Genomic DNA, 227,762 nt, shown 5'->3' with positions numbered 1-227,762 from the left:
TCACCGCAACTTCGCGAAAGGCGCGGCGCAGCAGGTGGCTTTCGGTCACCCAGTCCACGAATTCGTGGGTAAGGATATCGGGCGAGAGCAGCGGCGCGGGGTCCCTGACCGGCTTCAACCCCCAAACGGCAAGGCAGTAATCGTTCGCCACGAAGCCGCCGGGAAGCAGCCCGCGATCCTCCATCCGCCGCGTGATCAGCATGCCGAGGCTCTGGTTCGCGTTCCAGCCTTCGAACGTGTAATAGGCGCTGTAATGCTTGCCGCCGTGGGGGAAGCTTTCGACCAGCAGCTCGCCCGGCGCGGGCAGGCGGCTGCGATAGTCCTGCATCTCCAGCCATTCGCGTACATCGTCGGGAAAGCGCGCCCATCCAGCTCGATCGGTCAGCATGGCCTGCACCCGCTCCGCCAGATGCGTGGTCAGCGGCAGGCGCAGCCCGCCATAGGAGGGGATCGTCGCCGATTTCTTCGCCGCTCGCACGATCACGTCCATGTCCTTCACGCTTTCGACCTCGAGGCTCATCCCTGCGAAGAAGAACGTGTCCCCCGGTGACAATTGCGCGGCGAAGCGTTCCTCGACCTTGCCGAGGCTGCGGCCGTTCCTGAACCGCACGGCGAGCATCTCGGAATCGACGATGATCCCGGCATTCATCCGGTGGCGCTGGGCCTGGTTCGGATGGGCGAGCCGCCAGACGCCTTTCCTGTCCCGCACGATACGCTTGAACTTGTCGTAGGCGCGAAGGGCATAGCCCCCGCTCTCGACGAAGGAGAGGACGCGCGCGAATTCCTCCTTGCCCAGCCATGCGTAAGCCAGCGACGTGCGGATTTCGGCGAGCAGGTCGTCCTCGTGGAACGGCCCCGCGCAAGCGCAGGCCATGACATGCTGGGCGAGGACGTCGAGGCCGCCGGGGCGGAATTCCTCGCCGTCGCGCTGGCCTTCGTCCACGGCATCCTTCGCCGCCATCGCTTCGAGAAATTCGAAGCGGTTGCCAGGGACCAGCACGGCGCGCGACCGCGCGTCGAGCCGGTGCCCCGCCCGCCCGATCCGCTGCAGCAGGCGCGATGACCCCTTGGGCGCGCCCATCTGCACGACGAGGTCGATGTCCCCCCAGTCGACGCCGAGATCGAGGCTCGCCGTGCACACCAGCGCGCGCAGTTCGCCCGCCGCCATCGCGTCCTCGACCTTTCGCCGCGCTTCCTTCGACAGGCTGCCATGGTGGACGCCGATCGGCAGCTTGTCCTCGTTCGCCTCCCACAGGCACTGGAAGATGAATTCGGCGAGAAAGCGCGTATTGGTGAAGACCAGCGTGGTGCGGTTGGCCTTGATAGCCTCGTAGAGCTGGCCAACCGCCCAGCGTCCGGCATGGCCGCCCCACGGCACGCGCTCCTCTATCGGCAGCAGGATCTCGACATCGGGTTCGGCGCCCTTTTCGCCCAGCACGAGGTCGGCGGCGAGGATTTCGCCCGTGCCGTCGGCACCCTGCGGCGCGAGCCATTCCTGGAACGAGCGCGGATCGGCCAGCGTCGCGGAAAGCGCCGCGCGGCGCGCGCCAGGCGCGATGGCGTGGAGCCGGGCGAGGCTGAGCGAGAGCAGGTCGCCGCGCTTGCCCGTGGCGAAGGCATGGACTTCGTCGATGACGATGCGCTTCAGGCCTTTGAACAGTGCGAAGCTTTCCGGATAGGACAGCAGCAGCGACAGGCTTTCGGGCGTCGTCAGCAGGACATGGGGCGGCTTTTCGCGCTGGCGTTTCTTGGCATCCGACGAGGTATCGCCCGAGCGCGTCTCGACCCGGATCGGCAGTCCCATCTCCTCCACCGGCATCAGCAGGTTGCGCTTCACGTCATGGGCGAGCGCCTTGAGGGGCGAGACATAGAGCGTGTGCAGGCCCTCCGGCGGCGGCGCCCCGGTCAGCGCCGAGGGCGCGAAATCGCACAGCGTCGGCAGGAACCCCGCCAGCGTCTTGCCCGCGCCGGTATCGGCGACGAGCAGCGCGTCGCACCCCGCCCGCGCCTTGTCCAGCATTGCGAACTGGTGGCGCCGGATGCGCCAGCCGCGCCCTTCGAACCAGGCCCCGATCTCAGCCGGGACATCGGTGCAGGAAGTTTGCGCGCTCATCGGGCCACGCTCCGGCAAACCGCGCTTGCCCGCTTTCGCGGCGAGCGGGCAGGATCGTCAAGCGCGCGAATCCGGCGGAAGCCGCAGGCCCGGCACGGCCGGTCCCGAATTCGAGATTTCAACATATATTTCAATAGGTTGGATTTCGCCAAGCCGCGTCGAGGGCGCGCCGGGCCGTGGACCCCGGCGCCCGTTCGAATCGTTTCCACGATGTCTTCGCCCGCGAATCCGCGAAGGCCTCCCCGCGGGAGGCTGCCCGCCCGCCGGGGCTGTGCGCAAGGGCAGAAATGGAGGAAAACGATCATGGATGACCGATATAGGGACCACACGAGGAGCCGCTACCGCGACGATCAACAGGGCTATGATGACAGCCCGCGCCAGCAGGACCAGTTCGAACCCTATCGGGCCGATCAGCATGGCGAAGGCAGCGACCGCTTCGACCAGCGCGGCTATGGCCGCTCGGACCGTTTCTACGAAGGCGAGGCCGCCCGCAGCCCGCATGACAGGGACAACACGCGCAACTATCCCGGCGACGACGATCGGCTGCGCGGCTCGGAGAACACCGACAGGGGCGCCCGCTGGGGGACGATGGAAGGCCGCGAATGGGGACCCGAACGCTACAATCGCCGCGGCGGTGGCCGCTCAGGCAGGCCCAATCCCGATCCCGTCCCGCCGATGCAGGGCCATGGAAGCCCGCGCGGCGGCTATGACGATCGTGACGGCTTGGAATACCGCGACGATTACGAAGCCCGCAATCGTGGCGGGCGGGGATACGGCTCGCGCGGCGGTCGGCGCGAATGGCGCGACCGCGATCGCGGCTTCTTCGACAAGGCCGGCGACGAGGTATTGAGCTGGTTCGGCGACGACGATGCCGAACGCCGCCGCGAGCGCGACCACCGCGGCAAGGGCCCCTCGAATTACAAGCGATCCGACGAGCGGCTGATGGAAGACGCCTGCGAACGGCTGACGCATGAACCGCGGGTCGATGCCCGGCAGATCAAGGTCACCGCCAAGAACAACGAGATCACGCTGGACGGTCACGTCTCGAGCCGCTTCCAGAAACGCGAGGCGGAGGATTGCGTGCACGAGATCTCGGGCGTGAAGCACGTCCAGAACAATCTGCGGATCGCCGATTCCGGAGAGACCGCGGATGACCCCGCGACGAGAGGCGCGCGCAAGCAGTAAAGGCCGCGCGAAAGCCGGGCCGGTACGCACCTGAGGGAGCTCCGCCGCGAGGCGGGGCTCCCTTTGCGTGGCTGTCCGGTCAGTCGGCCGAGCCGGGCTTGTCCGCCCGGTCCGCCTCCGGTTTCGGGGCGGTGTCCCTCCCGCCCTGCTCGCGCGGCTCGGCAGTGGCGGTTTCGGCAGCGAGGCCGGCGGGCGCGAGGGTCGCGCCGAACAGGCCCGCAGCGATCAGTTTGCGCATGGCTTCATCCTCGAATGCGTTCGCGTTGAGGTTTCCTTTAGCAAACCCGGCGCGCGCGCGATTGTAGGAATTGGTCGATTGCGCCGTGCCTGCGCGTGGCCCGAAGCGCCTAGTGCCCGACGCTTTCGCCGCGTTCGAGGCCGGAGAGCGAAAGCTGCTCGTCGATCTGGGCCATGAGCCGCTCGAGCCCGCCCTTGGTTTCGCTTTCGGCCCGCGCGACGAGCACGTCCTGCGTGTTCGAGGCGCGCAGGAGCCACCAGCCGTCCTTGGTCGTCACCCGCACGCCGTCAGTCGCATTGACATCCTCGACATCGGGGCCGGGGCTGGTCTTCAACCGCTCCGACACCTCGGCGATGGCGGCGAACTTGCGGCTTTCATCGACCTGGAACCGCATTTCGGGGGTGTTGAGCATGGCGGGCATGGCCTCGCGCAGCTCGGTCACCGACTGGCCGAGCCGGGCGGTGGCCGCAATCAGCCGCACCCCGGCATAGAGCGCGTCGTCGAAGCCGTAATATTCGTCGGCGAAAAAGACATGCCCGCTCATTTCCCCGGCGAGCGGCGAGCCCGTTTCCTTCATTTTGGACTTTATGAGCGAGTGGCCGGTCTTCCACATCAGCGGCTCTCCGCCGAGCGCTGCGACATGGTCGAACAGCGCGCGGCTTGCCTTCACGTCGGCGATGATCGTCGCGCCCGCGTGATTCTTCAGCACATCCTCGGCGTAGATCATCAGCAGCTGGTCGCCCCAGATCACCCGGCCCTCGCCGTCGATCGCGCCGATCCGGTCACCATCGCCATCGAAAGCCACTCCGAAATCGAGCTTCTTCTCGGCGACGAGCGCGCGGAGATCGGCCAGATTGGCCTCGACGGTCGGATCAGGATGGTGGTTTGGAAAATGTCCATCGACTTGGGTAAACAGCAGATGATGCTCTCCGGGCAGCTTCTCGGCGAGCCGTTCGAGAGCGGGGCCGGCGGCTCCGTTGCCGGCGTCCCAGCCGACCTTGAGGTCGGCGAGTTCGCCGACGTCGACTCCGGAGAGACCTTCGAGAAGGCGCTCGACATACGCGCCCATGACGTCGCGTTCGGTGACCTCTCCCGATCCGCTGGACCAGACCCCCTCTTCCGCGATTTTCCCGAGCTTCTGGATGTCGGCGCCGAAGAACGGACGTCCCTGAAATACCATCTTGAAGCCATTGTAATTGGGGGGATTGTGGCTGCCGGTTATCTGAATGCCGCCATCAATCTCCTCGCTTGAGGCTTCGGCGTAATAAAGCATCGGGGTCGGCCCAAGGCCGATCCGCACGACATTGCATCCCCCCGAGGTGAGCCCTTCGCACAGCGCATGCTCGAGCATGGGTGAACTCATCCGCCCGTCATAGCCGATCGCGACCGTCTCGCCGCCCGCTTCGCGCAGCAGCGTCGCAAAAGAGCGGCCGATCGCCCTTGCATCGTCGGGGCCGAGTGTCTGGCCGATGATTCCGCGAATGTCGTATTCGCGCAGCACGCTTGCATCGAATGTATGGCTCATATCGGGTTCTTGTCCTGCCCTTTTTTCCGGCGCCGCCCGCGCAATGCAGGCGCCGCACATGTCAGTCTGGCGCGGCGAGGAAACCTCGCGCGCGCTCCTGTTCGTCCAACCGACGAGCGCGCCGCCGTTTCCCCGCCTCGCGCCCGTCCAGCGCGAATGGGCGCGTGGTGGACGCAATTTGTGTCAATACCGCGATGCGTCGCCCACGCAAATGCGGACGTGTGCCGCCTGCCATGCCTCTGCGTGCCGGGCTCTTGCCGTCAATCGCGGCGCGGCAGGCGGATGACCCCGTTGCGTCGACGCCGGGCCAGCACGGCTCAATTGGCGCCCCCAGCGTCATCGCCGCCCGAGCCATCCGCGCCTTTCGCCCCGCCGGGACCGCCGCCGCCCGGCAGCTCGTCCAGCAGCAGGTCGCGCGCCGCGTTCGCTTCGTGCACCGCTTCCGAAGAGCCGCCGCGATCGGGATGCACGCGGGCCAGCATGCGCCTGTGCGCGGCGACGATCTGTTCGCGCCCCGCTTTCCTTCCGACTCCGAGCAGCTGGCGCGCCCGGGCCAGTTCGGCCTCTCGGCCCGGCTGGGCGAACAGGCCGTCCCATGGCCAGCTGCCGAGCGCCCAGCGCCACACCACGATGACGAGCAGCAGGATGATCGCGGCCTTGATCATGGTCTCAGGCGAGTTCGAGCTGCGGCGCGGCGGGCGCGAAATCCGGCAGGTTCAGCGCCTTGATCAGCGCGCGCAATTCCTGCCGTGCCACGAGATGGCTGGTGCCGAGTTCGCCCAGATGCCCCTTGTCGAGCAGGGTGAGCCCGGAGGGAAACAGCTCGCGATAGATCACGCGTTCGGACAGGCCGCGCGTCACGCGAAAACCGACCCGCTTCGACATTTCCGCAAGGGCCTTTTCGATCCGCGCCATGTTGCGAGCCTCGACATGGCCGGTGCGGTTTCTCACCACGATCCAGTCCATTTCCGGGCGCTTCTGCTCGATCGTCGCCCGGCTGCGCCGCAGCCGCGCTTCCCAGACCAGCTCGGCGAAGAAGGACAGCTTCTTCACCTTGAAGGTTTCTCCGTCGACCTGGCCGATGAGGTCGAAATCGACGAAGCTGTCATTGAGCGGCGTGACGAGCGTGTCGGCATTCTCCACCGCCGCGCGGGCGAAGGGATCGTCGCGGCCGGGATTGTCGACGATCAGGAAATCGCAATCAGCCTCGACCCGGGCGATGGCGTCGAGCAGTTCCTCGACGCTGTCGCCGGTGAACACCTCGCAGGCCGGGGTCGGCAGGGTCAGGCCGCGCAGGCGCATCGTGCCCACGCGGTTTTCCATGTAGCGAAAGCTGGTGCGCTGGCGGGGATCGAGATCGATGATCGCCACCCGCGCGCCAAGATAGGACAGCGCGACCGCGACATGGACCGCGGTGGTCGACTTGCCCGTCCCGCCCTTCTCGTTCGCGAAGACGATACGGTGAGCCGCGCGGGGGGCGGCCTTCTGCGCTTCGGGCGCGCTCTTGTCGTGCGGTTCATCGGACATGCGGCGGTGCTTCCCTTGGTGCGGCCCTGCCCCCGGGCGCCCGGCGCGGCTTGTGGAGCGGGCGCTCGAATGCTTAGGGGGCGTAGAGGCCATTGTTGGCGCAAAGTCTATCGGCGGAGGCGAACGGGTGCAAACGGCAAGCACGCTCCTGGTGTTGAGAAAGGCGCTCGAGTCGCTGCGGCGGGACGGCGGAACGGTGGGCCTGGTGCCGACCATGGGTGCGCTGCACGAAGGGCATCTCACGCTGGTCCGCAGGGCGCGCGAACATTGCGACCATGTCGTCGCCTCGATCTTCGTCAATCCCGCCCAGTTCGGCCCGAACGAGGACCTCGACGCCTATCCCCGCCAGCTTGCCGAGGATTCGGCGATGCTCGAGGCAGAAGGGGTCGCGCTGCTCTGGGCGCCTGGCGTCGAGGCGATGTATCCCGCCGGTTTCGCGACCAGCATATCGGTAAAGGGGGTGAGCGAGGGGCTGTGCGGTGCCGCCCGACCCGGACATTTCGACGGGGTCGCGACGGTGGTCGCCAAGCTCTTCAACCAGATCCAGCCCGACAGGGCGTTTTTCGGGGAGAAGGATTTCCAGCAGCTCGCCGTCATCCGCGCCATGGCGCGCGATCTCGATTTCGCCCGCCCGCATGTCGATGCCATCCTCGGCGTGCCCACGGTGCGCGAGGCGGACGGGCTCGCGCTGTCGAGCCGCAATCGCTATCTCTCGCCCGACCAGCGCAGGGCCGCCGCGACCCTGCCCGCCGCCATGCGCGAGGCAATCGCCGCGATCGAGGCGGGCGAGCCGGTCCCGGCGACGCTCGCGGCGACCGGGGAGAGGCTCATGGAGGCAGGCTTCGAACGGCCCGATTACTTCACCCTTGCCGATGCCGCCTCGCTCACCCCGCTCGATGCGCTTGGGGACGCGCCCGCCCGCCTGCTGGTCGCGGCGAGGATCGGCGGAACGCGGCTCATCGACAACATGGCGGTGGGGGCGAAAACGGGCTGAGCGGACATGGCCGTCGGTACAATCGACATTGACCTTGCTGCGCTTTCGGTGGCATTGGCGGCGCTACCGTGTGCATCGGCGGGTATAGCATAGTGGTAATGCTCCAGCCTTCCAAGCTGGCTAGAGGGGTTCGATTCCCCTTACCCGCTCCACCAGTCCCGAAAAGCTTCAGACAACTGCCATTCTGGAGTCGGCATGCGCACCATTTCCCCCATAGCTTCTCACGCAGCATCTCATAGGGCCAGACCCGGGAACTCGGTCTCACCCGATATTCGTTCGGTGAACCGGTGGGCCGGGAAGGAGCGCTGAACCGAACCTTGGCTTGCCTACAGCGTAAGGCGCGTTACTCAGACGCGAAACAGCCTGCTCGATCGCAGGAGTGAGATCAGATAGGATGCCTACGATCGCAACGCCTTCTTCTGTAGATTTACTCTGTGGCGGCGTTCCTGGAAAACTGGGACGTCAAAGTGATTGTCGAGTCTCTGAAAGATCGTGCTGATGCTGGCAGCTGTTGTTCCCAGATCTTGAGCCGAGCCGGATATCGACAGAAGCAATGGCACAGAGCGGAAAACCTCAATCTGGCGCAACGTTGCCATTGTCTTGATCAGCGGCAACTCATGAGGGATGAGCTCTGCAAACGACATGGTCATGCTAACCCTCAATGATTACGGACTACGTGGTTTTCGGAACGTGAGATCGATGTAAATGGCCGTGTCTGTCAACCAGGCGAAAATTCGGGTGTCGGCAGTGGGCCGCATTTTCAGGCAGCTTTGAGTGTAGTCTGTACGCACTGAGCCTCCTCGAAAAGTCGCCGCGCGCCAATGAGGATAAATTGGCTAAAAGATCGTTTACCATATTCATTCCAGTCGACTTAATTGCTGCTCTGGCAGATCAGGTGCGAAAGGATATGCACCATGGTCGCCCTAGCCTCTATTGCTCTTCCTGCGTTGATCCTAGGATCTGTGGCATCAGCAATTAATTTTGATCTACGGGTGCGGGTGCCGGTGATTTGCTCGATCGAATCTTTGTCTGCCAGCACAGACAACCCGCGTGTGCTACGAGTATCGACGAGTTGTAACGCCGAGAACATCGACCTATCCTTCGACGGCGATCTTGGCGACAACCGCGTCTCAAAGGTAAATTCGGCCCACTTCGCATCGAGCCATGGCGCAAGCAGTGTCATGTTACGCCAATTCCGTCCCGGCCGCAGCGAGGTCGAGATTGTTTTTGAGAAGGATATCGAAACCCTCTCGAGCAATTCGGTTTCGCTCGTAGGTTACTAAACGCTAGTTGGCAGTGAAGGTGATTGTCAGCGTATCCCGGTAGGTTCCGGCGAAAGCGGCTGGCTGCGGGTCAACATTGACGGCAAGTGTGCCGGCGCGCTGCCGGGAGTCTACGTAAGGCAAGACGACGGGAGATTGTCCCGTCAAATCTATGATCTTTCCGTCGATCCGCGCAGTGTAGGGGATCCGCCCGAAAGCCTCGCCGTTTTCATGCAGCAACGCCCCCCGATTGTCGGAAAAAGCCGTGACGAGCAGCGACGAATTAGTGCGATATAAGAAGTCTGAGCTTATAAAGCCGCCGTCTGTCACCTCGCCGAGCGAGAGGTTGCGGGTGGCACCGCCGTCCAGCAGCGTGACGGAGGGCGCAACGAACAAGCTAACGCGGAAGCTGACGGGCAGCCCACTGCCAACCCGCATCGACAAGTCCGCCGAATATTCGCCGGGAAGCACGAATTGTCCGGCAGGCGCTTCGAGCATGTCGATCAGCAGCACCCGGTCTCTTAGCAGGTCGCGTCGCGCATTGCCTGTCAGGCGGATAAGATTGTCGGCTGGCTGGGCGAACCGAGGCGAGCGGACGAAGCGCGTGTCGAGTTTATTTGAACCGTTGCGCAGGGTTATAGAGTAACCGGTCTGCTCCGTGATTTCAATTTCCGCCGATTGGCAGGAATTGTCGAGCTGCTCCGGGTTTCGTTCCAGCTGGATCGTCACCACTTTGAAGCCGAGATCGGCCGGATCATAGGTCCGTTCACCAATCTGGACGGCGTCGGCTTCGTAGGTCGCGCAAGGGCCTGCCTGCAAGGCCGTGGCAGGCAGCAGGCCCGCCCCTATGATAACAAGCCATCTCATTTGCCGCTCCTCAACTCAATATTGCCCAGCGAAATGTTGGCCGGATCATCTTCTCGCACTTCGAACTCGAACTGCAAGTCCGTTCCGTCGATTTCGGCCCGATACCGTCCAGGAGCAAGCTGCGTGAATACCGCCCGTCCCGTCCGATTGGTAAAGAAGGTGCGCGTTTTGCCATTCTCGAGGTCGATTAGACGGCCGGTGGTGAGCCCAACACGCTTGTTGTCGAAACCCGTCAGGGTCGCGGTGGCGATGCGATAATCGTCGGACCCAACGGTGACGGCAATCCCTGTTCGTGCACCCGGCATCGCGACATATTCGCCAGCGCCGATGTTGTAGCCCACTGGAGCGTTCTCGGTGGAGACCCGGATTTCCTGCGGGCGATAGGGAATGAAGACCGGCACGACTGCCGGGCCGAGAGAGTCGGCGAAGCCGAGATCGCGACCGACTGCGCCGGTTGAAACGCGAACTTGCGCGTCTTCGAGCGATGGGTGCTTCTTGACCATGATGAAGCCTCGCGAAGGATCACGTCCAATACCAAAAGTGCCATCGGTGAACCCGATCCCGGTCTGTAGCCGGACGGAGGACTGGTTGCGGAAGTCCGACTCAGCGCGATCATATTCCTGCTGGATGTCCACAAGCGCCTCGAAACGCGACGTGCCGTAGCCGAACCGGCCCCCGATCTCGTAGCTGTCGGGGCCATATTGGGCGCGCGCGCCATATTCGACCTCAGGGAGGGTCAACGGGCGAAGCTGGCGATACTCGACACGCGCTGTCTGACTCGCCGTGTCCACCGTCGCAAAGATGTTGGAGCGCCGGCCAAGCTGCACCGCAGCGGTCACGAGAGCGCCGAACTCGCTCCGCGAATTGAACTCGGAATAGCGGAGATTGACGCCGAGATTGAAACGTCCGAGTTGCTTCTGGAGACCGCCAAACAGCCCGTATCTCTCCTCGTCGGTGCGGTGCGTGGAGAAATAGGTCGCCCCAAAAACCGCCTGCGAAGTCGGCGAGATGTTCGCGCGCACGTCCGCCGCTAGATCGAACTCGATGTCCTCGAGAAAACCGAAGCTCGCGAGGGTTTGGAATTGGGGCGTGCGATACTCGGCCCGAAGATTGGTCTGCGCGCCGCCGAACCCGAGATCGATAGGCGTACCGCGGTAGTTCAATGCCACGACGGCGCCTTCACCGACATTGCTGTTGCTAGCCGCGATATCGATCTGGGTGACGCCGCGAAAGGCCGCGAAAGCCGCGGAAAAGCCGATGTTCTGGTAATCTTGTGTGATGACCGCACTTCCTGACAAGGTCAGCGATTCAGTCACGCCCTGCCGATAGAACAGGCTCGCGACTGGATCGGAAGTATAGGAAAACCCGACCACCCTGTTGTCGCGCAGCATCCCGACCGCGAAGGAGAACTCATTCAACCCGTCGCTCAACAGGTTGACGTCGTTGCCCAGCGTGAAGCTATCGACTTCGCGCCGCCCAAGCGCGTCCTCAATCACGATGGTGACTTGGTTACTGAGGTCTGAGACCGGAATGTCGCGAATGTCGATCGGGCCGGGCCCAGCGCTGAAGGTGCGGAGCAACGCGCCGTTAACGTAGATTTCGATCAAGGCTGGGCGTTCGAGCAGAAACGAGCGGCTTCCGAGAGGCCGCACGTTGCGATTGGGCTGCAGGTCCTGATAGAAACGTTGTACGCCGATACCAAGCAGATCGAAATCACTTCCGTAACGCGATTGTAGGGGCAGAATGTCACCACCGGAATAGCGTAGGACGTTGTCCGTATCGTCCTTAAAGGCAATGATCCGGTCGCGGATGAAGAAATTCTCGTTTCCGGTAAAATCGAATTGCCCACCAAACAGAAGATTGACGCCTTCGATTCCCCCTACATTCGTGAAGCCGTTGACCAGAAGGTTGGAGCTGACCCGTTCCATTGCCACTATATCGCCGGTGGTGAACGAGGACAGGGTGACGCCGGCCGAAAAATTCGAAGGCAAGGCTGCCGGCATTCCGGAAAAGTCGATTTGCCGACTCCCCGAGAGAACCTGTGTTCCTCGCGATGCGAGCGGGATGTCAACAGATAAGCTCAACGTCGAGGGCACGAAGGTAATGTCGAGCCCGATTTCGCGCAGCCGATCGACCGGCACGAGATCCGGTCCCAGCCCTAGCAACCTGTCGCGGGTTATATCGTCGACGAGCGAGCCGAGCACTTCGGCGACGTCGGTCGCCGACGCCTTCAGGACGTGGGTCGAATTGATTTCGGCTCGGATGTTTCCGAGCGTCGCGCCTTCCGTTGCCAGCGGAACATTGATGACCACCGCGCGCTCGGCAGCGGGTGACAGGTCGGGCTGCGGCGGCGAACCGGAAGCGACAACGGGCTGCGGGGAGCCTTGGTCTACTACGAACGACGCGAAAGGGACTTCGTCATCATGGAAGCGTTTGGGAACAAACTCGACCTCGCTGGCGGCGTGCGACTGTTCTCGGGAGAGAACTGTCGGTGCACCTAGGTCTTGGGCGGTGCTGGCGCTGACGGCGATTGCTTCACCAAGAGCTGGTGCCGAATGAGACGGAAGCGCGTCAACACTCGCATTTAGGCTCGGCACCTCGAGCGCGAACGCGGGTGCCACAGTAGACGCCGGTTCGCCCAACTCGAACGCATCGCGAACTGGATCGTAAGCGATCGGGATGCCTGTCTCACGCAGCTGGGGAAGCGAGAGGTACAGGTCGAGCGCATTTGCGTTTTCAAACCGCGCCCACTCGCTCGCCGAGAAACGGTCCTTCAGTAGGTCGGCCAGCGATCCGACACGTATAGATAGCCCGTCGAGCGTCTGGCGGACGTCAAGCAATCCGGCCAGCTGCTCAGCGATCAGCATGGGCAGACGCGAATCGATGTTCAATGCGGGAGCAATCGAAACCGAGAGCGGTTCGAGCGGAGACTCCGGGCGGACCACTTCAGCAGCGATTGATTCCCCCAGCGCCGATGCTGAGTCGGACCGGGAGAAGCTGACCAAAAGGCTTGGGGCAGCCGGCAGTGCCGAAGCCATCTGCCACTCACGGTCGGCGTTGTTTTCCTGCTCGTCAGCCTGGCGCGCTGGCAGATGCACCATGCGCGCCGCGGCGTCAGATGCTGTCGAAGCAGCTGGTCTAGACGGGATCAAACCAGGCACTGGATCAGAGACGGCATCTTGGCTGATGGATGCTACATTGATCAAAGACAGGGGCGTCGAAAGTTGCACATGCTCAGAGGCCCCATTCGCGACATCGAACGTCGGTAAGATCGGCACAACCTCTTCCGCAAGGCTGGCCACCACCGCCCCCGGTGCAGTTTCAACACCGAGCGTGAGCGGCGCATCTAGAGAGAAAAGCACGCCATCGCTTACCACCCCACCCGGCTCGTCTCGGGCTGCCAGTGTTGTAGCCTCGAGCGCGAACGCGGGTGCCACAGTAGACGCCGGTTCGCCCAACTCGAACGCATCGCGAACTGGATCGTAAGCGATCGGGATGCCTGTCTCACGCAGCTGGGGAAGCGAGAGGTACAGGTCGAGCGCATTTGCGTTTTCAAACCGCGCCCACTCGCTCGCCGAGAAACGGTCCTTCAGTAGGTCGGCCAGCGATCCGACACGTATAGATAGCCCGTCGAGCGTCTGGCGGACGTCAAGCAATCCGGCCAGCTGCTCATCGATCAGCATGGGCAGACGCGAATCGATGTTCAATGCGGGAGCAATCGAAACCGAGAGCGGTTCGAGCGGAGACTCCGGGCGGACCACTTCAGCAGCGATTGATTCCCCCAGCGCCGATGCTGAGTCGGACCGGGAGAAGCTGACCAAAAGGCTTGGGGCAGCCGGCAGTGCCGAAGCCATCTGCCACTCACGGTCGGCGTTGTTTTCCTGCTCGTCAGCCTGGCGCGCTGGCAGATGCACCATGCGCGCCGCGGCGTCAGATGCTGTCGAAGCAGCTGGTCTAGACGGGATCAAACCAGGCACTGGATCAGAGACGGCATCTTGGCTGATGGATGCTACATTGATCAAAGACAGGGGCGTCGAAAGTTGCACATGCTCAGAGGCCCCATTCGCGACATCGAACGTCGGTAAGATCGGCACAACCTCTTCCGCAAGGCTGGCCACCACCGCCCCCGGTGCAGTTTCAACACCGAGCGTGAGCGGCGCATCTAGAGAGAAAAGCACGCCATCGCTTACCACCCCACCCGGCTCGTCTCGGGCTGCCAGTGTTGTAGCCTCGAGCGCGAACGCGGGTGCAGGGGTAGTGACTGAGACATCTATCGCCGGAACCGTCGCCTGTGTGGCTGGCTGGGGCTGCAAGAGTGCGATCGGCATAGGATCTGCCTGCATCGCGAGGAAGGCGAGCCGCTCTTCGCGCACCGTTGGCGGCAGAGGCTTTGCCGGTGAAGGTGCGATTTGAACGGAACGCCTCGCGGAGACGGGAACGACAAGAGCAGGTTCGGGCAGTGCCGGCACAATACGATCGCCCGCCGCCCGTTTGCGCGGTTGCAGGACGCCGCTTGCGTTTTCCACCGGCCCAAGGATCGCAAGCAACTCCTGCAGCGCCATGGCTCCACTGAAGACAGCGCAGCCTGGAAGGATGCCGATGAGAACGCATCGACTTATCGCAACCTTGCTGGCTTCGCTCAGTGGCCACCATCGGCGCTCATAGCCCGAATTCTTCAGGCCGCTGGCCGATTTTCCGTAGCTTTCACGCATCCACGCCCCCAGAGGCCGGCTAAAGGGGAGTGGCGCCGTGAGTGCGCCAGTGGCGCATCACCGTCGACGGCTTGCCCTCCCCTCTCACGAGCAGGCCAACTAGACCCTAAGGCTGCCGGAATTCGGCCTGAACGGAGCCGGAGGCCGGCACGCCTTCCACCATCATAGCAAAAGAAATCCGCCCACCTGGAGCAACAAGTCCGTTCTGGATCAATTCGGCCAGCATGGCCGGATCATAGACCTGCCGGTTGCCGTCCACCACCAGCACCAGCTCCATATTACTCAATAAAGCATACTTGCTCCCGCTGTTGGTTACATCCAGCAGAAGTTGGCCGTTCTCAATACGGGCCTCGGTGGCAAGCTTGACGAAGGCGCGTGGCGGCTCGACATACACGGCCACACCGAAATTATAGGCGAACTGAACACCACTGAAGCCGGGTGGCACCACCGGAACCTCGGCCACCTCGATGACGTATCCGAGGGCGGCATCTGTCGGCGGCGGGCCGATATATTCGAAGCGGAAGGCTTGCGACTGGCCCGCTGGTATCGCCACCTGCGGAGGGAAAACGATGAAGTCGTCCTCAGCTGGCTCAAAACTCTGCGTTCCGTCCTCCGCGATAACACGGCGTTTGACGAAGATTTCAACGGGGAGCTCCGCATCACGAATGTTGTTAACCGTTATTGTCGAATTGGTCCGGCCCTCGGCAGGCACCAGCGCAACCCGCATCGGCGCAACTTCATACGCATATGCCGATGGCTCTGTTCCGACCAGCACGGCAACAGCAAAGAGCGCGGCCAGAAGGCGCTTGATCACACAAGACATCAATGCACTCCCCCCGAGAATCAGGAAGCGGGCAACCGGAACGGCGCCCGCTTCCCACACTTAGATCATGGTAAGCTCAGTTCGCCACGACCGAAATGGTCACAATATCGGTGTAGTCCCCGGCGAATACGGTCGTGCCCGGCGCTTCGTTCCCACCCGGAGCCGCAGCCACACCAGCTACGCGGAAGTTCACGCCACCCGTCTGGCCGTTGAGGAATGCGGTGGAACCGCCAAGGTTGCTGATGACGTTGGAGGTCAGCGGAACGAAACCGCCGGTGCCCAAACCGCTACCGCCGCCATGGCTCATTTCAAAGGGGATGGAGTTGCCTGCACCGCCCGAAGATCCGGTGCGGATCATCACGCCACCATTGGCTGACGAGATCGTGCGGGTGAAACCGCCCGGAGCGTTGCAGCGATAGGTAGCCGAGCCGGCGCTCTCAGTGATGAAGGTGTCAGAAGGGGTGGTGGACAAATCGGCGAAATTCACCGGAACGGAAGGGCCGTCGAACTTGTAAACACCGCATTTCACAGCGACTTCGGCTTCAAGTTCGTAGGTCAGGGTCTGGGCGGCCGCCGGAGTAGCGGTAGCGGCGATGGCCGCGCTAACAACAAGCAATTTTTTCATCATAGATTCCCTCTTGTCCAAAATTAACTACGCCGGACACCGGATCTCTTGCTCCGGGCAAGACGTTCCAGGCCGCAACCGTTAGGGGCCGTCTCGCCCTTAACCAGTCGGAAAGCTTTGCTAACTTGTCATTAACCTCGGCGCAAGTGTACGCATTCGGAATCCATATCGCCCGTCCCGAATTGGGAGGATTTCAGCCGATTGGTTGACCCGCCCAGGCGCCTAACCGAGATGTCGATGGTCGGATAACGCGGGTCGGACCCGTTCTCATGACCAAGTCAGATAGTGTCCGAAAAACGAAACTGAATGCAGGGCCTGCTTTCGCGTATGCCGCAACTCGCGAGAAGCTTGCCCCCCCGATATCGCGGCGGCGCAGGCTTGAAGGATTAATGAGATCGGGCCGGTGCCCAAAACTAGTCCTTGACCTTCTCACACAGCCGAATGGAGGCCTCCCATCCAACCAAAAAACCACGGTTTTCTGGGGTTCTCAGAGGCACGGGAATGAGGGTGGGGTTCCCTTACCCTTTCCATCTCCGTCACCCGGTCGGCCACCCCCTTATAGCCTCGCTTGACCGCGCGCTTGCAAAACTTGCTTGCGGCCCTTGCGTCTTCGCCTAGGTCAGGCCGCCATGACGACGACGCTTACCCATCTTCAGCGGCTCGAGGCCGAGAGCATCCATATCTTCCGCGAAGTCGTGGCCGAGGCGGAAAACCCGGTCATGCTCTATTCGGTGGGCAAGGACAGCTCGGTCATGCTGCATCTCGCGCGCAAGGCCTTTCACCCTTCCCCGCCGCCCTTCCCGATGCTGCACGTGGCGAGCGGTTGGGATTTCAGCGATCTTCTCGACCACCGTGACCGGACCGTGCGCGAATATGGGCTGGAACTGATCGTCGCGCAGAACGAAGAAGCGGAGGCACAGGGCATCAATCCCTTCGACACCGGCAGCGCGCTCTATTCGCAGGCCCAGTTGACCGAGCCACTAAAGCGCGCCTTGAGCGAGCACGGCTTCGACGCGGCCTTCGGCGGCGGGCGACGCGACGAGGAAAAGGCGCGGGCGAAGGAGCGCGTGTTCTCGTTCCGCAACGCCGCGCACCGGTGGGACCCCAAGAACCAGCGGCCCGAGCTGTGGAACCTCTACAACGCGAAAAAAAACAAGGGCGAGAGCATCCGCGTCTTCCCGATCTCGAACTGGACCGAGCTCGACGTCTGGCAGTACATCGCGCTCGAGAAGATCGACATCGTCCCGCTCTATTTGTCGAAGAAGCGCCCGACGGTGACGCGCGACGGGCTGATCCTCATGGTCGACGATGACCGCTTCCGTTTCGAGGACGGCGAGGAAGTGATCGAGCGCTCGGTCCGTTTCCGCACCCTGGGCTGCTATCCGCTGACCGGCGCGACGGAAAGCGAGGCGACGGACATGAACGCGATCATCCAGGAAATGCTGCTTGCGACCGGTTCGGAAAGGCAGGGGCGCGCGATCGACAAGGGCCAGTCGGCCTCGATGGAAGACAAGAAGCAGGAGGGGTATTTCTGATGGAAGGTCCCGCATCCGGTTTCGTCGCCGACGCTCTCATCGCCGAGGATATCGACGCCTATCTCCACCAGCACCAGCACAAGGGGCTGCTGCGCTTCATCACCTGCGGCAGCGTGGATGACGGCAAATCGACGCTGATCGGGCGGCTGCTCTACGATTCGAAGATGATCTTCGAGGACCAGCTCGCCGCGCTGGAGGCCGACAGCAGGCGCCACGGGACGCAGGGGCAGGAGATCGACTTCGCCCTGCTGGTCGACGGGCTTTCGGCGGAGCGCGAACAGGGCATCACGATCGATGTCGCCTATCGCTTCTTCGCGACCGAGAAACGCAAGTTCATCGTCGCCGACACGCCCGGGCACGAACAATACACCCGCAACATGGTTACCGGCGCCTCCACCGCCGATTGCGCGGTGATCCTGGTGGATGCGCGCAAGGGCGTCCTGCAGCAGACGCGGCGCCATTCCTATCTCGTCCACCTGCTCGGCATCCGCCACATCGTGCTGGCGGTGAACAAGATGGACCTCGTCGATTACGACCATTCCACCTTCGAACACATCGTCGCCGATTACCGCGCCTTCGCCAAGGAAGTGGGAATCGAGGAGTTCAGCGCGATCCCGATCTCGGGCTTCAAGGGCGACAACATCACCAGGGCACCGTCCGAGAATACCGGCTGGTATGGCGGGCCGTCGCTGATCGAGCATCTCGAGAGCGTCGAGGTCGCCGCCACCGCCGCACAGGAGCGCCCGTTCCGAATGGCGGTGCAGTGGGTCAACCGCCCCAATCTCGACTTTCGCGGCTTTTCGGGCCTGATCGCGAGCGGAACGGTGCGCCCCGGCGATCCGGTGCGGATCGTGCCCGCGGGTAAGACCAGCAAGGTCAAGTCGATTGCAACATTCGACGGCGATCTCGATGCGGCGGTGTCGGGCCAGTCGGTCACGATCACGCTCGAAGACGAGGTCGATTGCAGCCGCGGCGATGTTATCGCGGCGGCTGGCGATCCTCCGGAGGCCTCCGACCAGTTCCGCGCGACCTTCGTGTGGCTTTCGGAACAGGCGCTTAAACCCGGACGCGGCTATTGGCTCAAGCTCGGCACTCAGACGGTCACCGCCAATGTGCAGGAGCCCGAATACGAGATCGACGTGAACACGCTCGATCGCCTGGCAGCCAAGACGCTCGAGCTCAATTCCATCGGGGTCGCGGATTTCGCGACCGACCGGCCGATCACGTTCGAAGCCTATGAAAGCAGCCGGCAGCTGGGCGGCTTCATCCTGATCGACAAGTTCACCAATGCAACGGTGGGCGCAGGGATGATCCAGTATTCGCTGCGCCGCGCCCAGAACGTGCACTGGCAGCCGACCACCGTGACGCGCGAGGACCATGCGGCGCTCAAGAACCAGGTGCCGCGCGTGCTGTGGTTCACCGGCCTGTCGGGCTCGGGCAAGTCGACCATCGCCAACGAGGTGGAAAAGCGCCTCGCGGTGATGAACCGGCACACCTTCCTGCTCGACGGGGACAATGTCCGCCACGGCCTCAACCGCGATCTCGGCTTCACCGAGAACGACCGGATCGAGAATATCCGCCGGGTCGGCGAGGTCGCCAAACTGATGGCGGATGCCGGCCTTATCGTCCTCACCGCCTTCATCAGCCCCTTCCGGGCCGAACGGCGCATGGTGCGCGACATGCTGGCGGAAGGCGAATTCATCGAGATCTTTGTCGACACCCCGCTCGAAGTCGCCGAACAGCGCGACGTGAAGGGCCTTTATGCCAAGGCGCGTTCTGGCCAGCTCAAGAACTTCACCGGGATCGACAGCCCCTATGAACCGCCGGAAAATCCGGAGATCACCGTCAACACGGTCGAGATGACGCCCGGCGAGGCAGCGCAGCACATCATCGACGCGATCCTGCCGCTGAAGTGAGCGGCGCAAGAGGGGCATCATGACCGACGCAGAACTGGCGGCGCATCTCGCCGAGGTCGCGGGGCGCATCCTGATCGAAGTCCGCGCGAGCGCGATGTTCGAGGGAAAAGCGCTGGGCAGCGCGGGCGATGCGACCGCCAATGAATTCCTGTGCCACGCGATCCGCGCCGCGCGGGGCGATGACGGGCTTCTTTCCGAAGAGGAAAAGGACAGCACCGAAAGGCTGGACAAGGAGCGCGTCTGGATCGTCGATCCGGTCGACGGGACGCGCGAATACGGCGAACAGCGCTCTGACTGGGCGGTGCATGTCGGGCTTTCCATCGGCGGCGAGGCGAAGGTCGGCGCAGTGGCGCTACCGGGGCTTGGCAGCGGCACGGTCCTTCGTTCCGACCGTCCCACCCCGCTTGGCCCGGTCGCCGCGCGCCCGCGCTTCCTCGTCAGCCGCAGCCGCCCCGCGCGCGAGGCGGAGGAGGTGTGCGCCGGGATGGGCGGGGAACTCGTCCCGATGGGCAGCGCCGGAGCCAAGGCGATGGCGGTGGTGCGCGGCGATGCGGAAATCTACCTCCATTCGGGCGGGCAATATGAATGGGACAGCTGCGCGCCCGTCGCAGTGGCGGCCGCGCACGGCCTGCATTGTTCGCGCATCGACGGTTCGCCGATCCGCTACAACAACGCGGACACCTATCTTCCCGACCTGCTCATCTGCCGCGCCGAACTGGCGGACGAGGTCCTGCGCCGCGTGGCTGCGCTGCGCTAGCCTTCCGCCTCTGCGCTCGCTTCCGAGGGCGTTTCGGGCACGGTTTCCTCGGGCACGGGGACGACCGCGATCTCCACCCTGCGGTTGAGCGCACGCCCCTTCGAATTGGGCGAACCGTCGGGCAGGGCATTGGGCGCGACCGGGTTCTGCTCGCCGAAAGCGATGACCCTGATCCGCCCGGGTTCTATCCCGCGTTCGACCAGCCAGTCCCTGACCAGCCCGCCGCGCTTTTCCGAGGCGCGCATATTGCCCTTGTCGCTGCCTTCGGAATCGGTGTGCGAGCGCAGCACGATCGTCGCGCCGGAGGCGAGCTGTTCGGATTCGAGCACGCCTTCGAGCTTTGAAACCGCCTGTTCGTCCAGTTCCATCGAGGCTTCGGGAAAGCCGATCGTCACCTCAAGCGGTTCAAGCGGCACTTCCGGCAATTCGGGCGGCGCGATATCGGGGCGCAGGATCGAGACCGGAGCCGGGTCATCCCCGCCTTCGGGTTGACCGGTCGGCGTCGGCTCTTCGGCCGCCGGACCGGATTGCGAGTCTTCGGATTCGTCGTTCTGGGCCTGGCACGCGGCGAGGCCGAGGGCCAGTGCCAGCGGGGCCAGGTATTTCGAAATTGTCATCTGCTCCTCATTTCCGTCTGCTTGATCGGGGCGCGGCGCTTAGCCGGGCTGGGGCTTGCCCCCGGGTTTCCTTGTGGCGTTGTCCTCGGATTTCTGACGTCCGGCCTCCTTCGCCGCGCGCTTCGCCGCTTTCCCTTCCGGGGTCTTCAATTGCGGCGGCGAGAAGGAGATGATCACGTCCCCGGCGCGTGGTTCGGGCCGCGCGGCATGGGTGAAGAAACGCAGCGTCCCCCCGCCCCGCACGAGCAGCAGCATGTTGGCGCTGTCGGGCAGCTTCTGCTGCGCATCCTCGAAGGCGAAGGCGTCGCTGAGCTTGGTCTTGCGGAAGACCCAACCCTGCTGCTGGCGTTCGTTCACGTCGGCGACGCCGAAACCGCTTTCGAACAGGGCGCGCCCGCGGATCGATTCGGGCAGCGAATGGCGGTCGTTCTCGTCCCGGCTCTCGCCCAGCTGATAGACGCTGTCACGCCCGATCTCGTGGGCGAATTCATTGCAGACGAGCGCGTTGTAGGCCTCGTTATCGGTCGCTGCGACCAGCACCTGATAGGGTGACAGGTCGAGATTGTGTTCGGTCGCCTCGTTCAGGATTTCGCCGTGATAGAACGGCAGCCCCTCGCGCCGCGCCGCGCCGAGCCTCTGCCAGCTCGCGTCGACGATCATGATCGGGGTCTTGAGCGCCTGCATCTCCTTGGCGAGCGCGATCGTCCACGGGGTCGACCCGACGATCAGCAGGCCGGGCCGCGACGTGCCCTTCACGCCCAGCCAGCGGGCGACGATATCGACGGTGAAGCCATGCGCGACGACGGTCGCGAAGACGACCGCGAAACTGAGTGCGGTCAGCACCTGGCCATCGCCATAGCCCAGATCGGCGAGCCGCAGCGCGAACAGGCCCGAGATCGCCACCAGCACGATGCCGCGCGGGGCGATCCAGGCGACGAACAGGCGCTCGTTCCACGGAACGCGCGAACCGAGCAGGCTGATGAGAACGGTCAACGGCCGCACCAAGAACAGCAGGACCAGCACGAACAGCGCGAAGCGCTGGCCGACGGGTTCGCGCGGGTCGAGATAGGCGAGGTCGGACGGCGTCAGGCTGGCCGAAAGCAGGATGAAGATGCCCGATACCAGCAGGACCGCCACATTTTCCTTGAAGGGGTGGATCGATCTCAGCGAAGTGAAATCGGTGTTGGCGAGCGTGACGCCCATCACGGTTACGGCGACGAGGCCGGCTTCGTGTTCGATCTGGTTGGTGAGCACGAATACCCCGATCACGGTCGAGAACAGGACCGGGACCTTGAGATATTCGGGAATGCCCCCGCGCGGAAAGACGAAGGCGACCGCGCGCGCGGCGGCATAGCCGATGAGGCCGGCGAGGATCGCGGCGATGATCAGCGGCGGGACCACGTCGACCAGCGTCGCGTCCGGAAATTCGTTGATGCGGCGGAAATATTCATAGGCGATGACGGCGCACAGCGCCCCGGTGGGGTCGTTGACGATGCCTTCCCACTTGAGGATGTTGCTAGGCCGCGTCTGGATGTTCGCCTGCCGCAGCAGCGGTATGACGACGGTCGGACCGGTGACGATCAGGATGCCCCCGAACAGCACCGCGACCGGCCAGGCGAGCCCGGCGATCTCGCTCGCCGCGACGGCGCCGAGCGCCCAGCCCACGGCGACGCCGACAGTGGCGAGCCGCCAGACCGCGCTGCCCGAATCCCGCAATTCCCTGAGGTCGAGGCTGAGCCCGCCCTCGAACAGGATCAGCGCGACGCCGATGCCGATGGCGGGATCGAGGAGGTCTCCGAAAGCGCCTTCGGGATCGATCAGGCGATATCCGAATTCGCCCGCGACCGGCCCCGCGAGGAAGCCTGCCGCCAGCATCAGCACGATGGCCGGCCAGCCCGTGCGCCAGGCGAGCCACTGCGCCCCGATACCGAGGACGCCGATCGCGGCGATGACGAGTGCTTGCGATTCCATGCCTGGCTCGGGGTCCTCCCGCTGGATCAATGCCTCGCCTGCGCGGGCGTTCCGATCATGTCCGGCCGGCGGCTGCCGCCGGAGCTTCTATTCGCCTTCGAATTCCATCAGCGTGCGCACGTCGACGCCCGCCTCGCGCAGGCGCCGCGCGCCGCCGAGATCGGGCAGGTCGATTACGAACAGCGCCTGTTCGACCACCGCGCCGGCGCGGCGCAGCAATTCGATCGCGGCGAGCGCCGTGCCGCCGGTGGCGATGAGATCGTCGACGATCGAGACCTTCTGCCCCGGCCGGATCGCGCCCGGGTCCATTTCGAGCCGGTCCTTGCCGTATTCGAGATCGTATTCGACCCCGATCACCTCGACCGGCAGCTTGCCGGGCTTGCGCACCGGGATGAAGCCGGTGCCGAGCGCGATCGAGACGGCCGCCCCGAAGATGAAGCCGCGCGCTTCCATCCCCGCGATGTCCTCGGCGCCGCCTTCCCTCGCCATGTCGGCGAGGTGGTGGACGCTCGAGGCGAGCGCGCGCGGGTGGCCGATGACCGTGGTGATGTCGCGAAACTGGATGCCGGGCACCGGAAAATCCGGCACGGTGCGCACCAGCGCCTTGATCTCGTCGGGCGAGAGCCGTCCCTCTATGGTCATCGTCTCCGCCATTGTGCCGTCACCCCCGTCATGCGCCCCTCATACGGTGCCCTAGAAAGCATGGCGCCCCACCATCCGCAAGGGACGATGGGGCGCCATCTGACTTAAGTCGCGCGCGATCGCGCCCGGGCGTTACTTATTCTTCGGCTTCATCCCGGCCCAGACCTGCTTGTAGGACAGGAAGGCCAGCGCCGTCATGAACAGGAGGAAGCCGATCACGACCCAGCCGGTCTGCTTGCGCTGGATCATCTTGGGTTCCGCCGTCCAGGCGAGAAACGCCGTCACGTCGGCCGAGATCTGCTCGGCGGTCGGTTCGGTCCCGTCGGGATAGGTCACCAGCCCGTCATAGATCTGCTGCGGCATGGCGAGGTTCACGTTCGGGAAGTAGACGTTGAAATAGAGTCCAGTCGGCGTCTCGAAGCCAGTCTTTTCTAGGAGTTCGGGATCGGGCTCCTTGTAGCCGAGATTGAGCGAATAGACGTAATGGACGCCGTCCGGCCGCGCCTTGGTGATCAACGAGAGGTCGGGCGGATAGGCGTTGTTGTTGGCCAGCCGCGCCGCGGTCTCGTTGGGATAGGGCATCGGGAAATGGTCGGTCGGATCGGCCGGGCGCATGATGTCCTCGCCCGTGTTCGGATCGATGCCGGGGACCTGCCAGCTCGCCGCCTCGGCGCGGACTTCCTCTTCGGAAAAGCCGATTTCCTGGAGGTTGCGGAAGGCGACATATTGCAGCGAGTGGCAGCTCGAACAGACCTGCTTGTAGACCGAATAGCCGCGCTGGAGCTGGGCCGTGTCCCACTTGCCGAGCGGGCCTTCGAAGGAGAACCCGCCGGCGGGCTGGATCAGCTCTTCCTTGAACGCGTAGTAATCCGGCTTTTCCGGCGCGGAATAGTTGATGACACCGGGCAGCAGCGACCACAGGACGAGGATGCCCGTGATCACCAGGCCGACGATGATGCCTGCGAGGCGGATGGTCATGACCGAACTCTTTCTCGTTATCGGGTCGAGTGAAGGAAGGGTGGGGGGCACTAGGCCCCCTCACCTCATTCTGCGGGCGCCAGCGAACCGTCGGGGTCGCTGCCGGGGAGGGGCTTGACGACCTTGCCAGGTTTGTCCCCGCCGCCCTGCGTGCTTCCCGGCTTGTCGTCCGAGCCGAGCACCGCCTCGGTGATCGAGAACGGCAGCGGCTTGGGCACTTCGATCTGGCTCACGATCGGAAGGATAACGAGGAAGTGCAGGAAGTAATAGGCGGTGCCGATCTGGCTCAGGATGACCCACGGTTCCTCGGCCGGCGAACCGCCGCAGATCGTCAGCAGGATCATGCAGGGCACGAGGCCGAACCAGAAGAACTTCTTGAACAGCGGGCGATAGTGGCCCGAGCGCACCGGGCTCTTGTCGAGCCAGGGCAGGAAGAACCACACCAGGATCGAACTGAACATCGCGATCACGCCCAGCAGCTTGGCCGGAACCAGCGTGATGCCGAAGAGCGCGAGGTCCCCGGTGAAGGCGCGCAGGATCGCGTAGAACGGCAGGAAGTACCATTCCGGAACGATGTGCGCCGGGGTCGAGAGCGGGTTCGCCTCGATGTAATTATCCGGGTGGCCCAGCACGTTCGGCAGGAAGAACACGAAGGCGGCGTAGATGATGAGGAACACGCCCAGCCCGAAGCCGTCCTTGGCCGTATAGTATGGGTGGAACGGAACGGTGTCGCTTTCCTGCTTCACCTCGACGCCGGTCGGGTTCGAGGAACCCGGAATGTGCAGCGCCCAAATGTGGAGGATCACGACGCCCGCGATCACGAAGGGCAGCAGGAAGTGGAGCGAGAAGAAGCGGCTGAGCGTCGCGTCATTCGGCGCATAGCCGCCCACCAGCCAGATCTGCAGCGGTTCGCCGATCAGCGGGATCGCACCGAACAGGCCGGTGATCACTTTTGCGCCCCAGAAGCTCATCTGACCCCAGGGAAGCACGTAGCCCATGAAAGCGGTCGCCATCATGAGGAGGAAGATCACGACGCCGAGCAGCCAGATCATCTCGCGCGGGGCCTTGTACGACGAATAATACAGGCCGCGGAAGATGTGCAGGTAGATGACGATGAAGAAGAAGCTGGCGCCGTTGGCATGGCCGTAGCGCAGCGCCCAGCCCCAGTTCACGTTGCGCATGATGTGCTCGACCGATGCGAACGCGACGCCGGTGTCGGATTCGTACTGCATCGCGAGCACGACGCCGGTGATGATCTGCAGCATGAGGCAGAAGCCCGCCAGCACGCCAAAGTTCCACATGTAGTTGAGATTGCGCGGCACGGGATAGCCCGCGCCGACCGCGTTGTAGACCAACCGCGGCACCGGCAATTTCTCGTCGATCCACTTTGTGAAAGCGGATTTCGGTTCGTACTGTTTTGCCCAGGCGAAGCTCATGGCGTTCTCTTCGATGTTACTGCGTTGCTGGTCGGGTCGATTATCGTTGCTTGGCGGCGTGATCCGAAAAGGACGCGGCCGCAGGTTAAGTTACGAAGGATCAGCCGACGCGGATGGTGGTGTCGGAGGTGAATTCGTATTCCGGCACGACGAGATTGGTCGGCGCGGGGCCTTTGCGGATGCGCCCGGCGGTGTCGTAGTGTGAACCGTGGCAGGGGCAGAAATAGCCCCCGAACTCGCCCTTTTCCTCGCCCGAAGCGGCGCCCAGCGGCACGCAGCCGAGATGGGTGCACACGCCCAGGGTGACGAGATATTCGGCCCTGCCCTCCTTGGTGCGCTCGGCCAGCGACTGCGGATCGCGCAGGCCCGATACGTCGACGGCCTCGGCCTCGGCGATTTCCTCGGGCGTCAGGCGGCGAACGAAAAGCGGCTGCGAACGGAAGCTGTCCTTGATCGCCATGCCCGGCTCGAGGCTGGCGAGATCGACATCCGTGGTCGACGCGGCGAGCACGTCTGCCGACGGAGCCATCTGGCTCACCAGCGGATAGATCGCGCCGATCGCGGCGACCCCGCCCGCGCTCAGCGCGGCGATGTGGATCCAGTCGCGGCGGCGAACGCCTTCCTCATCCAGCATGTTCGGATCCGCCGTTGCGGTCCCACCCATGTCAGCACCAGAATTGGCCATCGTGTCCTACCTTGCCTTTAGCTTTGTCGTGCCCGCCTAGCCGCAGCGGGGCGACCCGGCGCGGCTTGGTCCTTGAAACTTGTCCTGCCGGCTTCGCCCACGGCGGGCTGCCGATCTGCTCTCAAGATGTCTCCCGGTCCCGCCTGGGCGAGCACGACATACCGTGCTCCAAGATAGACGGAACCGCGCCCTTACCCACAAAGAACGACGAATCCAACAGTGTTTTGAGCATTCCCTGTTCGGATACGCGCAAACCCGCAAACGGATTTTCGTCAGGCCACGGCGATGAGGCTGATCTGCCTCCCATACCCCGGCTCTCCGCGAGAAGACGCTCTTCTGTAGGAGTGGTAACGTTGTCCATGTAAGAATGTATCCCCCCCAACATAATTTATTTTTCGCACGCCCGATTGCACGAGTTGCGCGGCGACGTAGCCGGGCAGGTCGAAATGCCAGCGCGCCTTGCCCTCGCGCATCGGGGCGGGGGCGAAATGCGGTTCGTCGGCCGGGGTGAAATGGGCGCGAAAGGCCGCATCGACCTCGTAGCTTTCCTGCGCGATGGTCGGCCCGATCGCCGCCGCGATGTTTTCAGGGCTTGCGCCGAGCGCCCGCATCGCCGCGAGCGTGTTCGCGATCACCCCGCCCTGCGCGCCGCGCCAGCCGGCATGGGCCGCGCCGATCACGCCCGCCGCACGGTCGGCGAACAGGATCGGCGCGCAATCGGCGGTGACGATGCCGAGCGCAAGGCCCGGCCGGTCGGTGACCACGGCATCGGCGACAGGGCGGCCTTCCGCGTCGTCGTCCCAGGGATCGGTCGCGGTCACCACGTCGGGCGAATGGACCTGGTGCGGCGCGACGAGGACCGCGCCCGGACGGATCTCCCACGCGGCTCCCGCCCTCAGCGCGGCGATATCTGCCGCTGCGCCCGGACCGCCATAACCGAACTGGTGCGCTCCGCCCGCGCTGCCGAAAAAGCCATGCGGCACGCCTTCAAGCGCTTCGGCCCGCTCGATAGCGAACGGCGGCACGCCTAGTCCCCGAGGCTGCGCGTGACCTGTTCGTAGGTGTCGCGCGAAAGATTGCCGGCGGCGAGGATGCGTTCGAGCTCGCCCTTCATCAGCGCCGCGCGCCCCGGCTCGATCCGTCGCCAGCGTCCCAGCGGCGAGACGAAGCGCGCCGCGGTCTGCGGGTTTACCGGATCGACCTTGAGGATCACGTCGGCGATCATCCGGTAGCCCGCCCCGCTTTCATCGTGGAACGCCTTGGGATTGCCGGCAAAGGCCATGTAGAGCGAACGCAGCCGGTTGGGATTGCGCAGCGTGAATTCGGGATGCTGCGCGAGGCGTTCGACCTGTGCGATCACGTCCGGATGGAGCGAAAGCGCCTGCAGGGTGAACCATTTGTCCACCACCAGCGCATTGCCACTGTAACGTTCAAGGAAAGCGGCAAGCCGCTCGTCGCGCGCGGGATGATCGAGCCCGGCGAGCACCATCAGCGCGCCCTGCCTGTCGGTCATATTGTCGGCGGCATCGTATTGCGCCGCGGCAAGTTGTGCCGCGTGCGCCGGATCGGCGGCGGCGATCAGGACGAGCGCCTGCGCCTTGATCTTGCGCGCCCCGCGCCCCGCGGGATCGTCGAACCCGATGCCGCTCGCGCGGTCGTGCAGCGCGGCGAGTTCGCTCGCGAGTTCGCCGCCGAGCGCCGCCTTCAGCCCCTCGCGTTCGCGGTGGATCGCGCCGGGATCGGCCTTGCGCCCCCCGGTCGCCCCCGAACCGGCCATCGCTTCGAACAGATAGGCCTCGCTCGGCAGCATCATCAGTTCGCCGCGCATGGCATCGTCGAGTTCATCGTCCCTCAGCACCGCGCGCAGCGCCGCCACGATCGCCGCGCGGCCTTCGCTGGCGGCCTTGTCGGACAATTCTCCGCTTGCCGCGCCGACGAGATGCGAGAGGGCAAGCTCCTGCATCGCCTCGAAACGGGCGAACGGATCGTCGTCTCGCGCGGCGAGGAAGACGAGGTCCTCGTGTGCCAGTTCGCGTTCGATGATGACGGGGGCGGAATAGCCGCGATTGATCGACACGACCGGGTCGGGCCCGGCAAGCGGAAGGTCGAAGGTCTGCTCGGCGTCGGACAGGACCACCAATTGCTCCTCGCCGAGAACGCCGCCATCCGGGGCGTTGCCGCGCGAATGGACCGCGATACGCAGCGGGATCGGCATGGGCTGCTTGTCGGGCTGGCCCGGCGTTGGCGGTACGGTCTGCGAAAGGGTGAGCGCCAGCGTGTCGCCCTTCACTTCGGCCGCGACCTTCACCCGCGGCGTGCCGGCTTGGCGATACCACAGGCGGAAGGCTTCGAGGTCGAGCCCCGCGCCTTCCTCGATCGCGCGAACGAAATCCTCGCAGGTCGCGGCCTCGCCGTCATGGCGGTCGAAATAGAGGTCGGTGCCCTTCCGGAACCGCTCCGCCCCGGCCATGGTCCGCATCATGCGGATCACCTCGGCGCCCTTGTTGTAGACCGTCGCGGTGTAGAAATTGCTGATCTCGCGGTAGCTGTCCGGCCGGATCGGGTGGGCGAGCGGCCCCGCATCCTCCGGAAATTGCGCGGCGCGCAGGATCCGCACGTCCTCGATCCTTTTCACCGCCTCCCCGCGCATGTCCTGCGAGAAAAGCTGGTCGCGCAGCACGGTGAAGCCTTCCTTCAGCGACAGCTGGAACCAGTCGCGGCAGGTCACGCGGTTGCCCGACCAGTTGTGGAAATATTCGTGCGCGATCACGCCTTCGACCGCGTCGAAATCAGCATCCGTGGCGGTGTCGGGGTCGGCCAGCACGTATTTCGTGTTGAAGACGTTGAGCCCCTTGTTCTCCATCGCCCCCATGTTGAAATCGCTGACGGCGACGATGTTGTAGAGATCGAGGTCATATTCGCGCCCGAACGTGTCCTCGTCCCATGTCATCGACCGGTGGAGCGATTCCAGTGCATGGTCGGTCATCGCGAGATCCTCGCGCCGGACCCAGATGTTGCATTCGACCTTGCGGCCCGAACGGGTGGTGAAGGGCTTCGAGTTCGCGACGAGATCGCCTGCGACGAGTGCGAAGAGGTAGGACGGCTTGGGCCAGGGATCATGCCATTCGGCCCAGTGCGTGCCGTCGGCACCTTCGCCCTCGCCCGTGCGGTTTCCGTTGGCAAGGAGGATCGGGAACGTCTCCTTCGGCCCCTCCATCCGCACGGTGTAGGTCGACAGCACGTCGGGCCGGTCGGGGAAGAAGGTGATGCGGCGGAACCCCTCGGCCTCGCACTGGGTGCACAGCATCCCGCCCGAGGCGTAGAGGCCCATAAGCTGCGTGTTGGCGGACGGATCGACCTCGGTCACGATCTCGACCTCGTGCCCTTCGCCCGGAAGCGTGAGGACGAGGTCGGGCCCGTCCATGCGGTAATCTGCGACCTCGGCCCCGTCGATCGCGACCCGATCGGGTTTCAGCCCGTCGCCGTCGAGCCGCAATTCGCGCGTCGTCTCATCGGAAGCCGGATTGCGCTCCACGCGCAAGGTCGCGGTGATGCGCGTCTTTTCGAGGCCCAGCCTGAAGTCGAGCCGCGTCTCGGGCACCGCCCAGGGATAGGGCCGGTAATCCTCGCGCCGAATGACCGGCGGGTCGTGCGGGGTCGGCGCGGCATCCGCTACATAGGTGTTGCCGTCGGGGTTCGTCGGGGTCTTGGCTGCATCCATGGGGAGCGATTTAGATTGATTCGCGCCCGCGTCCAACCGCATGAAGGCCGCCATGTCGCATTTGTTGATCTTCGGCCTCGGATACACGGCGAAAAGGATCGCAGCGCGGCTGCGCGAACGCGGCTGGACGGTGCGGGCGACGGGCAGCGCGGGCGATCTCGATTTCGGCGACCGTGCGGCGGTGCTGACGGCGATCGGAGAGGCCAGCCACGTTCTCTCGTCGGTTCCGCCTGATCGGCAGGCCGGCGTCGATCCGGTGCTCGAGGCCTATGGCGAAGCGCTGGCGGACAGGCGGCTGCTCTACCTCTCCTCGACCGGGGTCTATGGCGACCGGCAGGGCGCGTGGGTGGACGAGGCGACCCCGACCATCGCGCAATCCGGGGAAGGCCGTCGCAACGCCCGCGCCGAGGCGGATCTTGCTTGGATGGACTTGGGCGCGCGGGTGTTGCGCCTTCCCGGCATCTACGGTCCGGGGCGCAGCGCGCTCGACCGGGTGAGAGAGGGCAAGGCGCGGCGGATCGACCTGCCCGAACAGGTCTTCAGCCGGGTGCATGTCGACGACATCGCGAGCGCAGTGGTCTCCGCGCTGGTGCAGGACGTGCCGCCCGGCGCCTACAATATCGGCGACGATCTGCCTGCGAGCGGCAATGAAGTGACCGAACATGCCTGCCGACTTCTTGGAGTGGAGCCGCCGCCGCTCGAATGCCTCGAAGAAGCGAACCTGTCCGAAATGGCGCGCGGTTTCTACATGGAGAACCGCCGCGTCGCGAACGGCAAGGCGAAGCGGGTGCTGGGCTGGAGGCCGCGTTATCCGACTTATGTCGAGGGGCTGGAAAGCCTGAATTGAGTAGCGATGGCCGGCTGCACTGCAGCCGCAAGGGCGACCGCCCGACCGCAGCGGGCGCAGCTCTGCTGCGCGTCTAGCGAAGACTGCGCGCCCGAACGGGCTTGCGGAAAACAAACTACCTGCGCAGCCGTGCGCTTTCCTCGACCTGGATCGCCTTCTGCCGCCGCGCCTTCAGCGCGATGAACATGCCGAGCACCGCAAGCGCCATCCCGAGCACGGTAAGCGCGGTCCAGCTGTAATCCTCGAACAGGGTCGACAGCGCCATCGCCACCGCGATCGTCAGGATCGAATTGTAGGCCGTGCGCCCCGCCCCGATCTCGCGCACGAGGTTGTAATGCAGCGGGAAGGTCACGACCGATCCGATCAGCGCGAGATAGGCGATGCCCGCCCAGTATGTCGGCTTTGTCGGGAAAGGCGGCGGGCCTGAGGTGGCGAAGGCGTAGAAGAGGTCGAACGCGGTCCCGTAGAGCATCGCCCAGGCGAGCAGGCTCACCATCGGCACCGCGCGGCCCGTCGGGTTCGCCTGGATCACGTTGGCGACCGAGGCGGCGAGGATGCCGAGCATGGCGAGCCCGATGCCGAGCAGCACGTTGCCCCCGACCACGCCTGCATTGGGGTTCGCCCGCCATTCGTGCACCAGCAGGAAGGACACGCCGACGATCGCCACCGCGCTCCCGGCGATGAAACCGCCCTGCACCTTCTCGCCCAGGAAAAGGCGCGCGAACAGCGCATTGGGCACCATCAGCAGCGCGAACATCATCGCAACGATGCCCGATGTGACGTAAAGCTCGGCATGGTAGACGAACAGGAAATTGCCCGAGAACTGGAACAGGCCGACCAGCATGGCGAGCCGTTGTTCCGGCCCCGTCAGCCGCAGCCGCCGCTTCATCAGGAAGGCGACGCAGAACAGCGCCGGGGTGGCGAGCGCGAAGCGGTAGAACACGCTCCACGCCGCGGGCACGCCGTCGATCTGCCCGGTGATGACGAACCAGGTCGAGCCCCAGATCGTGCCGGTCAGCACGAAGGGGAGGATCACCCGCCAGCTCAGCATGTCGGTTGTTGTGGCGCTCACAGGGCGGCGATCGCCTTGCCGAGCGCTGCCGCGTCCTCCTGCGCCGTGTTCCACGCCGTCACGAAGCGCGCCGCTTCGGCGCCCCAGTCGTAGAAGGCGAAGCCGTCGCCACGCAGCGCCTCGCGCTCTGCGGGGGAAAGCCGCACGAACAGCTCGTTTGCGTCGACCTCGTGCATCAGCCGTTCGCCGCAACCGCTCGCCACTTCGCGCGCAGCCGCATTGGCGTGGGCGGCATTGGCCAGCCACAGGTCATCCTCGAGCATGGCGAGCACCTGCGCGGCGAGATAACGGCCCTTGCATTGCAGGTGTCCCGCACGCTTGCGGCGATAGCGGACCTCTGCCGCCCTGTCGGGATCGAACAGGACGACGGCTTCCGCGCCCATGCCGCCGTTCTTGATGAAACCGAAGGCGAGGCTGTCGACCGGGCCGCTTGCCGCGCGCGCGGCCTCGCCCGCATCCTGCGACAGGCCGGCGGCCGCATTGGCGAAACGCGCCCCGTCCATGTGCAGGCCGAGCCCGCGCGTCGCGGCGAACTTGCCGAGCGCTTCCAGCTCGGGGAGCGCATAGGCGCGGCCATATTCGGAGGCCTGCGTGATCGAAACGGCATGCGGCTGGACCTGGTGGACGTCGTCGCGGATCGGGTCGATGGCTGCGGCGATACCCTCCGGCGTCAGCAGCGCACCTTCGCCGGGGACGAGGATCAGCTTTGCCCCGTGGAGGAAGAAACCGGGCGCACCGCCCTCGTCGACCTCGATATGCGCTTCCTCGTGGCAGACGACCGCGCCATGCGGCGCGCACATCGTGCCCAGCGCGAGGCAATTGGCCGCCGTTCCCGTCGCCACCCACAGCCCGGCGCATTCCCGCCCGAACAGCGCCGTGAAGCGCGCATCCAGTTCTGCCGAAAGCGCGTCCCCGTCATAGGGATTGTCGGGGCTGTCGGCCGCGCGCATCGCCTCCCACACCTTCGGGTGGACGGCGGCGGCGTTGTCGGAGAGGAAGGGCTTGAGATCGGTCATCAAGGAACGCCTCTAGCCGCCATGGCGTTGATGGCAAGGAGGAGCGATACACATGACGAGAGCGCACGAACCCGGTGCAGTGACCATTACCCACCACGTTCAGGGCCAGGGCGGGGTCTATACCGCGGAAATCGAAGGCGAGAGCGAGGAAGGCTATCTCGAATGGCAGCCCGCCGACGAGGAGGGCGTGCGCGTCGCGCGCACCACCGTCGTCCCCCGTCCGATCGGCGGTCGCGGCGTCGCGGCGAAGCTGACCGAACGCATGGTCGAGGATGCCCGGCGCGAGGGTTTCCGGATACGCCCCGACTGCTCCTATGTCGCGAAGAAATTCGACGAGCACCCCGACTGGAGCGATCTCAGGGCCTAGCGACCCGCCCCCTCCAGACGCGAGAAATCGGTGGAGGCGATGGTCTCGAGCACCTTCGCGCGCACTTCACGCGCCCGCTCCAGCGGGACGCCGGGGATCGAGAATTCACCGCCCGCCAGCCCAAGGTGAACCGTCGCATAGCCGCGCAGCCGGGAAATCGGCCCCTGCGCGATCTCGACCGAATGGAGCTTCAGCCGGGTCGCAATCTGCTTTTTGGGCGACAGGATCCCGCTCACCGCCATGATCTGCGTTTCGTCCAGGGCATGCCGCTTGAACCGCCAGGCAAGCGCCTGAAGCCCTGCATTGAGCAGGCCGAGCACGAATGGCCCGGCTGCCGCGATCCAGGTCCATTCCGGCGCCCAGATCGCGGTCGCCACCCCGGCGATGACAGCGGCCACGAAGAACCACATCGAATCCCAGATCATCGCATCGGTGCGGTATTTGCGGCTCGCCCTGTGCCAGTTCTCGTTGTCTCCAGGCAGGCGGAACCCGGCGACCTCGACGATCGGCTCGATCTCCGAAAGCTGGGCGAAAGGCGCGACGACATGGCTGGTCGATCCGGCATCCTGCGCGAGGCTGACGAAGCTGAGCCCGTGCCAGCCAAAGCGATAGCGCATCCAGCCCGTCGTCAATTGGACCCCCTGCACCCGGTGGACCGGCATCACGACATCGGTCCGGGTGAACAGCCCGCGCCGGCGGCGAAATCCGCGCGCCGTTCGTTCGAGCACGAAGCCCCATTCACGGGCGACGGTCCGGACGATCCCCGTCGCCGAACCGATGAACAGGACCGCGACCAGCCCGGCAAGCGCGGTCAGCACCTGTCCGTAGGCGCCGAGCTCGAAAATCCAGCCGCCCTGGCGTTCGACCACCTGTTCGACCACGCGCTCGTCTATGTCATCGAAATCGAAGAAGCTGTTGGCATACTGGAACAGGCCGCCCAGCACGGCGAAGACCGCGAGCGAGAATTCGAACAGGCCGAAAGTGAGGATGCGCCCGGTATCCATGGCGAAGAGCGCCTCGCCTTCCTCGCCCCGGGCGGCCTGCGTCTCGGCCCCGGCGGCCGCCCCCTCGTCGCGCGCGCCCTCTTCCTGGGCGTCATCGCGCCTTTCGCGCACCAGTTGGCGCAGCCGATCGCCCTCGGCGCTGGAGAGATAGGCAAGTGCAAGGTCGTCGGCCCCGCCCGCCCCTGTCTCGAACTTGACCGCGACCAGATCGAAGATCCGCGCCAGCAACGGCTGTTCGAGGCTCACGTCCTGGATGCGTTCATAGGGCACCGAACGGGCCGAGCGCGACAGGACGCCGCTTTCGACGCGGATGTCCTGTTCGCCCACCGTATAGGTCAGCCGCCGCCAGCCCAGATAGCTGAAGAGAGAGCCGATCACCGTGATCGCGAGGCCGACGCCGAGCCCGATCAGCACCCCCGCCCCGCCGGTCGAAACGGCAGCGAAGATCGCGGGCAGGATCGCGCCCTGCACGCTCGACAGGCTGCCGATGACCACGCTGAGCGGAGCGGTGCGCTTCGGCTCGCCGGTGCGCGCGGCATCCTCTACCCCGCCGCCGGGAGGCCGGGCGGCGAAGCCGGACCCCTCGGCCCCCGCATCGGCGCTCATGTCGGCACTCACAGGCTCTCGCGCTTGATATGGACACGGATTTCCTCGCGCATTTCGCGGGCGTGCTCTTCGCCAAGGCCCGGCAGGTCGACCGAGGCGTTGTGCGTGCCGGCCGTGTGGAGCGTCATCGTGGCAATGCCGAAGGCGCGCTCGAGCGGGCCCTGGTCGACATCGATATGCTGGACCCGGCCGAACGGGACCACCGTGTCCGAGCGCCACAATATGCCGCGCACCACCCGCAGCCGGTCCGCGCTCATCTGGTAGCCGCGGGCGGCGAAGCGACGCTGGGGCAGGCGGATGACGAGGATGATGGCGAGCACCAGCAGCGGCCCGGCGATCAATCCCTGCGGGATCACTTCCTGTTCGCCGGTCAGCGCGGTTTCGAGCACCAGCGCGCCGATCAGGATGGGAATGAAGACGAGGATCGTCTGGAGCCTGAGCACCGTCCTGTAACCGGGGTGGAGCTGGGTGAGTTCATCGCCCTCGTCGACCGGCTGGACAAGGTCCGATGGCAGGGCCTTGTCACCGGCGGGAGCGGTCTGGGGAAGGGTTGATTCCATGCTGCCCACAATGTGGGCCGCCGCGCGGCGGTGCAAGCTTTCTGTCTGCGCAGGACAGCCCCGGCCCGTCGAACGCCGCTATCAGGCGCGCTGGTTGAAACGGCGCCCGATCAGGGCTGCGGCGATGTTCGTCTTCTGCACGTCGGTCGTCCCGCCCGCAATGCCCCAGCCGAACCCGTCGCGCAGGCGCTGCTCCATGCCGTATTCCTTGTGATAGCCGTATCCGCCCATCACCTGCACGCCCATCGCGGTGACATCGCGCACGATCTCGTTGGCGTAGCACTTGGCGACGCTGCTCTCGTAGACCGTGGGCAGCCCGTCCGGCTGGTTCGCCGCATTGGCGGCGGCGCGGTGGATCAGCAGGCGCGCGGCCTCGACCTTCATCGCCATTTCCGCGATCTTCAGCTGCACCGCCTGGAAATCGATGATGGGCTTGCCGAAAGCCTCGCGTTCCTGGACATATTGCGTCGCGGCTTCGAGAGCGGCGGCGGCGACGCCGAGGCTCTGCGTCGCATTGCCGCAGCGTTCGAGGCCGAACGCGCTCATCAGCTTGCCGAATCCGCCCGCCCCGATGATGACGTTTGCGCCCGGAACCTTCACGTCCTCGATCGCGTAGTCGGCGGTCGGGATACCGCGGAAGCCGAGCAGTTCCTCGCGCTTGCCGAACTGCATCCCCTCCATGTCCTTTTCGAGCAGGATCGCGCCGATCCCCTTCGCGCCCGGATCATCCGAGAACCGGCAATAGGTGACGTAATAGTCGGAATGCCCGCCGCCGCTCGTCCAGCGCTTGTAGCCGTTGACGACATAGCCGTTGCCGTCTGCCACGGCGCGGGTCTTGAGGTCGGTCAGCGCGGTGCCCGCATCGGGTTCGGACATGGAAACCGCGACGACCTTCTCGCCCCGGATCACTTCCGGCAGCACGCGCGCCTTCATTTCATCGGAGCCGAAGCGCTCGATCGTGCGTACCGGGCCGACCAGCGCCTCGAAGACCGGAAAGGCGACCGCGTTCGATATCTTCGCGAATTCCTCCAGCACCAGCAAAGCCTCGAGATGGCCGAGGCCCAATCCGCCATATTCGACCGGCAGGTTGACGCCCAGAAAGCCCATCTCGCCATAGGTGCGCAGCATGTCGGCGGGGACGGGATAGTCCTTCTGCTCCATGTCGCGGGCGAGCGCCGGAAGCTCGGCCCGGGCGAATTTGCGCGCGGTTTCCTGAAGTTCTCGCTGTTCGTCGGTGAGTTGGAAGTCCATGTTCCCTCGATCCCATTCATGTGTCGCGGCGTCCCCTAGCGCATTTGTGAGGGCGACGCGCAAGGCGCTTTTCGCGTAAGTCATGACGGCACGCAGCCACGGGAGAAAATGCGCGATGAAACTCTATTCCAGCCTCGGCCCCAATCCACGCCTCGTGCGCATGTTCATGGTCGAGAAGGGCCTTGCCGAAGGAAAGGATTTCGAGCGCGTCCATTACGACATCATTTCCGGCGAGAACCGGCAGGATGATGGCTATCTGGCGAAAAACCCGCTCGGCACGATCCCGACGCTGGAACTCGACGATGGCACCTGCCTTACCGAAAGCTGGCCGATCTGCGAATATGTCGAGGAGGTGCATCCGACGCCAAACCTCTTCGGCGAAACCCCGGTGGAGCGCGCGACCGTACGCAAATGGGCGCGATTGTTCGACCAGGAAGTGGTCGTTCCGATGACGATGGGCTTTCGCGCGGGCGCGGGCCGACCGATGTTCGAGCCGCGCATGAGCGTCGTCTCGCCCGAGGCCGGAGCGGAGCTGTCGGCGATGGCGGACGAGAAATGGCGCTGGTTCGACCGCGCGCTGGGCGACGGCGATCACTATGCGCTGGGCCGGTTCACCTTCGCCGACCTGATCGTGTTCTGCTTCGCCAATTTCGGCTTCACCGTGGGCTGGAAACTGCCCGAGGGAACCGACAACCTCGCGCGCTTCATCGATACGCACAACCGGCGCGAGAGCGCGGGCATCTGGCAGCAGGCCGAATAATGCCGGATCTGTCGGGCAAGGCCGCGCTCGTCACCGGCTGCGCCTCCGGCATCGGCGCGGCGACCGTCCGGCGACTGGCGGCGGACGGGGCGCGGGTGTTCGGGACCGACCTCTACGAAGCGCGCGGCAAGGCCCTCTGCGAGGAAGTCGGCGCGCGTTTCGCGGTGCAAGACGTGTCGGACCGGGCGCTGTGGCCGGAGATCGTGGCGCAGGCGGTCGAGGCCTTCGGGCGGCTCGACATCCTCGTCAACAATGCGGGCATGGTGACGGGCAAGAGCATCGGCGAGGTCGACGACGGCACGTGGGACCGCGTGCTCGCGGTCAACCTCACCGGGACGATGGCCGGATGCCGCGCGGCGATCGCGGCGATGGTGGACAATCCCGGCGGCGCCAAAGGCTCCATCATCAACATCGCATCGACCACCGCCATGGCGCCGCTGCCCACCGATGTCGGCTATTCGGCGAGCAAAGGCGCGGTGCGGGTGCTGTCGAAATCGGTCGCGACGTGGTGTGCGAAGGCCGGTTACGCGATCCGCTGCAACACCGTCATTCCCGGCGCGACCGAGACGGGCATCCTCGATGCGGCCGAAGCCGATATGCCGGGGCTCAAGGCGGCGGTGGCGGCGACCTCGCCGATGAACCGGCTCGCCGATCCGGCGGAAACGGCGGCAGCGATCTCCTTTCTCGCAAGCGACGAATGCCCCTTCATGACGGGTGCGGAAATGCTGGTCGACGGCGGGGCGCTGTCCATTCATCCGGGATTCTAGGGTCAGCCCTCCGCCCTGATCCGTTCGATATAGCCCGACCGCTCCATCTCGCGTCCGGTCCAAACGAAGATCGCGAGCGCGACGATCCCCGCACCGAGCGAAACGCCCAGCACGGAGAGGGCGAGCGCTTCATTGCCGCGGCTCGGCTCGAGCGTGTCGCTCAGCCAGCCGATGAGGTAGAGCCCGACGGCCTGGCCGAACAGGTTGTTGAAGAACAGCGCCACCGCCACCGCGAAACCGCGCTGCGAAGGTTCGACCGCCGACTGGATGCCCGACATGATCGGCGCCTGGCTCGCCACGAAGATCGCATAGCCGATGGCGAACAGGCCGAGGAACACCGCGAAATCGCCCGAGCGCAGGGCGAGCCAGAGCGGCAGGATGCACGCAAGACTGACGATGCCGGGAAACCAAGCCCGCCAGCGCTCGTCGAAGCGGGTCAGCCAGTCGGTCATCACCCCGCCCAGCACCGGGCCGGGCACGCCGCCGATCAGGAAGGCGAGGCCGAGATAGAGCGCGACGTCGCCGACCGATACCTCGAACAGGCGGATCATCGCCGGGGCCATCCAGAAGGCGAGCGCATAGCCGATCATGATCTGCACCGCCCAGCCCAATGCGAGGCCGAGGAACACCCGGTTCGCGAACAGGGACCGCACGGTCTCGCCGAGCGGGGTCTGGTCGGTGCTCATCCCCGCCGGGGCATAGCGCCCGCGGCGCGGCTCGATCACGGTGAAGTAAAGCGCAGCCCCGATGAGAAAACCCGGCGCGGCCATCAGCACGAAGGCCCAGCGCCAGCCGAACGCCTCGGCCAGCAATCCGCCCGCGATGAGGCCCGTCGCGGTCCCCAGCGTCGAACCCAGCGTGAGAAAGCCCATGGCGCGCGCCAGTTCGCGGCGGGGGAAGTAATCGGCCAGCATCGATTGCGAGGCGGGGCCGCTGCACCCCTCGCCCACACCGACCCCGGTGCGCGCGAAGAACAGGGTCCAGAACCCCGTCGCCGCGCCGCACAGCGCGGTCATCGCGCTCCAGAAGGAAATCGCGGAGGCAACGATGTTCTTGCGCACCGACCGGTCGGCCAGCCGCGCGGCGGGAAAACCGGCGATGACATAGGTCAGCGTGAAGGCGACCCCGCCCAGCAGGCCGAGCTGCGCGTCGGAAAAGTCGAACTCTGCCTTGATGTCCTCGAGCAGGATCGAGAAGACCAGCCGGTCGGCCACGCTGAACAGCAGGGTGAGGATCAGGAGGAACAGGACATACCAGCGATAGGTGCTGCCCTCGCCGGGCGCGATGGTCGGAGCCCCGCTGATCGGGTCCTCAGTGGTGGGGTCTGGCGTCGAGGCCATTGTCCACCGGGATGGTCAGCCCGTTCAGGAACCGCGCCTCGTCCGAGGCGAGGAACAGGACGCACCCTGCGACGTCTTTCGGAGCGCCGAGCGCGTCGGCGGGCAGCGGGCCTTCTGGAATGTTAATCGGCGCCTCGCCCGCGCGGCCCGATACGCCCATCACCATCGGCGTCTCGATCCCCCCGGGCGCGAGCGCGTTGCAACGGATGCCGTAGCCCTCGTCCTGGCAATAGACCGCGATCGAGCGCGTCATCGCCGAAATCGCGCCCTTGGCGGCGGTGTAGGCGGGGATGTTGCCATAGCCCATCAGCGCCGCGGTCGAAGCCATGTTGACGATAGAGGAGCCGCCCCCGCCATTCGCCTCGTGGCGATGCTTCATCAGCGGGATCGCGTATTTGCAGCCGAAGAAGGTGCCCATCACGTGAATGTCGAGATGGAGGCGGAAATTGGCGGCGGAGACGGTCTCGATATCCTCGAAGATGACGTTGCCGGCATTGTTCACGAGGATGTCGAGCCCGCCATGACGCTCCTTCACCGCCTGCATGACGTCCTGCCATTGCGTCTCGTCGGTCACGTCGAGCGCCAACGCGTCGCCGCCGATCGCGGCCGCGACCTCGTGCGCCTGCTCGACCTCGCGGTCGGTGACGATCACTTTCGCCCCTTCCGCCGCAAGCGCCTCGCAATCGGCCCTGCCCAGGCCCATAGCGCCCCCCGTCACGAGCGCGATACGGCCCGCCACCCTTCCCGTCATGCCTCTCTCCCAAGCATTGTCCTGTTTGCGTGCGAACCTATTGCCCGCCCGCGCACGCGCCACTGGTTAAAGCGATGGGGCGGCAGGCTCCCTTGAAAAGTGCCAGTCGCGCGCAGTCCGCCGCGCGCGGTATGAGCCCCGCAGGGAGAGAGCCGATGGACGCCAGCGAAATCGCCCGCCTCAAGGCGCTGATGGAATGGGAAGGCCGCCGCACCGCGCCCCCGCGGGGCTTCCCCACGCTCCTCGACATGCCCGCCGCGCGCTACACCTCGCCCGAATATTACGCGCTCGAAAAAGAACGCGTGTTCCGCAGGAGCTGGCTGTTCGCAGGGCACATCGACGAGGTTCCCGAGCCCGGCTGCTGGATGCGCTGGCACAATGCGGGCGATCCGATCGTTATCGTCCACGGCATGGATGGCGTCGTGCGCGCCTTCTACAACACCTGCCGCCATCGCGGCGCGCCGGTCGTGACCGAGGATTTCGGCAAGTCGAGCCGCCTGATGTGCGGCTATCACAACTGGACCTACAAGACCGACGGCACGCTCGTCGGCGTGCCCGAACGGCAGGACTTCCCGCCCGATTTCGACATGAGCTGCCGCGGGCTCATCCCGGTGCGCTGCGAGAGGCTGGGCAATGTCATCTTCGTCAATTTCGACGACGAGGCCATGCCGCTGAAGGAATGGATGGGGCCGCTGTGGGACGAATGGGCCGAATTCGCCTTCGACCGCATCCGCCTCGCCGCGCGCCATTCCTTCGATCTGCAGTGCAACTGGAAGGTCGCGATGGAGGCCAACATGGAAGTCTACCATGTGCCCTTCATCCATCCCGAAACGGTCGCGCCGCTGGTCGATCCGAAGCGCAATCTCAACACCATGTATCCGAACGGCCACGCCCGGATGCTCGCCCCGCCGCCGCGCACGACGGACCGCGAGCACGTGCGCGCGATCGATTCGCCGCCGGGCTGGAAGCAGATCGAAAGCGTCGGCGAGCTGGGGCGCACCTGCACGCAAAGCTACACGCTGTTTCCCAACTGGGTCTCGCCGCTGTCCAATTACTTCGTGCCCCCGCTGGTGTTCTGGCCGACCTCGCTGACGACGACGCGGCTGGAGCTGGTGACGATGGCGCTCGACTGGGGCGACGAGCCCGCGCCCGACCTGTGGACCGTGCCCGACGACACGCAGCCCGGCGGCAGGCAGATGAGCCCGATCATCCTCGAGGACACGCAGTTCGGCGAGGCGATCCAGAAATCGATGGAAAGCGCCGCCTTCAAGAGCGTGCCGCTGTCCTATCAGGAGGCGCGGATCTATTCCTTCCACCAGTCGCTCGACCGCATGATCGGGGTGGACGACGTGCCGGAGGAACTGCGCGTCGAACAGGTCATCGGCGAGGAATGGACCTGGCCCAACGAACCGCGCGATGCGCTGCTCAGCGAAGAAGCCGAAGCGAGCCGCGACGCCGCCGAATAGGGGCGGCGGAAAGGCCGCTGTGACGCTACGGCAAAGCTGATTTTGCGGCGCGCTGTGACGAATTTGCCGCACTTTGAAGGGCTGCCTAGCGGTTTTGCTAGATGAGCGCGGGATACCCCCACCATACACGTGACAGCCTACCAAGAGGCGCAATCCAAGCGCCCGGGTTGGGGAACCGGGGCCGGCCAGGGGCGGCCCGTCGCGAAGGGAGAGATCTGATGAGCATCCGACATACCCGAGTTGTATCCGCCCGCGGCGCGCACCTGCGCCGTGCGCTTCTCGCCGGGGCCGCGCTTTCGTGCCTTGCCGCGATGCCGCAGGCGGCCCACGCGCAGGACATGGAAACCGATGAGGCCGCGGCTCCCGAAGAGCAGGTCATCATCGTCCAGGCCCGCCGCCAGAACGAAACGCTGCAGGAAGTGCCCGTCACCGTCACCGCGATCGGCGGCGACACGCTTTCGCGCTACAACATCGACCAGGTCGCCGACGTGGTGAGCCGCGTGCCGACCCTCAATGTGCAGGTTGGCGGTTCGGGTTCGGGCGGCCAGCTGAGCCTGCGCGGCGTGGGTTCGTCGAACATTTCCGCCGCGTTCGATTCAGCGGTCGCCTTCGATTTCGACGGGGTGCAGATCTCGACCATGCGCCTCGTGCAGGCGGGCTTCTTCGATGTCGAGCAGATCGACGTCCTCAAGGGGCCGCAGTCGCTCTTCTTCGGGAAATCGGCCTCGGCGGGGGTGTTCGCGATCCGCTCGGCCGATCCGACCTCGACCTGGGAAGTGGGCGGCGCGGCCTCCTATGAATTCGAGGAAGACGGCTACATCGTCCAGGGCTACGTCTCCGGCCCGCTGACCGACACGCTCGGCATGAGAGTTGCCGCGCAGTTCAACGACGTCGACGAATATGTCGTGCTGCAGGACGGCACTCCGGCCGCCAATGGCCGTTTCCGCGGGCTCAAGAACATCGTCGCGCGCGGCACGCTCGAATGGCAGCCGAGCCCGACTTTCGACGCCAATCTCAAGGTCCAGTACGTCCGCAACGAGACCGACGGCGCGATCCAGCATTCGGACCTGTTCTGCGGGGCGAACGGCGTGGCCGACCCGATCACGCTGCTGGGCGGGGCGATCAACATCCCGGGCGGTTATGACTGCAACGCCTTCGACCAGCGCTACTTCCTGCCCGACACCGCCCCGCCGCTCGCGGGCGGCGTGCCGACCCCGTCGGCCGCGGCGGGCCGCAACGGCGTGCCTTTCGGCGAAACCGACGTCTGGTTCACCCGCCTGTTGATGAACTGGGACATCACCGAGAACCTGACGCTGACCTCGACCACGGGCTATCTCAACCTCGATGCGGTCGACTTCGACAACTATTCCTACGGCGGCCTGCTCGGCCCGGGCGTGCCCGGCGGCGTCGGCACGTCCGACCCCGTCAACCAGCTCGAACAGTGGACGCAGGAACTGCGCCTCGCCTCGGATTTCGAGGGCGCGTTCAACTTCATGCTCGGCGTGTTCTACGAGGACCGCAAGTTCGTCTTCGACACCGCGCAGCAGGCGGTGAACATCTCCTTCCTCGGCCCGGACCCGGTCACCGGCTTCACCTATGACTGGGACCGCCGTCAGGACACCGACACCGAGGCGTTCTCGGTGTTCGGCTCGGTCATGATCGACCTGACCGAGGATCTCGAGCTGTCGGGCGGCGTGCGCTACACCGACGAGAAGAAGACCGCGGTTATCACGGTCCCCTACCTGCACACCTTCCTGCAGGGTCCGGGCTTCGTCTCGCCGGGCTTCAATTCGGGTCCGATCGAGTTTTCGGACGACAATTTCTCGCCCGAGATCACGCTGCGCTACAAGGCGACCGAGGACATCAACGTCTTCGCCAGCTTCAAGACCGGCTTCAAGTCGGGCGGCATCGACAACTCGGCGCTGCCGTCGAACAGCCTTAGCCAAGCGGCGACGAGCGGCGACTTCTCGCCCCTCATCTTCCAGTCGGAAACGACGCAGGGCGGCGAAATCGGCATCAAGACCCAGTGGGCCGACCGCACCTTCACCCTGAATGCGACGGCCTATTACTACGTGTTCGACGACCTGCAGGTGCAGAACTTCGACGCGGTGGCGGTGCAGTTCATCACCCTCAACGCAGGGCAGGTGACCTCTCAAGGCATCGATCTCGAGGCGAACTGGCTGACCCCGGTCGACGGGCTGAGCTTCTCGGGCAACCTGTCCTATCTCGACGCGGAGTTCACCGACACCTTCATCACCAGCGGCGGGAACGACCTCGACGGGCGCGATTCGGCCCGTGCGCCGACCTGGTCGGGCAACCTCGCCTTCGACTTCGTCACGCCGATCTCCGACGGCCTCGATTTCGGGCTGAACGGCAACATGATCTACTCGGGCGAGTATTTCACGAACGAGGACACCCGCAACGACTTCATCCAGGACGATTACGTGACCTTCGACGCGTCGGTCTCGATCGGCGCTGCCGACGGGACGTGGAAAGTCTCGCTGATCGGGGTGAACCTCGCCGACGAGATCTGGGTCAACACCTCGGCGCCGCGGCCTTTCCTGCCGCCGACCGGCGACGACCTGATCTTCACCCAGAACCGCGGGCGGCAGGTCTTCGTGGAAACGCGCTTCCGCTTCTGAAGCGCGGGCTTCCGACCGGATGACAAGGGGGCGGGCCTTGCGGTCCGCCCCTTTTGCATGGCCCGTTTTAAAAGTGAGCCCCTTTCAAAAGTGAGGATTGCGTGCGGCCTGGACAAAGGCGCATCCTTACGGGCAGACGGACAAGGGAGAGAAATATGTCGCGCGAACAACTGGTCGGCATGACCCGCAGCCTCGTCGCGCATGGCGAGGCGGACACGATGGAGCTCGCCGACGAAGTCGTGCGTGTTCCTGCGAGCAGCTATACCGACGAGGACCTGTTCGAGCGCGAGAAGCGCAACATCTTCCGTCGCCTACCGCTGATGGTCGCGCCGTCCTGCGAATTGCCGGAACCGGGCGATTACAAGGCGATGGACATCTGCGGCGTGCCGCTGCTGCTGTCGCGCCAGAAGGACGGTGAAATCGCCGCCTTCCTCAACATGTGCACCCACCGCGGCAACCCGCTCGCCAGCGGCACGGGCAAGGCGAGCCGTTTCACCTGCGGCTACCACGGCTGGACCTTCCGCCAGGACGGCGACCTTCTGGGCGTCGCCAGCCCGCAGGATTTCGGGAAGGTCGACAAGGCCGCCCATTGCCTCAAGCGCTTCCCGGTGCTCGAACGCGCGGGGCTGATCTGGGTGACGCTCGATCCGAACTCGAAGCTCGCCATCGAGGATTACCTGTGCGGCTACGACGCGCTGCTCGAAGCCTTCGGGTTTTCAGGCTGGACCCTGTTCGCCAAGCGCACGCTGGCTGGACCGAACTGGAAAACCGCCTATGACGGCTATCTCGATTTCTACCACCTGCCGGTCCTTCACAAGGACACGTTCGGGGCCGATTTCTTCAACCGCGCCAACTACTTCACCTGGGGGCCGCACCAAAGGCTCGCGAGCCCGTCGAAATTCGCCCAGCGCACCGGGAGCGACGAGCAGATCGACCTCACGCAGATGTCGGACGAGGAAATCCCGCAGGACGCGCTGGTGCAGGGCGTGTGGACGATCTTCCCGCACATCTCGATCGCGAGCTTCTACGGCGGCGGGCAGCGCGGCGCGCTGATCAGCCAGCTCTTCCCCGGAGAAACGGTCGAGGAAAGCTGGACCACGCAATATTACGTGATGGAGAACCGGCCCGAGACCGAGGAGCAGGTCAAATCCGCCCACGAACAGTTCGACTTCCTCGAGGTCGTCGTGCGCGACGAGGACTACGCCACCGGCAAGCGCCAGCACGAGGCGCTGCAATCGGGACTGATGGACCACGTCCTGTTCGGCCGCAACGAACGCGGCGGGCAGGTCTTCCACCAATGGGCCGAGAAGCTCGTGAACGCCTCGGACGAAGATCTGCTCGACATCTTCGCGCGCGAGCAGCGGCAGGCGGCGGAATAGGGCGCTAGAATTCGAACGGCCGGGCCACCTCGCTCGGCCCCTTCGCCGTGGGATTGTCGTTGAGCGCCAGTTCGACCAGCGCGGTGTCGAAGAATTCATGCAGCTCGGCGATCCTGCCGTCGCGGATGGTCATCACCTGACAGTAGGTCTGCAGGTATTCGTGGCCGTTCACGCCCATGCCGCCGCCGCGCATGATGCCGACGACGCAGTTCTCGTCCGCGCACATGATCCGCCACTGCCGTGAGAACTGCACGGTTTCGGGGACCAGCTTGCCCACGACCTTGTCGGCGACCAACGGCCCGAAACATTCCGCCTTGCCGACCCAGCGCCCCGAAACCGGGGTCGAGCCGACGAGGTTGAACACCACGTCGTCGGCGTGGAGCGCGGCCAGCGCCTCGAAATCTCCCGCCTCCAGCGCCTCGTAATAGCGCGTCGCCAGCGCGATGTTGGCCTCGCGCGTGTCGGCCACGTCGCGCGCCTCAGCCGAACGCGGGGCGGAAATTCGATTCCCCCCAGTCCACGCGCTTGGTCCATTCGCCCATCGTCTCCAATTCGCCTTCGAGTTCGGGGAAGCGTTCGTAGACGTGGTCCATGTCGACCTCGAAGGGCCGGGTCGGCGCTTCGTTGTTGTATTCGTAGAAGGCCTGGATGCCCTTGGCGAAATCCTCGCGCGCTTCGGGCGGCATCGAATCCCCCGCCGCCTCGACGAGGTAGCGGCCGAATTCCTCCGGCGTGCAGGGGTCGTATTCGATCTCCTTGCCGAGCGCTTCGGACAGGCATTGCGTCACCTGGCTTCCGACCAGCCGCTCCGGCCCGCCGATATTGAGCCACGCGCCTTCCATGTCGGGCCGCTCGAGGCTCGTCAGCATGAACTTCGCGACATCGTCGAGGCTGATCCAGTTCGCCTCCAGCTGCGGGTTGTGCGGATAGACGTAGCGCCCCTCGTTGATGATGAAAGGACGCGCCCAGTTGGTCAGCAGGTTGTCCATGAACAGAACGCTGCCGAACACCGTGCCGGGCGCACCGGAACGCCACAGGGCGTTGATGCCCGCGGTGTTGCCGGCATAGGTAAAGGGGTCGCCGGGGCGGTCGGGAATCCAGCTCGAGGTGTTCCAGACCACCCGCTTCACGTCCAGCTCCGCCGCCGCCTTGCCGACCTGGCCGACCAGCACCGCGCGGTCGGCGCGGGCCTGCAGCGGGTGGGTGTAGAAGATGTAGTCCGACCCCTCGAGCGCGGCGCGGTAAGTGGACGTGTCGTAGAGGTCCATCGGGCGCACCTCGACGTTCTCGATGCCGTCGATCAGCAGCCCCGCGAACGGGTCCGGCTGGCGCGAGATCGCGCGCACCTCGTAGCCTGCCTTGAGCGCCTGGCGCACCTGCGCCATGCCCTGCCGCCCCGATGCGCCGATCACCGTGATGAGTGCCATTGCCTCTCTCCCCTTCGCAATTTGGCCGCGATCCCATGCATTCGGCGCAACCTAGGCCAAGCGCCCGCCGCGCCGCTCCGGTGCATTTTGATAGCGCGAAAATGACAGGGGGCGCACGCGCGCGCACTAGCGAAATGGCGGGGTTGCCGCGCGCTGCCGCGGGCCGGACAAGGGTGCATGGAAAACCGTTTCTGGCGCATCGAGCGCCGCCCCGAGGGAACCGATTTCGACGAGGCGCTCGCGCTCGTCAGCGCGCCGCTGCCCGATCTCGCCCAAGGCGAAATCCGCATCCGCAACGCGATGCTGTCGATGGACGCGGGCACGCGCCTGTGGCTGACATCGCGCGAGGACGGCTACCAGCCGCCGCTCCCCGTCGGCGCGCCGATGACGGGGCTGGTGCTGGGCGAAGTCATCGAAAGCCGCGCGGAAGGATTCGCGGCAGGAGACCTCGTGCGCGCCTTCGGCGTGTGGGGCGAGGTAAGCCAGGTCGATGCGGCGATGGCGGGCGCGGTGAAACTCGATCCCTCGGTCGAGGACCGCCGCGCATGGTTCGGCCCGCTCGGGATGAACGGCTGGACCGCGCTGTGGGGGATCGAGCGCACCGGCGCTGCGAAATCGGGCGAGCGCGTGCTGGTGTCCGCCGCTGCCGGAGCGACCGGCATCCTTGCCGTGCAGATCGCCAAGCTGCTCGGCTGCGAGGCGTGGGGAATCGCGGGCGGGGCGGAGAAATGCCGCTTCCTCACCGATGAACTCGGGATCGCGGGGGCGGTCGATTACAAGGCGGGCGACCTCGGCGCACAGCTCGACGCGGCGGGCGGGTTCGACGTCTATTTCGACAATGTCGGCGGGGCCGTGCTGGACACGGTCCTCACCCGCATGAACCACTATGGCCGCATCGCGGTGTGCGGCCTGCTCGCCGATTACAATTCGGGTGAGCGCACCGCACCGCGCGAATTCGACCAGGTGCTGATGCGGCGCCTGCGCGTCGAGGGGTTCTTCTCGCCCGATTTCATGCACGAAGGTGAAGCGCTCACCGCCCGCCTGCGCGAATGGACCGAAACGGGCGAGCTCGTCATGCCCTATGACGTGACGCGCGGCCTCGACAACACGCTCGCGGCCTATCGAAAACTGTTCACCGGCGGCAATATCGGCAAGGTCATCGTGGAGCTGGAGCCATGAAGCTGCATCTCGAAGCGCGCGCGGAAATCGGCGACGTGATCGCCGCCTATGCCCACGCGATCGACCGCCGTCGCTGGGCAATGATGGACCGCCTGTTCCACGAGGACGCCGAATTCCAGTTCGGCACGGTTCTGGGCGACTGGCGCGGCTTCGTCGAACAGGCGCGCGCGATCATCGATCCCTGCCTCGCCACCCAGCACCAGCTGGGCCAGGTCCAGTTCGGCTTCGAGAACGACCTCGTGTGCCACACCGAAACCTACATGACCGCGATGCACACGGTCCCGGCGGGCTATCCGGTGGCCGAGGTCTTCCCGGACAAGGGCCGCACCTATTCCGCCGTCATCGCCGGGCGCTATGTCGACCGCTTCGAAAAGCGCGACGGTCGGTGGCGCATCGCGCGGCGCGTCGGGCTCTACGACTGGCGCGAATTCCGCGAGGTCGAGGGCGTGGACCTTTCGGACGTGCCCGAAGGCGCGAGCGGCTACCACGACGAGCGCGATCCCTCGACCCCGGTGGTGGCGCGCTTCCTCGGCTAGCCGCGCCGGATCGAAAAGACGCCCGACATCGTCGCGATCGCGTCCTCGCCGCACATAATCCGCCCGCTGGTATAGGCGGTGCGTCCGCCCAGCCGGTCGATCGTCACTTGCGCCTCGAGCCAGTCGCCCAGCCGTGCGGCGGCGAGGTAATTGACCTGCAGCGCGATGGTCGAGGGCGCGAGGCGGGGGCGCTCGGCATCGTATACCGCGTGGCTCAGGGCGACATCGGCGAAAGTCGAGATCACCCCGCCATGCGCGCCGTCCTTGTAATTGATGTGATGGGGGCAGACGCGCAGGCCCATGACCCGCACGCCCTCCCGCAAGGCCCCGAGGAAATAAGGGCCGCCATGGTCTAGAAAGCCGGGCGAGAAGCGGGCGGGCTCGAAGCCCGGGGGAGGGGGCGTGTCAGTCATGGGGGCGAGCATAGACCGCGATTGGCGCGGGCCAAATGCTATGAATTGTGCCAATGGTGAGGCGGGCAAGCGAGCGTAGGCTCGCGCCCATGGGACAGGAGACACCGATCATGGCCATCGAGGCTGCGCTCGCCGAGGCGGGCTCGTTCTGCGACATCGTGCGCGAACACGCGCAGGAACGCGGCGACACCCCCGCCTTCACCTATGGCGAGGAAACGATCACCTTCGCCGAGCTGGACGAGAATTCGAACCGCGTCGCCAACGCGCTCGCCGCGTTCGGGGTCAAGAAGGGCGAACGGGTCGCCTTCCTCGGCAAGAACCATCCGCTCTATTTCGAGGCGTTGCTCGGCGCGGCCAAGATCGGCGCGGTGATGACCCCGGTGAACTGGCGCCTCGCCGCGCCCGAGGTCGCCTATATCCTCGACAATTGCTGCGCCCGCGTCGTCTTCGTGGGCGAAGGCTTCGCGGACGTTCTGGCACGGGTGCGGGGACAGGCGCCCGACGTCGAGCAGGTGATCGGGATCGACGCGCCCGACCATGCCGGGACCGATTACCGCATCTGGCGCGACGGCTTTCCCGCCCGCCCGCCGGCCACGCGAGTCGGGCTTGAGGACGACGCGCTGCAGCTCTACACCTCGGGCACGACCGGTCGGCCCAAGGGCGCGGTGATGACCCACGGCTCGATCCTGTCGAGCCGCGATGCGGTCGGCCAGGGCGAAATGCGTAGCTGGCAGGAACCGGTCGAAGGCGACGTGACCCTGCTCGCCATGCCCTGCTTCCACATCAGCGGGACGGGAACGGGCATCGGCACGATGGTTGCGGGCTCCAATTCGATCGTCCTGCCCGAATACGACCCGACCAAGGCGCTGGAACTGATCGAGAACTACAACATCTCCAAGATCTTCCTCGTCCCCGCCGCGATCCAGATCCTCCTCAATCACCCGCGCGTGAAGGAAGTCGATTTCAGCCGCCTCAAGTATGTCACCTACGGCGCTTCGCCGATCCCGCTCGAACTGATGCGCGAGGCGATGGAGGTGCTGGGCTGCGGTTTCGTCCAGATGTACGGGATGACGGAGACGAGCGGCACGATCGTCGCGCTCGATCCCGAGCATCACGTGCCCGAAGGCAGCCCCCGGATGCGAAGCGTGGGAACGCCGCTTCCCGGTGTCGAGGTCAAGATCATCGACGAGGAGGGCAACACCCTGCCCGCGAGCACGGTCGGCGAGATCGCCACGCGCTCGTCGAAGAACATGAGCCGCTACTGGAACAATCCCGAGGCGACCGCCGAGACGATCGACGAGGACGGCTGGCTACGCACGGGCGACGCGGGCTATCTCGACGAGGACGGCTATCTCTACATCCACGACCGGGTGAAGGACATGATCATCTCCGGCGGAGAGAACGTCTACCCGGCCGAGGTCGAGAACGCGCTCTACGCCCATCCCAAGGTCGCCGACGTCGCGGTGATCGGCATCCCGAGCGAGAAATGGGGCGAAGAGGTCAAGGCCTGCGTCGTCGTGAAGGCGGGTGAGGAACTCACCGAATCCGAACTGATCCAGCATGCGCGCGAGCACATTGCCGGCTACAAGTGCCCGAAATCGGTCGATTTCATCGAGGCGCTGCCGCGCAACCCTTCCGGCAAGATCCTGCGCCGCGAACTTCGCGCGCCCTATTGGGAAGGCAAGGATCGGGCGGTGAACTGAGTGCAGGTTCGCCAGCTTGCCTATTTCGTGCCCGACATCGAACGCGCGGCGCGCAAGCATTCGCGCGCGTTCGGCTCCGGCCCCTTCTTCACCTTCCCCCACGTACCGCTGATCTCCAGCGTCCATCGCGGGGTGGAGCGCGCCTTCGACCATTCCTCGGCATACGGCCAGTGGGGCGACCTGATGGTCGAATTCGTCGCGCTCCACAGCGACGATCCGAGCGCGATAAGCGATGTCTTCCCGCCCGGCTCGGGCCGCTACGGCCTGCATCACGCGGCGATCTGGGTCGAGGATCTCGATGCTGCGATCGCCGATTACGAAGCGCGCGGAATGCCCCTCGCGCAGTATTCGGTCACGGCGTTCGGAACCGCCTTCGCCTTCCTCGATGCGACCGCGAGCCTCGGCCACATGATCGAACTCTACGCCCGCGACGAGGGGCTGGAGAATTTCTACGCCATGGTCCGCGATGCGGCGAAAGGGTGGGACGGCGCGGACCCGGTGCGCCCACTCGAACTCTAGGAGGCGAGGTCCGGCAGTCCGACCGCTTCGGCGCGGCATTCGGCATCGGCCAGCGCCGCGACGACCGACAGCGCGACGAGGCCCGGTTCGCCCAGTTCGCGCGCGACGGCGGCGGCTTCTTCATCGGTGATCGCGGTGTGTTCGAACACCATGCGCCTTGCATAGGCGAGCACAGCCTCGGACGCGCTCCCGCGCGCGCCCTCTCCCCCGCCGCCCTGTATGCCGTGCACCTCGGCGACGGCGCCGCGCACCGCTTCGACGAGGTCCGGTCCGAGCGCCTCGTGCGCGGCATCGCGGAACGCCGCGTAACGCGCGGCAAGCTCGGGCGTACCGGCGAGTGCCCCGGCCACCGATCCGCTCATTCTGCCGGCTCCGGCACGGCGGGAGTGGGCAGGACCGTGCGATCCATCTGTTCGGGTTCCAGTCCCAGCACGATCAGCGCCTTGGCGAGCGCGAGGAACAGGGTCACGCCAAGGCCCAGCTCGGCGATCTGCTCGGGCGACAGGTGGCGTTTGATGGCCGCCTTCGCATCGCCGGTAAGCAATTCGGGATCGTGGATCAGCGCATCGGTGAATTTCAGCACCGCCTTTTCCGCATCGTTCAGCCGGGCGGAGGTTTCATAGCCGTCGTCGATGTCGTCCACGACATCTTCGCCCAACCCCTCGGCCACCGCCTTGTCGAAGCGGACATTGCGGCAGAACCCGCATTCGGTGACGCGCGCGTTCCGCATCCGGGCGACTTCCTTCAGCCGCGCCGCGACCACGTCGCTGTCCCAGAACCGCCCGTAGAGTTCGGCGAAGGCGTTCGCGATGGCGGGTTGGTGGGCGAGGACCGAGCCGAAATGGGCGGGCTCGCCGGGGATCGCAGAGGAGGCGCGGGGGATGGTCGACATGGGGTTTCTCCTTGGGGCCGAGTGTAACGCGCCGCGCGCCGCGCCGCCGCCTCCACATTTTCAGAGGGGGCCGCGCGGCGCTTCCCGTGGCACGTTCGCACCATCGAATGACCGGGAGAAACCGCCATGCCGGGACAGGCACAACACGTGATCGAGCAATTCTGGCGCATCCAGGACGAGGGCGACTATACGAAGCTCGCACCGCTCTTCGCCGAGGACGCGGTGGTCGAGGATCCCGTGTGGGGGACGTACCGGGGGCGCGAGGCGATCCTGTCGTTCATGACAAAAATGGTCGAGGAAATGGGCAACCGGAAGATCACCTTCACCGTCGACGAGATCTGCGGCGACGACCACGCCTGCTGGGCGCGCTGGACGCTCCATTCGCCCGAAGGCACGCGCGGCGGCTGCGGCATCTACAAGGTCTCGGACGGGCACCTGACCTATTACCGCGACTACATGGACCCGCCTGCGGGCGAGTGAGTCACATCCTGCGGTAGAGGTCGTGCCCGCTATCCACGATCTGCAGGATCGGGAGCGGCAGGTTCGGATCGGGATCGCTCCCCGGCTGGTCGGTCAGCGGGACGCGCCAGTCCATGACATACTGCCGCTTTGAAATGCGCCATTCCATCTCGCCGTCGGGATCGCTTGGCGGCGGTCGCTTCTCGAATTCGTCGAGATAGCGCCCGCCGTAGAGGTTGCCCTGCCAGCTGCCGTCCTCCTGCTGGCGGATGCCGGTCGCCATGCCATAGCATTCCGCGCTCGCCCGGGTCGGCGAATGAAGCCGGATCGCAATGCCCGAAAGCATGTGCCAGCGGCGCTGGCTGGCGCGCTCGATCTCCATCACCACGGGCACGAAATCCGCCGCCGTGCCGGAAAAGAAGCCGTAATCGACCGGCGCATCGGGCCAGTAGCAACTCGCCTGCCCTTCGTCGTCGAGCCAGTCGAGCGTGCGCGAATAGCGCTGCATGACCTCAGCGATCTCCTGTTTTGCGATCAGCGCCTCGAGCCGCGCGCCCGGCCCCGTGCTCGCGCTCACAGCCGCGCCTCCCACCATGCGGGGATGGTGAGGGGAAAGCGTTCCTGCGCGGTCCGCATCGCCTCGCTCGCGTCCTCGGGCAGGGCCGGGTCGCGGGTCGGTGGCAGCCCCCCGCCCGCGCCCTCGACCGGACCCACATACTCGAGCCGGATGTCCTCCAGCACTTCGGCGAAATCGTGGCCCTCGTGGTGGTCGGACATCTGGTGCGCGTAGAAGGCCCACTTGTCCCTGAAGGAGAGCAGGCAATAGTACGACCGCTCGGCCTCGCCCTTCCAGTATTCGTAGCGGATCACGCCCGCCTCGGTCCGGAAAGTCTCGAGCACCATGCTCCGCATGATCGCCTCCCAAGCCTCCTCCTTGCCCGGCTTGATCCTGATATGTGCAAGCAATGTCGCCATGGCGGTCTCCTTCAGGCGGGGGTGAGGTCGAGCCACAATTCACGGATACCGAGCATGATGCCGCCCTGGTGGGCGAAACTGTTGCCCGGCGCATAGGCAATACCGGAAAGGGTATCGCACAGCCGGTTCCACGCGATCGTCTGTTCGAGCCGCGACAGGTTCGAGCCCGGACACGAGCGCGGTCCCTGGCTGAAAGCGAGGTGGCGGGTCGCCGCACGGCGGTCGAGCTTCACCTCGAGCGGGTTCTCGAATTCGTCCGGGTCGATATTCGCCGCCGCCCAGCGCAGGTGGAGCATGGAGCCGGCGGGCACGCGCACGCCCTGGAACACCTCGTCCCGCGCACAGATGCGGGTCGAAAGCCCCTGCGTGGGCGAGCGCAGACGCATCCCTTCCTCGATGAAGGTGCGGATCGCGGTGCGGTCGGCGCGGATCGCATCGAACAGCCCCTCGCGTTCGCAGGCGAGCTGCGCCTGTTCGGCGATGGCGTATTGCGTCGTCTCCAGCCCGCCGATCACCATCGCGTAGACGATCCCGCCGACCTCGTCGTCGGTCAGTGTGCGCCCGAGCGCCTCGTATCTGGTCTGCGTGAGGAAGGAGATCATATCCTCCTTCGGATTGGCACGCTTCTCGCGGGTCTTCTCGGCGACGTAGTCCTTCATACCGTCCAGCAGGCGGAACTTCTCGGCGGTCTGTTCGGGCGTGAGCAGGTTGCGGTGCGTGCGCCCGTGGACATAGGACATGACCTGCGCGTTGCCCCATTCCTCGAGCTCAGGGATGTCCACTTGCGGAAAGCCGAGCACGCTCGCCATCACGCGCTGCGGCAGGGGGCGGGCGAATTCGGCGACGAAATCGATCGTCTCGCCCGCGCGGGCGCGGTCGATCATGGGGCCGAGCAGGTCATCGACATGGCGCTCGATCATCGCGGCGTGTCGGGTGCAGCCCGGCCCGACCCACGGATCGGTCAACTCCTTGCGGTGCGCGCGCCACAATTCGGGGGTCGGGCGGAGCGAGACGATCGAGGCGACCATGGCGTCGATATCGGGGATGTGCGCGGGCATCTCCCCTGATTCGAGGATCTGCGCGACCAGCAGCGAAAGCGTGGGCGGGAAGCGCTCCCAGTCGCGCACGACGCGCTTGATGTCCTCGTACTTGGTCAGCACGAAGGCATCGCTTTCCGGTGTCAGCCCCTCTCCCGGAAGGCGCTGGACGGGCGCGTGTTCGTGAAGGATCGCATAGGCATCGTACCAGTGTTCCTGCGCGCCGGGAGCGAACAGGTCGACATCCTCGAGCCGTCGCGGCGGTGCGGCGCGCGAACCCGATGCGTTTTCCAGCTCCCTTTCCAAAACCGGCTCCCACCAACAGGGCGTCGCCCCTGCGCCATGCAAACGCACGCTTGGCAAAAGCGCCAATTGCCGCGCCGGGCGCGCGCCCGCACCCTTTGTCCGCCAAGCGCGCCGCTACGGAAACGGGCTATTTTGCCAGTGAGGCACCTCTTCGGGAGAGACCGCCATGAGCCGCATTTCCAAGCTTTCCCCCGACCAGTGGGATCCCCGCCTACGCGAGGCGGTGAACCCGGAGGCGCTGAGCGAGCTCGAGCAGGGGCTGACCCGTTTCTTCGCCCATTGTCCCGAGCAGGCGCTCGGCCTGATGGGCTTCGGCGGAGCGCTGAAGATGCACCGCAGCCTGCCCGACCGGCTGGTCGAGCTGGTCCGGCTGAGGATCGCCTTCTTCAACCAGTGCCGTTCCTGCATGGCGATACGCTATTCCGATGCGGTCGCGGACGGGGTGGACGAAGGGCTGGTCTGCTCGCTCGAACGCCCGCAGGAGGCGGACAACCTCACCCCGGCGGAGAAGGCCGCGATCCGCTACGGCGAGCTGTTGGCGACCGACCACCTCGCGATCGGCGATGACACCTATGCCGAGCTGCGCGAGCATTTCAGCGAGGCGGAGATCGTCGAACTCGGCATGACCTGCGCCTTCTTTGTCGGCTTTGGAAGGCTCGCGGCGACGTGGCACATGGTCGAGGAATTGCCGCAGGCCTTCCGTGAGGCGGAAAGCATCGCGCCGTGGGGCGCGGAGCGGGTCGAGGTACGCTGATGGCGACGCAGGCGGAAGGCTCCGGACCGCAAGTCAACCTGTTCGATCCCGAAGTGCAGCAATGCCCGTGGGACGCCTATCGCACCTTGCGCGAAGAGGCGCCGGTTTATCGCATCCCGGGCACCGACATCTTCGTCGTCAGCCGCTACGAACACGTGCGCGAAGTGCTGATGGACCCGCAGCGCTTCCCCAGCAGCGCGAAGAACGAATTGATGCGCGCCAGCCCCACCGATGTCGAACGCGGGCGCAAGGTCGCCGAACGCTTCAAGGCAAAAGGCTGGCTCCCCGCCCCAACCCTCGCCGGCCGCGACGATCCGAACCACAAGCAGATGCGCGCGATGTTCAACGAGGCGTTCAAGCCGAGCCGCATCAAGGAAATCGATCCGCGCGTCGAAAACCTCGCCTACGAACTGATCGACGGGTTTCTCGACGAAGGCGAATGCGACTGGGTGAGCCGGTTCTGCATCCCCCTGCCGCTGTTCATCATCGGCGAGCAGATGGGCGCTAAGCGCGAGGACATGTGGCGGATCAAGGGCTGGACCGATGCCTTCTTCCACCGCATCTCGATGATGCTGCCCGAGGACCGCCATCTCGAAATGGTCGACCGCGAGATCGAGGCGCAGCACTATTTCCAGCCGATCTTCGAGAAGCTGCGCGAACAGCCGGACGAAAGCCTCATCTCGGTGCTGGTCAACACGGTGATCGAGGGCTGGGGCCGGCCCTTGAACGACAACGAACTCCATGCCGAGATGATGGCCGACACCTTCGTCGGCGGGTCGGAGACGACCACCAATGCGCTCGCGGCGGGGATGAAGCTGCTGATCGAGAACAAGGATGTGTGGGCGAAGCTCAAGTCCGATCCGGACCGCTACATGAGAACCTTCGTCGAGGAGGTGCTGCGGCTCGAAAGCCCGGTGCAGTCGCTGATGCGCTTCGCCCACGAGGATGTCGAACTCGCCGGAGTGACGATTCCCGCGGGCTCGATCATCAATGTCCGCTATGGCGCGGCGAACCGGGACGAGAGCGCGTTCGAATGCCCCGAAAAGCTCGATCTCGACCGGCCGCGCGCGGGCGCTCACATGGCATTCGGGTCAGGGACGCACCACTGCCTCGGCGCGCCGCTCGCCCGGCGCGAGCTGACCTGGGGCTTCACCGCCGTGGTCGACCGGTTCGAGGACATGGACTTCGCGGAAGGGAAGAACGACTTCACCTACCACCCGCATTTCCTGCTTCGCAGCCTCAAACAGCTGCACATCACCTTCGAGCCGAAAAAGCGCTAGGCGTTGGCGCGCGCCGCGCTGCGCCCGGCGATGTAGCCGAAGGTGAGCGCCGGGCCGAGCGTGCCGCCAGCGCCTGCATAGATCCCGCCCGTGGGGCAGGCGATCGCGTTGCCCGCGCCGTAAAGTCCGGCGATCGGCTCGCCATCATGGCCGAGGATGCGCGCTTGCCCATCGGTGCGCGGGCCGCCATTGGTGCCTAGCATCCCCATGTGAACCGGCACGGCATGGAACGGCGCCTGTTCGACAGGGCCGAGCGTCACGGCCGTGCCTTCGCGGGTGCGGTCGCCGTAGAAATGGTCGTAGGCGGAGGTGCCGCGCTGGAAATCCGGGTCGTGGCCGTCGCGTGCGTGGGCATTGAACCGCTCGACCGTCGCCGCGAGCGCGGCTGCGTCGATTCCCAGCTTCGCGCCGAGTTCGTCGATCGTGTCAGCGCTCGTCACCCAGTCCGGCAGGGGTTGGCCCGGCATGCGCGTGCCCAGCGGATAGCGCGCTGCGTATTGCGCGTCGAACACCAGCCAGCACGGCATGTTGGGATACGAATAGGTCTGCGCATCGAACTGGTGGAACGCGCCCGCCAGCGCCGAATAATTCGCCGCCTCATTGCAGAAGCGTCGGCCCGCGGCGTTGACCATGATCGAATGCGGCACGGTGCGCTCGATCAGCATCGGAGCGGCTCGCCCGCCGCCCTCGGGCCATGGCGCGCCGGGATCGGCGAGCGTCGGCGACCACCATGCGCTCGTCATGTTGCCGAGCTTCGCGCCCACCGCCATCGCGAGTTTCAGCCCCTCGCCCCGCGCGGTCGGCGGCGATGCGGGTGCGGGTGCGGGGCCGCGCAGGAAGGTCTGTCGCAGGTCCTGGTCCCATTCGAAGCCCCCGGTCGTGATGATGACGCCGGACCGGGACGAAAGCGCGAAGGGCATGCCGTCTCTCTCGCCCTCTATGCCGGTGATCCGGTCGCCCTCGCGTACCAGCCGCTTCGTCTCCACCCCGGTGAGCGGCTCGATCCCCCTTTCGAGGCAGGCCTTGAGCAGCCGGCCGACCATCGCCTGTCCGAAACCGCGCTCGTTCGCCTCCATCCGGCGCTTCAATTCCTGCGGCGGGACCACCGCCGTGCCACCTCCGAGCGGCGTCTCGCGCAGCATCATCGGGCGGGGTTCCTCGATTCCGTAGACCCGGCCCGCCCATTCGCCGAGCTCGCGATAATCGAAAAGGTCATGGTCGAGCGCCCGCCCGCCTTCGGGCCGCGCACCCGGGCGGTCGAGATAGTAATCGGGATATCCTTCGAGCAGCGCGACCTTCAGCGCGCCTGCATCCTCTAGAAAGGCGAGCGCTTCCGGCCCGGTATCGACGAAAGCCTCGAGCGTTTCATCGACGAGATCGCCGTGATCGAGCGCGCGGAAATAGGCGAGCGCATCCTCGCGGCTGTCCGCCATGCCCGCCGCGCGCTGGCGCGGATTGTCGGCGACCCAGATGACGCCGCCCGACACCGCCCCCGTGCCGCCGACCCTCTCGAAACGTTCGACGAGCGCGACCTTCGCCCCCGCCTCGTGCGCGGCCAGAGCGGCTGTCATTCCAGCAGGGCCGCAGCCCAGGACGATGATGTCGAGCGTTTCCATGGCCGCCATCATCGTCTGCGCGCGCGCAATGCCAATTCGTCATTTTGGCAAGGTGCGCGCACGCTTGCGCCCGGCTAGGCAGAACCCATGCGAGGGAGACAGATGCCATGAAACTCGAAGGAAAGGTCGCCGCCATCACCGGGGGCACGGCAGGGTTGGGACGCGGGATCGCGGAGGCGTTCCTGCACGAAGGCGCCAAGGTCGCTTTGTTCGCCCGCAACCGGGAAAAGGGCGAGCGCGTGGTCGAGGAATTGCGCGTCGGCCGCGGCAGCCGGGACCGGGTCGCCTTCTTCGCTGGCGACGCCATGAACCAGTCCGATGTCGAAGGATTCGTCGATGGCGTTGTCAGGAAATTCGGCACTATCGACATCCTGGTCAACAATGCGGGCGGGGCGGGCGATCTCCAGCCGCTCGCGCAATTGTCGGACGAGGCGTTTGACGAGGCGATGAAGTGGAACGTCTATTCCACCTTCTGGGCAACCCGCCGCGCCCTCGCCACGATGCTCTCCAAGAAAGCCGGGCGGATCATCAACATCAGCTCGATGGAGGGCAAGCACGGCAAGCCAGTCCTCACCGCCTATACCGCCGCCAAGCACGCGGTGAACGGGATCACCAAGAGCCTCGCGCGCGAGGTCGGCGAGCAGGGGATCACCGTCAATTCGATCTGCCCCGGCCTCGTCATCACCGACATCATCCGCAATAACGGCCCGGCGACGGCCAAGGCGATGGGGATGGAGTTCGAGGAGATGATCGACATGTTCGCTGCCGAAAGCGCGATCAAGCGGCCCAACACGGTCGAGGAAATCGCCGCGGTCGCGCTGCTCCTCGCCTCACCGGAGGGCGCGGGCATCACCGGCGCGCAGATCAGCGTAGACGGAGGCACCACGCAGTATTGATCGGGGGCGTACGGCCCGCGAGCGTTCAGCTGCCTTCCAGCTTCGCCATCGCCGCCTCGACCGAGGCCTGGATGTCGATCGCCTGCGGATTGCCGCGCAGGGTGACGCCGCCATTGGGCTGGATGTTCTGGCCGGTGACAAAGGCATTGTCGCTGCACAGCCACAGACAGGCATGGGCGACATCTTCGCTCGTGTTGAGGCGGCCCAGCGGGTAGCGCGGCAGGAAAGCATCGACGATGCCGGGCGTCGCGAAGGCGCCCTCTGTCATCGGGCTGTGGGTGAAGGCGGGAGAGACGGTGTTCGCCTTGATCCCGAGATGGCCGTAATCATTGGCGATGCATTCGATCATCGCCTCGCCCGCGCGCTTCGACGCGATGTAGGCGGCGTGGTTGTTGAGCAAGGCCTTGGTCGTCGCCGATGAAAGCGAGATAAGCGAGCCGCCGGTCGGGTCCTGTTCGCTCATCACCCGCACGAAGGCCTGAAGGAAGTGGTGCACGCCCTTGAACTGGAGGTCGGTGATCCGGTCCAGTTCGTCCTGCGTGATCTCGAGGAATCCCGCGAGCAGGCCCCAGCCGGTCGTGTTGATGGCCGCATCGACCCGGCCCATGTCCGCCTTCGCCTTGTCGGCAAGCGCGTGGACCTGTTCGTGGCTCGATATGTCGCACAGCGCATAATGCCCGCCGATTTCCTCGGCCAGTTCGGCGAGAACGTCCTCGTGTCGCCCCGCGACCATCACCGTGGCGCCTTCCTGCGCGAAGAGGCGCGCGGTGACCTGCGCGATGTTTCCTTTCGTCGCCGCACCGAGAATGACGGCTGTCTTGCCTTCGAGCTGGCCCATGACGTGCTCCTCCCGTGAATGTCGTTCTATGCGCCCCGTTCTAGGCCGCCTCGCCCGCGCGCGCCCTTCACAAAAGTGTCCATTGTCCGCTCGCCCACCCTCGCGGATAGGCCGGGGAGCGAAAAAGTGGAGGATGCGCGCGATGTTCACTGGCCCGATCGAGGACCGCCTCGAAATCCGCGAACTGGCGGAAATCTACGGCGACGGCGTGGTCCGCATGGACAAGGACACCTGGGCCTCGGTCTGGGCCGAGGATGCCGACTGGGACTTCATGGGCATGCAATTGAAGGGCCGCGAGCAGATCGTCGGGACATGGCTCGGCGCAATGGCGAATTTCGACGCGGTGAGCTTTTCCTGCGTTCCGGCCTCGATCGAGGTAGACGGCAATACCGCCAGATCGCGCATCCAGACGCAGGAAGTGCTCAAGGCGAAGGACGGCACGACCCGCATGATCGGCGGGCTCTACACCGACGAACTCGAAAAACGCGGGGGCCGCTGGGTCTATACAAAACGCGCCTTCGCCATCGTCGCCGAATACAACCCGCAGGAAGGATAAGCGCCCCCAATGGCCAAGATCGTCATCGCCGCCCAGATCGACCTCGATCCCGCCCAGCGCGCCGAAGCGCTGAGAAGCGCCAAGCCGCATATCGACGCCGCGCTCGAACAGCCGGGTTGCCTCGCCTATGACTGGAGCGCGGACGGCAACAACCCCTCGCGGGTCAACGTGTTCGAGGAATGGGAAAGCGAGGAAGCGCTCGCCGCGCATTTCGCCGGACAGGCCTATGCCGGGATGCGCGACCATATCGGCAATTTCGGCCTCACGAATGCGGCAAGCCGCAAATATCGCGTCGATGCCGAAGGGCCGGTCTACAATTCGCAGGGCGTGGCGACCGAGGCGTTTGACTGAAATCCTCGGAGCGATCCTCGCTGGAGGGCAGGCGCGCCGTTTCGGCAGCGACAAGGCGCATGCGACCTGGCGCGGACGGCGTCTGATCGACCATGTCGCCGATGCGCTGGGCGGGCAGACCACCGCGCTTATCGTATGCGGTCGCAAGGAGCCCGGTTTCGGCTGCGTGGCCGACCTGCCCGCGCCCGGCCTCGGCCCGCTCGGCGGGCTCCATGCGGCGCTCGTCTTCGCCGAGACGCTCGGGTTCGCCCATGTCCTGTCCGCCGGAGTGGATTGCCCGGACCTTCCGGCCGACCTCGCCCTGCGCCTCGCGGGAGAGGGCGCGGGCATCGTCGCCGACCAGCCGGTGGTCGGTCTCTGGCCCGTCACGGCGTGCGCCGACCTCGCCGAATTCATCGAGAGCGGCGGGCGCGCGCTTTACGGCTTTGCCGACAGCATCGGCGCGCGGCGCATCCGGCTCGCCGCGCGGCTGCTCAACGTGAACCGACCCGAAGACCTCGCCTGAGGCGTCAGAGCTTGAGCATCTGCTTGCCGCGGTTCTGCCCGCTGAACAGCCGTTGCAACGTGTCGGGCGCGTTTTCGAAACCGTGCTGGATGTCTTCCTGGTATGTAAGCCGCCCGTCCTTGACGAAGCCTTCGAGCCGCTTGCGGATCGCGGGAAATTCGCCCGCCCAGTCGAGCACGATGAAGCCCGCCATGCTCGCGCGGCGGAAGACGAGGTTGAAGTAGTTCTCCGGACCGGCGGGAAGCTGTCCGGTTTCATAACGGCTTATCCCGCCGCAGATGACGACGCGGGCACCGGTCGCGATCCGGCCGAGCATGTCGTTGAGGATCGTGCCGCCGACATTGTCGTAGATGACATCGACGCCGCGCGGGCAGTGCTCCTTGATCTGCTCCTTCACGCCGCCCGCCTTGTAGTCGATCGCGGCGTCGTATCCCGCTTCCTCGACCAGCCATTTGCACTTTTCGGGACCGCCCGCGATGCCGACCGCGCGGCAGCCGGCGATCTTGGCGAGCTGGCCGACGACACTCCCGGTGGCGCCTGCCGCGCCGGAGACGAGAACGGTGTCGCCAGCGACCGGCTTTCCGACCTTGAACAGCCCGCAATAGGCGGTGAGCCCGGTCGTGCCGAGTACCGACAGCACCGCGGTCGGCGACAGTTCGGTTTCCACCCTGGTCAGCCCCTCGCCGTCGGTGACGAGGTATTCGCGCCAGCCGGTCGTGCCGAACACCATCTCCCCTTCTGCGAACTTGCCGTTATTGCTTTCCACGACCTCGCAGATGCCGCTGCCGCGCATCACGTCGCCGATGTTCATCGGCGCGACGTAGTCGGCGATGTTCTCCATCCAGCCCTTCTGCGCCGGGTCGAAGCCGAGATAATGCGTCTTCAGCAGCATCTCGCCATCCCCGGGATCGGCCAGCTCGGTTTCGACCAGCTTGAAATCGCCGTCCTGGATGCCGCGGCCGCGCGGGTGGCCGTTGAGGAGCCATTGGCGGGTGGTGGTGGGCATGCAATCCTCCTTTGGTTGGCATCCCTATTGCGGTGGCGGAGGCGCGCTCTCCACGGACAAAAGTGTCAGTCGCTGGCGCGCCGCCCTGTGGTATCCTGAGGATCAAGGAGAGGTGCGATGGGTATCGAGACGCAAAAGACGTTCTGCCGGTTCTGTCACGCCAATTGCGCGATGATCGTCGATGTCGAGGTCACGGGCGATGGCACGCGCAAGGTGGTCGAAGTGCGCGGCGATCCCGACGACCCGGCCTACGGCGGCTATACCTGCCTCAAGGGCCGCGAGCTGCCGGATTCTCACAATGCGGAGCATCGCCTCAAGCACTCGCTCGTCAGGAACGAGGCGGGCGAATTCGTCGAGACGCCGATGGACGATGCTCTCGCCCATGTCGCCGACGAGCTGCGCCGGATCATCAATGAACACGGCCCCCATTCGGTCGCGGTCTTCATGGGTTCGGGCGGATTCCAGAACTCCGCTGCCATGGCGGCGAGCCTCAGCTTCGCCCAGGGCATCGGGAGCCGCAATTTCTACACCTCGGTCACGCTCGACCAGCCGGCCAAGGTCTACACCACGATGCGCTACGGAAGGTGGATGGGCGGGCCCAACACCTTTTCGGAAAGCGATGTTGCCATGTTCATCGGCAACAATCCCGTCGTCTCGCACTATGCCCCCGTCGGTGGCGTCCCGCCGTTCAGCCCGTCGCGCCGGATCCGCGATCGGCAGGCGCAGGGCATGAAGCTGATCGTCGCCGACCCGCGCGAAAGCGACGTCGCGCGGCTCGCCGATCTGTACCTGCCGGTCAAGCCGGGCGAGGACCCCGCGCTGCTCGCCGGGATGCTCAACGTCATCATCACCGAAGAGATTTACGACCGCAATTTCGTTGCCGCCCATGTCGACGGCTTCGACGAGCTTGCCCGGGCGGTGGCGACGATGACGCCCGAGGTCGCGGCGGAACGCGCCGGACTCGAACCCGACCAGATCATCGCGGCCGCGCGCATGTTCGCGGGCGGCACGAAAGGCTGCGCGGTGACTGGCACGGGTCCGGAAATGGCGGGGAACGGGACTCTCACAGAATATCTCGTCACCTGTCTCAACACTGTATGCGCGCGCTTCAAGCAGGAGGGCGAAAAGGCCGCGATCCCCGGCGTCTTCACGCCGCAGCAGGGCCCGCGCCGTGCGCAGGTCGCCCCGCCCGTGCCGATGTTCGGGGCGGAGGGCATGCCGAAATCGCGCTTTCGCGGGCTCGGCCATCTCGGCTGGGAGATGCCGTGCAACGTGCTTGCCGATGAAATCCTTACTCCCGGCGAAGGGCAGGTGCGCGCCTTCATCTCGGTCGGCGGCAACCCGGTCGTGGGCTTTCCGGACCAGCAGAAGATGGTCCGTGCACTGGATGACCTCGACCTGTTCGTGCAGATCGACCCGTGGATGAGCGCGAGCGCGAAGCGGGCCGATGTCGTGCTCGCCCCTTCGCAATGCCTCGAGCGGGAGGACATCACGAACCTGTCCGAATGGTGGCACGAGGAACCCTATGCCCGCTATGTCGAAGCGGTCGCGACCCCGCCGGGCGACGTGATCGACGAATGGGAGATGTTCTGGACGCTGGCGAAGCATCTGGGCACACCGATGAACCTTGCAGGCGGCCCGCTGCCGATGGATCGCAAGCCGACGAAGGAGGAATTCCTCGACCTGTCGGTCGCCGGCTGCCTTGTCCCTCCCAGCCAGGTGCGGCGCGATTGCGCGGCCAATGCCGGCGCGGCGGTGGTCTATTCGGACAAGCACCCGCTGGTCGATCCGGCCGACAAAGGCGAATTCCACCGCTTCGACCTGGCCTGCGGCGACATGCCCGCAGCGATCCTGCGCTATGCCGACAACCCGCCGCTCAAGGCGGGATATGATTTCAAGCTCATCAGCCGAAGGTCGAAGACGCGTTTCAATTCGATCGGCCATCCGCTGAAGAAATTGCAGGAAAAGACCACCACCAACCCCGCCTATATCCACCCCGACGACATCGCGGCTCTCGGCCTCGTCGAAGGCGGCATCGTCGAGATCAGCAGCCCCCACGCGACCATTCACGGCGTGGTCAAGGCGAGCGACAAGGTCCGCCGCGGGCTGGTTTCCATGGCCCATGCCTATGGCGATGCCGATGCGTCGAAGGAGGATGTGCGGACGCGTGGTTCCTCGACCAACCGGCTTACCAGCGACACGGTCGATATCGACCCGATCACCGGGCAGGCGCTGCAGAGCGCGATTCCCGTGAAGCTCGTCGCTGCCTGACCCTTCCATAACGAAAACAAGGAAAACCCATGCCAGACAATCGGCGCTTTCTGTTGCAGCGTCGCCCCGATGGCGAGCCGGTGCGAGAGGATTTCGAACTGGTCAGCGAGCCGACCCCGGATCTCGCGCAGGGGCAGTTCCTGATCCGCAACCATTACGCCTCGCTCGACCCGGCCATGCGCGGCTGGATGGATGCGGGCGGGAATTACATGCCCCCGATCCCCTTGGGCGATCCGGTTCGCGCGACCACGATCGGCGTGGTCGAAGAAAGCCGCGCCGAAGGCTTCGAGGCGGGCATGTGGGTGATGGGCCTCAATGCGCTCGAGGATTATTCCGTGGGCGTCGCGGGCGGGTTCACCCAGCCGATCGACCCGTCGATGGTGCCCGAAGTGACGAATTACCTCTCGCTGTTCGGCGCGGTCGGAATGACGGCCTATTTCGGCTTTCTCGAAGTGTGCGCGCCGAAAGAGGGCGAAACCGTGCTGGTAACGGGCGCTGCCGGAGCGGTCGGCAGCGTCGTCGGCCAGCTTGCCAGGATCAAGGGCTGCCGCGCGGTCGGGATCGCGGGCGGGCCGGAAAAATGCGCGCGGCTGACCGAGAAATACGGCTTCGACACGGCGATCGATTACAAGGGCAAGGACGAAGCGGCCCTGACCAAGGCGATAGCCGAGGCCTGCCCCGACGGGGTCGACGTCATCTTCGAGAATGTCGGCGGGATCATCCTCGATGCTGGGCTGATGAATCTCAACCTCCATGCCCGCGTCGGGCTGTGCGGGCTCATCAGCGAATACAACACCGAGCCGCGCGGCATCCGCAATCTGTGGCAGCTGATCGTCAAGCGGGCGCAGATCCGCGGCCTGCTCGTGGCCGATTACGTAGAGCGTTTCGGCGAGGGAGCGGCGCAGATGGGCGAATGGGCAGCGGCCGGTAAGATCACCATCGACGAGCATGTCGATGAAGGGCTCGAAAACGCCTTCGACAGCTTCATGCGCCTTTTTGCCGGGTCGAACCAGGGCAAGATGATCCTCAAGATCGCCTGATGCGCTCCCTGCTGGTCCTGTCGGGCGGGCATCCCTACGAGGAAGAGCCTTTCGAGGCCTTCATGCACGCGCTCGGCGATTGGGATGTGACCCATCTCACCCATCCCCAAGCCGAGGAAGCGGTCGCGCGCGGCGCGGCGGAGCAAGCGGACGCGCTGCTGCTTTATGACATGCCGGGCTACACCTTCGCCGACGGCACGGTGACGGCCCGCCCGCCCTCCCGTGATTTCGCAAGAGCGATCACGCGGCGCTTCGAGGCCGGGCGCGGCGCGGTCGCGCTGCACCATGCGCTTGCCGGTTGGGCCGAATGGGATGAATGGCACGACTGGCTCGGCGGGCGCTTCTTCTACCAGCGGGGAAAATGGCGTGGGCACGCGTTTCCGGATTCGGGCTATCGCCACGATGTCGAATATTCGGCGTGCGTCGTTGCCGATCACCCGGTCACGGCAGGCCTTCCTGAAAGCTTCGCCGTCACCGACGAGCTTTACCTGTGCCCCATCGACGAAAGCGCCATCACCCCGCTGATCCGCGCCGAGGGCTTTTCGTTCACGCCCGCGAATTTCCATTCCGCCGCCAATGCGGTGGCAGGCGACATGTTCAGCCGGGCGGGCTGGGACCACCCGCCCGGGTCGAACTGCGTCGGCTGGGAGACGCGCGCGATCGATGCGCCGATCATCTACCTCCAGTTCGGCGACGGCCCCGCGGCCTATGGCAACCGCCATGTCCGCCGGGCCGTTGCCAATGCGCTGAATTACATTTCGGGAGAGGAACCATGAGCAATATCGAGAAGGTCCGAGCCTTTGTCGGCCACTGGAACAGCGGCGACATGGACGCGATGTACGCGATGTGCGCCAAGGATGTGGTCTGGCACAATATCCCGATGGAGCCCTTCACCGGCAAAGCGGCGATGCGCGAGGCGGTCGCGGGCTTCATGGCCAATGTCGAGGGCTGCGAGTGGGAGATCCACGAAATCGCCGAAAACGGCGATGCGGTCCTGACCGAACGGACCGACAATTTCCGGCTGAAGGGCGGCGCCCGCGCCTCGCTCAGGGTGATGGGCACGTTCGAATTCGGCGCCGACGGGCTCATCACCCAGTGGCGCGACTACTTCGACATAGGGGAATTCCAGCGCGAATTCGCGGGGGGCTGAGGCGATCCTAACACATTCGCGCAGTGCGCGCGTGGGGCAGGGGGCGTTAGGTATCCAGCCAGCACATCTCTCCGGTTGGGAGCCGCAGCCATGAACAAGCCCGAGGGCAACGTCTTCGCCCCCCAGACGCTGGTCGACCCGTTCGATTATTACCGCGCCGTGCACGATGCGGGCATCGCCATCGAACACCTGCCCGAAATGAACACCTTCGTGGTCTACAGCTACGATCTGTGCAGCGAGGCGAACACGAAGCCCGACATCTTCTCGAACGATTTCAGCACGCTGATGGGCCGCGAGGCGGACGAGGAAATCAAGGAGATCCTCAAGGAAGGCTGGGACGACGTCCCCACCCTCCTCACCGCCGATGCGCCGGTTCACACCCGCAACCGCAAGCTCGTCAACCTCGCCTTTTCCGCCCCGCGCGTGAACGCGATCGAGGAGGACATGCGCGCGAAATCCATCGAACTGATCGAGGCTTTCGCCGATGCGGGCGAATGCGAATTCGTCGAGCAATTCGCAGTGCCGCTGCCGGTCGCGATGATCGCAGGCCAGATCGGGCTCGACGACAATCCGAAGAAGGTCAAGGAATGGTCCGACGCCGCCGTCGACCGCTTCAGCCAGATGGTCGATCACGAGCGCAAGAAGGAATGCGCGCGCAGCCTCGTCGAATTCCAGCACTACATGAAGGGCAAGATCGACGACCGCCGCGAAAATGGCGGCGATGACCTCTTGACCGACCTTGTCGAGGCGCGGGTCGAGGGCGAGACGCCGCTGACCGATGCCGAGATCATGTCGATCATGCAGCAATTCATGGTCGCCGGGAACGAGACGACCACCTCGACGCTGGCAGGCGGCCTGCTCCAGCTGATCCGCAATCCCGACCAGATGGAAAAGGCGAAGGCGGCGGCCGGCGGGCGCGATCCCAAGGTCATCACCAATCTCGTAGAGGAGGCGCTGCGCTACGAAACCCCGACCGCGGGCATGTGGCGCGTGGTCAAGCAGGACACCGAACTGGGCGGCGTGAAAATGCCCGCGGGTTCGGTCGCCCAGCTGCGCTATGCCGCTGCGAACCGCGATCCCGCGAAATTCGAGGACCCGGACCGTTTCGACATCGAGCGCAAGAATGCCCGCGCGCATCTCGCTTTCGGCAAGGGGCCGCATATGTGCGTGGGCAACATGCTTTCCCGCAAGGAAATGCTGGTCGCCTTCGACGAGCTGCTCGAGCGGCTGGATGACTTCGCGGTCGCGGACGAGGACGGCATCACGATCCTGCCCAACATCCTGCTGCGCGGGGTGACCCGCCTGCCGATCACGTTCACAAACACTGGCACCCAGAAAGCCTGACGCCCATGAATTTCGACCTGTCCGAAGAACAGGAAATGTTCCGCTCCAGCGTCGAGCGGTTTGCCGCGCCCATGGACGTCGAGGCGCGCCGGAAACTTCGCCGCAACGAGGCCGGCTATGACCGCGCGCGCTGGGGGAGCATTGCGGAACTCGGACTGATCGCGCTCGCCGCGAGCGAGGATGCGGGCGGGATCGGCGGATCGCCGCTCGATCTCGCGCTGGTGGCCGAAGCCATCGGCAAGGCGAATGCACCCGACCCGTGGCTCGAACTGGGCGTGCTGCCCGCGCTGCTGCTGGACCGCGGCGGAGCGCATGGCGCGCTCGGGAAACTGCTGTCGGGTGAAATCGTCGCGACTTTTGCGTGGACCGAGCGGGCGCAGCGTTACAGCCTCACCGCCAAGGGCACGAAGGCCGAGCGCGAAGGCGATGGTTTCCGGATCAGCGGAGAGAAGACGATGGTGCTGGGCGCGGCGCTCGCCGACCTCGTCATCGTCACGGCCGATCTCGACGGAGAAACCCGCGCCTTCCTCGTCGCTGCCGATGCGGAGGGGCTGGAAATGCGCCCCTACCGCCTCGCCGATGGCAGCGTCGCGGGCGAAATCCGCCTGACCCGCGTGACCGTGAGCGAGGCGGCGCTGCTCGACCTCGATGCGGCGGCCCTGGGCGAAATCGCGAGCGAATTGCGGCTCCACGCCTCTGCCGAGATGGTCGGGCTCGCCCAGCGCCTGCTCGACGACACGCTCGCCTATGTGAAGGAACGCGAACAGTTCGGCGTGCCGATCGGCAGCTTTCAGGTGCTCCAGCACCGGCTGGTCGAAGCCTATGCGCGGCTCGAACAGTCGCGCTCGATGCTCTACCGCGCCGCGATGGGCGCGCGCGACGCAGAGGATGCAGGCGCCGACTGGCAGCGCGCCATCGCCGGGGCCAAGGCCTTTATCGGCGAGAACACCGATGCGATCGCCCGCGAGGCGGTGCAGATGCATGGCGGCATGGGGATCACCGACGAACTCGCCATCGGCCACGCGATGAAACGCGTCATGGTGCTCGCCCGGCTGTTCGGCGACACCGACACCGTGCTCGCCGAATACGCACTGGCGGCATGATTGGGGCCGCATGACGGGGGCAGCCTGAATACAGGCGCAGGATAGGAGGAACCGATGGGCGAGAAGATCGACCCGAACCTGTGGAGCGACGATCCCGAACCGCACCTGATGGGCGGAAAGCTGCCTTCGGGCGAGGTCGTCTTTCCGATGCCCGCCGGCGACGCGGCGAAGAACGTCGAGCCCTACAGGCTTTCGCGGCGGGGCAAGCTGTGGTCGTGGACGAGCCAGGGCTTCCTTCCCAAGGAACCCTATGAAGGCCCCGGCTCCGGCCCCGACGAAGGGCCGCCCGATTTCAAGCCCTTCCTGCTCGGCTATGTCGAGCTTCCCGGCGAAGTGATCGTCGAAAGCCGGATCGTCGATGCGGGCCTCGATGATCTCGAACTGGGCATGGAAATGGAATTCACGATCGTGCCGTTCAACGACACCTACGACACCTATGCCTTCCGCCCCGTCGCGAACGTGCAGGAGAAAGCCGCATGAGCGAGAACGTCTACATAATCGGCGCGGGCATCCATCCCTTCGGCCGGACCGAGGAGCGTTCGGGCCGCGAACAGGGCGTCTATGCGGTGCGCGAGGCGCTCAAGGACGCAGGGCTCGAATGGGCCGATATGGAATGCGCCTATGGCGGCTCGGCAGCAGCCGGCAGCGCCGACATCATGGTGAACGAACTGGGGCTGACCTCGCTTCCCTTCACCAATGTCGCCAATGGCTGCGCGACCGGCGGCAGCGCGCTTGCCGCCGCGCAGCAGGCGATCGCGAGCGGGATGTACGATCTCGCGCTCGCGGTCGGTTTCGACAAGCATCCGCGCGGGGCCTTCAATGCGAAGCCCGCCGATTACGGCCTGCCCGACTGGTACGGCCAGACCGGCATGATGCTGACGACGCAGTTCTTTGCATTGAAGATCCAGCGCTACATGCAATTGCACGGCATCAGCCGCACGACATTGGGCCGGGTGGCCGAAAAGGCATTCCGCAACGGGGCGAAGACGCCCCATGCCTGGCGGCGCTCCGAAATCGACCTCGAGACGATCATGAACGCGCCGATGATCAATGATCCGCTGACCAAGTTCATGTTCTGCTCTCCGTCAGAGGGCGGAGTCGCATTGATCCTTGCTTCCGAAAAGAAGGCGAAGGAGCTGGGCGCGCTCCAAAACAGGGGGGGCGTCAAGATCGCCAAGATCGCGGTCAAGACCCGCCCGCCGGACAGCTTCGAGGTGTTCCAGCCCGGTGTCAGCGTCAAGGAAGGCGGAAAGCCCACCGTGCTCGCCTCCAAGGCCGCCTTCGAAGGCGCAGGGATAGGCCCGGAGGATGTCGAGGTCGCCCAGCTTCAGGACACCGAAAGCGGCGCTGAAATCATGCACATGGCCGAAAACGGCTTCTGCAAGGATGGCGAACAGGAGGAATGGCTCGCCAATGGCTGGTCCGCGCTCGGCGGAAAGCTGCCGATCAACACCGATGGCGGCTGCCTTGCCTGCGGGGAGCCGATCGGGGCCTCGGGCCTCCGGCAAGTCTACGAGAATGTCGAACAATTGCGCGGCCGCGCGGGCGATAGGCAGGTCGCGGGCCGCGATGGCAAGGGGCCGAAGCTCGGCTATTCGCACGTCTACGGCGCGCCGGGCCTTTCGGCGGTCGCGATTCTTGAAAGATAGATGGGCCTGGAGCGCCAGATGGGCAGGATGAACGGAAAGGTCGCGCTCGTCACCGGCGGCGCGGAAGGGATCGGGGCGACGGTTGGGCGCATGATCGTCGAGGAGGGCGGCAAGGCGATGCTCGCCGACGTGCAGATCGACAAGGCCCGCGCGCTCGCCGGGGAACTGGGCGAAAACGCTGACGCCTTCGAGCTCGACGTGCGCGATGCGGCGCGCTGGGACGAGGCGGTCAGGGCGACGCGGGAGCGGTTCGGCAAGCTCAACGTGCTGTGCAATGTCGCGGGTATTTCCGAACCCGGCAACGTGCCGGAAGGTTCGCCGGACGTGTGGGAACGCACAATCGATATCAACCTCAACGGCCCCTATTACGGGATGCGCGCCGCCATCCCCGCCATCGAGGCTTCGGGCGAGCCGGGCGCGATCGTCAATATCGGCTCGATGATCGCCCTGCGCGCTGCCTCCTTCGTCGCCGCCTACAGCGCGTCGAAGGCCGGGCTGCTCGGCCTCACGCGGAGCGTTGCGCTCGATCTCGCCGAGCGCGGGCTGCCGATCCGGGTCAACATGGTCCATCCCGGCGCGATCCGCACGCCAATGTACGAACGCTACAAGTTCTCCGGCGCCGACACGCCCGAGAACATCGAAACCGGTTTCGCCGCGACCCACCCAATGAACCGCATCGGCGAACCCGAAGAGGTGGCCAAGGCCGTGCTCTTCCTCGCCAGCGACGATGCGAGTTTCACCACGGGCTGCGATTTCACCGTCGATGGCGGCGGTTCGATAAGGAGCTGACATGGCCCAACAACCCGCAACCCGGATCGACGCGCATTTCATCGCCGCGGGCAAGTATCACGACATCGACTATCCGCGGCTCGAAATGCTCAAGCTGCTCGCCGAGCATCCGCATATCCGCACCACGGTGGCGTGCGACTATTCGGGGCTGGATCGGCTCGATGCCTGCCGTTTCCTCGTCACCTATACCTGCGACCTCATGCCCAGCGAGGAAGAGGCGAAGCAGCTTCGCGCATGGCTGGAAGGCGGCGGCAAATGGCTTGCTCTGCACGGGACCAATTCGATCCTCGTCTTCACCGAAGAAGGCCTGGTGGATACACCGGACGACCGGCCCGACGTGATGGAAATGCTCGGCACTCAGTTCAAGGCGCACCCGCCGATCGGGCCCTTCTCGGTCGAGGTGGTGAACAAGGACCATGAACTGACGCGCGGGATCGAGGATTTCGAAGTGGTGGACGAACTTTATCTCTCCAACACCACGGCCGAGATCGACACGCTGATGCAGACGACGTTCGAGGGCGAGGCGACCGGCTTCGTCGCGGCGGAATGGGAGAAGACGACGGTCCCTATCCTTTATACGAGGGATATCGGCAAGGGCCGGATCGTTTACAACACGCTCGGCCATTGCCGGGGGCATTACGACCTTCCGGGAATGGCCGATTTCTACCCGCACAAGGAGATGTGCGCGTGGAACTACGATGTCTATTATGATCTGCTGCGCCGCTCGATCGGCTGGGCGATGCGGGAAGACTGACGGGACTGACGAATTATGGACATGGACTTTTCGCCCGAGGACCTCGCCTTCCGCGAGGAGGTGCGCGATTTTCTGAAGCATAGCCTGCCCGACCGGCTGCGCGACGGGGCGCGGCGCACGCCCGGCGTCTTCGTCGAGCCCGATATCGGCATGGAATGGCACCGCATCCTGCATGAAAAAGGCTGGGTCGCGCCGCACTGGCCCAGGGAGAATGGCGGGACCGGCTGGACCCCGACGCAGAAATTCATATTCGAAAAGGAATGCGCGCTCGCAGGCGCCCCTTCACTCGCCATCCTCGGCCTCAGGCTGGTCGGCCCGGTGATCTGCGAATTCGGCACGCCCGAGCAGAAGGAACGCTTCCTCCCGCGCATCCTGTCGGGAGAGGATTACTGGTGCCAAGGCTATTCGGAGCCGGGCAGCGGTTCGGACCTCGCCAGCCTCAAGACCACGGCAAGGCTTGAGGACGGCGAATATGTCGTCAACGGATCGAAGATCTGGACCACCCACGCCCATCACGCGAACTGGATCTTCGCGCTCGTGCGCACCGATCCCAACGTGAAGAAGCAGGCGGGGATCACCTTCCTCCTCATCCCGATGGACCAGGACGGCGTAGAGGTCACCCCGATCCATTCGATGTCGGGCGATCATGAGGTGAACGCGGTGTTCTTCACCGACGCGCGCACCAGCGCGGACAACCGCATCGGCGAGGAGGGACAGGGCTGGACCATCGCCAAGTTCCTGCTTGAAAACGAGCGCGGCGGTTCGTGCTTCGCCCCGCGCCTGCTGCAGTCGATAGACAAGCTCGAACAGCTGGCGAAGGAACAGCCTTCCGGCGTCAACGGCGCGGTCGGCCACGATGCGCGCTTCCGCGACCGGCTCGCGCGCGCCCGGCTCGAGGCCGAAGCGCTCGAAGTGACCGAGCTGCGAATCCTCGCCGAACTGGCAAAGGGGCGCGCTCCCGGGCCGCAGACCTCGCTGGTCAAGCTGCTCGGCTCCAATATCGGCCAGACCATCGACACGCTGCGTCTCGAACTGCTCGGCCCCGACGCGCTGCAATTGCCGATGGAGCGCCCGCTCTACGGCAACGAGGCGCCCGAGCCGGTCGGCAGCGAATACGCCCAGACCGCGATGGGCCGCTACCTCAACAACCGCGCCGCGACGATCTTCGGCGGTTCGGACGAGGTGCAGAAGAACATCATCGCCAAGACCGTGCTCGGGCTCTGAGCCGGACTGACAGGCGCACCACGACAGGGGAAACGCAATGGACGTATCGAAGCTGATGTTCCGCGACGGGCTGATGGACGGGGAGCGCATCCTCGTCACCGGCGGCGGGACGGGTCTTGGCAAGGAAATGGCCGAAGGTTTCCTGAAACTCGGCGCGACCGTCTATATCTGCGGCCGGCGGCAATCGAAGCTCGACGAAACGGCTGCCGAACTGATGGAAAAGCATGGCGGCAAGGTCGTGGCGCACGCCTGCGACATTCGCAATGCGGACGCGATCCACGCAATGGTCGACGCGATCTGGGCCGATGGAGGCGCGCTCACCGGAGTGGTCAACAACGCGGCGGGCAATTTCATCAGCCGGACCGAGGACCTTTCGGTCAATGGCTTCAACGCCATCGCCGACATCGTGATGCGCGGCACCTTCTACGTCACGCTCGACGTGGGCAAGCGGCTGATCGCGGAAGGCAGGAAAGCGAGCTTCCTGTCGATCCTCACCACCTGGGTGTGGTCGGGCAGCGCCTTCGTTGTGCCTTCGGCCATGTCAAAGACCGCGATCCACGCCATGACACAGAGCCTCGCCACCGAATGGGGCCGTTATGGCCTGCGCTTCAACGCGATCGCGCCGGGCCTCTTCCCGACCAAGGGCATGAGCGCACGGCTTTCCCCCGGCGGTCAGGGCGGCAATTCGAAGAATGACACGAACCCGATGGGCCGGGCGGGCGAGATGCACGAACTGGCGAACCTCGCGGTGTTCCTGATGGGGCCAGGCGCGGAATATGTGAACGGCCAGACCATAGCGATCGACGGAGCGGGTTACCAGGCGCATGGGGGCACGTTCTACCCCGTCCTTCACGCGCTCGGCGACGCCGAATGGGAGCAGATGCGCGCGATGATCAAGGGCACGAACGAAAAGGACAAGGCAGAGCGCACGACGGGGTGAGCGTTGCTTGCGGCGCGGCGGTCTGGGGGCGGGTTCTCCCGTCGCGCCCCATGCGCGCGGCGCCGATCAGAGCATTGCCGGCTTTGCCAGCATCCAAACGGCCATGCCGATCATGAAAAGGTTCTCGGTCAGCGAGACAAAGCCCAGCGGCACGTTGCTGTCGCCCCCGACACAGGCGCATTTGAGTTCGCGCCGGTCGATATAGACCGCCTTGAATACGCTCACCGCGCCGATCGTGCCGATGGTGAGTGCAACCGGGATCGACAGAAAATCGAGAATGTGCGCGGTCATCAGCACACCCGCTAGCCCCTCTGCGTAGGGATAGATGTAGCCGTACGGGACCCAGCGCTTGGCCAGCAGGTCGTAATTGAGGAACATGGTCGAGAAGGTCTCGACATCGCGCAGCTTGAGATAGGCAAGACCGCACATCGAGAAGCTGACGAACCATTCGGCAGCGAGGATCGAGATCCACTCGCCCGTCGCGACTAAGGCGGCGCCCACCGCCATCAGCGCCATCAGCGCGAACAGCGCGATCACCGGGCGATAGGTGGTGCCCTGCGTCTTAGCGGGCTTGCCGAAATGCGCCGCGAGATCGGTATAGCCGCCGATCCGCTCGCCCCCGATGAAGGCCTGGGGCGTGGTCTCCACGCCATGCTCTGCCTTGAACGCGTCGGTTTCCCCGCGCGTGGTGAGGTGGTGGTCCTCGACCGCATAGCCCTCGCGCTCCAGAAGCCATTTCGACTTGATGCCATAGGGGCAGACATGGCCCGGCATGACCATGCGATAGAGCGTCGCTGTCCGGGGCTGTTTCATTCCGAATCAGTACCTTATTTGCGGTTGCGTTCCAGCAGGTCGACCAGTTCCTCGAACTTCGCGCGCTGCTCGGCCTCGTCGCCGCTGGCGATGGCTTCGGCCACGCAGCAGGCGGCATGATCCTTCAGGACCAGGCTTTCGACCTTGGCGAGCGCCGATTTGATCGCAGCGATCTGGTGGAGGATGTCGATGCAGTAGCGATCGTCCTCGATCATCTGCGCGACCCCGCGGACCTGTCCTGCAATGCGGTTCAATCGCTGCACCTTGGCTTTCGCGGCGTCGGCCATCGTGGCGGCATCCTTCATCGCATCTTCCATTAAAATACCCTAGGGGGGTATATATTAGCATCGGAACCGAAAAGCGCAAGAAAGCCCCATGCCCAACCTATCCCGCCGCCATCTCATCGCCAGCACCGCCGGGCTCGCCGCAGCCGCCGCGCTGCCTATGCCCGGCTGGGCGAAGGGGCGTTCCCTCACCCGCGCCGCGCAGGGTTTCGGCACGCTTACGGGCGAGGACATCGCGCTCACGATCGGTGAACATCACTTCATGACCGGCGCGCGCGCGGGCCATGCGATCGCGGTCAACGGATCGGTGCCTGGGCCGCTCATCCGCCTGCGCGAAGGGCAGGACGTGCGCCTTCACGTCACCAACCACCTCGCCGAAGACAGCTCCATCCACTGGCACGGCCTGCTGCTCCCCTTTCAGTTCGACGGCGTTCCGGGGGTCAGCTTTCCCGGCATCGCTCCGGGCGAGACCTTCACCTATTCCTTCTTCGTCCGGCAGAGCGGGACCTATTGGTGGCATTCGCATTCCGGGCTGCAGGAGCAGGCGGGGCATTACGGCCCGCTGGTGATCGAAAGCGCCGAGCCAGATCCACGCTACGACCGCGACTATGTCGTGCTTCTGTCCGAGTTCACTGCGCTCCACCCGCACGACATCATGCGCAAGCTGAAGGTGGGCGAACATTATTTCCAGCGCCAGATGCAGACCGCATCCGAGGGCGACATGCCTGGCGAGATGCGGCGGATGTGGGGCCGGATGCGGATGAACCCGCGCGACATTTCGGACGTGACCGCGAACACCTACACCTACCTCGTCAACGGGCACGCGCCGGGCGATAACCTCGAATTCGCCTTCGAGCCGGGTGAGCGGGTGCGCCTGCGCTTCATCAACGGTTCGGCCATGACCTTCTTCAATGTACGCATTCCGGGCGTGCCGATGACCGTCATCGCCGCCGACGGGCAGGACGTGAACGAGGTGGAGGTCGACGAATTCCAGATCGGCGTCGCGGAGACATATGACGTGATCGTCGCCCCGCCCGCCGGCAGCCACGCGATTGTCGCTGAAAGCATGGACCGCAGCGGGATGGGCGTCGCGAGCCTGACGAGCCACCGTGGCCACATCGCGCCCCCGCCGCCGCTGCGCGAGATCCCGACTCTCACCATGACGGACATGGGCATGATGGACCACGAGGCGATAGGGCACGACATGGGCGAGGGCATGGAGGCTATGGACCATTCGATGCGCGACACCTCGCTCCTGCCAGCCGACGTGAAGGCCGGCCCGGGCATCGACATGGTTGCACAGAGCCCGGAGGACCGGATGGACTTCCCGGGCCTCGGCCTCGACACCGTGGAACACCGCGTCCTGCGCTATACCGACCTCAGGGCGAAACGGATGAATCCGCACCGCCGCGTCGAGAGGGAAATGGAAATCCACCTCACCGGCAACATGGAACGCTACATGTGGTCCTTCGACGGGAGGAAGTTCACCGCCGCCACCGACCAGCCCATCCGCTTCGGTTATGACGAGAGGGTCCGGGTGAAACTGGTCAATCAGACCATGATGGCGCACCCGATCCACCTTCACGGCCATTTCTTCGAACTGGTCAATGGTGCGGACCACATGCACCAGCCGCTCAAGCACACCGTGATCGTCCAGCCTGGCGGGACCGCGACCTTCGATCTCACCGCCGACGAGCCGGGCGACTGGGCGTTTCACTGTCACCTGCTCTATCACATGCATGCGGGCATGATGCAGGTCGTGACCGTGCGGCCGTTCCCGGAAAGCGGAAAGGCGTGATGCGCCTTGCGTGGCTGGCCTGCACCGCGCTCTTTGCGGGACCGCTCGGCGCGCAGGATCATGGCGGCCATGGCGCGCCTCCCGCTGCGAAAGCTCAGGAGATGGACCATTGCGCCATGGGCCACCTGCCGCCCGAGCAATGTCCGCCGAAGGAAGGGACAGAGCGCGGCGAAGCCGACCATTCGGCCCATGGCGGGGCACGGGGCATGGAGCAGGATAAGCCGAAAATGCCCGGCATGGATCATTCCTCGCACGGCGCGAGCCCCGACAAGACTGTCCCCGGCGCCGCGCCCGAAGATGCCGTTCCGCCCCGCGCGCTCGAAGGCCCGCGCCACGCCGCCGACGCGATCTGGGGCGCGGAGGCGATGGCGCCCGCGCGCAAGACGCTCGCCCGCGAAAATGGGGGGTTTCGCACCGGCATGGTGATGATCGAGCGGCTCGAGGCGCGCATCCCGGCCGATGGCGGCGAGGACGGCTACCTGTGGGACGCCCAGGCCTTTTATGGCGGCGACATCAACCGCTTCGTTCTCAAGACCGAAGGCGAAGGCGAATTCTGCGGAAGCCTGGAGAATGCCGAGGCGCAGGCGCTCTATTCCCGCGCCATCGGGCCATTCTTCGACCTGCAGGCGGGTATCCGGATCGATGACGCGCCCGATACGCGCGCGCATCTCGTCGCAGGCATACAGGGCCTTGCGCCCTACATGTTCGAACTCGACGCAGCGCTTTTCCTTTCCACCGAAGGCGATCTTACCGCCCGGATCGAGGCCGAATACGATCAGCGCATCACCCAGCTTCTCATAGTCCAGCCCCGGATCGAGGTCGAACTTTCCGCCCAGGACATCCCCGAACGCGGCATCGGCGCCGGCCTCACGACGATCGAGCCGGGCGTGCGGCTGCGGTACGAATTCCTCCGCGAGTTCGCGCCCTATCTCGGCATCGAATACGAAGTGAGGACGGGCCGGACCGCCGACATCGCACGCGCTGCCGGGGAAGACCCCGACGGCCTCAAGCTGCTGATCGGCCTGCGCGCCTGGTTCTGATGCTGCCCATGCCGTTCCGGCTGCGCCCCGCCGTCCATTCCGTCCGATAGAAGCAACCAGGACACCCCGCGTCGGAAAGCGCGGCGGGCCCGGCGACCCGCGACGGGCCGGCCGCCCTCTTCATTCCGCCGGCTGCTCCGCGCCCGGCAAGGGCTGCGCTTCCCCCGCTTTCGGGCGCCTCCCGCGAAGCCTGTGGGCAAGATCCATCCTGAGCCCGAGGATCGCCATCAGCGCGATCAGCGCGATTACGAAACCCGCCACGGTCACGTTCAGCCCCAGCCGCCCGAGCGGGAAGAGGAAGTTCCACTTGTGGATCATGCCGAACACCCACCGCTCGGGCTTTTCCCAGTCGGCCACCCGGTCGACCAGAACGCCCGCGCCGGTATCGACGAACAGGGTGGCGTTCACTGGCTCGCCGTAATCGACCCGCCAGACCGGTAGACGCTTGTTGCGGAAATCGTATTCGTGGCTGAAGCGGGTGACGAGCTCCATCCTCGCCACCGTCCCGTCCGAAGCACCCGAGAAGCGCCGCGCGACGGCGAGCGCAAGGTCGCGGTCGCCCTCTTCCACGACCTCGCCGGTCGCCGCGTCGAGATAGATCGCGGGGCCATCGGGCCTGATGCCGGTGAAGCGCGCCTCGCGGATTTCGTCGTCGGTGACGGGTGCGGCTTCGGCTTCGCTCGCCATCATGCTCGCGTGGTCATGCCCGGCCATGCCGTCGGCCTTCTCGCCGCCGTCGTGATCATGTTCGCCGCCGCCCATGCTGCCGGGAGCTGGCTTCAGCCCGATGCGGTAGAGCGGTTCGCCCGCGCCTCCCTCGACCAGTGCGACCGAGGTGATGTCGCGGCCCTGCGAGAGCGCCGCCCAGTCGCGCTCGACCGGCCAGGCGCCGCTCGCGACGTTGACCGGTTCGCCCATGCGCAGCTGCGAGGCCGGCGGAACTAAAGCGGACTGGACGAGGTGGTAGATGCCGCTGGCCGAGAACATGATGAGCGGCAGCGCGAGGACATAGCCCGCCATCCGGTGCCAGCCCTTCGCGCCCGGCGCGCGCTTCTTGCGCCGAACCGTCACTAGCATAGCGATGCCAGTCACAGCGAGCGCTAGCAGGCTCGCGACCATTAGGCCGATCACCACGACGCGCAGCCAGTCCATGCCCTGCGGCACCCATTCCCAGGTGTGGAACACGCGGAACGCGGTCTGGAGCGCCTCCTTGGTGCTGTTGTTCACAGCCGCGAGGCTTGATGTCTCGGTGTGGACATAGGCGGTCAGCCGGTCGTCGCCCGCGAACTCGACCTTCCACACCGGCAGCAGGCGGTTGACCCACGGGTAGTCCGCGTCGAATTCGGTCTGGAGGCTCACCGAGAGGACCTCTCGGTCGGTGGCGAGGAAGTGGCGGGCGATGAATTCCGCCTGAGTGCGGTCGCCACCCGTGATTTCGCGCCCGTCGGAAGGTGCGAAATAGCGGCGTTCGGCCATCGGCTCCTCGGTCACCTGCCACAGCGCCTTGCCATCGGGCGACGGCACGGTCTTCACTGCAACCGCCTGTGCGATCCCGTTCGCCGCGAGGGTTTCCGAAATCGGCCGCGCATCGGTGAATTCGACCTCAGCCGCAGGCGGCATGAACTGAGCCTGCTGCGGCCCGAACATCACCATTGCGATGTGAGTGAGGCCGGAAAGGCCCCACACCAAGAGGCTGATCCCCCCCACCAGCGCAAGCCAGCGGTGCTTGGAATTGGACCAGCGCGCAGATCTGTTCTTCAGCGACATGGCAGATGCTCCTTCAGAATCGCGCCCGGATGCCGCCAAAAAAGGCGCGGCCTTGGCCGGGGGTATAGATGGCGGACGGGGTGGCGGACTGGTCGGCGACCGTGGTGAGGTTCGAGATGAAGACGGTGTCGAACAGATTCTCGACCGATCCGAACAGGATGAAGTCCTCGAACACGGCGACGCCCGCGGTCAGCTGGACCGTTTCGTAGCCCGGTGCCCGCTCGGTATTGGCATAATCCGCCCACGGACCCTCGGGGATGAAGCGCAGGGTGGCGGATAGATACCAGTCGTCCACCTGGTCGAAGCGCGCCTCGGCGATCAGCACGTGGCGTGGGACGCCCGCGAGCTGGTTGTCACCATAGGTCGCATCGTCCTCGAAGGTGAAATCGTTGAAGGTATAGGCCGCCGAAAGCCGCAGCGACTGGCCTCGCGCCTCGAGCGTGTTCTTGGCCGGACGAACGTCGATACCCGCCTCAAGCCCCTGGTGGATCGTTCGGTCGCCATTGCCCGTCACGGTGATAAGCCCGCGCGCACCCGGCACTGCGAAGTCGAGAAACTCGTTCTCGATCTCCGCGCGGTAGGCCGCGACGTCCCATGAGAACACGCCCTTGGCGCCGCGCGTGCCGATCTCGAACACGGTCGCGCGCTGTTCATCGAGCGGGGCGAAAGGGAATGCCCCACCCGAGGTGAGGTCTGCAAGGCTCGGCGGCTCGAAACTGCGGTTGACGTTGCCGAAGACCTGGATGTCCTCCGACACATCGAGCAGCACGCCGACGCGCGGGTTGAACTGGTCGTATTCGCCGCGACCCGAGACGGTGTCGACGATCGCCTCCACGTCACGAACCGCGCGGGCATACTGGCCGCCCGCGATGAGGGTGAAATTGTCGGTCAGGCCAAGATCGAGCTGCCCATAGGTCATCAGCATTTCCGAATCCTGGTCCGAGCGGGTGCGGAGCGCACCCCGCTCGCCCGAAAGGTTCTCGTATGTCTGCGCGTCATTGCTTCCGAAGGCGTAGATCGCGCCTACCTGCCAGCGGCTCTGGGCGCTGAGGAAGGGAAGGTCGCCGGTCAGACGGATCGAGCCGCCGACCTCGTCCTCGCCCTGCACGATGATCCCGGCAAAGCGGGTGATCGCGTGGTCGAGGCTGCGGCGCGAATACCATGCGCCGAGTTCGAGATCCGCGCCACCCATGTCGATCACGGTGAGGTTAGATACGCGGATCACGTCGAGATTGCGGTCCCAGTCGTCCGCCACCGGACCGGGATCGAGCACTGTTACCGGCCCGCCGGGGAAGAACGGGCCGATCGTCACCGGCCGCCCTGCCGCAGTGGGATTGGCGAGCGCGTCCTCGAGCGTAAGGGTTCCAGCGAGTTCGAAATTGTCCGACAGCGCGGTGACGTAGAAGCGCGTCTCGATATTGTCCGCGACCTTCCAGCCGAAATTGCCGTGGCCATACAGACTGCGGACATCGCTGTGCTCGCGATATCCGTCGCTGGTCAGCCCCGTCACGCCGAGCCAATAATCGGTGTTCTCGCCCTCGCCCGCGAAAGAGGCATTGCCTCGGAAGGTTTCGAAACTACCGCCCTCGGCCCGCACGGCGATGGGCGAGCGCGCGGTGCGGCCGGTCGGGCTCACCACGTTGACCGCGCCGCCCAGCTGGGTCGCGCCGTAGCGCAGGCCGTTCGCGCCCTTGAACACCTCGATGTAGCGAATGGTGAGCGGGTCGATCTCCTGGAACTCGGTGTTGCCCGCTGCGCGGCTGATCGGGATACCGTCGCGTAACACCATCAACCCGCGCCGCTCGAAAGAGGAATTGAGGCCCGACCCTCGGATCGAGATGCGGCTTTCGCGCTGGGCGCTGGTGTCGGCGAAGACGCCGGGGGTCAGCTCCAGCGTGTCGCCGATCGACTGGGCAAAGATGTCGGCAAAGCCCTCATCCTCGACGACGCCGATCGCGCCGGGGATACGTTCGAGCTCTTCGCGCGCTTCCTCGACCGAGGGCGAGGTGGGCGAACCGGCGGCGGCCGCGGTGACGATGATCTCGTCCTGGCGCTGGCCGATGCCCTGCGCGTGGAGGAGGGAGGCGGGGCAGGAAAGGAGCGTAATCGCGACCAGCGGCCGCGCAAAGGAAAGAACGTGCATTGAATGGTAATCCCTGGAGCGATGCACCGCACCGGCAATCTGCCGGACTGGGGGCGCAGCCCCGCCGCATCGGGCAGGGCAGGACATGAGCCCGAAGCGCCGCAGGATCGCGGGCGCGCGGACGGTTCAGGTCTTATGCTCGGGGAAGCGGGGGTCCGGTCGACGGCGGCGGCGGCGCGGCGAGGCCGCGGCCGGGCATGGCCTCGGGGAAAGCGGGGAGCATTGCGGCTCCCTGCGGGGCGGGCGCGGCGATGTCGGGCGAATCGGGCGGCAGGACCGGCGCGCCGATTGCTGCGAAATCGCATTGCGCCTGCGCGGCGCCGTGCATCGCGTCCTTGCCCTCGGCGTCATCAGAGCCGTGGCCCTTCGCCGAGTAATCCATTGCGCCGTGATGGGCGTGATGGTCGCGGAAGGAACCTGATGCGCGCTCGGCCAGCTTCGCCAGTTCGGGCGAGGTCGCAGGGCAGGGAGCGAGAAGAGGCACATCTTCCCCGGCCACCTCATGCGCCGAGGCGATCATCCAGCCATGCGGAATCGTCCACTGCACGCAAGCGGCAAAGGCGGCGAAGAGCAGCAGTAGACGCGCAAGACGTGTTGCGGCAGAGCGCATGAGGGGGCAGTCTTTCTCCGATGTCGAAACCACTGCAATATCGACCGCGCGCGGGTCTTGCAACATGATCGACGCGCCCGGGTCAGGCGGCTTCGTCGGCGAGTCGCTGCGCGGTCTTGTAATCGGGCTTGCCGTTGTTGAGCCGCAGCGAGGTGCCGGTGAAGATATAGAGCCTCGGGATCTTGTAGCCCGCCAGCCCCCCGCGGGCATGGGCATCGAGCGCGTCCTCGAGATCCTTGCGATCGGCATCGCCATGCAGTTCCACCACCGCGACGACCTTGCGCCCGAAGCGTTCGTCGGGCAGCGAGACGACGCGGCAATCGTGTACGCAGGGATGCTCCATCAGCACCGCCTCGACCTCCTCGGGAAAAACCTTCTCGCCGCCGGTGTTGATGCACATGTTGTCGCGGCCGATGAATTCGAGGCTCCCGTCCGACGCCCAGCGTGCGCGGTCGCCGGTCATCAGCCAGCGCCGCCCGCCGATTTCTGGAAAGGTCTGGCGGTTCTTCTCGCCCTCGCCGAGATAGCCGAGCGGCAGCGGCCCCGTGCGCGCGACGATACCGACGCCGTCGCTCCCGGGCGGAATTTCGGTGAGGTTCTCGTCGAACAGCTTCGTCTCGCGGCCCGGCAACGGTTGGAACTTGCCCCCGCCCGTGGACCCTTGCGCGGTGGTGATGACGATGCCCGTTCCTGAGCTTTCGGAAGATCCCAGCGCATCCACGATCATCAGCCCGGGGTGATGGGCGATCAGGCGCTGCTTGAGCGAGGGCGAGAAGACCGCCCCCGAGGACGTGATCGAGCGCAGGCTCGGCAGGACGCGCGCCGCATCGCCGCGTTCGTCGAGCCGGTCGGCAATGGGAAGCGCGAAGGCGTCGCCGACGATGAAGACGCCCTTGGCCCCGATCCGCCTGATTTCGTCGAGCGCCATGTCGGCGTCGAACCTGGGATGAGGCAGTAGGGCGAGCGTCCCGCCCTTGAGCAGATGGATGACGGCGGTGAACTGTCCCGCCCCGTGCATCAACGGCGAAAGCAGCAGCAGCGGCGAGGTGCTTGCCGGATGATCGGGGCCGATCTTGGCGGCCTCTGCGACCTGCTCCTCCAGTGAAGACGCGACGAAGGGCGGCTGTCCGGGGCCACGTTGCCAGACCGAAATGCTGAACGCCTGCCAGGCTTCCACCATCGGCCACATCACCGCCTTGGGCATGCCGGTGGTCCCGCCGGTCGCTGTCAGGAAAAGCGCCTGCGGGTCGTCGTGGATCGCGAAATCATCGTCAGGCTCTTCGCTGCACAACGTGTCCCATTCTGCCCCCGAGAGGTCGATCACCTGGGTTCCCTCGGGCACCGCCTCGCGCGCAAGGTCGGCGAAATCGGCCTCGGTGAAGATCGCTTTCAGTCCGAAGCGCGCGGCGATATCGGCAAGTTCGCGCGTCTTGTAGTGATAGTTCACGTTGACCGGGGCCACGCCAGCTTTCACGCAGCCGAAATAGGCGAGCAGGTAATCGGGCGTGTTGCGCAGCATCTGACCCGCAATATCGCCTGGGACCAGACCCCTCCTCCGCAGCCCGGCCGCGATGCAGTCCGTCTCCGCATCGAGCTGCCCCCAGGTCACCACACGATCGCCGTGAACGATCGCCGGCCGCTCCGGCTCGACCGCAGCGGCGATTGCGCGAAGGGCAACACCGAAATTCGATCCCGACCAGCTCATGAACGCCAAGCTCCTTTCCTTTTCATATCTTTCGCCTAGAGTGCCCTAATCCGCAATTCCCCTGCGTAAAGTGCGAGGCGAATCGATAGAATTAAGCTACGCTGGGCGAGACGGGACCAACCGGAGGAGAGGAACCAGTGAGCACCAATGTCGTAGAGTTGCGCGTGCCGCATGGCCGCGAAACGATTGAGCAATTGCTCGACGAAGTCACCATCACCTGTCCCGAGGACATCCACGATGCCGCCGTCGCGCTCGCCCGCATCGCGCAGGAACGCGGGATGCAGATCGCGGTGTGCGACGACATTTCGTCCAAGGAGCCGATGGTCGATGCCGACGGCACGATCCTCAACGCCGACATCTTTCGCTGGCTCGACGACGGCGCACGCTGGTGGGAGGATCACCGGCTCGCTCTCCATTCTCCGCTGCCGCGCGCTTGTCGGTACGAATCGGAGCCGTTCTGGGTGAACGAGCACCGCTTCAATACCGGCTGGCGCAATTGCTATCTCGAAGAGATCGACCTTACCGATTTCGAGAAGCGCGCGCTGTGCAAGGCAGCGATCGTAGTGCCGGTGCACCTGCCCTTCGGCCAGATCTCGGCGTCGAGCTTCATCTCGATGGACCGCGCGAAGGAGGACCTGTCCGAGGAATTCGCAGCCTACGGTCAGCTTTTCGCGCAGGTCGTGCGTCGCTTCGTCGCGGGTTATGTCCAGGCGATGCGCACGAAAAGGAGAATCCCGTCCGACTGCGTGCTGTCCAAACGCGAGGTCGAATGTCTGCGCTGGGCGGCGATCGGCAAGACGGACAAGGAAATCAGCATGATCCTGAGCCGCAGCCACGCGACGATCCGCTATCACATCCACCGTGCGGGCGAAAAACTCGACAGCGTCAACCGCGCGCAGACGATCTTCAAGGCCGGCCAGCTGGGTTATCTGGGGGCGTCTGATTGATTTGAACGCGCACCCGCGCGTTCTCCTCGGTGCTGCTCCTCCGCCCGGCCGAGGCGGGGCTACCGGCATTTGAGTGCGGGCGTTCGCCCTTGCGGCGGCTGCGCCGCCGGGTCAGCACGAATTCACGTGTGAAGCGGCTGGCCCCGGTCGCGCAGCGACCGCGAGCCCACGCGGCCGAGCCGCAGCGAGCGCAGCTCTGCTGCGCGTCTGGCAAGGACCGCCCGCCGGATGGCGCGCGGAAAACAAAAAACTTCCCCCTAGCCCAACCTTCTCAAAGGCTCGCTCCCGTCCCAGCCCTCGCACGCGGCCTTGATCATCGCGAACAGACCCGGGCCGCTCTCGCCCTGCTGGAGGATCTCGACGAGACTGCCCGGGCCGCGGCCCGGGTCGACATAGATCACCCGGCTGTCGCCCAGGGCGCCCTCGATCACCACTTCGGCCCCGCGCGCGTCGCAGACGCGGCGGGCCTCCTCGATATCGTCGACGAGAATGCAGACATGGTGCAGGCCGCCATCGACATCGGCATATTGGCCGCGATAGATCGAGGGGTGCTCGTCACGCGGGCGGATCAGTTCGACCTGGATGTCTCCCCAATAGGCAAGCGCGAGGTCGAACGCCGCCTCGGTCGGCTCGCCGCGATATTTCATGCCCTCCAGATGGATGCCTTCCATCAGGTGGAACGGGCCTACCCCCATGACCTCGGTCCAGTGCCTCACAGCAGCATCGAAATCGTCCGGTACGAAGGCGAGTTGCATCACCTCGCCCAGTTCGCTCAGCCCCTTCGCCTCCGCCTTGCCCACGATAACCATGCCTGTCCTCTCCAATCCGCTAGGATGACCGGGCGCGAAGCTGTGTGATATTAGGCTGGAGAGACACTGCACAATTTGCGAGGCTCCGAATGGCCGGGGGGAGCGGCCGGGAGAGTCCCCAAGCGGATCGAGAGGACCCATGAACGAGATCAAGCATGTCGCGCGCGAAGACCGGTGCCCCGGCATCAGCTACACCGAGATGCTCGAAGGCGACACGCGCACGCCTCCCGATTACCTGTTCGAGGAATCGAACATCGACATGCCCGACGACCCGATCTCGGTCGCGCCCTATATCTCGGAGGAATTCGCCCGTCTCGAACGCGAGAAGATGTGGCCCAATGTCTGGCTTTTCGCCGCGCGCGAGGACGAGATGCCGGAACCGGGCGACAGCGTCGTCTTCGACGTAGCCGGCAAGAGCTTCCTGCTTGTCCGGCAGAAGGACGGCGGGGTGAAGGCGTTCTACAATGCCTGCCTTCATCGCGGCCGCAAGTTGCGCACCGAGAGCGGCAATTCGATCCAGCTGCGCTGCCCGTTCCACGGCTTCACCTGGCGCAATGACGGGTCGCTGAAGGAAATTCCCTGCGCCTGGGATTTCAAGCATCTCGAGGGCAAGGACATGACCCTGCCCGAAGCCCGCGTCGAGCTTTGGGAAGGCTTCGTGATGCTTACCGAGAACCACGACCTGCCCGATTTCAAGACATGGCTGGGTCCTGCCGCCTCGCACTACGAACGCTACGATTTCGGCAATCGCTATACCGGCATGTGGGTGCAGAAGAAGATCCCGGCGAACTGGAAGGCGACGGCCGAGGCTTTCATGGAAGCCTGGCATTCGATCACCACGCACCCGCAGCTGCTTGGCTTTCTCGGCGATGCGAACACGCGCTACGACCTCATCGGCGATCATTTCAATCGCGCGATCACGCCCTCGGGCGTCCTCAGCCCGCATGTGAAGGGTAAGAATTCCGACTACGTGCTCGAGAAGATGAACGAATTTTCGGGCGGCGACGATGCCCAGACCAATCGCCGCTTCACCGCCGGGCAAGGCGGGGCCGAAGGCTACGATCCGGACGATCCGCTCGCCGCGCGCAAGGTGCTGGCCGAGGCCGGGCGACAGGGCTTCGCCGAACAGTACGGCTACGATTATTCGGACGCCGCCGACACCGAGATCCTCGACAACCACACCTACAACATCTTCCCCAATTTCGCCCCGTGGATCGGTTTCCTGCCGACCCTGGTCTATCGTTGGCTGCCCGGCGACACGCCCGATTGGTGCATCATGGAAATCCGCCTGCTCTTCCCCACGAAGAAGGGCGAAGAGCGCCCGCGCGCGGTGGAGATGACCTATATCCCCGATGACGAGCCCTTCGCGTGGGCCGCCCACAAGATGGGGCCCGCGCTCGCCAATGTGTTCGACCAGGACATGGCCAACCTGCCTTACGTGCAGGAAGGCATGAAGGCGATGAAGGACGGGAAGATGGAACTAGGCCACTACCAGGACAGCCGGGTGCGCCATTTCCAGACCACGCTTCAGAAATATATCGACGGCGAGCTTCCGGCGACTAAGTAGCCGGCGCCATGAGCATCACAGTCGATCTTTCGGGGCGCACTGCGCTCATCACGGGCGCGTCATCGGGTCTGGGCGCGCGGTTCGGGCGCATCCTCGCCGCCAATGGCGCACGCGTCGCGCTGGGCGCGCGGCGCAAGGACCGGCTCGAAGCGCTGGCCGCGCAGATCGGGTCGAACGCGTCCGCGATCGCGATGGACGTCGCGCGCGAAGCGGACGTGATCGCTGGCTTTGACGCCGCACAGGCCGCCTTCGGGACGGTCGATACCGTCATCGCCAATGCCGGTATCGACGGCGCGGGCCTGATGACAGAGATGAGCGAGGAGGAGATCGAACGCACGCTTGCGATCAATCTCAAGGGCGCGATCCTGACCGCGCGCGAGGGGGCGAAGCGGATGATGGCGGCGGGCATTACGAATGGCCGCATCGTCCTCGTCGCCTCGATCACCGCGTTCGAGCCCGCGCCCGGGCTAGTCGCTTATGCCGCGAGCAAGGCGGGCGTCGTGCAGGCCGCGCGCAGCATGGCGCGCGAATGGGCGCGAAAGGGGATCTGCGTCAACACGATCTCGCCCGGCTATATCCGCACCGCCATCAACGACGAATGGTTCGACACCGAGCCGGGCCGCAAGCAGATCGCCCGCTTCCCGCGAAAGCGGCTGATGGAGGAAAGCGGCCTCGACGGGCCGGTCCTGTTCCTGTGTTCGGACGCGGCGGAATTCGTCACCGGCGCCGATTTCGTGCTCGACGACGGGCAGACCCTGTGAGCAGGTGCCCATGACCCGCCGCCTCGTCTCGCTTGCGGCAGGCATCATGCCCGAAGCAACGCCTTCGCAGCTGGTCGAGGCAGCGGCGAGCGCGGGTTTCGATTTCGGCGGGATGTGGGCTGAACAGGAAAGCTGGACCCCTGCGACCACGTGCGCGATCCGGCGACAACTGGCCGAAGCAGGCGTTGATCTGCTCGATCTCGAAGTCGCCTGGATCAAGCCGGGGGAGGCCGATCCGTGGCTGACCGAGCTCGTCGACATCGCCGCCGAACTTGGCGCTCGCAACCTTTTGTGCGTCTCGAGCGATCCCGACCCGGCTTCGACCACGGCCAAGTTCCAGACATTGGTCGACCGGGCGACAGGGACCGGCGTCAGGGTCAATCTCGAATTCGGCCTGTTCACCGAGGTGAAGACGATCCACGATGCGCGCGCCATACTCGACACGGTCGATGGCGAAGCGAAGGCGCTGCTCGTCGATACGCTCCACTGGTCGCGCTCGGAAGGGACGGCGGAGGACCTCGCGGCGATCCCGCGCGAATGGCTGACCTATTGCCAGCCCTGCGATGCCCCGGGCGAGCCGCCCGATTTCGACGATCCCGATGACGTCATCGACGACGCGGTGAACCGCCGGATGCCGCTGGGCAAGGGCGGGCTGGCAGTCGGCGCGATGCTCGACGCGCTGCCCGATACACTTCCCTGCGCCGTCGAAGAGCGTTCCGCTGCCCTGCGCGAGGCGTTCCGAGACCTTAATGAACGCGCCGCCGAGGTGCTGCGCACCAGCCGCGCCTTTCTGGACAAGGCCGACTGAGGCGCGTCAGCCGGGCAGCCCCGCGTCCCAGTCCTTCGATTTCGCCCATTCGAGATGCTGCGTGTGCTCCATTCCGAGCAGGTCGCGCGCGTGCCCCGGATCGACCAATAGCGGCGAGACCGGCTGCGTGTTGTAGAAGGCGTAGAACTTCGCCATGCCGTCATAGATGCTGAGCGGCTGGACTTCGCGCGATCCGGTGACAAGCTCGCTCATCCGCGCGGCGAATTCCTCGGGCGCGAGGCTCTGGAACCGCACCGGTCTTCCGGTCGCCTCGGACAGGTTCGCAGCGACCTCGTCGCCCACCAGCGCCTCCGGTCCGCCAAGCGGCACGTGCATGCCGTCCGCCGCATCGGTCTGGAGCGCCCGGCGCATGGCCTGCGCGACATCCTCGAGGCACACCCAGTTGATCTTGAGGTCGGGGTTGGCCGGATAGGCGAAGATCCCCTCGCGCATGATGAGCGGGCGGGTCCAGATGCGGTACTGGTTGTCCATGAACACGGTCGGCTCGATGAAGACGCAGGGTATGCCCGTCTCCTCGAGCGCGCGTTCGATGTCGCGCCTGCCGTCATGGGCGGACAGGTCGAGATCGTGGTCGGCGACATAGCAGGCCGTGTTGAAGACGATCTTCTTCAACCCCGCGCGCTTTGCCCCCTCGGCGATCTGCCGTCCGAAATGGGTGGCCCTTGCGCGGTCGAATTCGAACGGCAGGTGAAACGCGGCGGCGTCCTGTCCGGCAAAGGCCGAGGCCATTGCATCGGCATCGGTGATGTCGGCATGGACGCATCGCAGATCGGGAAAGGGCGTATCGGCCATCGCGTTCTCGCGCCGCACGCCCGCCGTCACCTCGAAACCGTGTCCGATCAGTTCGGCGACCAGAGGCTGGCCCTGATCCGCCGGCGCGCCGAGCACGCAGACCTTGCTGATAGTCATTGATGCTTGCTCCCGTTCAGGCCTTCGCCGCGACTTCGGCAGCGTCGAAATAATGGATCCGCAATTCCTTCAGCAGCCCGTTCTCGAAGCTGCCGCATTCGTTGACCGTCTGGGCGAAGGTCTCGCCGGTGCGTTTCGAAGTCATGGTCAGAGTGAGCACGACGACCGCGTGGCTTTCCCCGCCGGTGATGTCGTGAATTTCGACCGCAGCGCTTGCCCATGTCGCATACATCGCCGCGGCGCAGCGCCGCAGCGCGTCCCTGCCTCGCCATTCGCCGCCGAAGGGCAGGCATTCGGCCTCGTGGAGTACGAAATCGGGATGGATCAGCGCCTCGGCCCGTTCCCAGTCGCGCGCGCGGGCCGCGTCGTAGATCGCGGCGAGCATCTCGCGCGGCGAGGGCACCGGCGCGCGCCTAATCGATCGTGCCGATGAGATCGCCGACCTTGTAGACCTTGCCCTCCTCGCCGGTGGGGTGGATCGTGCCGGAGGCCTGCGCCTCGATCTCGGTCGTGCTCTTGTCGGTTTCGACGGTGTAGATCACGTCCCCCTTGGCGACCTCTTCCCCATCGCCGAACATCCATTCGACGAGGGTCATTTCGGTCGCGCTCATGCCGAGCTTGGGAATGCGGATCTCGGTTGCCATGTCTCGGTTCTTTCCCCTTAAGCCTTGCCGACGCTGGCCTTGATCTGGCCGACGATTTCTTCCTTGGTCGGGATCCACGCCTGTTCGAGGTGGCTCGCGAAGGGCACCGCCGAGAATGTCCCGCCGATCCGGCGCACCGGGCCCTTGAGCTTGTCCCAGCACTTTTCCTGGATATTGGCGGCGATCTCCGCCCCGGTGCCGAAGGGGCGGACCGCTTCGTGCAGGGTCAGCGCGCGGCCGGTCTTATTGACCGAGGCAAGCACCGTCTCCTCGTCGTAGGGCGCGATGGTGCGAAGGTCGATCACCTCGACGCTGATGCCTTCCTTGTCGAGTTCGCCCGCGACTTCGAGCGCGTCGAGAACGGTGCGGCCATAGGTGATGAGCGAGATGTCGCTGCCCTCGCGCGCGACCGCGGCCTTGCCGAGCGGGACGCGATAACCCTTGCCCGGGTCCTCAGCCTTGAGACCGTAGCACAGGATGTTCTCGATGAAGATGACCGGGTCGTTCGCATCGATCGCAGAGCGCATCAGGCCGCGCGCATCGGCCGCGTTTGACGGCGTCACCACGTGAATGCCCGCGACATGGGCGAACCAGGCCTCCAGCATGTCGGAATGCTGCCCGCCGAAGCCGACGCCGACGCCGGTCGTCGTGCGGATCACGATCGGGCACGGAGTCTGCCCGCCCGACATGAAGCGCAGTTTCGCCGCGTGGTTGACGATCTGGTCCATGCACACGCCGACGAAGTTCATCAGCATGATCTCGGCAATGGGCCGCTGCCCGGCGAGCGCCGCACCCACCGCCGCGCCGACGATGGCGGTTTCCGAAATCGGCGTCGCGCGCACGCGGTTCTCGCCGTATTTCTCGGTCAGGCCGGCGGTGACCTTGAACACGCCGCCGCCCTGTTTCGCGGAGACATCCTCACCGAGGCAGAAGACGCCGTCATCTTCGGCCATCGCCTCGTCGATCGCGAGGTTGAGAGCCTGGGTCATGGTGATCTCGGCCATGTCAGTTCACCTCCTCGAACACGTCCTTGTAGATTTCATCGGTATCGGGCAGCGGCGCGTCGAGCGCGTGCTGCACCGCTGCATCGATCTGCTCGTCGATATCGGCGACGATCTTGTCCAGTTCCTCCTCGGTGAACTGGCGTTCGAGCATCACCTTCCTGAGCTTGGGCAGCGGGTCCTCCTTCTTCATCTCCTCGATGTGCTCGGCCGGCATGTAGCTGAAGTCCGCGCCGAAGAAGTGACCCATCATCCGGTAGCACATCGCCTCGACCAGCGTCGGACCCTCGCCCGCGCGGGCTCGGTCGACCGCTTCCTTCACCGCCGGGTAGACCTGGTTCACGTCATTGCCGTCCACCGTCACGCCGCGCATGCCATAGCCCGCCGCGCGCTCGGCGATGGTCTTGCTGTCAGTGTGATCGGCATAGGCGGTGTGTTCGCCATAGCGGTTGTTCTGGCACAGGAAGACGACCGGCAGCTTGTAGAGCTGGGCCATGTTCATCGCCTCGTGAAAGCCTCCGATATTGGCAGCCCCGTCGCCGAAACTGACCAGCGTCACGCGGCGATCGCCGTTGTTCTGGCTCGCCATGGCCAGCCCGTTGGCGATCGGGATGCCGCTGCCGACCACGCCGGTCGTCACCATGATGCCGGTCTCGGGGTCGGTGATGTGCATGGTCCCGCCCTTGCCCTTGCAGGTGCCGGTCGCCTTGCCGAGGCATTCGCCCCACCACTTCTCCATCGGGATGCCCTTGGCGGTCTGTTCGCCCTGCCCGCGATAGGTGCAGACGACATAGTCGTCGTCCTCGAGCGCGGCCATGGCGGCGGCGGAGACGAGTTCCTGCCCGCGCACGCAGTAATACATCACCGCGACCTTGCCCTGCATGAGAAGCTCGCGGAACTTCTCGTCGGTGCGGTTCACCTTCATCGTGCGGGTGTAGATGTCGAGCAGTTTGTCGCGGTCGATTTCGGCCATTGGGGAAGAGCCTTCCTCTGATTGGGGTGGAATTAGAACTGGACGCGCTGCGTAAAGCCGCCGTCGACGACCACGTTCGCGCCGGTCATGTAGGGAACTGCGGGGCTGGCGACGAAGACGATGGCCTTGGCTACTTCCTCGTCATTCCCGAAACGGCCCATCGGCATCTTGGCGAGCGTGCCTTCGTAAAGCTCGGGCATCATGCCCTTGATCGCTTCCCAGTTGCCGCCCTCGTAATAGATCGCGCCGGGCGAGACGGTGTTGACCCGGATGCCCTGCGGCGCGAGCGCCTGCGAAAGCTGCGAGCCATAGGTGATGAGCGCGGCCTTCATCGCGTTGAAGGCCTGCGGGGCGATGAAGGTCTCGAGCGCGGCGGTCGAACTCATGAAGACGATCGATCCGGTGTCCGATTCGGCAAGCATCGGGGTGAGCGTCTCGACCGCGTTGACCGCGCCCATGATGTCCATGTCGAGCGTCGCCTGCCAGTCGCCGGTCCCGCCCGTGCCGGACGACGAGGCGGTGTGGATGAAGATGTCGCAGCCGCCCAGTTCCTTGGCGGCCTTTTCCAGCCACGACTTGTAGGCATCGGCACCGTCATTCATGTCGAAGACCTCGGCAAAGACCTTGCCCGGCCCGGCGGCGTCGATCGCGGCCTTGGCGGCCTCGATCTTGTCTTCCTTACGGCTGAAGAAGGCGACGTCGGCGCCCTCGGCGGCGAATAGCTTGAGCGAAGCGAGCCCGAGCCCGTGCGCCCCGCCGTTCATGATGACTTTCTTGCCCTTGAGTCCCAGATCCATGGCGCACCTCTCCCATGCGGTGAATGATTGCCGATGGGATAGCGAAGGCCGCGGGCGGGGCGTATCGTCAAAAGTGTGGGGGCGGGTGGGGGAGCCTTGTTTTCGCACACGCCATCCGGCGTGCGATAACCTCGATCATGCAACCTGAAGGCCGCGTTGCGACGGTCGGGCACTTGCGAGGCTTCCCGCTTTCAAGCGCTCCTCGCCCGGCTCCTGACGTCGCAAAGTGGGTGGATTCTGTTGAAAAACTCAGCCTTGCAATGGTGCTAGAGTATTGATTCTATGCCTCCGCAGGCAGGTGAAGACGATCAGATGATGGGTGAGCGGACGGGGGCGCAGGAGGCGCTATTCTACAGCTTCTACCTGGATCTGCATGTCCCGGCTAATCACCTGCTGCGCTCGATCGACCGGTTTGTTGACCTATTGGGCATCCGCGAACATCTGCGCCCTTTCAACAGCTAGACCGGTCGGCCGCTCGGTCGATCCCGAGCCGATGATCAGGATGCTGATCATCGGCTATTGCATGGGTATCCGGTCCGAGCGGCGGCTGTGCGAGGAGGTATATGTCAACCTCGCCTATCGCTGGTACTGCCGCCTGGGGCTGGAAGGCGATGTGCCCCGCCAATCGACCTTCTCGAAGAACCGGCATGGGCGCTTCCGCCACAGCGATGTCCTGCGCCAGATGTTCGAGACGACCGTGGCGCGCTGCATTGCCGAGGGTCTGGTCGGCGGCGAAGGCTTTGCCGTCGATGACAGCCTCGTGCGCGCAGATGTGAACCGCCAGAATGCCGTCGATAAGGCCGACGGTCTGCCAGATCCGGCCACGAGCCGTTCCGTTCGCGAGTATCTGGCCGTGAAGGATGATGCCGCCTTCGGGGGCGCAACACCGGTGCCGCGCAAGCAGTTGGCGGTGGCCGATCCGGCAGCGCGCTGGACTGCGGCAAGCCGCGAGCGCGCATTCTTCGCCTACGCCACCAACTATCTCATCGATCTCCAGAACGCAGTGATCGTCGATTTCGAGGCGACCACCGCCATCCGTCAGGCCGAGATAACAGCTCAGCGCCGCATGATCGACCGGACGCAGGAACGCTTTGGTCTGTGGCCCGAGCGGCTCGTGGGTGATGCCGGATATGGCGATGCCAAGAACCTATACTGGCTGGTCGAGGAGCCCGGCATCGAGCCGCACATCCCTGTGGTCGATCATTCCGTCGGCCGCAACGATACCTTCGAGCGTTCAGCCTTCAGCTACGGCCATGAGGACGACAGCCATATCTGCCCTGCCGGCAAGCGGCTGCGCCAGAGGCAAAAGGTCTATCGCGAGGATCGGCCGTTCGTCGATGAGAACGGCATGCTGCGCTACCGCTCCAGCAAGCTCGATTGTGACGCCTGCGCTCTCAAGCCACGCTGTTGCCCGACCCAGCCAGCGCGCACGATCCTGCGTTCGGTCCACGAGGGCGCCCGGGATTTCGCCCGCGATATCGCTACGACCGACGCTTACCTCGTCTCGCGTCGCCATCGAAATAAATGTCGAGAGGCTGTTCGCGCACCTCAAGCGCATCCTCAGAATGGATCGCCTGCGCCTGCGAGGTCCAAACGGCGCAAGAGACGAGTTCCTCCTCGCAGCAACTGCCCAAACCTCCGGAAAATGGCCAAGCTGATCCCGATGCCAGCCACCCCAGCCCACGCATAAGCGGGGCCGAAGCCTCCTCGCCGCGATCAGGCTCGCGCCAGCGCCGATCTCAGAGGCGGGTTTTTCAACACAATCGGCTGGAGAGCTGCCGTTCGCCTGATGCTCGAGACTTACAAGGGTTCACTCAAGCCAATAATTCTGTCCACTATAGGAACAGCTTTGATTTTCGTGCTCCTCAAGATCGGCAGCGGCGGATAACTCTTGCTCTCCAAAAGAGGGGTGTTGCCATGTTGGGTGGTAAAGAAAGGAAATATGAAAAAGTAACATACCATTGGAAATTGCTAGATGGAGCACCATGCAGCATGACACTTTTCGACGCGACAACCTCGGAGGCAGACGAGGCCGCGAGAGCTTGTGGTTGGCCGGGCCACTCCAATCCTGGCGGAAACCACGTCAAATAGGGCCTAGCTGATTGTACATGATTTAAGCAGACCATTCCGATCGCGCGAAGGATCGTGATGACATCTGCTCTCCAAAATTGGCATTGCCAAGAACAAGCTTGAAGTCGTGGCCATAATTGCTTCGCCCTCGCTTGGTTTGCACTCCTTGCAGCTTGAAGGGGAATGCACTAGCGAGATACCGTAATCTAGTAGGCAAACTAACTGCTGTGCGGGTTTCGAGGCGCCACGGATCGCCGCTCAAGGCCGTTCACGAGTGGGCAGCGAACGGTCGACCTGCTGATCAAAACAGCAACCAGCAAAGGCGACTTAGCCCGAGTGTTGGCGGTGCCAATCCCTGCTAGACGGGGGTCGGCCCTTTTCTTTATTCGGCAGGGAGCTAGTCTCAGGTCTGAACCATGGTTTTGAGCTCGGAACCTTCAGCAGTGAGCCAGCTAAGGCGCGGCCGAGTGGCGTTTATCTGCCTTCTCGTGCTCATATCGCTTGGCTTCTCTTCTCCGTTTGACGAGCAATCGCTCGGCCGCGAGAAAACGATTTCGAGTCTTAATTCTGAAAGTCTGTCAGGGCTGGATGGAAAGGGTGTTGATCTTATCGTTCCTCTGGTCGGGAATAAGCAAGACACCACTCTTTTACATCAAGACCGGATTGTTGCTGCTGCGCCAATTTCCCTGCTATCAGCTGACCCGGGATTAAAGGCCTCTGCCGCTATCGATTGTCTCACTGCTGCTGTATATTATGAAGCTGGTTACGAAGCCAAGCAAGGCCAGAGAGCAGTCGCGCAAGTGGTTCTCAATCGCGTCAGACACCCTGCATTCCCGAACTCTGTTTGTGGGGTTGTTTTCGAAGGATCACATCGCCCGACTGGCTGCCAGTTCACGTTTACATGCGATGGCTCGCTTAGTCGCAAACCTCGAAAATCCTCTTGGGAGCGGGCGCGGGAAGTCGCTTTAGCAGCGCTATCGGGATATGTTGAGCCGAGCATAGGCCATGCCACCCACTATCACGCCACATACGTGCAGCCATATTGGGCGCCAAGTCTTCTCAAATTGAATGTCGTTGGCTCGCATGCTTTCTATCTCTGGCCCGGTGCTTCCGGTATGCCGACAGCGTTTAGCAAGAGGTACGATGCCAATGAGGTGATCCCTTCGAAGGCGCGCCTGCTTCTCTCGAGGCACCTCCTCTCGGCCTATGCGGACTTGCCTCAAATTCCCGCGTTTTCCGCCTCGCAGTTAGACCTTTCATCGTTGAATTCATCAGAAGGAGAGCTAGAGACACCAAGGCAAGCTTCTCTCGATCTGAGTCCAGCTGCAGACCAGTCAGAGAGCGGTAGCGCATTGATTGAAAGGAAGGCGCAGCTGACCACATCGCTAGCCAGACTTAAGCCTTATCTTTCCAACGCCCCCGAAGTGTCTGCAAAGACCGCCATCACCGACTGACGCCTCACATTCCATCAGGCAGTGTTGTAGCAGCGGACACCGCGACTTTGTGGTGATCTTCGTGTTGCGGACGCTCGATGTCGGCATTGACTTCACAAGACGCTGATTGAAGGCGCCCTCTTTGAGCGAGGATAAGCGCTGATGGAATAAGCAGGGCGTTGATCTGTGGCGAAGGGTTTACGACGGCCTTCACCTAGACTTCAACCGGAAAGCTTTGTCATGAGTTCCTCGAGGGCGAAAACAGGCTCATCTCGCAATGTTGGGTGAATTCACTCCTGCGTAACGATGAGACTTGGATCAGGGGGAGTGAGTGGTTCAATGACGGTAATCGCTCTTTCAGATCGCGGCAGTGTCGCTCATGACACCCTCCCGTCTGCAATGGGTCGCTAGCTGCAGGGCAGATTTCCCCGCCCTTCGAGCCGAACCTGACAGTCTGTTACTCACGGGGGCGAAGCGACCGTGATCACGACTATGTGCCCGCAGGCATCCAGAAAGAAATGAAGGAGCTGCGCCGAGGACGCCCGCCCGGGCGAGCGCAAAAAAGGCTCCATTCCCCGCTTTCAGTCGAAAATGGTGCTGCTGGGGAGGATTGAACTCCCGGCCTCACCCTTACCAAGGGTGCGCTCTACCACTGAGCTACAGCAGCGTGACCGGTTGCGGGCGCGTCAAGAGCGTCCCGACGGGCAGGCGCGCGCTATTGTCGCACGCACACACAATGTCAAGCGAAGGCTTGAACCTGCGGGACCCTAGCGGCAAGGCGTTAGGCATGAGTGAAGAATCCCGCAAGAATATGTCCCGTGAGGAGCGCCTCGCAGCCAAGCTGCGCGAGAACCTGCGTCGGAGGAAGACGCAGGCGCGGGCGCAAGCGGGGGGCGAGACCGGCGAATCGCGCGACAATGGACTTTTCAAGCCGGACGCGCAAAGCTAACCACACGCGCTCCCCGACGAGACAGGAGCCAGAGTTTCCGTGCCCAAGCTGATCCTAGTGCGCCACGGCCAGAGCCAGTGGAACCTCGAGAACCGCTTCACCGGATGGTGGGACGTCGATCTCACTGAAAAAGGCGTCGAGGAAGCGAAGGAGGCGGGCCGCCTCATGCGCGAAAAGGGCGTCCTGCCCACCATCGCCTTCACCAGCCTCCAGACCCGCGCCATCAAGACGCTGCATCTTGCGCTTGAAGAGGCCGGGCGGCTGTGGATCCCCGAAATCAAGGACTGGCGCCTCAACGAGCGGCATTATGGCGGCCTCACCGGGCTCGACAAGCAGGCCATGCGCGACAAGCACGGGGACGAGAAGGTCCATGTCTGGCGCCGCAGCTTCGACGTGCCGCCGCCCGAAATGGAGCCGGGCAGCGAGTTCGATCCGGGTGCGGACGAACGCTATGCCGAGATCGACGTGCCCTATACGGAGAGCCTGAAACTCACCATCGAAAGGGTGCTGCCCTATTGGGAAAGCGACATCCTGCCGGTCCTCGCACGCGGCGAGACGGTCATCATTTCCGCGCATGGCAATTCGCTGCGCGCGCTGGTCAAGCACCTGTCGAACATCTCGGACGACGACATCACCGGACTCGAAATTCCCACCGGCCAGCCGATCGTCTATGATTTCGACGACACAATGGTGCCGGGCGAACGCTATTACCTGAAGGACAGCTGATGGGCGCGCAGACGGGGGGCAGGGTCGCGATCGTGATGGGCAGCCAGTCCGACTGGCCGACCATGAAATGCGCCGCCGAGGTGCTGGAAGAACTCGAAGTCGCGCACGAGGCGCGGATTGTCTCGGCGCATCGCACGCCCGACCGGATGAGCGCCTTCGCCAAGGGCGCAGAGGGCGAAGGTTTCGACGTCATCATCGCGGGCGCGGGCGGCGCGGCGCACCTTCCCGGCATGATCGCCAGCATGACGCATCTCCCGGTCCTCGGCGTGCCGGTCCAGTCGCGCGCGCTCAATGGCATGGACAGCCTGCTCTCCATCGCCCAGATGCCCGCCGGCGTGCCCGTGGGAACGCTCGCCATCGGCGAGGCCGGGGCGACCAATGCCGGCCTGATGGCCGCCGCGATCCTCGCGCTTTCGGACGAGGGCCTGTCCGAACGCCTGCAGGACTGGCGCGCCGCGCGCAGCGCCGCCGTGGGCGAGGTGCCGCAGGACTGATGGCGGATCGCTCGCCCCTCCCCCCCGGATCGACCATCGGCATTTTCGGCGGTGGTCAGCTTGGCCGGATGCTGGCCATGTCGGCGCTCCAATTGGGCTATCGCTGCATCGGCTACGCGCCTGCAGGCGACAATGTCGCGGCCGAGGCCTGCGCCGATTTCTTCGAGAACCACTGGGCCGACCGCGAGGCTCTCGCGGCCTTCGCAGCGAAGTGCGATGTCGTGACCTGGGAATTCGAGAACGTGCTCGTAAGCGCGGTCGCGGCGATCCCGGCGGAGCGGCTCGCCTCCGCGCCGCGCGCGCTCGAAGTCGCGCAGGACCGGCTCAATGAAAAACGCTTCGTCGAGGACCTCGGCGGGCGCGCTGCGCCGCATATGCGGGTGGAGAGCGACGAGGATTTCGCCCAGGCGATCGAGCGGATCGGGACGCCCGGCATCCTCAAGACCGTTCGCGACGGCTATGACGGCAAGGGCCAGTGGCGCGTGCGAGACTGGCAAGAGGCGCAGGGCGTGCGGTTTCCCGGGCGGCGCTGCATCTATGAAGGCCTCGTCGATTTCGAGGCCGAATTTTCGGTCATCCTCGTGCGGGGCAGCGGCGGCCAGATCCGTTTCTGGGATTCGACCGCCAACACCCACGAAGGCGGGATGCTGGTGCAATCGGTCCTGCCTGCGGGCGATCTGATCGTGGAACAGGTCGGCGCCGCGCGCGAGCTGGCGGGCAAGGTGGCGGACGCCCTCTCCTATGTCGGCGTGATGACGCTCGAATTCTTCGCCACGAAGGACGGCCCGGTCTTCAACGAAATGGCCCCCCGGGTCCACAATTCGGGCCACTGGACGATCGAGGGCGCGGCCACCAGCCAGTTCGAGAACCATGTCCGCGCGATCTGCGGCCTGCCGCTGGGCGAGACCGCGACGCGCTTTGCGACCATCGACATGCGCAACATCGTCGGCGAACAGGCGCTCACGGCGCACGCGATCCTCTCCGAGGAGGGCGAGCCGCATCTCCACCTCTACGGCAAGCGCGAGGTGCGCGAGGGACGCAAGATGGGCCATGTCACGCGGGTGGGTGCGCGTCTCAAGTGAGCGTTCCGGTGGTCCTGATCTATGCCCGCGCCGAAAACGGTGCGATCGGAAAGGATGGCGGCCTGCCCTGGCACCTCCCGGCCGATCTCAAGCGTTTCAAGGCGCTGACGATGGGGCCGGGCGGTGGTGGTCGCCCCATGATCATGGGGCGCAAGACTTTCGAAAGCCTGCCGGGCCTGCTGCCCGGACGTCGCCATATCGTTCTCACCCGGCGCGAGCGCTGGAACAGCGAAGGCGCCGAGATCGCACTTTCGGTCGAGGACGCGCTGGCGCTCGCCCGGCGCGACGATCCGGACGCGATCGCGGTGATCGGCGGGGCGGCGATCTACGACGTCTTCATGGACGTGGCCGACCGGATCGAGCTGACCCAGATCCACGCCGAATTCGACGGCGACACCTTCATGTCCGCTCCCGGCGCGGGTTGGGAAGTGGTCCACCGCGAAGAGCATCCGCCAGAAGGGGGCCTTCCCGCATACTCCTTCCTGACCTATGAGCGCGCCGAAAGGGGCACATCCTGATGCGCTGGCTCGATCACCGCGATCCCATTCCCGCAACCCTGCGCGGTGCCGTCATCGCGCTCGGCAATTTCGACGGTTTCCATCGCGGCCACCAGGCGGTCGCGGGCGAGGCGATCGACTGGGCGCACGCGGAAGGCCGCCCCTCGATCATCGCCACCTTCGACCCGCACCCGGTGCGCTTCTTCAAGCCCGACGTGCCGCCCTTTCGCCTGACCACGCTCGAACAACGCCAGGAGCTCTATCTTGCCGCGGGGGCGACCGCGATGCTGGTGTTCCATTTCGACGCCGATCTCGCCGGGACCAGCGCCGAGGATTTCATCCGCACCATACTGATCGACCGGCTCGGCGCGCACGGGGTTGTGACGGGAAGCGACTTCACCTTCGGCAAGGGCGCAAAAGGCAATGTCGACCTGCTGAAGACGATGGGCGGCGCTCTCGGCCTTGAATCGTGCGTGGTCGAAGCGGTCGAGAAGGACGGCATCGTCTCTTCGAGCCGCATCCGCGAGGCGCTGCGGGATGGCGACCCGCAGCTTGCCGCCGATCTGCTCACCAGGCCTTTCGCCATAAGGGGCGTGGTCGAGCATGGCGACAAGCGCGGGCGCACGATCGGCTATCCCACCGCAAACATCGCGATCGACGAATATCTTCGTCCGAAATACGGGATCTATGCCGTGACCGGCCGCATCCTCCAGACCGGCGAAGTGCTCAAGGGTGCGGCCAATATCGGCATCCGCCCGCAATTCGAGCCGCCCAAGGAATTGCTCGAGCCCTATTTCTTCGACTTCGCGGGCGATCTCTACGGGCAGGAGATCGAAGTCGCCTTCCACCACTTTTTGCGCGGAGAGGCGAAATTCGATTCGCTCGATGGACTCATTGCGCAGATGGAACGCGACTGTGCCGAGGCGAAAAGGCTGCTCGCATGAAGCGCCCCTTGCTGTGGGGAGGTTTCGCGATTGCGCTCCTGTTCCTCGGCCTCACCATCCTCAATGCAAGCTGGCTCGCGCCCTATCCGGCGGGCGCGCCGAAACAGGTCGCGCAAGGCGCGCTTTCGCCGCTCAGCGTGGCGCAGCCTGGCGAGGAATGTGCCTCTGCGCGGATCGAGCCGCCCTATCACCGCCACCTCGCCAACACGAAGGAAAGCGTGCTGCGCGCGGCGAAGATGGGCGCGTGGCTGGTCGAGGTCGATGCGCGGCTGGCGGCCGGGGGCGAGGTCGTGCTCTTTTCCGATGCGCGGCTCGATTGCCTGACCGACGGGCGCGGGCCGGTGCGCGAGGCGTCGCTGGCCCGATTGCGCGCGCTCGATGCGGGGCACGGCTACAGCGCGGACGGCGAGAGCTACCCCTTTCGCGGACGCGGGGCGAAGATCGAGACGCTGAGCGAAGTCGCGCGCGCCATGCCTCGGCGGGGGCGGCTGGTGGTGCATCTGGCGAGCGACAATCCCGCGCTGGTCGAAGGCGTCGCCGCCGCCTATCGCAGGTCCGGGCGCGATCCGGTGCAAGCGCAGGATGCGTTCTACGGCCCGGCCGAGGCCATCGCCGCGATCCGCAAGCGCTATCCTGATGTCTGGGCCTTCAACCCCGATGCGGCGAGGCAATGCACGGCCGATTATGTCGCGCAAGGTTGGTCGGGCTTCCTTCCCGAAAGCTGCAAGGGCCGCACCATGCTGATCGCGCTCGACGAACAGGCGCTGCTGTGGGGCTGGCCCAATCGCCTGATCGCCCGCATGGGCGCATCGGGCGGGCGGATCGTGATCGAGGGACCGCAAGCCAGCGCGGCGGGTCCGATCGCGGGCGTGACCCTGCCCGAACAGCTCACCGAAATCCCTGCGAGCTTCAACGGCTATATCTGGTCGGGCGACGCCTTCACGACGCTCCCGGCGCTCATCACCCGCTTCGATGATCGCACGCAGGAAGAGATCGACGCATCGCAAGCCGCGCTCGAACGCCGCCGCGCCGTTCAATGAGGGTTCCCCGCGGGCGCGCGATGCACTAACGGGGCGGCCTTATGTCTGACCAAAAGCGCGACCTGAAAGACACGGTCTTCCTGCCGAAGACCGATTTTCCCATGAAAGCCGGCCTTCCGCAGAAGGAACCGGGCATCCAGGCGCGCTGGGCGGAAATCGACCTCTACGCGAAACTGCGCGAGGCGCGGCGGGGGCGCGAGAAATTCATCCTCCATGACGGCCCTCCTTACGCCAATGGCGAGATGCATATCGGGCACGCGCTGAACCATATCCTGAAGGACATGGTGGTCCGCTCGCAGAGCCTGATGGGCAAGGACGCGCCCTATGTCCCCGGTTGGGACTGCCACGGCCTGCCGATCGAATGGAAGGTCGAGGAGCAGTACCGCAAGAAGAAGCTCAACAAGGACGACGTGCCGCGCGCGGAATTCCGCGCCGAATGCCGCGCCTATGCGCAGCACTGGGTCGACGTGCAGCGCGGGCAGCTGAAGCGGCTTGGCCTCTTGGGCGACTGGGACAATCCCTACCTCACGATGGATTACGAGGCCGAAGGGACGATCGTCGCCGAGCTGATGAAGTTCGCGGAAGCCGGAAACCTCTATCGCGGCGCGAAGCCGGTGATGTGGTCGCCGGTCGAAAAGACCGCGCTGGCCGAGGCGGAGGTCGAATACGAGGACATCACGAGCACGCAGATCGACGTGGCCTTCGAGATCGTCGAGAGCCCGATCGAAGAACTGATCGGCGCGCACGCGGTTATCTGGACGACGACGCCGTGGACGATCCCGGTGAACCAGGCTTTGGCCTATGGGCCGGACATCGAATATTTTGCGGTCCGCGGGCATCCATCCGGCAAAATCCTCCTCATTGCGCAAGCCGGCGACCTCCCTGACCAGATTTTCATGCGCCTGATCGGCGAGCATTTGCCCGCTGGCATGTCGATTGTATGGGCTGGGAAAGGCTCCGACCTAGCCGGAACCAAGGTCCGCCACCCCATGCACCATCTCGGCGGGTTCTACGCCACGCCGCGCCCCATGCTCCCCGGCGATTTCGTCACCACCGATAGCGGCACCGGCCTCGTCCACATGGCGCCCGACCATGGCGAGGACGATTTTGAGCTGTGCAAGACCGCCGACATCCATCCGGTCTTCGCGGTGATGGGCGACGGGCGCTATCGCGACGACTGGCCGTGGCTTGGCGCGGGCGACCTCGATGACGAGGGCGAGGAACGCCGCCGCGCGGTCATCAATCCCAAGTTCAGCGCGCCCGACGGCCCGATCTGTTCGGACCTGCGCGCAGTGGGCGCGCTGCTTTCAGCCAGTGCCGATTACGAACACTCCTATCCCCATTCGTGGCGCTCCAAGGCCAAGGTGATCTACCGCGCCACCGCTCAATGGTTCGTGCCGATGGACACGCAATTGGAAGGCGGCGGCACGCTCCGCTCCCGCGCGCTTGCCGAGATTGAGCGGGTCGAGTTCACCCCGAAGCGCGGCAGCCGCCGGATTGGTTCGATGGTCGAAGGGCGGCCCGACTGGGTGCTCTCGCGCCAGCGCGCATGGGGCGTGCCGATCACGCTCTTCGTCCGGCCCGACGGGACCTATCTGCAGGACGCGCAAGTCAACGCCCGCGTCATCGCCGCGATCAGGGCCGAGGGCGTCGATGCGTGGGAGGAAAGCCGCAAGGCCGAATTTCTCGGGGATGCACACGATCCCGACGAATTCGAGATGGTCACCGACATTCTCGATGTCTGGTTCGATTCGGGCTGCACCCACGCCTTCGTCCTCGAAAGCGGCAAGTGGCCGGTCCTCCAATGGCCCGCGAACCTCTATCTCGAAGGGTCCGACCAGCACCGCGGCTGGTTCCAGTCGAGCCTGCTTGAAAGCTGCGCGACCCGCGGGCGCGCGCCCTACGACCAGATCCTCACCCACGGCTTCACCATGGATGCCAAGGGCATGAAGATGTCGAAGAGCCTCGGCAACACGGTCAATCCGTTGAAGCTGATGGAGCAATACGGCGCGGACATCATCCGGCTGTGGGCTCTGAGCGTCGATTTCACCGCCGATCACCGCATCGGGGATGAAATCCTCAAAGGCGTCGGCGACCAGTATCGGCGGCTTCGCAACACCTTCCGCTACCTGCTCGGCGCGCTCGACGGGTGGGTCGGCGATTTCAGCGACATGGGCGAAATCCCCGAGCTCGAGGTCTACGTGCTCTCGCTCCTGTCCGAACTCGACGACAAGCTGCGCGCCGCGGCGCTGGAATACGATTTCAACGCCTACACCCGCCTGCTGGTCGATTTCTGCAACGAGGACCTCAGCGCGTTCTTCTTCGATATCCGCAAGGACACGCTCTATTGCGACGGGCCGGACAGCGACGCGCGCAACGCCTATCGCACCGTGCTCGACCTGCTGTTCCACGCGCTGGTGCGCTATGCCGCACCGGTGCTGGTCCACACGGCGGAGGAGGTCTGGCTGACCCGCTATCCCGAAGACGGCGAACAGGGCGGAAGCGTCCACCTGCTCGAATGGCCGAGCGTGCCGAAGGTCGCGGCGGACCGCGACAAATGGGAACGCCTGCGCGCCCTTCGGGAGCGCGTGACCGAGGCGATCGAGCCATTGCGGCGTGAAAAGACGATCCGTTCCTCGAACGAGGCCGCGGTCACCGTCCCCGCTTCGGCCGTGCCCGAAGGCGTCAGCGACGAACAGCTCGCCGAACTGTTCATCAGCGCGACAGTGACCCGCGGGCAGGGCGACGAGGTGAGTGTGACCCGTTCCAGCGACAACAAGTGCGGCCGATGCTGGCGCCTGCTGCCCGACGTGCCCGAGGACGGCGCGCTGTGCGGACGGTGCGAAAGCGTGGTCGCACAGCTCGACGAGGCGGCGGCGTGAGCCAGGCCACGACGCGCAACCGGCTGATCGGGCTGGGCATCGCCGCTTTCATCGCGGCGGTGGACCAGGCGGTGAAATGGCTCGTCGTCGGACCGCTTGAACTCAGGCAGGTGCGGCATATCGACCTGCTGCCGTTCTTCGACCTTACCTATACCGAGAACCGGGGCGTCTCGCTCGGCATGCTGCAGGCGACGAACATGGAGATGCGCTGGCTGCTGGTCCTGCTCACGGCGGGAATCGCGCTGGTCGTCTTCGTGTGGATGATGCGCGAAAGGAAGCTCGCCGACATCGCCGCATTGGCGCTGATCCTCGGCGGTGCGATCGGCAATATCGTCGATCGCTGGGACCTTGGCTATGTCATCGATTACGCCGACTTCCATATCGGCACCTTCCGCCCCTTCCTCATCTTCAACATCGCCGACGCCGCGATCACGATCGGCGTCGTCATAATCCTTGCCCGCAGCCTGCTGGTGCGCGAAAAGGACGACAACAGCGAGAAACCGCGCCCGTTCGAGGCGGGCGAGACGGAGCAATGACCATGCGTATCCTGAAAACCGCGATCCTGCTCGGCTCGGCCAGCGCCATGCTCGCCGCGTGCGGCGGCGGCGGGCTGTTCAACCGCGACCGACCCGACGAATTCGCCGTGCAGCGCCAGGCGCCGCTGGTGGTGCCGCCCGATTTCACGCTCACCCCGCCCGAACCCGGCGCCCCGCGCCCGGCCGAAGGCACGGCGAGCGAACAGGCGCTCGAAGCCCTGTTCGGCGGCCCGGCCCCGCGCAGCGAGATCGAGAGCACCGCGCTAAACCGCGCCGGAAGCGCCGCGCCGAGCATCCGTTCGCAGGCGGGCGACGAAAAGACCAACACCGTCGCCAAGGGCCGCGTGACCCGCGATATCATCGCCGCTCCCGAGGGCGACGGTCAGAACGCGCAGACGTTGATTCCGGGCTGATCCCGCGTGCCCGTCCGGGGCGCTCGTTCTTGGGGCCCGCCTTCCGGTCCAATCCCTCGATACTTCTGATGCTGGTTACGAGTCCTCGCGTTCCTCGACCCGGCTGACCAGCAGCTTGTCGATGCGGCGATTGTCCATGTCGACAACTTCGAAACGCCAGCCCTGGTCGGTGAAGGCCTCGCCCTCGACCGGCAGCTTCTTGAGCACCGACAGGACATAGCCCGCAGCGGTCCCGAATTCGCGGTCCTCTCCATATTCGAGGCCGAGCCGGTCGGCGAGCGCGTCCGCCGAAAGCGCGCCCGACACCAGCAGCGAGCCATCCGAGCGTTCCACCACCTGCGGGCTGTCTCCCTCGTCCCGATCGCTCGCGAAATCGCCCGCGATCGCGGTGAGGAGGTCGACGGGTGTCACAACGCCTTCGAAATGGCCGTATTCGTCGTGCACCAGCGCAAGCGCGATATCCGCCGATTGCAGGACCCTCAATGCATCCATCGCGTCGAGCTGATCGGGCACGACTTCGGCCCGGCGGATCATCTCGCGGATCGAGACCTTTTCTCCCTCGACCATCCGGGCCAAAACCTCGCGCACCTTGACGAGGCCGAGGATCGCATCGGGCGAGCCTTCGGCGACCGGCAGGACCGAATGCGGGCTGTCGGCGATGACGGCGCGGATCTGCGCGCGGTCGGCATCGGCGTCGATCCAGTCGACTTCGGTGCGCGGCGTCATCATTTCGCGCACGGGCCGTTCGGCCAGCCGCACGACACCGGTGAGGATCTGGTGCTGCTCGACCTCGATCACGCCCGAACGCGTCGCCTCGGCGAGGATCATGCGCAATTCGTCCGAAGTCACCGACGACTGCCCCTTTGAAGTGATACCGAAAAGGGCGATCACCGCTGCCGACGACTTGTCGAGCACCCACACGAGCGGGGCGCCAATGCGCGAGAGCCAGTCCATCGGCCTCGCCATGACGAGCGAGATCGGGACCGCCGCGCGCAGGGCGAGCTGCTTGGGAACGAGTTCGCCGACGACCACGGTGAAATAGGTCGTCAGCGCGATCACCAGGGTGAAGCCCAGTTCCTCCGCGATATCGGCCGGCACTCCCAGAAAGGCGAGCCGCTCGGCCACCGGCAGGCCGAGGCTCGCGCCCGAATAGGCGCCTGCGAGGATTCCGATCAGGGTGATCCCGATCTGCACGGTCGAGAGGAACTTGCCCGGATCGGCCGCCAGCGCGATCGCGATGCCGGCGCTGGTAGAGCCCTCGTCGCGGCGGGCCTTGAGCGTGGATGTCCTGGCCGAGACGATCGCGAGTTCGGACATCGCGAAGACGCCATTGAGCACGATCAGCCCGGCGATGATCAGAAGGTCTGGCCAGGGAAAGGGTGTCACGCCGCAAGCGCTAGCACAATTGCCGGGCCATGCCAGTGGCCAAAAGCGCGCCCTTGCGGCGAAAGCGCTGTCATCGTGGATAATCCACGTCTATCCTGGCCGCGCTCGACCGGTCGGCGCTGCCATCGGGAGCGCAAATGGGGGAAGCCATGCGGAACAGGGGCCGGTTCCGAGGCTTGATAGGGAAGGACATGCCGCGCGAACTACGCGGCATGCCAGCAAGTGGAGGATAATAATGAAAGTATCACGCATCCTTTTGTCGGGCACCGCCGCCCTCGCTCTCATCGGGACGAGCGGCTGCGTCACCGATCCCAATACCGGCGAACGCAAGGCCTCGCGCACTGCAATCGGGGCGGGGATCGGCGGCACGCTCGGTTACCTCCTCGGCGGAGCCATCGGCGGCGACGCGGCGCGCATCATCGGCGCGGGCATCGGCGGCTCGGCCGGCGCGGTGATCGGCAAGCAATATGACGACCAGATCCGCGAACTCGACGAACTGACCGAAGGCACCGGTGTCGAGGTCGAGGAAGTCGGCGACCAGGAGGCGATCCTGCTGCGCATGCCAGACGGCGTGACCTTCGCGACCGGTTCGGCCCAGATCAATCCGGGCTTCTACGACACGCTGAACGCGGTCGCACAGAACCTCGTCAACTATCCCAACAGCCTTATCGACGTGTACGGCTTCACCGACACGACTGGCTCGGATGCGCTCAATCAGCGCCTCTCCGAACAGCGCGCACAGGCAGTCGCCGATTACCTCGCCGCGCGGGGCGTCGCGCGCAGCCGTCTTGCGACACAGGGTTATGGCGAGCAATACGACTACCTGCGGGTCAAGACCGCCGACGGCGTGGCCGAACCGCTCAATCGCCGGGTCGAGATCAAGATCATCCCGATTTCGCAGGACGACGTGAACGCCGCGCGCGGGAACTGACGCGTTTGCATTGGGGGCGCATCCGCGCCCCCACATCCTCGCTCGTGCGATCTGAAGGTCGCATCGCTGCGAGCGGCCGCCTAGCCTTGCGAGCCGCCCTGAGGGGCGGCCCGATTATCGTGCCGGATGGTCGGCATATCGACGATATCAGCGTAGCTGCTCTGCCCGCTTGGCAAGATGCTTCACTGCCGCTTCGTGAATCCCCGGCGCACACACGAGCACTCCGAAATCGCGCGGGTCATGCTTGTTGTAATCGAGCGGGCGGCCAAAGGCATCGCTGACCTGCGCCCCGGCCTCGCGCGCGATCAGGGTCGCGGCGGCGACGTCCCATTCGAAGCCCCAGCGCAGGGTCGCGACGAGGTCCGCACGGTCATCGGCCACCATCGCGATCCGCAGCGCGATCGAATTGGGCTTCTCGACCGCGACCAGCATCGAATCCTCGGCCTGAAGGTGATCGGCGGGAACGCGCGCGCCCTCGAAATCCTTGCGGGCGCTGGCGGTCAACGGCGCGTCGTTGAGCGTTGCCCCCTGCCCCGCGACCGCGCACCATTCCTCTCTCCGCGCAGGGGCGACCAGCATTCCGATAAGCGGGCGGCCCGAGCTTACCAGCGCCACCGAGACCGCCCAGCCGCTACGCCCGCGCACGAAATCGCGCGTCCCGTCGATCGGATCGACTTCCCAGATCAGACCGCTGCGGGTGCGCCGTTTGTCGTCGGCGGTCTCTTCCGAAAGCCACGCCGCGGAAGGAAGCAGGCGCAGCAATTCGCGCTTGAGGAAACGGTCTACCTCCAGATCCGCCTCGCTCACCGGATTGCCGGGCGACTTGTCCCAGCTCGACAGGGCATGGCCCGCGCCCGGCCAGCGGGCATGGGCGATCCGGCCCGCCTCGCGGACGATCTGTGTGAAACGGGCCTTGTCTATCACGTCGGTGTTCTTCGGGCGGAGTGTTCTGCGGGGGGCATGTCGACGATCAGGCTTGGCCGCGCGAGAGAGACTTTTCAAGCGCCCCGATCCATGCTTAGGCCCCGCGCAACCTCCCCGGCGACACGAACAAGGGATCGAAAGCTGATGAACGTCCACGAATACCAGGCCAAGGAACTCCTCAAAGCCCATGGCATCGCCGTGCCAGAGGGGCACGCCGCGCTCAGCGTCGAGGAAGCGGTGGCTGCGGCGAAGAAGCTGCCCGGGCCACTTTACGTGGTGAAGGCGCAGATCCATGCCGGCGGCCGCGGCAAGGGCAAGTTCAAGGAACTGCCCGAGGACGCCAAGGGCGGCGTTCGCCTCGCCAAGAGCCTTGAGGAAGTCGAGAGCCACGCGCGCGAAATGCTCGGCAACACGCTCGTCACTGTCCAGACCGGCGCGGAAGGCAAGCAGGTCAATCGCCTCTACGTCACCGACGGGGTCGACATCGCCAAGGAATATTATTTCTCGCTGCTGGTCGACCGCGCGAGCGGGCGCGTCGCGATGGTCGCCTCAACCGAAGGCGGGATGGACATCGAGGCGGTCGCGCATGACACGCCGGAAAAGATCACCACGATCACGATCGATCCCGCGCAGGGCTTCATGCCCCACCATGCGCGTGCTCTCGCCTTCGGGCTCAAGCTGGAAGGCGATCTCAACAAGCAGGCGCAACGCCTCGCCAAGCAGCTTTACGACGCCTTCATGGCGACCGACGCCGCGATGCTCGAGATCAACCCGCTGGTCGAAACCGAAGACGACAAGCTGACCGTGCTCGACGCCAAGATGAGCTTCGATTCGAACGCGCTGTTCCGTCACAAGGACATCGCGGAAATGCGCGACGAGACCGAGGAGGACCCTAGCGAGGTCGAGGCGAGCGAATACGACCTCGCCTACATCAAATTGGACGGGAACATCGGCTGCATGGTGAACGGCGCCGGGCTCGCCATGGCGACGATGGACATCATCAAGCTGAACGGTGCCTTCCCGGCGAACTTCCTCGACGTGGGCGGCGGCGCGACGACCGAGAAGGTGACGGCCGCCTTCAAGATCATCCTCAAGGACCCGGCGGTCGAGGGCATCCTCGTCAACATCTTCGGCGGCATCATGAAGTGCGACGTGATCGCGAACGGCATAGTGCAGGCGGCCAAGGACGTGAACCTGCAGGTCCCGCTGGTGGTCCGGCTCGAAGGCACCAATGTCGAGGCCGGCAAGGAAATCCTCGACAATTCGGGCCTCGCCATCGTCAGCGCCGACGATCTTGGCGATGCGGCGCGCAAGATCGTCGCCGAGGTAAAGCAGGCGGCGTGATTGGTCTGGGTCCGCCCATCCGGGCGGGCCTCCTCGGTGCTGTTCCTCCGCTGCGCTGCGGGCACCTGCGGACGGGCGGTCGCCCTTGCGGTCGCGGGTGCGCCCGGGGAACAACTATCCGGCGCGGTCCGGTTCGATCGGCTCGTAATGGAAGACCAGTTCTCCGCCGGACTGCATCCGCACCGCCGCGACCAGACCCTCGCCCGGCTTTTCGGGATCCGCGCAGCGCAGCGTCAAGCCGTGGAAATAGGCCGCGCAGGGTTCGATCTCGGCGAGGCGGAAGGTGACCATGTCATCCTTTTCCTCCCACCCGGTGAGGTCGGCGTTGAAATGCTTGAGCCGGAGTACGAGCGAGCCTTCCTCCTCGATCAGGTGCAGGTGCTCGGTGAAGCGAACCTCGCCGTCCTCGCCCTGCTGGACGAAGATGCCGACCATGGTTCGCCCTGCCGCCGGCAGCCAGCTTTCGAGTGCGGGCGCGCCGCCGATCCCGGCCCCCTTCCACTGACCGATCAGCCACTCCACCTGTTCGAGCGCTGCCCGGGCCGGCTGCGCGCCTTCCTCCGCCAGCCGCGTTTCCATCGGCTCCTCGGCCTTCGCCGTTCCGACCATAGACAGCGCAGCGAGCGCCGCCAGCCAAACCGTCTTCACCATCGCCATCCTCCCCTCGCCGCGCCATTGCGACGCGCGGCCATGATAGCTGCACGAATCACCGCTTCCCACGCAAAATCGGCACTTGACCTCGCAATGGCCGAGCGCAAGGACATGACCCGCTGATGCCGGTGCGCCCGCGTTCCGGAACAAGTAGCGCTGCTTGACGTTTACGTAAACGCTAGCTAGGGCGCGCCGCGAGAGTTTCGCCATGCACCGCAGGGCTGCATCCCTGCGGTGAGGGCCAAAGGGAAAGGAAACGCACATGAAGATCCTCGTCCCCGTCAAACGGGTGATCGATTACAACGTGAAGCCGCGGGTCAAGCCCGATGGCTCGGGCGTCGACCTCGCCAACGTCAAGATGAGCATGAACCCCTTCGACGAAATCGCCGTCGAGGAAGCGATCCGCCTGAAAGAGGCCGGCAAGGCCGAGGAAGTCGTCGCCGTCTCGATCGGCCCGGGCAAGGCGCAGGAAACGCTCCGCACCGCGCTCGCCATGGGCGCCGACCGCGCGATCCTCGTCGAGACCGATGAAGAGGTCGAACCGCTCGCCGTGGCCAAGATCCTCAAGGCGATCGCCGAGGAGGAGCAGCCCGGTCTGATCATGCTCGGCAAGCAGTCGATCAGCGACGATTCGAACCAGACTGGTCAGATGCTCGCCGCCCTTATGGGCCGTCCGCAGGGCACCTTCGCCAACACGGTCGAAGTCGATGGCGATGCCGTCACCGTCAAGCGCGAGATCGACGGCGGTCTGGAAACGGTCAAGCTGACCATGCCCGCGATCGTCACCACCGACTTGCGCCTGAACGAGCCGCGTTACGCTTCGCTGCCCAACATCATGAAGGCGAAGAAGAAGCCGCTCGACACCAAGACGCCGGCCGATTTCGGCGTCGACATCGCGCCGCGTCTCACCACGACCAACGTCGCCGAGCCGCCCGTGCGGCAGGCCGGTGAAAAGGTCGAGGACGTCGCCGCGCTGGTCGATAAGATCAAGGCGCTCGGCATCGCCTGAGCGGGCCTGCAAGCGCTAGAAAGGAAGAGACAGATGAACACTCTGGTTCTGGTCGAACACGACAATTCCACCGTCAATGACGCGACCCTCGCGGTCGTCACCGCGGCATCCAAGCTGGGCGAAGTCCATGCGCTGGTCGCGGGCAAGGATTGCGGTGCGGTCGCCGAGGCCGCGGCCAAGATCGCGGGCGTCGCCAAGGTGCTGAAGGCCGACGATGCCGCCTACGAACACGGCCTTGCCGAAAACGTGGCCCCGCTCGCGGCATCGGTGATGGAAGGCTATGACGCATTCCTCGCCCCGGCGACCACCTCGGGCAAGAACATCGCCCCGCGCGTTGCGGCGCATCTCGACGTGATGCAGATTTCCGACATCCTGTCGGTCGAAGGCGACAAGACCTTCACCCGGCCGATCTATGCCGGCAACGCCATCGCGACCGTCCAGTCCGGCGATCCCAAGCTGGTGATCACTGTGCGCGGCACGGCCTTCGAAAAGGCCGCGACCGAAGGCGGCTCGGCCTCGATCGAGGACGTGAGCGGTCCGGGCGATGCGGGCCTGTCGACCTTCGTCAACCGCGAGATCGCCAAGAGCGACCGCCCCGAACTGACCAGCGCCAAGGTCATCGTCTCGGGCGGCCGTGCGCTGAAGGATTCGGAGACCTTCGAACAGATCATCACCCCGCTCGCCGACAAGCTCGGCGCCGCCATCGGCGCGAGCCGCGCGGCGGTCGATGCGGGCTATGTCCCCAACGATTACCAAGTCGGCCAGACCGGCAAGATCGTGGCTCCCGAAGTCTACATCGCGATCGGCATTTCCGGCGCGATCCAGCACTTGGCGGGGATGAAGGATTCCAAGGTCATCATCGCGATCAACAAGGACGAGGACGCACCGATCTTCCAGGTCGCCGATATCGGCCTCGTCGCGGACCTCTACAATGCGGTGCCAGAGCTAACGAGCGAGCTCTAAGCCGTTCATCGCAAGCGACTTTATTTCGCAACGCGCCTCCGGCAGGTTACCAGCCTGCCGGAGGTTTTTTATGCGTGACACCTATGCCCTTCTCGTCCTGACTGCATCGCTAGCTTCCGCGCCGGCGGGTGCCGAGGTCGTCGACATCGCGCCCAGCTCGGCTTGGAATGTCGATTTCGCCGATGACAAGTGCCGCCTGGCGCGCTTGTTCGGTGAGGGGGAGAACCGGCATCTCGTGTTCTTTGAGCAGTATTGGCCCAGCGAAGGCTTCGGCCTCACTGTCGCCGGACCCTCGTTCGACCGGTTCCGGAGTCGCCGGCGCACCGAGCTTTCCTTCTTCGACGGTCAGGACCCCCAGCGCACCGAGCCCTTTACCGGCAAGGTGGCCGGTTTCGGGCCGGGAGTGATCTATTCGTCGGCGGCACTGGCACCCGCGGACGAAGTTTCTGACGAACAAGGTGATGATCGGACCACGCGGTTGTCCCAACTCGACCCCGGGCTGGCCTCCAAGGTCGCATATGTCGGGATCAAGCAGCGCGGTGACGAAATCCGTCTTCTGACCGGTCCGCTCGATGAGGCGTTCGAGGTGCTCAACCAATGCACAGCGGGACTTGTCGCCGAATGGGGGCTGGATTTCGAACGTCAGCGCAGCGCCAGCCGGATGCCCGAATGGGCGAATATGGCAGCGGTCGTGCGCCGAATTCAGAAGGATTATCCGAGAACTGCGCTCAATCGCGGCGAACAGGGCCTGATGCGGATGCGGGTGATCGTCAGCCCCGAGGGTCTTGTCGAGGAGTGCACGATCATCAAGGCCACGGACACCGAAAAACTCGAGTCACCGGCCTGCGATGCGATGCAGGATGCAAAGTTCACGCCGGCGCTTGATGCTGCAGGGCAGCCCATGCGCTCGTACTATGTGACGAGGATCACCTACCAGATCTGACAGCGATCAGGACGACGCTGCTCACATGAACCCCGTGATGAAGTGCAGCGTCATTCCCACCAAGCCGCCCACCAGCGTGCCGTTGATGCGAATGAACTGGAGGTCGCGCCCTACCGCGCCTTCGACCCGGCCCGTGATCGTGGTCGCGTCCCAGCGCTTCACCGTGTCCGACACCAGCGTCACGATCTGCGAGCCGTAGCGCGTCGCGACGCCCACCATCGTACGCCGGGCAAACCGGTTGATCTGGACCTGCAGCCGCTCGTCCTGCTTCAGAGCATTCCCCAGGTCCGCTAGAGTGCTGCGCATTTCCGCCCCCATTGCGCTCTCGCTTTCGCGCGCGCGGCGGATCAGCGAGCGGCGCAGGCGCTCCCACACGCCCATCCACCATTCCGCGACCGCGGGGTTTTCGAGCAGTTCGCGCTTCAGCTCCTCCACCCGCTCGCGCGTTTCGGGATCGTGCTGGAGATCCTGCGCGAGCTTCTGCAAGCCCTCCTCGACCTTGTGGCGCAGCGGGTGGTCGGGATCGACCAGCACTTCGGCCAATAGCTTGTAGAGCCCGTCGAGCACGGGGCCGGATACCTTGTCCTCGAGCCCGATCCAGCGGACAATGCGATAGGTGCGTTCGTGAATGATCGCGCGGATCGTCTCCTCGTTGTCCTCCAGCGTCAGGCCCGCCCAGCGGATCAGCCCGTCGATCAAGGGCTGGTGACGCTTGTCGGCCATCATGCTCTCGATCATCCGCCCGGCGAGCGGCGAGATCTCGATCTTCGAAATTTGCGCCGCAAGCCCGCTCCTCACCTGATTGCCGAGCCGGTCGGGATCGAGCGATTCGAGCACTTCCGCGATCAGCTCCGCCGCGCCCGCGGTGATGCGCGAGCGCGCGTCCTCGCCGCCGCGTGTCGGACTGGCAACGAGGAAATCCCCGATCGCGCGCGCGACATTCATGCCCGACATGCGCCGGGCGACGACTGCGGGGGTGAGGAAATTCTCGCGCAGGAACGCCGCCATGGTCTCGGCGATGCGGTCCTTGTTCTGCGGGATGATCGCGGTGTGCGGGATTGGCAGGCCGAGCGGGTGGCGGAACAGCGCGGTCACCGCGAACCAGTCGGCGAGCCCACCCACCATCGCCGCTTCGGCGAAGGCGTTGACGTAACCCCAGGCCGGATGGGTGCCGACGAAGCCATGCGTGGTGAAGAAGATCACCGCCATTGCCGCCAGCATCCCGGTCGCGGTCCAGCGCATGCGCCGCGCGCGATCGGGTGTCAGCGGGGCGCCGCCATAGGGATAGGAACCAGGGCTAATGCTCGCCATGATTGCCCTGATAGCCGCACGAGGCGGCCTGCGTCACGCCCCGCCCGGTCACTCGGCAGGTTCGGTCCCCGGCGGGAGCTTTCGGGCCGGGATTGGCGCACCGCCCGGGATCGGTGCATCGGGGCGCGGTCCTGCCGGTCGCGGCACGCCGCCCTGCCCGCCCGTCTCGGGCGGAATGGGTTTGCCGTCGTCGCCCGGGCGATAGGTCAGCATCCGCTCGCGCAGCCACGGGCCGACCCGCTTCTCGAAACCGTCGGCGAGGCTGAAGCCTGCAGGCACGATAAGCAGGGTGAGCAGGGTCGACAGCAGCAGGCCGCCGATCACCACGATCCCCATCGGCTGGCGCCACGCACCGTCGCCCGACAGCGAAAGCGCGACCGGGACCATGCCCGCGGTCATGGCCACCGTCGTCATGACGATCGGCTGGGCGCGCTTGTGCCCGGCTTCCATGATTGCCTCGAGCTTGGAAGTGCCGCGGTCCATTTCCTCGATCGCGAAGTCGATCAGCAGGATCGAGTTCTTCGACACGATGCCGAGCAACAGGAGGATGCCGATATAGACCGGCATCGAGTTCGGCATGCCGATCAGCCAGATCAGAAGCACTCCACCGAGCGGCGCAAGCGCAAGGGAGGTCATGTTAACGAGCGGGCTCATCAGCCGCTTGTAGAGCAGGACCAGCACCGCGAAGACCAGCAGCACGCCCGCGGTCACCGCGATGATAAGATTCTGGATCAGTTCGGCCTGCCATTCCTCCTCGCCCACGACATCGCGGATGACGCCGGTGGGCAGGTTGCTCAGGATCGGCAGGGCATCGACCTGCTGCTGCGCCTCGCCCTTCAGCACGCCGCTCGCGAGGTCCGCACCGATGAGCACGCGTCGGCTCTGGTTGTAACGCTGGATGGTGGTCGGGCCGGAGCCGAACTCGATCGTCGCCACCCGGCCCAGCGGGACCGACCCGCCGCCCGCGGTCTGAACCGGCAGGTTGCGAATGGTGGTGAGATCGCCCCGCGCCTTTTCGCTGAGGCGCACGGTGATCGGAATCTGGCGATCGGAAAGCGAGAACCGAGCCGCGTTCTGTTCGATTTCGCCGAGCGTCGCGATGCGGATCGTCTGGGACAGCGCGGCCGTGGTCACACCCAGATCGGCGGCGATCTTCTCGCGCGGAGTGATGATGATCTCGGGCCGGTTGAGATCGGCCGCGATGCGCGGTGCGACGAGCGAATCGAGACCCTTCATCTGCTCGACCAGTTCGAGCGCGGTTTCCTCGAGCAATTCGGGGTCCGACCCGGCCAGCATCACGGTCAGGTCGCGGCCCGAGCCGAAGCCCGCGCTTTGCGACTGGAAACGCACGCGCGCATCGGGGATCTGCGCAAGGACGGGAGCGAGCTCACGCTCGAATTCGATCGAGGTGCGTTCGCGGTCGTCCTTGAGCTGCACGAATATCGAGGAGCTCTGGCCCTGCCGGATGCGCTGGAGCTGACGTTCCACTTCGGGTTCTTCGGACAGCCGTTCGGCGACCGAATTCACGATCCGCTTCGTTTCCTCAAGCGTCGTGCCCGGCACGGTCTCGATCTCGACGCGGGAATTCTCATCGTCGATGGTCGGCTGGAACTGGCCCGGGATCTGCCCGAACAGCAGGACCGTCACGAGCAGCGAGAACCAGCCCACGCCCAGCATCCAGACGCGGTGATCATAGAAACGGGCGGTGAGGTATCGCACCCCGCCGCCGAAGCGTCCGCCGGAATTGGCGGCCAGCTCGATCAGCTTGAAGACCGCCCACCCGGCGAGGAAGGCAGCGAGCGAGGTCACGAGGACGATGACGACTTCGAAGGTCTTCGAGACGATGTGGAAGAACGTGCCGTAGGGATCGCTCGACACCGCGCCCGCGATCTGGCCCGGCACTTCCAGCGCGGCGAGCCAGCCGAACACGGTGAACATGGCAAAGCCGGTCACCGCGAGCAGCAGCACAACCGTCAGCAGCAGCATGATCATGTAGACCCAGCGCGCGCGAGGCGGCTCGACCCCGGCGCGGCGCGTGGCCATCTTGCCGCTGTCGAGCGTCCAGCCCAGCACAGCCATGTAGCGGTCCATCCACACGCCTTCGCCGTGCGCGCCCATGCCTTGCGCCTTGAGGAAATAGGCCGCCATGAGCGGCGTCACCATGCGCGCGACGGCGAGCGACATCAGCACCGCGACGACGACCGTCAGGCCGAAATTCTGGAAGAACTGACCCGAAACGCCGGGCATCAGGCCGACGGGCAGGAATACCGCGACGATGCAGAAAGAGGTCGCGACCACCGGCAGGCCGATTTCGTCGGCCGCATCGATCGACGCCTGGTAGGCCGATTTGCCCATGCGCATGTGGCGCACGATGTTCTCGATCTCGACGATCGCGTCGTCGACGAGTACGCCCGCCACCAGCGCGAGCGCAAGCAGCGAGAGGAAGTTGAGGTTGAAGCCCAGGAGATCCATGAACCAGAAGGTCGGGATCGCCGAAAGCGGGATCGCCACCGCCGAGATGAAGGTCGCGCGCCAGTCGCGCAGGAACAGGAACACGACCACGACCGCGAGCAGCGCGCCTTCGACCAGCGCCCACATGGAGGATGTGTACTGATCGCGGGTGTAATTCGTGCTGGTGCCGAGCGGGATGAACTCGATTCCCTCAATCTCCTGCTCCATCAATTCCATTTCCGCCATCGCCGCGTCGTAGACCGCAAGGTCGGAGGAACCGCGCGCACGGTTCATCAGGAAGTTGACGACTTCCTTGCCGTTGACTTCGCTGACCGAGGTGCGCTCGGAATAGCCGTCGCGTACGGTGGCGACGTCGGCAAGCCGCACGGTGCGTCCGCCGCCGAGCTGCAGCTGGCGCTGCGAAAGCTCGAAGGCGGTATCCGCATTGCCGAGAACGCGCAGCGACTGGCGCGTCCCGCCGAGTTCGGTCAGGCCGCCCGCCGCATCGAGATTGGTCTGGCGCAGCACGTTGTTGATCTGCGAGGCGGTGACCCCGAACGACTGCATCTTGGCAGGCTCGAGGATCACCTCGATCTCCCGGTCGACCCCGCCGAAGCGTTCGACCTCGGCCATGCCGTCGATCTTGAGCAGGCGTTTCGACACGGTGTCGTCGATGAACCAGCTCAGCTCCTCGATCGTCATGTCGTCGGCTTCGACCGCGAAATAGCCGATCGGCTCGCCCACCACTTGGACCTTCTGGATGCGCGGTTCGAGGATGCCGTCCGGCAGCTGCCCGCGGACCGAATCGATCGCGGTCGTCACTTCGCTGACAGCCTCGATCAGGTCGGTCCCGATCTCGAACTCGACGAAAGTCATCGAGGAGCCTTCGCTCGCACTGGACTGGATCGAATTGACCCCGTTGATCGAACGCACCGCGGCCTCGACCCGCTGCGTGATCTGGTTCTCGATCTCGACCGGCGAGGCGCCCGGCTGGGCGATATTGACCATTACCGCAGGGAAATCGACGTCGGGATTGTTCGTCACGTCCATCCGCATGAAGCTGACGATCCCGGCGATCAGCAGCGCGGTGAACAGCACCAGCGGGATCACCGGGTTGCGGATCGACCATGCGGAAATGTTGCGGAGGCTCATTTATAAATCACTCGTCTGTTGGCGCCGCCCGGCCCATCTGGTTCGGGAGGCGTCATTGTCAGTCACGCGAACGCCCGGCGACCTGGGCCGCGCCTTGCCCCTCGAGCGCGGCGCGGCGCGGATTGACGGTCTCGCCCGGATTGAGGAAGCCGCCCGCCTTGAGGACGATTTCCTCTTCGCCGCTGAGACCTTCGATGATCGCGATGCCGTCGGCCGTGACCATTCCGGTGCGGACACCGACCCGCTGGGCCTTGTTCTCCTTGTCGACGACATAGACGAACGCGCCGTCATCGTCTGCAAGAACCGCGCTTTCGGGCAGGACCGTAGCGGTCACCGACCCCGAATTGATCAGCGCGGTAGCGAACCCTCCGGGCCGCAATTCGGGCGCGAAAGGAAGGGCGATCCGCGCCGTACCCTGGCGCGACTGGGGGTCGATCACGGGCGATAGCTGCCAGACCTGGCCCGAGAATTCCTTTTCCGAACCGCTCGGCACGACGGTCGCCGGAATACCGACCGAAAGGCGCGCCAACTGGTCCTCGCTGACCTGGGCGAGCACTTCCATCTCGCCGCCGCTCGCGACCGTGAACAATGCCCCGCTGCCTGCTCCTACCGTCTGGCCGGGCTCGACATTGCGTTCGAGCACGTAGCCCGAGGCCGGAGAGACGATGTTGAGCCGGGCATTGCGGGCCTGCAATTCATCGAGCTGTGCCTCGGCCACACGCACCCGCGCAACCGCCGAATCCCGAGTCGCGCGCAGGCGATCGATATCGGCCTTGGAAACGAAACCGCGCTCGACCAGCTGCAACGCACGTTCGAGATTCGCTTCGGCAAGCCGCGCATCGGCCCGCGCGACTTCGATCTGGGCGGCCTGCGCCTCGGCCTGCTGGCTCTGGACCGACCGGTCGATCACGGCCATCACCTCGCCTTGGCGGACCCAGTCGCCGGCATCGACGCGCACGCTCAGCACCTGCCCGCCTTCGCCCGCGACGCCGACCGGCATCGGGCGTCGCGCGGCGATCGTGCCGGGAACCTCCAGAGTGCCTTCGATCGTGGTCCGGCCGGGGACGACAACGCTCACCACCGGAGCCTGCGACTGGTCGTCGCCGGCGGGAACCGGCTCACCGCCGGCGAGCGCAAAATAGGCGGCGATCGCAAGCAGCAGGGCCAATAGCCCGCCACCGCCAATAAGCAGCCAGCGCAGCACGGGGGACGACCGCGTCCCGTCGCCTGCGGCGGTTTCGGCGGGAACGCTGTCGGCCGCCTCTGCCGTGATGGTGGTCTCGTAATTCATGCCCGTTCCCTTAAGATCGACCGAGCCGCTTTCCGTGTCATGGCGATGCCGATCGCGGCTGCCGCAAGGCGACCGCTCCTGATTTTGGTGTATTACGTGCGTAAGGCACTTTGCGCAAGATACATAGGCGGCGGCGGCCGCGCCGACAATGCGCGGTTCGACTGACGACTTTCAGCCTAGACGAAGGGCGATGCCTTCGGTTCCGCCTCTTGCAGCGCGCAGCGCGGCTCGAGCGCCATAGTCGCGATCCCTAACGAACCCGACCGCGCTGGATCAGGTTGGCTGCGCCAAGCAGGATCACCGCTCCGATAAATGCTGCGACCAGCGCGCCGATATCGCTGATGTCGCCGATGCTGCCGCCGCCGAAGAAGGCGAACATTCCGTTCCCGATGAAAGATCCAGCGATTCCGACGACAATGTTCCAGAATATGCCCATCTGGGCGTCGCGCTTCATGACGAGACTGGCGAGCCAACCGATCACCCCGCCCATGATGATGAAGACGATGAATCCCATACGCTTTCCCCATGCCCGGGCATCACGCCACCGGGCGCGAGTCTGCCGACGAGCGAATCTAACCATAGCGCACAAGGCGACGCACCATAACCCTCGACCGCCCATGGACAGGGCGGGGAGGCGGGCTGTCGATCATGAAACGGGGATCAGAAGTTGAGCTGGCGCTCGTATTTCTCGCGATAGAACTGGATTTTCGTGACGCGCAGCCCGTGCATGCCGACGCGGTCCACCGCCCGCTGCCAGGACGCGAATTCCTCGAGGGTGAGCCCATAGCGCTCGAGCGCCTCGTCAAGCGTCAGCAGTCCGCCATTGACGGCGGCGACCACCTCGGCCTTTCGGCGCACGACCCAGCGCTTCGTATCGGGCGAAGGAAGGTCCTCAAGGGTCAGAGGCTCGCCGAGCGGGCCAATCACCTGGGCGGGGCGGATGTCCTGGTTCTCAATCATCAATCGTCTCTCGCATCGCCTGTTGCCGCATCCCCTTGCTTGTTGCCAAGGATGGAGCGCGAGGCTTTGCGAGCCTCTAAATGATCGGGGTTAACAGGTCGTTCGTCTTGTTCGAGAGCGGCAAAGTAACGCGCCGCTGCATCCCCGAAGCTGGCCGCATTGGACTCGATATTAGAATGCGCATCGCGCCGCAGCAGTACGCGCAGGTCGCGCGCCGCGCCGAGCCTTGCATTGAGTTCGGCCCAGTCGATCGCCCTCAGCGCATCACCGGCCCGCCCGGAGGCACCATATTCCGAAGGGGGGTCGTCAAATCTTGGGGTATCATCCGAAGCGCTGACACGTTCGGCATCATTGCGCGAAGCCTCTCCGCGAGCGGCGCAACCGTCGCGAAAATGCTCCTGCGAAGGAGGAAAAATGGAATTGGCCTTTTCGAACATGAAGTGCGTTTTAGCGCGCGGTTCTCAAGATGTGGTAAAACCGGAATTTACCAGCGCTTAGGAATACCGCTTGGCGATGATTGAACCACACCGCGCCGCGGCGAGTCGGCGGGGGTGGCGCAAATGGCCCGGCATCCCTATATCGCGCGCGGATTTCATGGACACCGCCACCCGCCTCGATGCCGGCCCGCTTGCCGGGCCCGACGCCGCTAGCCTGTTCGACCTGCCCCGCCCGGCGGCCGAAAGCCGGATCGTCGTGGCGATGAGCGGCGGGGTCGATTCGTCCGTCGTCGCCGCGCTTGCCGCGGCGAGCGGGGCCGAAGTCATCGGCATCACCCTCCAGCTCTACGATTACGGCGCGGCCACCGGGCGCAAGGGCGCGTGCTGCGCCGGCGACGACATTTCCGACGCGCGCGCGGTGGCCGACAGGCTCGGCATCGCGCATTACGTGTTCGACCATGAAAGCGCATTTCGCGAAGACGTCGTCGACCAGTTCGCCGACGAATATCTCGCCGGACGCACTCCGGTGCCCTGCATTCGCTGCAACATGGGGCCCAAGTTCACCGATCTGTTCCGCATGGCGCGCGAACTGGGGGCTGATTGCCTTGCGACCGGGCATTATGTCCGCCGCGTCCCGGCGCAGGCGGGCCCGCACCTCTACCGCGCGCTCGATCCGGCGCGGGACCAGTCCTATTTCCTTTACGCGACGACGCAGGAGCAGCTGGACTACATTCGTTTCCCCCTTGGCGGCCTGCCGAAGACGCAGGTGCGCGAACTGGCCGAAGCGGCGGGCCTGCGCAATGCGGCCAAGCCCGACAGCCAGGACATCTGCTTCGTACCCGACGGCGATTATGCCAAGATCGTGACCAAGCTGCGGCCCGAAGGCGGGACGCCGGGCGACATCGTACACGCCGCCACCGGCGAAAAGCTCGGGACCCACGAAGGCATCGTCCATTTCACCGTCGGCCAGCGCAAGGGCCTGGCGATCGGCGGGCAGCCCGAACCACTCTATGTCGTCGGCGTGGACGCGGAAAGCCGAGAGGTCCGGGTCGGCCCGAAGCGCCTGCTTGCAGTGGAAAGCGCCGAAGTGATCGAGACCAATGCGATCGGCGACGTGCCGCGCGAAGGCCTGACGGTCAAGGTCCGTTCGATGGCGAAGCCGGTGCCGGTCACTCTCGAAGGCCCGCTGGGCAGCGGGGCCACGGTTCGCATCCGTTTCGCCCAGCCCGAATACGGCGTCGCCCCCGGGCAGGCGGCGGTGATCTATGCCGGTGAGCGGGTGGTCGGCGGCGGCTGGATCGATTCGACGCAGGCCGTGCGCGCCTGAACGCCAGCCCTGCCTACCCCTCCCAGGGCTCCAGCACGCAGCCATAGCCCTCGCGATAGGTCGCCGTGTTGTCGGTGACGAGCGGGAAGCGCGCCGTCACGCTTTTCGCCTCCACGTCATCGACGAGCGTGACGAGTTCCATGCCGGCAAGCTTGTCCTTGGCGCAGTCCTCCAGGCTGCGTCCGGCCACGAACCGGCACGAACAGGTCACTCGCGCCGCATAGGAAGTGCCCACCTGCGCATAGCCTTCGATCGGCTCGCGATAGACCAGCGCGGCCGCGGCGATCCCGCCGACGACCAGCAGCAGCAGCCATGCGCCAAGGCGCGATCCGAGGGAGCGTTTCGCGTTCGCCCTGTTCGGATTTGCCCTGTTCGAGTTTGTCATTGCCAAGCCTGACCGGTTCGGAGATTGGGAGCGCGATGATGTTTCGAGACCAGCCTGTTAGGCGTGCCGCCCGCCTCGCGCCAGCCCTTGTTCTGTCAGCCCTTCTGCTCTCCGCATGCGGGGCCTCGGCGCCGACTGCCCCTGCGCCCCTGAGCGATGAAGCGCGCGCCGCCGTCACCGACAAGGCAGGAGCGCCGAGGGAGCAGCTCGCCCGCGAAATCGACGACCTTTTCGCCAGAAAAGGGCTTGGTGAGACGCGCGCGGTGGTGGTGATGGCCAATGGCGAGCTCGCCGCGGAGCGCTATGGCGAGGGATACGATGCCGACACCCGCTTCGTAAGCTGGTCGATGGCCAAGACTGTGACGGCAGTGCTGATCGGCATGCTGGTCGCCGACGGCCTCCTAACCCTCGATGAGCCGGCTCCGGTCGCGCTGTGGCAACGTCCGGGCGATCCGCGCGCCGGCATCACCCTGCGCCACCTGCTCCAGATGCGTTCGGGCCTGCGCCATACCGAGGCGGGCGATCCGCCCTACGAATCGTCCGAAGTGCGCATGCTGTTTCTCGATGGGCGCGACGACATGGCGAAATGGGCGGAAGAGCAGCCGCTCGAGGCAGAGCCCGGCGAACGGTTCGAATATTCCTCCAACACCACCGTCATTCTCGCCGACATCGCCGCCGACGCGCTCGCGGACAGCGACGATCCCGAAACGCGGCGCAGGGCGGTGACGGATTTCCTCGAGGCCCGGCTGTTCGGACCGCTCGGCATGGATTCGATGGTCCCCGAATTCGACGCTTCGGGCACGCTGATCGGCGGCAGCCTGATGCACGCCACCGCGCGCGACTGGGCGGCATTCGGGGAATTCCTGCGCCGCAAGGGCCGCGCGCCGGGCGGCGAGCAGCTCGTCCCCAGCCGCTGGGTCGAGGCGATGGTGACGCCCAGCCCGGCAGCTGCGCACTACGGCCTGCAGACCTGGCTCAATCGGCCGGTAGAAGGGCTCGAATTCCCGCATCCGCTGTTTCCCGATCGTGCCTCGGACAAGCTGTTCTCGCTGATCGGCCACATGGGCCAGTATGTCCTCGTCGCGCCCGACCGGCGCCTGACCGTGGTGCGGCTGGGCCATTCTGACTCCGAGCAACGCCGCGCGATGCTCCGGCAGGCGGCAGACGTGATCGAGCTATATCCCGAGCGCTAAGGTCGTGCGCGCCCCATCAGGGTTTCGGGCAGGCGGTCGCCCTTGCGGTCGCTGCCTGAACGATGGGTTCACCTCTACCGCTCGTCCCTAAAGCCTGAACTCCCCTTCGACGACCGTCACGCACGGCCCGCCGAGCCAGGCACGCTGGTCCTTTCCTTCGCCTTCGAGGCGCATGGTGAGATCGCCGCCGCGCATCGAGGCCTGGTGGGCACGCATTTCGCGCCGGCCCAGCCGCTCGGCCCAGAACGGCGCGAGCGCGGCGTGGGCGCTGCCGGTCACGCTGTCCTCGTCGACGCCCCAGGCGGGCACGAAGACCCGGCTGACGATGTCGTGATCGCTGCCTTCATCGGCGGGCGCGGTGCAAATCGCCATGAGGTCGATCCCGCGAAGCGCCGCCATGTCGGGCGTCAGGCCGCGAATCTCGGCCTCGGATTGCATCGCGATGATCGCGGTCTGCTCGGCGCCGTACCAGGAGATGAACACTTCCCCGCGAAACCCGATCGCGGCGAGAAGGTCAGGGTGCGATGCGCGTTCGACCAGGGTGACAGGAAGCGCGAGTTCGTATCCCTCGCCGCTATCTGCCTTCACGACTTCGAGAATGCCCGCCTTGCGAGTCCGGAAGGTGACGCGGCGTTCCTCGCCGAAGCGCTCGGGGTCGGACAGGACCACATGCCCGCTCGCCAGAGTCGCATGACCACACAGGGCGACCTCGTCGGTGGGGGTGAACCAGCGAAGCTCCCAGTCCGCCTCGCCGCTTTCATCGCGCACGATAAAGGCGGTCTCGGCGAAATTGTTCTCCTCACCGATCCGCTGCAGCGTCTCGTCGGGCAACCATTCGTCGAGCACCATCACGGCGGCCTGGTTCCCGCCGAAGGGCTTCGCGGCGAAGGCATCGACATGCCAGTAAGGAATCGTCTCAGTCATGTATCGGGCCTTACGGATAAAGGAGCGTGTCACTCCAGCCGAGCGCGTCGCCGGCGCCGGTGAGGGTGAAAAGGCGGCGGTCGTGGAGGCGGTTGTCGCGGTCGCGCCAGAATTCGATCCGTCGGGGCGACAGGGTAAAGCCGGTCCATTCGCCCGGGCGCGGGACCTTGCCCGCTTCCTCGTGCTCTTTCCAGATCGCCTTGACCCGGTCGATATAGTTCTGGCGCGTGTCGAGAGGGCGCGACTGATCGCTCGCGGCGGATCCGACCTGGCTCTTGTAGGGGCGCGAATGGAAATAGGCGTCCGCGCGTTCAGGGGAGACTTCGTGAAGCGGGCCGTCGATGCGGACCTGCCGGCGCAGGCTTTTCCAGTGGAACAGCAGGCTCGCCTGCATGTTGGCCCGGATTTCCCCGCCCTTGCGGCTGCCGGCATTGGTGAAGAAGGTGAAGCCGCCGCCGATCACGCCGTAATCGTTGCCTTCCTCGGCCCCATGTCCCTTGAGCAGCACCATCCGCACCGAGGGCGCTCCGTCGGGCGTTGCGGTGGCGAGCGCCATGGCGTTGGGATCGTTGATCTCGCTTTCCTGCGCCTCGGCCAGCCACTGGGCGAACAGGGCGAAGGGATCGGCCCCTGCCGGGATCTCGCTGTCGGCGAGCTGGCTGTCATCGAGGGCATCAGGTGAAGTCATGAAACGGCTCCGCAGGGCGATGGGAATGGAAGCGAGGGGGTTGCATGTCATCCGACCCTCCGGAACACAAATCCCCGGTGCCTGAAGGGGTTCCGCGAAGGCAAGGGCCAACCTTTTCCGCCGAAATCGATGCGATTGCGCTCCATAGGCCCGGGCAGGGCGCAGCGAAAGGGACGACGGCCGCGGCCATGCGGCGCGGCCCTCGTCATCCGCAGCTTGCAACGCGCGCAAGCTTGCGCGCTTCGACTGTTGCACCTAGCTAACACGCCATGGCCGATCCCTATCGCACCCTTGGCGTGGAGCGCACTGCCTCCGAGAAGGAGATAAAGAGCGCCTATCGCAAGCTCGCCAAGGAGCTTCATCCCGATCGCAACAAGGACAATCCGCAGGCGGCGGAGAAGTTCTCGGACGTGACCAAGGCCTATGACCTGCTGTCCGACAAGGACAAGCGGGCGCGCTTCGACCGAGGAGAGATCGATGCGGAGGGCAACCCGTTGAACCCCTTTGCCGGAATGGGTGGCGGCGGGCGCGGCTATCGCGGCGGCTACGGTGCCGCAGGTCCGCGCGGGGCCTATCGCGATCAGGGCCCAGCAGGGATGGGCGGCGGCATGGGCGCCGAGGACCTCGATCTCAGCGACCTGTTCGAAGGCCTGTTCGGCGGCGGCCGTTCGCGTTCGGCCGGAGCCGGAGCGAGCCCGCGCGGTTTCGGCCAGCGCCCGCCCCCTCCCCCGCCCAGGCGCGGGGCCGACATCCACTACCGCCTCGCCGTCCCGTTCACAGATGCGGCATCGGGCCGCGACCAGCGCATCACGTTGGCCGATGGCAAGGCGATCAGCCTCAAGCTTCCCGCCGGGGTCGAGACCGGCACGCAGATGCGCCTCAAGGGCAAGGGGCATTCCGGGCCCGGAGGCGACGGCGACGGGATCGTCACGGTCGAAGTCGGCCCGCACCCCTTCTTCCGCCGCGAAGGCGACAATATCCGCATGGACCTGCCGATCACGCTGGGCGAGGCGGTACGCGGCGGAAAGGTCAAGTGCCCGACCGTCGACGGCCCTGTGATGCTCACGATCCAGCAGGGGACCCATGGCGGCACCGTCATGCGGCTCAAGGGCAAGGGGTGGACGAAGAAGGGCGAAAAGGTTGGAAGCGAGCCTGCGCGCGGCGATCAGCTGGTGACGCTCGAGATCCAGCTGCCCGAAGATCTGTCCGAGCTCGAGAAGCGGCTCGACGGCTGGGCCGACACGTCGAGGCCGCGCGAGAAATTCGGCCTCTGATCGGATGGCGGAGCGGGCCTCCCCTCTGCGCTCCTCGAAGCTCCCCCCGGCGCAGGACCGCGAAGTCCGCTCGCTGTCGCCCGAGGCGCGCCGCCAGTCAGCCCGCGACGAACGCGACGAAAGCCGCGCAGGGCTGCGCAGCGTGCTCGTGCGCCGGATGGGCCCTGGCACCCGTGCCTTCGAAGTGTTCAAGCGAACCATGGTCGGCACGTACCAGGACGGCTTCATCCATGCCGGCAACCTCGCTTATCTCTCGATGCTAGCGATCTTTCCCTTCTTCATCATCGGGGCCGCGGTGTTCCAGCTGGTCGGCGGGGCGGAACGGACCTCGCAGATGATCGCAGCCGTGCTGGTCACGCTTCCGCCGACCGTATCAGACACGATCGAGCCGGTCGCCGCCAATATCGTCGAGGCGCGATCGGGATGGCTGCTGTGGCTGGGCGCGGCGGTCGCGCTGTGGACCGTCTCCAGCCTGGTCGAGACGATCCGCGACATCCTGCGCCGCGCCTATGGGACGAAGGCAATTCATGCCTTCTGGAAGTACCGCCTGCTTTCCGCCGGGATCATCCTCGCCGCGGTGGTGCTGCTCCTGATCTCGCTCTTCGCACAGGTCGTGATCGGCACCGCGCAGGCGGTGATCGACGCGAGCCTGCCGCAACTCTCGCAATTGATCGGAACGCTGCGGCTGTCGCGGATCGTGCCGGCGCTGGGGCTGGCGCTGTCGCTCTACATGCTGTTCTACAGCCTGACCCCGCATGAATATCGCTCGAAAGCCTATCCCAAATGGCCGGGCGCGCTGTTCACGGCGGCGTGGTGGCTCGGAGTGACGACCGCTCTGCCACCGATCCTGTCGAGCTTCTTCGCCTACAATCTCACCTATGGCAGCCTCGCCGGTATTATCATCGCGCTGTTCTTTTTCTGGCTCGTCGGGCTCGGGCTGGTTATCGGGGCGGAACTGAACGCGGCGCTGGCCGAGCCGGAAACGGCCGGGGACGAATTGGCCAACGACAGCGCCGACAATACGCAGACGGAGGAGTAACAAGCATGGGCGATCTGATGCGGGGCAAGCGCGGGCTGATCATGGGCCTCGCCAACGACAAGTCGCTGGCCTGGGGGATTGCGAGCAAGCTCGCCGAACACGGGGCCGAGCTCGCCTTTTCCTATCAGGGCGAGGCGCTGGCCAAGCGCGTCAGGCCCCTGGCCGAAAAGCTCGGCAGCGATTTCACCTTCGAATGCGACGTCGCCGACATGGAATCGCTCGATCGGGCGTTCGATACGCTGAAGGAGCGCTGGGACACGCTCGATTTCGTGGTCCACGCGATCGGCTTTTCCGACAAGAGCGAGCTGCGCGGCAAATATGTCGACACCAGCCTCGACAACTTCTTGATGACGATGAACATCTCGGCCTATTCGCTGGTCGCCGTGACCAAGCGCGCCGCCGAGATGATGCCGCCCAAGGCCGAGGATGGGAGCGGCGGCGGCAGCATCCTCACGCTGACCTATTACGGGGCCGAGAAGGTCGTGCCGCATTACAATGTCATGGGCGTCGCCAAGGCGGCGCTCGAAACGAGCGTCCAGTATCTCGCCAACGATCTCGGTCCCGTCGGCATTCGCGTCAACGCGATCAGCGCCGGGCCGATCAAGACGCTGGCGGCGAGTGGGATCGGCGATTTCCGGTATATCCTGAAGTGGAACGAGCTGAACGCGCCGCTCCGCCGCAACGTCACGATCGAGGATGTCGGCGGCGCCGGGCTCTATTTCCTGTCCGACCTTGCATCGGGCGTGACCGGCGAGGTGCACCATGTCGACGGCGGCTATCACGTCGTCGGCATGAAGCAGGAAGATGCACCCGATATCGCGCTAAGCTAAGAACAAAATCGCGCACTTTTCGAATTGCGCGAATGTATTTTGCGAAATCAGATTGTGCCAAGCGGAGGGGCGTCGAACCGCTAGTCGGGAAGCATTTGCCTCCCTTCAAGACGCGCAACTGCATGCTGCACCACCTTGTCGAGCGCTTCTTCGGAGAAAAAACCTCCAGGGATTAGGCAGCGCTCTATCAAAACGCGGCGGAATGCGTTGAATAGCTCACGATCCGGCGGAGAAGCTTGTGTCCAGAAGAAATCAAGCTCGCCCTGAAAAGTTATGCCGGGGATATCAAAAACGCATTGGCCGAGCGCGACCACCGGAACCTCCATGTCTAGCGCCAGCGTCCCGCTGGTGCTGTTTATGGTTATCATTCCTCGCGCAGCCCGCGCGACCGGGACGATGTCGCCCCACGCCATGTAATCAACTCGGTCTTCGACACCCAGCATGGTTGCAATGGTGCGGGTTTCCTCGTTCCAATCGCAAACTCCATTATCGAGGGGATGTTCTTTGACAACCAGTCGCGTGTCAGCAGGAGCGTGTGCAGCAAAGGATTTTAGCACAAGCATCAGCGCGTCAGTCATGCTCGCGAATGGCGAGTGAAGACGGATCTGCGAGTCTGATGCGAGTTGCAAAGGAAACAGATAGTACGGCGTCTCACCAGCAAGCAACCGCTCTACCAACTGTTCAGAATTCTTGCGTCGACGCTTACCGCGCGCCAACTTATGCGCCCATCCGAACCCCTCGATCAAGGGATGCCATGGGCGATGATTGGCCCAGTGAGGATAATTCCAGCGCGTGAGAATGTCGGCGCAGTTGTACGCGAGACCTTCAAGTGCTCTTCGCCGGAAAGAGGATTTCACTTGTTTGTGTTCAGGCACTGGCGGCAAGGTGCTGGCTACGCGGCGATACCAATCTGGGTCCCGTGGCAGACGCGAGTGCCCATTTACTCCTCCCAGCTCAAGTGTGACCCAATCGGGTCGAATATAACCCTCTTCGAAGACATGCACTGGAACCTGAAGGTCTTCACATACTTTCGTGGCCGCCAGATGATGCGGCCTGCAGTCGCCAAAAAGGACGACGTCAGAGATCTTTTTCTCACGAATCACGGCCCGCAAGGTGTCAGGCCATTCTTCGAGTGATCCACGGTAGTCCATGCCGCCAGGCAAGCGCCAATAAAAGCGATCTCCGCCGTTGAAGTTGAATTTGAACACTTCGTGGCCCGACTGGGCCAATTCTTCACCGAGCCGGCGAAACAATGGGCCCATCAATCCTTGAAGCAAGAGAACTCTTCGCGATGGACGAGTGGCGCCCGATGCGTCAAAACTCTGGCGCGCCATAAAGTGAACTTCACCCTCATTAGTCTTCGCAGCCTGTATATTGGCATCGAAATCCTGTTTGCTTCGCGATACCACGATTTTTCCCTGGCTTTTGAGCTGAATTGTGACTCTACCCATCGCTCAATAAAGTCAAATCTCGACTGGCCGTTTTGCCCGCCCTTCCGTCAAAGTTCGACCCATGCGATGGAGGCGATTAATGCGAGATGATCACCATTAACACCCTGAACTGAGAATGATCGAGATCCTCCTGACGCTAACGCTCAGTTTGGCTGGCGCCGTGTGCGCCGACCGATACGCTCGTCCAACGCCATCGAAATCGGGGTTGGCTCTGCGCCGAGCTCCCGCGATCTGGCTTCTCAGCTTAATTTCGGCCTCGATTTTCGGCATTTTGCTGGCGGCCAGCGGCAATCCCTATCTCGCCCTGATCCTCTCGCTGGCTCTCCACGTGTTATTGGTCTCAGCTTCGAACGCGAAGTACCGCATGCTGGGAGAGCCACTACTTTTCTCGGATTTGGCCCTTATCGGCGCCATTTTCCGCCATCCGCAATTCTATTTCTCGGTATTGACCATTTGGCAAAAAGGGCTCGGGCTGATTGCTCTGGCTGCTTTGGCGGCAGTCCTATACTGGTTTTTCGTACCAAGCTTGATCATGGGTGTTGCCGGCTTGACGTTAGCCCTGAGCGCTTTCGCCATATTGTTATTGAGCTTGCGGCTGAGGCCTTTTTCCAATCTTGCCACTCGACCTGCCGTCGAGAAAGATACCTGTGAGTTCGGGCTCTTACCCATTATCCTGCTGTACTGGCTGCGGTGGCGCGTTGAGAAGGCCGTATCTGAAAAACGCTTAGGTGCCGGAGCGTTACCTGAGGGCATTCCACTTGCTAGGGCAGAGCAGGCACGGATCATCATTGTGGTCCAGTGCGAGTCTTTTGCAGACCCAGTCGAACTTTTTGGCGGCAATGCCGATGCGCTTGTGCATCTAGGGCGGTCGAGGCGGGATGGATTGATTTGGGGTAACCTGCTCGCAAGCGGCTTTGGCGCTTACACCATGCGGACTGAATACGGCGTATTGTTTGGTCGCGGTGAAGAAGAATTGGGTTTTCGCATGTATGACCCCTACCTCACGGCGATCGACGACGTCGACCACGCGATACCGAACAAATTGAGAATGAACGGATGGCGCAGCGTATTCGTACATCCGCACGACATGCGCTTTTACAACCGCCACACGCTTCTGCCCAAGGCAGGGTTCACGGATCTGGTGGGGGAAAACCATTTTGAAGCGCCTCCTTCCGGGCCTGGCCGCTATGTGAAGGATGCGGCCGTCGCCGAGAAGATCATTGAAATTGCGCGCGCAGCCGAGGCTCCAACGTTCATCTATGCCGTAACGATGGAGAACCACGGCCCCTGGGCTCGCCACGGCGGCGCGGACCCTCAGCAGATGATCGCGAACTACAATCGACTGGTAAAAGCTGGAGACTCAATGCTCGGTCGATTACGCGAAGGTGTGGCAAGCTTGGGTCAGCCGGCATTGCTCGCCTTCTTCGGAGACCACCGCCCGAGCATCCCCGGGGCAAGCGAGCCCGGAGGTCCCCGCCACACGCCTTTCGTCATGATTCAATTTGACGCGCAAGGCCGGATAACAGGTCAACCAAACGCGTGCCTGGACCTGACGCCAGCACAATTACACCATGCGATAGTCGAACTAACCCAAGGCTCGACTATTGTACGTGATTAAACTTCATTTCTGAAGCCCCGTCAAAATACGATCCCTCAGCCAATTCGGCAACAGTGCATCGAAGCTTTTGAGAGCTGCGAAAGGCCAAGGCGTTATGTAGTGAGCCCTCCGCTGTTCGGCCGCGCGAACAATACGCCTCACGGCTTCTTCGACAGTTATTTCCATCGGGCGATTGCTATTGATCGAGCTGCCAGCGGGCGTTTTGATAAAGCCTGGCGCCGCAAGTGTTACACTGACGCCATAAGGTTCGACTGAGAGGCGGAGCGCATCAGCGAAGCGAGCCAGCCCTGCCTTGGATCCTGAATATGCAGCGGCAAAAGGTAACGAGTGATGCCCGGCTGCAGAGCCGATGAGAACTATCCTGCCGCGCCCTCTTTCCGCCATCCTGCCCGCAAGAGCCGCGGCCATCGCTGCAGGCGCAGCGAAGTTCACCTCGGCAAGCCGCAGCACCTGCATGGGGTCCTCAGCCTTTTCGCCTGGCGGGCGAGTGTCTCCGAGGCCAGCTACCAGGTAAGCGATATCAAATGGCCGTACCCGATCCTGGTCGAGCAACTTCAGGATTGCCGCCTCAGCCTTGCTCAGATCATGAATGATCGGTTGCGCTTCAGCGCCCACGGCTCGTACTGCTTCGCAGGTGTCTGAGAGCCTCTCAGGATTGCGGCCCCACAGGCATAAAGATACTCCCGGCGAAGCGTGATGCATGGCAAGCCCGCGTCCCAGCGCACCGGAGGCTCCGGTAAGAATTATCGATTGATTCATGATAAGTTGATTAGAGAACTGACCATGTGCGACTCTGTATCCAATCTGATCCTGTTTCCCGCTCAGTTGCACGCGTTGCCGCTTGACAAGCAATTGTCTTTTCTATCGGGTCCGTCGCGATGAAGGGTCCAATTTCAGAAGATCGCCGTCTCGTTCTATTCGAGAACAGGTGGCTAGAGAAGCTTACGGTCATACCGGTGAGATGGTTCATCGCGATCTGGGCCCTGTTGCTTCCAGCCATTGCAATTGCGGCTTGGGATACGGCCCCAATCTTTGCAGCTATTGGCTTGGTTTTTGCCGGTTGGCTCGGATGGAGCCTTTTTGAATATTCCGCCCATCGCTGGCTTTTTCACTGCGCTCCGAGAGCACAGGCGGCGCGAAGGCTCATCTTCGTGATCCACGGCAACCACCACGAAGAGCCGAACGACAAGCTCCGCAATCTCATGCCTCCAGTTGTCAGCGTGGTCGTAGGATTACTGATCTGGGTTTTGCTCTATGCAGTTGTCGGCGTCAGCAGCGCATGGATGATGCTTGGTTTCATGAGTGGATACGTCCTTTACGATTTGACGCATTATGCCTGTCATCATTATCCAATGCGTGGGCGTATTGGCAGGGTTATAAAGCGTCATCACATGCGCCATCATTTCATTTCTGGCGGCGGCAACTATGCCGTTACAGCAATCTTCTGGGACTGGATCTTCGACACCCGTCTTGCTGCGGGAGCACGGCGAGAAACCCGGAAATCTGCCCAGTATGAAGAAGTTCATCCTGCGGAATAATCGAGGCGGGAAAGTCAGGCTGCCCGGTTAGGAACACGTAAAAGTGTACCTGCTCTTCTGGCTACTGGCGCCAGATGTCGTCGATGACTTTGGATGCGATATCCATGTGGCTTTCCCAATCAGGTGCGACCCATTGGCAAAGGCGATCCAATTGAGCCCGGCGAAGTGGGCCATCGTTAGCGTAGTCAAGGATGCTCTTTTTCCAGGCAAGCCCATCTAACGGATCAAGATAGTCGGGAGCTGATTGGCCTACCTCCCGATGAGCAGCAATGTCGCTGGCTATTACTGGAATACCCGCCGAGAGCGCCTCGGCGATTGGCATGCCATATCCCTCTGCAAACGAGGGCATGAGCAAACCTTTCGATCCCCGGATGAGCGCTGCTAGCTCACTATCTGCGCAGCTGCTCACTTCCTGCATAAATGGGCGCAGGACCGATGATCGATCTAAGAGATCGAGGATCTGCTCATTCTCCCAACCGCGACGCCCGATTATCATCAATCGCGGGATTGAGTCGGCTGGCAAGGATTGCGCCATGTCGCGCCAGAGATGCAGGAGCAGCAGATGATTTTTGCGTGGCTCAATCGTGCCAAGGCAGACGAAGTAGGGCTTGTCATCTGTACGTCCATGCTCTGAAGCTCGAGAGACTGGGGCAGTTCCCAATAAAGCCACGTGGACGGATGGGCAGGATCGATTGCTAGCGTCGGACCAGCGCTTCAGCGATGTAGCTGTCGACCGGGAGTTGGTGATGACCGCGTCGGCCAATTCGATAACGTTAGCCATGCGCGCTTCATGCTGGGATGCGCCGCCTGGACGCGCATATTCAGGGTATTCGATGGGGATCAAGTCGTGCACCATACAGACAAACCTGACCTGCTCGGCATTCAGGATATGGCGCATCAACTCAGATCTATCGAGATGATGCGGCGAGACTTGCACCAGCACGTCGCTTGTTCTCATGCCCTTGCGAGTCGGCAAAAGGCGGCGCATCCATGGCAAGACAGAAGCTAACGAGCGCTGTCCGGATGCCCCTTCGGGATCTGCCCAGCGGCGCTCGAGCTCATCGAGATAGGCTTCGGCAACTTCGCGGCGCAGACGCCCGTACCAACCCGTGGGGTGCACAGCGCAGAAGGCAAGGTCGCACCCATAGCGATTTGCGAGTCCCCGCGCGTAGGCCATTTCCACTCGATCCACGCCCGATGGGCGGGCATGACGAACCCGGGAAATGAGCCTCGAGATATCAAGCACAACCCGCGTCATCTTATGTCGTTACGCTTTCTTCTACTCGGAGCCAGCTGGGACATGAATCGACCTTGAGCGCGCCGGATCGGCTCTATCCATGCCAGTCGGTTGGGCGTCTCGCCGCGTGCCATTCGTTGTACCAGTATTTCGGGCGGGCAGGGCAATCCGGTGACAGGGTCCAGATAGCGCGGATAAAGTACGAGTACGCCCGCCACCAACTCGTCGAGCGACAAAGGTCGCCCCCGCCGATTGGGCACAGTGCCAAGATCGCGCGTCAGGCCCCAGCCCGCGTAGAATGGAGTGCCGTGACAGGTCACATCCCGGCCACGCAAGAGAGCTTCAAAGCCTGCGAGTGAAGTGAGTACGTGAACCCCATCGACGGCTTCCAGTAGTTCGGCCATGCTCTCGTCGCGCACGATGCGGTCGGCATGGCGGAGCGCGTCGCTATCTGGAACGAAGCCTTTCCGGTGACCTGCGTCGACGTCTGGGTGCGGCCTCCACCAGATTTCGGAGTCGATTTCTAGCACGCGGACCCGTCGCAAGAGTTCGAGGTTCGAGGTGATGCCGCCTCCTCCCGCCAGGACCGACATGTCATCCTCGACCTGGCCAGGAACCAGCACAACGCGGCGCTCTCGAGCGCGCCTGGTCAAACTTGGTTGGCGGTCCAATGCCCGAGAATATTTGCTGATACCGTTCGCGACGATCGTCTCGCGCAGCCTTGCTGCGCGCTCGATCAAAGATGAGGTGAAAGTCTCATTCGCAAGGATATGTTCGAGGTCACTGGGCTCCGAAGGATCGAAATGGATTCCTCTGCGATCGACGATTACCGACAGAGGCGGAACAAGATTGGTCCCCAAACCAACGGAACGAACAAACCCGTCTTCAACGCGCACCAGTTTAACGCCCCGTTTTTTGGCCTTTGAGATCAGATCGGGCGAAATGCGGGAGGGCCAAACGGCAAGCGCGCCATCTTCGGCGCGCGCTGCGGAGAGCGCGCGCGAGGCGCTTCTAAAGATGCGCAGTTTCGCACCTGGGGACCATAGGAAGTTATTGATCTCTCGCCGCTTCCACCAGCTGATCCCACAGGCGGCGACCAAACGCTCCCCTTTCGCGCCGCGGTTATGGTCTATCACCCTTCTCCAGTCGGCAAGCAGGGCGATCGCCGCCTCAGGCGACAGCCAGCCTTCGCTAAAGGGGTCGCGCATAGGCTTGCAAAGCGCTGACAAAGCACGATTAGCGAGTTGCTCCATGCCATCTTCCGGTGCCCCGAATCCGCCAGGTGACAGTACCTGTACCGGCTTACCGATTACGGTAGCGAGCGCGACCCATTCATCGTCGCCATGTGCCACTAGTTTCCCTGACTCCGGAAGGATCGACCACGGGTCGACGTCGCCATCATCATCCTGCCGGACAAATACGAGACTGGACTTCCTGGAATAGTCGACGCGAAGCGCTGCGCCTTCCTCAGGGCTATTCGTACGGATCACGATTCCCGCTGACTGGGCTTCCGGGGTGGCGGTCGGATGAGCAGGCGCACCCCAGAATGCTCCGCCGACCCGTGCATCACGCAAGGCAGTGAAAAGCCGTTTACGGGCAGCCGCATCGGGAAGTTCGCCGGTCACCGCCGGTGGCTTGCTACCATCAGACCTCACTGCGAGGCCTGGTAAGGGAGGAGGACGCAACAAGGCTTTCGGGAGCACTTGATCTTCGCCGCTCAAGGCCTGTCGCCCCAAGCTGTCAGCGTCAGTCCGCCATGGGTACCCCGCTCGATGATTCCGTATCCGCCGGTGGGAAGCTTGAGAGATCCGAGTTTCGAAGCCGCTTCGGCTAACGCCGGATCAGCCAAGAGCGCAAAGCGCGCTGCGCCATTGCTTGTAACGAGCAAAATTGGGCCTTGAGAGAATTGTTCGGAGAAGAAAAAGGAACGCCATGCAGCGATCCGCTGACTGGGCTCGACGCTCCAGCCGAGAGGCACAGCAGCTCGTTCATCCCACGCGGAAATCGCAGCTGCGCCAATACGAGCTATGACCTCCTCTTCAGGCTTGTTCTCATCGGGACCGTAATCCACCTCTGCTAGGAAATCGTTCAATTCCAGCTCTGGCGGCGAGCTTTGGCGGGCAAGAATTGCCTTTGCCGTCTGGCGTGTACGGAGAAGCGGTCCAGACAGCACCCTTCTGAAATTAATGTCCTTTCGAGCAAAAAGCTCGCCCAAAGCGTTAGCTTGGCCCTGCCCTGATTCGGTAAGTGGAAGATCGGTTCGCGCACCGATCCTGCGCGGCGCGGTGCCGGCCTCAAAGGTGTTGCCATGGCGAGCGACGATGAACATGCCTGCGTCTCTAGCGACAGCCAGCACGTCGGCAAATGCTCGAGTTAGGTTGGAAATGGGTCGCCAAGCCTTTCGATCGCCTGTTCTGCAAGAGCAAGGTCACCTTCGGTATCGATGCCGGAAAGGGCGTACTCTGGTGCTGGGACAGGGATCGTAGCAATTTTCCAGCCATTTTCGAGGAAGCGCAATTGCTCCAATCCCTCAAGGATTTCGTAGACGCCTGCTGGGTTGGCCACGAACCAATCGAGCGCCGCGAGGGTATATGCATAAAGGCCGAGATGCTGCCACACTGGCGCCCAGGGTTCGCGTCGCAGCGCGTCCTCGCCGCGCAAGGCTGGCAGGATTTGCTTCGAGAACCAAAGCGCATGCCCCGACCTATCGCGAACGCAGGTTGTCCCACTGAATGGGTTCGACTGCTTATGGGAACGCAATCGGTCGAGGCGATCCCAATCGAGCTGGAAGACCGGAGTGGCAACTTGCGCATCACCATCACGCAAAGCCGTTACCAAGGCAGCGATCGTATGATGCGTTATGAACGGCGCATCGCCTTGGAGGTTGATGACAAGCTGGGGCTGGGATTCTCGCGCACATGCTGCGGCATGTGCTCGGGCGCTGCCCGAATCGATCTCGATCGGGGTGATGACTGCGGCGACCCCGATAGTTTCTGCGTGTTCAGCGATGCGCTTGTCGTCGGTTGCAACGATAACGTCGCAGTGTTCGACCGATTGGGCGGCGAGACGTGCGTTTGCGATAACGCGCTCAAGCAATGTCCGCCCAGCAAGTTGACGGAGCGGCTTGCCGGGCAAGCGAGTAGAGCCGTACCGCGCCGGGATTACGATCAGATCTTTCCCGGACGCGCTCATGCCAAACCGTTTTCGCAGCGCAAGTTATCGGCGCGTATCAAGCGATCCCTAGCTGGACGAGATCATGCATGTGCACGATCCCCACGAGCTTGTCCGCTTCAGTAACGAACAGGACCGAAACCGCGTTCTCATTCATGAGCACCAAGGCATCTGTCGACATCATCTGGGCATTAGCGGTCACTGGATGCAACGACATGTGTTCGGCGATCGATTCATCGAGATCGTACGCCGTGATGCAGCGACGCAGGTCCCCGTCGGTGAATGCTCCCGCTAGCTTACCGTCCGCGCGAACCACTGCCGTGCAACCGTACCGCTTGCGGCTCATTTCGACCGTAGCTTCACGCAGTGAAGCATCGACAGACACCTTGGGAATCGCCTCACCAGTGCCCATCACCTTCTCAAGAGTCGCAAGACGCGCTCCCAGGAGTCCGCCAGGATGGTAGGCGCTGAAATTACAAGGCGAGAAACCGCGAGCTTCGATCAAAGCCACCGCAATCGCATCGCCGAGCACCATCTGCATTGTCGTTGAAGAAGTCGGCGCAAGCTCATTGGGACATGCTTCGCGCACCTTGGGAAGCACGAGGCATATGTCGGCAGCCCTCCCGATCCACCTCTCGGGAAAGGCTGTTGCGACAACAAGCGGATGCGCGTTGAGCCCGCAGAAATTCACGATGTCGCCAAGTTCACTCGTCGTACCCGACCAGGTAATTGCAAAGACTACGTCGCCAGCACCGATCGAACCAAGATCGCCATGGCTGGCCTCACCCGGATGCAAGTACATTGCCGAGGTGCCGGTAGAAACGAGCGTCGCAGCGACCTTGCGAGCGATATGCCCGCTCTTCCCGATGCCCGTCAGGATGATCCGACCTTGGGCAGACGAAAAAAGCTCCACCGCTTCTTCAAAAGCATCGCCGAGCTCGGTCTCCGAAAATGCCCGCTTGAGCTCCTCCAGACCCGCAATTTCAATGTCTACAGTCTTCTCGGCGGAAGACAGGAAGCTATGGATCGGAGTGTTTTTCATAATCGTAGACAATGCGACACCAACTTAGATCACAAACATAGTTCACCGCGGAAGGCTTGCTCTGGCGCTCAACGGCCACATGTCAAGCTCCGCCCGAAGCAAATGCGGGATATTAGGGGCGAAGTTGAGCCCCCTTGCGGTAAACCGTTGAAATCTTCACAAGCGTCTCTCCATGCTGCTGCTCGGAATATCCTCGCGATGATGCTCTGTGATCACGAAATCATCCCCGGTCGCCCCTTGTTCATCATTGCGGGCCCCTGCGTGATCGAAAGCGAAGCGCATTCACTACGCGTGGCTGAAACTCTTGCTGAGATTGCGGAGCGGCTCGGCATATTGCTGATATTCAAAAGCTCGTTCGACAAGGCCAACCGGACCTCTGGCAACTCTTATCGGGGACCGGGCCTTGAGGAAGGGTTAACCATACTTGAAAAAGTCCGCACGGAGACGGGGCTGCCGGTCCTGACCGATGTCCATGAACCATCTCAGGCAGTCCCGGTGGCAGAGGTAGTCGATGTGCTGCAAACGCCAGCGTTTCTTGCGCGGCAAACGGACTTCATTTGTGCAGTGGCGGCAACGGGAAAGCCGGTAAACATCAAGAAGGCGCAATTCATGGCCCCTGCGGACATGCAAAACGTTGTCGCCAAGGCTCGGCAAGCAGCCACTGACAAGGGGCACTCGCCCGACAATTTCCTTCTATGCGAACGGGGAACGTCTTTCGGCTACAACACGCTGGTATCCGACATGCGCAGCCTTTCGATAATGGCCGAGACCGGGTGCCCGGTCGTGTTCGATGCGACTCATTCGGTTCAACAACCTGGCGGCCTTGGATCTCGCTCGGGCGGTCAAAGCGAATATGTGCCGCTACTCGCACGAGCAGCCGTCGCGGCAGGGGTCGCCGGAGTATTCATGGAAACGCACCCCGACCCTGCCTCAGCTTTGTCGGACGGCCCGAACGCCTTGCCGCTCGACCAATTCGAGCCTCTCGTGGCGCAATTACTTGCGATTGACGAAATCACCAAAGCTGCCCCGCGCGCCCGAAGATGACTTGGCTGCGAAGGCTCAAGACCGCTCTTCAAACACCGATATGGACGCTCCAACTCGCGAGCGGCACTAAGAGCTTCATAGATAACCCGATCATCGGTTCACGGCGATTAAATGCGCTCGGCTTGCACCAGTCGCGGGTCCGGATCGCCGAACGGATGTGCAGATGGCGTCGCAAGAGACTTGCCGCCAAAGTCCCGCATGAATGGCGCGACGCGTTTGAGCGGGATGGCTTCGTTGTAATCGAAAATGCGGTTCCTTCGGAAGACTTTGAAGGTTTGCGAGATGCAATCCTATCTCAGGAATGGCCGGCCCGGGAGATGCGTCAGGGTGATGCCATTACTCGCCGGATTGCGATCGACGGGGAGATGCTTGCGGAAATACCGGAGCTAAAGCGCTTCCTCGGACGATCTGATATTAACGCCTTGTTCCATTACGTGGCGAGCTATCGCACTACCCCGCTCCACTACGTGCAAACTATCGTGAGCAGCTGCGGCGGAGAGGCTCCTGACCCACAGGAAACGCTGCACGCCGATACCTTCCATGCCTCCATGAAATCGTGGCTTTTTCTAAAGCCGGTGACCGAGGCTGATGGCCCTTTCACCTACGTCCCAGGTTCGCATCGCTTCAGCGAGGCGCGCCTCAAATGGGAGTACGAGCGGAGCCTGGTCGATCCAAGGTCGATCGATCGGCTGTCCGCGCGCGGTTCGCCGAGGGTCGATGAAAACGCACTGATTGCCATGGATCTCGGCGCGGCAGAAAAAATATCAGTGCCCGCGAATACCCTCGTGGTCGCTGACACCAGCGGATTTCATGCACGCGGTTCGGCTCAATGCAAGGGCGAGAGAGTCGAGTTATGGTCCTATGCTCGGCGCAATCCGTTTCTCCCTTGGCTCGGTGGAGACTTGCTCAGCCTTCCGGGCATCGCAGAGCGCCGTGTTGGGTGGCTATGGTCCCTGCGTGATCGCCTTGAGAGACAGATGGGTCAGCCATGGCAATCCGTGGGAAGACGACGCGCTATCGACGACTAGGGCGGCTTGGCTTCCGTCGCACAGCGAGCCACAACATGGTACAAGCTATGATCGGTCCTGCGATGTCGACAACCTGATCAACAGAAGTCCATGCCCGCCAATCAAATGCAGCCCACCAAGGTGCATTTGCACGCTCCCCTCCGCCAAACCGCTCGATCCAGCGATATTCGGCTTGTGCCAATTCCCTTCCGACGAAATAGCTGCATGAGGCAAGCCCGCCCGCCCACCAGTTTCTTGTTGCAAGACCTACCGCGCACTGAAGTGTGAGAGCGATAAGGACATGCTCGATCAAGCCGATTCCCAAAGTGTCGCTCGTCTCAGTTGCTGCCGCCGTTACCGCCACCGATGTTGTTCGTGAGCGCGGTAGCGGTCACGATTGGCGAGAAAAGCTGGCCAATCGTCTGGATGAGTTTGCGCGGTTGATTGGAGGCAGAGTTGCCAAAATAGAGAACATCCTTGTCGCGGAGCATGAAGCGCTGCGCGAGGAAGAAGGTTGGCGCCTCCATCATGTTGAAATGGTAGACGGTCGGCTCTGTGCCCTCGTCGCCAGCATAGCGGAACAGGAATACAGCCTGTGGATCTCCGGTGTTGTCACTTGGGCCGCCTGCCATGGCGATTGCCTCGACCACGCTCATGCGCTCGCGGTTGAAAGGCATTTGCTGCACTCGGCCTGATGCGCCGAGAACCGAGAACGTCATGGGATCGGATATGACCGTCAGCCGGTCACCAGGTGCGGCGCGAAGGCGGCTGTATGGACCAGACATGACATCAGCAAGCCGCAAACGGGCGACCTGATCACCGCGTTCGACCTGCAGAACAAGGTTTCGCATTTCTCCGCGATAGCCCCCCGACAAGGCGACGATGTCCGAGAAGCTCTCCCGGTTGGTATGCAAGACCAGACGCCCGGGATTCGCGACTTCCCCGCCAACAATCACCGAGTTCCCGATGATCTGCTCTCGGCTGACCAGCACTTGCGGGTCCTGCGAAAGCCCGCGCAGCCGGTCCCGAATTGTTGCCTCGACCTCCGCGACTGTGCTTCCATCAACCGGCACTCGGCCGGCATAGGGGACATCAATGAAGCCGTAGTCATCAACCCTGCGCGGAGGCAGGGTCTGCGACCGAACCGAGGGATCGAACCCCCCGCCTGGAGCGACCGCCGCTGGCGCATCGCCAGAAAAGAGCGCGACGCCAGCTTCGAAGATGGTGATCGAAAGGACGTCACCCGCAGTGATTTGGTCCGTGGGCGACGCTTCGGCGTTAGGCAATTGCCATTGCTCAGGCGGCAAAGCGGGCGGGATCGCCTCGGGTGTTTCAACAGGCACGATCTTGATATCGAGTCCGTCGTCGTTGACCTCGCTCGCGGTATCTTCAATTTGATCACCGGTGGGTCCACTCGACGGTAGCGTTGCGCAGGCGCTCAACAAGCAAAGCGCTAGCGTCCCGAATACAATTCTGAGATTCATGGGTGAATTCTTGCCAAATTTGCCTAAGGGGTGCTCCCCTAGACGAGAAGCGGTGTCAGGCCTACCCATTGCAGCAGATTTCAACCATCAGGCACAACGCTCCCAAAGTGCGCCGCATATCCGAGCACCGCGTCCGTGATCTCCTCCTTCTGCTGCTTTGCCGTCCCGACCGCTTGGTCGCGATTGGCTGGTGGAGGCTGATTGGGAAGAAACTGCGCGCCCGCTTGAAACTCGAAACTGCAATTGCTGCCTTGCCGTTTGCGCACGAGCGCTGGGTTCAGCTGGCGGGCAAAGCGGACTTGCGGGTGATCAAGGAGGCGCAGAAGTCCCGCGAATTACCTAGGTTCGGTTTACATCTGCATTGTGCTCATGATGATGATCTAAGGCGCATCCAAAAGGTAATCTGCTCCTTAGTGCGACAAAGCCATGCTCCAGTAGCTGTCCTTGTTACGCGGGAGGAGGGTAGCGCGGAGCCTGACGGCCCAGACTGGGATCAGGTTACCATGGTTTCCGGGGTGTTTTCGGACCGAATGGAGGGCCTTCGTGGTGCTTTAGAGGCGGCGATGGCGCTCAGGGCGCAGTGGGTAATTCCTGTTGACGCCGCCATGCCTTTACCGCGTCACGCTCTTGCATCCTATGTTGCGCATCTCCTGAGTGAGCCGGGCCCCAACGACCTCGTCCTGCTCTATGGTGATGAGGAATCGCCAACTGGACAGTTGAGCAAGAAACAGCTGTGGCTCAAACCGGAGTGGGATTCCCGCATGATCCTCTCACAGGATTATGTCAGCGCGGGTTGCGCCCTTGGTGCCGAAGCCGCACTTGAGGTCTTCGGGGAGCACGAGCCCACCGCATTAGCAACTCTCTACGAGCTCGTTCTTCGATTGGCGACGCGAGATCCGTCCCCTGCTATTCGGCATGTAACCCGTATAGTCGCCAAAACTGAAGCGATGGCTTGGTGCGAAAACGGCGAACAGCGAGTTGAAGCTGTCCGGCAAGTGCTGGGCGAGAAAGCGACGGTTTCTTCGGGCCCGTTTGGAACGGTAGAAGTTCATTATCCACTGCCCGACCCTGCGCCCAGCGTCAGCATAGTCGTCGCTACTCGCGATCGTGTCGAGTTGCTGCGCACCTGCGTCGATGGCGTACTCTGTGACACCGACTATCCCAATTTCGATCTTATCATAGCCGACAATGACAGTGTGGATCCCGAAGCACTTTCTTATATGGATGAGGTCTCTGCCGATCCGCGCGTCAAAGTTGTCCGTTGGCCACACGCTTTCAATTACTCAGCAATAAACAATTTCGCTGTAGGTGAGACCAGCGGCGAATATGTCTGCCTTCTAAACAATGACATAGAGGTGATCGAGACAGATTGGCTTAGCGCAATGGTGCGAGAGGCGGTCCAGCCTGGCATTGGAGCGGTTGGAGCGCGACTTCTGTATCCTGATCGCTCGATTCAACATGCCGGGGTAGCGGTAGGGATTGGGAATGCTGCGGGCCATGCGCATCGAGGCCTTGCAGAAGGTGAGCCGGGCTATTTTGCTCAAGCACATATAACGCGAGGCGCAAGCGCAGTTACGGCAGCATGCCTGCTTGTTGCGCGGCAGCACTTCTACGGCGTGGGCGGACTAGACGAGCAGAAACTCGCAGTGGCGTACAATGATGTAGACTTGTGCCTCAAGCTAAGGGCTGCCGGTCTCAATAACATCTTCACGCCGCGAGCTACGCTTATCCATCATGAGAGCAAATCGCGCGGAATGGATTTCGCGCCGGAGCACTTCGAGCGTTACATGCGCGAATTGGCCGCATTCCAGGACCGCTGGGATGCAAAACGCGTCGTCGATCCATGGCATCACCCCAGGCTTGATCGTTCGCAGGAAAATTACGTCGTATGAGTTTTTGGCGTGTCTCAAAGAACCGCTGTTCTTGAGAGCACGCGCGCGGCCACAGAGCCCTGATGAGGGACGGTGCAGCGGGACACGCTAAAGGAAGCGGTAGTCTTGCGGGCCAGCTCACTCGCAATCCGAATAAGAAGGCGCGCTCGCCTCCCTCTTGGCTCGGTCAAATAATGCTCTGAAAGCACTGGCGTAGCAGCCTTACTGCGGTGGAATCGACCACCTTGCCATCGATCCCCAAGCCTACGAACAGCTGGAATGCGAGTCGGTAATTTGTAAGCGATGTCCCGTTCCCACCTTGCGCGGTTGATAGGAAGCGCCGAGTTTCCGCTCCCTGATTGTTGAGGGGCGTTGGTGCTATGACGATGTCATGTGATGATGCTGGCACTAGCGGTGTTCAGCGTTTCGAGGTCTTCACCGGCGTTGGCAAGCGCCGGGACTGGCCGCCGGAGGTCAAGGCCTCGATCGTTGCGGAGAGCTACTCGGGCAGAGAGAGCGTGAGCGCAGTGGCGCGCCGTCACAGCGTCTCGGTATCTCAGCTCTTTACCTGGCGCCGCCTGATGCGCAAGCAGATGGAGGAGCGCGGCATCGCACTGCCTGTGGCATCCCGGCAGGCTCCCGCATTCGTGCCGGCGGTGATCGCGCCCGACGATACGCCGGAGCCTGCGCCTGACCCTGTCAGATCACGTCGCCGTCGGCGGGCCGAGCCCGCGGCGATCGAGCTGGAGATCGGCGGCGCGCTGGTCAGGATCGGCAGCAGTGCTGATGCTGATACGATCACCGCAGTAATCACCGCCCTTCGAGCATAACGATGATTGGCCCTGCACCCGGCGCAAAGGTGATGGTGGCAACCCGTCCGGTGGATTTTCGCAAAGGAGCGGACTCGCTCGCGGCGTTGGTGGCGGCCGAGTATGGCGGCAAGCCCTATTCCGGCGTGATCTATGTGTTCCGCGCCAAGCGCGCTGATAGGATCAAGCTCATCTGGTGGGATGGAACAGGCCTGTGCCTAATGGCCAAGAAGCTGGAGCAAGGCGCGTTCAAGTGGCCCCGGATCCAAGAGGGCGTGATGCGGCTGACCCCTGCCCAACTGGGTGCTTTGCTCGAGGGTCTGGACTGGCGCCGCGTCCATGGCTGTCGCGCGACAATCAGGATGAGAAAGCGCGACAATCAAGATGAGAATCCGGTGTGGGGGAACCGGCGCAGGGCGTAGCCCGTAGCCGGTTCCCCCACACCGGGGCGCCCTTTGCTGGGCTGCCGAGATGATCGCGGTGTCAGGTATGGTTGGGTTTTCCTTCTGCGGAGGACCTGCCGTGTGCCTGGCCGTCACATAACCGATCATCAGATGAGGCTGTTCATGACATTGAGGAAAGATCACTCGGTAGCGCAGGCTGCGGTGAAGGCCGGGATGAGTCCCGCGACGGGCTATCGGCTGTTGCAGGATCCGCAGCGGCCGTTGCAGACGAAAGCGCCGCGCGGGCGGCGGCGTCCCGATCCGCTGGCAGGATACTTTGACGAGGAGGTCGTGCCGTTGCTGGAAGCAGCGCCCGGGCTTCGTCCGATCGCGATCTTCGAGGAGCTGCGCCGCCGGCATGGCAGCCTGCCGTTTGCGCGCCGGACGCTCGAGCGACGGATCAGGGCCTGGCGTGCGCTGCATGGGCCCGAACGCGAGGTCATCTTCCGGCAGTTGCATGAGCCTGGCAGACTTGGCCTGTCGGACTTTACCGATATGGGCGATTTTGATGTCACGGTCGCCGGCGTGCCGCTTGAGCACATGCTCTATCACTTCCGGCTGACCTATGGCGGGTTCGAGCACTGCCATGTGATCCTGGGCGGCGAGAGCTTTGTTGCCTTGGCCGAGGGGCTGCAGAATGCCTTGTGGTCAGCGGGCGGCGCACCGCGGCTTCACCGGACGGACAGCCTGTCGGCGGCGTTCCGCAATCTTGCTGCTGATGCCCGGGCTGATCTGACCACGCGATATGATGCGCTGTGCCAGCATTACGGGATGGAGCCGACCCGCAACAACACAGGGGTGGCCCATGAGAACGGTTCGATCGAGAGCTCTCATGGCCATATCAAGGCTGCGGTGAGGGATGCCTTGCTGCTGAGGGGAAGCAGCGACTTTGCCGATCTGGCGGCGTATCGCTGCTTCATCGATGAGGTCGTGACCGCGCGCAACCGGCGTCATGCTCCCTCGATCGATGCCGAGCGCCGCACCTTGCAGCCGCTGCCTGACACGCGCACGAGTGATTACGAGGAGGTGCTGGTCGCGGTCACCTCATCGGGCGGCTTCACCTTGCGCAAGGTGTTCTACACCGTGCCCTCGCGGCTGATCGGACACAAGCTGCGCGCGCGGCTTTACGATGACCGGATCGACCTGTTCCTGGGCGGCACCCAGCTGATGACCCTGGTGCGCGGCCGCGCTGGCGACAATGGCAAGCATGGTCATATCGTCGATTACCGGCATGTGATCCACTCGCTCAGGCGCAAGCCGATGGCGCTCATGGGGCTGGTCTATCGCGACAGCCTGTTCCCCCGCGAAGCCTACCGGCGGATGTTCGAGCATCTGCTGGAGCAAGAAGGCGAGCGCTCGGCTTGCAGGATCACCGTTGATCTGCTGGCCATGGCGCACGAGCGGGCCTGCGAGGCTGAACTTGCCGGACTGCTCGAAGCCGATCTTGCCGCGCGACGATGCCCTGACATCGGCGCCCTGCGAAGCCGGTTCTCCCCCGATCCCGCTCAGCTGCCCGCGGTCACGGTCAAGCTCGGCGGGCTTGCATCCTATGACAGCCTGATCGGATGGGGAGAGGCGGCATGAGCACAGGTCCGATGATCGATGCCCAGCGCCTCAGCCTGATGCTGAACGAGCTGCGCTTGCCGGCAATCAAGCATATCTGGGGCGACTTTGCCGCGCGCGCAGACAAGGAAGGCTGGCCTGCGGCCCGGCTTCTGGCCGCGCTCGCCGAGCATGAGATCGCCGAACGGGATCGGCGGCGGACCGAGCGGCATCTGGCCGAAGCCAAGCTCCCTGCCGGAAAGACCCTCGATACCTTCGCGTTCGATGCCGTGCCAATGGTCTCCAAGGCGCAGGTCATGGCGATGTGCGCCGGCGACGGATGGCTCGAGCAGGGTGCCAACCTCATCCTGTTCGGCCCTCCTGGTGGCGGCAAGACCCATCTGGCCGCTGCCATCGGCCTCGCGCTGGTCGAGAATGGTTGGCGCGTCCTGTTCACGCGCACGTCCGATCTGGTGCAGCGGCTCCAGATCGCCCGGCGCGAACTGGCGCTCGAATCCGCGCTGGCAAAGCTCGACAAGTATCATCTGCTGGTGCTCGACGACTTCGCTTACGTCAGCCGGGACCAGGCCGAAACCTCGGTCCTGTTCGAACTGATCAGCGCCCGCTACGAACGTCGCTCGCTGCTGATCACCGCCAACCAGCCCTTCGGCGACTGGAACAGTGTCTTCCCGGATCCGGCCATGACGCTCGCCGCGGTGGATCGTCTGGTCCATCACGCAACAATCTTCGAGATGAACGTCGAAAGCTACCGGCGACGAACCGCCGAAGCGCGTCGCTCAGGCCCAGGCCGACCAGCGACCTACACGACGCCCAAGGTCCTCGAAGCCGTCCGCGACAATCAGGACGACAAATAGCCCTTGCCAGCGACAATCAGAATGCGCACAAACTGTCGCGCCGCGACAATCAACTTCTCATCCTGATCGTCGCGCAACTCTCACCTTGAATGTCGCGCTACAGCGATGCCAAGAACAAGGCCGATGCCCGGATTGATCGCCTGCAGGCGATCATCGAAGCGTTCCAACGGCACCGTTTTGGCCGCAAGTCCGAGCAGCTCGATCCCGATCAGTTCGAGCTGGCGCTGGAGGATATCGAGACCGCGCTCGGCAGCGCGCAGGCTGCACGTGATGCCGCGGTGCCCAAGGCCAGGGGCGAACGCCCACGCAAGACCAACCGCGGTGCGCTGCCAGCGCATCTCGAACGGATCGAGCAGATCGTCGATGTCGAGGAAGTTGATGGTCTTCGGGCATGCCCCTGCTGCGGCGGTGCTCTCCACCAGATCGGCGAGGATGTAGCCGAACGCCTCGATGTCGTTCCCACCACCTTCCGCGTGCTGGTCACTCGCCGTCCGCGCTATGGCTGCCGCTCATGCGAGAGCGCGGTCGTGCAGGCTCCAGCCCCGTCCCGGATCGTCGAAGGCGGCATCCCCACAGAGGCGCTGATCGCACAGGTGCTGGTATCCAAGTATGCCGATCACCTGCCGCTCTACCGGCAGGCGCAGATCTATGCCCGGCAAGGCATCCAGTTAGACCGCTCCACCCTTGCAGACTGGGTCGGACGTGCGGCTTGGTATCTGCGCCCCTTGCGCGATCACATCCTCGAGCGATTGCGACGATCCGAGCGATTGTTCGCCGACGAGACCACCGCGCCTGTGCTCGATCCCGGGCGCAAGCGAACGAAGACCGGCCAGATCTGGGCCTATGCCTGCGACGACCGACCTTGGGGCGGTAGTGATCCGCCGATGGTGGCCTATGTCTATGCCGCCGATCGCAAGACCGAGCGACCCGAAGCGCATCTCCAGGGCTTTGCGGGCATCCTGCAGGTCGACGGCTACGGCGCCTATGCCGCGCTTGCCCGGCGTCATCAGCAGATCCGCCTCGCGTTCTGCTGGGCGCATGTGCGCCGCAAGTTCTACGAGCTGGCCGAGAGCTCGCCGGTGGCCGCCGACGTGCTGCGCCGCATTGCCTCGCTCTACGCCATCGAGGACGAGATCCGCGGCCTGTCTGCTGCCGAGCGTCGTGACGCTCGCGACCAGCGCAGCCGTCCGATCGTCGACGACCTGCACAAGTTTCTCGAAGCACGCGGCCGACAGGTCAGCGCCAAGAGCCGTCTGGGCGAGGCGATCCGCTACACGCTTCCGCGCTGGGACGGTCTCATCCGCTTCCTTGACGATGGCCGCATCGATCTCGACAACAACGCCGTCGAACGCGCCATCCGTCCCCTCGCTCTCAACCGCAAGAACGCCCTGTTCGCAGGCTCCGACGAGGGCGGCGACAACTGGGCGGTGATCGCCACGCTCATCGAAAACTGCAAACTCACCGGCATCAACCCGCACACCTGGCTAACCGCGACGCTCACCAGCCTCGCCAATGGTCACCCGGCATCGCGCATCGACGAGCTCCTGCCACACGCTAACGTGGGCTGAGAACACCGCTTACGGTAATTTAGTCGGAAACTCATGAGAAAAGGAATACGGCGCCTGCAGCACCAGCACCGTGAATATCGTCATCGGATCGAACGGTGGCCGCCCGCCCCTGTCGCGAACTCTCCGCCACAGCGCTGCCATCGGCGGCCAACCGAACACCTGACAATCCATCGCCGCCACCAACCGCTCCAGCGGATCGCCCGCAGCGCTCAGCGCCGCATAATGATCCGACAGAACCAAGAAACCAAGCTGTTCCGCCATCGTCGCCTCCGCTCATCGACGGACGAATGGATCAGATAATTGCCTCAAACGCGAGGGTATTTCGGCGCGGTGTGTTCGGTGCTCAATCACGTGGCAGCCAGCCACTTAAAAGGCACACCGGTTCGGAAACCCCCGCTAATATAAGCGCGAAGCGCTATCAGTTGGTCTAAACTGTCGCCCTCTTCCTCCCTTCTAAGTGCCCATTAAGTACGTAGTGTTCGTATCCGGAGCGGAAGCGACCGGCCTCAACTGCCCGGCTTACATCGGGGTTTTCATCGATATACCGCAATTCGTCAAAGGATTCTGGAGCAACTAATTCAATTCGATGCTTCTTTGCAATACGGGCTAAGTTGACCAGAGGTGTGTCAGAATTGACAGCAGGGATCCTTTTAAGCGCGATTGGTGACTGGTGAGCCCTGTGCGCTAAAACCATCGAGAGAAGCCAAATGCGATCGAAGTTTCTCCAAGTTTGATCATCAGCACGATGGCTTGCATTCTGCTCGACTTCGCGATGGGTCGCCTTCGGTTTCAGAGAACTTTCTGAGCCATACTTTGCAGAGTACCACATCATGAGATCTTGCTTGCTAAAACGGCTCAGCGGAGATTCTAGTGCGGCGATCGCATCACTTACCTTTATAGAGTATACGCCCCGGAAGCCCTCGTGTATCGAATCAAAGCTAATCGTTTCGCCGTCTGGAGACCAGCGCGGGTGAAGATCAGTGCGTAAGTCCGGATTATTGTTAAACCACTTACCCGGGCTATAGAAATAACCTAGATCGACCGCCCTCCCGTCAGAAAGTCTGTAGATCATTAGTCGCCGATAAGGAAAGGCATTATTGCAATAGCTGTCATACAAGAGGTACTGCCTGTCCGGCGAATAGCTACAATGGCCATCATCGCAAAGAGCGCCCGGCCCAATTTGAACACATTCGCCAGTTTCAACATTGATTTCAAAAACGTTGATTTGCCCTACGGTTTTTCGGGTCATACCCTCACCACCGGACATCACTAGCGTTTGGGCGTCCTTCCAATGATAATGGGAGCAGAAGCCAAACACACGGCGGAGGTTTGAACCATTCCGGTCGCAGACTAATGTGAAGGTTGGGAAGGGAGCGTCATCGGAAAAGATTCGGAGCAGTGCCAATACCTTTGACCCGTCGGTATTAAATGCGACATGATTCAACACCAATTTTGATGCACTCACTTCATCAAAGCCTTCTTGAGTTAAGAAATCGCGAATCTTTTCGTAAGATAAAATTAACATTTTAGACCCGGTCGTCAGGTCGAACAACCAAAGGCCATCCATAGCAGGCGCATTTTCGTCGGCGAAGGGGTCAGGAATATGGCAGTAGCCGTACCCAGGCCGATAATCGAATAGCCGAGAAAAGTTTAAGGACGCTGCAGTGACACCATCTGGCGAAAGAGCCGAAATGGGAAGCGGGTGGGGCCGTTGCTCCCCTGTGTCGACGTTTACTTCAATAGAAGCGAAGGCCGCGATCTCTTCGTCGTAGACGTTGTAGATAATCTGACGTTCCACACCTGGGATAAATTGGGCATGGGCGCCTTGTTGGTGACACCAAGCAGATGTTTGGCCGAGAATGCGCGTGGCGTTGTCATTGTGCTTATCGATTAGGACGATATCAGCCACATCGCTTGCCCGCGGGAGGCGGTCCGTAGCTGACGCACTTTGACAAAGAGCATAACGCCCATCATTGCTCGTTAAAAGGATATCGTAATAGCCACCAAAATGCTGCTGGAAAGAAGGTGAGATGCAAGTGACCGGCACCGCCTGCGCCAAAATCCCTTCTTTCAGCTGGACTGTGTTTTGGATCGTACTGCGCTCTACGGCATCTACAGTCCAACGCTCAAAAGTGTCATGGCGGCAACGGTTAATGGTGCGGCGCTTTTTCCCCATCCGCATCGGGGCCTCAAAAAGGTACCGCTCCCAGTTAGTCTTCGCGAACCGATAGTCGTTGTATCGTGCCGGGTTGGCACTCCGGTCTGCGGTGTGCTTTACGAATAGTGGCCCAAATAACGCAGCCTTAAACCCCCCTCCCTTGAGTCGATAAAAAAACTCCTGGTGCTCTTCAACCTTCAATGAATTATCCCATGGGTTCGCGATAAGACAAGCACGGTCAGCCAAGAAGAAATTCAACAAATATTCTGATTCAAAAAGATCATCTGCACCGATGGCCTGCTCATTTATGTTTATGATGACTTCTTCATCTGTCTCAGATATTTTGCCATATGCGCCCCAATAAGAGAACGAGCCGTCTTTTTGATTGTAATTATTCTTAAGCCAGCCACCAACCAGCTGGTATTTCCCCTCCTTTGCCACGCCGAGCGCCGCGGGAATGTCTGCGTCTTCGTCAAGTATAAAGTCGTCGTCGCAAAGAAGGATGAAATCTTCACGAGCCTCTTTTACCAACCTATTTCTTCCATCAGAAAGCCCAATGTTCTCCTCGTACACGTGATGATGAATATTGAGATGCGGGTAAAAGTCACGCGCTTTCTTTATGGCCCGTTCGTTTGCGGCTACTTCAACTGCTGGTGAATCGTCTCCAACCAAAATTTCTGAGAACCGAACGCCTCGCCTTTGTTCATAATGCCCAACAGACAGAAGGAACCGCTCAAGAATCTGAGGGCGAAGAAAGGTTTTCACGATTACCGAAAGAGGTAAAATCGGGCGGCCGTCTGGGGGCAAAAGGTCTGACTTGGTGCGGGCTTTTTCAAGCAGGGGCAGGAGTTCACTCTTACTTTTCTGCCGAACTAACGCTCGATGCTCAATATAACCTGTCTTGAACGCCAAGAGATGACGCAGATATTGCGTCTGGTCTTCGTCACTAAGCCCTTGCATTGCCCCCATGTGGGCGTGATGCGCGATACCACGATCAATGTAATCCAGAAAGCTATCAAAGAACTTGTCATCAATACCCTCATCTTCAAGAAAGGATAGAATGAGGTCGAAAACCTTGAAGTAATCAATAAGGTGCTTGGGTGATGCAGTCGTCGAAATTGAATCTGGCCTGACAAGATAATTGTATAGACTGTCTTGAATAAATCTGAGATGACGAGCTTTCGTCAGAATCCTGGGCGTTGTCGCGGTGTCCTGGTAGTAAAGGTGTTCGGGAAACCAAATATCATGTTCGGTGAAGAGCGACTTCCGCCAAAGTTTATTCCAGAACGCCGGATTCATCGCATTAAAAATATCGATGTCGCCGTCGTTCACGATCGTTTTATCACCCGAGTGCTGTGTTGAAAGCACCGTTCCGGCTTCGTCTACACGATCAAAACCACATACGACGATGTCATAGAAGCCGTTTTCGGAGGCTTCCCAAAGTACCTCAAGCATCGTCGGCTTCATGCTATCGTCACTATCGACGCTAGCTATGAAGTCAGCCTGAGCCGCCCTGATGCCTGAATTTCGGGCGCCTCCAAGGCCTAGGTTTGTCTCATGCTTAATCGAGCGAACGCGCGGATCCTTGCGCACATATTGCTCTACGATTGCGGCGCTGCCGTCCGGTGTGCAATCGTCAATACAAATTACCTCGAACATTTCGAAAGTTTGCGCGAGAACCGAGTCCAGGCAATCAGCTAGATATGCTTCACTGTTGAAAATCGGTACGATCACAGAAATTTTTGGCTTTAAATAATCAGACGACACCTGCGTACACCTATTCGAATATCTAACTTATTCAGAGACAAATCCAAACCTCGTCACAAGCCACCCGACTAGATCGGGTCGCTTGCCACCGGTTTGGTCGATCACGTGATTCGATTTGAGCCAAAGCTATTTGAATCGCATTGGATCCCTCATTGATCCCAATCTCGCATGGGCCGCAGCGCGTTCTTAATCAACATCGGACGTGAACGTCCAGACTGAAGGCCGCTGATATCAGCGGCGCGGACTCTGCATTGCAGGCCCGAAGCCTTAACGAACTTTTAATACTCATTCGAGCCGCGATCCAGCACGACGAACGCGGTTGGTTGGTGTTCAAACTGATTGGCGCCATGCCCGTGATGGCCACGTTATACAAATTGAATAAGATGCCAATCGGGTTTGGCTCAATTGGCTGATTGCGTTAGAGCGTCTTCCGCTCATTCGGGCTTGTATCCGCGTGATTTGAGATAGTTGGCGAAATCGTCTGACTGGAAGATGTGGACGAGCCGGGCGGTGAGCTTGCCGGCTTTGCGCAGCGTCGCTTTTCAGCTCTCAGCACAATTAGGAGCTGACTACTGCACACTTAATATAATTCGAGACGATGGATTTATTCGCAACACCGAATGGCGGAACCTCGCCACGACGTTCGCTGTCGCGCTGAGACAGGTCGAACATCTCAACCAAAAGACTTTTCCGTGCGCGAAGTTGCGGACGCCTGCCTGTTCCACAGCTGCGTCAACCAAGCGTTCTTGCGGGCCACGCTGAAGAACATTATTCCAGCGTTCGGCTTCGTCGCTGTTTATCAAGCGTGAATTGAAAGATGGAAAAATGGTGGCGGTGATTGGAGACGATATTCCGCGATGGACTTGGCTGTCAGCCGAGTTGAATATTCCAAGCACAACCAGCCCATGCCTGGTTGATAGGCGAGCCCCTGATCCAATAGTCAGTTAATTTATAGAGGGATTTTTTATGACGCCTACTGTCTCCGTATTGCTCTCGGTGCACAACGGCGAGCCACATCTTACATCATCTCTTGCAAGTATACTCGCGCAGTCACTGCGCGAAATCGAAATTATCGTCGTTGATGACGGCTCCACAGACAAAACGTCAGAGATCCTGAGAAAGTTCTCTAGGGTCGACGAAAGAATGAAGGTCATAAGGAGCGAAAACAATATCGGTTTGGCTGCGGCTCTAAACCTTGGCCTTGCGGAAGCACGAGGCGAGTTCGTCGCGAGAATGGACGCCGATGATATTGCATTGCCGGACCGCCTTTTGGTCCAATTGGCTTGGTTCGAAAAAGCCGACCCCTTGTTTGCGGTGCTCGGCACTGGGCGCTACGTAATCAACGAGGCCGGTAACCTTCTCAAGACTATCCGGCCAGAAACGAACCTCGAAAATATCCACCGAGACGTTCGGATCGCCAGCCCGCTTGCGCATTCGACAGTTATGTTTCGTCGAAGCGCAGTGGTGGAGGTTGGAGGTTATCGATCGGTCTTTAAAAAAGCGCAGGATTACGATCTTTGGCTTCGATTGGTGGAGGCGGGCAGACTTCTTGCCAACCTTGAAATGCCCCTCGTGAAGTACCGAACGCATCCCGGCGCGGCAACGCGACGTGACTTTCGAATGCAAGCGCTTTGCCACGCTGTCGCGCGACTAGCATCTCGCCAAAGAATAGCTGGGCGAAAAGATCCAATAGATAATTGCCTGGAAATCAACGAAGATTTTTTCTTCGAGCGAGAGACGCTTCCTCTCGAGAAAAGGACTTATTTACTCGATCTACTGAGACGTATTCGCTCATATATGAACTTCACCCGCCAGACTCAGTCGAGTTTCTATGAAGAGGTCGATCGAATCTCGTTGCGATTTTTCGATGTAGAAACATTGGGGGAGCCGTCTTTGGACGAGGTCGAAGCATGGTGGCAGCAATACAAAACGTTCAGTAGCACGCATCCAAGCGCAGCGGTGTTTAAGCGCTTCGCCGCTGTTACGGGCGGCAGCTCGCATCTCTCTTCCGGCACCATTGAAATCTTCCGACAGCTCAAAAATAACCTCCCGGAAGAGTCCGAGACGGCTGTTCAAAATCGAGAAACAGGAACACGGGTCTTTCTAGTTGGAGGAGAGGGGATTGGTTGGGCGCTCGATGAAGATCTCCGTCTACTTCAAAACGCGGTTCGACAAGCTAATCATATAGATCTCGTGCATGACGAAAGCTTTGCGGACATAATTCACAGCGTTTACTTGCGGCGAACTGCGAAATTCGATGAGGGCTCGATAGCTGGGAAAAAGGTTGTTACGAGCCTATCTGGCGACATCAAACGGTTTCTCCACGATGATGATCTCTTTCCGCTAGCGGTACGCAAGACGTCGATGTGGTCCGTTTATTCGGACAACGGTTTTGGACAATTGAGCGCACTCAATCTTCCCGTGGCGCGTTTAAACTATATGGTCGACATAGAAGTTTTTCGGCCACTTGGTATCGAAGCTCGTGATCCCGAAGAACTGCGTGCTAGATATGGAATCCCGAAGGATGCGTATCTGATTGGTAGTTTTCAGCGCGACAGCGGCGACAAAGACCTGGGAAAGCCGAAATGGGTGAAGGGTCCTGACCGTTTCGCGAATATTGTCTCTCAGGCACTGCGTAAAGGCGTACCGATCCATGTCATCCTGGCTGGTCCCCGTAGGCATTGGCTTCGAGCCAAACTAAGAGAATTGTCGGTGCCGTTTACCTTCATTGGAACCGAGGTTTTGGGAGATGATCTTCGTTTGAACACCCTCGACCGCAACGTCTTGAACACCCTTTACAATCTAATCGATTTATATTTGATCGCGAGCCGCTCAGAGGGAGGTCCTCATGCGCTCTTTGAGGCGTGTGCGAGCAAGTGCAAGATCATCAGTTCTCGTGTTGGGGCATCTGAAGACGTCCTCGAGCCTTATGCGATCTTTGACACAGATCACGAAGCGGCTGAACTAATCAATTTGGATCATAAGCAAAACGTGCTCGCCAAAAGCTTGGATCGCAATTTGCAAATTGTGCGGGATGGCTATTCTGTAGCGGCAGTATCGCAGTTTCTGCCTCAATTCTACAGTCAGGTTTTGGAAGCGCATCATTCCGAAGAAGCAGATCTTACGGGGGCGGAATTCTCTGAAAATCTACCTTTACCCGCGTCTCTGAGGGTTGTGCGTCGGGATCAGACGAAAAGTCATCAGGCCGTTGCCGTCCCGAACGGCGATAGGAATGAAGACCTTTCCGATAAAATTCGCAATGTCGAGGCTTTATTCGAAGCCAATCCAAATGATATCAAGCTGATCAAGGAGCTTGTTGATCATTACGAGGCAGCAGGCCGTTTGAATTCTGCGCTGAGTGCAATTTCATTGGCAGTTCTGACGGATGACGTCAACCAACAGCTTCAGTATCGGCGTTCGCTACTCCTTGGTAAACTCGGGAGGCGTACTGAGGCGTTAGAGATTGCTTTGGAGCTTGTTAAGTGTCAGCCATCGAACTCCCAGTTTCAGCGGCATTTGAGCAATTTGTTGTTACACTGTGAGCGCATTGATGAAGCGCTTGAAGCCGCTGGCAATGCAGCAATTCTCGATCCATTCAACGCGTCAAATTATTTTCATTTTGCGAGGCTTTTGTTCGATTCAGGGAAAGTTGCGGAAGCCATCGTAGCAGCCGAACAGGCTTCTCGGGCGGACCCTATCGACCACAGAATTTATAACTTGATTGCTGAAGCTGCGGAGCACCATGGTGATCTCGAGAAAGCGAAGAGAGCCCTTGCTGTGGCGCATAAGTTGGCGCCGCGAGGCACGAGTTATGAAGCTCGGTTGAAGAATCTTGAAGCCACGGAAGTCCCGTCTCTCTAGTAGAGTTGCTTTCAATGTGGGCGCCAGTATTTCGAATTCTAGTCCTTTTCGCCAGCTCTTGACTTTCGGACGTAAAATCAGATCAAGCCTTGGATTACATCAGGCCGACATTTTTTGTGACGTACTCTACTGATTTTACCAGTCAGAGGTAGTGAATGGCTGCTTCATGATAGTTGTTTGAAGGGTTGGCAATGGGTCTGGGGCAATGCCCCAAACACGTTGGCCAGCGATCTCGGCGGGGGACTTCCCGCGCAGATTCGATGGTCTGAGCTCGAAGTTTCTACCAGCTAGGAGTAGAGCCTTGGGCCGTTTTGATGCCCATCGTTGTGCGTGATGGCAACAACCGTATTGGGGGCATGCCCCCAGTACGGTTTGCCGCTTGATCCTGCCCCGATCTCGGCCGGGGTTCGGTTCCCCAGGCTCGAGTGCGGCCGGAAGTGGTTGTAGTCGTGGCGCCAGGCTTCCAGCTCCTCGCGGGCGTGGGCGAGGCTGGTGAAGATCGTCTCGTTCAAGAACTCGTCCCGCAGGCGTGCGTTGAAGCTCTCGATGAACCCGTTCTGGTATGGCTTCCCCGGCGCGATGTAGTGCCACTCGACATTGCGTTCCTTCGACCAGCGCAGGATCGCCATACTGGTGAGTTCAGTGCCGTAGCACATTGGGAGGGCGCCTGTTGTTGGCAGCCTTCGCCTTGATGGAGACAAGGGCGCGTAGCGCCCGCAGGCTTCATCAAGGCGGCCATGACCGGCCAGCAGGTCTCTAAAGTGAAGTTGTCGACTCAACACTTTGGAGACTGACCGATCATGACCAAGCGTAATTCTACTCCGTCCGATGCCGTGCTGGTAGCCATCGATATGTCGAAGCACCGCCAAGAGGTGCTGATCGAACGTCCGGAAGGTGGACGCCGACGGCGTATGACAGTGATGGCGACGAAGACCGATTACGACCGCTTGGCATCTGACCTGGCCGACATTGGCAGACCGATTATCGTCGGCTTTGAGGCGACCGGCAACTATCACCGGACGTTGGCGCATTGTCTCCTCAGTGCGGGTTTCGAGCTGCGTCTGATCTCGTCCGTCGCCTTGGCGCGGACGCGGGAGGCGCTGCACAATGGCTGGGACAAGAACGATTCCAAAGATGCGCAGGTAATCCTGCACATGCTTCGGATCGGCGCCACCCAGCGCTACGTCGATCCGCTCGCTGCTGGTATCAACGACCTCCAGGAGATGTCGAAGACACACGAGGCGATCTCCAAGGCCAAGACCCAGACATGGCACCGGATCCTGACCCACTATCTGCCGTTGTACTTCCCGGAGATCGAGCGCTTCGCCGGCAACAGCCGATCTGATTGGTTCCTCGCCTTGCTTGAACGGTTCCCGACGCCCGGCAGCATGACTGCGCTCGGCCAGGAGGCCTTCACTCGTGAGGCCTGGTCGCTGGTCGGCCGTAAAGTCTCCAAGGCCCGGTTGCTAAACGATATTTATGAGACGGCCTCGGCGTCCATCGCACTGCCAGTCGATGAGGATTCTGTAGCGATCACCATGTTCCGTATGGTCATCGCGCAAGCACGAAGCCTTATACACCAGCGCAATGAGATCGAACGGATCGCGCATGACGTGCTATCCGAGAACCGTGATTACCAGCTCCTGCGCATGATCCCCGGGATCGGGCCGATCAACGCGCTGACCATCCTGGCGGAGGCCGGCGACCTTCGCCGCTTCGCGCACCATCGCCAGTTCCTCAAGTTCTGCGGGCTCGATCTTGCAACCTGTCAGTCCGGCACGTTTCGCGGTCGGACCAAGCTCTCGAAGTATGGTAACGCCCGGCTGCGCCGCACCTTCTGGATGGCTGCACAGGTTGCTGCGCGCCAGCGCGACAACAGCTTCCGCGACAAGCTCGGCCGTTACATGGATGGACATGCCAACGACCCTGATCGCCGCCGTAAGGCAATGACCGCTTTGACCGCCAAGATGGCGCGCGTCGCACACGCCGTCATCAAGACGGGAACCGAGTACCGCCCGTTCCTTGAGCGGGCGGACACCAGATGGAAGGACCCCTCTCTGCTGTGCCGTGAGGGCGCAATAGCGACCCTGTAGATAATGTTCGGGCCTTCCATCTGGCATCCGCATCTCATTTTAAGGACGGTGAGGACCACGCCCCGAACGGACGCTGGATCCTGTGTTTGCTATGGCCGAGAGCGCATTCCTTGACGAGGGAAGCCATCTGGATCAGAACGCTAACAGCGCCGATTGCAATCGGAGCACCGAGAACTGCTGGCCGTTTTCTGCCGCTGCTTCCCAACCTAGGACGTTGTCGCCGGCTACGGTATGCGGCCTGCCCCGCATCCCGATCAGGCTGGTCAGTTACCGAGCCACTCGAACGCCCGACAGCGTCCTATCGGCCACCAGCGCCAGGTATTCCAGCGAGACCCCGCACAGAATGTGGAAGCGCCGATCGCAGATCAGGCTGTCAGGGAGGAAGTCGAACGACCAGCGTCGGTTCGGACGATCCGGCAGCACAATCGGCCTGCGCGTACCCAGAGCACGTTTCCGGCCGCCACGATGACGCACCCGAAGGCCTTCCCTCGCCAGCAGGTGGCCTAGGCGGCGATAGCCCAACCGGCGACGCTCCGACGCCAGCTTGCACAAACGTGGCCGCAGCGACCGGTCATCTGGTCTCGTCGGCTCGTAACCGATCACTCTGCGGCTCACATTAACTGGTACACACGCCCGACGCTCGCTCACCCCGTGATGCTTCCTTGTGCTCTGCCACCTGCAACCGGTCACATTTCAGGGTAGCACGCCACGCGCATCCTTTGGTGTTGCTTCTAGTTCGCGACTAAGCAAGGAACATCGCTCCTCGGGATATGATGCCCTTAGGAGGGCAACAGCAGTTATGGACGGATAGGGGAGCAAAAATGCCGAGACCAAAATCTGTTGCGATCATCACGCGCACAAAAGACCGACCACTGCTCTTAAGACGTGCCGCCGAGAGCATCGCTCGCCAAACCTACAAGAATTACAATTGGATTGTGGTTAACGATGGAGGTGGCGAGGCGGAAGTTCGCGCCGTATTGCGCGATTGTGCAGTCGAACCGACTCGTATCCGGTTGATTTCAAACAGCCAAAGCGTGGGAATGGAGGCCGCGTCGAACATCGGCATTCGCAGGTCAGAAAGCGAGTATCTTCTTATTCATGACGATGATGACTCACTTCATCCTAGCTTTTTGATGGAGACAGTACGGTTTCTTGAAGGATCAGAAGGTAAGCGCTACGGCGGTGTCGCGACCAAGACAGAATATGTTTCAGAATACATCAATAACGACGAAATTACCACAATCGCTCGCACCCCGTATCTTGACTGGGTCCATACCGTTGAACTGGCAGAGATGCTTGCTCGTAATGTGATAACGACTATTTCATTTTTATTTCGGCGGTCGATATTCAACAAGATTGGAGGTTATAAAGAAGATTTGCCAGTCTTGGGTGATTGGTACTTTAACATAGAATTCCTTCTCCACGCTGATATAAAGTTGCTGCCGCAGACACTTGCATATTATCATCACCGCGATCAAGAGCAGCATCTGGGCTCAGACATTTACTTAAACTCAGTCGTTGCGGGCTACGAACGTCACGAGGAATTTGCTTCCATCTGCCGAAACCGGCTGATACGCGAAAATTTACATAAGGGAGGTATGAGTTCCGCCGTCGTCATGGCCTATTTCGCAAGCAGCCTCGGCACTTCTTCTGGACACGGAGCGAAACCTCATGGGCTTGCGAAGAATATCGCGCTAGCTCGTAAAACTAGCCAAGATGAATTTGATCGAATTTGGTTGTTATCTCTGCTTTTGAAAAACGAGACTGGTCGGTCAAAATTCTCCCTTCGGAAGTTTCCGACTGTAGAGTTCAACGCGTCTCTGACGGAACTATCCAACTTGGCAAAGAAAAATCGTGTGCCCATACTACCGCCAAATGGTTTTAACGAGGACGCGTATAAGCGGTGGAACTCGGATGTTGCGAAAGCGCTTGAAATCGGCGAGTTTATTTCTGGTTATGAACACTATATCCTGTATGGACGCCAAGAAGGCCGAGAGCGGCCCACGTCTTTATGAGAGCGTCCGATAGAATCGAGGGATTGGGTTGGTTCGGTAATTAGATGACCTGGTGACGAATGTCGGGCTTAACGCTTCAAGCCCTTTCTCAACAACCCCATCAGCTTATCGAGACTCGTACGGGTTGCCTTTTCATTATCAGTATTCAGATGGTCAGGACGTTGGGGCGTAAAAACGTTACCCAGATACTTGTTAGGGCGTTGCGCGCCGTCATGCACCGCCCTTAGGTCTCTGGTCGCCAATTGACCGATTACCTCGTCAGAGTAGGCTGGCGTATAATAGATGCAATTTTCGAAAAAGTAATGAGTAACCTGTGACCAACGCGTCAGCGTGAGGTCGGTTTGGCTGCTGCCGCCGTGAAGCAAGTTTGCAGTCCAAATGAGCGCCTGCCCTTTGCGTGCTAGAAATTGCTGCTCCTTGGCTTCGTGACACTTACGAAGTGCCTCCCAGGCGCCAGCAAAAGGAAGCTGCGCAGAGTTCTCTTCGCTTCCGTATCCTCTACGGCCGATCATTGCATTGGTTACAATAGGCCAACGATGTGATCCATTTAGATAGAACAAGGGACCGGCTCCTGGTTGAACATCTTCCATCGCCAACCACACACCGCACATGAACCGCTCGGGCTGAGAAGAGAAATGTACCGCGTCGGAATGTAGGTCTTGCTGAGTACTGACGGGGAAATTAAGAGTCTGAAACGGGAAAGCTTGGCGCCCATAAAGCTTGCTTAGAAGCTCCAGAACTTTTGAATTTGACGCGATAGCTTGCACGTCGGAATCGAATTTCCAAGCATCTTGAATTCGCCGCCCGCCTTTTGTTTTATCGGCAGTGGGATCACCGAATGGTATGTCAAAGCGTGGCCCCAGATTGGCTTTGATCCGATCGATTCGATTTTCAAGTTCCGGATCCGGGAACTCGATAACTGCAAATCCTTGCGTGTTCAGATCGCGGGCGAGCGCCTTCTCTTCCTCTTTCAAATCGGACAACGGATCGCTGCTGAAAATCGGCGACTCGATCCGAGGAACTCCGGGAAAAATGCCATCGCTCATAGCTCGCTCCGAATTCCTACAATGATTGATATACCGAAATAGCCTCCTGAACGTCCTCGTAGATGAGCGCCTTCCCCTCATTCAATACAATTGCTCGATTGCAGTATTGTTGAACCATTTCAAGGCTATGAGAAGCTAGGAGGAGCGCGCGATCAGTACGTTTTTCGAAAAATTCCGCCTTGCATTTATCTTGGAAGTTTTTGTCTCCGACCATGATGACTTCGTCAATAAGATAGCACTCAAACTCTATCGCCAGTGACAACGCAAAGGCTAAGCGCGCACGCATTCCCGACGAATAGATTTTTACCGGCATCCTGAGATTGCTTCCCAATTCTGTGAATTCTTCCACAAAATCACGCATTTGGTCATATGACTTGTCATAAATACGCGAGATGAATCGAGCGTTGTCGTAGCCTGTTAGGCTGCCCTGAAATCCGCCCGTGAAACCAAGCGGCCAAGAACAAGTCATCCGGCGAAGTATCTTCCCCGCAACCGGCATCTCAACCCCGCCTATGAGGCGGATCAAGGTTGACTTGCCAGCTCCATTGCGACCCAAGAGGCCAATTCTGTCGCTCGGATTGATGACAAAGTCCACGCCATTAAGCACATGCTTCGTCACGTGGCCACTTTGGTACTTCATATGAAGGTCGCGGCACTCGATCATGTGACAGTCATGGTCCTTCGGACCCGGCGGCACAGGATCAGGCCGACAAGCAGACAAACGAGAGAAACTCCGAGCGCTTTTCCGAGATCATAATACGGTGTCACGACGGAGCCGAAGACACCGTATCGCATTAGCTCCATCCCACTCACAAGGGGCGACCACATCAAGGCCTCCCTCAAGTTCGGCGGGAGCCAAGATGCCAGATTAAAAACGCCAGAGAAGGGAATTGAGATATAGATACTGACTGGCACCAATTTCTCGATGACCTCGGAGACTTCTGACAGGGGAGCCAGGATCGTACACAGTGCGAACACAAAAAAAATGTATATCAGCCATCCGAGGACCAAAGCCCCGACATCGGAGGGAAATGGGAAAAGTCCGAAGAAAGCTAGAACAATTCCGGCGAAGATAAAGGCCATCATCGCTCCTACAGCCTCAATCAACACTCGCACAACAATAAAATCGAGTACCTTTATTTGCCGATGATAGAGGAGGGCGGAGTTCGCTACAAAGATATTTGCCGACCGGCCGAAGGAATGGCGTAAGAAAGTCAACGGAATGTACCCTGTCACAACGAACGCGAATACATTAATTCCTTGATTAACTGGCCCCTTCGCAAATGCCCAGACAAGCCCAACCAGCGCTGCGAAAAGCAGCGGCTCAACCATGATCCAGAGAAAACCAATGTTCTCCCGCCCGAAGCGGGTCATTAGCTCACGGCTGGTCAAGGCCTGAATGACCCTCGCCTGTACACGCAACCCTTCGCTGAACTGGGCCATTTGAAGTCTCAGTCCTCTGAAGCGTGCTCGCGAATTCCAACGGCCAGCATCCAGCCGACCAGATAGAGGCAGAGCGATCCAAGCAAGACGGCGAGAATGCTACGCAGACGCGCAGGCTTTATCGCATCGTCTGGCTGATTGGGCTCGACCACACGCTCGAGATAATACTGCTGTTGCTTAGCTTCTACCCGCGCTTGCTCCAAAGCTGCATTGGCTGCCGCAAGCGCTTGCTCGGCAAACTCCTGTTCAACCAACAGATTTTCATACTCGGTAATCTTAGCCGCGATGCCGTCAGGCGTGCCTACTGCGCGTCCCGTCTGTTCGACAACCTGTTGGGAAATCCCTGCGATGCGATCCCGAAGGGCAGGAATGGAGGGATGGTTGGGTGCATTTTGGCGAATCTCCGCCAATTGCGCGCGCAGTGCGGCCTCCTGCGTGATGAGCGCATTCGAGACTTCAAGCACACCGATGCCTTGTTGCTGTGGGTCGAGAATTTCAGAGGCATTGCGATACGCTCCCAGTTGGATCCTGGCGTCGCGCACGCGCTCTTGGGCATCTTCGACGCGCGCCATGGCTTCCTCAATAGCCTGAGAATTAACCCGAAGATTAAGGCGATTAACAAGTTCCTCGCTCTGGTCGAGCAGGCCGGTGTTGAGCGCCTGAGCTTCATCGGCAGTGTAGGCACTCACGCGCAGCACGGTAAGTCCGGTTTCGGGATCAGGCTCCGTCGTAACCATCGTGCCGTAATATTCGTACAAATCCTCAAAGCTGCCACTTTGGTAGGGCAGCGGGAAGCGGCTCAAGAAATCCGCTTCGGGGGACGCGAAGGCCCCGCGCACATCCATCAGCTTGGACAAGTCAGACAGGGCATCTCGCGAGCGCAAATAACCCGTGATCTCGTTCGCCTGCTCTGCCCCGCTTCCCAACCCGGTCGATTGTAGAAGCCCCTGGAGGGCCGAACCGCTGCTCTGTTTGCGATCAGGCGCTTTGATGACAAATCTGGATTCCGAAACGTAGATGTCGGCGGCGATAAAGCCGTAATAAAGCGTCGCCAGCATGGATGGCAGGAGCACGAAGAGCGCAAACCAACGATGGCGGCGCACGGACGAGACAAGCTTGTCTCGCTTTCGGGTCGCCTCCGCCTGGCGCTGCAGTTCAATATCGTGTTCCATGTGGTCCGTCTTTAACTCTCTGAGATGAATAAAGGCTGTTAGCTCGTTCTCAGCATCTACCAGATACGGTCGGAGCATATAGCTGCAATCGAATATGTAAGCATCCTATGCCCCGCTTTTTCTCAGCCCGATGCTGATTGAAAGGGCGCCCCGTCACAGCGAAACTCCAGTCATGAACGCCTGACGTCAGCGATGTCACCGAAATGCCTGCCTGTCAGAACCAAGGCTCGCGAAACCGGATTGTTGCCCTTCAAGACCGCCTTAAACAGGACGGAAAAATCGTGGCGGACGGCAGTCCGCTCATCGAGCGTCAGGTAGATGTCCCAGAAACGCTCAATCCCTAGCGCCTGTGGCATCAAGAAGACGCCATGGTAGCCAAAACTGCTCGCGGGATCTCCAGCTCGTTCAGCAGCGAAGGCGTCCGCGAGTTCTACAGGGGCGAACTGCATGCCACAATCTTCCAGCCATGCACGGTTTGTGCGACAAATCGCTAGGTCCTCGGGATGATGAGCCTCGAACTGCGGCTGCCGACAAGCTTCCATCAGCCGGCGACTGCGAAGCGAAAAACCTCCATTGCCAACGGTGTAGCCGTCAACGAATTGCGGCCAACTGGCACCAATGTAGTCGTATTCAAGGAACTCGGGCGACCACCGGTTAGCGTCAAGTACATGCCCATCCCATTGCATTATCAGGCAATAGTCGCTTCGGATGTGCTCGACCAAACGGTTGAGGATAAAATCTGAGTATTCTTGCGACGAGCTGATCTTGCTGATCGGCACCAATCGAATCTGCGGTGAAACATCGATGCACAAGGCTGACAGATCGGCGTCTGTGAAGAGCAGAGTTTCGCAGAACTGGGCCTGTTCAAGGCTCGCCTCAAGGGCAAGAATCGTTGCTTCGACGTTGGTCGAGCTTACGGCGCACGCCGTGACATTATCGAGATGCAATCGATGATGAGAAATGGAGCGGGTCACTGCCGGTGCCTTCAAAGGCGCAATGCGAACTGTTCACTCAGGGGGCTGAGTTCGGGGTGGTGAAACGGATCGCGAGCACGCCTCTCGCCGCCTCGACGAGCAGTGTCAAGCGCCGTATTCCAGCGATCCTGCAAAGCCTTGACCTCGGCCGATTGCCGCGCAGCCCCGATCGGATCTCGATCGAGCCCTCGGGAAACGGACTCATGATGCACCAGCGTTGCCCGCGGTTCGTAGAGTGTCTTCCAGCCTTTCGTACCTAAGCGCAGACAGAGGTCGACATCATTGAATGATACGGCAAAGCGCTCAGCATCAAATCCTCCGACGGCAAAAAACCTATCCCGCCGAACAACCATGCATGCGGCGGTAACGGCAGTGACGAATTGCGGGAGCGAGTGGCGATGGAAGTAACCCTCGTCGTCGCGATCCAGTAATCGGTGCGCATGGGCTGCAGCTCCACCAATCCCGATGACCACGCCTGCGTGTTGGATGCGGCCGTCCGGGTAGAGCAGCCTTGCACCGACAGCACCTATCTCTTCGCGCTGGCACTGAGCCGCCATAATGGTAAGCCAGTCGCCATCCAAGATCTCGATGTCGTTGTTCAGAAAGCACAAGAGATCGCCACTCGCCTCGGTGGCAGCACGGTTATTCAAGGCAGCGAAATTGAACGGCCGATCGTCGCGTCGAACTCGAGCAAAACCGGGTTCAAGCTGTTCAAGATATTCGAGGGTCGCCGGGTCGTCGCTCGCATTGTCAATGATAATGACCTCGATCCGGCCGGGATACTCGGTCCGCGCAACCCCTTCGAGGCAGGCGCGTAATAGATCAACCCGATTGCGGGTGGGAATGATGACGCTGACCACAGGCAACTTTTTTTCCCTACCGCCTGCAACAATCGGCAAGGGCCTCAAGACCGCAGCAGGACGCGTCCGGCGATGATGAAGGATCGAGCGCAGATGCAATGGCTCGCCTCCCTTTGCTTCGCTCTGCTGCACCACCTGCCGGGTGAACTCGGCAGCCCAATTAGCTCCGCCTAGCGCCCTAGCCATCAACCCATCTGCCCGGAGAATTGCCGAACCGGTAAGGTAGTCTAGATGGCTATAAAGCTCTGCGTTCCAATCCGGCTTGAGATGCGGAGAGAAGCGCTTGCCGTTATCGTCAATGAGGTCGTCGTCAGCGTAAATGATGCGCACGTTCTCGTCAGCGCGGAATGCAGCGGTTCGATATCTAGCGCCGGCGCCTCGCCTGACCACATCCCCGCTCATGAGCGGCAAAACCCAGCTTTGCTCTATCGTCCGTCGAAGCGTATCACCAGTTGCCGCGGAAACCAATTGTACGGCAAAACCTTCACGCTTCGCGCTTTCCAGCGTCTTCTCCTGTCCGGCGCCCTCACTGACGAGCGCAAGAATGGAGACGTTTTCCGCCCCATCGTTCTCTGAAGACTTCAGATCGGGTTCGCGCGACAACCACAGAGCATAAGAATGCGGTGCGCGCCCCAGCAGAGGGGCAAGATTGAGCCGCGCACGCAGCCGCTTACCGTTGATCCGCCACCATAAGCAGCGCGCGTAAAGGACGGGCGCCGAGCGCAGAGCACCGTAGTGCACGGCTAACAATAGCAGAGCTCGTTGGCTCCAGTTTAGGGGTCTCAAACTTCTTTGCAGCTGCATCCCGCTAGCGTTAGGCTAGCGCGTTCGTGAAGCAAGGCCTCCGAGTATTACCCGCTAAGCACTCTGAAGCTGTCAAACTACCTCGCCAGGCACGATCCTCGCTACTTCGTCGGCGAGCGCAACGGGCGCACCGCGCGGAAAATGTGCCAGATTGGGACTTTGAGGGAGCACTTTACCAAGGGTTTGGTTTGCACCTCAAAAAGAGGATTGGTGGCGGCTTCCGATTAATGCCCGATAGGGGGCTCGGTCCGTCATCTGATAGCGGCGGTGGAACTATGGGTCGGGACTCGTGACGCAGTCACTGGCTTGATGTAACGGCTCCAACCGAAGAACGCGGGAGGAATGGCTTTGCGCAACGTGCTCGTGACCGGTTCAGCCGGTTTCATAGGTTATCACTTGTCTCAATTGTTGTTGGCCGAAGGGTTCCGGGTCGTCGGCTACGACGGCCTGACAGACTATTACGATGTTCGGCTCAAGGAGCGCCGGCATCAAATGCTTCTGCAACATGAGCAGTTTCGCGCGAAGGTGGGCCTGCTTGAGGATTTCGACACGCTCCATGCGCTTGTTGCTGAAGAGCGGCCAGATATAATTGTGCATTTAGCTGCGCAAGCAGGGGTTCGCTACAGCCTCGAAAACCCGCGAGCCTACGTCGAAGCCAATCTCGTCGGCACGTTCAACGTGATGGAATGCGCTCGCGAGCTCGAAGTCCAGCACCTGCTCATGGCCTCGACCAGCTCGGTTTACGGCGCAAACACGGACATGCCATTTCATGAGCGGCAGAAGACCGACACGCCGCTGACTCTCTACGCCGCGACCAAGAAAGCCAACGAGGCGATGGCGCATTCCTATGCCCATCTGTGGAACCTGCCGACCACGATGTTCCGCTTCTTCACCGTATACGGCCCTTGGGGAAGGCCCGACATGGCGCTCTTCAAGTTCACTCGCGGGATCCTAGAGGGCACTCCGATCGACATCTACAACCAGGGCGAGATGTACCGCGACTTCACCTATGTCGCTGACCTCGTGCGCGGCATCAGGTTGCTGATCGACACGCCGCCGGAGCGCCCGGCAGATCCGGAGGACATCGCCGAGCATGACAGTCTTTCTCCGGCAGCGCCGTGGCGAGTTGTCAATATAGGCAATTCGGACAAGGTCCGCCTGATGGATTTCGTGGAAGCGATCGAGGCGGAATGCGGCCGCGAGGCGGTTAAGAACTTCATGCCGATGCAGAAGGGCGACGTACCCGCCACCTGGGCAGATGCGACCCTGCTGAAGGAACTGACCGGCTACGCGCCGCAGACCGGAATACGCGAAGGGGTCAAGGCCTTCGTGTCCTGGTATCGAGACTACTACGAAATCTGAGCGCGCAAAGCATTAGCGCCCGTCACCTCAGCGATCGCCGGGCCCGGATTCGGCGGGCTGGATCGCATCGAGCGGGACCTGTTCGTCGTCGCCATCGTCGAACGGTCCAGGCTTCGACGGTTCTATCGGGGGCTGACGCTCGGCCATGTCGACCGGGGGCGAGGAGAGCGTCGGATCGACCTCGCCCGGCAGCGCCCCGTCGCGTTCGCGTTCGAGCCGCTGCATGTATTCACGCTCAATCATCTCGACCCGCTCCTGCTCGGCGGCGGCATCGGCGTCGATGGTGGAGAGCCGCTCCTGCCGTGCTTCCTCGATCAGCTGGCTGAAACGCACGGTCTCGGCCTCGGAGCGATCCTTGTAGGCGGCCTCGATGAAGCGCTGAGTGCAGCCAGTGAAGCCGCCGGCACCCGCCGGATCACACGACATCGCACCAAAGGCGCCGACATATTTGAGCTTCTCGACCTCGCGCGCGCGCGACACGTTTTCGGGCGAATCGCTCTGACGCAGGTTCTTCGGGATACGATAGCGTTCGGCTTCGACGAGAATCTCGCAGATCACGATCTCGTTGTCGTCGCTCGCTTCGGGACATTCGTCCTCGCTGTAGGCGATGACCATGTTGACCCGCTCGCCGGGAGCGTCCTGCGCGGCAGCGGGCGCGGCCGGGAAAAGCGACGCCAGCCCTGCAAGGCCTGCTAGCTGGGCGATCCGGGAAAGCTGAGTCATCGTCTGTCCTCTCGTCCTCGAGCCCGCTCGTCGCCAAGCGGTGCGCGACCGATCCTGTCGGCGCTCTATCACGCCCTGCCGACTAGGCAATGGCGCGTGAACCGGGTCTGAAGCGCCTGTCCGGCCCAACGCGCGGACCGGCAGGTCAGATCCGCTCGGAAACCTTGATCGCGATGCGGCAGCCGAGCTTGATCGCGCCTGCAAGCAGCGGATAGGCCGGAGCCTGTTCGGCTCCGTTGGCGAGCGCGGCGTCGCGATGCTGGCGTTCGTCCTCGCGGAATTCCTCGATCATCTCGGCCAGCTCGGGATCGGCCCCAGTCTCGGTCAGCCGGTCGAGCTGTTCGGAATAATGCTTGTCGATCTCCTCCTCCACCGCGGCGGTGCACGCCATCGCGGCCTCGGGGCCGAGCAGCGCCGTGCCCGCGCCGAGCGCATAACCCGCCGCGGACCAGAACGGATGCAGCGCCGTCGGGCGCACGCCGCGCGCAACCAGCATTTCGTCGAAGCGGGCGCGATGACCTTCCTCCTGCTCGGCCATGTGGCGGATTTCGGCCGAATGGGGCCCACGATCGCCCATCACGGCGATCTGGCCTTCATAGATGCGGGTTGCACCAAACTCGCCAGCCTGGTCGACCCGGATCATGCGGTGAAGTTCATCGCGGTTCATGCCTGCTCCTTCTTCGCTGACAGGACCAAGATGGCGATGCCCCCGATGGATGAAAAGAGGAAATTCCAGCCGGCGAGCGAGATGCCGAAAAGACTCCACGGTGCCTGGTCGCAGCGGACCAGCGGCGCGGCGGAGGGATCGAGCACGTCGAGCCCGCCCGCCACCTTTGCGCAACCGGTGATCCCCTGCCACCAGCCATATTCGACTCCGGCGTGAAAGCCGCCGATCAGGCCGGACGTGATGATCGCCAGCCCGGCGAGCGCGCTCCACACGCGCGGCGGCGCGGCGATGAAGGATGCGAGGCCAAGCGCCAGGCCTGCAAAATGTGGGTAGCGCTGCCACCAGCACATTTCGCACGGATACAGGCCAAAGCCGTATTGAGACACATAGGCCCCGCCGAGCAGGGCCGCGGGAATGGCAACGGCGAGCAGCCGCGCCTCTTTCAATCCAGCCATGAAAAGTGCCCTAGCGTGCCCGGTCGCGTGCGATCAATCGCGAAGCGCGACCGAGCTCTTGGTCGTGCGACGCAGGGTTTCGAGCGCGTAATGCAGCTGGAAATCCTCGATGCCCTTCTCCTCGAGCTCCTCGGCGGTAAGCTGGAAGCGCGGATCCTTGACCGCATCGTTCTCCAGCTCCTCGTCCTCGATACCGATCTCGTTGATGAGATGGCCGCGCAGGTCGCTTTCGCGGGTGAGGTATTTCTGGCGCAGCGCGAGGTCGGGATCGGACAGCTGCGGCACGGCGATGTCGGGCTTGATCCCGCCTTCCTGCACCGAATTGCCCTTGGGCGTGTAATAGCGCGCGGTCGTAAGTTTGAGCGCTGCATTCGGCCCGAGCGGCAGGAGCGACTGGACCGAGCCCTTGCCAAAGCTGCGTTCGCCCATGACGAGCGCGCGGCGGTGATCCTGCAGCGCCCCGGCCACGATCTCGGAAGCGGAGGCCGACCCTGCATCGATCAGCACAATCAGCGGCACACCTTCGGCCATGTCGCCGCGGAACACGGTTTCCGCATCGTAGAGCAGCGTTTCGCCGCGCGCGCGGCCGCGTTGGGAGACGATGCGGCCCGAATCGAGGAAGAGGTCGGAAAGTGCGACCGCCTCATCCAGGCTCCCGCCCGGATTAGCGCGAAGGTCGAGCACGAGGCCCGAGACACGCCCGGTGGCTTCTTCCCGGATGTTCGCCCAGGCGCGGAACACGTCGGCGCCGACATCGGCAGAGAATTCGTTGACCGTGATGATCCCGATATTGCCGGCGGCGAGTTCGTGGGTGACCGGCTCGAGTTCGATCACGCCGCGCGTCACCGCGACTTCGAAAGGCTCCTCGCGCCCGGTGCGGAAAATCGTCAGTTCGATCGAGGTCCCGGCCTTTCCTCGCATCCGCGCGACCGCTTCGTCGAGATCTCCGCCATAGATCAGTTCGCCGTCAAGATGGGTGATGTAGTCGCCCGCCTTGACGCCAGCCTTGTCCGCCGGGCTGCCCTTGAACGGCGAGACGACCTTGACCGCGCCGTCCTCCATCACGACCGACAGGCCGAGACCGGAATAATTGCCGTCGATCAGCGTGTTGAGCCGTTCGAGATCGCTGCCGTCGAGATAGGCCGAATGCGGATCGAGCGCCGCGAGCATCCCGTCGATCGCACCGCGCACGAGCTTTTCGTCGGACACGTCCTCGACATAGCTCGCCTTCACCCGCTGGTATGTGGCGAAAAGCTTGGCGAATTCGGGTCCGGCGCGCCCATCGATCTGGGCCATGCTCGCGGTGGTGGCGGGCACGAGAGCGACGGCGGTGACGAGCGCTGCGCTGCGCAGCAGTCCGGCAATTTTCATGAGGAAGGCAAGCTCCTTTCGAACACTTTTGTATACCCCCGCGCGGCTTAACGCCAGATGAGAACGGTCCTCGCCCTAATCCGGTCCCCATCCGGGGCACGGCCGATGCCGCGTCCCGACAGGTCAGTTCCGTTTCAGATAGGGTGCGCGCGCGATTAGTTAAGGTGTTCGAGCGGGTTGACCGGTTCGCCCTCGCGCCGAAGTTCGACCGTGATCGCGGGGTCTTCGTTCTCCGCCGTGCCCAGCGGGCTGCCCGCGATGACGCGCGCGCCCACCGGGACGTCCGCCCGGGCGAGGCCGGTGACGAGGCTGGTCCAGCCGCCATCGTGCTCGATGATGACGATTCGACCGAATCCGCGATAGGGCCCGGCAAAGGCGATCCGCCCGCCTGCGGGCGCGACGACCTGCGCGCCGGGGGCGGGGACGAGCGTGATGCCGGTGCTGGCAAGCCCGCTCTCGCGCCGCTCGCCGAAACCGGCAATCGTGCGGCCCTGCACCGGGAGCCGGAAATCGCGCGGCGGGCCGGTCGCGGCGGGGGACGGGGAAGCGGCAGGCTCGGCCGGTTCGGAAGCGGGCGCGCGCGTGCCCCGGACAAGCGAAGCGGGGCGCGGCACCGGCCCCGCGAGCGCGGCGAGTTCGCGGCGCAGCGCGGCGGCTTCGTCGAGGCGGTCGATCAGCCCGTCGAGATCGCGCGCTTCCTCGGCAAGGGCGAGCGCCCGCTCCTCCTCGCGCACGGCGTTGCGCCGCGCCTCGCGCCCGGCAAGGCGCTGGCGCGTTTCGAGCGCGGCAAGGTCGGCCCGGCGCTGTTCGAGATTGCGCTCCGATTGCTCGAGCGCTCCGATTGCCCGGGAGGCGCGCCGTTCGAGCTTCCGGCCCTGTTCGATCTCCGCCCTCAACGAGGCGGTGCGTCGGCGTATTTCGGGCACGGCGGTTTCGAGTACGGCACGCACATGGACGAGATCCTCGAGCGATCCGGGCTGCAATGCGGCGAGGGCGAGCGGTCGGCGGGCGCTCGTCTGCAGCGCTCCGGTAAGGCGCACGAGCGGTTCGCGGCGCTGCGCCAGCCGCGCGGCGAGGGCCTCGCGCGCCGATTGCGCAATCGAAAAGCGCGCGCGCGCCGCGGCGATCTCGGCCTCGGCCTGCTGGATGCGCGCGGCGAGAGCGGCGGCCTCCTGCGCGGTCCGTTCGGCAGCTTGCGTCGATGCCTCGGCTGCCTCGGCGAAACGGGCGGCACGCTGCTCGGCAAGCCGGCTTTCGCGGGTCGCCCGGTCGAGCTCGGCCTGAGCGGTGTCGGGTTCCATCACGAACAGGTCGCGCTGGGCGCGGGCTTGCGGCAAGGCAAGCGCCAGCCCAACCAATGCGAGCGCTCCGCCTGCCGTCAGCCATGTCGGGTGCGCCTTCATGACGTCGTTTTGCCCGATTATCCGGCCCGATGATAGGGATGCCCGGCAAGGATGCTGGTCGCACGGTAGAGTTGCTCCATGAGCATCGCACGCGCGAGTAGGTGCGGCCACGTCGCCGGACCGAAGGCATAGAGGAGGTCGGCGCAAGCGCGCTCCTCTTGCGAATGGCCATCGGCAGCGCCGAGAATGAAGCGCGTCTCGCGGATGCCCTCATCGCGCCACTTGCCAAGCAGTTCGGCAAAGTCTCTGGACGAAAGCGCCTTGCCGCGCTCGTCGAGCAGGACCGTGCGGCAGGGAGTTGCGGGGTCGGGAATGCGCCCACCGGTCTCGGGCAGCTCGGTTAGCTTCGTCGGCCAGTTCAAGCGCTTTTCATAGCGCGCGACCAGCTCCGCCTCGGGCGAGCGGGCGATCTTTCCGCGGGCGATGAGGTGGAGAAGCATAAGCGCAACGCCTGACAATCATGATCCTTCGCGGCGCGGCGCGACCCACGAGGCCACGCGGCCGAGCCGCAGGTGCCCTGCCGCACCAGCGGCGGAAACGGCACCGAGGACACTCGCGCGGACGGCCGAGCGAGAGGAAATTACGCTCTTCCGCCCGCCGCTTCGCCGGTCTCGAACGACCACATGCGTTCGAGGTTGTAGAAGCTGCGCACTTCGGGCCGGAACAGGTGTACGACGACGTCGCCGGCGTCGATCAGCACCCAGTCGGCGGCCGGAAGGCCTTCGATCCGGACCGGGCCAAAGCCCTTTTCCTTGACCTTTTCGGCGAGCTTCTGGGCCATCGCGGCGACCTGCCGGGTGGAGCGGCCGCTCGCGATCACCATGTGATCGGCGATCGAGCTCTTTCCTTCCAGCGGGATCGAAACGACGTCCTGCGCCTGGTCGTCGTCGAGCTGGGCGAGGACGAGATCGTGAAGATCGGCGTCGTTTATGTCAGTGGCCATCAGCGCGGCCGCCGAGGATGCGTCGGCCGCAGCCGACACGGTCTGTGCCTGAGTCATAGGCGAACATGGGTCTCCAGATTGCGGGAGGTGCGGGCATGAGGGCTTGAACGGCGGGGCCGCGTCTCATGCATCCTCCGTTGGATCGATCCGGCGGAACGTCAGCCGGTCGCGCAGCGGGGTGTCGCTGAAATCGGACGCCCAATCCTCCCGTCCGCGGCGGATCGCCGTGGCCGAACGCTGATCGGGATCGAAACGCAGAAACACCAGTGCCGGTGCGCTCCATCGCCCCCGTTTGCGAAAAGTGGCAGCCGACACCCGATAGCGCCGAAGCCAGGCCATGGCGGGGCTTTTCATGGCAGGCGCGTTATAGCCCGGCCTTGCAATGACCGCAATCGGCATTGTCCGGGCGATGTCGCGCCAGCCCCTCCACAGGTGGAACTGCGCGAGGTTGTCCGCCCCCATGAGCCAAACGAAGCGTCGCCGCGGATAGCGCCTGACGATCCGGCGAAGGGTGTCGAGGGTGTAGCGGGTGCCGAGTTCGCGTTCGATCGCGGTCGGGACGATCGGCGCGCGGCGGCCCTGCGCCCGGGCTGACCGGAGCCGCTTCACCAGCGGGGCCATGTCGTCCCTCGATTTCAGGGGGTTGCCGGGCGAAACCAGCCACCACGTTTCGTACAGGCAAAGCGCATCGATCGCGAAGCGCGTGATCCGTCGATGCCCGCCATGGGCCGGATTGAAGCTGCCGCCCATAAGACCGGTCCGCTGCGCGGCAGCGGGATGGCTCATCGCATCCGAACGCGCCGGGCGATCCGGGAAAGGCGGCGCTGGATGGACGGGCGGCATCGTGGTTCGAGAGGGGCGCACGGCGCAGTTCAACGGGCGTGCGTGCGCTGGAAAGGCTTTTTCATCACGCCCTTCGTAGCAGGCGAACGGCACGCTGTCAGTGTTCTCGGCGTGAATGGGGCGCGTTTCGGCCGTCCGGATGCGCAAGGTCAAGCAGACATTGCCTGACCGATGAGCATGACATGCGCATCCAGCCGAAGGATTTGCGACAACCTTTGCTAGCGAATGTAACGCTTCGTCCCGCTTATGTTTCAATTCGCCCGTTCCGGGGAGCGGGGGATTCGACCCATTAACATCTGCTTGGTAGCGCGGTGACGGGTTTATACAAAGAGTCGGGGTCGCCTTGTCACAACGATCATCCGCAGGCGCGTGGGCCGAAAAGCTGCGCGAGTGGTTCCCGGAGCGTGAATTCTTCATGCGCTCTCAGGGACATGTCCGCTTCATCAAAATCTCGTCGCGTTTGCAGATGACGATGGCGGGCGCGGTGCTCGCGCTCGGAATCGGCTGGGCCGGCTCGTTGGGCGTCATGGCCTGGAGCCAATACCGGGCCGAAGCCGACCTCGCCTCGTTCCAGTCGGAAAAGGCGCGTGTCGCCACCGCCCGCGAACGGATCGAAGCCTATGGCGGCGATCTTGAACGGGTGGTCGACGAACTCAACGAGCGGCAGGAATTCCTCGATTCGATGGCGCAGATGCTGCCCGCCGATATCAAGGACGCGAACGACACCATCACCGATTCCTCCGAGGAAACAGCGAAGACGGTCGAGAAAGTCGGCGCCTTTTTCCCGCAGGCCCGCGGTCTTGCCGAGGTCGAGGCGCGCCAGCTGGCCTTCGTCGAGCGGCTTACCCGCTTCGCCGACTGGCGATCGCAGAAGGCCGAAGCCGCGCTGCGCAAGCTCGACCTCGATCCCGTGGCCGTGGCCCGCAATGCCGAACGCAGCGGCGGCGCGATGGGCGGTCCGCTCGAACTTCTCGCCACATCCGTAGACGGATCGATCGATCCGCGTTTCGAACGGCTCGGCCTCAGCCTCGCTCGGATGGCAACGCTCGAACGCGCGCTTGACGGGATCCCGCAGGTCGTCCCCGCCAGCGTCGACAAGATCACCTCCGGCTTCGGATTTCGCCGCGACCCGTTCACGCGGCGCGGGGCAATGCACTCGGGGATCGATTTCAAGGGCGATTACGGCTCGCCCATTTTCGCCGCCGCGAAAGGCCGGGTCAGCTTCGCCGGTTGGAAACCCGGCTACGGCAAGGTTGTCGAGGTCACCCATGCCAGCGGGCTCATGACGCGCTACGCCCACCTCTCGCGCATCGACGTCAAGCGCGGTGCGAAGGTTGATGCCGGAGCGACGCTCGGCGGGCTCGGCAGCACCGGCCGTTCGACGGGTCCGCACCTGCATTTCGAGGTCCGCCTCAAAAATCGCGCGGTGAATCCGCGCCCCTTCCTGGAGACTGCCCCCGATGTTCTCAAAGAAGCCCGCGGAACAGGCGCGCCCAGCCGCAGCCCCGAAGGCGGCGAGTAGACCGATGGCCGCAGGCAGTTCCACCTTCTCCGTCATCGGCCCCGACGTAACGATCAAGGGCGACATCGCGGCTTCCGCCGATCTGCATGTCGACGGCACGATCGAGGGCGACATCAAGTGCGCCTCGCTGGTGCAGGGTGAGACGAGCGAAGTCCACGGCGCGGTCATCGCCGAAACCGCGCGCCTTGCGGGCCGCGTGGTCGGTTCGATCACAGCGCGCGAACTCGTGATCCTCAGGAGCGCGCGGATCGAAGGCGACGTCCATTACGACGCGCTGACGATCGAGCAGGGCGCCGAGGTCGACGGCCGCTTCGCGCCCAATGCGCAGCGCGGCGCGAAACAGGCCGTTTCCTCTCCGGCCAGGGCCAAGGGCGAGGACGAGACGACGCTTCAGCTTACGAACTGACCCTGCGCAATTCGCCGAAGGCGCCGCGACCCCGGAGGGTACGCGGCGCCTTTGTGCTTCGGGCTAGAGAACCTCGGCGCGCAGGGCCTTGCGGTCGAGCTTGCCGATGATCGTGCGCGGCAATTCGTCACGGATCACGACCCGATCGACCCGCTCATGCTTGCCGACATGGTGGTTGAGCCAGTCCTTCAGCTCCTCCGCACTCGCACCTGCGCCCTCCTTCAGGGTGACGAAAGCGCGCGGGACCTCGCCGAGATAGTCCTCGGGGACTCCGATCACGAGCGCTTCTTTGACCGCGTCGTGCTTGAGAATCGCGTCCTCGACCACGCTCGGGAAGACCTTGAAGCCGCCGACCGCGATCATGTCTTTGATCCGGTCGACGATGGATAGAAAGCCGTCATCGTCCATGATCGCGACGTCGCCGGTGCGAAGGTAGCGCTTGTTCCCGTGGGTGACGAAGGTCTCGGCCTCGGTTTCGGGCCGGTTCCAGTAGCCGCGCATGACCTGCGGACCGTGGATCGCGAGCTCCCCCGGAGCGCCGTCGGGGGCGAGCTGCGCCGGGTCCTCCTTGTCGAGCAGCAGGATCTCGGTTCCCGCCACGAGCTGGCCGATCGTGCCCTTCTTGCGGAAGCCCTCATAAGGATTGACCGAAACGACCCCGGCGCTTTCGGTCAGGCCATAGCCTTCGACGAGGCGCACTCCGGTCGTTTCCTCGAACCGCGTATGGACCGCAGCGGGCATCGGCGCCCCGCCCGAAATGCACACCTTGAGCGAGGAGAGGTCGGTCTTCGCAAGGTCGGGATGGTCTAGCAGGGCCTGGAACATGGTCGGCACGCCGGGAAAGCCGGTGGTGCGGCATTTGCCCATCGTCTTGAGCACCTGTTCCGTCTCGAAGCGCGGGACCATCGCGATCGAGGCGCCGGTCACGACCGCGTGGTTCAAAAGCGCGGTGTTGGCGAAGACATGGAAGAAGGGCAGCGCACCCATGAACACTTCGTCGGAGGCATTGCCGAAGGGATTGATCGCGGCGACCTGCTGGGCGTTGATCGAAAGCTGGTCATGGCCGAGCATCGCGCCCTTGGGCCGCCCGGTCGTCCCGCCGGTATATTGCAGAAGGGCGAGGTCCTCGTGCGGATCGAGCGCAACGGGTTCGAAGCGCGTGTCCGGCGTGCAGTCCTTCCAGCGCCGCACCTTGCCCGACCATTCGATCGACGCGATCTGGCTGCGCTTCAGGAGGCGAAAGGCGATGCCCTTGAGCCGCGGCAGCATGTCGGCGAGCGAGCCGACGATCAGCCTTTCCAGGCCCGAGGCTTCGAGCACGTCGCGCGCAGTGCCGTAAAGTTCGGGCACATCGAGCGTGACCAGAGCGCGCGTCCCCGAATCGTCCACCTGCCAGGCGAGCTCCTCGACCGTGTAGAGCGGGGAAAAATTGACCACGATCGCGCCCGCCATCATCGCCCCGTAATAGGCCGAGGCATAGATCGGCACGTTGGGCAGGAACAGTCCGACGCGGTCGCCGCGTTCGATCCCCATGGCCGCAAGCCCGGCGGCGAAACGCTTCGCTTCGGCCAGGATCGCGCCGTAGGAATAGGTCCGCCCGAGGAAGTGGAGGAAGGGCGCCCCCGGGTCCCGCCCGGCCGTGCGTTCGAGCATTGCCGGGAGGCTCATCGCCTCGAAACGCGTGTCCCAGGGCGTGGGGTGATGGTAAGCAGCGTTATTGACATTCATGTCAGTAGCCATGGCCGATCCCTTCCCGGCGTTCAAGCGCGAGATCACCGCCAATGCGTCGCTTTTGCAAGTTTTTCCCGCTCCCCCGACGACCGGCCGCAGGCCGGACGCAAGACCGTCCGGCAAGCGGGGCCTGCCGGACGGTCGAAAATGCAATTGCGGGACCGGTGAGGTCCCGGATCAGGTCCGGGGATCAGGCGTTATCGCCGTGATCCTCCTCGGTGGTTTCCGGCGCGTTGTCCGGTTCGGCGATGCCTTCGTCCTCGCGCGGGGCGGGCGTGGCAAAGCCGCTTTCGGGATCGAGCATTTCTTCCTCGGCCTCGCGGCGCGCGGCAAGCCAGGCTTCGGCCTCGGCTTCCTGCGCGGCCGCGGCGGCGGCCTTGACGTTGGCTTCGCGTTCGGCGCGCAGCTCCTCGATCAGCCGGTCCTTGTCGCTGCGGGCATCGACGGCTTCGGGCTCGGCTTCCTCGGTCACGCCGGCCCGCTTGGCCGCCTTGGCCACGACCGCGTCGAGTTCGCGCTGCGAACACAGGCCGAGAGTCACCGGATCCTTGGGCTGGATGTTCTGGATGTTCCAGTGCGAGCGGTCGCGGATCGCGCCGATCGTGTTGCGCGTCGTGCCGATCAGCTTGGAAATCTGCGCGTCCGACACTTCCGGATGGTTGCGCAGGATCCAGGCGATGCCATCGGGCTTGTCTTGCCGCTTGGAGACAGGCGTGTAACGCGGGCCCTTGGTGCGGGTGACCTCGACGGGGGCCTTGTGCATCTTCAGTGAGTAGGTCGAATCCTGCTGGCCCTTCTCGATTTCTCCGAGCGTCAGTTCACCGGCATGGACCGGGTCGCGGCCGGTATACTTGCTGCCCGCGAGATCGTCGGCCATCGCCTGCACTTCGAGGATGTGCAGGCCGCAGAATCCGGCGATCTGCTCGAACGACAGGGCGGTGTGATCGACCAGCCACGTCGCGGTTGCGTGCGGCATCAGCGGCTTGGGCTGGTCCTTGGCGGCCTTGGCATTGGCCATGGGAAATCTCCGTTCAAAATAGAAGGGCCGCCCCTCGCGGAGCGGCCGTTGCGCCAGCCGAAATAGGCGATGGAGCGCGAAACGGCAAGGAAAAGGCGGCGCGGCTCTTTGCGCTTTTCGTTCCCGGGCACTCCAGATGGCTCCAAAAAGGGCATCGAACGACGCTGCGGCGCGATCAGGCGGCGATCCCGAATGGCGGCAGCAGGGGGCGCCGGCAAGGGGCCTGTCGCGGCCGACCGCCGATCAGAATTCGAGCACCGGCGCAGTCTGCAGGAGGACGCATTCCTCTTCCTCGAGCGCGACGAGGCCCGAAAGGAACTGCCAGGTCGCCGCTTCCCAGCTGAAGCTCGCGCCGTGGGCGGCGCATGCCCTGCGGTCGCAATAGCGCGCCGCATCGATCGCGCGGGAGAGGTCCTCGCCCATCGCGCCGACCCGTTCGTTGAGAACGTCGAGCGGCCCCGGCACCGGATAGGCCGCGACGGGCGTCCCGCAGGCGAGCGCCTCGATCATGACGAGGCCGAACGTGTCTGTCCGGCTCGGAAAGACGAACACGTCCGCGCCCGCATAACAGCCCGCAAGCTCGCGCCCCATCCGCTTGCCGAGGAACATCGCCTCCGGGAATTTCGCCTCGAGCGCGGCCTTCGCCGGGCCATCGCCGACCACGACCTTCGTGCCGGGATAGTCGCAGGCGAGGAAGGCCTCGATGTTCTTCTCCACCGCGACGCGCCCGACATAGAGCAGGATCGGACCCTTGAGCCCGCAATATTCGGGCGGCGCAGGGGCGTCGGGTGTGAAGCAGTCGAGATCGACCCCGCGGCTCCAGTGGGTGAGGTGGGTAAGACCCTGCTCGCGCAATTGTTCGCGGATCGTCTCGGTCGCGACCATGATGCGCTGGGCCGGGCGGTGAAACCAGCGGATATAGGGCCAGAAGGCGGCCGCGGGCAGGCCAGTGCGGCGCGCGATATAGTCGGGAAACTGGGTGTGATAGGCGGTGGTGAACGGCACCTTGCGCCTCAGGCAATAACGCCGCGCGGCCAGGCCGAGCGGGCCTTCGGTCGCGATATGAACCGCTTCGGGCGCGATCCGGGCGAGCTGGCGACCGACCGATCCGGGCGCGGTGACGGCGAGCCGGATTTCGGGATAGGTCGGCGCGGGGAAGGAGCGATATTGCTCGGGCGAGATCACGGTGACCTCGTGCCCCCAGCCGCGCAGCACCTCGCAGGTGGTCGCAAGCGTGCGCACGACGCCGTTGGTCTGCGGATGCCAGGCGTCGGTGACGATCGCGATCGAGCGCGGGAGGTGACCCCGCTCCCGCGTTGCGCCCGGGCGGTCCCCGGAGAAAACGCGGGACAGCCGGTTCATGCGGCTTCCCGCGCCGGATCGAGCAGGTCCGCACGGGCAGGTTCGCAGCCGGGTTCGGCGGTCTCGCTTGCCGCGCGGCGCTTCATTTCGTCGGGCCAGTGGAGGATTTCCATGCTTCCGTCCTCGTGCTCGACCAGCGCGTTGCAGCCTTCGACCCAGTCGCCGTCGTTCCAGTATTCGATTTCGCGACCGTTGTGGATGAACGTGCGAAACTCTGCGGTGTGGATGTGACCGCACACGACACCGTCGACGCCCCGCTCGCCCGCCGCCCGCGCGACGACTTCCTCGTACTTGCCGATGAATTCGACCGCGTTCTTGACCTTGTGCTTGGCTGCCTTGGACAGCGACCAGTAGGGCTTGCCCAAAGCCTTGCGCACGCCATTGACCGCAACATTGAGCTTCATGACGGTAGTGTAGGCCCAGTCCCCGACGAATGCGAGCCAGCGATGCGAGAGCATGACCGCGTCGAATTCGTCGCCGTGCAGCACCATCAGACGACGCCCGTCGGCGGTGCCGTGAAAGGCGGCGCGGCGAATCTCGATCCCGCCGAAATTCAGCCCGGTGAACTGGCGGAACATCTCGTCATGATTGCCGGGGATGTAGATGATCCGCGTGCCGCGCTTGGCGCGCTTGAGCAGCCGCCAGACGATGTCGTTGTGCGCGGCGGGCCAGTAGAACTTCTTCTTCAGCCGCCAGCCGTCGATGATGTCGCCGACGAGATACATCACCTCGCTGTCGACCGAATCGAGGAAGTCGATCAGCATTTCGGCATTGCAGCCCTTGGTCCCGAGATGGACGTCGCTGATCCAGATGGTGCGGTACTTGCGGCGTTCGCGGCCTTCGGGCTCGGGGATCTTCGGACCCGCCAGCGGGAGGCTCGCCACATTGCCGAGGGGGCCCAGCGCCTCGCTCGCGCCTTCGGGCAGGTCGGACAGCATAAAGTCGGTCATATTAATTCCCCGAACTTCTTCTCTTCCCCCCGTGCCTTGGCACCCCTTTGTTACATGCGATTCACATGCGCGTTACGGTTTTGCGTAAATCCACAGCTTCGTGACGACTGTGTTGCGCCAGTCATCGCAGCCGCAACGGCCGGACTGGACGCGTTCTGTGACAGAAGTGTGATCCCGGAAAGGGCGGAAAGGGCGGAAAGGGCGGGCGCGCCGGCCTTCAGCAGCCGCTTCAGGAGGCGCCCGCAACCTCGAGGACGATCTTGCCGACATGTTCGCCCGCTTCCATCCGGGCATGCGCGGCAGCCGCTTCGGCGAGGGGGAAGGTCTTGTCCATCACCGGCGCGATCTCGCCTCTGGCGAAGAGCGGCCAGGCATCGGCTGCGATCTCGTCGGCGAGCGCGGCCTTGAACGCGTCCGAACGAGGGCGCAGGGTCGATCCGGTGAGGCAATAGCGCCGCATCATCACCACCGCCATGTTGAGCTCGGCCCTGGCCCCGCCCAGCACCGCGATGGTCACGTGCCGCCCGTCCTCGGCGAGGCATTTGAGATTACGCGGCACGTAATCGCCCGAAACCATGTCGAGCACGACGTTGACGCCCTCTCCGCCGGTATGCGCCTTGACCGCCTCGACGAAATCCTCCTCGCGGTAGTTGATGGCGAGATCCGCGCCGATCTCGCGCGCGGCGGCGCATTTCGTCTCGCTTCCGCAGGTGACGATCATCTCCATCCCGAACGCCTTGCCGAGCAGGATTGCCATGGTCCCGATGCCCGACGTCCCGCCATGGACCAGCACACGCTCGCCGTCGCGGGCCATGCCGCGCTCGAACAGGTTGTGCCACACGGTGAAGAGCGTTTCGGGCAACGCGGCGGCGGTCTTGATGTCCATGCCTTCGGGCACCGGCAGGCAGTGGTTCCAGGGCGCGGTGCAATATTCGCCATAGCCCCCGCCCGGGGTCAGCGCCGCGACGGGCTGGCCGAGCATGGTGTCGGGGACTTCGGCGCCGACGGCGACGATTTCGCCCGCGACCTCGAGCCCGAGGATCGGCGATGCGCCCGGCGGCGGCGGATAGGCGCCCGCGCGCTGGAGGCAATCGGGCCGGTTGACCCCGGCATAGGCGACCCGGATCAGCACGTCCGCAGGGCCAGGTTCGGGGACCGCGACTTCGCCGATGGCGAGCACGTCGGGCGCTCCCGGTTGCTCGAACCCGATCGCCTGCATCGTCGCCGGTATGCCTGCCGCCATTTCCGCCTGCCCCTGTTGCGCCAAAACCCCGCCCTGAAAGTGGCTAGGCGCATAACGTTCGTGTCCATTGACAGCAAGCGGTCTTGCTTGCGATGCTCCCAGTAATGGATGACGAAGATCGCCCCCGCCCGATGGGAGATGCAGCGAGTCGCCTCGCCGCAGAGGATCTTGCACCCTATTCCCAGGCTGAACTCGGCGAACGGATCGCGCTGCTCGAGGCCGAAATCGCACGCGTCCGGGCGCATCGGGACAAGACGGCAGACCACATGGCCGCCGCCAATGCCCTGTTCAGCAAGCCGGGATCATGATGGCCTCGGAAACCTTCCCGGCCATGCCCTTTCACAGCGTGGATTCGCAATACGGCCAAGCCGTACCATATACGAAAAGAGGCTCGCAGGAGCCCGACCGCCCGCTCCCTCTCCCGGAGTCCACCACAGCCCGCTGACAGAGATCCTCCATGCCCAGTTTTGCCCAGAACCTCGAAAGAACCCTGCACAACGCGCTCGGCAATGCGTCCGAACGGCGTCACGAATATGCGACGCTCGAGCACCTGCTGCTCGCGCTGATCGATGACGAGGACGCGGCGCAGGTCATGGCCGCCTGCGGAGTCGATCTCGCGGAACTCGGCGATGTCGTGAAGCAGTATCTCGATCAGGAATACCAATCGCTCAAGACCGAGGAAGGCAGCGACCCGCAGCCGACCGCCGGGTTCCAGCGGGTGATCCAGCGCGCGATCTTGCACGTCCAGTCCTCGGGCAAGGACACGGTGACGGGTGCGAACGTGCTGGTGGCGCTGTTTTCCGAACGCGATTCCTACGCGGTCTATTTCCTGCAGCAGCAGGACATGAGCCGGCTGGATGCGGTGAGCTATATCAGCCACGGCATCGGCAAGGGCGGGCGCCAGATCGAATCCAAGTCGCCGCAGGGCTCCGAAGATGGCGAGGCCGCTGCCGAAACCGCCAAGGAAAGCGGCAACAAGAAGGAAACCGCGCTCGACCAGTTCACGGTCAATCTCAACGCCAAGGCGGAGGCCGGCAAGGTCGATCCGCTGATCGGCCGCGGGCCCGAAGTCGACCGCACGGTCCAGATCCTGTGCCGCCGTTCGAAGAACAATCCGCTCTATGTCGGCGATCCGGGGGTCGGCAAGACCGCCATCGCCGAAGGCCTCGCGCGTAAGATCGTCGAAGGCGACGTGCCCGAAGTGCTGTCGGAAGCGGTCATCTACTCGCTCGACATGGGCGCGCTGCTTGCAGGCACGCGCTATCGCGGCGATTTCGAGGAACGTCTCAAGCAGGTCGTCTCCGAACTCGAGGGAATGCCGCACGCGGTGCTGTTCATCGACGAGATCCACACCGTGATCGGCGCGGGCGCGACCAGCGGCGGGGCGATGGACGCCTCGAACCTCTTGAAGCCGGCCCTGTCGGGCGGGACGATCCGCTGCATCGGATCGACCACCTACAAGGAATTCCGCAACCATTTCGAAAAGGACCGCGCTCTCCTGCGCCGGTTCCAGAAGATCGACGTCAACGAACCGACGATCGAGGACACGGTCAAGATCCTCAAGGGCCTGCGCACCGCCTTCGAGGAACACCACAACGTCAAGTACACGCCCGACGCGCTCAAGACCGCGGTCGAGCTGTCGGCGCGCTACATCAATGACCGCAAGCTGCCCGACAAGGCGATCGACGTGATCGACGAGGTCGGCGCGATGCAGATGCTGGTGCCGCCGAGCCGCCGCAAGAAGAAGATCACCGGCAAGGAGATCGAGCAGGTCATCGCGACCATGGCGCGCATCCCGCCGAAATCGGTCAGCGCAGACGACAAGAAGGCGCTGGAAAACCTCGAACGCGATCTGAAGCATGTCGTGTTCGGCCAGGACGACGCGATCGTGCGCCTGTCGACCGCGATGAAGCTGTCGCGCGCGGGCCTTCGCGATCCGGACAAGCCGATCGGCTCGTTCCTGTTCTCCGGCCCGACCGGCGTCGGCAAGACCGAGGTCGCGCGTCAGCTCGCCAGCATCATGGGGATCGAATTGAAGCGCTTCGACATGTCCGAATACATGGAGCGTCACAGCGTTTCCCGCCTGATCGGCGCGCCTCCGGGCTATGTCGGCTACGACCAGGGCGGCCTGCTTACCGATGCGGTCGACCAGAACCCGCATTGCGTGCTGCTGCTCGACGAAATCGAGAAGGCGCACCCGGACCTGTTCAACATCCTGCTGCAGGTGATGGACAATGGCCGCCTCACCGACCACCACGGCAAGACGGTCGATTTCCGCAATGTCGTCCTCATCATGACGACCAATGCGGGCGCGGCCGACATGGCGCGGCAGGGGATCGGCTTCGGCGACGTGTCCAAGCAGGATGCCGGCGACGAGGCGGTGAAGAAGATGTTCACGCCGGAATTCCGCAACCGCCTCGATGCGATCGTGCCCTTCGCCTATCTCGGCAGAAGCACCGTCGCGCGGGTCGTGGACAAGTTCATCCTCGAGCTCGAATTGCAGCTCGCCGAACAGAACGTCCACATCCAGTTCGACAGCGATGCGCGCGCATGGCTCGCCGACAAGGGCTATGACAAGCTCTACGGCGCAAGGCCGATGGGCCGCCTGATCCAGGAACGGATCAAGCAGCCGCTGGCCGAGGAATTGCTGTTCGGCAAGCTGTCGGATGGCGGCGAGGTCCATGTCAGCATCAAGGACGGCAAGCCGAGCTTCGAGCTGACCCCGTCCCCGCCCAAGACGACCAAGCGCAAGGCACCGGCAAAGAAAAAACTGGCGGCAAAGAAGGCGGCTCCGAAAAAGGATGCCGATCCCAAGCCCGAAGCATCGGGCAGCGACGCCGACAACTGAGCCATAGCGCTGGCATTCGCGACAAAATTGTGATTGGTCGGTCCCCGTAGCTGCAAGGCACCAGAAACGGGGACCGATCATGATCGCACGCTTTTTCCTTACCGCCGCCTGTCTCGCGCTGGCGAGCGGGCCGCTCGCTGCGCAGGATGGCGCGGACACCTCCACCGAAGCGCCGGAGACCAAGTTCACCGGCGAGGACCTGTTCGGCCTCAGCGTCGCCTCCGATCCGCAGATCAGCCCGGACGGGTCCAGGATCGCCTATGTCCGGCGCACCAACGACATCATGACCGACAAGGCGGTCTCCTCGATCTGGCTCATCGACGTGAGCACCGGCGCGGAAACCCCGCTCGTTACCGGCGAAGGCTCGCACGGATCGCCGCGCTGGTCGCCCGACGGAACCCGGCTTGCCTATATCTCGACCGAGAGCGGCGGGGGTGCCGAACTGCACGTGCACTGGATGGCGACCGGGCAGAGCGCCAACATCACCGCTCTTGCCGAAGGGCCGAGCGGGCTTGCCTGGTCGCCCGATGGCACCTCCATCGCCTACACCGCCCGCGTTCCCGGCAAGGGGCTGACGCTGGGCAAGCCGCCCGCCAAGCCCGAAGGCGCCGAATGGGGCAAGCCGCTGCAGATCATCGACCGCGTGACCTATCGCCGCGACGGCGGCACCTACGTGAAGCCGGGCACCCGCCAGCTTTTCCTCGTCAGCGCGACCGGAGGCGCGCCGCGCCAGCTGACCTTCGGCGAATATGACAATGGCGGCGCGGTCGAATGGGCGCCCGATGGCAAGGCGCTGTATTACACCGCCAACCGCCGCGAAAACTGGGAGCTCGATGAGGTCGAATCCGAAGTCTACCGGCTCGACATCGCCAGCGGCGCGATCACCGCGCTGACCGATCGCGACGGTCCGGACGGTAGTCCGCAGGTTTCGCCCGATGGCCGCATGATCGCCTATCTCGGCTATGACGATGTCGGCAATGCCTACGATCAGGCCCAGCTTTACGTGATGAACGCGGACGGCAGCGGCAAGCGGCTTGTCACCGGGGATTTCCCCGCCAGCCCGGATGCGATGGAATGGACCGGTGCCGGTCTGTTCGTAAGCTATGAGGCCGATGGCGAGCACCGCGTTGCCAAGATCGCGCTGAACGGCCGCAAGCAGGAACTCGCGCCCAGGCTCGGCAGCACCTACTACGCCCTGCCCTATACGGGCGGCGAATGGTCGGTGAGCAAGGATGGGACGATCGCCTTCACCACGGCCAGCGCGCTCGCCCCGCCCGACATAGGCGTCACCACCCGTGCCGGAACGCGCACGCTGACCGCGCTCAACGCGATGCACCTTGCCGGCAAGGAACTGGGCCAGACCATCGAACTCGACGTGACCGCGCCCGACGGGGTGAAGATCCCGGCCTGGATCATGCTGCCGCCCGGTTACAAGGCGGGTGACAAAGTGCCGACGATCCTCGAAATGCACGGCGGCCCCTACGCCGCCTATGGCCCTGAATTCTCGGCCGATTACCAACTTTATGGCGCGGCAGGTTATGCGGTGGTCTTTTCCAATCCGGGCGGTTCGACCGGCTATGGCGAGGAATTTGCCGACCGGATCGAGGACAATTACCCGATCAGCAATCACGCCGAACTGATGGCTGTGGTCGATGCCGCGATCGCGAAAGGCTATGCCGACCCGGACAACCTGTTCGTCACCGGCGGATCGGGCGGAGGCATCCTTACGGCGTGGCTGGTGGGCAAGACCGACCGTTTCAAGGCGGCGGCCTCTCACAAGCCCGTCATCAACTGGGTCAGCCAGGCGCTGGTCGCCGACGGCATCCCCTATTTCGGGCCGTACTGGCTGGGCGGTCTGCCCTGGGATCGTCCGATGCATTACTGGGAGCGCGGGCCGTTGGCGAACATGAACAACGTGAAGACGCCAACCCTGGTCCTGGTGGGGGCAGACGACTACCGCACACCCCGCAGCGAGGCGGAACAGTTCTACGCCGCGCTCAAGCTGATGGGGGTGGACACCGCTCTCGTCGTGACGCCGGATTCGAGCCACAACAACCTCTCCCAGACGCCGAGCCAGCAGGCCGCGCGCACGGCTAGCGTCATTGCGTGGTTCGACAAGTACCGCGAAGGGGCGAAGGGCGAGGAATAGGGAACGCCGCCCCCGCCCGTGCTTTGAAACAGGCGTGAGCGCGCCCTTTTCCTGGATCAGGCCCGAACCGTGGGGCGTCCATGTCGTGCCCGCGGATTGCTGGGTCGATCCGGGGCGGGCGGTGGACCGCGCGCTCGTCACCCACGGCCACGCCGACCACGCCCGCGGCGGGCATGGCGAAACCATCGCCACGCCCGAAACGCTTGCCATAATGGCGCTGCGGTATCGCACCGGCATCGAGGAGGGATCGGGCGAGATGCCTTCGAAGGCGACTCCGGTCGCCTATGGTGAGACGATCCGCCTGCCGGGCGGCGTCGATGCGACCTTCGTGCCCGCCGGCCACGTGCTGGGCAGCGCGCAGGTCCTGCTCGAACATGCGGGCGAGCGGGTCGTCATCACCGGCGATTACAAACGCCGCGCCGACCCGACCTGCGCGCCGTTCGAAGTGGTTGCGTGCGACATCTTCATCACCGAGGCGACCTTTGGGCTGCCGATCTTCACCCATCCCCCGATCGAGCAGGAGATGGCCAAGTTGCTCGCCGCGCTGCGCGGCAATCGCGATGGCTGCGTGCTGGTCGGCGCCTATGCGCTGGGCAAAGCGCAGCGGGTGATCGCCGAACTGCGCGCGGCCGGCCACCAAGATCCGATCTATCTCCACGGGGCGATGGAGAAGATGTGCCGGCTTTACGAGGAGCACGGCGTTCCGCTCGGCGAACTGCGGCTTGTGAGCGATCACACCAAGGAGGAGATGCGCGGCTCGATCGTCGTCGCCCCGCCCTCCGCGCTAAACGACCGATGGTCGCGTCGTCTGCCCAATGCCATCACCGCCATGGCATCAGGCTGGATGCGGGTGCGCCAGCGCGCCCGCCAGCGCAATGTCGAACTGCCTCTTGTGATCTCCGATCACGCCGACTGGAATGAACTCACCGCCACGATCGAGGAGGTCGACCCCGCCGAGACATGGATCACCCATGGCCGCGAGGAGGCATTGTTGCGCTGGTGCGAACTGGGCCAGCGGCGGGCCCGCGCTCTGGCGCTGGTGGGGCGCGAGGATGAGGACGAGTGATGCAGGCCTTCGCGCAGCTTCTCGACACGCTCGTCTACACGACCAGCCGCAATCGCAAGCTTGCGCTGATCGCCGATTACCTGCGCGAAACACCCGATCCCGACCGCGGCTGGGCACTGGCGGCGCTGACGGGGGAGCTCGACTTTCCGGCGGTCAAGTCCTCGACCGTGCGCAACCTCATGAAGGAGCGGGTCGATCCCGTCCTGTGGACGCTGGCGCGCGATTTCGTCGGCGACACGGCCGAAACGGCCAGCCTGATGTGGCCCGAGGCCCAGGGGGCCGCGCCCGCGCCGGATGCGGAGCTGACGGTGGGCAAGGTGGTCGACACCCTTTCGGCCCTCACCCGCACCACCGCGCCGCGCGAATTGCCCCGCCTGCTCGACCGGCTCGACGTGAATGGCCGCTTCGCGCTGATAAAGCTCGCGACCGGCGGCATGCGGATCGGCATTTCGGCGCGGCTTGCGAAAACCGCCTTCGCGCAGGCTTTCGACGTGGCCGTGGAGGAGGTGGAGGAATATTGGCACGCCCTTTCCCCGCCCTATGCCGAGCTGTTCGACTGGGCGGCCGAAGGCGGCAATCCGCCCGATGTCGCGAACCTGCCGCGCTTTCGCCCCTTCATGCTCGCCCACCCGCTCGAAGACGGGCAGGTCGACCTCGCCGATTACGCCGCCGAGTGGAAATGGGACGGTATCCGGGTCCAGCTGGTGCGGGTGACGAAGGACGGCATTCCGGCGACCCGGCTCTATTCGCGCAGCGGCGACGACATTTCGGCCAGTTTCCCGGAAATGCTGGACGCGCTTCCAGTGGACGCGGTGCTCGACGGGGAATTGCTGGTGCAGGGCGACACGCAGGGCGGGGCCGAGGGCGGCGCGGCGAGTTTCAACGCGCTCCAGCAAAGGCTCGGGCGCAAGACCGTGTCGAAGAAAATGCTTGCCGAAGCGCCCGCTTTCGTGCGGCTTTACGATGCGCTGCTGATCGACGGGCGCGATCTGCGCGAACTGCCCTGGAGCGAACGGCGCGCCCGGCTCGAAGGGCTGATGGAGCGCCTCCGGCCCGAACGTTTCGACCTGTCGCAGATCGTCGAGGCGCGCGATTTCGGTCACCTTGCCGAAATGCGCGAAACGGCGCGCGAGGAAGCGATCGAGGGGCTGATGCTGAAACGCCGGGACAGCCCCTATCTCGCCGGGCGCAAGGTCGGGCTGTGGTACAAGTGGAAGCGCGACCCGCTGCTGATCGACTGCGTGCTGATGTATGCCCAGCGCGGCAGCGGCAAGCGGTCGAGTTTCTATTCGGATTACACGTTCGGCTGCTGGGATGGCGATCCCGATGCGGGCGCCGAACTGCTGCCGGTGGGCAAGGCCTATTCGGGCTTCACCGATGCGGAACTGAAGAAGCTCGACCGGCACGTGCGCCAGAACACGGTCAATCGCTTCGGCCCGGTGCGCGAAACCGATCGCAGCCTCGTGTTCGAGGTCGCTTTCGACAGCGTCCATTCCTCGAAGCGGCACAAGTCCGGGCTCGCCATGCGTTTCCCCCGCATCCACCGAATTCGCTGGGACAAGCCGGCCCACGAGGCCGACCGGATCGAAGCCCTGCGCGCATTGATCCGCGACTAACCTATATCAAGCCATTGTAATCGCTGTTTTTTATTTCGCCATCCCGTCGCGGCTCGCGCACGGTCCGGCGTGGATTCGGAACGGGCCTTACCCGCCTCCCATTGAATCCGTGAAAGCGAAAACGGAGGACGATCAATGAAACTCAAGACACTTATCGCAGCAGGCCTCGCCACCACCGCGCTCGGCGCCGCGCCGGCACTGGGTCAGAGCACGATGGAGGAGGCACATGACCGCTACCAGCAGGCGATGAACGAGACCGTCAGCGCCGAACGGATGATGAGCGGCGATGTGACCAATGGCTTCAACCAGCTGGGCGACGTGCGCAATCTCGTGCTCGACCAGACCGGCCAGCGGATCGAATACATTCTCTACGACGTGCCCTATCCTTCCTCGTTCTACGGTGAGGACGACGGTTTCGTGCGGTGGGACAATGTCGCGATCGAGCGCGGCGGCTTTGACGGGCTCGACCTCAGGATCGACGACGATGCCGAGGACTATCGCAAGGAACAGCTGACGCTTACCAAGGCCGAGGCCGATGGTCGGCTGGTCGACAACATCGTCGGCGCGGACATGATGTTCGCCGACCGCGAAATGCGCGAGATCGAGGACATCCTGTTCGATCCCGAAACCGGCATGATCACGCATTACGTGGTCGAATTCGACGAAGACAGCCTGTTCGACGAAGACACGCGGCTCGTTCCGGCCTCGATGGCCGGCCTCGACGAAAGCGGCGACTACTGGATGGTCTCGCAGCCCACGACCTACGAATACCAGGTCTGGATCTACTGATCCGGCGAACGACCGGCAGCGAAAAGCCGGGAAGGGACGCGTTCAGCCGAGCGCGTCCCTTACTGCGTCGGCGTGATGTTTCGCGTTCTCGGCATAATGCGCAACGCCCATCTTCATGCCGGCGATGGCGGCGTCGGACAGTTCCTTCAGCTTCTTGGCCGGGCGCCCGGCCCACAATTCGCGTTCACCCATGACCTTGCGCTCGGTCAGCATCGCGCCCGCCGCCAGCATCGCGTCCGATCCGATCACCGCCTTGTTCATAGCGATCGCGCCAAGCCCGACGAAACCGCGGTCGTGGATGATGCAGCCATGCACCATCGCCATGTGGCCGATCAGCACGTCGTCGCCGATGACGAGAGGGGAGCCTTCCGGATCGTCGGGGCGCGGCGGGTCGCAATGCAGCACGCTGCCGTCCTGCACATTGGTCCGTTCGCCGATACGGATCGTGAAGACGTCCGCGCGCACCACGCAATTGTACCAGATAGAGGAGCCCGCCCCGATCTCGACATCGCCGATGATCGTCGAGCCCGGCGCGATGAAGGCGGTTTCGTGGATTCTCGGCGTCTTGCCATGGATCGGCACGAAATGGGCGCCGGGATAGCGGGCGGAAAGGTCGTCGGTCATGTCGATGCTCCGAGCAGCCGGGCTGCATGTGGGGCGTGGTAGGTCAGGACGCCGCTGCATCCGGCGCGCTTGAAGGCGAGCAGCTTTTCCATCAGCAGCGCGTCGCGGCTGCCCGCCCCGACGCTCTCGGCCGCCTCGATCATCGCATATTCGCCGGACACCTGGTAGGCGAATACCGGTACGCGGAATTCCTGCTTCACGCGGTAGATGATGTCGAGATAGGCAAGGCCCGGCTTCACCATCACGCTGTCGGCGCCCTCGGCGAGGTCGAATTCGACTTCGCGCAGCGCCTCGTCGCCATTGGCGGGGTCCATCTGGTAGCTCTTCTTGTCGCCTTTCAAAAGCCCGCCCGATCCGACCGCGTCGCGGAACGGGCCGTAGAAGGCGCTCGCATACTTGGCCGCATAGCTCATGATCTGGACATTGTGATGCTCGCCCATTTCGAGCGCGCGGCGGATCGCACCGATGCGCCCGTCCATCATGTCCGACGGCGCGATGATGTCGGCCCCGGCTTCGGCCTGGTTGATCGCCTGGTCGACCAGCACCGCGACCGTATCGTCATTGGTGACATAACCGCGCGCGTCGATCAGCCCGTCCTGCCCGTGGCTCGTATAGGGGTCGAGCGCGACATCGGTCAGCACGCCGATATCATCTCCGCACGCATCCTTGATCGCCCGGATCGCGCGGCACATCAGGTTGTCGGGATTGTGCGCTTCCTCGCCCTCGTCGCTGCGCTTGTCCGGCGGGGTGTTGGGAAACAGCGCAACGACCGGAATGCCGAGCTTCACCGCTTCCTTCGCGCGCTCGGCGATGAGATCGACCGACCAGCGCGATACGCCCGGCAGGGTCGCGACCGGTTCCTCCACCCCTTTTCCCGAAGTGACGAAGAGCGGCCAGATGAGGTCGGCCGGCGTGACCAGCGTTTCGCGGTGGAGCGTGCGGCTCCAGGCGGAAGCCCGCGTGCGGCGCAGGCGGGTGTTGGGATAATGTCCACTCATGGAGCGCCGTGTTGCCGCAAAGAACGGCGACGCGCAATCGTGCGGGTGGAGCCTTCCCTCAGTTCATCCCCGTCAGTTCATGCGGCGCGCGAGGTCGATCTTCTCGATCTCGCGTTCAGGTTCGTCGACTTCGCTCGGCAGGGGTTCGAGATCGGCCAGCGCGGCGCCGACTTCGACCTGTTTCAGCTCGATCAGGCGGCGCCGGAAATCGATCAGCTCGGTGCCCGAAAGCTGCGCACGCGAGACGAAGGACACGCTTTCCGGATTGATCGAGCGCCCGCCGCGATACATCTCGTAATGAAGGTGCGGGCCGGTCGACAGCCCGGTCGAGCCGACATAGCCGATGATCTGCCCGCGCTCGACCCGCTGGCCGCGGCTCACCGCCATCCGGCTCATGTGGCAATAGCGCGTCGAAAGCCCTTCGCCGTGATCGATCCGGACCGCGATCCCGCAGCCGCCCGCCCTGCCCGCCGAGGTCACGCGGCCATCGGTCACCGCCGCGATCGGCGTTCCGTGGCGGGCGCGAAAATCGAGCCCGGCATGCATCCGCCGATAGCCGAGGATCGGGTGGCGCCGCATGCCATAGCGCGAGGAAACCGGCCCCGGCACCGGTTGCACCAGCCCGCGGCGCTGTTCGCCCACGCCCGAGGCTTCGTAGAACTGCCCGTCCTCGCCCCAGCGCATCAGCTGGGTCTTTGCCTCACCGCCGCGGTCGATACCGGCATAGAGCAATTGCCCCGCCTGCCGCTCGCCCGTGGCGGCCCTGCGATAGGCGAGGATGATGTCGAATTCGTCGGAGCCGCGCACCTCGCGGTCCATGTCGATCTGATTGTCGAGCGCGCGCAGATATTCCTGCACGGCGCCTGCCGGCACGCCCGCGGCGCGCATCGAACGGTAGAGGCTCTGCCCGACCTTGCCGCGCACGCGCAGCGGCGTGTCGTCGACCCGGATGAAATTGCGCTGGAGCGCGAGCGGCGCAGCGACGCCCTCGCCCGCGCGCGCGATTTCAAGTTCGAGATCGAAGCGCGCCCGGAAGGACAGTGCATCGAGCGGGCGCGGCTCGCCCGGGGCCGGGCGGCGACCGAGGACGATGTCTATCTGCGTACCGGGCTTGAGTTCGGTATGCGGCATCGCATCGCCCACCAGCGCCGCGACGCGCGAAATGTCCCCGCTCGCGAGGCCCGCGCGGCGCAGCATGCTGGGGAAGCTGTCGCCCGGGGCAAGCGTCGCGATCAATTCAACCTGCGGGCGCTCGGGCGCGCTCTTCAAGGGGATCACCCGCGCGCTCGGCCCCATGCTGCGCCCGCTATCGGCGCCCAGAGCCAGCGGCAGGATTATTCCCCTGCGCATCTCGTCGCGGATCACGGGACTTTCCGGCATGGAAGCGCGCGCTTCGAGCGGGGTGAAATCGGGCCAGAAGGCGAAAGCCGCCGCCCCCAGCGCGATCATCGTGCCGAGACCGCGGAACCAGCGGCGGCTGCCGACATTCTCGGCCAGGTCAGGGGCGAGATCGATCCGGGCGAACCATTCGCCGACCGACAGTTTCCATTCGTCATAACGATCGCCGAAGCCGCGCATGCGGGTGACGACCTGGCGGCGGGCCTTCTGCTGCTGCGTGGGCGGGGCGCTTTCCTTGCCCCTGCGCAGATAGCCGATGAGATTGCCGGCTTCATTAGCGCGCGGATCGCGGGGATCGGGGACGCTGGACCCGTTATCCGGCCATCCTTCCCCCGACCAGCCGTTCCCATCGATGTCGCGAGCGTGGTCCAAGGATCTCTTCCGGTTGCGAAGTCGTCGCGTCGGCCCAGCGGCCGCGCCGACAGGGCGCGCGTCTCGAGCGCGCCTTTCTTGGCTGCATTCCCTGCCCGATCAAAGTAAATACCGCCTTAACCAGCGACCAGCCGAGTCTGGGCCGCGACAAGTGGTTGCAGGCACCCGACCACCCGCGCGCCACGGAAGGTTGCCCCCTCCCGCCAAGCCTGACACAAAGCTTCCCGTGACCTTTCCTGCAAACGCAAGCGAACGGGGCGACCGGAGGCGCGCCGGTGACAGTGCGGGTCAGGTGCGCGCCGTGCTCGGCCCGACCAATACCGGCAAGACCCATCTCGCGATCGAGCGGATGTGCGGTCACTCCTCCGGCATGATGGGCTTTCCGCTGCGCCTGCTCGCGCGGGAGGTTTATGACCGGGTGCGGGCGATCAAGGGCGACGACGCGGTCGCGCTGATCACGGGCGAGGAGCGGATCGAGCCTCCCAATGCGCGCTATTTCCTGTGCACGGCCGAGGCAATGGACCGGCGGGGCAGCGGCGCCAATGGGCCGCACGCCTTCGTCGCGGTGGACGAGGCGCAATTGGGTGCGGACCCGGAACGCGGGCATATCTTCACCGACCGCCTGCTGAATGCGCGTGGGCGCGACGAAACGATGATCCTGGGCTCGGCCACGCTCGAGCCGATGATCCGCAAGCTGATCCCGCGCGCCGAACTGGTCGAGCGGCCGCGTTTCTCCACGCTCACCCATGCCGGTTCGGCCAAGCTTTCGCGCCTGCCCCCGAGGAGCGCCGTGGTCGCGTTTTCGGTCGAGCAGGTCTATGCCATGGCCGAGGCGCTGCGGCGTTTTCGCGGCGGCGCGGCAGTCGTCATGGGAGCGCTCAGCCCCGAGACGCGCAATCGCCAGGTCGAATTGTTCCAGAACGGCGAGGTCAATTACATCGTCGCGACCGACGCGATCGGGATGGGATTGAACCTCGACCTCGACCATGTCGCCTTCGCTGCGCTGACCAAGTTCGACGGGCGGCGCAAAAGGCGGCTCACCCCGGCGGAAATGGCGCAGATCGCGGGGCGCGCCGGGCGGCACCAGCGCGACGGCAGTTTCGGCACGCTGACGGGCGGAGGATCGCGAACCGGCGCGCCGCTCGAATTCACCGAGGAAGAGATCTTCGCGATCGAGGAGCATCGTTTCGCTCCGCTTACCCACCTGTTCTGGCGCGAGGCCGAACCACGCTTCGACACTCTCGCCACTCTGATCGGCGATCTAGAAGCGAAGCCCGAACACGAAGCGCTCAAACCCGCACCGCAGGCGATCGACCTCGCGGTGCTCAAGCGGCTCGCCGAGGAACCCATCGCCGATACGGTGCGCGGGTCCGGTTCGGTGCGGCGTTTCTGGGAGGCCTGCTCGCTGCCCGATTTCCGCTCGGTCGGGGTGGACAGCCATGCCCGCTTCGTCGCGCGGCTGTGGGAGGACCTGAGAGGAGGCTATCTCGGTGCCGATTTCGTCGCTGCGCGTATTGCCGAGCTTGACCGGGTGCAGGGCGACATCGACACGCTGCAGGGACGGATCGCGGCGATTCGCAGCTGGGCCTATATCTGCCAGCGGCCCGACTGGGTGCTCGCCCGCGACGAGATGGCGGCCCGTGCACGGGCCGTGGAGGCGAAGCTGTCGGATGCGCTCCATGCGCGGCTCACCGAACGCTTCGTGAACCGGAGGACGACGATCTTGATGAAATCGCTGGGACAGGATGCGAGCGCCCTGCCCGTCTCGCTCGAACCCGATGGCCGCGTCACGGTCGAGGGCGAGCCGATCGGGCGGCTGGAAGGATTCCGCTTCGGCGTCGATCCCGACGCGACGCTGGCGGATCGCAAGATGCTGCTCGCCGCGGGCGAACGGGCGCTGCCGGCGATCCTTACGCAGCGCGCGGACAACCTGCTGGGCGAAAGGCTAGGGGAGCTGGAGATCGCCGCGGGCGCGATCATGTGGCAGGGCCGCGAACTCGCGAAAATCGTCATGCCCCCCGATTTCGGCGAAGCCCGGCTTGAATTCGCGCGCGAGGTGACGATGCTGCCCGATGCGGCGCGCGCCAGGTTGGAGGCGGGGCTTTCGGCTTGGCTGGCCGCGCAGCTCGAACCGCTCGCACCCCTGCGCAAGCTGGCCGAGGCCGCGCGCGATCCCGGGGCCGGGTCAGAGGCGCGCGCGCTGCTGATCACGCTGATCGATGCAGGCGGGGTCGTGAGCCGCGAGAAGGCCGGTCTCGAACACCTGCCCAAGGAAATGCGGCCCTTCCTGCGCAAGCTCGGCGTTACCTTCGGCGCGCTCGACATCTTTGCCGCAGCCCTGCTCAAGCCCGCGCCGAGACGGCTGCTCCACGCGCTCGCGCTCGACCGGCGGCCATTGCAGGAGGCGATGCTGCCGGTCCTTGCCGAACAGGAGCGCCTGCCCGCCGGGTACCGCCCGGCAGGGACGCAGGCGATCCGGGTCGATCTTGCCGAGAAGATCCTGCGCGCCGCCTTCGACAAGCGCGCTAAGGCAGGCGAGCGCGTCACGAAAGGCGAAGGTCCCCAACCGCGCAAGGCGAAAGCCGGGGCGCGCTTCCGGCTCGACCTGTCGCTGCCCATCTCGATCGGGCTCGAGGAGGACAATGCCCGCCGCCTGCTCGGCAGCGCGGGCTTCCGCTATCACCGCGCGCGCGACCTCGCAGAGGGCGCCCTCGGTCCGCCTGCGCCCGACAGCTGGACCTGGCGCCCGCGCCGCGCCGGTTCAAGCGGAGGAGACGCAAGGCATGGCCGCGAGGACAGGGGGCGCGCCCGGTCCGAAAAGCCGCGCGGCGCCAGAAAGGGTCCGCCGCGCAAGGGACCTCCGTCCGGCGACAGGCGGCCGCGGCCGCCGAAACCCGACACCAGCCCGGCGCGCAGCGGCGGGGCTTTCGACGGTCTCGCCGAATTGCTGGGCAAGAAGGCGGGCGAATGACCCGGTTCGCGAAATAGGGGCGCCGCAGATGGGCGAATGCGAAGGCGGGACCATGCGGCTTGACCGTCTGCTCGTCTATCTGCGCTTCGCCCGCACACGTTCGGCGGCCCGCGCCCTGATCGAAAGTCGCGCTTTGCGCCGGAACAGGAAACATGTGCGGCGCGCTAGCGAGAATGTCGCTATCGGCGATGTCCTTACCCTGCCGGTAGGGGGCGATGTGCGGGTGGTGGAGGTGCTCTCCCTGCCTGAAAGGCGCGCGTCGCCCGCTCTTGCCAAGTCTCATTATCGCGAGCTTGACCCTCGCGGCGAAATCGCCATAGCACGCGGTCAAGCAGAACCTGATGGATTGAAGGCCCGCCAATGACTTACGTCGTCACCGAAGATTGCATCAAATGCAAGTACACCGACTGCGTCGAAGTGTGTCCGGTCGATTGCTTCTATGAAGGCGAAAACATGCTGGTCATCAATCCCAGCGAATGCATCGATTGCGGCGTTTGCGAGCCCGAATGCCCTGCCGAAGCGATCCTGCCAGACACCGAGGACGGGCTGGAAAAGTGGCTCGAGCTCAACACCAAATATTCCGCCGAGTGGCCGAACATCACGAGCCAGAAGGAACCGCCCGAGGACGCCGACGACCACAAGGGCGAGACCGGCAAGTTCGAGAAGTATTTCAGCGCGGATCCCGGCGAGGGCGACTGATCGGATCTCGCGGCGGTCCGGCGTCGCCGACGGGCGCTGCGGAACACCGGGGCCGGCCCCCGGTTGATTGGGCATGCGTCCGATCATCGCCTCGCTCAAGGCCGGCTGGAGCCGCGCCAATGCGGAAAACGCGCCCCTGCTCGCAGCGGGGATCGCCTATTACGCCTTCCTCTCCTTCGTCCCGCTACTGGCCGCGATCGTGCTGGCCTACGGGTTGATCGTCGATCCCGATACGGTGGCGGGCCACGCCGCCTCGCTCGCGGAGAAACTGCCGGCTTCCTCGGCCGATCTCGTCACCAACCAGCTTGAAAGCATTGCCGACCGGCGCAGCGGGACTTCGGGTTTCGGGTTCCTTGTCGCGCTCGCCCTTGCGCTGTTCGGCTCGCGGCTCGCGGCGGGGGCGGTCATCACCGCCTTCGATGTCGCTTTCGGAGCCGATGAGAAGCGTGGGCTGATCCGGGCGAACCTGCTCGCGCTGGCGATTACCGCAGGGGCGATGCTCGCTTTCGGGATCGTGGCTGCTGCGACGACGGTGGTATCGGTTTTCCTGGCCGATACCGGGGGTCGCTTTGCGACATACGCGCTTGTTGGCCTTGTCGGGATCGGCGGAGCGGTGCTGGCCTATCGCATCGTCCCCAACACGCAGGGCCGGGTTTCCTACGGCGCGGCCTTGCGCGGCGCGGTGCTGTTCGCTCTGGGCTGGATGGCGGCTAGCGCCGGCTTCGGTTTCTATGTTTCCAATTTCGGGAACTACAACGCGACCTATGGCTCGCTCGGCGCGGTGGTGGTGTTCCTGACCTGGCTTTTCATCAGCGCGCTGCTGCTGCTCGTGGGCGCATTCATCGCCGAGGCAAGCGCGGTTTCGGCGAGCGGGGCAAGGGCCGAACCGGAAAGCTGAAACCGACAGGCGAAAGCGAATCGCCAAGCATCGGGACTCGCAATTTTGTTGCGAACATGTTATAGAATGGTCCAACCCCGTCGGTCGGTCCCGGCGGCGGCGCCAAGAAAAACAGGAAACGGCCACTTACCAGCAGCACAGTCTCGGTTGAATGCGGCCCGGTGCCTGCCTCTCGCGATGGGCATAGCACCGTTGGAACCATTTGTCCGTTTCGCGATGTCTGCCGGGTGGTTGAAAGAAAGGAACTCGCATGGCTAGCAATGCGCCTGCCTTCACGGTCGGAGACTATGTCGTTTACCCCAAGCACGGCGTCGGCCGTGTGATCGAACTGCAGAGCGAGGAAATCGCTGGCATGCAGCTCGAACTCTACGTGCTCAGGTTCGAAAAGGAGCGCATGACCCTGCGCGTTCCGGTGAACAAGGTCGAATCGATCGGCATGCGCAAGCTGTCCTCGGACAAGACCCTGAAGGAAGCGATGGAAACGCTCAAGGGCAAGCCCAAGGTCAAGCGCACCATGTGGTCGCGCCGCGCCCAGGAATACGAAGCGAAGATCAATTCGGGCGACCTCGTGTCGATCGCCGAGGTCACGCGCGACCTGTTCCGCCCGGAAGACCAGCCGGAACAGAGCTATTCCGAACGGCAGATCTTCGAGGCTGCCTCCAGCCGCCTCGCGCGTGAACTCGCCGCGATGGAGGAGACCGACGAACCGACCGCGCTCGAGAAGATCCTCGGCGTGCTGCGCGAACACGCACCGCAATATTACGACAACGCCGAGGAAAGCTGAACCTTTCCGCGTGCCTGAGACACGAAAGGGCCGCTCCGAAAGGGGCGGCCCTTTTCGTTGGCGACAATGCCCGAGTGCGCGCGCTGCGGGCTTGCGCGTGCCATAGTGGTGTATTATGTCACCAATACACAGACGGATCGTGGAGAGAAAGCAAATGATCGAACGTTTAATCAGGCGCATGGCGCCCGTCGCGGCGCTCGCGCTCGGGACCGCGCTCGGCGGGTGCAACATGGATTTCAAGGTGAACGGCATGGAAGGCGTGCCCCTTTCAGAACTCGACATGAGCGGGGCGACGCCGAGCGAACTCGTCCTGGCGAGCGGCGACAGGGTGATCCTGCGCGAAGGCGATGCACTGGCGATCACGGTCGATGGCGATCCGGAAGAAACCGGAAAGCTGCGCTTCAGCCTCGATGACGATACGCTCGGCATCACCCGCGAGGAGAACAGCTGGGGCTCGGGCAGCTCGGTCACGGTCAACGTGACGATGCCCCCGCCCGAAGGCATCGTGATCGCGGGCAGCGGCACGATCCTTGCGCAGCGCATGGCCAGGGATGCCGAACTGACGATCGGCGGATCCGGCAATATCGAGGTCGAGACGATCGCTGCCGACAGTCTCGAAGTGAGCATCGGCGGAAGCGGATCGGTCAAGGGCGCCGGGACGGCAAGCCGGCTTGAGGTGAACATCGGCGGGTCCGGCGATGTCGACCTGTCCGGGCTCAAGGCGGACAGGGCGGAAATTGCAATCGGCGGCGCGGGCGATGTCGCCTTCGCTTCGGACGGCACGGTCGAGGCGAGCATTGCCGGATCGGGCGATGTACGCGTGACTGGCAGCGCGAAATGCGAAGTGACCGCGGTGGGGTCGGGCAAGCTGACCTGCTCGCCCGCCCCGGCCGGCGAACCCGAAGCCGGCGCAGCCGAAGCCGCGCTCAAAGCCCCCGCCGCCGAGGAACCGGGCGAAGGCTGAACGCCGTTCCGCAATCGAACGGAGCTTGCACGAATCATCGGAACGCGCATGGTGTCGTCATGCGCGCTTCCCTGTCCTTGGCGGCCCTCCTGGCCCTTCCCCTGCTCTCGGGCTGCCTCGCCCGCGCCGCTGTCGACGTGGTGACATTCCCGGTGCGAGCCGCCGGGGAAGTCGTCGATGTCGCGACCACCAGCCAGTCCGAGCGCGACGAAAAGCGCGGCCGCGAATTGCGCAAGCGCGAGGAACGGCTCGGCAAGCTCGAGCGCGATTATGACGACGAGATCGCCGATTGCGAGAAAGGCGACGAGCGCGCCTGCGAAAAGGCGCGCCAGACCTGGGCGGAGATGGAGGAGATCAGGGCCTCCCTCCCCGCTCCTCCACCGGACGGCGACTAGTCGGCCGGAGTGGCAGCGCGACGAAGCCGGTCGTTGACCGCGCGCCCCACCCCCCATGCAGGAACAGGCGCAACCGCGATGCGCGGCCTGTCCGAAAGGGCGGCTTCGTGAAGGCAGGCATAGAGCCGCATCGCGGCCTCGGTGACATCACCGCTCGCCGACAGCGTGCAGTCGCCGGCAACCGCGCCGAACCCGATCACGAATTCGTCCGGCTGCGCTTCGACCGCGTCCAGCCGGACGGGCTTGCCCGGCGCGTAATGGCTGGCGAGCTGGCCGGGGGCGGTAATCCCTTCGGGCGCCCGCCAGGCGGGCATGTCGCTGTCGTGGTAATGCCGATAGAGCGCGGCCACATCTACCGGGCCGGGGCGCAGCTCGTGCCACTCGTCGCCGGGACCGACCCGCAGGATGGTCGATTCCACCCCCGCCTCGGTCGGCCCGGCATCGAGCACCATGTCGATCCGGCCGTCGAGCGAGGCGAGAACGTGCCGGGCGCAGGTCGGGCTGATGAAGCCGGACCGGTTGGCCGATGGGGCGGCGAGCGGGAAATCGACCGCCGCCAGCAGCTCCCGCATGACCGGATGGGCCGGAACGCGCAGGGCGACGGTGGGAAGTCCTGCCGTCACGGCCTCGGCCAGTCCGGCGTCAGCGCGTCGCTCCGCCACGATCGTCAGCGGTCCAGGCCACAAGGCCTGCGCGATGTCGCGGAGCACGGGATCCGAAAAATCGCCATATCGCGCCGCCTGTTCGGCATCGCGGCAATGAACGATCAGCGGATTGAAGCCGGGCCGTCCCTTCGCGGTATAGATCCTCGCCACCGCCGCCGCGTCGTCGGCCCGCGCGGCAAGGCCATAGACCGTCTCGGTCGGAACCGCGACAAGTCCGCCCGATTCGAGGATGCTCGCCGCCCGCGCGATTCCCTCGGCTTCGGCCGGCACCACTTCCGTAACGTCCTTGTCGCTCATGGCATGGGCGCTATATTCGAACGGCGCGCCTGCCAAGGGCCGGCGCCCCGGATCTTCCCCGCTCCCGAACCGAAGGACGAGAATTCGCCGTGACACCCTATACCCCGCCGACCCAGGACCAGCTGCTTGCCATTCGCGTCAATGCCGGGATCGAGGAGCTGCAGAAGACCGATCGCTTCGCCCATGCCGAACCCGACCTCGTCGAAGCAATCGTCGAAGGCGTCGGCCAGTTCGCCGCCGGGGAATTCGCGCCATTGAACCGCGTCGGCGATCTTGAGGGCGCGAAGCTCGAAAACGGCGTGGTCCGCCTGCCCGAAGGGTTCAAGGAGGCGTACGACGCCTATGTCGAGCAGGGCTGGAACGCCATCGCCTCGCCGGCCGAATTCGGTGGGCAGGGCCTCCCCTTCACGCTGGCCTGCAACGTGCTCGAGAATCTCGGCGCGGCGAACATGGCGTTCAACCTGCTGCCGATGCTGTCGGTGGGCGCGATCGACGCGCTCGAGCATCACGGGTCGAAGGAACAGCAGGCGAAATACCTTCCCGACCTCGTCAGCGGCAAATGGTCAGGGACGATGAACCTGACCGAACCCGCCGCCGGGTCGGACGTGGGCGCGCTGCGGAGTACCGCCGAGCCGATTAGGGACGGGCCGCACGCGGGCAAGTACCGGATCACGGGTCAGAAAATCTACATCACCTGGGGGGAACACGAGCTCGCCCAGAACATCATCCACCTCGTCCTCGCCCGCCTGCCCGGCGCGCCCGAGGGATCGCGCGGCGTTTCGATGTTCCTCGTGCCGAAATATCACGTCAACGACGACGGATCGCTCGGCCCCCGGAACGACCTTCGCTGCGTCAGCCTCGAACACAAGCTGGGCATCAACGCCTCGCCGACCTGCGTGATGAGCTATGGCGACAACGGCGAATGCATCGGCGAACTGGTCGGGCAAGAGAACCGGGGCTTGGCTGCAATGTTCACCATGATGAACAACGCCCGCATCAATGTCGGCAACCAGGGCGTCCAGATCGGCGAGCGCGCGACCCAGCAGGCGATCCATTACGCGATGGACCGGGTGCAGTCGGCCCGCGCGGGTTCGCCCGACAAGAACCCGGTCGCGATCATCGAACATCCCGACGTGCGGCGCATGATCCTGCGCATGAAATCGCTCATCGAAGGCGTGCGCGCGCTGCTCTATTACTGCGCCGGACAGGTCGACCGCGGCAATCTCGGAGACAGCGCGGCCAAGGTGCGAGCCGACATCCTCGTGCCGCTGGTCAAGGCGTGGGGGACCGATGTCGGGGTCGAAGTGTCCGGGATCGGGATCCAGGTCCATGGCGGAATGGGCTTCGTCGAGGAAACCGGCGCAGCGCAGCACTGGCGCGATTCCAAGATCGCCCCGATCTACGAAGGCACGAACGGCATCCAGGCGGCCGACCTCGTCACCCGCAAGCTCGGCCTCGAAGGGGGCGATCCGATGATCGCGCTGTTCGAGGAAATCGCGCGCGATGCGGCGGACAAACCCGCCCTCGCCGCGCTCGCCACGGATTGCGCCCATGTCGCGCGCTGGATGCGCGATGAGGCAAGCCTCGACGACAGGCTGGCGGGCAGCGTCCCGTTCTGCACCATGGCAGCAGTCGCGGTCGCGGGCTGGCAGCTGACGAAGCAGGCCGAAGCTGTCGCGAACGGCGCGGCTCCGGCGCTTGCCACGAGCAAGCCCGTCACGGTGCGCTTCTTCCTCGACCGGATCGTTCCCGAAGCGAGCGGGCTCAAGGCAAGCGCGATCGGCGGGGCGGATCTTCTGTATTCGCTGCCGAGCGAAAAGCTCGCGGGCTGACCCGATGGACGAAAGCCGCGCGCTGCTCGAGCGGATCGCCGCGGCGCTCGAACGGATCGCGCCGCCCGCACCGCGCCCGGCCGACTGGCAAGGCGATCCGGCCTATCGCTGGGACGGGCAAGCGGCCCGGCCCGTGCCCGGACCCGATGCGCTGCCGCTCGAAACCTTGCGCGGCGTGGACGAGCAGAAGCGCGCCGCGCTCGAAAATCTGACCCGCCTGGCCAAGGGTGCCGCGGCGCATGACATGCTGCTGTGGGGTGCGCGCGGCATGGGCAAGTCGGCGCTGGTGCGCGCCTGTATCGCCGCGCTCGACGCGGAGCAGCCGGGCCGGATCGCCCTGGTTCAGCTCGCACCCGGCTCGCTCGCCGGTTTCCCCGATCTGATCGAACAGCTCGCCCGGCAGGAGCGGGCCTTTCTGCTCTTCATCGACGATCTCGGATTTGGGTCAGACGGCCGCGCCGACATGCTTGCGCTCAGAAGCCTGCTCGACGGGGGAATCCTGCCGCGCCCGCGCCATGTCAGGATCGCCGTGACCTCCAACCGCCGCGCCATCGTCCGGCGCGAGGAAGCCGAAGCCGGCGCGCTTCACCAACGCGACGAGCGCGACGATGCACTGGCGCTGGCGGACCGGTTCGGGCTGACCTTGGCCTTTCATCCGTGCGACCGCGACACATATCTCACTATCCTGCGCGGCTACACCGAGCCTGCGGGCCTTGCCTTCGACGAGGAGGAAGCGATGGGCTTTGCCATCCAGCGCGGCAACCGTTCGGGGCGCACCGCGCTGCAATTCGCGACCGAACTGGCAGGGCGCGCGGGCAAGCGGCTCTAGCGCCTACTCGCTTTGCGCCTGTTCGCGGAGATATTGCTCTTCGCGGATCGCACGCGGATCGCGCAATTCGCCCTGCGGACGCAGCGGCTCGCTCTCGACCTCCTCGATCGGCTCGGCAGGCTCGGCATCGGGCTTGACCGCACGCCAGATGATCCCCGCCGTGTCGTCCGAGACGAGAAGCGAACCGTCCTCGGCCCATTCGACCCAGGTCGGGCGGCCATTGGTCGTCCCGTCGCCCTGCAAAAAGCCGCCGAGCACCTGCCTTGGCTTGCCCACCGGATTGCCGCGATCGTCAAACTCGACGAAGACCACGTCATAGCCCGAAGGCGGCTTGCGATTCCACGATCCGTGCCGCGCGATGAAGGCGCCGCGCGCAAAGGAATCGCCCATCCGGTGTCCGCCGCGCGTGAAGACGAGGCCGAGCGCCGCGACATGCGGCCCCAGCGCGTATTCGGGATAGCGGGTGTATTCCATCAGGTATTGCGGCATCGGCGCCTCGACCCGGCGGTCGATCGTGTTCTTGTAGTAGAGCCAAGGCCAGCCATACTGCGCCCCGACCGGCACATTGGTGAGGTAATCGGGCACGAGGTCCGAACCGAGCATGTCGCGTTCGTTCACCGTGGTCCAGAGTTCGCCCGTCCACGGACTGAAATCGAGCCCGTTGGCGTTGCGCAGGCCTGCCGCGAATTGCGCCTGGCGGTTTTCGCCGAGGTCGTATTTCCAGATCATCGCCCGGCCGATTTCGGCGTCCATGCCCTTCTCGCCGATATTGCTGGCCGAACCGACCGCGATGAACAGCTCTTCGCCTTCGGGCGAAAGCTCCATGTTGCGCATCCAGTGATTGCCGGCGGCGGGCAGGTCCATCAGCTTGCGCGGGCTGCCGGTCACAGCGTCCGAACCGAGCTCGTAATCGAAGGCGAGCACAGCGTCGTGATTGGCGACATAGAGCGTACCGTCCTTCCAGCTCAGGCCCGAGGGCGAATCGAGATCGGCCTCGCGAATAACCTTGCGGATCTCGGCCACCCCGTCGCCATCGGCATCGCGCAGCAGCACGATCTGGTTGGGCGACGTTCCGGCGGACCCGGCCTTTTCGAACAGGAAGGAGGCGATCCACCCCTCGATCGTCGCCATGATCCCGCCGTCGCCGCCGCCCTGCCTGGCAGGCGCGCGGGTAAGCGTGACGAGCACATCGCCGTTCGGAAGGGCATAGAGCACGCGCGGATGGTCGAGCCCTTCGGCAAAACGGTTCACCACAAGACCTTCGGCGGCGGTGGGCTTCTCGCCCTCCTTCCAGCCGACGGGATCGGCGATCGCGATCGTCGGGAAGCTTTCAGCCTCCGGTTCCTGCAGCACGGGATCGGTCCCGGCGACTTCCTCGACCGACAGGTCGGCGGTGTCGCCGCGGGTGAGGAACCAGAGCGCGATGCCGACGACGACGACGATCACCAGCAGCGCGATTGCGATCTTGCGAAGAATAGCCATGTGCCAAGCAATTAGAGCGCGCTTCGGCTTGCCGCAACTGGCGTTCACTCTATGGAGCCTTGCCATGTACGATTTCCGACCCGATGAAACCCTCGCCCCGGCCGAACTCCACTGGCAGCTGTGCGAAGCCGCCGATGCGCTGACCGAAGGCGAACCGGACGGCATAGCCAACATGGCCAATGTCGCTGCGCTGCTGTGGGAATTCCTGCCCGACCTCAACTGGGCGGGTTTCTACCGCGTCGCTCCTGCGAAAAGCGGTGGACACGAATTGGTGCTCGGCCCGTTCGTCGGGCGCCCGGCCTGCATCCGGATTCCCTTCGGCACAGGCGTGTGCGGAGCCGCCGCCGGATCGGGCGAAACCCAGCTGGTCGAGGACGTCCACGCCTTTCCCGGCCACATCGCCTGCGACGCGGCGAGCCGGTCGGAACTGGTCGTGCCGGTCAAGCGCGAGGGCAGGGTCGTCGCCGTGATCGACCTCGACAGCCCCTCGCCCGCGCGTTTCAGCCGCGAAGATGCACGCGGGATCGAAGCGCTCGCAGCGCTTCTCGCTGACCGGATCTAACCGACGGCGGAGCCGCGTCAATCGCCCCGAAACGAGACAGCGCGCAGCGGTGCGCTTGGGAGCGTGGCGTTGCCGGTGGTAACTTCGCGCTAACCATCAGGCCGATCATCTCGGGCGCGAGTCGCGTGCCCCATCAGGATCGGCGACAGCTCCGGGGGAAACCGTCATGCCCGCCAATCGCCGCCTTCTTCGCTCCACGCTGGTCATTGCGAGCCTGCCGCTGCTGGCCAGTGCGGTAACGACCCAGGCGCAGGATGCGCCGATCAGTGCCGAACCGATGAGCGCGCGAGAGGTGCAGCAGCTTCCCCCCGAATACCGCACCGGCCCCGTCCTTAGCGAGGACGTGACCGAGGGCCCCGACGGGATCGAAACGATCACCCGCACCCGCCGGATCGAAAGCGCAGCTCCGGCCGATCAGACGGTTTACGATCGCCAGGGCTTTGCCCCGCCCGCTGGCGCTCCCTACGCCCCAGCCCCGGTCGTGTTCGAGCGCGAGCAGTGGATCGAGGAATGCCGCCGCCGCACCGCCGGCCGGGACGAACGCGAGAAGGGCGGCATCATCGGCGCGCTGCTCGGCGCGATCACCGGCGGCATCATCGGCAATCGCGTCGCCGATGGCGAACGGCTTGCCGGGACGCTGATCGGCGCTGGCACGGGCGGGCTGGCGGGCCTGCTGCTCGGCAATCTGATCGGCGGCGGCAAGAAGAACGACCGCTACGATTGCGAGGCCGCGCTCGACAGCTACATCTCCCAATACGGCTATCCGGTCACAGGCTCGGCGCGGATCGCCTCGCGCAGCATCCCAGCCTATCCGGCGGCCCCCTACCAGCCGGCCCAGCCTGCCTATGGATATGGCTACCCGGCCTATGGTCCCGGCTATGCCTATGCCCCGTCCTACAATTACGCGCCGCCGCCGCAGATAGTGATGGTGCCCGTGCCCTACGAACAACAGCAGCGCGTGATCGTGCGTGAAAGAGTGCGCGAAGAGCTGGTGCCAGCGGCCCGCACCATTCCCGATCCTGCGCCCCGCCCGGCACAGGTTCCGCCGCCTTCGCCCAAGATGATCAAGGGCGACTGACTGGGCATCATTCAGGCGGGCTCGATTTGGGATCGCGCGCCGCGATCTGCGGGATCTCGGAAGGATCGTCCCTGTTCACACTGCGCAATCTCACCGGGCCGAGCCTAATGATGTCCTCGCCCTGCCTGACCGTGAAGCCCGGAGCGCCCTTCAGGCCCGGCAGGCCTCGCGCGACTTCGAGCTTGCGGGCGGCTTCCTCGGCCACCTGAATCCGGTATTGCCCATAGGGCACGCGCTGGAACAGGAAGAACCCGTCGAATTCGCTGATCGTCTCTGCCACGACATCGCCGTTGCGATCGACCAGTTCGAGCGCGACTCCCGGCGTCTCCAGCCCGTTCACGCCCAGCAGCAGCCCTTCGACTTCGCCGCTGGGCGAAATCGGGATCTCGATCTTTGCCATCACGCCCGGGCGCGGGGTGATGACGATACCCTTTACCGCCGGGGCGAGGAAGGGATCGCCGAGCGTGCTTTCGTCGACCCCGACAAGTACTGGGCGGAAGGGGCGCAATTCATCGATGATGGTGCGCCCGTTCTCGCTCGTCCAGGCATCGGTGCTGCGCTGGCCCGCTTCGACAAGCACGTCCTTGAGCACGGCCTCGCCCGGGTCGCGGCGTCCGTTTCCGTCATCATCGCGGAAAACGGTCACATCGGCCTGCCCGTTGCGGGCGAGCTTTGCCTGCGAGACGCGCACTCCGCCGCGCACCGGGTCCGAGCCGAGGCTGAAGGCGACCTGGACGCCCGCACCCACCCCGCCGCGCGTCGTGACGAAGGCATCGCCGCGCAGCAGCAGCTTGTCGAAGCGCCGCGTATAGGCCGCGGTGAAGCGGAATTCGTCCGCCTGCCCGATATATTCGACCTGCCCCTGCACGTCCGAACGCTCATCGAGATTGGCATCGACCCGCACATTGGCCCGTTCAAGCCCGGGTCGGGGACCCTGCAGCGCCCAGACGGCGTTGCCGCGCACACGCCATCGTCCCATGCGGGTATTGGCGAGCAGGCGCAGGCGCGTATCGGTCCGGGCGGGCGCGATCAGGCTGGCTGTCCGTTCCTGGTGGCTTAGCTGGGCCGAAATCGCCACTCGCCCCGCCGTTACCGATGTCGTGAGCGACGCCTCGTTGAGCCGCGCCCCGTCGATCAGCTGCGAATGTTGCAGGTCGCCCTGGATCGGCAGCGATATCTTGCCCAGCGCCAGCGAAGTGTCGAAGGTGAACCCGCTGCGCCAGTCGAGATCGCTGGCGGCGAATTCGCTCCTGAAACTTCCGAAGGAGACGAGCCCGTTCACACCGAAATTGACCGAGCCGATCCTGCCCAGCGCGTTCGCTTCGGCCACTGCGCCGGCACCGAATTCATGCGCCGTCGCAAGCTCGAGCTGCATCGCGCCGAGAGTGCGCACCAACGCGCCCTCCGCATAGGTGCGGCGAGCGCCATCGAAGAACAGGCTCTGCATGCCAAGCGCGACGCTGGTCCTCTGGTCAAGGCCACGTTCGACCCCAACCCCCCAGCGCCATTTCTGGGGCAGGAAGACATTGTCCCGGTTGAGCTGGAGGAGATCACGCTGCGTCTGCAGCACGCCCGCCCAGTAATAGGTCTGCCCCGGCTCGATCTGGTTGAACCCGACCGGCACCGAGGTTTTCTCGCGCCGGATCTGGCCCTGTGGGCCGTAGAGCACGATTTCGAGGTCGTTGCGCCCGTAGAACAGCTCGATCTCGACGAATTCATACCGCCCGTCGCCGCGATCATCCTGGAAAGCGATAAGCTGGCCGTTGCGATAAAGTTCCGCGTCCCAGCCGGCCGGCAGCGTGCCGCGCAGAGTGGTCGCGGAAAAGCGGTTGGTCTGGCCGATCGGGCGATTGCTGACGAAGGCCCCGCGCCCGACCTGCGTCTGCCCGGTGAGCCGGCCTGCAATCGTCTCGACATCGCCGACCGCGACCTGCGTCGCCTCTAGCGGACCGAGCAGCCCGCCGGCTGGATCGTTGCGATAGGCGCGCAGGCGCAGCGTCTGCGGGTTCAACTGGTTGTCGGTGGCGAAACGCGCGAAATAGCTCGCGCCGAGAGCTTCCCCCGCTGCGTAGAGTTCGACCCGGCCTGCCGTCGGCTCGCGCCCGGCCTCGCCGCTCGTCACTTCGCCCTGCGCGACCACATCGAGCGATGGCGTGCGCCAGGGCCTATATGCCATATCGGCGGTGGGGAACTTGCTGAGATCGAAGACCGGTTTCGAACGCCGCTCAAGTCGCGCGGCGCGACTTCTGCGTTCGATCGCCTGCATGAACGGCAGGTCGCGGTCGGTCTCCAGCCGAACCAGCGCATTGTAAAGATCCGGGTTGAAGCTGATCCCGAACCAGCGCGACAGCGCCCTGGTATCGACGCACCAGCCTTCTGGCGTGTCGTAGATGTCCCCGGCGATCGGCGCGCGGCCGCCCGTTATGTTCATGTTTTGTACTGTTTCGGAATCGCGATCGAGGGTGAAGGTCTGGTCCTCCGCGAACATCCAGCCAGTTGCGCGGCGCGACTTCTTGTCGATGCGGATCGGCAGGTCGAGCGACTGGATGACATCGGCAAGGTCGAGGCACACGCCGCGATCCGTACGGTATCCGCGCACATCGAGAGTCAGCTTGTATTTGCCGATGACGGGCTGGAGGAAGAGGTAGTCGTCCTCGTTGGCCTGCCAGGTCGAACCGCGCCCGTCGTCCTCCTGCGCCAGCGCCGGCGCAGGCGCCGCCCACAGGCCAAGCACCGCCGCAAGGCCTGCGACGACGCCGGAAAGGGAAAGGCGGCGATGGGAAGACATGGGTTCAGAGTCGAGGAAGCACCCGTCCGCAGCGGGACGGGGCGATGCGCTCAGTCGATCCGCGTATCGAGCGCGGCGAGCAGCCCGCCGCCCGATTCGGGCATGTCGCGATATTCGAAGCGCAGATCGCCCTTCATCGCGGCAGCCTGTTCCGGGGTCAGTGCGATGCGGACATCCCGCTCACCGATTTCCGGATAGATCGCAACGCCGCGCAGCAGGACAAGCGGATCGTCGACCCCGGCCTTGGTCACGCGCAGTTCGCCATAGGTCGAGCTTTCGCCCGATCGCTGGATCGTCACCGCGAGCTCGGGACCCCGTTCGCCTTCGACCACGCGCGGCTGCGCGATGGCGGCCCGCGCTTCGACCCGGCCGTGCCGGACGATGATCGGGATGGTCACCCCGTAGATCGGAATCAGCTGGATCGAGACTTGGTCGCTGGCACGCTGCTCTTCGGTGACTTCGCGCGGTTTCGGAATTGCGCGAAAGGACATGTGGACCCGGTATTCGCCATCGGGCAGGTCAGCGCCGGGCCGCGCGGCGAGCCGCACCGCCTGGGGCTGGCCCGGGGGCAGGACGATGCGCCGCGGGGCGTAGCGGATCATGCCGAGCGCGGCCTTTTCCTTGTCATTCGCATCGGCTTCCTCGACCGGTTCGAGCCGCCCGTTCTCCAGCATGCGACGCAGTTCGAGGCCAATCCGGTATGTCGCCTCCTCATTGCCGATATTGCTGAGGATCACTTCGGTCCCACGACGCCCGTCGAGGATGACCCGCGTCGGTGCGACCAGCAGATCGCCCTGCGCGGCGATCGGGGTGGAAAGGGAAAGCGAGGAAAAGGCGACAAGCACCGCCGCACCGCGCGCAAGAGCGCGCATTGGCTTGAACGACATGGTTCGACAGCTCCCGAGATGTGCAGCTCGGCCTGGTCCTGGCTGCTGCTCTGCGTGGTTTCACGGGGCTTGGTAAGCAAATACAGTTAACATCTTTCTAACCCTGAAAGCGTTTGCGGGACACGAAAGGGCCGCGCACCCTTTCCGGATACGCGGCCCTCGTTCTGGTCTCATCACGAGGCGTCCTGGCGCCTCGTCGGGCTGTCACCAGCCCATTGGATCAGGAATATTCGACCGAGACGTCGAAGCTGCCGGTGTAGATCCCGGCCACTTCCGAACCGTCGAAGTTGATCGTCCCGCCGACGGTGAAATCGCCTTCACCCGCGCCATCGAGCGTGATTTCATTTCCGGCTGCATTGGAAACGAAGGTGTTCAGCTCGATGGTGTGCTCGCCGACGCTCGCGCCGGTGAAGTCGGGGTGGTTGAGATCGATATTGCCGGTCGGCAGGTTGATCGTCACCGCCTGGTTCGCAGTGCCGGTCACGTCGAAGGCGGCCACGGCCGCGGTGCCCGAGCAGACGATGTCAGCGGCCGAACAGTCGAGCGTGCCGTCAGCAGCGAGCGAAACGCTGCCCAAGCCATCGACGATCATCGTGCCGAAATCGAGGCCGGCGGTGTTGTTGAGCGTAAGCGAATCGAGAACTTCCGCGGTCGCAGTGGCCGTCGCGGCGTCCTGGGCAAAAGCGGCGTTACTCATGCCCATGGCAGCGAAGAGGGCGATGCCCGCCGCGCCGAAGCGAATGGTCTTGGTCATTTCTGGTCCTTCCAAGCGTGGTCTTACCCGTTGCAGCACAACCGCCATTCGCCCCTGCGAGCGACCGGCGCATGCCTGCCGAACGGACAAACCCGCCCGTTCGACGCTGCTACGTAGAAGCACCCAGTTCAGGCTTCGTTCGTGGGTATGGTTAACAGCGCGGCAAGACTTAACGCTCCTGACGCGAAAAAGCCTCAATCCGCGCGGTTTCGCAATTCCTGCAGGTGGCTAACGGGCTGCTAAATGTCCCCGCCGGTAAGCCGCTGGCAGACCAGATCGAGTTGGTCGAGCGAGGAATAGCGAATCGTCACTGCGCCGCGGCGCGGATCGCGATCGGCCTTGATTCTCACCGGCAGTCCTAGAAATTCCTCGAGATGGCGCTGGACCGCCTCGATATCGGCATTGCCTTTGCGGCCTTCGCGCGAGCCGCGCTGGGTCCCGGTCCGATCGTCATCGGCCGATTTCGCGGCGTCGCGGACCATTTTCTCGATCTCGCGAACCGAAAGATTCTCGTCCACCGCCTGGCGTGCGAAACGGGCGGCATCCTCATGCCCGATCAGCGCACGGGCATGCCCCATCGAAAGCCGCCCGCTCTCGACGAGATCGAGGACCTTTTCCGGCAGGCCGAGCAGGCGCTGGAGATTAGCGACATGGCTGCGGGACTTTTCGACCATCCGGGCGATTTCGGCCTGACTCATCCCCTCTTCATCCGCAAGCCTTTGATAAGCGCGTGCTTCTTCGATGGGATTGAGATCCTCGCGCTGAAGGTTCTCGATCAGGGCAAGGGCCATCACCTCGCGATCATCGAGCTCGCGAACCAGCGCCGGGATCTCGTGCACCCGCGCCTTCTGCGCCGCACGCCAGCGCCGCTCCCCGGCCACGAGCTGATAGCCGCGTGTCCCCATCGGGCGAACGATAACGGGCTGGATCACGCCTCGCGCCGCGATCGAGGCGGCGAGTTCGTCGAGGGCGGCCTCGTCGAAATGCTTGCGCGGATTGCCTGGCAGGGGCGAAATCGCGCCGGTCGCGATCATCTTGAGCGGGGAATCCCCCGCCGGCGCACCTGTCGCGCTCGCGCCCTCGGCTTCGGACTGGACCAGCGGCTCTTCGCGCCGCATTTCGCCCATCAGCGCGCCCAGCCCCTTGCCGAGCTTCTTCTTGCGATCCGCTGGCCGCTGCGGAACCGGCAAACGGGTCGTATCAGTCGGAAGGTCGCTCACGCGGCCTTCCTTTCGGGCGGGAAGCGGCCGATCAATTCGCGGGCAAGCGCGATATAGGCGCGGCTCCCGGTGCAGGAATGGTCATAGACCAAGGCGGGCAGACCATGGCTCGGCGCCTCGGAAAGCCGGACATTGCGCGGAATCACCGTCTCGAAAACCAGCTTGCCCAGACATTCGCGGACATCCTCGGACACCTGGTCGGTCAGGCGATTGCGCCGATCGAACATGGTGAGAGCGACACCGATGATGTCGAGCCCCGGGTTAAAGCGCTGCTGAACCCGTTCGACCGTCTGGAGCAGCTGGCTGAGCCCTTCCAGCGCGAAAAATTCGCACTGGAGCGGAACGAGCAGCGTATCGGCGGCGCACAGCGCGTTCAGCGTCAACAGGCCGAGCGAAGGAGGGCAGTCGATGAAGCAGATGTCATGCCCGCCATGCTGCGCGAGCTTCTGGCGCAGTTTTGCCGTGCGATCCTCGACCGATACGAGCTCGATCTCAGCCCCGCTCAGATCCTGTGTCGCCGGGACCACATCGAGCCCGGGAATGCTTGTCGGAACCACCGCCTCGGCGATGGTGTAATCGTCGACGAGCAAGTCATAGCTCGAGATTTCGCGCGCCCCCGCACCGACGCCGAGCCCGGTCGAGGCATTGCCCTGCGGGTCGAGGTCGATCAGGAGCGTGCGCCATCCGGTCGCGGCCATCGCAGTCGCGATGTTGATCGCGGTGGTGGTCTTCCCCACCCCGCCTTTCTGGTTGGCTATGGCTATCGTCAGCATGATCGTGTCCTTCTACGGCGCTCGAACCAATGCGGCGGCGCCAGGCGCATCAGGCACTTACAATGATGCCCGCTTCGCGATCGGTCAATGAATGTTCCACGTGGAACATGTCTCGAATCGGCTTCTTGGCCTCTGACAATTCGTGCGCTGCCGAGCGGCCCTTGGGCAAGACATAGCGGGTCGCCTTTGTGGAGAAGGGTGCGGATAAGCGCATAAGTTTGCCGAGCGGAGCAAAGGCGCGTGCCGAGATGACCCATGCGCAGAAGGGTTCGACCCGCTCGAGCCGTTCACAGACGACACGGCAACGAGCAAGATCGAGGGCACTGGCACAATTTTCGAGGAATTCCGCACGTCGGACGCGGGATTCGACCAGAACGACGTCCCATTCGGGCCTCAGCGCCGCGATGACGAGGCCGGGAAAGCCCGCGCCGGTGCCGAGATCGAGCCACGGGCCAATCGGCAATGTTTCACGTGGAACATGTTCGAGCAATTGCGCGCTGTCGGCGACGTGGCGCTGCCAGATTTGCGCCTCGGACGGCTTGCTGATCAGATTCTGCTGCCGGTTTTCGGAGACAAGAAGCCGGCAAAAGCGTTCCAGCCGCTCCATGGCCTGCGCATCGCCCCATTCGGCGACATAGGCGCGCGCCTGCTGTTCGGTCGCGATGGGCGCGGGTTCGATCACGCGGCACGCTGCCCTTCCGCCTGGCGGCGGCGAGTATGGACGAGCAACGCCGACAGCGCAGCAGGCGTGATCCCAGGCACCCGCCCGGCGGCGGCAAGCGTCGACGGAGCTGCGGCGGACAGGCGCTCGACCATCTCGTTCGAGAGGCCTGGCACCGCGTGATAGGGAAAATCGGCAGCGAGCATCAGGCCCTCGCTCGCCCTCAGGTCGCGCAATTCCGCGTCCTGCCGGGCAAGATAGGGCGCATAGGCGGCGTCTTCGGCCATTTCTACGGCAAGGAGCGGGTCGATCGCCCGTGCCTCGCCCAGCCAGGGCGCCAGCGTGTCGAGATCGAGCCCGTCATGGCGAAGCCATTCCGCCATCGCCTTTTCACCGCCATCGCGCCGCACCGGCAGGCCGGCATCGGCCAGTTCGCGAGCATGCCAGCGGGCCTCGAAAGCTTCTTCAATGCGCTCCCTCGCCTTCTCGCGCCGCTCGTACCATCCGCGCCGCTCCTCACCGACGCAGCCGGCCGCGATGCCGAGCCCGGTGAGCCTGGTCGAGGCGTTGTTGGCGCGCAGGCGCAGGCGGTATTCGGCGCGCGACGTGAGCATGCGGTAGGGTTCGGAAACGCCCTGCAGGGTAAGATCGTCGATCATCACCGCGATATAGCTGTTCGCCCGGTCCAGCCGCGGCGCCTCGTGCCCGACAGCGGCTGCCCCGGCTTCGAGCCCGGCGACGAGTCCCTGCGCGGCCGCCTCTTCGTATCCGGTGGTCCCGTTGATCTGCCCGGCGCAGTAAAGCCCCGGAATCGCTCGCACTTGCAGGTCGGGCGTAAGAGCGCGCGGATCGATGTGGTCGTATTCGACCGCGTAGCCCGGCACGACCATTTCCACGTGGGACAGGCCAGGCATGGCACGCAGCATGTCTTCCTGCACATCGACGGGGAGCGAGGTGCTGATCCCGTTGGGATAGACCAGATGCGTGTCGAGCCCTTCCGGCTCCAGAAAGACCTGGTGGCCGTCGCGGTCGCCGAAACGGTGGATCTTGTCCTCTATCGAGGGACAATAGCGCGGGCCCGCTGCCCCGATAGCGCCCGAAAACAACGGAGAGCGGTGCAGATTGGCACGAATCGCGTCATGCGAGGCCTGTGTCGTGCGGGTGATTGCGCAGAAAACCTGCGGATTGAGGCGCTTCTGCGTGAGCGGTGACATGGTCCAGCCATCCGCGTCCGACGGCTGTTCGGGCAGCACCGCCCAGTCGATCGTCCGCCCGTCGAGCCGCGGCGGGGTCCCCGTCTTCAGCCGCGCTATCGGAAGGTCCGCCCCGCGCAGCTGCTCGGCGAGGCGCCTCGCTGCGTTCTCGCCGATCCGGCCGCCTTCGAAGCGCTCCTCGCCACGGAACAGCACGCCGCCAAGGAAGGTCCCGGTGCACAGGATGACGCGTGGAGCCGACAGCCGGGTGCCGTCGGCGAGTTCAAGCCCGCGCACAGCACCGCCCTCGAGCATCAGCGCAGCCGCTTCGCCTTCGATCAGGGTAAGATTCGGCTGTGCGCGAACCACTTTCTGCACCGCCGCCTTGAATCGCTTGCGATCGGCCTGGATGCGCGGACCCCATACGGCGCTGCCCTTGGACCGGTTGAGCATCCGGTAATGCACCGCCCCCGCGTCCGCCGCCCGGCCAAGCACGCCGTCGAGCGCATCGACCTCGCAGACCAGATGCCCCTTGCCGAGCCCACCGATAGCGGGATTGCAGCTCATCGCCCCGATCGCGTCGAGATCGAAGCTGATGAGGCCAGTACGCGCACCCATGCGCGCCGCCGCGCAGGCGGCTTCGACCCCGGCGTGCCCGCCGCCGATCACGAGAACATCGAATTCGTGCATGCGCGCCAGATAAGGTGTGCGCGCCCGAGCGTCAAAGGGTCCGTGCACGATGCCTTCGGCCCAGCCCGGCAAGTGTTCCACGTGGAACACCGCAGGCTCACTTACCAATACAGAACCGCCCGAAAAGCGCGTCGAGCATGTCCTCGGTCGTCGCCCTTCCGATCAGCCGGTCGAAGGCGAGCCTGGCCAGCCGCAATTCCTCTCCGACGAGAAGAAGGTCCGACATGCTCCCTGCGGCGGACAGGGCATCGGCCGCTTCCGTCAGGCGCGCATGCTGGCGCGCGTTGAGCGCCGCTTCGCCCGGCTTGGGGAGGCGTGCGCGGGCATGGGCGACAAGATCCTGCTTGAGCTCGGCCAGCCCCTCCCCCGTCTCAGCCGAGAGCCGATGGCGAGCTGTCGCCTTGGGGACAAAGTCGGGGGCATCGGCCCGCGGCGCTATCTCCCACGCCCCATCGGGTCCCTGCGCTTCCTCCCCCAGCCACAGGACAAGATCGGCCCGGCCCAGCTGCCCGCGCGCTCGCTCGATCCCGATGCCTTCGATCTCGTCCGCCCCGATCTCGCGCAGGCCGGCAGTATCTACAAAGGTGAACGGTACGCCCGCGATCGCCACCGAACGTTCGATCACGTCGCGGGTGGTCCCGGCGATCGGCGAAGTGATCGCCGCCTCGCTTTCCACCAATATATTGAAAAGCGTAGATTTTCCGGAGTTCGGAGGCCCCGCGAGCACGATCCGGAAGCCCTCGCCCAGCCGTTCGGACCGGGGCCGGTTCAGCCAATCGCGGATTTCATCGGTCAGGGCAGAGATGTTCCACGTGAAACTTTCGAGCACATCGACCGCATCCTCCTCGTCCGAGAAATCGAGCGCTGCCTCGATCTGAGCCGAAAGTTCGAGCAACCGGTCGCGCCAGTCCTCGACCCTGCGCGAGAGAGCGCCGCTGGCATTCGAGATCGCGGCGGAGCGCTGCAATTCCGTTTCGGCGGCGAGGAGATCGGCGAGCCCCTCCGCTTCGGCAAGGTCGATCCGGCCATTGGCAAAGGCGCGCCGGGTAAACTCGCCCGCTTCGGCCGGGCGCAGGCCGGGCAAAGCGCCGAGCGCCCGCTCGACCGCGGCGAGCACCGCACGACCGCCATGGCAGTGGAATTCGGCGAGATCCTCGCCCGTCGCTGTCCCGGGGCCCGGAAACCACAGCACCAGCGCTTCGTCGAGGAGCGCTCCGCTCGCATCGCTGAGCCGCGCAAGGATCGCCCGGCGCGGCTCGGGAAGCTTTCCGCACAGTGCCTCGACCGTCCCTGCCGCCTCGGGGCCGCTCACCCGGATCACACCTATGGCGGCCGGAGGGGCGCCGCTCGACACGGCGAAGATCGTGGATTTGGCGTTCATCCGGGCAATCGCCGAGCTTCAGTCGGAAGTCTTGTCCTTGTCTCCCGAACCCGACGACCCGCGCCGCGGGCCGCCCTGCCCCATCCCGCTTTCGACGAAGCTCTGGAACAGTTTCAGTCCCATCTGCCCCATCGGGGCGAGCCGTTCGGCATATTCCTGCAACTGGTCGGGATTGCTCACGCCCTTCATCGCCTTGGCGATATTGTCGACATAGATGCTGTTCGCCTGGCTTACGTCGGGAAGGCCCATGAAGGTCCGCGCTTCCTCGGGCGTGCAGTCGATTTCGATGTTGATCTTCACTGGGGCGTCCTCCCGCCATGTCGCTTCCTATCCCATTTGGGTTTGCCAAGCCCCAAGCGCAATGGATATGGCGCGTTTCACGTGGAACCGATGGGAGCGGCCCTGCTTGAAGGGGTGTACCCCAACCCAAGGAGAGAGCCAGCGATGACCGAGACCGTGAGCATTTCGACCCTCGAAGGCGATGCCAAATTCGATGCCTATGTCGCCCGCCCGACGCAAAAGCCCCGTGCGGCGATCATCGCCATCCAGGAGATCTTCGGAGTGAACACCGGGATCCGCCAGAAATGCGACAAGCTTGCCGCCGAAGGCTATCTCGCCATCGCGCCGGACCTGTTCTGGCGGCTCGAACCGGGGGTGGAGCTCGATCCGGACGTCGAAGCGGAATTCAACCGGGCGCTCGATCTGATGGGCAAGTTCGACCAGGATCAGGGGATCAAGGACATCGAGGCGACGATCCATTTCGTCCGCCGCGAGGAGGGCGTCGCCAAGGTCGGCTGCGTCGGATATTGCCTCGGCGGCAGGCTCGCCTACATGACCGCGGCGCGAACGGATATCGATGCGAGCGTCGGTTATTACGGCGTCGGGATCGATGGCCTGCTCGGAGAAAAGCACGCCATCGCCAATCCGCTGCTGCTCCACGTCCCGACAGAGGACGGCTTCGTCGACAAGGCCACGCAGAAAGCGATGCACGAAGGGCTCGACGACCATCCGAAGGTGACGCTGCACGACTACGAAGGTCTCGATCACGGCTTCGCGACCGAAATCGGCAAGCGCCGCGACGAGGAGGCCGCCAATATCGCCGACGGGCGGACCTCGGCCTTCTTCACGGAGCACCTTGCGTGAACCCGTCCGCCGCGGGGCGCGAAAACCTCGCCCGCTGGCACGCCTACATGGAAGGCGGAAGCGATCCGGCTGTGCTTTCCGACATGCTGGCGGACGACGCGGTTTTCCATTCGCCCGTCGTCCACACCCCTCAGGCGGGCAAGGCGACGGTTATGGCCTATCTCACCGCCGCCTCAGGCGTATTCGGCAACGGCAGCTTCCGCTATGTCCGCGAACTTGTGGACGGCAACGAGATGATGCTCGAATTCGTGGCCGAAATGGACGGGATCACCGTCAACGGGGTCGACATCATCCGCTTTGGCGATGACGGAAAGATCACTGATTTCAAGGTGATGGTGAGGCCACTGAAGGCCATCAACAAAGTCTGGGAAATGATGGCGAGCGAACTCGAAGCGCGCTCCTGAACCCGTCGCCTACCAGTTGACCGCCCGCGACAGGGCGCCTGCCGACCCCTTCCTCGAGGCTCCCCCGGCCCCGGCGAAGAACCGGTCGAGCGCCGTCTCGATCGAAACCGCTGGCGGCCCGTTCAGCGCCGCGGCAAGAAAATCGCGCGCCGCACTGGAATCCGAGGCACCAATCCGGCGCATCGTCCATTGCGCGGCGATCGGCTGATCGCACAGCACCTCCATGTCGCGATGGCGCCCATCCGTGCGGATCTTGGACAGGGTCCGGTCTAGCGCGATCTCGTCGCCTTCGAGCAATTGCAGGAAACGTCCCGAGGAAAAGATGAGGAAACCGGTCAACCGCTCTGCCCATTCGCCATGCGCGAGGTGCAGACAAGCCGGAAGACGTCGTCGGGGCCGATTTCGGGATGGGCGATGCTCTGGTAGATGAGTTGCCGCACGCCTCGCCTCCCGATGCCTCTCGGCCAAGCATACGGCAGGCCCGGACCAATCGGAGTTCAAGCCGGGATAGGGGGTTTCCTGTAAGCCCGGCCCCGCCTCTCCGTTCTCTCAGTTGAGGGTCGCGAAATTGAGGATGATCCGGCGGGTCTGCTCGTCCAGACCTGGGGGCAGGTTGCGCTCTAACTGTTCGCGCCTGCCGGCGACGGTTTCGGCTATCAGCACCCGCTTCATCGCCCAGCCGGGACAGGATCTCTGCTCGATCGCCTTGCGGTCGAGGATCGAGATGCCCGTATGACGCGAATCGTTGCCGATCCGCACCATCAGCGCGACCAGGGCGGATTCCTCGCCCTCGAGCAGCTGCAGGAAATTGCGCCCGTTATAGATCAGCAGACCGGTGATCCCGCGCTCGGGATTGTTGCGTGCGCTCGCCTTGAGGATAGAATCGACATCGTCGCGCGACAGGTTCGGCGCCGTGCTGATGTAAAGATACTGGCTGAGCATCGTCCCGTCCGGCCCTCGGCATCCCCCACGCGAACCGTTACTGGTTCATCGTGTCGAAGAAATCCTCGTTGGTCTTGGAATCCTTCATCTTGTCGAGCAGGAACTCCATGGCATCTACGGTGCCCATCTGCATCAGGATGCGGCGCAGGACCCACATCTTGGAGAGGCGGTCCTTCTCGACCAGCAATTCCTCCTTGCGCGTGCCCGACTTGCCGACATCGAGCGCGGGGAAGATGCGCTTGTCAGAAACCTTGCGGTCGAGCACGATTTCCGAGTTGCCGGTGCCCTTGAACTCTTCGAAGATGACTTCGTCCATCCGGCTGCCGGTGTCGATCAGCGCGGTGGCGATGATCGAGAGGCTGCCGCCTTCCTCGATATTGCGCGCCGCGCCGAAGAACCTCTTAGGCCGCTGGAGCGCGTTCGCGTCGACACCGCCGGTCAGCACCTTGCCCGATGACGGCACGACGGTGTTGTAGGCCCGTCCAAGACGCGTGATCGAATCGAGCAGAATTACAACATCCTGCTTGTGCTCAACCAGGCGTTTCGCCTTTTCGATAACCATTTCAGCGACTTGAACGTGACGGTTGGCCGGCTCGTCGAAAGTCGAGGAGATCACCTCGCCCTTCACCGAGCGCTGCATGTCGGTCACTTCCTCGGGCCGTTCATCGACCAGCAGGACCAGCAGGAAAACCTCCGGATGGTTGTCGGTGATCGCCTTGGCGATGTTCTGAAGGAGAACCGTCTTACCCGTGCGCGGCGGCGCAACGATCAGCGCGCGCTGGCCCTTGCCCTGCGGCGCGATGATGTCGATCACGCGCGCCGACTTGTCCTTTACCGTCGGGTCGGTCTGGTCGAGATTGAGCTTCTTGTCCGGATAGAGCGGCGTCAGATTGTCGAAATTGGTCCGCAGCCGCACCGCGTCGGGATCGTCGAAATTGACCTTGTAGAGCGTCGTCAGCGCGAAATAGCGCTCCCCGTCCCGGGGAGCGCGGATCTCGCCCTCGACCGTGTCGCCGGTGCGCAGGCCCCATTTGCGGATCTGGTTGGGCGAGACATAGATGTCATCGGGCCCGGCAAGATAGTTCGCCTCGGGCGAACGCAGGAAGCCGAAGCCGTCCTGCAACACCTCGATCGTGCCGATGCCCATGATCTTTTCGCCATATTCCTCGTCCTCGGCGAGTTCGCGCAGAATCGAGAACAGCAGGTCCTGCCGCCGCATGGTCGAGGCGCCCTCGACCCCCAGCTCTTCCGCCATGGCGACCAGTTCGGCCGGGGCTTTCTTTTTCAAGTCCTTGAGATGCATGGGACATTTTCCGAAAAATGGCCCCGGAAAACGGGGCGATTGGGTAGGCCGGCAGGTCAGTACCTCGTGGGGACGAGGCGCCTTGGGGAACCGGGGCCCGGGCAGGTCATGCGACGGGAAACCGGGTCAAGGCTGGGCTTGGAGAAAGCAGACTCGGGCCGGGAAAACCGGCCACCGGATTGAATGAAACGCGGAATAGGTCTCGCCAGAGGTAAAATCAATCGGGCTTTTCGCCAGGGTCCGCCAAAATGCGCCCGGTCATGGCGCGCCAGCGTCGAACCGCTCGCGCGTCAGGCCAGAACGCTGCGCACGACATAGACCGTGACGACGATCAGCACGAGCAGAACGCCGGGAATCTCGCCGATCATGCGCAGGCGGCTTTCGGTCAGGGGGCGTTCGCCTCGGGCCATCTTCTTGGTCTTCGCCACCAGCCAGCCGTGATAGCCCGTCAGAAGCAGGACCAGCGTGATCTTGATGTGGATCCAGCCTTCCGTGAAATAACCCATCGCCCAGGCCTGCGTGAGCCCGAGCACCCAGACGACGATCAGGCTGGGCGTGAGGATGATCTTGCGCAGCAGACCCATGCGGCGCGCCCATTGCGCTTCCTCGGCCGATCCGGGAGCGGCATCGAGCATGTAGATGCACTGGCGCGGCAGCATGAACAGCCCGGCGAGCCAGAAGGTCATGAAGATGACGTGGCCCGATACGAGCCACGGATAGATCGTCAGGATCGCTTCCCTCATCGCCCCTCAACCTCTCAGCGCGGCCAGCAGTTCCTCGACATGGGAAATCGGCGTGTGCTGGCCGATCCCGTGGCCGAGATTGAAGACATGGGGCCGATCGCCGAAGGCATCCACGATCGCGCGGACCCGTTTCGGCAGGGCGGGACCGCCCGCTTCGACCAGCAGCGGGTCGAGATTGCCCTGCACCGGCATTCCGGCGGGCAGGCTCGCATGGACCCAGGCCGGGTCGAGCGTTTCATCCATGCCGATCGCATCGACGCCGGTTTCGCGCGCATAGGCCGGAAGTTTCGCGCCAGCGCCCTTGGGAAAGCCGATCACCGGGGTGTCGGGATGCGACGCCTTGAGTTCCGCCGTGATCGCGGCATTGGGGGCGATCACCCAGCGCTCGAATTCATCGGGGGCAAGGCTGCCCGCCCAGCTGTCGAACAATTGCACCGCTTCCGCGCCCGCATCGATCTGCCCGCGCAGATATTGGACGCTGGTGGCGACGATCCTGTCGATGATTGCCTGCAGCCGCGCCGGATCCCTGTAGGCGAGCAGCCGCGCCGGTCCCTGGTCCTTGGAACCTTCGCCGGCGATCATGTAGGTCGCGACTGTCCAGGGCGAACCTGCGAACCCCAGCATGGTCACGCTGTCGTCGATCATGCCGCGGGTGCGGCGGACGGTCTCGTAGACCGGTTCGAACCGGTCGTGGTCAGGCGTGAAGCTGTCGAGCTCCACCTCGATCAGGGTCGGCGAGAGTTTCGGCCCCTCGCCCGCCATGAATTCGAGCCCCTGTCCCATCGCATGCGGCACAATCAGGATGTCGGAGAACAGGATCGCCCCGTCGAACCCGAACCGCCTGATCGGCTGGACCGTGACCTCGGCCGCAGCCTCGCTGTCATAGACGAGTTCCAGGAAACCGCCCTTTTCGGCGCGCAATTCGCGATATTCGGGCAGATAACGCCCCGCCTGACGCATGAGCCAGACCGGCGGGACGGGTTGGCAGAAACCTTTGAGAGTGTCGAGCAACGGACCGGGCATGGGACTCCCTTAAACAAATATAATTACTTTTTAAAAGGAATGATGGTTTGAGTTGGCCCTGTGGAAAGCGGGAATTACCGGGCCTTGCCCGATTATCCCTAGCGAAGCCAGCCTTGTTGTGGACCTGCGAATCCGGTCGGGCCCGCGGTCAAGCCGAGTTTATCCCCGCTCTTCCCAGCCTGTGGCAAACGCTTCTCCCATGTCGACAAGCAATCTTGCGACAGGGCTGGTAGCGGGCAGGAAAATCCGTCCCCGGCTTGTCCCGCGATTGCTCCCGTGGTTTATGCCCCCTGCTTTCCACAGG

Annotated in this window: 205 protein-coding genes, 2 tRNA genes and 4 pseudogenes (1 of these 211 running past the window's edge); 99 read left to right on the top strand and 112 right to left on the bottom strand. The window is 63.9% G+C overall.

Features of this window, described 5'->3' with window-relative positions; all coding sequences use genetic code 11:
- A protein-coding gene (locus Ga0102493_RS01030; protein ID WP_034905707.1) for a ligase-associated DNA damage response DEXH box helicase crosses the window boundary here: on the bottom strand, positions 1-2,113 show its 5' portion. 383 nt of this gene lie to the left of the window's left edge; 2,113 of the gene's 2,496 nt are visible here — the first part of the coding sequence; the start codon lies at positions 2,111-2,113; its stop codon lies beyond the left edge, outside the window.
- A gap of 303 nt (positions 2,114-2,416) precedes the next feature.
- Between Ga0102493_RS01030 and Ga0102493_RS01025 the strand changes: the two genes are divergently transcribed.
- Entirely contained in the window at positions 2,417-3,298 is an 882-nt protein-coding gene (locus Ga0102493_RS01025; protein ID WP_051698314.1) for a BON domain-containing protein, read from the top strand.
- Positions 3,299-3,377: 79 nt separating this feature from the next.
- Here Ga0102493_RS01025 and Ga0102493_RS16065 read toward each other — a convergent pair whose 3' ends face one another.
- The 4 genes from Ga0102493_RS16065 to Ga0102493_RS01010 all read right to left on the bottom strand — a co-directional run bounded on the left by Ga0102493_RS16065 (position 3,378) and on the right by Ga0102493_RS01010 (position 6,588).
- Positions 3,378-3,536 (bottom strand): hypothetical protein, encoded by a 159-nt coding sequence (locus tag Ga0102493_RS16065; RefSeq protein WP_161490020.1) that lies wholly within the window; start codon positions 3,534-3,536, stop codon positions 3,378-3,380.
- A gap of 109 nt (positions 3,537-3,645) precedes the next feature.
- Positions 3,646-5,061, bottom strand: coding sequence for a phosphoglucomutase/phosphomannomutase PgmG (gene pgmG, locus Ga0102493_RS01020; protein WP_034905754.1), 1,416 nt, complete (start codon positions 5,059-5,061; stop codon positions 3,646-3,648).
- 317 nt (positions 5,062-5,378) lie between these two features.
- On the bottom strand, positions 5,379-5,726 hold the full coding sequence (locus Ga0102493_RS01015) for a J domain-containing protein (protein ID WP_051698315.1): 348 nt from the start codon (positions 5,724-5,726) through the stop codon (positions 5,379-5,381).
- 4 nt (positions 5,727-5,730) lie between these two features.
- Positions 5,731-6,588, bottom strand: a complete 858-nt coding sequence (locus Ga0102493_RS01010; protein ID WP_051698317.1) for a division plane positioning ATPase MipZ — start codon at positions 6,586-6,588, stop codon at positions 5,731-5,733.
- Between the two features lie 127 nt (positions 6,589-6,715).
- Between Ga0102493_RS01010 and panC the strand changes: the two genes are divergently transcribed.
- Together panC and Ga0102493_RS01000 are read left to right on the top strand one after the other, a co-directional pair.
- On the top strand, positions 6,716-7,582 hold the full coding sequence (gene panC, locus Ga0102493_RS01005; RefSeq protein WP_069297412.1) for a pantoate--beta-alanine ligase: 867 nt from the start codon (positions 6,716-6,718) through the stop codon (positions 7,580-7,582).
- A gap of 78 nt (positions 7,583-7,660) precedes the next feature.
- A tRNA-Gly gene (locus tag Ga0102493_RS01000) sits at positions 7,661-7,734 on the top strand.
- A gap of 246 nt (positions 7,735-7,980) precedes the next feature.
- Here the strand turns inward: Ga0102493_RS01000 and Ga0102493_RS00995 are convergent.
- From Ga0102493_RS00995 to Ga0102493_RS00975, 6 genes are all read right to left on the bottom strand, one after another.
- Positions 7,981-8,232: a helix-turn-helix domain-containing protein gene (locus tag Ga0102493_RS00995; protein WP_034905709.1), complete on the bottom strand. Its 252-nt coding sequence runs from the start codon at positions 8,230-8,232 to the stop codon at positions 7,981-7,983.
- A gap of 221 nt (positions 8,233-8,453) precedes the next feature.
- Positions 8,454-8,765, bottom strand: coding sequence for a hypothetical protein (locus tag Ga0102493_RS16300; RefSeq protein ID WP_206743729.1), 312 nt, complete (start codon positions 8,763-8,765; stop codon positions 8,454-8,456).
- A gap of 103 nt (positions 8,766-8,868) precedes the next feature.
- The gene (locus Ga0102493_RS00990; RefSeq protein ID WP_034905711.1) at positions 8,869-9,711 is read right to left on the bottom strand and encodes a hypothetical protein; all 843 of its coding nucleotides are present in this window, start codon (positions 9,709-9,711) and stop codon (positions 8,869-8,871) included.
- Complete coding sequence (locus Ga0102493_RS00985; protein WP_150132381.1) at positions 9,708-14,423, bottom strand: fimbria/pilus outer membrane usher protein; 4,716 nt, start codon at positions 14,421-14,423, stop codon at positions 9,708-9,710. The genes Ga0102493_RS00990 and Ga0102493_RS00985 overlap by 4 nt, the downstream gene beginning before the upstream one ends.
- 106 nt (positions 14,424-14,529) lie before the next feature.
- Positions 14,530-15,237 carry a fimbrial biogenesis chaperone gene (locus tag Ga0102493_RS00980; RefSeq protein WP_161490019.1) on the bottom strand — a complete coding sequence of 236 codons (708 nt, stop codon included), beginning with the start codon at positions 15,235-15,237 and terminating at the stop codon, positions 14,530-14,532.
- 85 nt (positions 15,238-15,322) lie between these two features.
- Positions 15,323-15,874 (bottom strand): hypothetical protein, encoded by a 552-nt coding sequence (locus tag Ga0102493_RS00975; RefSeq protein WP_034905769.1) that lies wholly within the window; start codon positions 15,872-15,874, stop codon positions 15,323-15,325.
- Positions 15,875-16,500: 626 nt separating this feature from the next.
- On the opposite strand from Ga0102493_RS00975, the gene cysD reads away from it, so the two are divergent.
- The 3 genes from cysD to Ga0102493_RS00960 are packed head-to-tail and all read left to right on the top strand — an operon-like array spanning position 16,501 to position 20,079.
- The gene (gene cysD / locus Ga0102493_RS00970) at positions 16,501-17,406 is read left to right on the top strand and encodes a sulfate adenylyltransferase subunit CysD (RefSeq protein ID WP_034905771.1); all 906 of its coding nucleotides are present in this window, start codon (positions 16,501-16,503) and stop codon (positions 17,404-17,406) included.
- Positions 17,406-19,322 carry a sulfate adenylyltransferase subunit CysN gene (cysN, locus tag Ga0102493_RS00965; protein WP_034905773.1) on the top strand — a complete coding sequence of 639 codons (1,917 nt, stop codon included), beginning with the start codon at positions 17,406-17,408 and terminating at the stop codon, positions 19,320-19,322. The genes cysD and cysN overlap by 1 nt, the downstream gene beginning before the upstream one ends.
- A 19-nt stretch (positions 19,323-19,341) precedes the next feature.
- Positions 19,342-20,079, top strand: coding sequence for a 3'(2'),5'-bisphosphate nucleotidase CysQ (locus Ga0102493_RS00960; protein ID WP_034905775.1), 738 nt, complete (start codon positions 19,342-19,344; stop codon positions 20,077-20,079).
- On the opposite strand, the gene Ga0102493_RS00955 is transcribed toward Ga0102493_RS00960, so the two are convergent.
- From Ga0102493_RS00955 to pepN, 8 genes are all read right to left on the bottom strand, one after another.
- Positions 20,076-20,696, bottom strand: coding sequence for an OmpA family protein (locus Ga0102493_RS00955; RefSeq protein WP_051698341.1), 621 nt, complete (start codon positions 20,694-20,696; stop codon positions 20,076-20,078). The two genes, Ga0102493_RS00960 and Ga0102493_RS00955, sit on opposite strands and share 4 nt — an antisense overlap.
- A 39-nt stretch (positions 20,697-20,735) precedes the next feature.
- Positions 20,736-22,667: a cation:proton antiporter gene (locus Ga0102493_RS00950; RefSeq protein WP_034905776.1), complete on the bottom strand. Its 1,932-nt coding sequence runs from the start codon at positions 22,665-22,667 to the stop codon at positions 20,736-20,738.
- Positions 22,668-22,754: 87 nt separating this feature from the next.
- Complete coding sequence (locus Ga0102493_RS00945) at positions 22,755-23,321, bottom strand: adenine phosphoribosyltransferase (protein ID WP_169739061.1); 567 nt, start codon at positions 23,319-23,321, stop codon at positions 22,755-22,757.
- 120 nt (positions 23,322-23,441) lie between these two features.
- Positions 23,442-24,287 (bottom strand): cytochrome c1, encoded by an 846-nt coding sequence (locus Ga0102493_RS00940; protein ID WP_034905777.1) that lies wholly within the window; start codon positions 24,285-24,287, stop codon positions 23,442-23,444.
- A 65-nt stretch (positions 24,288-24,352) separates the two neighbouring features.
- Positions 24,353-25,723: a cytochrome b gene (locus Ga0102493_RS00935; RefSeq protein WP_034905778.1), complete on the bottom strand. Its 1,371-nt coding sequence runs from the start codon at positions 25,721-25,723 to the stop codon at positions 24,353-24,355.
- A gap of 100 nt (positions 25,724-25,823) precedes the next feature.
- Complete coding sequence (petA, locus tag Ga0102493_RS00930) at positions 25,824-26,357, bottom strand: ubiquinol-cytochrome c reductase iron-sulfur subunit (RefSeq protein WP_034905956.1); 534 nt, start codon at positions 26,355-26,357, stop codon at positions 25,824-25,826.
- Between the two features lie 323 nt (positions 26,358-26,680).
- Positions 26,681-27,433: a peptidoglycan editing factor PgeF gene (gene pgeF / locus Ga0102493_RS00925; protein ID WP_034905780.1), complete on the bottom strand. Its 753-nt coding sequence runs from the start codon at positions 27,431-27,433 to the stop codon at positions 26,681-26,683.
- 2 nt (positions 27,434-27,435) lie between these two features.
- Positions 27,436-30,129, bottom strand: a complete 2,694-nt coding sequence (gene pepN / locus Ga0102493_RS00920) for an aminopeptidase N (protein WP_034905782.1) — start codon at positions 30,127-30,129, stop codon at positions 27,436-27,438.
- Between the two features lie 52 nt (positions 30,130-30,181).
- Here pepN and Ga0102493_RS00915 point away from each other — a divergent pair, with 52 nt between their 5' ends.
- Positions 30,182-30,976: an NAD-dependent epimerase/dehydratase family protein gene (locus tag Ga0102493_RS00915; RefSeq protein WP_034905959.1), complete on the top strand. Its 795-nt coding sequence runs from the start codon at positions 30,182-30,184 to the stop codon at positions 30,974-30,976.
- Between the two features lie 115 nt (positions 30,977-31,091).
- On the opposite strand, the gene Ga0102493_RS00910 is transcribed toward Ga0102493_RS00915, so the two are convergent.
- Together Ga0102493_RS00910 and Ga0102493_RS00905 are read right to left on the bottom strand one after the other, a co-directional pair.
- On the bottom strand, positions 31,092-32,027 hold the full coding sequence (locus Ga0102493_RS00910) for a DMT family transporter (protein WP_069297410.1): 936 nt from the start codon (positions 32,025-32,027) through the stop codon (positions 31,092-31,094).
- A gap of 17 nt (positions 32,028-32,044) precedes the next feature.
- The gene (locus Ga0102493_RS00905; protein ID WP_034905786.1) at positions 32,045-33,064 is read right to left on the bottom strand and encodes a threonine aldolase family protein; all 1,020 of its coding nucleotides are present in this window, start codon (positions 33,062-33,064) and stop codon (positions 32,045-32,047) included.
- 52 nt (positions 33,065-33,116) lie between these two features.
- Between Ga0102493_RS00905 and Ga0102493_RS00900 the strand changes: the two genes are divergently transcribed.
- Positions 33,117-33,431, top strand: a complete 315-nt coding sequence (locus tag Ga0102493_RS00900) for a GNAT family N-acetyltransferase (RefSeq protein ID WP_034905788.1) — start codon at positions 33,117-33,119, stop codon at positions 33,429-33,431.
- Here the strand turns inward: Ga0102493_RS00900 and Ga0102493_RS00895 are convergent.
- The 3 genes from Ga0102493_RS00895 to Ga0102493_RS00885 all read right to left on the bottom strand — a co-directional run bounded on the left by Ga0102493_RS00895 (position 33,428) and on the right by Ga0102493_RS00885 (position 36,852).
- A complete protein-coding gene (locus tag Ga0102493_RS00895; protein ID WP_069297574.1) occupies positions 33,428-35,041 on the bottom strand; it encodes a PH domain-containing protein in 1,614 nt (537 codons plus the stop codon). The genes Ga0102493_RS00900 and Ga0102493_RS00895 overlap by 4 nt on opposite strands.
- 8 nt (positions 35,042-35,049) lie before the next feature.
- Positions 35,050-35,601, bottom strand: coding sequence for a PH domain-containing protein (locus Ga0102493_RS00890; protein ID WP_081845745.1), 552 nt, complete (start codon positions 35,599-35,601; stop codon positions 35,050-35,052).
- An 81-nt stretch (positions 35,602-35,682) separates the two neighbouring features.
- Positions 35,683-36,852, bottom strand: a complete 1,170-nt coding sequence (locus Ga0102493_RS00885; RefSeq protein ID WP_034905969.1) for an acyl-CoA dehydrogenase family protein — start codon at positions 36,850-36,852, stop codon at positions 35,683-35,685.
- Positions 36,853-36,967: 115 nt separating this feature from the next.
- Between Ga0102493_RS00885 and Ga0102493_RS00880 the strand changes: the two genes are divergently transcribed.
- Both Ga0102493_RS00880 and Ga0102493_RS00875 read left to right on the top strand, forming a co-directional pair.
- The gene (locus Ga0102493_RS00880; RefSeq protein WP_034905790.1) at positions 36,968-37,612 is read left to right on the top strand and encodes a glutathione S-transferase family protein; all 645 of its coding nucleotides are present in this window, start codon (positions 36,968-36,970) and stop codon (positions 37,610-37,612) included.
- Entirely contained in the window at positions 37,612-38,379 is a 768-nt protein-coding gene (locus tag Ga0102493_RS00875; protein WP_034905792.1) for an SDR family NAD(P)-dependent oxidoreductase, read from the top strand. The genes Ga0102493_RS00880 and Ga0102493_RS00875 overlap by 1 nt, the downstream gene beginning before the upstream one ends.
- A 2-nt stretch (positions 38,380-38,381) precedes the next feature.
- On the opposite strand, the gene Ga0102493_RS00870 is transcribed toward Ga0102493_RS00875, so the two are convergent.
- On the bottom strand, positions 38,382-39,719 hold the full coding sequence (locus Ga0102493_RS00870) for a spinster family MFS transporter (protein WP_051698344.1): 1,338 nt from the start codon (positions 39,717-39,719) through the stop codon (positions 38,382-38,384).
- Entirely contained in the window at positions 39,691-40,470 is a 780-nt protein-coding gene (locus Ga0102493_RS00865; protein ID WP_034905794.1) for an SDR family oxidoreductase, read from the bottom strand. The genes Ga0102493_RS00870 and Ga0102493_RS00865 overlap by 29 nt, the downstream gene beginning before the upstream one ends.
- Before the next feature lie 155 nt (positions 40,471-40,625).
- Here Ga0102493_RS00865 and Ga0102493_RS00860 point away from each other — a divergent pair, with 155 nt between their 5' ends.
- The 3 genes from Ga0102493_RS00860 to Ga0102493_RS00850 all read left to right on the top strand — a co-directional run bounded on the left by Ga0102493_RS00860 (position 40,626) and on the right by Ga0102493_RS00850 (position 45,957).
- Positions 40,626-41,936 (top strand): aromatic ring-hydroxylating oxygenase subunit alpha, encoded by a 1,311-nt coding sequence (locus Ga0102493_RS00860; RefSeq protein WP_034905796.1) that lies wholly within the window; start codon positions 40,626-40,628, stop codon positions 41,934-41,936.
- 218 nt (positions 41,937-42,154) lie between these two features.
- On the top strand, positions 42,155-44,578 hold the full coding sequence (locus tag Ga0102493_RS00855; protein WP_069297409.1) for a TonB-dependent receptor: 2,424 nt from the start codon (positions 42,155-42,157) through the stop codon (positions 44,576-44,578).
- 155 nt (positions 44,579-44,733) lie between these two features.
- Positions 44,734-45,957 (top strand): aromatic ring-hydroxylating oxygenase subunit alpha, encoded by a 1,224-nt coding sequence (locus tag Ga0102493_RS00850; protein ID WP_051698345.1) that lies wholly within the window; start codon positions 44,734-44,736, stop codon positions 45,955-45,957.
- A gap of 4 nt (positions 45,958-45,961) precedes the next feature.
- On the opposite strand, the gene Ga0102493_RS00845 is transcribed toward Ga0102493_RS00850, so the two are convergent.
- Together Ga0102493_RS00845 and Ga0102493_RS00840 are read right to left on the bottom strand one after the other, a co-directional pair.
- Positions 45,962-46,426 carry a nuclear transport factor 2 family protein gene (locus Ga0102493_RS00845; RefSeq protein ID WP_034905800.1) on the bottom strand — a complete coding sequence of 155 codons (465 nt, stop codon included), beginning with the start codon at positions 46,424-46,426 and terminating at the stop codon, positions 45,962-45,964.
- Between the two features lie 10 nt (positions 46,427-46,436).
- On the bottom strand, positions 46,437-47,384 hold the full coding sequence (locus Ga0102493_RS00840) for an SDR family oxidoreductase (RefSeq protein WP_034905802.1): 948 nt from the start codon (positions 47,382-47,384) through the stop codon (positions 46,437-46,439).
- A 177-nt stretch (positions 47,385-47,561) separates the two neighbouring features.
- Between Ga0102493_RS00840 and Ga0102493_RS00835 the strand changes: the two genes are divergently transcribed.
- The gene (locus tag Ga0102493_RS00835) at positions 47,562-48,563 is read left to right on the top strand and encodes an NADP-dependent oxidoreductase (RefSeq protein ID WP_034905804.1); all 1,002 of its coding nucleotides are present in this window, start codon (positions 47,562-47,564) and stop codon (positions 48,561-48,563) included.
- On the top strand, positions 48,560-49,099 hold the full coding sequence (locus Ga0102493_RS00830; protein WP_034905806.1) for a nuclear transport factor 2 family protein: 540 nt from the start codon (positions 48,560-48,562) through the stop codon (positions 49,097-49,099). The genes Ga0102493_RS00835 and Ga0102493_RS00830 overlap by 4 nt, the downstream gene beginning before the upstream one ends.
- Here Ga0102493_RS00830 and Ga0102493_RS00825 read toward each other — a convergent pair.
- Positions 49,096-49,512 (bottom strand): PaaI family thioesterase, encoded by a 417-nt coding sequence (locus Ga0102493_RS00825; protein WP_034905978.1) that lies wholly within the window; start codon positions 49,510-49,512, stop codon positions 49,096-49,098. The genes Ga0102493_RS00830 and Ga0102493_RS00825 overlap by 4 nt on opposite strands.
- Positions 49,513-49,601: 89 nt before the next feature.
- Between Ga0102493_RS00825 and Ga0102493_RS00820 the strand changes: the two genes are divergently transcribed.
- Together Ga0102493_RS00820 and Ga0102493_RS00815 are read left to right on the top strand one after the other, a co-directional pair.
- Positions 49,602-51,215, top strand: a complete 1,614-nt coding sequence (locus Ga0102493_RS00820; RefSeq protein WP_236922264.1) for a fatty acid--CoA ligase — start codon at positions 49,602-49,604, stop codon at positions 51,213-51,215.
- Entirely contained in the window at positions 51,216-51,734 is a 519-nt protein-coding gene (locus tag Ga0102493_RS00815; protein WP_034905808.1) for a VOC family protein, read from the top strand.
- Here Ga0102493_RS00815 and Ga0102493_RS00810 read toward each other — a convergent pair.
- Both Ga0102493_RS00810 and Ga0102493_RS00805 read right to left on the bottom strand, forming a co-directional pair.
- Positions 51,731-52,096, bottom strand: coding sequence for a hypothetical protein (locus tag Ga0102493_RS00810; RefSeq protein ID WP_034905809.1), 366 nt, complete (start codon positions 52,094-52,096; stop codon positions 51,731-51,733). The genes Ga0102493_RS00815 and Ga0102493_RS00810 overlap by 4 nt on opposite strands.
- Entirely contained in the window at positions 52,093-52,626 is a 534-nt protein-coding gene (locus Ga0102493_RS00805; protein WP_034905811.1) for a carboxymuconolactone decarboxylase family protein, read from the bottom strand. Before Ga0102493_RS00805 ends, Ga0102493_RS00810 begins: the two co-directional genes overlap by 4 nt.
- A 126-nt stretch (positions 52,627-52,752) precedes the next feature.
- Between Ga0102493_RS00805 and Ga0102493_RS00800 the strand changes: the two genes are divergently transcribed.
- Positions 52,753-53,106: a nuclear transport factor 2 family protein gene (locus Ga0102493_RS00800; protein WP_034905813.1), complete on the top strand. Its 354-nt coding sequence runs from the start codon at positions 52,753-52,755 to the stop codon at positions 53,104-53,106.
- A 1-nt stretch (position 53,107) separates the two neighbouring features.
- Here Ga0102493_RS00800 and Ga0102493_RS00795 read toward each other — a convergent pair whose 3' ends face one another.
- Genes Ga0102493_RS00795 through Ga0102493_RS00785 form a run of 3 tightly spaced genes read right to left on the bottom strand, consistent with a single transcriptional unit; the run spans position 53,108 to position 55,403 of the window.
- Positions 53,108-53,662: a nuclear transport factor 2 family protein gene (locus tag Ga0102493_RS00795; protein ID WP_161490018.1), complete on the bottom strand. Its 555-nt coding sequence runs from the start codon at positions 53,660-53,662 to the stop codon at positions 53,108-53,110.
- Positions 53,659-54,060 carry a putative quinol monooxygenase gene (locus Ga0102493_RS00790; protein WP_034905817.1) on the bottom strand — a complete coding sequence of 134 codons (402 nt, stop codon included), beginning with the start codon at positions 54,058-54,060 and terminating at the stop codon, positions 53,659-53,661. Before Ga0102493_RS00790 ends, Ga0102493_RS00795 begins: the two co-directional genes overlap by 4 nt.
- A gap of 11 nt (positions 54,061-54,071) precedes the next feature.
- The gene (locus Ga0102493_RS00785; RefSeq protein ID WP_236922263.1) at positions 54,072-55,403 is read right to left on the bottom strand and encodes a cytochrome P450; all 1,332 of its coding nucleotides are present in this window, start codon (positions 55,401-55,403) and stop codon (positions 54,072-54,074) included.
- A gap of 166 nt (positions 55,404-55,569) precedes the next feature.
- On the opposite strand from Ga0102493_RS00785, the gene Ga0102493_RS00780 reads away from it, so the two are divergent.
- Positions 55,570-56,157, top strand: coding sequence for a carboxymuconolactone decarboxylase family protein (locus tag Ga0102493_RS00780; protein WP_034905819.1), 588 nt, complete (start codon positions 55,570-55,572; stop codon positions 56,155-56,157).
- Complete coding sequence (locus tag Ga0102493_RS00775; protein ID WP_034905820.1) at positions 56,157-57,437, top strand: cytochrome P450; 1,281 nt, start codon at positions 56,157-56,159, stop codon at positions 57,435-57,437. The genes Ga0102493_RS00780 and Ga0102493_RS00775 overlap by 1 nt, the downstream gene beginning before the upstream one ends.
- On the opposite strand, the gene Ga0102493_RS00770 is transcribed toward Ga0102493_RS00775, so the two are convergent.
- The gene (locus Ga0102493_RS00770; protein WP_199797293.1) at positions 57,434-59,053 is read right to left on the bottom strand and encodes an FAD-dependent oxidoreductase; all 1,620 of its coding nucleotides are present in this window, start codon (positions 59,051-59,053) and stop codon (positions 57,434-57,436) included. The genes Ga0102493_RS00775 and Ga0102493_RS00770 overlap by 4 nt on opposite strands.
- Before the next feature lie 107 nt (positions 59,054-59,160).
- Between Ga0102493_RS00770 and Ga0102493_RS00765 the strand changes: the two genes are divergently transcribed.
- Positions 59,161-59,949 (top strand): SDR family NAD(P)-dependent oxidoreductase, encoded by a 789-nt coding sequence (locus tag Ga0102493_RS00765; protein ID WP_034905821.1) that lies wholly within the window; start codon positions 59,161-59,163, stop codon positions 59,947-59,949.
- Between the two features lie 25 nt (positions 59,950-59,974).
- On the opposite strand, the gene Ga0102493_RS00760 is transcribed toward Ga0102493_RS00765, so the two are convergent.
- Complete coding sequence (locus Ga0102493_RS00760) at positions 59,975-60,787, bottom strand: SDR family NAD(P)-dependent oxidoreductase (protein WP_034905822.1); 813 nt, start codon at positions 60,785-60,787, stop codon at positions 59,975-59,977.
- A 142-nt stretch (positions 60,788-60,929) separates the two neighbouring features.
- On the opposite strand from Ga0102493_RS00760, the gene Ga0102493_RS00755 reads away from it, so the two are divergent.
- From Ga0102493_RS00755 to mobA, 3 genes are read left to right on the top strand one after another with little or no spacing between them, the layout of a single operon-like run.
- Entirely contained in the window at positions 60,930-61,343 is a 414-nt protein-coding gene (locus Ga0102493_RS00755; protein ID WP_034905985.1) for a nuclear transport factor 2 family protein, read from the top strand.
- Positions 61,344-61,352: 9 nt separating this feature from the next.
- Complete coding sequence (locus Ga0102493_RS00750; protein WP_069297408.1) at positions 61,353-61,694, top strand: putative quinol monooxygenase; 342 nt, start codon at positions 61,353-61,355, stop codon at positions 61,692-61,694.
- Complete coding sequence (mobA, locus tag Ga0102493_RS00745; protein ID WP_034905824.1) at positions 61,687-62,199, top strand: molybdenum cofactor guanylyltransferase; 513 nt, start codon at positions 61,687-61,689, stop codon at positions 62,197-62,199. The genes Ga0102493_RS00750 and mobA overlap by 8 nt, the downstream gene beginning before the upstream one ends.
- A 4-nt stretch (positions 62,200-62,203) precedes the next feature.
- Here mobA and Ga0102493_RS00740 read toward each other — a convergent pair whose 3' ends face one another.
- A complete protein-coding gene (locus Ga0102493_RS00740) occupies positions 62,204-63,205 on the bottom strand; it encodes an NADP-dependent oxidoreductase (RefSeq protein ID WP_034905825.1) in 1,002 nt (333 codons plus the stop codon).
- Between the two features lie 117 nt (positions 63,206-63,322).
- Between Ga0102493_RS00740 and Ga0102493_RS00735 the strand changes: the two genes are divergently transcribed.
- The 12 genes from Ga0102493_RS00735 to Ga0102493_RS00680 all read left to right on the top strand — a co-directional run bounded on the left by Ga0102493_RS00735 (position 63,323) and on the right by Ga0102493_RS00680 (position 75,469).
- Positions 63,323-65,476: a molybdopterin-containing oxidoreductase family protein gene (locus Ga0102493_RS00735; RefSeq protein WP_051698351.1), complete on the top strand. Its 2,154-nt coding sequence runs from the start codon at positions 63,323-63,325 to the stop codon at positions 65,474-65,476.
- Positions 65,477-65,505: 29 nt separating this feature from the next.
- Entirely contained in the window at positions 65,506-66,516 is a 1,011-nt protein-coding gene (locus Ga0102493_RS00730; protein WP_034905828.1) for an NADP-dependent oxidoreductase, read from the top strand.
- A complete protein-coding gene (locus tag Ga0102493_RS00725; protein ID WP_034905830.1) occupies positions 66,516-67,292 on the top strand; it encodes a ThuA domain-containing protein in 777 nt (258 codons plus the stop codon). The genes Ga0102493_RS00730 and Ga0102493_RS00725 overlap by 1 nt, the downstream gene beginning before the upstream one ends.
- On the top strand, positions 67,289-67,666 hold the full coding sequence (locus Ga0102493_RS00720) for a nuclear transport factor 2 family protein (RefSeq protein WP_034905832.1): 378 nt from the start codon (positions 67,289-67,291) through the stop codon (positions 67,664-67,666). The genes Ga0102493_RS00725 and Ga0102493_RS00720 overlap by 4 nt, the downstream gene beginning before the upstream one ends.
- Positions 67,667-67,756: 90 nt before the next feature.
- Positions 67,757-69,010 carry a cytochrome P450 gene (locus Ga0102493_RS00715; protein WP_034905834.1) on the top strand — a complete coding sequence of 418 codons (1,254 nt, stop codon included), beginning with the start codon at positions 67,757-67,759 and terminating at the stop codon, positions 69,008-69,010.
- A 5-nt stretch (positions 69,011-69,015) separates the two neighbouring features.
- On the top strand, positions 69,016-70,113 hold the full coding sequence (locus Ga0102493_RS00710) for an acyl-CoA dehydrogenase family protein (RefSeq protein WP_034905836.1): 1,098 nt from the start codon (positions 69,016-69,018) through the stop codon (positions 70,111-70,113).
- Between the two features lie 54 nt (positions 70,114-70,167).
- The gene (locus Ga0102493_RS00705; protein WP_034905838.1) at positions 70,168-70,593 is read left to right on the top strand and encodes a Zn-ribbon domain-containing OB-fold protein; all 426 of its coding nucleotides are present in this window, start codon (positions 70,168-70,170) and stop codon (positions 70,591-70,593) included.
- A complete protein-coding gene (locus tag Ga0102493_RS00700) occupies positions 70,590-71,762 on the top strand; it encodes a thiolase family protein (RefSeq protein ID WP_034905840.1) in 1,173 nt (390 codons plus the stop codon). Before Ga0102493_RS00705 ends, Ga0102493_RS00700 begins: the two co-directional genes overlap by 4 nt.
- The gene (locus tag Ga0102493_RS00695) at positions 71,763-72,551 is read left to right on the top strand and encodes an SDR family NAD(P)-dependent oxidoreductase (RefSeq protein WP_236922262.1); all 789 of its coding nucleotides are present in this window, start codon (positions 71,763-71,765) and stop codon (positions 72,549-72,551) included.
- Position 72,552: 1 nt separating this feature from the next.
- A complete protein-coding gene (locus Ga0102493_RS00690; protein WP_034905842.1) occupies positions 72,553-73,305 on the top strand; it encodes a ThuA domain-containing protein in 753 nt (250 codons plus the stop codon).
- 15 nt (positions 73,306-73,320) lie between these two features.
- Positions 73,321-74,529: an acyl-CoA dehydrogenase family protein gene (locus Ga0102493_RS00685; RefSeq protein WP_034905844.1), complete on the top strand. Its 1,209-nt coding sequence runs from the start codon at positions 73,321-73,323 to the stop codon at positions 74,527-74,529.
- A 37-nt stretch (positions 74,530-74,566) separates the two neighbouring features.
- Positions 74,567-75,469: an SDR family oxidoreductase gene (locus Ga0102493_RS00680; RefSeq protein ID WP_034905846.1), complete on the top strand. Its 903-nt coding sequence runs from the start codon at positions 74,567-74,569 to the stop codon at positions 75,467-75,469.
- A gap of 66 nt (positions 75,470-75,535) precedes the next feature.
- Here Ga0102493_RS00680 and Ga0102493_RS00675 read toward each other — a convergent pair whose 3' ends face one another.
- Complete coding sequence (locus tag Ga0102493_RS00675; protein ID WP_034905848.1) at positions 75,536-76,282, bottom strand: MauE/DoxX family redox-associated membrane protein; 747 nt, start codon at positions 76,280-76,282, stop codon at positions 75,536-75,538.
- Positions 76,283-76,296: 14 nt separating this feature from the next.
- Positions 76,297-76,587 (bottom strand): metal-sensitive transcriptional regulator, encoded by a 291-nt coding sequence (locus Ga0102493_RS00670; RefSeq protein WP_236922261.1) that lies wholly within the window; start codon positions 76,585-76,587, stop codon positions 76,297-76,299.
- Between the two features lie 70 nt (positions 76,588-76,657).
- On the opposite strand from Ga0102493_RS00670, the gene Ga0102493_RS00665 reads away from it, so the two are divergent.
- Both Ga0102493_RS00665 and Ga0102493_RS00660 read left to right on the top strand, forming a co-directional pair.
- Positions 76,658-78,364: a copper resistance system multicopper oxidase gene (locus Ga0102493_RS00665; RefSeq protein ID WP_034905850.1), complete on the top strand. Its 1,707-nt coding sequence runs from the start codon at positions 76,658-76,660 to the stop codon at positions 78,362-78,364.
- Positions 78,364-79,404, top strand: coding sequence for a copper resistance protein B (locus Ga0102493_RS00660; protein ID WP_034905852.1), 1,041 nt, complete (start codon positions 78,364-78,366; stop codon positions 79,402-79,404). The genes Ga0102493_RS00665 and Ga0102493_RS00660 overlap by 1 nt, the downstream gene beginning before the upstream one ends.
- Positions 79,405-79,524: 120 nt before the next feature.
- On the opposite strand, the gene Ga0102493_RS00655 is transcribed toward Ga0102493_RS00660, so the two are convergent.
- The 4 genes from Ga0102493_RS00655 to Ga0102493_RS00640 form a co-directional block, all read right to left on the bottom strand.
- The gene (locus Ga0102493_RS00655) at positions 79,525-81,171 is read right to left on the bottom strand and encodes a PepSY domain-containing protein (protein WP_051698353.1); all 1,647 of its coding nucleotides are present in this window, start codon (positions 81,169-81,171) and stop codon (positions 79,525-79,527) included.
- 13 nt (positions 81,172-81,184) lie between these two features.
- Entirely contained in the window at positions 81,185-83,314 is a 2,130-nt protein-coding gene (locus Ga0102493_RS00650; protein ID WP_034905854.1) for a TonB-dependent receptor family protein, read from the bottom strand.
- A 133-nt stretch (positions 83,315-83,447) separates the two neighbouring features.
- Positions 83,448-83,924: a hypothetical protein gene (locus tag Ga0102493_RS00645; RefSeq protein WP_069297407.1), complete on the bottom strand. Its 477-nt coding sequence runs from the start codon at positions 83,922-83,924 to the stop codon at positions 83,448-83,450.
- 82 nt (positions 83,925-84,006) lie between these two features.
- Positions 84,007-85,629, bottom strand: coding sequence for an AMP-binding protein (locus Ga0102493_RS00640; protein WP_034905858.1), 1,623 nt, complete (start codon positions 85,627-85,629; stop codon positions 84,007-84,009).
- Positions 85,630-85,766: 137 nt separating this feature from the next.
- Here Ga0102493_RS00640 and Ga0102493_RS00635 point away from each other — a divergent pair, with 137 nt between their 5' ends.
- A complete protein-coding gene (locus tag Ga0102493_RS00635; protein ID WP_174544526.1) occupies positions 85,767-86,576 on the top strand; it encodes a helix-turn-helix transcriptional regulator in 810 nt (269 codons plus the stop codon).
- Between the two features lie 257 nt (positions 86,577-86,833).
- Here Ga0102493_RS00635 and Ga0102493_RS00630 read toward each other — a convergent pair whose 3' ends face one another.
- Positions 86,834-87,385 (bottom strand): VOC family protein, encoded by a 552-nt coding sequence (locus Ga0102493_RS00630; protein ID WP_034905860.1) that lies wholly within the window; start codon positions 87,383-87,385, stop codon positions 86,834-86,836.
- 139 nt (positions 87,386-87,524) lie between these two features.
- Between Ga0102493_RS00630 and Ga0102493_RS00625 the strand changes: the two genes are divergently transcribed.
- The 3 genes from Ga0102493_RS00625 to Ga0102493_RS00615 are packed head-to-tail and all read left to right on the top strand — an operon-like array spanning position 87,525 to position 90,521.
- Entirely contained in the window at positions 87,525-88,952 is a 1,428-nt protein-coding gene (locus Ga0102493_RS00625; RefSeq protein WP_034905862.1) for an aromatic ring-hydroxylating oxygenase subunit alpha, read from the top strand.
- An 8-nt stretch (positions 88,953-88,960) separates the two neighbouring features.
- Positions 88,961-89,713, top strand: coding sequence for an SDR family NAD(P)-dependent oxidoreductase (locus tag Ga0102493_RS00620; protein ID WP_034905863.1), 753 nt, complete (start codon positions 88,961-88,963; stop codon positions 89,711-89,713).
- Positions 89,714-89,723: 10 nt separating this feature from the next.
- Complete coding sequence (locus tag Ga0102493_RS00615) at positions 89,724-90,521, top strand: sugar phosphate isomerase/epimerase family protein (protein ID WP_034906002.1); 798 nt, start codon at positions 89,724-89,726, stop codon at positions 90,519-90,521.
- Positions 90,522-90,527: 6 nt separating this feature from the next.
- On the opposite strand, the gene Ga0102493_RS00610 is transcribed toward Ga0102493_RS00615, so the two are convergent.
- The 6 genes from Ga0102493_RS00610 to Ga0102493_RS00585 are packed head-to-tail and all read right to left on the bottom strand — an operon-like array spanning position 90,528 to position 94,866.
- Positions 90,528-91,451, bottom strand: coding sequence for an SDR family oxidoreductase (locus Ga0102493_RS00610; protein WP_034905864.1), 924 nt, complete (start codon positions 91,449-91,451; stop codon positions 90,528-90,530).
- A gap of 16 nt (positions 91,452-91,467) precedes the next feature.
- Entirely contained in the window at positions 91,468-91,854 is a 387-nt protein-coding gene (locus tag Ga0102493_RS00605; protein WP_034905865.1) for a nuclear transport factor 2 family protein, read from the bottom strand.
- Positions 91,855-91,864: 10 nt separating this feature from the next.
- Positions 91,865-92,095 carry a biotin/lipoyl-containing protein gene (locus Ga0102493_RS00600; protein WP_034905866.1) on the bottom strand — a complete coding sequence of 77 codons (231 nt, stop codon included), beginning with the start codon at positions 92,093-92,095 and terminating at the stop codon, positions 91,865-91,867.
- 17 nt (positions 92,096-92,112) lie between these two features.
- Positions 92,113-93,099, bottom strand: coding sequence for an alpha-ketoacid dehydrogenase subunit beta (locus Ga0102493_RS00595; RefSeq protein ID WP_034905867.1), 987 nt, complete (start codon positions 93,097-93,099; stop codon positions 92,113-92,115).
- A gap of 1 nt (position 93,100) precedes the next feature.
- A complete protein-coding gene (locus Ga0102493_RS00590) occupies positions 93,101-94,069 on the bottom strand; it encodes a thiamine pyrophosphate-dependent dehydrogenase E1 component subunit alpha (RefSeq protein WP_034905869.1) in 969 nt (322 codons plus the stop codon).
- A 32-nt stretch (positions 94,070-94,101) separates the two neighbouring features.
- Complete coding sequence (locus Ga0102493_RS00585; protein ID WP_034905870.1) at positions 94,102-94,866, bottom strand: SDR family NAD(P)-dependent oxidoreductase; 765 nt, start codon at positions 94,864-94,866, stop codon at positions 94,102-94,104.
- 312 nt (positions 94,867-95,178) lie between these two features.
- Between Ga0102493_RS00585 and Ga0102493_RS00580 the strand changes: the two are divergent.
- Positions 95,179-96,556, top strand: a pseudogene (locus Ga0102493_RS00580) (transposase).
- 847 nt (positions 96,557-97,403) lie between these two features.
- Positions 97,404-98,390 carry a cell wall hydrolase gene (locus Ga0102493_RS15550; protein WP_236922260.1) on the top strand — a complete coding sequence of 329 codons (987 nt, stop codon included), beginning with the start codon at positions 97,404-97,406 and terminating at the stop codon, positions 98,388-98,390.
- A 571-nt stretch (positions 98,391-98,961) separates the two neighbouring features.
- Here the strand turns inward: Ga0102493_RS15550 and Ga0102493_RS00575 are convergent.
- Positions 98,962-99,036, bottom strand: a tRNA-Thr gene (locus Ga0102493_RS00575).
- A 69-nt stretch (positions 99,037-99,105) separates the two neighbouring features.
- Here Ga0102493_RS00575 and Ga0102493_RS15830 point away from each other — a divergent pair.
- Genes Ga0102493_RS15830 through Ga0102493_RS00530 form a run of 10 tightly spaced genes read left to right on the top strand, consistent with a single transcriptional unit; the run spans position 99,106 to position 107,932 of the window.
- The gene (locus Ga0102493_RS15830; protein ID WP_150132379.1) at positions 99,106-99,318 is read left to right on the top strand and encodes a hypothetical protein; all 213 of its coding nucleotides are present in this window, start codon (positions 99,106-99,108) and stop codon (positions 99,316-99,318) included.
- Positions 99,319-99,357: 39 nt separating this feature from the next.
- The gene (gene gpmA, locus Ga0102493_RS00570) at positions 99,358-100,044 is read left to right on the top strand and encodes a 2,3-diphosphoglycerate-dependent phosphoglycerate mutase (RefSeq protein ID WP_034905872.1); all 687 of its coding nucleotides are present in this window, start codon (positions 99,358-99,360) and stop codon (positions 100,042-100,044) included.
- Complete coding sequence (purE, locus tag Ga0102493_RS00565) at positions 100,044-100,538, top strand: 5-(carboxyamino)imidazole ribonucleotide mutase (RefSeq protein WP_034905874.1); 495 nt, start codon at positions 100,044-100,046, stop codon at positions 100,536-100,538. The genes gpmA and purE overlap by 1 nt, the downstream gene beginning before the upstream one ends.
- The gene (locus Ga0102493_RS00560; RefSeq protein WP_034905876.1) at positions 100,538-101,620 is read left to right on the top strand and encodes a 5-(carboxyamino)imidazole ribonucleotide synthase; all 1,083 of its coding nucleotides are present in this window, start codon (positions 100,538-100,540) and stop codon (positions 101,618-101,620) included. The genes purE and Ga0102493_RS00560 overlap by 1 nt, the downstream gene beginning before the upstream one ends.
- A complete protein-coding gene (locus tag Ga0102493_RS00555) occupies positions 101,617-102,138 on the top strand; it encodes a dihydrofolate reductase (protein ID WP_034905877.1) in 522 nt (173 codons plus the stop codon). Before Ga0102493_RS00560 ends, Ga0102493_RS00555 begins: the two co-directional genes overlap by 4 nt.
- Positions 102,138-103,061 carry a bifunctional riboflavin kinase/FAD synthetase gene (locus Ga0102493_RS00550; RefSeq protein WP_034905879.1) on the top strand — a complete coding sequence of 308 codons (924 nt, stop codon included), beginning with the start codon at positions 102,138-102,140 and terminating at the stop codon, positions 103,059-103,061. Before Ga0102493_RS00555 ends, Ga0102493_RS00550 begins: the two co-directional genes overlap by 1 nt.
- Entirely contained in the window at positions 103,058-104,101 is a 1,044-nt protein-coding gene (locus Ga0102493_RS00545; RefSeq protein ID WP_034905881.1) for a glycerophosphodiester phosphodiesterase family protein, read from the top strand. The genes Ga0102493_RS00550 and Ga0102493_RS00545 overlap by 4 nt, the downstream gene beginning before the upstream one ends.
- A 41-nt stretch (positions 104,102-104,142) precedes the next feature.
- Positions 104,143-106,983: an isoleucine--tRNA ligase gene (gene ileS, locus Ga0102493_RS00540; RefSeq protein WP_034905882.1), complete on the top strand. Its 2,841-nt coding sequence runs from the start codon at positions 104,143-104,145 to the stop codon at positions 106,981-106,983.
- Positions 106,980-107,519: a signal peptidase II gene (gene lspA / locus Ga0102493_RS00535; protein WP_034905885.1), complete on the top strand. Its 540-nt coding sequence runs from the start codon at positions 106,980-106,982 to the stop codon at positions 107,517-107,519. The genes ileS and lspA overlap by 4 nt, the downstream gene beginning before the upstream one ends.
- A 2-nt stretch (positions 107,520-107,521) precedes the next feature.
- Positions 107,522-107,932, top strand: coding sequence for a DUF3035 domain-containing protein (locus tag Ga0102493_RS00530; protein WP_034905886.1), 411 nt, complete (start codon positions 107,522-107,524; stop codon positions 107,930-107,932).
- Between the two features lie 75 nt (positions 107,933-108,007).
- Here Ga0102493_RS00530 and Ga0102493_RS00525 read toward each other — a convergent pair whose 3' ends face one another.
- The gene (locus Ga0102493_RS00525; RefSeq protein ID WP_034905887.1) at positions 108,008-109,318 is read right to left on the bottom strand and encodes a hemolysin family protein; all 1,311 of its coding nucleotides are present in this window, start codon (positions 109,316-109,318) and stop codon (positions 108,008-108,010) included.
- A gap of 235 nt (positions 109,319-109,553) precedes the next feature.
- Here Ga0102493_RS00525 and Ga0102493_RS00520 point away from each other — a divergent pair, with 235 nt between their 5' ends.
- Positions 109,554-110,249 (top strand): YiaD family glycine zipper/OmpA-like lipoprotein, encoded by a 696-nt coding sequence (locus Ga0102493_RS00520; protein WP_034905888.1) that lies wholly within the window; start codon positions 109,554-109,556, stop codon positions 110,247-110,249.
- A gap of 147 nt (positions 110,250-110,396) precedes the next feature.
- Here Ga0102493_RS00520 and Ga0102493_RS00515 read toward each other — a convergent pair whose 3' ends face one another.
- Positions 110,397-111,173 carry a 3'(2'),5'-bisphosphate nucleotidase CysQ gene (locus Ga0102493_RS00515; protein WP_034905889.1) on the bottom strand — a complete coding sequence of 259 codons (777 nt, stop codon included), beginning with the start codon at positions 111,171-111,173 and terminating at the stop codon, positions 110,397-110,399.
- A 144-nt stretch (positions 111,174-111,317) separates the two neighbouring features.
- Here Ga0102493_RS00515 and sucC point away from each other — a divergent pair, with 144 nt between their 5' ends.
- Entirely contained in the window at positions 111,318-112,517 is a 1,200-nt protein-coding gene (gene sucC, locus Ga0102493_RS00510; protein ID WP_034905891.1) for an ADP-forming succinate--CoA ligase subunit beta, read from the top strand.
- A gap of 114 nt (positions 112,518-112,631) precedes the next feature.
- On the opposite strand, the gene Ga0102493_RS00505 is transcribed toward sucC, so the two are convergent.
- The gene (locus Ga0102493_RS00505; RefSeq protein ID WP_174544525.1) at positions 112,632-113,168 is read right to left on the bottom strand and encodes a DUF6265 family protein; all 537 of its coding nucleotides are present in this window, start codon (positions 113,166-113,168) and stop codon (positions 112,632-112,634) included.
- Between the two features lie 262 nt (positions 113,169-113,430).
- On the opposite strand from Ga0102493_RS00505, the gene Ga0102493_RS00500 reads away from it, so the two are divergent.
- The 3 genes from Ga0102493_RS00500 to Ga0102493_RS00490 all read left to right on the top strand — a co-directional run bounded on the left by Ga0102493_RS00500 (position 113,431) and on the right by Ga0102493_RS00490 (position 116,083).
- On the top strand, positions 113,431-114,177 hold the full coding sequence (locus Ga0102493_RS00500) for an electron transfer flavoprotein subunit beta/FixA family protein (RefSeq protein ID WP_034905896.1): 747 nt from the start codon (positions 113,431-113,433) through the stop codon (positions 114,175-114,177).
- Positions 114,178-114,210: 33 nt separating this feature from the next.
- Positions 114,211-115,140: an electron transfer flavoprotein subunit alpha/FixB family protein gene (locus tag Ga0102493_RS00495; RefSeq protein ID WP_034905897.1), complete on the top strand. Its 930-nt coding sequence runs from the start codon at positions 114,211-114,213 to the stop codon at positions 115,138-115,140.
- 70 nt (positions 115,141-115,210) lie between these two features.
- A complete protein-coding gene (locus tag Ga0102493_RS00490) occupies positions 115,211-116,083 on the top strand; it encodes an energy transducer TonB (RefSeq protein WP_051698358.1) in 873 nt (290 codons plus the stop codon).
- Between the two features lie 21 nt (positions 116,084-116,104).
- On the opposite strand, the gene Ga0102493_RS00485 is transcribed toward Ga0102493_RS00490, so the two are convergent.
- The 6 genes from Ga0102493_RS00485 to Ga0102493_RS00460 all read right to left on the bottom strand — a co-directional run bounded on the left by Ga0102493_RS00485 (position 116,105) and on the right by Ga0102493_RS00460 (position 123,685).
- On the bottom strand, positions 116,105-117,394 hold the full coding sequence (locus Ga0102493_RS00485) for a DUF445 domain-containing protein (protein ID WP_081845753.1): 1,290 nt from the start codon (positions 117,392-117,394) through the stop codon (positions 116,105-116,107).
- 48 nt (positions 117,395-117,442) lie between these two features.
- Complete coding sequence (locus Ga0102493_RS00480) at positions 117,443-120,997, bottom strand: efflux RND transporter permease subunit (RefSeq protein WP_034905900.1); 3,555 nt, start codon at positions 120,995-120,997, stop codon at positions 117,443-117,445.
- Positions 120,998-121,055: 58 nt separating this feature from the next.
- A complete protein-coding gene (locus tag Ga0102493_RS00475; RefSeq protein ID WP_051698359.1) occupies positions 121,056-122,288 on the bottom strand; it encodes an efflux RND transporter periplasmic adaptor subunit in 1,233 nt (410 codons plus the stop codon).
- A gap of 250 nt (positions 122,289-122,538) precedes the next feature.
- Positions 122,539-122,802, bottom strand: coding sequence for a GlsB/YeaQ/YmgE family stress response membrane protein (locus Ga0102493_RS00470; RefSeq protein ID WP_034905902.1), 264 nt, complete (start codon positions 122,800-122,802; stop codon positions 122,539-122,541).
- A 146-nt stretch (positions 122,803-122,948) separates the two neighbouring features.
- Positions 122,949-123,248 carry a CtrA inhibitor SciP gene (sciP, locus tag Ga0102493_RS00465; RefSeq protein ID WP_034905904.1) on the bottom strand — a complete coding sequence of 100 codons (300 nt, stop codon included), beginning with the start codon at positions 123,246-123,248 and terminating at the stop codon, positions 122,949-122,951.
- Positions 123,248-123,685: a hypothetical protein gene (locus Ga0102493_RS00460; RefSeq protein ID WP_034905907.1), complete on the bottom strand. Its 438-nt coding sequence runs from the start codon at positions 123,683-123,685 to the stop codon at positions 123,248-123,250. The genes sciP and Ga0102493_RS00460 overlap by 1 nt, the downstream gene beginning before the upstream one ends.
- A gap of 157 nt (positions 123,686-123,842) precedes the next feature.
- On the opposite strand from Ga0102493_RS00460, the gene mnmA reads away from it, so the two are divergent.
- Positions 123,843-125,012, top strand: coding sequence for a tRNA 2-thiouridine(34) synthase MnmA (gene mnmA, locus Ga0102493_RS00455; protein ID WP_034905909.1), 1,170 nt, complete (start codon positions 123,843-123,845; stop codon positions 125,010-125,012).
- A 13-nt stretch (positions 125,013-125,025) separates the two neighbouring features.
- Here the strand turns inward: mnmA and Ga0102493_RS00450 are convergent, their stop codons facing one another.
- Positions 125,026-125,397 carry a hypothetical protein gene (locus Ga0102493_RS00450; RefSeq protein ID WP_150132378.1) on the bottom strand — a complete coding sequence of 124 codons (372 nt, stop codon included), beginning with the start codon at positions 125,395-125,397 and terminating at the stop codon, positions 125,026-125,028.
- Positions 125,398-125,435: 38 nt separating this feature from the next.
- Between Ga0102493_RS00450 and Ga0102493_RS00445 the strand changes: the two genes are divergently transcribed.
- On the top strand, positions 125,436-126,590 hold the full coding sequence (locus Ga0102493_RS00445; protein ID WP_174544549.1) for a serine hydrolase domain-containing protein: 1,155 nt from the start codon (positions 125,436-125,438) through the stop codon (positions 126,588-126,590).
- Between the two features lie 87 nt (positions 126,591-126,677).
- Here the strand turns inward: Ga0102493_RS00445 and Ga0102493_RS00440 are convergent, their stop codons facing one another.
- Together Ga0102493_RS00440 and pdxH are read right to left on the bottom strand one after the other, a co-directional pair.
- Positions 126,678-127,514: a PhzF family phenazine biosynthesis protein gene (locus Ga0102493_RS00440; protein WP_034905914.1), complete on the bottom strand. Its 837-nt coding sequence runs from the start codon at positions 127,512-127,514 to the stop codon at positions 126,678-126,680.
- Between the two features lie 10 nt (positions 127,515-127,524).
- On the bottom strand, positions 127,525-128,202 hold the full coding sequence (gene pdxH / locus Ga0102493_RS00435; protein WP_081845754.1) for a pyridoxamine 5'-phosphate oxidase: 678 nt from the start codon (positions 128,200-128,202) through the stop codon (positions 127,525-127,527).
- A 269-nt stretch (positions 128,203-128,471) separates the two neighbouring features.
- Here pdxH and Ga0102493_RS00430 point away from each other — a divergent pair, with 269 nt between their 5' ends.
- Genes Ga0102493_RS00430 through fabI form a run of 3 tightly spaced genes read left to right on the top strand, consistent with a single transcriptional unit; the run spans position 128,472 to position 131,345 of the window.
- Complete coding sequence (locus Ga0102493_RS00430) at positions 128,472-129,476, top strand: DnaJ C-terminal domain-containing protein (RefSeq protein WP_034905917.1); 1,005 nt, start codon at positions 128,472-128,474, stop codon at positions 129,474-129,476.
- A 4-nt stretch (positions 129,477-129,480) separates the two neighbouring features.
- Positions 129,481-130,515 carry a YihY/virulence factor BrkB family protein gene (locus Ga0102493_RS00425; RefSeq protein WP_051698363.1) on the top strand — a complete coding sequence of 345 codons (1,035 nt, stop codon included), beginning with the start codon at positions 129,481-129,483 and terminating at the stop codon, positions 130,513-130,515.
- A gap of 5 nt (positions 130,516-130,520) precedes the next feature.
- Positions 130,521-131,345, top strand: coding sequence for an enoyl-ACP reductase FabI (gene fabI / locus Ga0102493_RS00420; protein WP_034905919.1), 825 nt, complete (start codon positions 130,521-130,523; stop codon positions 131,343-131,345).
- An 80-nt stretch (positions 131,346-131,425) separates the two neighbouring features.
- Here fabI and Ga0102493_RS00415 read toward each other — a convergent pair whose 3' ends face one another.
- The gene (locus Ga0102493_RS00415) at positions 131,426-132,679 is read right to left on the bottom strand and encodes a capsule biosynthesis protein (protein ID WP_174544548.1); all 1,254 of its coding nucleotides are present in this window, start codon (positions 132,677-132,679) and stop codon (positions 131,426-131,428) included.
- Between the two features lie 232 nt (positions 132,680-132,911).
- Here Ga0102493_RS00415 and Ga0102493_RS00410 point away from each other — a divergent pair, with 232 nt between their 5' ends.
- The gene (locus Ga0102493_RS00410) at positions 132,912-134,414 is read left to right on the top strand and encodes an LTA synthase family protein (RefSeq protein ID WP_034905922.1); all 1,503 of its coding nucleotides are present in this window, start codon (positions 132,912-132,914) and stop codon (positions 134,412-134,414) included.
- Between the two features lie 3 nt (positions 134,415-134,417).
- Here Ga0102493_RS00410 and Ga0102493_RS15545 read toward each other — a convergent pair whose 3' ends face one another.
- On the bottom strand, positions 134,418-135,266 hold the full coding sequence (locus tag Ga0102493_RS15545; RefSeq protein WP_236922259.1) for an SDR family NAD(P)-dependent oxidoreductase: 849 nt from the start codon (positions 135,264-135,266) through the stop codon (positions 134,418-134,420).
- Between the two features lie 104 nt (positions 135,267-135,370).
- Here Ga0102493_RS15545 and Ga0102493_RS00400 point away from each other — a divergent pair, with 104 nt between their 5' ends.
- Entirely contained in the window at positions 135,371-135,952 is a 582-nt protein-coding gene (locus Ga0102493_RS00400; protein ID WP_236922258.1) for a sterol desaturase family protein, read from the top strand.
- Between the two features lie 61 nt (positions 135,953-136,013).
- On the opposite strand, the gene Ga0102493_RS00395 is transcribed toward Ga0102493_RS00400, so the two are convergent.
- From Ga0102493_RS00395 to Ga0102493_RS00380, 5 genes are all read right to left on the bottom strand, one after another.
- A complete protein-coding gene (locus Ga0102493_RS00395; protein ID WP_236922349.1) occupies positions 136,014-137,129 on the bottom strand; it encodes a glycosyltransferase family 4 protein in 1,116 nt (371 codons plus the stop codon).
- 77 nt (positions 137,130-137,206) lie between these two features.
- Complete coding sequence (locus Ga0102493_RS00390) at positions 137,207-138,814, bottom strand: capsular polysaccharide export protein, LipB/KpsS family (RefSeq protein ID WP_236922257.1); 1,608 nt, start codon at positions 138,812-138,814, stop codon at positions 137,207-137,209.
- Positions 138,815-138,906: 92 nt separating this feature from the next.
- Entirely contained in the window at positions 138,907-139,518 is a 612-nt protein-coding gene (locus Ga0102493_RS15540) for a histidine phosphatase family protein (RefSeq protein WP_034905930.1), read from the bottom strand.
- 44 nt (positions 139,519-139,562) lie between these two features.
- Positions 139,563-140,381 (bottom strand): 3-deoxy-manno-octulosonate cytidylyltransferase, encoded by an 819-nt coding sequence (locus tag Ga0102493_RS00385; RefSeq protein ID WP_034905932.1) that lies wholly within the window; start codon positions 140,379-140,381, stop codon positions 139,563-139,565.
- A 37-nt stretch (positions 140,382-140,418) separates the two neighbouring features.
- Positions 140,419-141,402, bottom strand: a complete 984-nt coding sequence (locus tag Ga0102493_RS00380; RefSeq protein WP_034905934.1) for a KpsF/GutQ family sugar-phosphate isomerase — start codon at positions 141,400-141,402, stop codon at positions 140,419-140,421.
- Positions 141,403-141,600: 198 nt separating this feature from the next.
- Between Ga0102493_RS00380 and kdsA the strand changes: the two genes are divergently transcribed.
- On the top strand, positions 141,601-142,446 hold the full coding sequence (kdsA, locus tag Ga0102493_RS00375) for a 3-deoxy-8-phosphooctulonate synthase (protein WP_034905937.1): 846 nt from the start codon (positions 141,601-141,603) through the stop codon (positions 142,444-142,446).
- Positions 142,443-143,474: a phytanoyl-CoA dioxygenase family protein gene (locus Ga0102493_RS00370; protein WP_034905939.1), complete on the top strand. Its 1,032-nt coding sequence runs from the start codon at positions 142,443-142,445 to the stop codon at positions 143,472-143,474. The genes kdsA and Ga0102493_RS00370 overlap by 4 nt, the downstream gene beginning before the upstream one ends.
- Before the next feature lie 317 nt (positions 143,475-143,791).
- Here Ga0102493_RS00370 and Ga0102493_RS00365 read toward each other — a convergent pair whose 3' ends face one another.
- Positions 143,792-144,937, bottom strand: a complete 1,146-nt coding sequence (locus Ga0102493_RS00365; protein ID WP_034905942.1) for a polysaccharide biosynthesis/export family protein — start codon at positions 144,935-144,937, stop codon at positions 143,792-143,794.
- A gap of 224 nt (positions 144,938-145,161) precedes the next feature.
- Between Ga0102493_RS00365 and Ga0102493_RS15530 the strand changes: the two genes are divergently transcribed.
- From Ga0102493_RS15530 to tnpC, 6 genes are all read left to right on the top strand, one after another.
- Complete coding sequence (locus Ga0102493_RS15530; RefSeq protein WP_150132377.1) at positions 145,162-146,829, top strand: glycosyltransferase family 2 protein; 1,668 nt, start codon at positions 145,162-145,164, stop codon at positions 146,827-146,829.
- 359 nt (positions 146,830-147,188) lie between these two features.
- Positions 147,189-147,638 (top strand): IS66-like element accessory protein TnpA, encoded by a 450-nt coding sequence (gene tnpA, locus Ga0102493_RS16545; protein WP_034905943.1) that lies wholly within the window; start codon positions 147,189-147,191, stop codon positions 147,636-147,638.
- 2 nt (positions 147,639-147,640) lie between these two features.
- Positions 147,641-148,039 carry an IS66 family insertion sequence element accessory protein TnpB gene (gene tnpB / locus Ga0102493_RS00350; RefSeq protein WP_150132376.1) on the top strand — a complete coding sequence of 133 codons (399 nt, stop codon included), beginning with the start codon at positions 147,641-147,643 and terminating at the stop codon, positions 148,037-148,039.
- Positions 148,040-148,141: 102 nt separating this feature from the next.
- Complete coding sequence (istA, locus tag Ga0102493_RS00345; protein WP_034901634.1) at positions 148,142-149,644, top strand: IS21 family transposase; 1,503 nt, start codon at positions 148,142-148,144, stop codon at positions 149,642-149,644.
- Positions 149,641-150,477, top strand: a complete 837-nt coding sequence (gene istB / locus Ga0102493_RS00340) for an IS21-like element helper ATPase IstB (RefSeq protein WP_034901636.1) — start codon at positions 149,641-149,643, stop codon at positions 150,475-150,477. The genes istA and istB overlap by 4 nt, the downstream gene beginning before the upstream one ends.
- Positions 150,478-150,566: 89 nt before the next feature.
- On the top strand, positions 150,567-152,045 hold the full coding sequence (gene tnpC, locus Ga0102493_RS00335; RefSeq protein WP_034901639.1) for an IS66 family transposase: 1,479 nt from the start codon (positions 150,567-150,569) through the stop codon (positions 152,043-152,045).
- A 30-nt stretch (positions 152,046-152,075) separates the two neighbouring features.
- Here the strand turns inward: tnpC and Ga0102493_RS00330 are convergent.
- Together Ga0102493_RS00330 and Ga0102493_RS00325 are read right to left on the bottom strand one after the other, a co-directional pair.
- Positions 152,076-152,306: pseudogene (locus tag Ga0102493_RS00330) on the bottom strand (transposase); the annotation flags it as partial.
- Positions 152,307-152,472: 166 nt separating this feature from the next.
- Positions 152,473-155,970, bottom strand: a complete 3,498-nt coding sequence (locus Ga0102493_RS00325) for a glycosyltransferase (RefSeq protein ID WP_081845599.1) — start codon at positions 155,968-155,970, stop codon at positions 152,473-152,475.
- 966 nt (positions 155,971-156,936) lie between these two features.
- On the opposite strand from Ga0102493_RS00325, the gene Ga0102493_RS15525 reads away from it, so the two are divergent.
- Positions 156,937-159,831 carry a glycosyltransferase gene (locus Ga0102493_RS15525; RefSeq protein WP_081845598.1) on the top strand — a complete coding sequence of 965 codons (2,895 nt, stop codon included), beginning with the start codon at positions 156,937-156,939 and terminating at the stop codon, positions 159,829-159,831.
- Positions 159,832-160,118: 287 nt separating this feature from the next.
- Here Ga0102493_RS15525 and Ga0102493_RS00305 read toward each other — a convergent pair.
- Positions 160,119-160,478 (bottom strand): annotated as a pseudogene (locus Ga0102493_RS00305) (integrase core domain-containing protein); the annotation flags it as partial.
- A 153-nt stretch (positions 160,479-160,631) separates the two neighbouring features.
- On the opposite strand from Ga0102493_RS00305, the pseudogene Ga0102493_RS00300 reads away from it, so the two are divergent.
- Both Ga0102493_RS00300 and Ga0102493_RS15520 read left to right on the top strand, forming a co-directional pair.
- Positions 160,632-161,913: pseudogene (locus tag Ga0102493_RS00300) on the top strand (IS110 family RNA-guided transposase).
- Between the two features lie 832 nt (positions 161,914-162,745).
- Positions 162,746-163,939 (top strand): glycosyltransferase, encoded by a 1,194-nt coding sequence (locus Ga0102493_RS15520; RefSeq protein WP_161490017.1) that lies wholly within the window; start codon positions 162,746-162,748, stop codon positions 163,937-163,939.
- Positions 163,940-164,007: 68 nt separating this feature from the next.
- On the opposite strand, the gene Ga0102493_RS15515 is transcribed toward Ga0102493_RS15520, so the two are convergent.
- From Ga0102493_RS15515 to Ga0102493_RS00275, 6 genes are all read right to left on the bottom strand, one after another.
- Positions 164,008-164,985: a phytanoyl-CoA dioxygenase family protein gene (locus tag Ga0102493_RS15515; RefSeq protein WP_081845595.1), complete on the bottom strand. Its 978-nt coding sequence runs from the start codon at positions 164,983-164,985 to the stop codon at positions 164,008-164,010.
- Positions 164,986-165,001: 16 nt separating this feature from the next.
- Positions 165,002-165,649: an ABC transporter ATP-binding protein gene (locus Ga0102493_RS00295; RefSeq protein ID WP_034902812.1), complete on the bottom strand. Its 648-nt coding sequence runs from the start codon at positions 165,647-165,649 to the stop codon at positions 165,002-165,004.
- Positions 165,646-166,428 carry an ABC transporter permease gene (locus Ga0102493_RS00290; RefSeq protein WP_034902809.1) on the bottom strand — a complete coding sequence of 261 codons (783 nt, stop codon included), beginning with the start codon at positions 166,426-166,428 and terminating at the stop codon, positions 165,646-165,648. Before Ga0102493_RS00290 ends, Ga0102493_RS00295 begins: the two co-directional genes overlap by 4 nt.
- An 8-nt stretch (positions 166,429-166,436) precedes the next feature.
- Positions 166,437-167,600, bottom strand: a complete 1,164-nt coding sequence (locus Ga0102493_RS00285) for a KpsE/RkpR family capsule polysaccharide export protein (RefSeq protein ID WP_034903008.1) — start codon at positions 167,598-167,600, stop codon at positions 166,437-166,439.
- Between the two features lie 170 nt (positions 167,601-167,770).
- Positions 167,771-168,574: a DUF5672 family protein gene (locus Ga0102493_RS00280; protein WP_236922256.1), complete on the bottom strand. Its 804-nt coding sequence runs from the start codon at positions 168,572-168,574 to the stop codon at positions 167,771-167,773.
- Positions 168,575-168,585: 11 nt separating this feature from the next.
- On the bottom strand, positions 168,586-170,037 hold the full coding sequence (locus tag Ga0102493_RS00275) for a glycosyltransferase family 2 protein (RefSeq protein ID WP_236922255.1): 1,452 nt from the start codon (positions 170,035-170,037) through the stop codon (positions 168,586-168,588).
- Between the two features lie 549 nt (positions 170,038-170,586).
- Between Ga0102493_RS00275 and Ga0102493_RS00270 the strand changes: the two genes are divergently transcribed.
- Positions 170,587-171,600 (top strand): NAD-dependent epimerase/dehydratase family protein, encoded by a 1,014-nt coding sequence (locus tag Ga0102493_RS00270; protein ID WP_199796938.1) that lies wholly within the window; start codon positions 170,587-170,589, stop codon positions 171,598-171,600.
- Between the two features lie 27 nt (positions 171,601-171,627).
- On the opposite strand, the gene Ga0102493_RS00265 is transcribed toward Ga0102493_RS00270, so the two are convergent.
- From Ga0102493_RS00265 to Ga0102493_RS00230, 8 genes are all read right to left on the bottom strand, one after another.
- Positions 171,628-172,323, bottom strand: a complete 696-nt coding sequence (locus Ga0102493_RS00265) for a hypothetical protein (protein WP_174544524.1) — start codon at positions 172,321-172,323, stop codon at positions 171,628-171,630.
- A gap of 145 nt (positions 172,324-172,468) precedes the next feature.
- Entirely contained in the window at positions 172,469-172,990 is a 522-nt protein-coding gene (locus Ga0102493_RS00260; protein WP_034902804.1) for a demethoxyubiquinone hydroxylase family protein, read from the bottom strand.
- Positions 172,987-173,445, bottom strand: coding sequence for a disulfide bond formation protein B (locus Ga0102493_RS00255; RefSeq protein WP_034902801.1), 459 nt, complete (start codon positions 173,443-173,445; stop codon positions 172,987-172,989). Before Ga0102493_RS00255 ends, Ga0102493_RS00260 begins: the two co-directional genes overlap by 4 nt.
- Before the next feature lie 33 nt (positions 173,446-173,478).
- Entirely contained in the window at positions 173,479-174,816 is a 1,338-nt protein-coding gene (locus tag Ga0102493_RS00250; protein WP_034902798.1) for a S41 family peptidase, read from the bottom strand.
- 155 nt (positions 174,817-174,971) lie between these two features.
- Entirely contained in the window at positions 174,972-176,219 is a 1,248-nt protein-coding gene (locus Ga0102493_RS00245) for a murein hydrolase activator EnvC family protein (protein ID WP_034902795.1), read from the bottom strand.
- Between the two features lie 17 nt (positions 176,220-176,236).
- On the bottom strand, positions 176,237-176,659 hold the full coding sequence (locus tag Ga0102493_RS00240; protein WP_034902792.1) for a 23S rRNA (pseudouridine(1915)-N(3))-methyltransferase RlmH: 423 nt from the start codon (positions 176,657-176,659) through the stop codon (positions 176,237-176,239).
- A 140-nt stretch (positions 176,660-176,799) separates the two neighbouring features.
- Positions 176,800-177,162, bottom strand: a complete 363-nt coding sequence (gene rsfS, locus Ga0102493_RS00235) for a ribosome silencing factor (protein WP_236922254.1) — start codon at positions 177,160-177,162, stop codon at positions 176,800-176,802.
- 123 nt (positions 177,163-177,285) lie between these two features.
- The gene (locus Ga0102493_RS00230; RefSeq protein WP_034902786.1) at positions 177,286-177,948 is read right to left on the bottom strand and encodes a nicotinate-nucleotide adenylyltransferase; all 663 of its coding nucleotides are present in this window, start codon (positions 177,946-177,948) and stop codon (positions 177,286-177,288) included.
- Positions 177,949-178,348: 400 nt separating this feature from the next.
- On the opposite strand from Ga0102493_RS00230, the gene Ga0102493_RS00225 reads away from it, so the two are divergent.
- Positions 178,349-179,527, top strand: a complete 1,179-nt coding sequence (locus tag Ga0102493_RS00225) for a M23 family metallopeptidase (protein ID WP_330658656.1) — start codon at positions 178,349-178,351, stop codon at positions 179,525-179,527.
- 4 nt (positions 179,528-179,531) lie between these two features.
- Positions 179,532-179,933: a bactofilin family protein gene (locus tag Ga0102493_RS00220; protein WP_034902780.1), complete on the top strand. Its 402-nt coding sequence runs from the start codon at positions 179,532-179,534 to the stop codon at positions 179,931-179,933.
- A 63-nt stretch (positions 179,934-179,996) separates the two neighbouring features.
- Here Ga0102493_RS00220 and Ga0102493_RS00215 read toward each other — a convergent pair whose 3' ends face one another.
- From Ga0102493_RS00215 to Ga0102493_RS00195, 5 genes are all read right to left on the bottom strand, one after another.
- Complete coding sequence (locus Ga0102493_RS00215) at positions 179,997-181,673, bottom strand: long-chain-fatty-acid--CoA ligase (RefSeq protein WP_335660486.1); 1,677 nt, start codon at positions 181,671-181,673, stop codon at positions 179,997-179,999.
- A 181-nt stretch (positions 181,674-181,854) separates the two neighbouring features.
- On the bottom strand, positions 181,855-182,682 hold the full coding sequence (locus Ga0102493_RS00210) for a DUF1013 domain-containing protein (protein WP_034902774.1): 828 nt from the start codon (positions 182,680-182,682) through the stop codon (positions 181,855-181,857).
- Between the two features lie 243 nt (positions 182,683-182,925).
- The gene (locus Ga0102493_RS00205; protein WP_081845593.1) at positions 182,926-184,044 is read right to left on the bottom strand and encodes a glycosyltransferase family 4 protein; all 1,119 of its coding nucleotides are present in this window, start codon (positions 184,042-184,044) and stop codon (positions 182,926-182,928) included.
- The gene (locus Ga0102493_RS00200) at positions 184,041-184,994 is read right to left on the bottom strand and encodes a UDP-2,3-diacylglucosamine diphosphatase (RefSeq protein ID WP_081845592.1); all 954 of its coding nucleotides are present in this window, start codon (positions 184,992-184,994) and stop codon (positions 184,041-184,043) included. The genes Ga0102493_RS00205 and Ga0102493_RS00200 overlap by 4 nt, the downstream gene beginning before the upstream one ends.
- Before the next feature lie 229 nt (positions 184,995-185,223).
- Positions 185,224-186,237 carry an NAD(P)H-quinone oxidoreductase gene (locus tag Ga0102493_RS00195; protein WP_034902771.1) on the bottom strand — a complete coding sequence of 338 codons (1,014 nt, stop codon included), beginning with the start codon at positions 186,235-186,237 and terminating at the stop codon, positions 185,224-185,226.
- Between the two features lie 104 nt (positions 186,238-186,341).
- On the opposite strand from Ga0102493_RS00195, the gene Ga0102493_RS00190 reads away from it, so the two are divergent.
- The 6 genes from Ga0102493_RS00190 (at position 186,342) to Ga0102493_RS00165 (ending at position 194,705) form a co-directional block, all read left to right on the top strand.
- On the top strand, positions 186,342-186,545 hold the full coding sequence (locus tag Ga0102493_RS00190) for a DUF1192 domain-containing protein (protein WP_034902768.1): 204 nt from the start codon (positions 186,342-186,344) through the stop codon (positions 186,543-186,545).
- Positions 186,546-186,694: 149 nt separating this feature from the next.
- Entirely contained in the window at positions 186,695-189,085 is a 2,391-nt protein-coding gene (gene clpA / locus Ga0102493_RS00185; protein ID WP_034902765.1) for an ATP-dependent Clp protease ATP-binding subunit ClpA, read from the top strand.
- Positions 189,086-189,164: 79 nt separating this feature from the next.
- Entirely contained in the window at positions 189,165-191,234 is a 2,070-nt protein-coding gene (locus tag Ga0102493_RS00180; RefSeq protein ID WP_034902763.1) for an alpha/beta hydrolase family protein, read from the top strand.
- Between the two features lie 34 nt (positions 191,235-191,268).
- Complete coding sequence (locus Ga0102493_RS00175) at positions 191,269-192,300, top strand: ligase-associated DNA damage response exonuclease (RefSeq protein ID WP_034902758.1); 1,032 nt, start codon at positions 191,269-191,271, stop codon at positions 192,298-192,300.
- A complete protein-coding gene (locus Ga0102493_RS00170; protein WP_034902755.1) occupies positions 192,300-193,916 on the top strand; it encodes a cisplatin damage response ATP-dependent DNA ligase in 1,617 nt (538 codons plus the stop codon). Before Ga0102493_RS00175 ends, Ga0102493_RS00170 begins: the two co-directional genes overlap by 1 nt.
- Positions 193,917-194,051: 135 nt before the next feature.
- On the top strand, positions 194,052-194,705 hold the full coding sequence (locus Ga0102493_RS00165) for a hypothetical protein (protein WP_034902752.1): 654 nt from the start codon (positions 194,052-194,054) through the stop codon (positions 194,703-194,705).
- Between the two features lie 42 nt (positions 194,706-194,747).
- On the opposite strand, the gene Ga0102493_RS00160 is transcribed toward Ga0102493_RS00165, so the two are convergent.
- From Ga0102493_RS00160 to Ga0102493_RS00150, 3 genes are all read right to left on the bottom strand, one after another.
- On the bottom strand, positions 194,748-195,329 hold the full coding sequence (locus Ga0102493_RS00160) for a gamma carbonic anhydrase family protein (RefSeq protein WP_034902749.1): 582 nt from the start codon (positions 195,327-195,329) through the stop codon (positions 194,748-194,750).
- Entirely contained in the window at positions 195,326-196,327 is a 1,002-nt protein-coding gene (hemB, locus tag Ga0102493_RS00155) for a porphobilinogen synthase (RefSeq protein WP_034902746.1), read from the bottom strand. The genes Ga0102493_RS00160 and hemB overlap by 4 nt, the downstream gene beginning before the upstream one ends.
- Positions 196,328-196,399: 72 nt before the next feature.
- Entirely contained in the window at positions 196,400-198,097 is a 1,698-nt protein-coding gene (locus Ga0102493_RS00150; RefSeq protein WP_034902744.1) for a M23 family metallopeptidase, read from the bottom strand.
- A 226-nt stretch (positions 198,098-198,323) separates the two neighbouring features.
- Here Ga0102493_RS00150 and Ga0102493_RS00145 point away from each other — a divergent pair, with 226 nt between their 5' ends.
- From Ga0102493_RS00145 to Ga0102493_RS00115, 7 genes are all read left to right on the top strand, one after another.
- Positions 198,324-201,068 carry a helicase-related protein gene (locus Ga0102493_RS00145; RefSeq protein ID WP_418251647.1) on the top strand — a complete coding sequence of 915 codons (2,745 nt, stop codon included), beginning with the start codon at positions 198,324-198,326 and terminating at the stop codon, positions 201,066-201,068.
- A gap of 28 nt (positions 201,069-201,096) precedes the next feature.
- Positions 201,097-201,432, top strand: coding sequence for a S4 domain-containing protein (locus tag Ga0102493_RS00140; protein WP_236922253.1), 336 nt, complete (start codon positions 201,097-201,099; stop codon positions 201,430-201,432).
- On the top strand, positions 201,429-201,767 hold the full coding sequence (gene fdxA / locus Ga0102493_RS00135; RefSeq protein WP_034902741.1) for a ferredoxin FdxA: 339 nt from the start codon (positions 201,429-201,431) through the stop codon (positions 201,765-201,767). Before Ga0102493_RS00140 ends, fdxA begins: the two co-directional genes overlap by 4 nt.
- Before the next feature lie 73 nt (positions 201,768-201,840).
- Positions 201,841-202,665 (top strand): YihY/virulence factor BrkB family protein, encoded by an 825-nt coding sequence (locus tag Ga0102493_RS00130; protein WP_051697832.1) that lies wholly within the window; start codon positions 201,841-201,843, stop codon positions 202,663-202,665.
- A 250-nt stretch (positions 202,666-202,915) separates the two neighbouring features.
- Positions 202,916-203,449 (top strand): CarD family transcriptional regulator, encoded by a 534-nt coding sequence (locus Ga0102493_RS00125; RefSeq protein WP_034902739.1) that lies wholly within the window; start codon positions 202,916-202,918, stop codon positions 203,447-203,449.
- 154 nt (positions 203,450-203,603) lie between these two features.
- The gene (locus Ga0102493_RS00120) at positions 203,604-204,413 is read left to right on the top strand and encodes a head GIN domain-containing protein (protein WP_034902736.1); all 810 of its coding nucleotides are present in this window, start codon (positions 203,604-203,606) and stop codon (positions 204,411-204,413) included.
- Positions 204,414-204,490: 77 nt separating this feature from the next.
- On the top strand, positions 204,491-204,808 hold the full coding sequence (locus Ga0102493_RS00115; RefSeq protein WP_335660477.1) for a hypothetical protein: 318 nt from the start codon (positions 204,491-204,493) through the stop codon (positions 204,806-204,808).
- On the opposite strand, the gene Ga0102493_RS00110 is transcribed toward Ga0102493_RS00115, so the two are convergent.
- Complete coding sequence (locus tag Ga0102493_RS00110; protein ID WP_034902986.1) at positions 204,805-205,770, bottom strand: L-threonylcarbamoyladenylate synthase; 966 nt, start codon at positions 205,768-205,770, stop codon at positions 204,805-204,807. The genes Ga0102493_RS00115 and Ga0102493_RS00110 overlap by 4 nt on opposite strands.
- Before the next feature lie 89 nt (positions 205,771-205,859).
- Here Ga0102493_RS00110 and Ga0102493_RS00105 point away from each other — a divergent pair, with 89 nt between their 5' ends.
- A complete protein-coding gene (locus Ga0102493_RS00105; protein ID WP_034902729.1) occupies positions 205,860-207,602 on the top strand; it encodes an acyl-CoA dehydrogenase in 1,743 nt (580 codons plus the stop codon).
- Positions 207,603-207,606: 4 nt separating this feature from the next.
- Positions 207,607-208,431, top strand: a complete 825-nt coding sequence (locus tag Ga0102493_RS00100) for a DUF815 domain-containing protein (protein ID WP_034902726.1) — start codon at positions 207,607-207,609, stop codon at positions 208,429-208,431.
- Positions 208,432-208,434: 3 nt separating this feature from the next.
- Here Ga0102493_RS00100 and Ga0102493_RS00095 read toward each other — a convergent pair whose 3' ends face one another.
- Complete coding sequence (locus Ga0102493_RS00095; RefSeq protein WP_034902724.1) at positions 208,435-209,913, bottom strand: PQQ-dependent sugar dehydrogenase; 1,479 nt, start codon at positions 209,911-209,913, stop codon at positions 208,435-208,437.
- Between the two features lie 64 nt (positions 209,914-209,977).
- On the opposite strand from Ga0102493_RS00095, the gene Ga0102493_RS00090 reads away from it, so the two are divergent.
- Both Ga0102493_RS00090 and Ga0102493_RS00085 read left to right on the top strand, forming a co-directional pair.
- A complete protein-coding gene (locus Ga0102493_RS00090) occupies positions 209,978-210,475 on the top strand; it encodes a GAF domain-containing protein (protein ID WP_034902721.1) in 498 nt (165 codons plus the stop codon).
- A gap of 166 nt (positions 210,476-210,641) precedes the next feature.
- The gene (locus Ga0102493_RS00085; RefSeq protein ID WP_034902718.1) at positions 210,642-211,553 is read left to right on the top strand and encodes a glycine zipper 2TM domain-containing protein; all 912 of its coding nucleotides are present in this window, start codon (positions 210,642-210,644) and stop codon (positions 211,551-211,553) included.
- 7 nt (positions 211,554-211,560) lie between these two features.
- On the opposite strand, the gene Ga0102493_RS00080 is transcribed toward Ga0102493_RS00085, so the two are convergent.
- The 9 genes from Ga0102493_RS00080 to Ga0102493_RS00040 all read right to left on the bottom strand — a co-directional run bounded on the left by Ga0102493_RS00080 (position 211,561) and on the right by Ga0102493_RS00040 (position 222,200).
- Positions 211,561-214,341: a collagen binding domain-containing protein gene (locus Ga0102493_RS00080; protein ID WP_051697828.1), complete on the bottom strand. Its 2,781-nt coding sequence runs from the start codon at positions 214,339-214,341 to the stop codon at positions 211,561-211,563.
- Between the two features lie 50 nt (positions 214,342-214,391).
- Positions 214,392-215,228 carry a fimbrial biogenesis chaperone gene (locus Ga0102493_RS00075; protein ID WP_051697826.1) on the bottom strand — a complete coding sequence of 279 codons (837 nt, stop codon included), beginning with the start codon at positions 215,226-215,228 and terminating at the stop codon, positions 214,392-214,394.
- A gap of 220 nt (positions 215,229-215,448) precedes the next feature.
- Positions 215,449-215,982, bottom strand: coding sequence for a DUF4402 domain-containing protein (locus Ga0102493_RS00070; RefSeq protein ID WP_034902714.1), 534 nt, complete (start codon positions 215,980-215,982; stop codon positions 215,449-215,451).
- A gap of 239 nt (positions 215,983-216,221) precedes the next feature.
- Complete coding sequence (locus Ga0102493_RS00065; protein ID WP_051697852.1) at positions 216,222-217,109, bottom strand: ParB/RepB/Spo0J family partition protein; 888 nt, start codon at positions 217,107-217,109, stop codon at positions 216,222-216,224.
- Positions 217,110-217,198: 89 nt separating this feature from the next.
- The gene (locus tag Ga0102493_RS00060) at positions 217,199-217,975 is read right to left on the bottom strand and encodes a ParA family protein (RefSeq protein ID WP_034902712.1); all 777 of its coding nucleotides are present in this window, start codon (positions 217,973-217,975) and stop codon (positions 217,199-217,201) included.
- Positions 217,976-218,024: 49 nt separating this feature from the next.
- The gene (rsmG, locus tag Ga0102493_RS00055) at positions 218,025-218,657 is read right to left on the bottom strand and encodes a 16S rRNA (guanine(527)-N(7))-methyltransferase RsmG (protein ID WP_418251646.1); all 633 of its coding nucleotides are present in this window, start codon (positions 218,655-218,657) and stop codon (positions 218,025-218,027) included.
- On the bottom strand, positions 218,654-220,519 hold the full coding sequence (gene mnmG, locus Ga0102493_RS00050; protein ID WP_034902709.1) for a tRNA uridine-5-carboxymethylaminomethyl(34) synthesis enzyme MnmG: 1,866 nt from the start codon (positions 220,517-220,519) through the stop codon (positions 218,654-218,656). The genes rsmG and mnmG overlap by 4 nt, the downstream gene beginning before the upstream one ends.
- A gap of 97 nt (positions 220,520-220,616) precedes the next feature.
- Positions 220,617-221,900, bottom strand: a complete 1,284-nt coding sequence (mnmE, locus tag Ga0102493_RS00045; RefSeq protein WP_034902706.1) for a tRNA uridine-5-carboxymethylaminomethyl(34) synthesis GTPase MnmE — start codon at positions 221,898-221,900, stop codon at positions 220,617-220,619.
- Positions 221,901-221,918: 18 nt separating this feature from the next.
- Entirely contained in the window at positions 221,919-222,200 is a 282-nt protein-coding gene (locus Ga0102493_RS00040) for a DUF6489 family protein (protein ID WP_174544523.1), read from the bottom strand.
- Positions 222,201-222,344: 144 nt separating this feature from the next.
- Here Ga0102493_RS00040 and Ga0102493_RS00035 point away from each other — a divergent pair, with 144 nt between their 5' ends.
- Together Ga0102493_RS00035 and Ga0102493_RS00030 are read left to right on the top strand one after the other, a co-directional pair.
- A complete protein-coding gene (locus Ga0102493_RS00035; protein ID WP_034902703.1) occupies positions 222,345-223,043 on the top strand; it encodes a dienelactone hydrolase family protein in 699 nt (232 codons plus the stop codon).
- Between the two features lie 47 nt (positions 223,044-223,090).
- Positions 223,091-223,447, top strand: coding sequence for a nuclear transport factor 2 family protein (locus tag Ga0102493_RS00030; protein ID WP_034902972.1), 357 nt, complete (start codon positions 223,091-223,093; stop codon positions 223,445-223,447).
- A gap of 9 nt (positions 223,448-223,456) precedes the next feature.
- On the opposite strand, the gene Ga0102493_RS00025 is transcribed toward Ga0102493_RS00030, so the two are convergent.
- The 5 genes from Ga0102493_RS00025 to hemE all read right to left on the bottom strand — a co-directional run bounded on the left by Ga0102493_RS00025 (position 223,457) and on the right by hemE (position 227,458).
- On the bottom strand, positions 223,457-223,786 hold the full coding sequence (locus Ga0102493_RS00025) for a BLUF domain-containing protein (RefSeq protein WP_051697823.1): 330 nt from the start codon (positions 223,784-223,786) through the stop codon (positions 223,457-223,459).
- Between the two features lie 210 nt (positions 223,787-223,996).
- The gene (locus Ga0102493_RS00020) at positions 223,997-224,389 is read right to left on the bottom strand and encodes a BLUF domain-containing protein (protein ID WP_051697822.1); all 393 of its coding nucleotides are present in this window, start codon (positions 224,387-224,389) and stop codon (positions 223,997-223,999) included.
- A gap of 37 nt (positions 224,390-224,426) precedes the next feature.
- On the bottom strand, positions 224,427-225,692 hold the full coding sequence (rho, locus tag Ga0102493_RS00015; RefSeq protein ID WP_034902697.1) for a transcription termination factor Rho: 1,266 nt from the start codon (positions 225,690-225,692) through the stop codon (positions 224,427-224,429).
- Between the two features lie 290 nt (positions 225,693-225,982).
- Positions 225,983-226,435 carry a CopD family protein gene (locus Ga0102493_RS00010; protein WP_034902694.1) on the bottom strand — a complete coding sequence of 151 codons (453 nt, stop codon included), beginning with the start codon at positions 226,433-226,435 and terminating at the stop codon, positions 225,983-225,985.
- Positions 226,436-226,441: 6 nt separating this feature from the next.
- Positions 226,442-227,458: a uroporphyrinogen decarboxylase gene (gene hemE / locus Ga0102493_RS00005; RefSeq protein ID WP_034902691.1), complete on the bottom strand. Its 1,017-nt coding sequence runs from the start codon at positions 227,456-227,458 to the stop codon at positions 226,442-226,444.
- Positions 227,459-227,762: the final 304 nt, after the last annotated feature.

This window comes from Erythrobacter litoralis (genome assembly GCF_001719165.1).
Taxonomy (GTDB): Bacteria; Pseudomonadota; Alphaproteobacteria; order Sphingomonadales; family Sphingomonadaceae; genus Erythrobacter; species Erythrobacter litoralis.
Note: the sequence above shows the minus strand (reverse complement) of the source record. Positions and strands in the feature narration are given on the sequence as shown.

Coding starts and splice junctions, on each gene's coding strand:
- Ga0102493_RS00800 (WP_034905813.1), top strand. CDS start 52,753: ATGCCGGGACAGGCACAACACGTGATCGAGCAATTCTGGCGCATCCAG.
- Ga0102493_RS00645 (WP_069297407.1), bottom strand. CDS start 83,924: ATGCGCTCTGCCGCAACACGTCTTGCGCGTCTACTGCTGCTCTTCGCC.
- Ga0102493_RS00695 (WP_236922262.1), top strand. CDS start 71,763: ATGGGCCTGGAGCGCCAGATGGGCAGGATGAACGGAAAGGTCGCGCTC.
- Ga0102493_RS00765 (WP_034905821.1), top strand. CDS start 59,161: ATGAAACTCGAAGGAAAGGTCGCCGCCATCACCGGGGGCACGGCAGGG.
- Ga0102493_RS00865 (WP_034905794.1), bottom strand. CDS start 40,470: ATGACGGGAAGGGTGGCGGGCCGTATCGCGCTCGTGACGGGGGGCGCT.
- Ga0102493_RS00165 (WP_034902752.1), top strand. CDS start 194,052: ATGAAACTCAAGACACTTATCGCAGCAGGCCTCGCCACCACCGCGCTC.
- Ga0102493_RS00550 (WP_034905879.1), top strand. CDS start 102,138: ATGCGCTGGCTCGATCACCGCGATCCCATTCCCGCAACCCTGCGCGGT.
- mnmE (WP_034902706.1), bottom strand. CDS start 221,900: ATGAACGCCAAATCCACGATCTTCGCCGTGTCGAGCGGCGCCCCTCCG.
- mnmA (WP_034905909.1), top strand. CDS start 123,843: ATGGACACCGCCACCCGCCTCGATGCCGGCCCGCTTGCCGGGCCCGAC.
- Ga0102493_RS00075 (WP_051697826.1), bottom strand. CDS start 215,228: ATGTCGTTCAAGCCAATGCGCGCTCTTGCGCGCGGTGCGGCGGTGCTT.
- Ga0102493_RS00195 (WP_034902771.1), bottom strand. CDS start 186,237: ATGGCGGCAGGCATACCGGCGACGATGCAGGCGATCGGGTTCGAGCAA.
- Ga0102493_RS00725 (WP_034905830.1), top strand. CDS start 66,516: ATGCGCTCCCTGCTGGTCCTGTCGGGCGGGCATCCCTACGAGGAAGAG.
- Ga0102493_RS00945 (WP_169739061.1), bottom strand. CDS start 23,321: ATGGCGGAGACGATGACCATAGAGGGACGGCTCTCGCCCGACGAGATC.
- Ga0102493_RS00520 (WP_034905888.1), top strand. CDS start 109,554: ATGAAAGTATCACGCATCCTTTTGTCGGGCACCGCCGCCCTCGCTCTC.
- Ga0102493_RS00095 (WP_034902724.1), bottom strand. CDS start 209,913: ATGGCTATTCTTCGCAAGATCGCAATCGCGCTGCTGGTGATCGTCGTC.
- Ga0102493_RS00975 (WP_034905769.1), bottom strand. CDS start 15,874: ATGATGAAAAAATTGCTTGTTGTTAGCGCGGCCATCGCCGCTACCGCT.
- Ga0102493_RS00010 (WP_034902694.1), bottom strand. CDS start 226,435: ATGAGGGAAGCGATCCTGACGATCTATCCGTGGCTCGTATCGGGCCAC.
- Ga0102493_RS00685 (WP_034905844.1), top strand. CDS start 73,321: ATGGACATGGACTTTTCGCCCGAGGACCTCGCCTTCCGCGAGGAGGTG.
- Ga0102493_RS00450 (WP_150132378.1), bottom strand. CDS start 125,397: ATGACAAACTCGAACAGGGCAAATCCGAACAGGGCGAACGCGAAACGC.
- Ga0102493_RS00805 (WP_034905811.1), bottom strand. CDS start 52,626: ATGTCGACCATCCCCCGCGCCTCCTCTGCGATCCCCGGCGAGCCCGCC.
- pgmG (WP_034905754.1), bottom strand. CDS start 5,061: ATGAGCCATACATTCGATGCAAGCGTGCTGCGCGAATACGACATTCGC.
- Ga0102493_RS00880 (WP_034905790.1), top strand. CDS start 36,968: ATGAAACTCTATTCCAGCCTCGGCCCCAATCCACGCCTCGTGCGCATG.
- Ga0102493_RS00230 (WP_034902786.1), bottom strand. CDS start 177,948: ATGAGCCATCCCGCTGCCGCGCAGCGGACCGGTCTTATGGGCGGCAGC.
- Ga0102493_RS00260 (WP_034902804.1), bottom strand. CDS start 172,990: ATGAACCGCGATGAACTTCACCGCATGATCCGGGTCGACCAGGCTGGC.
- Ga0102493_RS00480 (WP_034905900.1), bottom strand. CDS start 120,997: ATGAGCCTCCGCAACATTTCCGCATGGTCGATCCGCAACCCGGTGATC.
- Ga0102493_RS15830 (WP_150132379.1), top strand. CDS start 99,106: ATGTCAAGCGAAGGCTTGAACCTGCGGGACCCTAGCGGCAAGGCGTTA.
- pepN (WP_034905782.1), bottom strand. CDS start 30,129: ATGGATGCAGCCAAGACCCCGACGAACCCCGACGGCAACACCTATGTA.
- Ga0102493_RS00160 (WP_034902749.1), bottom strand. CDS start 195,329: ATGACCGACGACCTTTCCGCCCGCTATCCCGGCGCCCATTTCGTGCCG.
- Ga0102493_RS00625 (WP_034905862.1), top strand. CDS start 87,525: ATGAACGAGATCAAGCATGTCGCGCGCGAAGACCGGTGCCCCGGCATC.
- Ga0102493_RS00665 (WP_034905850.1), top strand. CDS start 76,658: ATGCCCAACCTATCCCGCCGCCATCTCATCGCCAGCACCGCCGGGCTC.
- Ga0102493_RS00825 (WP_034905978.1), bottom strand. CDS start 49,512: ATGACTGACACGCCCCCTCCCCCGGGCTTCGAGCCCGCCCGCTTCTCG.
- Ga0102493_RS00495 (WP_034905897.1), top strand. CDS start 114,211: ATGAACACTCTGGTTCTGGTCGAACACGACAATTCCACCGTCAATGAC.
- Ga0102493_RS00620 (WP_034905863.1), top strand. CDS start 88,961: ATGAGCATCACAGTCGATCTTTCGGGGCGCACTGCGCTCATCACGGGC.
- Ga0102493_RS00610 (WP_034905864.1), bottom strand. CDS start 91,451: ATGACTATCAGCAAGGTCTGCGTGCTCGGCGCGCCGGCGGATCAGGGC.
- Ga0102493_RS00595 (WP_034905867.1), bottom strand. CDS start 93,099: ATGGCCGAGATCACCATGACCCAGGCTCTCAACCTCGCGATCGACGAG.
- Ga0102493_RS00475 (WP_051698359.1), bottom strand. CDS start 122,288: ATGAATTACGAGACCACCATCACGGCAGAGGCGGCCGACAGCGTTCCC.
- Ga0102493_RS15515 (WP_081845595.1), bottom strand. CDS start 164,985: ATGAGCGATGGCATTTTTCCCGGAGTTCCTCGGATCGAGTCGCCGATT.
- tnpC (WP_034901639.1), top strand. CDS start 150,567: ATGTCGCGCTACAGCGATGCCAAGAACAAGGCCGATGCCCGGATTGAT.
- Ga0102493_RS00240 (WP_034902792.1), bottom strand. CDS start 176,659: ATGCTTCTCCACCTCATCGCCCGCGGAAAGATCGCCCGCTCGCCCGAG.
- Ga0102493_RS00585 (WP_034905870.1), bottom strand. CDS start 94,866: ATGGATCTGGGACTCAAGGGCAAGAAAGTCATCATGAACGGCGGGGCG.
- Ga0102493_RS00060 (WP_034902712.1), bottom strand. CDS start 217,975: ATGCTGACGATAGCCATAGCCAACCAGAAAGGCGGGGTGGGGAAGACC.
- kdsA (WP_034905937.1), top strand. CDS start 141,601: ATGATGCTCTGTGATCACGAAATCATCCCCGGTCGCCCCTTGTTCATC.
- Ga0102493_RS00485 (WP_081845753.1), bottom strand. CDS start 117,394: ATGGCGAGCATTAGCCCTGGTTCCTATCCCTATGGCGGCGCCCCGCTG.
- Ga0102493_RS00940 (WP_034905777.1), bottom strand. CDS start 24,287: ATGACCATCCGCCTCGCAGGCATCATCGTCGGCCTGGTGATCACGGGC.
- Ga0102493_RS00090 (WP_034902721.1), top strand. CDS start 209,978: ATGTACGATTTCCGACCCGATGAAACCCTCGCCCCGGCCGAACTCCAC.
- Ga0102493_RS00680 (WP_034905846.1), top strand. CDS start 74,567: ATGGACGTATCGAAGCTGATGTTCCGCGACGGGCTGATGGACGGGGAG.
- Ga0102493_RS00885 (WP_034905969.1), bottom strand. CDS start 36,852: ATGGACTTCCAACTCACCGACGAACAGCGAGAACTTCAGGAAACCGCG.
- Ga0102493_RS00910 (WP_069297410.1), bottom strand. CDS start 32,027: ATGCTGAGCTGGCGGGTGATCCTCCCCTTCGTGCTGACCGGCACGATC.
- Ga0102493_RS00080 (WP_051697828.1), bottom strand. CDS start 214,341: ATGTCTTCCCATCGCCGCCTTTCCCTTTCCGGCGTCGTCGCAGGCCTT.
- Ga0102493_RS00835 (WP_034905804.1), top strand. CDS start 47,562: ATGGAAAACCGTTTCTGGCGCATCGAGCGCCGCCCCGAGGGAACCGAT.
- istB (WP_034901636.1), top strand. CDS start 149,641: ATGAGCACAGGTCCGATGATCGATGCCCAGCGCCTCAGCCTGATGCTG.
- petA (WP_034905956.1), bottom strand. CDS start 26,357: ATGCTGGATGAGGAAGGCGTTCGCCGCCGCGACTGGATCCACATCGCC.
- Ga0102493_RS00370 (WP_034905939.1), top strand. CDS start 142,443: ATGACTTGGCTGCGAAGGCTCAAGACCGCTCTTCAAACACCGATATGG.
- Ga0102493_RS00385 (WP_034905932.1), bottom strand. CDS start 140,381: ATGAGCGCGTCCGGGAAAGATCTGATCGTAATCCCGGCGCGGTACGGC.
- Ga0102493_RS00895 (WP_069297574.1), bottom strand. CDS start 35,041: ATGAGCGCCGATGCGGGGGCCGAGGGGTCCGGCTTCGCCGCCCGGCCT.
- Ga0102493_RS00790 (WP_034905817.1), bottom strand. CDS start 54,060: ATGGCGACATTGCTTGCACATATCAGGATCAAGCCGGGCAAGGAGGAG.
- Ga0102493_RS00255 (WP_034902801.1), bottom strand. CDS start 173,445: ATGGCTGGATTGAAAGAGGCGCGGCTGCTCGCCGTTGCCATTCCCGCG.
- Ga0102493_RS00220 (WP_034902780.1), top strand. CDS start 179,532: ATGGCCGCAGGCAGTTCCACCTTCTCCGTCATCGGCCCCGACGTAACG.
- pdxH (WP_081845754.1), bottom strand. CDS start 128,202: ATGACTTCACCTGATGCCCTCGATGACAGCCAGCTCGCCGACAGCGAG.
- Ga0102493_RS00440 (WP_034905914.1), bottom strand. CDS start 127,514: ATGACTGAGACGATTCCTTACTGGCATGTCGATGCCTTCGCCGCGAAG.
- Ga0102493_RS00720 (WP_034905832.1), top strand. CDS start 67,289: ATGAGCAATATCGAGAAGGTCCGAGCCTTTGTCGGCCACTGGAACAGC.
- Ga0102493_RS00675 (WP_034905848.1), bottom strand. CDS start 76,282: ATGAAACAGCCCCGGACAGCGACGCTCTATCGCATGGTCATGCCGGGC.
- Ga0102493_RS00890 (WP_081845745.1), bottom strand. CDS start 35,601: ATGGAATCAACCCTTCCCCAGACCGCTCCCGCCGGTGACAAGGCCCTG.
- Ga0102493_RS01010 (WP_051698317.1), bottom strand. CDS start 6,588: ATGTCCGATGAACCGCACGACAAGAGCGCGCCCGAAGCGCAGAAGGCC.
- Ga0102493_RS00710 (WP_034905836.1), top strand. CDS start 69,016: ATGAATTTCGACCTGTCCGAAGAACAGGAAATGTTCCGCTCCAGCGTC.
- Ga0102493_RS00860 (WP_034905796.1), top strand. CDS start 40,626: ATGGACGCCAGCGAAATCGCCCGCCTCAAGGCGCTGATGGAATGGGAA.
- Ga0102493_RS00215 (WP_335660486.1), bottom strand. CDS start 181,673: ATGGCTACTGACATGAATGTCAATAACGCTGCTTACCATCACCCCACG.
- Ga0102493_RS00640 (WP_034905858.1), bottom strand. CDS start 85,629: ATGAGCTGGTCGGGATCGAATTTCGGTGTTGCCCTTCGCGCAATCGCC.
- mnmG (WP_034902709.1), bottom strand. CDS start 220,519: ATGCACGAATTCGATGTTCTCGTGATCGGCGGCGGGCACGCCGGGGTC.
- Ga0102493_RS15525 (WP_081845598.1), top strand. CDS start 156,937: ATGACGCCTACTGTCTCCGTATTGCTCTCGGTGCACAACGGCGAGCCA.
- sucC (WP_034905891.1), top strand. CDS start 111,318: ATGAACGTCCACGAATACCAGGCCAAGGAACTCCTCAAAGCCCATGGC.
- Ga0102493_RS00245 (WP_034902795.1), bottom strand. CDS start 176,219: ATGAAGGCGCACCCGACATGGCTGACGGCAGGCGGAGCGCTCGCATTG.
- Ga0102493_RS00070 (WP_034902714.1), bottom strand. CDS start 215,982: ATGACCAAGACCATTCGCTTCGGCGCGGCGGGCATCGCCCTCTTCGCT.
- Ga0102493_RS00960 (WP_034905775.1), top strand. CDS start 19,342: ATGACCGACGCAGAACTGGCGGCGCATCTCGCCGAGGTCGCGGGGCGC.
- Ga0102493_RS00750 (WP_069297408.1), top strand. CDS start 61,353: ATGGCCAAGATCGTCATCGCCGCCCAGATCGACCTCGATCCCGCCCAG.
- Ga0102493_RS00130 (WP_051697832.1), top strand. CDS start 201,841: ATGCGTCCGATCATCGCCTCGCTCAAGGCCGGCTGGAGCCGCGCCAAT.
- Ga0102493_RS00365 (WP_034905942.1), bottom strand. CDS start 144,937: ATGAATCTCAGAATTGTATTCGGGACGCTAGCGCTTTGCTTGTTGAGC.
- cysN (WP_034905773.1), top strand. CDS start 17,406: ATGGAAGGTCCCGCATCCGGTTTCGTCGCCGACGCTCTCATCGCCGAG.
- fabI (WP_034905919.1), top strand. CDS start 130,521: ATGGGCGATCTGATGCGGGGCAAGCGCGGGCTGATCATGGGCCTCGCC.
- Ga0102493_RS00705 (WP_034905838.1), top strand. CDS start 70,168: ATGGGCGAGAAGATCGACCCGAACCTGTGGAGCGACGATCCCGAACCG.
- Ga0102493_RS00950 (WP_034905776.1), bottom strand. CDS start 22,667: ATGGAATCGCAAGCACTCGTCATCGCCGCGATCGGCGTCCTCGGTATC.
- Ga0102493_RS00065 (WP_051697852.1), bottom strand. CDS start 217,109: ATGGGCGAAATGCGGCGCGAAGAGCCGCTGGTCCAGTCCGAAGCCGAG.
- Ga0102493_RS00830 (WP_034905806.1), top strand. CDS start 48,560: ATGAAGCTGCATCTCGAAGCGCGCGCGGAAATCGGCGACGTGATCGCC.
- Ga0102493_RS00700 (WP_034905840.1), top strand. CDS start 70,590: ATGAGCGAGAACGTCTACATAATCGGCGCGGGCATCCATCCCTTCGGC.
- Ga0102493_RS00730 (WP_034905828.1), top strand. CDS start 65,506: ATGCCAGACAATCGGCGCTTTCTGTTGCAGCGTCGCCCCGATGGCGAG.
- Ga0102493_RS00600 (WP_034905866.1), bottom strand. CDS start 92,095: ATGGCAACCGAGATCCGCATTCCCAAGCTCGGCATGAGCGCGACCGAA.
- Ga0102493_RS00445 (WP_174544549.1), top strand. CDS start 125,436: ATGTTTCGAGACCAGCCTGTTAGGCGTGCCGCCCGCCTCGCGCCAGCC.
- Ga0102493_RS00205 (WP_081845593.1), bottom strand. CDS start 184,044: ATGAACCGGCTGTCCCGCGTTTTCTCCGGGGACCGCCCGGGCGCAACG.
- Ga0102493_RS00170 (WP_034902755.1), top strand. CDS start 192,300: ATGCAGGCCTTCGCGCAGCTTCTCGACACGCTCGTCTACACGACCAGC.
- Ga0102493_RS00905 (WP_034905786.1), bottom strand. CDS start 33,064: ATGACCGATCTCAAGCCCTTCCTCTCCGACAACGCCGCCGCCGTCCAC.
- Ga0102493_RS00190 (WP_034902768.1), top strand. CDS start 186,342: ATGGATGACGAAGATCGCCCCCGCCCGATGGGAGATGCAGCGAGTCGC.
- Ga0102493_RS00415 (WP_174544548.1), bottom strand. CDS start 132,679: ATGGCGCGCCAGAGTTTTGACGCATCGGGCGCCACTCGTCCATCGCGA.
- Ga0102493_RS00850 (WP_051698345.1), top strand. CDS start 44,734: ATGTCGCGCGAACAACTGGTCGGCATGACCCGCAGCCTCGTCGCGCAT.
- Ga0102493_RS00200 (WP_081845592.1), bottom strand. CDS start 184,994: ATGACCGACTTTATGCTGTCCGACCTGCCCGAAGGCGCGAGCGAGGCG.
- Ga0102493_RS00985 (WP_150132381.1), bottom strand. CDS start 14,423: ATGCGTGAAAGCTACGGAAAATCGGCCAGCGGCCTGAAGAATTCGGGC.
- rho (WP_034902697.1), bottom strand. CDS start 225,692: ATGCATCTCAAGGACTTGAAAAAGAAAGCCCCGGCCGAACTGGTCGCC.
- Ga0102493_RS00530 (WP_034905886.1), top strand. CDS start 107,522: ATGCGTATCCTGAAAACCGCGATCCTGCTCGGCTCGGCCAGCGCCATG.
- Ga0102493_RS00735 (WP_051698351.1), top strand. CDS start 63,323: ATGGGTATCGAGACGCAAAAGACGTTCTGCCGGTTCTGTCACGCCAAT.
- Ga0102493_RS00775 (WP_034905820.1), top strand. CDS start 56,157: ATGGCGACGCAGGCGGAAGGCTCCGGACCGCAAGTCAACCTGTTCGAT.
- Ga0102493_RS00690 (WP_034905842.1), top strand. CDS start 72,553: ATGGCCCAACAACCCGCAACCCGGATCGACGCGCATTTCATCGCCGCG.
- Ga0102493_RS00140 (WP_236922253.1), top strand. CDS start 201,097: ATGGGCGAATGCGAAGGCGGGACCATGCGGCTTGACCGTCTGCTCGTC.
- Ga0102493_RS00395 (WP_236922349.1), bottom strand. CDS start 137,129: ATGGCCTACGCGCGGGGACTCGCAAATCGCTATGGGTGCGACCTTGCC.
- Ga0102493_RS00460 (WP_034905907.1), bottom strand. CDS start 123,685: ATGTTCGAAAAGGCCAATTCCATTTTTCCTCCTTCGCAGGAGCATTTT.
- Ga0102493_RS00505 (WP_174544525.1), bottom strand. CDS start 113,168: ATGGTGAAGACGGTTTGGCTGGCGGCGCTCGCTGCGCTGTCTATGGTC.
- Ga0102493_RS00670 (WP_236922261.1), bottom strand. CDS start 76,587: ATGAAGGATGCCGCCACGATGGCCGACGCCGCGAAAGCCAAGGTGCAG.
- Ga0102493_RS00915 (WP_034905959.1), top strand. CDS start 30,182: ATGTCGCATTTGTTGATCTTCGGCCTCGGATACACGGCGAAAAGGATC.
- Ga0102493_RS00655 (WP_051698353.1), bottom strand. CDS start 81,171: ATGTCGCTGAAGAACAGATCTGCGCGCTGGTCCAATTCCAAGCACCGC.
- Ga0102493_RS00125 (WP_034902739.1), top strand. CDS start 202,916: ATGGCTAGCAATGCGCCTGCCTTCACGGTCGGAGACTATGTCGTTTAC.
- Ga0102493_RS00020 (WP_051697822.1), bottom strand. CDS start 224,389: ATGCTCAGCCAGTATCTTTACATCAGCACGGCGCCGAACCTGTCGCGC.
- Ga0102493_RS00870 (WP_051698344.1), bottom strand. CDS start 39,719: ATGGCCTCGACGCCAGACCCCACCACTGAGGACCCGATCAGCGGGGCT.
- Ga0102493_RS00380 (WP_034905934.1), bottom strand. CDS start 141,402: ATGAAAAACACTCCGATCCATAGCTTCCTGTCTTCCGCCGAGAAGACT.
- Ga0102493_RS00840 (WP_034905802.1), bottom strand. CDS start 47,384: ATGGCACTCATCACGGTGATCGGCGCATCGGGGCGGCAGGGCATGGCG.
- Ga0102493_RS00410 (WP_034905922.1), top strand. CDS start 132,912: ATGATCGAGATCCTCCTGACGCTAACGCTCAGTTTGGCTGGCGCCGTG.
- tnpB (WP_150132376.1), top strand. CDS start 147,641: ATGATTGGCCCTGCACCCGGCGCAAAGGTGATGGTGGCAACCCGTCCG.
- Ga0102493_RS00290 (WP_034902809.1), bottom strand. CDS start 166,428: ATGGCCCAGTTCAGCGAAGGGTTGCGTGTACAGGCGAGGGTCATTCAG.
- fdxA (WP_034902741.1), top strand. CDS start 201,429: ATGACTTACGTCGTCACCGAAGATTGCATCAAATGCAAGTACACCGAC.
- Ga0102493_RS00120 (WP_034902736.1), top strand. CDS start 203,604: ATGATCGAACGTTTAATCAGGCGCATGGCGCCCGTCGCGGCGCTCGCG.
- Ga0102493_RS00990 (WP_034905711.1), bottom strand. CDS start 9,711: ATGAGATGGCTTGTTATCATAGGGGCGGGCCTGCTGCCTGCCACGGCC.
- Ga0102493_RS00500 (WP_034905896.1), top strand. CDS start 113,431: ATGAAGATCCTCGTCCCCGTCAAACGGGTGATCGATTACAACGTGAAG.
- Ga0102493_RS00030 (WP_034902972.1), top strand. CDS start 223,091: ATGGAAGGCGGAAGCGATCCGGCTGTGCTTTCCGACATGCTGGCGGAC.
- rsfS (WP_236922254.1), bottom strand. CDS start 177,162: ATGGCCACTGACATAAACGACGCCGATCTTCACGATCTCGTCCTCGCC.
- Ga0102493_RS00545 (WP_034905881.1), top strand. CDS start 103,058: ATGAAGCGCCCCTTGCTGTGGGGAGGTTTCGCGATTGCGCTCCTGTTC.
- Ga0102493_RS00265 (WP_174544524.1), bottom strand. CDS start 172,323: ATGACTCAGCTTTCCCGGATCGCCCAGCTAGCAGGCCTTGCAGGGCTG.
- Ga0102493_RS00955 (WP_051698341.1), bottom strand. CDS start 20,696: ATGACAATTTCGAAATACCTGGCCCCGCTGGCACTGGCCCTCGGCCTC.
- Ga0102493_RS00250 (WP_034902798.1), bottom strand. CDS start 174,816: ATGAAAATTGCCGGACTGCTGCGCAGCGCAGCGCTCGTCACCGCCGTC.
- Ga0102493_RS00470 (WP_034905902.1), bottom strand. CDS start 122,802: ATGGGATTCATCGTCTTCATCATCATGGGCGGGGTGATCGGTTGGCTC.
- Ga0102493_RS00900 (WP_034905788.1), top strand. CDS start 33,117: ATGACGAGAGCGCACGAACCCGGTGCAGTGACCATTACCCACCACGTT.
- sciP (WP_034905904.1), bottom strand. CDS start 123,248: ATGATTGAGAACCAGGACATCCGCCCCGCCCAGGTGATTGGCCCGCTC.
- purE (WP_034905874.1), top strand. CDS start 100,044: ATGGGCGCGCAGACGGGGGGCAGGGTCGCGATCGTGATGGGCAGCCAG.
- ileS (WP_034905882.1), top strand. CDS start 104,143: ATGTCTGACCAAAAGCGCGACCTGAAAGACACGGTCTTCCTGCCGAAG.
- Ga0102493_RS00425 (WP_051698363.1), top strand. CDS start 129,481: ATGGCGGAGCGGGCCTCCCCTCTGCGCTCCTCGAAGCTCCCCCCGGCG.
- Ga0102493_RS00875 (WP_034905792.1), top strand. CDS start 37,612: ATGCCGGATCTGTCGGGCAAGGCCGCGCTCGTCACCGGCTGCGCCTCC.
- hemB (WP_034902746.1), bottom strand. CDS start 196,327: ATGAGTGGACATTATCCCAACACCCGCCTGCGCCGCACGCGGGCTTCC.
- Ga0102493_RS00660 (WP_034905852.1), top strand. CDS start 78,364: ATGCGCCTTGCGTGGCTGGCCTGCACCGCGCTCTTTGCGGGACCGCTC.
- Ga0102493_RS01015 (WP_051698315.1), bottom strand. CDS start 5,726: ATGATCAAGGCCGCGATCATCCTGCTGCTCGTCATCGTGGTGTGGCGC.
- Ga0102493_RS00295 (WP_034902812.1), bottom strand. CDS start 165,649: ATGATCGAGTGCCGCGACCTTCATATGAAGTACCAAAGTGGCCACGTG.
- Ga0102493_RS15540 (WP_034905930.1), bottom strand. CDS start 139,518: ATGTTCATCGTCGCTCGCCATGGCAACACCTTTGAGGCCGGCACCGCG.
- hemE (WP_034902691.1), bottom strand. CDS start 227,458: ATGCCCGGTCCGTTGCTCGACACTCTCAAAGGTTTCTGCCAACCCGTC.
- Ga0102493_RS00760 (WP_034905822.1), bottom strand. CDS start 60,787: ATGGGCCAGCTCGAAGGCAAGACAGCCGTCATTCTCGGTGCGGCGACG.
- Ga0102493_RS16300 (WP_206743729.1), bottom strand. CDS start 8,765: ATGACACTGCTTGCGCCATGGCTCGATGCGAAGTGGGCCGAATTTACC.
- Ga0102493_RS00490 (WP_051698358.1), top strand. CDS start 115,211: ATGCGTGACACCTATGCCCTTCTCGTCCTGACTGCATCGCTAGCTTCC.
- Ga0102493_RS00995 (WP_034905709.1), bottom strand. CDS start 8,232: ATGACCATGTCGTTTGCAGAGCTCATCCCTCATGAGTTGCCGCTGATC.
- tnpA (WP_034905943.1), top strand. CDS start 147,189: ATGACGATGTCATGTGATGATGCTGGCACTAGCGGTGTTCAGCGTTTC.
- Ga0102493_RS00820 (WP_236922264.1), top strand. CDS start 49,602: ATGGGACAGGAGACACCGATCATGGCCATCGAGGCTGCGCTCGCCGAG.
- Ga0102493_RS00210 (WP_034902774.1), bottom strand. CDS start 182,682: ATGGCCAATGCCAAGGCCGCCAAGGACCAGCCCAAGCCGCTGATGCCG.
- Ga0102493_RS00110 (WP_034902986.1), bottom strand. CDS start 205,770: ATGAGCGACAAGGACGTTACGGAAGTGGTGCCGGCCGAAGCCGAGGGA.
- Ga0102493_RS00810 (WP_034905809.1), bottom strand. CDS start 52,096: ATGAGCGGATCGGTGGCCGGGGCACTCGCCGGTACGCCCGAGCTTGCC.
- Ga0102493_RS00590 (WP_034905869.1), bottom strand. CDS start 94,069: ATGGCCGAAATCGACCGCGACAAACTGCTCGACATCTACACCCGCACG.
- Ga0102493_RS00770 (WP_199797293.1), bottom strand. CDS start 59,053: ATGGAAACGCTCGACATCATCGTCCTGGGCTGCGGCCCTGCTGGAATG.
- Ga0102493_RS00780 (WP_034905819.1), top strand. CDS start 55,570: ATGAGCCGCATTTCCAAGCTTTCCCCCGACCAGTGGGATCCCCGCCTA.
- Ga0102493_RS00085 (WP_034902718.1), top strand. CDS start 210,642: ATGCCCGCCAATCGCCGCCTTCTTCGCTCCACGCTGGTCATTGCGAGC.
- Ga0102493_RS00855 (WP_069297409.1), top strand. CDS start 42,155: ATGAGCATCCGACATACCCGAGTTGTATCCGCCCGCGGCGCGCACCTG.
- Ga0102493_RS00100 (WP_034902726.1), top strand. CDS start 207,607: ATGGACGAAAGCCGCGCGCTGCTCGAGCGGATCGCCGCGGCGCTCGAA.
- Ga0102493_RS15520 (WP_161490017.1), top strand. CDS start 162,746: ATGCCGAGACCAAAATCTGTTGCGATCATCACGCGCACAAAAGACCGA.
- cysD (WP_034905771.1), top strand. CDS start 16,501: ATGACGACGACGCTTACCCATCTTCAGCGGCTCGAGGCCGAGAGCATC.
- Ga0102493_RS00180 (WP_034902763.1), top strand. CDS start 189,165: ATGATCGCACGCTTTTTCCTTACCGCCGCCTGTCTCGCGCTGGCGAGC.
- Ga0102493_RS00755 (WP_034905985.1), top strand. CDS start 60,930: ATGTTCACTGGCCCGATCGAGGACCGCCTCGAAATCCGCGAACTGGCG.
- Ga0102493_RS00430 (WP_034905917.1), top strand. CDS start 128,472: ATGGCCGATCCCTATCGCACCCTTGGCGTGGAGCGCACTGCCTCCGAG.
- Ga0102493_RS00650 (WP_034905854.1), bottom strand. CDS start 83,314: ATGCACGTTCTTTCCTTTGCGCGGCCGCTGGTCGCGATTACGCTCCTT.
- Ga0102493_RS00615 (WP_034906002.1), top strand. CDS start 89,724: ATGACCCGCCGCCTCGTCTCGCTTGCGGCAGGCATCATGCCCGAAGCA.
- Ga0102493_RS00630 (WP_034905860.1), bottom strand. CDS start 87,385: ATGGTTATCGTGGGCAAGGCGGAGGCGAAGGGGCTGAGCGAACTGGGC.
- Ga0102493_RS00740 (WP_034905825.1), bottom strand. CDS start 63,205: ATGCCCACCACCACCCGCCAATGGCTCCTCAACGGCCACCCGCGCGGC.
- Ga0102493_RS00035 (WP_034902703.1), top strand. CDS start 222,345: ATGACCGAGACCGTGAGCATTTCGACCCTCGAAGGCGATGCCAAATTC.
- Ga0102493_RS16065 (WP_161490020.1), bottom strand. CDS start 3,536: ATGCGCAAACTGATCGCTGCGGGCCTGTTCGGCGCGACCCTCGCGCCC.
- Ga0102493_RS00285 (WP_034903008.1), bottom strand. CDS start 167,600: ATGGAACACGATATTGAACTGCAGCGCCAGGCGGAGGCGACCCGAAAG.
- Ga0102493_RS00715 (WP_034905834.1), top strand. CDS start 67,757: ATGAACAAGCCCGAGGGCAACGTCTTCGCCCCCCAGACGCTGGTCGAC.
- Ga0102493_RS00560 (WP_034905876.1), top strand. CDS start 100,538: ATGGCGGATCGCTCGCCCCTCCCCCCCGGATCGACCATCGGCATTTTC.
- clpA (WP_034902765.1), top strand. CDS start 186,695: ATGCCCAGTTTTGCCCAGAACCTCGAAAGAACCCTGCACAACGCGCTC.
- Ga0102493_RS01025 (WP_051698314.1), top strand. CDS start 2,417: ATGGATGACCGATATAGGGACCACACGAGGAGCCGCTACCGCGACGAT.
- Ga0102493_RS00935 (WP_034905778.1), bottom strand. CDS start 25,723: ATGAGCTTCGCCTGGGCAAAACAGTACGAACCGAAATCCGCTTTCACA.